This window comes from Acinetobacter sp. SAAs474 (assembly GCF_032823475.1).
Lineage (GTDB): Bacteria > Pseudomonadota > Gammaproteobacteria > Pseudomonadales > Moraxellaceae > Acinetobacter.
Map to the genome: position 1 here is coordinate 1,038,087 of NZ_CP127915.1, position 230,686 is coordinate 1,268,772.

226 protein-coding genes, 5 tRNA genes and 4 pseudogenes (2 of these 235 only partly in view) are annotated in these 230,686 nt (G+C 38.0%); 148 read left to right on the forward strand and 87 right to left on the reverse strand.

Annotated features, from left to right (window positions below; genetic code table 11):
- Positions 1 to 781 carry the 5' portion of an O-antigen ligase family protein gene (locus QSG86_RS05795; RefSeq protein ID WP_317030629.1) on the reverse strand. 536 nt of this gene lie to the left of the window's left edge, so the window shows 781 of its 1,317 coding nt (coding positions 1–781); it begins with the start codon at positions 779 to 781; its stop codon lies beyond the left edge, outside the window.
- A gap of 54 nt (positions 782 to 835) precedes the next feature.
- Positions 836 to 1,291 carry a pilin gene (locus QSG86_RS05800; protein WP_317030630.1) on the reverse strand — a complete coding sequence of 152 codons (456 nt, stop codon included), beginning with the start codon at positions 1,289 to 1,291 and terminating at the stop codon, positions 836 to 838.
- 715 nt (positions 1,292 to 2,006) lie between these two features.
- On the opposite strand from QSG86_RS05800, the gene QSG86_RS05805 reads away from it, so the two are divergent.
- On the forward strand, positions 2,007 to 3,638 hold the full coding sequence (locus QSG86_RS05805; RefSeq protein ID WP_317030631.1) for an O-antigen ligase family protein: 1,632 nt from the start codon (positions 2,007 to 2,009) through the stop codon (positions 3,636 to 3,638).
- 103 nt (positions 3,639 to 3,741) lie between these two features.
- Here QSG86_RS05805 and bfr read toward each other — a convergent pair whose 3' ends face one another.
- The 6 genes from bfr to gmk all read right to left on the reverse strand — a co-directional run bounded on the left by bfr (position 3,742) and on the right by gmk (position 8,620).
- Positions 3,742 to 4,206 (reverse strand): bacterioferritin, encoded by a 465-nt coding sequence (gene bfr, locus QSG86_RS05810; RefSeq protein WP_317030632.1) that lies wholly within the window; start codon positions 4,204 to 4,206, stop codon positions 3,742 to 3,744.
- 280 nt (positions 4,207 to 4,486) lie between these two features.
- On the reverse strand, positions 4,487 to 4,681 hold the full coding sequence (locus tag QSG86_RS05815; RefSeq protein ID WP_317030633.1) for a bacterioferritin-associated ferredoxin: 195 nt from the start codon (positions 4,679 to 4,681) through the stop codon (positions 4,487 to 4,489).
- A 168-nt stretch (positions 4,682 to 4,849) separates the two neighbouring features.
- Positions 4,850 to 5,233: a RidA family protein gene (locus QSG86_RS05820; protein ID WP_317030634.1), complete on the reverse strand. Its 384-nt coding sequence runs from the start codon at positions 5,231 to 5,233 to the stop codon at positions 4,850 to 4,852.
- 79 nt (positions 5,234 to 5,312) lie between these two features.
- On the reverse strand, positions 5,313 to 7,415 hold the full coding sequence (locus QSG86_RS05825; protein WP_317030635.1) for a RelA/SpoT family protein: 2,103 nt from the start codon (positions 7,413 to 7,415) through the stop codon (positions 5,313 to 5,315).
- Positions 7,416 to 7,637: 222 nt separating this feature from the next.
- Positions 7,638 to 7,919 carry a DNA-directed RNA polymerase subunit omega gene (gene rpoZ / locus QSG86_RS05830; protein ID WP_317030636.1) on the reverse strand — a complete coding sequence of 94 codons (282 nt, stop codon included), beginning with the start codon at positions 7,917 to 7,919 and terminating at the stop codon, positions 7,638 to 7,640.
- 77 nt (positions 7,920 to 7,996) lie between these two features.
- Positions 7,997 to 8,620 carry a guanylate kinase gene (gene gmk, locus QSG86_RS05835; RefSeq protein ID WP_317030637.1) on the reverse strand — a complete coding sequence of 208 codons (624 nt, stop codon included), beginning with the start codon at positions 8,618 to 8,620 and terminating at the stop codon, positions 7,997 to 7,999.
- Positions 8,621 to 8,753: 133 nt separating this feature from the next.
- Between gmk and ispH the strand changes: the two genes are divergently transcribed.
- From ispH to htpG, 18 genes and pseudogenes are all read left to right on the forward strand, one after another.
- Complete coding sequence (gene ispH, locus QSG86_RS05840; protein ID WP_317030638.1) at positions 8,754 to 9,704, forward strand: 4-hydroxy-3-methylbut-2-enyl diphosphate reductase; 951 nt, start codon at positions 8,754 to 8,756, stop codon at positions 9,702 to 9,704.
- 467 nt (positions 9,705 to 10,171) lie between these two features.
- Positions 10,172 to 10,615: a GspH/FimT family pseudopilin gene (locus QSG86_RS05845; RefSeq protein ID WP_317030639.1), complete on the forward strand. Its 444-nt coding sequence runs from the start codon at positions 10,172 to 10,174 to the stop codon at positions 10,613 to 10,615.
- Positions 10,612 to 11,115 (forward strand): type IV pilus modification protein PilV, encoded by a 504-nt coding sequence (gene pilV / locus QSG86_RS05850; protein ID WP_317030640.1) that lies wholly within the window; start codon positions 10,612 to 10,614, stop codon positions 11,113 to 11,115. Before QSG86_RS05845 ends, pilV begins: the two co-directional genes overlap by 4 nt.
- Entirely contained in the window at positions 11,112 to 11,996 is an 885-nt protein-coding gene (locus QSG86_RS05855) for a PilW family protein (protein WP_317030641.1), read from the forward strand. The genes pilV and QSG86_RS05855 overlap by 4 nt, the downstream gene beginning before the upstream one ends.
- Positions 11,996 to 12,718 (forward strand): pilus assembly protein PilX, encoded by a 723-nt coding sequence (locus QSG86_RS05860; protein WP_317030642.1) that lies wholly within the window; start codon positions 11,996 to 11,998, stop codon positions 12,716 to 12,718. Before QSG86_RS05855 ends, QSG86_RS05860 begins: the two co-directional genes overlap by 1 nt.
- 34 nt (positions 12,719 to 12,752) lie before the next feature.
- Positions 12,753 to 16,244: a PilC/PilY family type IV pilus protein gene (locus QSG86_RS05865; RefSeq protein WP_317030643.1), complete on the forward strand. Its 3,492-nt coding sequence runs from the start codon at positions 12,753 to 12,755 to the stop codon at positions 16,242 to 16,244.
- Positions 16,245 to 16,305: 61 nt separating this feature from the next.
- On the forward strand, positions 16,306 to 16,731 hold the full coding sequence (locus tag QSG86_RS05870; RefSeq protein WP_317030644.1) for a pilin: 426 nt from the start codon (positions 16,306 to 16,308) through the stop codon (positions 16,729 to 16,731).
- On the forward strand, positions 16,732 to 17,169 hold the full coding sequence (locus QSG86_RS05875; protein WP_317030645.1) for a type IV pilin protein: 438 nt from the start codon (positions 16,732 to 16,734) through the stop codon (positions 17,167 to 17,169).
- 200 nt (positions 17,170 to 17,369) lie between these two features.
- A complete protein-coding gene (gene rpsP, locus QSG86_RS05880) occupies positions 17,370 to 17,627 on the forward strand; it encodes a 30S ribosomal protein S16 (protein WP_086197177.1) in 258 nt (85 codons plus the stop codon).
- Between the two features lie 25 nt (positions 17,628 to 17,652).
- Positions 17,653 to 18,201, forward strand: coding sequence for a ribosome maturation factor RimM (rimM, locus tag QSG86_RS05885; RefSeq protein WP_317030646.1), 549 nt, complete (start codon positions 17,653 to 17,655; stop codon positions 18,199 to 18,201).
- Positions 18,202 to 18,243: 42 nt separating this feature from the next.
- Positions 18,244 to 18,996, forward strand: a complete 753-nt coding sequence (gene trmD, locus QSG86_RS05890; RefSeq protein WP_317030647.1) for a tRNA (guanosine(37)-N1)-methyltransferase TrmD — start codon at positions 18,244 to 18,246, stop codon at positions 18,994 to 18,996.
- 149 nt (positions 18,997 to 19,145) lie between these two features.
- Entirely contained in the window at positions 19,146 to 19,520 is a 375-nt protein-coding gene (rplS, locus tag QSG86_RS05895) for a 50S ribosomal protein L19 (RefSeq protein WP_317030648.1), read from the forward strand.
- Between the two features lie 443 nt (positions 19,521 to 19,963).
- Complete coding sequence (locus tag QSG86_RS05900) at positions 19,964 to 20,494, forward strand: hypothetical protein (protein WP_317030649.1); 531 nt, start codon at positions 19,964 to 19,966, stop codon at positions 20,492 to 20,494.
- Between the two features lie 138 nt (positions 20,495 to 20,632).
- Positions 20,633 to 20,992: a glycine zipper 2TM domain-containing protein gene (locus QSG86_RS05905; RefSeq protein ID WP_317030650.1), complete on the forward strand. Its 360-nt coding sequence runs from the start codon at positions 20,633 to 20,635 to the stop codon at positions 20,990 to 20,992.
- Positions 20,993 to 21,293: 301 nt separating this feature from the next.
- Positions 21,294 to 21,461: pseudogene (locus QSG86_RS16655) on the forward strand (sodium:proton antiporter); the annotation flags it as partial.
- Positions 21,462 to 21,602: 141 nt separating this feature from the next.
- Positions 21,603 to 22,628, forward strand: a pseudogene (locus QSG86_RS05910) (Na+/H+ antiporter NhaC family protein); the annotation flags it as partial.
- A gap of 238 nt (positions 22,629 to 22,866) precedes the next feature.
- Complete coding sequence (locus tag QSG86_RS05915) at positions 22,867 to 23,460, forward strand: OmpW/AlkL family protein (protein WP_317030652.1); 594 nt, start codon at positions 22,867 to 22,869, stop codon at positions 23,458 to 23,460.
- Positions 23,461 to 23,665: 205 nt separating this feature from the next.
- Entirely contained in the window at positions 23,666 to 25,582 is a 1,917-nt protein-coding gene (htpG, locus tag QSG86_RS05920) for a molecular chaperone HtpG (RefSeq protein WP_317030653.1), read from the forward strand.
- A 119-nt stretch (positions 25,583 to 25,701) separates the two neighbouring features.
- Here the strand turns inward: htpG and QSG86_RS05925 are convergent, their stop codons facing one another.
- Entirely contained in the window at positions 25,702 to 26,400 is a 699-nt protein-coding gene (locus QSG86_RS05925) for a DsbA family oxidoreductase (RefSeq protein ID WP_317030654.1), read from the reverse strand.
- Between the two features lie 203 nt (positions 26,401 to 26,603).
- On the opposite strand from QSG86_RS05925, the gene QSG86_RS05930 reads away from it, so the two are divergent.
- Positions 26,604 to 27,362, forward strand: coding sequence for a hypothetical protein (locus tag QSG86_RS05930; RefSeq protein WP_317030655.1), 759 nt, complete (start codon positions 26,604 to 26,606; stop codon positions 27,360 to 27,362).
- 139 nt (positions 27,363 to 27,501) lie between these two features.
- Here the strand turns inward: QSG86_RS05930 and QSG86_RS05935 are convergent, their stop codons facing one another.
- The 3 genes from QSG86_RS05935 to fadB all read right to left on the reverse strand — a co-directional run bounded on the left by QSG86_RS05935 (position 27,502) and on the right by fadB (position 31,881).
- Entirely contained in the window at positions 27,502 to 28,116 is a 615-nt protein-coding gene (locus QSG86_RS05935; RefSeq protein ID WP_317030656.1) for a hypothetical protein, read from the reverse strand.
- Positions 28,117 to 28,540: 424 nt separating this feature from the next.
- The gene (gene fadA, locus QSG86_RS05940; RefSeq protein ID WP_317030657.1) at positions 28,541 to 29,713 is read right to left on the reverse strand and encodes an acetyl-CoA C-acyltransferase FadA; all 1,173 of its coding nucleotides are present in this window, start codon (positions 29,711 to 29,713) and stop codon (positions 28,541 to 28,543) included.
- A gap of 14 nt (positions 29,714 to 29,727) precedes the next feature.
- Entirely contained in the window at positions 29,728 to 31,881 is a 2,154-nt protein-coding gene (fadB, locus tag QSG86_RS05945) for a fatty acid oxidation complex subunit alpha FadB (RefSeq protein WP_317030658.1), read from the reverse strand.
- A gap of 647 nt (positions 31,882 to 32,528) precedes the next feature.
- Here fadB and lpxO point away from each other — a divergent pair.
- Together lpxO and QSG86_RS05955 are read left to right on the forward strand one after the other, a co-directional pair.
- On the forward strand, positions 32,529 to 33,443 hold the full coding sequence (gene lpxO / locus QSG86_RS05950; RefSeq protein WP_317030659.1) for a lipid A hydroxylase LpxO: 915 nt from the start codon (positions 32,529 to 32,531) through the stop codon (positions 33,441 to 33,443).
- Between the two features lie 404 nt (positions 33,444 to 33,847).
- On the forward strand, positions 33,848 to 34,279 hold the full coding sequence (locus tag QSG86_RS05955) for a PH domain-containing protein (RefSeq protein ID WP_317030660.1): 432 nt from the start codon (positions 33,848 to 33,850) through the stop codon (positions 34,277 to 34,279).
- Positions 34,280 to 34,410: 131 nt separating this feature from the next.
- On the opposite strand, the gene QSG86_RS05960 is transcribed toward QSG86_RS05955, so the two are convergent.
- Entirely contained in the window at positions 34,411 to 35,457 is a 1,047-nt protein-coding gene (locus QSG86_RS05960) for an AAA family ATPase (RefSeq protein ID WP_317030661.1), read from the reverse strand.
- A 202-nt stretch (positions 35,458 to 35,659) separates the two neighbouring features.
- Here QSG86_RS05960 and uvrC point away from each other — a divergent pair, with 202 nt between their 5' ends.
- Both uvrC and pgsA read left to right on the forward strand, forming a co-directional pair.
- The gene (gene uvrC / locus QSG86_RS05965; protein WP_317030662.1) at positions 35,660 to 37,459 is read left to right on the forward strand and encodes an excinuclease ABC subunit UvrC; all 1,800 of its coding nucleotides are present in this window, start codon (positions 35,660 to 35,662) and stop codon (positions 37,457 to 37,459) included.
- 262 nt (positions 37,460 to 37,721) lie between these two features.
- A complete protein-coding gene (gene pgsA, locus QSG86_RS05970; RefSeq protein WP_317032680.1) occupies positions 37,722 to 38,306 on the forward strand; it encodes a CDP-diacylglycerol--glycerol-3-phosphate 3-phosphatidyltransferase in 585 nt (194 codons plus the stop codon).
- A 218-nt stretch (positions 38,307 to 38,524) separates the two neighbouring features.
- Here the strand turns inward: pgsA and QSG86_RS05975 are convergent, their stop codons facing one another.
- The gene (locus QSG86_RS05975) at positions 38,525 to 39,289 is read right to left on the reverse strand and encodes an IclR family transcriptional regulator (RefSeq protein ID WP_317030663.1); all 765 of its coding nucleotides are present in this window, start codon (positions 39,287 to 39,289) and stop codon (positions 38,525 to 38,527) included.
- Positions 39,290 to 39,803: 514 nt separating this feature from the next.
- Here QSG86_RS05975 and QSG86_RS05980 point away from each other — a divergent pair.
- Positions 39,804 to 40,121 (forward strand): monooxygenase, encoded by a 318-nt coding sequence (locus QSG86_RS05980; protein WP_317030664.1) that lies wholly within the window; start codon positions 39,804 to 39,806, stop codon positions 40,119 to 40,121.
- Between the two features lie 308 nt (positions 40,122 to 40,429).
- Complete coding sequence (locus QSG86_RS05985) at positions 40,430 to 41,662, forward strand: MFS transporter (RefSeq protein WP_317030665.1); 1,233 nt, start codon at positions 40,430 to 40,432, stop codon at positions 41,660 to 41,662.
- A gap of 92 nt (positions 41,663 to 41,754) precedes the next feature.
- Here the strand turns inward: QSG86_RS05985 and QSG86_RS05990 are convergent, their stop codons facing one another.
- Positions 41,755 to 42,054 (reverse strand): DUF3817 domain-containing protein, encoded by a 300-nt coding sequence (locus QSG86_RS05990; protein WP_317030666.1) that lies wholly within the window; start codon positions 42,052 to 42,054, stop codon positions 41,755 to 41,757.
- A gap of 381 nt (positions 42,055 to 42,435) precedes the next feature.
- Entirely contained in the window at positions 42,436 to 43,323 is an 888-nt protein-coding gene (locus QSG86_RS05995; RefSeq protein WP_317030667.1) for a LysR family transcriptional regulator, read from the reverse strand.
- Positions 43,324 to 43,436: 113 nt separating this feature from the next.
- On the opposite strand from QSG86_RS05995, the gene QSG86_RS06000 reads away from it, so the two are divergent.
- Complete coding sequence (locus tag QSG86_RS06000; RefSeq protein WP_317030668.1) at positions 43,437 to 43,859, forward strand: VOC family protein; 423 nt, start codon at positions 43,437 to 43,439, stop codon at positions 43,857 to 43,859.
- A gap of 48 nt (positions 43,860 to 43,907) precedes the next feature.
- Entirely contained in the window at positions 43,908 to 44,501 is a 594-nt protein-coding gene (locus QSG86_RS06005) for a glutathione S-transferase (RefSeq protein ID WP_317030669.1), read from the forward strand.
- 135 nt (positions 44,502 to 44,636) lie between these two features.
- Here QSG86_RS06005 and QSG86_RS06010 read toward each other — a convergent pair whose 3' ends face one another.
- Positions 44,637 to 45,824 carry an AI-2E family transporter gene (locus QSG86_RS06010; protein ID WP_410487514.1) on the reverse strand — a complete coding sequence of 396 codons (1,188 nt, stop codon included), beginning with the start codon at positions 45,822 to 45,824 and terminating at the stop codon, positions 44,637 to 44,639.
- A gap of 73 nt (positions 45,825 to 45,897) precedes the next feature.
- Positions 45,898 to 46,545, reverse strand: coding sequence for a ParA family protein (locus QSG86_RS06015; RefSeq protein WP_317030671.1), 648 nt, complete (start codon positions 46,543 to 46,545; stop codon positions 45,898 to 45,900).
- A gap of 127 nt (positions 46,546 to 46,672) precedes the next feature.
- Here QSG86_RS06015 and QSG86_RS06020 point away from each other — a divergent pair, with 127 nt between their 5' ends.
- Both QSG86_RS06020 and QSG86_RS06025 read left to right on the forward strand, forming a co-directional pair.
- Positions 46,673 to 47,143, forward strand: a complete 471-nt coding sequence (locus tag QSG86_RS06020; RefSeq protein ID WP_317030672.1) for a Holliday junction resolvase-like protein — start codon at positions 46,673 to 46,675, stop codon at positions 47,141 to 47,143.
- Between the two features lie 250 nt (positions 47,144 to 47,393).
- Positions 47,394 to 47,957 (forward strand): hypothetical protein, encoded by a 564-nt coding sequence (locus QSG86_RS06025; RefSeq protein ID WP_317030673.1) that lies wholly within the window; start codon positions 47,394 to 47,396, stop codon positions 47,955 to 47,957.
- A gap of 70 nt (positions 47,958 to 48,027) precedes the next feature.
- Here QSG86_RS06025 and QSG86_RS06030 read toward each other — a convergent pair whose 3' ends face one another.
- A complete protein-coding gene (locus QSG86_RS06030; RefSeq protein ID WP_317030674.1) occupies positions 48,028 to 48,363 on the reverse strand; it encodes a HopJ type III effector protein in 336 nt (111 codons plus the stop codon).
- A 457-nt stretch (positions 48,364 to 48,820) separates the two neighbouring features.
- Between QSG86_RS06030 and crcB the strand changes: the two genes are divergently transcribed.
- Positions 48,821 to 49,198, forward strand: a complete 378-nt coding sequence (crcB, locus tag QSG86_RS06035; protein WP_317030675.1) for a fluoride efflux transporter CrcB — start codon at positions 48,821 to 48,823, stop codon at positions 49,196 to 49,198.
- 281 nt (positions 49,199 to 49,479) lie between these two features.
- Here crcB and QSG86_RS06040 read toward each other — a convergent pair whose 3' ends face one another.
- Both QSG86_RS06040 and QSG86_RS06045 read right to left on the reverse strand, forming a co-directional pair.
- Positions 49,480 to 49,734 (reverse strand): type B 50S ribosomal protein L31, encoded by a 255-nt coding sequence (locus tag QSG86_RS06040; RefSeq protein ID WP_317030676.1) that lies wholly within the window; start codon positions 49,732 to 49,734, stop codon positions 49,480 to 49,482.
- Positions 49,735 to 49,828: 94 nt separating this feature from the next.
- Positions 49,829 to 51,154, reverse strand: coding sequence for an AarF/ABC1/UbiB kinase family protein (locus QSG86_RS06045; protein ID WP_317030677.1), 1,326 nt, complete (start codon positions 51,152 to 51,154; stop codon positions 49,829 to 49,831).
- 217 nt (positions 51,155 to 51,371) lie between these two features.
- On the opposite strand from QSG86_RS06045, the gene QSG86_RS06050 reads away from it, so the two are divergent.
- Positions 51,372 to 51,581, forward strand: a complete 210-nt coding sequence (locus QSG86_RS06050) for a DUF1737 domain-containing protein (RefSeq protein ID WP_317030678.1) — start codon at positions 51,372 to 51,374, stop codon at positions 51,579 to 51,581.
- Between the two features lie 44 nt (positions 51,582 to 51,625).
- Here the strand turns inward: QSG86_RS06050 and QSG86_RS06055 are convergent, their stop codons facing one another.
- Positions 51,626 to 52,936 (reverse strand): MATE family efflux transporter, encoded by a 1,311-nt coding sequence (locus tag QSG86_RS06055; RefSeq protein WP_317032681.1) that lies wholly within the window; start codon positions 52,934 to 52,936, stop codon positions 51,626 to 51,628.
- 591 nt (positions 52,937 to 53,527) lie between these two features.
- Between QSG86_RS06055 and hemW the strand changes: the two genes are divergently transcribed.
- On the forward strand, positions 53,528 to 54,682 hold the full coding sequence (gene hemW, locus QSG86_RS06060) for a radical SAM family heme chaperone HemW (protein WP_317030679.1): 1,155 nt from the start codon (positions 53,528 to 53,530) through the stop codon (positions 54,680 to 54,682).
- A 217-nt stretch (positions 54,683 to 54,899) separates the two neighbouring features.
- Here the strand turns inward: hemW and QSG86_RS06065 are convergent, their stop codons facing one another.
- Positions 54,900 to 56,723: an acyl-CoA dehydrogenase C-terminal domain-containing protein gene (locus QSG86_RS06065; RefSeq protein ID WP_317030680.1), complete on the reverse strand. Its 1,824-nt coding sequence runs from the start codon at positions 56,721 to 56,723 to the stop codon at positions 54,900 to 54,902.
- A 298-nt stretch (positions 56,724 to 57,021) separates the two neighbouring features.
- Here QSG86_RS06065 and QSG86_RS06070 point away from each other — a divergent pair, with 298 nt between their 5' ends.
- Positions 57,022 to 59,331: a hypothetical protein gene (locus tag QSG86_RS06070; RefSeq protein WP_317030681.1), complete on the forward strand. Its 2,310-nt coding sequence runs from the start codon at positions 57,022 to 57,024 to the stop codon at positions 59,329 to 59,331.
- Between the two features lie 77 nt (positions 59,332 to 59,408).
- Here QSG86_RS06070 and aroE read toward each other — a convergent pair whose 3' ends face one another.
- The 3 genes from aroE to hemF all read right to left on the reverse strand — a co-directional run bounded on the left by aroE (position 59,409) and on the right by hemF (position 61,732).
- Positions 59,409 to 60,203 carry a shikimate dehydrogenase gene (gene aroE, locus QSG86_RS06075; protein WP_317030682.1) on the reverse strand — a complete coding sequence of 265 codons (795 nt, stop codon included), beginning with the start codon at positions 60,201 to 60,203 and terminating at the stop codon, positions 59,409 to 59,411.
- A 91-nt stretch (positions 60,204 to 60,294) separates the two neighbouring features.
- Complete coding sequence (locus QSG86_RS06080; RefSeq protein ID WP_317030683.1) at positions 60,295 to 60,450, reverse strand: hypothetical protein; 156 nt, start codon at positions 60,448 to 60,450, stop codon at positions 60,295 to 60,297.
- 334 nt (positions 60,451 to 60,784) lie between these two features.
- On the reverse strand, positions 60,785 to 61,732 hold the full coding sequence (hemF, locus tag QSG86_RS06085; protein ID WP_317032682.1) for an oxygen-dependent coproporphyrinogen oxidase: 948 nt from the start codon (positions 61,730 to 61,732) through the stop codon (positions 60,785 to 60,787).
- A 375-nt stretch (positions 61,733 to 62,107) separates the two neighbouring features.
- Here hemF and hemN point away from each other — a divergent pair, with 375 nt between their 5' ends.
- Positions 62,108 to 63,472 (forward strand): oxygen-independent coproporphyrinogen III oxidase, encoded by a 1,365-nt coding sequence (gene hemN, locus QSG86_RS06090; protein WP_317030684.1) that lies wholly within the window; start codon positions 62,108 to 62,110, stop codon positions 63,470 to 63,472.
- Positions 63,473 to 63,551: 79 nt separating this feature from the next.
- Here hemN and ribA read toward each other — a convergent pair whose 3' ends face one another.
- Positions 63,552 to 64,154 carry a GTP cyclohydrolase II gene (gene ribA, locus QSG86_RS06095; RefSeq protein ID WP_317030685.1) on the reverse strand — a complete coding sequence of 201 codons (603 nt, stop codon included), beginning with the start codon at positions 64,152 to 64,154 and terminating at the stop codon, positions 63,552 to 63,554.
- A 307-nt stretch (positions 64,155 to 64,461) separates the two neighbouring features.
- Between ribA and dxs the strand changes: the two genes are divergently transcribed.
- The 9 genes from dxs to QSG86_RS06140 all read left to right on the forward strand — a co-directional run bounded on the left by dxs (position 64,462) and on the right by QSG86_RS06140 (position 74,233).
- Positions 64,462 to 66,372, forward strand: a complete 1,911-nt coding sequence (gene dxs, locus QSG86_RS06100) for a 1-deoxy-D-xylulose-5-phosphate synthase (protein ID WP_317030686.1) — start codon at positions 64,462 to 64,464, stop codon at positions 66,370 to 66,372.
- A gap of 112 nt (positions 66,373 to 66,484) precedes the next feature.
- Positions 66,485 to 67,315: an inositol monophosphatase family protein gene (locus tag QSG86_RS06105; RefSeq protein WP_317030687.1), complete on the forward strand. Its 831-nt coding sequence runs from the start codon at positions 66,485 to 66,487 to the stop codon at positions 67,313 to 67,315.
- Between the two features lie 421 nt (positions 67,316 to 67,736).
- Positions 67,737 to 68,288, forward strand: a complete 552-nt coding sequence (locus QSG86_RS06110) for a MarC family protein (RefSeq protein WP_410487515.1) — start codon at positions 67,737 to 67,739, stop codon at positions 68,286 to 68,288.
- A 393-nt stretch (positions 68,289 to 68,681) separates the two neighbouring features.
- Entirely contained in the window at positions 68,682 to 70,547 is a 1,866-nt protein-coding gene (locus QSG86_RS06115; RefSeq protein ID WP_317030688.1) for a DEAD/DEAH box helicase, read from the forward strand.
- Positions 70,548 to 71,017: 470 nt separating this feature from the next.
- Positions 71,018 to 71,836 (forward strand): ABC transporter ATP-binding protein, encoded by an 819-nt coding sequence (locus tag QSG86_RS06120; RefSeq protein ID WP_317030689.1) that lies wholly within the window; start codon positions 71,018 to 71,020, stop codon positions 71,834 to 71,836.
- Positions 71,833 to 72,612, forward strand: coding sequence for a lipid asymmetry maintenance ABC transporter permease subunit MlaE (gene mlaE, locus QSG86_RS06125; protein WP_317030690.1), 780 nt, complete (start codon positions 71,833 to 71,835; stop codon positions 72,610 to 72,612). The genes QSG86_RS06120 and mlaE overlap by 4 nt, the downstream gene beginning before the upstream one ends.
- The gene (locus QSG86_RS06130) at positions 72,612 to 73,274 is read left to right on the forward strand and encodes an outer membrane lipid asymmetry maintenance protein MlaD (protein ID WP_317030691.1); all 663 of its coding nucleotides are present in this window, start codon (positions 72,612 to 72,614) and stop codon (positions 73,272 to 73,274) included. The genes mlaE and QSG86_RS06130 overlap by 1 nt, the downstream gene beginning before the upstream one ends.
- A gap of 18 nt (positions 73,275 to 73,292) precedes the next feature.
- On the forward strand, positions 73,293 to 73,922 hold the full coding sequence (locus QSG86_RS06135) for an ABC transporter substrate-binding protein (RefSeq protein WP_317030692.1): 630 nt from the start codon (positions 73,293 to 73,295) through the stop codon (positions 73,920 to 73,922).
- A gap of 17 nt (positions 73,923 to 73,939) precedes the next feature.
- Positions 73,940 to 74,233 (forward strand): STAS domain-containing protein, encoded by a 294-nt coding sequence (locus QSG86_RS06140; protein WP_317030693.1) that lies wholly within the window; start codon positions 73,940 to 73,942, stop codon positions 74,231 to 74,233.
- An 86-nt stretch (positions 74,234 to 74,319) separates the two neighbouring features.
- On the opposite strand, the gene QSG86_RS06145 is transcribed toward QSG86_RS06140, so the two are convergent.
- Entirely contained in the window at positions 74,320 to 75,333 is a 1,014-nt protein-coding gene (locus tag QSG86_RS06145) for a CorA family divalent cation transporter (protein ID WP_317030694.1), read from the reverse strand.
- A gap of 152 nt (positions 75,334 to 75,485) precedes the next feature.
- Here QSG86_RS06145 and QSG86_RS06150 point away from each other — a divergent pair, with 152 nt between their 5' ends.
- The gene (locus QSG86_RS06150; RefSeq protein ID WP_317030695.1) at positions 75,486 to 76,085 is read left to right on the forward strand and encodes a TIGR00730 family Rossman fold protein; all 600 of its coding nucleotides are present in this window, start codon (positions 75,486 to 75,488) and stop codon (positions 76,083 to 76,085) included.
- Entirely contained in the window at positions 76,082 to 76,498 is a 417-nt protein-coding gene (locus QSG86_RS06155) for an NUDIX domain-containing protein (RefSeq protein WP_317030696.1), read from the forward strand. The genes QSG86_RS06150 and QSG86_RS06155 overlap by 4 nt, the downstream gene beginning before the upstream one ends.
- Here QSG86_RS06155 and QSG86_RS06160 read toward each other — a convergent pair.
- Together QSG86_RS06160 and recG are read right to left on the reverse strand one after the other, a co-directional pair.
- Complete coding sequence (locus QSG86_RS06160; RefSeq protein WP_410487447.1) at positions 76,495 to 77,130, reverse strand: ComF family protein; 636 nt, start codon at positions 77,128 to 77,130, stop codon at positions 76,495 to 76,497. The genes QSG86_RS06155 and QSG86_RS06160 overlap by 4 nt on opposite strands.
- A complete protein-coding gene (gene recG, locus QSG86_RS06165; protein WP_317030698.1) occupies positions 77,117 to 79,162 on the reverse strand; it encodes an ATP-dependent DNA helicase RecG in 2,046 nt (681 codons plus the stop codon). Before recG ends, QSG86_RS06160 begins: the two co-directional genes overlap by 14 nt.
- Before the next feature lie 36 nt (positions 79,163 to 79,198).
- Here recG and QSG86_RS06170 point away from each other — a divergent pair, with 36 nt between their 5' ends.
- Positions 79,199 to 80,014: an NAD(P)H-binding protein gene (locus QSG86_RS06170; protein ID WP_317030699.1), complete on the forward strand. Its 816-nt coding sequence runs from the start codon at positions 79,199 to 79,201 to the stop codon at positions 80,012 to 80,014.
- A 110-nt stretch (positions 80,015 to 80,124) separates the two neighbouring features.
- Here QSG86_RS06170 and plsB read toward each other — a convergent pair whose 3' ends face one another.
- A complete protein-coding gene (gene plsB, locus QSG86_RS06175) occupies positions 80,125 to 82,686 on the reverse strand; it encodes a glycerol-3-phosphate 1-O-acyltransferase PlsB (protein ID WP_317030700.1) in 2,562 nt (853 codons plus the stop codon).
- A 282-nt stretch (positions 82,687 to 82,968) separates the two neighbouring features.
- On the opposite strand from plsB, the gene QSG86_RS06180 reads away from it, so the two are divergent.
- Positions 82,969 to 83,841 carry an acyl-CoA thioesterase II gene (locus QSG86_RS06180; RefSeq protein ID WP_317030701.1) on the forward strand — a complete coding sequence of 291 codons (873 nt, stop codon included), beginning with the start codon at positions 82,969 to 82,971 and terminating at the stop codon, positions 83,839 to 83,841.
- Positions 83,842 to 83,964: 123 nt separating this feature from the next.
- Complete coding sequence (locus QSG86_RS06185; protein ID WP_317032684.1) at positions 83,965 to 85,212, forward strand: dicarboxylate/amino acid:cation symporter; 1,248 nt, start codon at positions 83,965 to 83,967, stop codon at positions 85,210 to 85,212.
- A gap of 130 nt (positions 85,213 to 85,342) precedes the next feature.
- On the opposite strand, the gene yihA is transcribed toward QSG86_RS06185, so the two are convergent.
- The 4 genes from yihA to QSG86_RS06205 all read right to left on the reverse strand — a co-directional run bounded on the left by yihA (position 85,343) and on the right by QSG86_RS06205 (position 89,104).
- Positions 85,343 to 86,167, reverse strand: coding sequence for a ribosome biogenesis GTP-binding protein YihA/YsxC (gene yihA, locus QSG86_RS06190; RefSeq protein WP_317030702.1), 825 nt, complete (start codon positions 86,165 to 86,167; stop codon positions 85,343 to 85,345).
- 72 nt (positions 86,168 to 86,239) lie between these two features.
- Positions 86,240 to 86,692, reverse strand: coding sequence for an Rrf2 family transcriptional regulator (locus tag QSG86_RS06195; protein WP_317030703.1), 453 nt, complete (start codon positions 86,690 to 86,692; stop codon positions 86,240 to 86,242).
- A gap of 89 nt (positions 86,693 to 86,781) precedes the next feature.
- Positions 86,782 to 87,543: a globin domain-containing protein gene (locus QSG86_RS06200; RefSeq protein WP_317030704.1), complete on the reverse strand. Its 762-nt coding sequence runs from the start codon at positions 87,541 to 87,543 to the stop codon at positions 86,782 to 86,784.
- Positions 87,544 to 87,916: 373 nt separating this feature from the next.
- A complete protein-coding gene (locus QSG86_RS06205) occupies positions 87,917 to 89,104 on the reverse strand; it encodes a PLP-dependent transferase (RefSeq protein ID WP_317032685.1) in 1,188 nt (395 codons plus the stop codon).
- Positions 89,105 to 89,264: 160 nt separating this feature from the next.
- On the opposite strand from QSG86_RS06205, the gene QSG86_RS06210 reads away from it, so the two are divergent.
- The 31 genes and pseudogenes from QSG86_RS06210 (at position 89,265) to QSG86_RS06360 (ending at position 104,828) form a co-directional block, all read left to right on the forward strand.
- Positions 89,265 to 90,041 carry a type 1 glutamine amidotransferase gene (locus tag QSG86_RS06210; protein ID WP_317030705.1) on the forward strand — a complete coding sequence of 259 codons (777 nt, stop codon included), beginning with the start codon at positions 89,265 to 89,267 and terminating at the stop codon, positions 90,039 to 90,041.
- 232 nt (positions 90,042 to 90,273) lie between these two features.
- The gene (gene rpsJ, locus QSG86_RS06215) at positions 90,274 to 90,585 is read left to right on the forward strand and encodes a 30S ribosomal protein S10 (protein WP_000070912.1); all 312 of its coding nucleotides are present in this window, start codon (positions 90,274 to 90,276) and stop codon (positions 90,583 to 90,585) included.
- Between the two features lie 59 nt (positions 90,586 to 90,644).
- Positions 90,645 to 91,283 carry a 50S ribosomal protein L3 gene (rplC, locus tag QSG86_RS06220; RefSeq protein WP_317030706.1) on the forward strand — a complete coding sequence of 213 codons (639 nt, stop codon included), beginning with the start codon at positions 90,645 to 90,647 and terminating at the stop codon, positions 91,281 to 91,283.
- A gap of 11 nt (positions 91,284 to 91,294) precedes the next feature.
- Positions 91,295 to 91,897: a 50S ribosomal protein L4 gene (rplD, locus tag QSG86_RS06225; RefSeq protein ID WP_317030707.1), complete on the forward strand. Its 603-nt coding sequence runs from the start codon at positions 91,295 to 91,297 to the stop codon at positions 91,895 to 91,897.
- Positions 91,894 to 92,214 carry a 50S ribosomal protein L23 gene (gene rplW / locus QSG86_RS06230; protein ID WP_054580377.1) on the forward strand — a complete coding sequence of 107 codons (321 nt, stop codon included), beginning with the start codon at positions 91,894 to 91,896 and terminating at the stop codon, positions 92,212 to 92,214. The genes rplD and rplW overlap by 4 nt, the downstream gene beginning before the upstream one ends.
- Before the next feature lie 11 nt (positions 92,215 to 92,225).
- Positions 92,226 to 93,050, forward strand: a complete 825-nt coding sequence (gene rplB, locus QSG86_RS06235; protein WP_317030708.1) for a 50S ribosomal protein L2 — start codon at positions 92,226 to 92,228, stop codon at positions 93,048 to 93,050.
- Positions 93,051 to 93,069: 19 nt separating this feature from the next.
- Positions 93,070 to 93,345: a 30S ribosomal protein S19 gene (rpsS, locus tag QSG86_RS06240; protein WP_004673001.1), complete on the forward strand. Its 276-nt coding sequence runs from the start codon at positions 93,070 to 93,072 to the stop codon at positions 93,343 to 93,345.
- Positions 93,346 to 93,356: 11 nt separating this feature from the next.
- The gene (rplV, locus tag QSG86_RS06245; RefSeq protein ID WP_001982638.1) at positions 93,357 to 93,686 is read left to right on the forward strand and encodes a 50S ribosomal protein L22; all 330 of its coding nucleotides are present in this window, start codon (positions 93,357 to 93,359) and stop codon (positions 93,684 to 93,686) included.
- A 1-nt stretch (position 93,687) separates the two neighbouring features.
- Positions 93,688 to 94,504 (forward strand): annotated as a pseudogene (gene rpsC, locus QSG86_RS06250) (30S ribosomal protein S3).
- Complete coding sequence (gene rplP / locus QSG86_RS06255; RefSeq protein ID WP_067669331.1) at positions 94,444 to 94,857, forward strand: 50S ribosomal protein L16; 414 nt, start codon at positions 94,444 to 94,446, stop codon at positions 94,855 to 94,857. The pseudogene rpsC and the gene rplP overlap by 61 nt, the downstream one beginning before the upstream one ends.
- Complete coding sequence (gene rpmC, locus QSG86_RS06260; protein WP_004650482.1) at positions 94,857 to 95,054, forward strand: 50S ribosomal protein L29; 198 nt, start codon at positions 94,857 to 94,859, stop codon at positions 95,052 to 95,054. Before rplP ends, rpmC begins: the two co-directional genes overlap by 1 nt.
- Positions 95,051 to 95,308, forward strand: a complete 258-nt coding sequence (rpsQ, locus tag QSG86_RS06265) for a 30S ribosomal protein S17 (RefSeq protein ID WP_317030709.1) — start codon at positions 95,051 to 95,053, stop codon at positions 95,306 to 95,308. Before rpmC ends, rpsQ begins: the two co-directional genes overlap by 4 nt.
- A 92-nt stretch (positions 95,309 to 95,400) precedes the next feature.
- Entirely contained in the window at positions 95,401 to 95,769 is a 369-nt protein-coding gene (rplN, locus tag QSG86_RS06270; RefSeq protein WP_001982634.1) for a 50S ribosomal protein L14, read from the forward strand.
- A gap of 9 nt (positions 95,770 to 95,778) precedes the next feature.
- A complete protein-coding gene (gene rplX / locus QSG86_RS06275) occupies positions 95,779 to 96,096 on the forward strand; it encodes a 50S ribosomal protein L24 (RefSeq protein ID WP_317030710.1) in 318 nt (105 codons plus the stop codon).
- Positions 96,097 to 96,111: 15 nt separating this feature from the next.
- On the forward strand, positions 96,112 to 96,648 hold the full coding sequence (gene rplE / locus QSG86_RS06280; RefSeq protein ID WP_317030711.1) for a 50S ribosomal protein L5: 537 nt from the start codon (positions 96,112 to 96,114) through the stop codon (positions 96,646 to 96,648).
- A 9-nt stretch (positions 96,649 to 96,657) separates the two neighbouring features.
- On the forward strand, positions 96,658 to 96,963 hold the full coding sequence (gene rpsN / locus QSG86_RS06285; RefSeq protein WP_317030712.1) for a 30S ribosomal protein S14: 306 nt from the start codon (positions 96,658 to 96,660) through the stop codon (positions 96,961 to 96,963).
- Between the two features lie 12 nt (positions 96,964 to 96,975).
- Entirely contained in the window at positions 96,976 to 97,371 is a 396-nt protein-coding gene (gene rpsH, locus QSG86_RS06290; protein ID WP_317030713.1) for a 30S ribosomal protein S8, read from the forward strand.
- Between the two features lie 13 nt (positions 97,372 to 97,384).
- On the forward strand, positions 97,385 to 97,918 hold the full coding sequence (gene rplF / locus QSG86_RS06295; protein WP_317030714.1) for a 50S ribosomal protein L6: 534 nt from the start codon (positions 97,385 to 97,387) through the stop codon (positions 97,916 to 97,918).
- 14 nt (positions 97,919 to 97,932) lie between these two features.
- Positions 97,933 to 98,283: a 50S ribosomal protein L18 gene (rplR, locus tag QSG86_RS06300; RefSeq protein WP_317030715.1), complete on the forward strand. Its 351-nt coding sequence runs from the start codon at positions 97,933 to 97,935 to the stop codon at positions 98,281 to 98,283.
- Between the two features lie 2 nt (positions 98,284 to 98,285).
- Entirely contained in the window at positions 98,286 to 98,783 is a 498-nt protein-coding gene (gene rpsE, locus QSG86_RS06305) for a 30S ribosomal protein S5 (protein ID WP_317030716.1), read from the forward strand.
- Positions 98,784 to 98,789: 6 nt separating this feature from the next.
- Entirely contained in the window at positions 98,790 to 98,966 is a 177-nt protein-coding gene (gene rpmD / locus QSG86_RS06310; protein ID WP_004786899.1) for a 50S ribosomal protein L30, read from the forward strand.
- A gap of 3 nt (positions 98,967 to 98,969) precedes the next feature.
- A complete protein-coding gene (gene rplO / locus QSG86_RS06315; RefSeq protein ID WP_317030717.1) occupies positions 98,970 to 99,410 on the forward strand; it encodes a 50S ribosomal protein L15 in 441 nt (146 codons plus the stop codon).
- Between the two features lie 45 nt (positions 99,411 to 99,455).
- On the forward strand, positions 99,456 to 100,775 hold the full coding sequence (gene secY, locus QSG86_RS06320) for a preprotein translocase subunit SecY (RefSeq protein ID WP_317032686.1): 1,320 nt from the start codon (positions 99,456 to 99,458) through the stop codon (positions 100,773 to 100,775).
- A 20-nt stretch (positions 100,776 to 100,795) separates the two neighbouring features.
- On the forward strand, positions 100,796 to 100,912 hold the full coding sequence (gene rpmJ / locus QSG86_RS06325) for a 50S ribosomal protein L36 (RefSeq protein WP_000867907.1): 117 nt from the start codon (positions 100,796 to 100,798) through the stop codon (positions 100,910 to 100,912).
- A 111-nt stretch (positions 100,913 to 101,023) separates the two neighbouring features.
- On the forward strand, positions 101,024 to 101,380 hold the full coding sequence (gene rpsM / locus QSG86_RS06330) for a 30S ribosomal protein S13 (protein ID WP_317030718.1): 357 nt from the start codon (positions 101,024 to 101,026) through the stop codon (positions 101,378 to 101,380).
- Positions 101,381 to 101,399: 19 nt separating this feature from the next.
- A complete protein-coding gene (gene rpsK / locus QSG86_RS06335) occupies positions 101,400 to 101,786 on the forward strand; it encodes a 30S ribosomal protein S11 (protein ID WP_054580362.1) in 387 nt (128 codons plus the stop codon).
- A 12-nt stretch (positions 101,787 to 101,798) separates the two neighbouring features.
- The gene (rpsD, locus tag QSG86_RS06340; RefSeq protein ID WP_317030719.1) at positions 101,799 to 102,422 is read left to right on the forward strand and encodes a 30S ribosomal protein S4; all 624 of its coding nucleotides are present in this window, start codon (positions 101,799 to 101,801) and stop codon (positions 102,420 to 102,422) included.
- A 17-nt stretch (positions 102,423 to 102,439) separates the two neighbouring features.
- A complete protein-coding gene (locus tag QSG86_RS06345; RefSeq protein ID WP_317030720.1) occupies positions 102,440 to 103,447 on the forward strand; it encodes a DNA-directed RNA polymerase subunit alpha in 1,008 nt (335 codons plus the stop codon).
- 18 nt (positions 103,448 to 103,465) lie between these two features.
- Positions 103,466 to 103,831 carry a 50S ribosomal protein L17 gene (gene rplQ, locus QSG86_RS06350; protein WP_067669349.1) on the forward strand — a complete coding sequence of 122 codons (366 nt, stop codon included), beginning with the start codon at positions 103,466 to 103,468 and terminating at the stop codon, positions 103,829 to 103,831.
- Between the two features lie 360 nt (positions 103,832 to 104,191).
- The gene (locus tag QSG86_RS06355) at positions 104,192 to 104,452 is read left to right on the forward strand and encodes a succinate dehydrogenase assembly factor 2 (protein WP_317030721.1); all 261 of its coding nucleotides are present in this window, start codon (positions 104,192 to 104,194) and stop codon (positions 104,450 to 104,452) included.
- A gap of 61 nt (positions 104,453 to 104,513) precedes the next feature.
- A complete protein-coding gene (locus QSG86_RS06360; RefSeq protein WP_317030722.1) occupies positions 104,514 to 104,828 on the forward strand; it encodes a hypothetical protein in 315 nt (104 codons plus the stop codon).
- Between the two features lie 20 nt (positions 104,829 to 104,848).
- Here the strand turns inward: QSG86_RS06360 and QSG86_RS06365 are convergent.
- The 6 genes and pseudogenes from QSG86_RS06365 to rnr all read right to left on the reverse strand — a co-directional run.
- A pseudogene (locus tag QSG86_RS06365) lies at positions 104,849 to 105,024 on the reverse strand (EamA/RhaT family transporter); the annotation flags it as partial.
- A gap of 89 nt (positions 105,025 to 105,113) precedes the next feature.
- The gene (locus tag QSG86_RS06370; RefSeq protein WP_317030723.1) at positions 105,114 to 105,425 is read right to left on the reverse strand and encodes a hypothetical protein; all 312 of its coding nucleotides are present in this window, start codon (positions 105,423 to 105,425) and stop codon (positions 105,114 to 105,116) included.
- A 123-nt stretch (positions 105,426 to 105,548) separates the two neighbouring features.
- A complete protein-coding gene (locus tag QSG86_RS06375) occupies positions 105,549 to 105,767 on the reverse strand; it encodes a YheV family putative zinc ribbon protein (protein WP_317030724.1) in 219 nt (72 codons plus the stop codon).
- Between the two features lie 30 nt (positions 105,768 to 105,797).
- Entirely contained in the window at positions 105,798 to 107,852 is a 2,055-nt protein-coding gene (locus QSG86_RS06380; RefSeq protein WP_317030725.1) for a M3 family metallopeptidase, read from the reverse strand.
- A 136-nt stretch (positions 107,853 to 107,988) separates the two neighbouring features.
- Positions 107,989 to 109,176, reverse strand: coding sequence for an MFS transporter (locus tag QSG86_RS06385; protein WP_317030726.1), 1,188 nt, complete (start codon positions 109,174 to 109,176; stop codon positions 107,989 to 107,991).
- A gap of 696 nt (positions 109,177 to 109,872) precedes the next feature.
- Positions 109,873 to 112,314, reverse strand: a complete 2,442-nt coding sequence (gene rnr / locus QSG86_RS06390) for a ribonuclease R (RefSeq protein ID WP_317032687.1) — start codon at positions 112,312 to 112,314, stop codon at positions 109,873 to 109,875.
- Between the two features lie 267 nt (positions 112,315 to 112,581).
- Here rnr and QSG86_RS06395 point away from each other — a divergent pair.
- The 4 genes from QSG86_RS06395 to QSG86_RS06410 all read left to right on the forward strand — a co-directional run bounded on the left by QSG86_RS06395 (position 112,582) and on the right by QSG86_RS06410 (position 113,434).
- Positions 112,582 to 112,671: transfer RNA gene (locus QSG86_RS06395), tRNA-Ser, on the forward strand.
- Positions 112,672 to 112,685: 14 nt separating this feature from the next.
- Positions 112,686 to 112,762: transfer RNA gene (locus QSG86_RS06400), tRNA-Arg, on the forward strand.
- Between the two features lie 45 nt (positions 112,763 to 112,807).
- A tRNA-Arg gene (locus QSG86_RS06405) sits at positions 112,808 to 112,884 on the forward strand.
- A 473-nt stretch (positions 112,885 to 113,357) separates the two neighbouring features.
- Positions 113,358 to 113,434: transfer RNA gene (locus QSG86_RS06410), tRNA-Arg, on the forward strand.
- Positions 113,435 to 113,508: 74 nt separating this feature from the next.
- Here QSG86_RS06410 and QSG86_RS06415 read toward each other — a convergent pair.
- The 6 genes from QSG86_RS06415 to QSG86_RS06440 all read right to left on the reverse strand — a co-directional run bounded on the left by QSG86_RS06415 (position 113,509) and on the right by QSG86_RS06440 (position 120,560).
- Positions 113,509 to 113,769 carry a YdcH family protein gene (locus QSG86_RS06415; protein WP_317030727.1) on the reverse strand — a complete coding sequence of 87 codons (261 nt, stop codon included), beginning with the start codon at positions 113,767 to 113,769 and terminating at the stop codon, positions 113,509 to 113,511.
- Between the two features lie 86 nt (positions 113,770 to 113,855).
- Positions 113,856 to 114,185 carry a chaperone modulator CbpM gene (locus QSG86_RS06420; RefSeq protein ID WP_317030728.1) on the reverse strand — a complete coding sequence of 110 codons (330 nt, stop codon included), beginning with the start codon at positions 114,183 to 114,185 and terminating at the stop codon, positions 113,856 to 113,858.
- A 10-nt stretch (positions 114,186 to 114,195) separates the two neighbouring features.
- Entirely contained in the window at positions 114,196 to 115,164 is a 969-nt protein-coding gene (locus tag QSG86_RS06425) for a DnaJ C-terminal domain-containing protein (protein ID WP_317030729.1), read from the reverse strand.
- A 307-nt stretch (positions 115,165 to 115,471) separates the two neighbouring features.
- Complete coding sequence (locus QSG86_RS06430) at positions 115,472 to 116,347, reverse strand: Hsp33 family molecular chaperone HslO (protein WP_317030730.1); 876 nt, start codon at positions 116,345 to 116,347, stop codon at positions 115,472 to 115,474.
- A 50-nt stretch (positions 116,348 to 116,397) separates the two neighbouring features.
- The gene (locus QSG86_RS06435; protein WP_317030731.1) at positions 116,398 to 118,245 is read right to left on the reverse strand and encodes a monovalent cation:proton antiporter-2 (CPA2) family protein; all 1,848 of its coding nucleotides are present in this window, start codon (positions 118,243 to 118,245) and stop codon (positions 116,398 to 116,400) included.
- Positions 118,246 to 118,337: 92 nt separating this feature from the next.
- Positions 118,338 to 120,560 carry a primosomal protein N' gene (locus QSG86_RS06440; RefSeq protein WP_317030732.1) on the reverse strand — a complete coding sequence of 741 codons (2,223 nt, stop codon included), beginning with the start codon at positions 120,558 to 120,560 and terminating at the stop codon, positions 118,338 to 118,340.
- Positions 120,561 to 120,693: 133 nt separating this feature from the next.
- Between QSG86_RS06440 and gspF the strand changes: the two genes are divergently transcribed.
- The 4 genes from gspF to QSG86_RS06460 all read left to right on the forward strand — a co-directional run bounded on the left by gspF (position 120,694) and on the right by QSG86_RS06460 (position 123,730).
- Complete coding sequence (gene gspF, locus QSG86_RS06445) at positions 120,694 to 121,899, forward strand: type II secretion system inner membrane protein GspF (RefSeq protein ID WP_317030733.1); 1,206 nt, start codon at positions 120,694 to 120,696, stop codon at positions 121,897 to 121,899.
- Between the two features lie 12 nt (positions 121,900 to 121,911).
- Positions 121,912 to 122,349, forward strand: coding sequence for a type II secretion system major pseudopilin GspG (gene gspG, locus QSG86_RS06450; RefSeq protein ID WP_317030734.1), 438 nt, complete (start codon positions 121,912 to 121,914; stop codon positions 122,347 to 122,349).
- Positions 122,350 to 122,473: 124 nt separating this feature from the next.
- Complete coding sequence (locus QSG86_RS06455) at positions 122,474 to 122,971, forward strand: YcxB family protein (RefSeq protein WP_317030735.1); 498 nt, start codon at positions 122,474 to 122,476, stop codon at positions 122,969 to 122,971.
- Positions 122,972 to 123,088: 117 nt separating this feature from the next.
- Positions 123,089 to 123,730 carry a fumarylacetoacetate hydrolase family protein gene (locus tag QSG86_RS06460; RefSeq protein WP_317030736.1) on the forward strand — a complete coding sequence of 214 codons (642 nt, stop codon included), beginning with the start codon at positions 123,089 to 123,091 and terminating at the stop codon, positions 123,728 to 123,730.
- A gap of 396 nt (positions 123,731 to 124,126) precedes the next feature.
- Here QSG86_RS06460 and msrA read toward each other — a convergent pair whose 3' ends face one another.
- The 5 genes from msrA to thyA all read right to left on the reverse strand — a co-directional run bounded on the left by msrA (position 124,127) and on the right by thyA (position 127,986).
- Entirely contained in the window at positions 124,127 to 124,651 is a 525-nt protein-coding gene (msrA, locus tag QSG86_RS06465; RefSeq protein WP_317030737.1) for a peptide-methionine (S)-S-oxide reductase MsrA, read from the reverse strand.
- A 231-nt stretch (positions 124,652 to 124,882) separates the two neighbouring features.
- A complete protein-coding gene (locus QSG86_RS06470; RefSeq protein WP_317030738.1) occupies positions 124,883 to 125,347 on the reverse strand; it encodes an META domain-containing protein in 465 nt (154 codons plus the stop codon).
- Between the two features lie 106 nt (positions 125,348 to 125,453).
- The gene (locus tag QSG86_RS06475; RefSeq protein ID WP_410487448.1) at positions 125,454 to 126,512 is read right to left on the reverse strand and encodes a DUF4105 domain-containing protein; all 1,059 of its coding nucleotides are present in this window, start codon (positions 126,510 to 126,512) and stop codon (positions 125,454 to 125,456) included.
- A 28-nt stretch (positions 126,513 to 126,540) separates the two neighbouring features.
- On the reverse strand, positions 126,541 to 127,053 hold the full coding sequence (locus tag QSG86_RS06480; protein ID WP_317030739.1) for a dihydrofolate reductase: 513 nt from the start codon (positions 127,051 to 127,053) through the stop codon (positions 126,541 to 126,543).
- 90 nt (positions 127,054 to 127,143) lie between these two features.
- Positions 127,144 to 127,986 (reverse strand): thymidylate synthase, encoded by an 843-nt coding sequence (gene thyA / locus QSG86_RS06485; RefSeq protein WP_317030740.1) that lies wholly within the window; start codon positions 127,984 to 127,986, stop codon positions 127,144 to 127,146.
- 409 nt (positions 127,987 to 128,395) lie between these two features.
- On the opposite strand from thyA, the gene leuC reads away from it, so the two are divergent.
- From leuC to leuB, 4 genes are all read left to right on the forward strand, one after another.
- Positions 128,396 to 129,829, forward strand: coding sequence for a 3-isopropylmalate dehydratase large subunit (gene leuC, locus QSG86_RS06490; protein ID WP_317030741.1), 1,434 nt, complete (start codon positions 128,396 to 128,398; stop codon positions 129,827 to 129,829).
- 21 nt (positions 129,830 to 129,850) lie between these two features.
- Entirely contained in the window at positions 129,851 to 130,501 is a 651-nt protein-coding gene (gene leuD, locus QSG86_RS06495) for a 3-isopropylmalate dehydratase small subunit (RefSeq protein WP_317030742.1), read from the forward strand.
- 95 nt (positions 130,502 to 130,596) lie between these two features.
- Entirely contained in the window at positions 130,597 to 131,175 is a 579-nt protein-coding gene (locus QSG86_RS06500) for a hypothetical protein (RefSeq protein WP_317030743.1), read from the forward strand.
- 27 nt (positions 131,176 to 131,202) lie between these two features.
- Positions 131,203 to 132,282, forward strand: a complete 1,080-nt coding sequence (gene leuB, locus QSG86_RS06505) for a 3-isopropylmalate dehydrogenase (protein ID WP_317030744.1) — start codon at positions 131,203 to 131,205, stop codon at positions 132,280 to 132,282.
- Between the two features lie 297 nt (positions 132,283 to 132,579).
- On the opposite strand, the gene infA is transcribed toward leuB, so the two are convergent.
- Positions 132,580 to 132,801 carry a translation initiation factor IF-1 gene (gene infA, locus QSG86_RS06510; RefSeq protein ID WP_001284370.1) on the reverse strand — a complete coding sequence of 74 codons (222 nt, stop codon included), beginning with the start codon at positions 132,799 to 132,801 and terminating at the stop codon, positions 132,580 to 132,582.
- A 224-nt stretch (positions 132,802 to 133,025) separates the two neighbouring features.
- Here infA and QSG86_RS06515 point away from each other — a divergent pair, with 224 nt between their 5' ends.
- A complete protein-coding gene (locus QSG86_RS06515; RefSeq protein ID WP_317030745.1) occupies positions 133,026 to 134,036 on the forward strand; it encodes an AraC family transcriptional regulator in 1,011 nt (336 codons plus the stop codon).
- Positions 134,037 to 134,162: 126 nt separating this feature from the next.
- On the opposite strand, the gene truA is transcribed toward QSG86_RS06515, so the two are convergent.
- From truA to QSG86_RS06555, 8 genes are all read right to left on the reverse strand, one after another.
- Positions 134,163 to 134,960 carry a tRNA pseudouridine(38-40) synthase TruA gene (gene truA, locus QSG86_RS06520; protein ID WP_317030746.1) on the reverse strand — a complete coding sequence of 266 codons (798 nt, stop codon included), beginning with the start codon at positions 134,958 to 134,960 and terminating at the stop codon, positions 134,163 to 134,165.
- A gap of 12 nt (positions 134,961 to 134,972) precedes the next feature.
- Positions 134,973 to 135,938: an asparaginase domain-containing protein gene (locus QSG86_RS06525; RefSeq protein WP_317030747.1), complete on the reverse strand. Its 966-nt coding sequence runs from the start codon at positions 135,936 to 135,938 to the stop codon at positions 134,973 to 134,975.
- A 163-nt stretch (positions 135,939 to 136,101) separates the two neighbouring features.
- Positions 136,102 to 136,683 (reverse strand): hypothetical protein, encoded by a 582-nt coding sequence (locus QSG86_RS06530; RefSeq protein WP_317030748.1) that lies wholly within the window; start codon positions 136,681 to 136,683, stop codon positions 136,102 to 136,104.
- Positions 136,680 to 137,324 carry a hypothetical protein gene (locus tag QSG86_RS06535; protein WP_317030749.1) on the reverse strand — a complete coding sequence of 215 codons (645 nt, stop codon included), beginning with the start codon at positions 137,322 to 137,324 and terminating at the stop codon, positions 136,680 to 136,682. Before QSG86_RS06535 ends, QSG86_RS06530 begins: the two co-directional genes overlap by 4 nt.
- A 282-nt stretch (positions 137,325 to 137,606) precedes the next feature.
- Positions 137,607 to 138,725 carry an aspartate-semialdehyde dehydrogenase gene (asd, locus tag QSG86_RS06540; protein WP_317030750.1) on the reverse strand — a complete coding sequence of 373 codons (1,119 nt, stop codon included), beginning with the start codon at positions 138,723 to 138,725 and terminating at the stop codon, positions 137,607 to 137,609.
- Positions 138,726 to 139,242: 517 nt separating this feature from the next.
- The gene (clcA, locus tag QSG86_RS06545) at positions 139,243 to 140,613 is read right to left on the reverse strand and encodes a H(+)/Cl(-) exchange transporter ClcA (protein ID WP_317030751.1); all 1,371 of its coding nucleotides are present in this window, start codon (positions 140,611 to 140,613) and stop codon (positions 139,243 to 139,245) included.
- 346 nt (positions 140,614 to 140,959) lie between these two features.
- On the reverse strand, positions 140,960 to 141,895 hold the full coding sequence (locus QSG86_RS06550) for a lauroyl acyltransferase (RefSeq protein ID WP_317030752.1): 936 nt from the start codon (positions 141,893 to 141,895) through the stop codon (positions 140,960 to 140,962).
- A 121-nt stretch (positions 141,896 to 142,016) separates the two neighbouring features.
- Entirely contained in the window at positions 142,017 to 143,918 is a 1,902-nt protein-coding gene (locus tag QSG86_RS06555) for an ATP-binding cassette domain-containing protein (RefSeq protein WP_317030753.1), read from the reverse strand.
- 33 nt (positions 143,919 to 143,951) lie between these two features.
- Between QSG86_RS06555 and QSG86_RS06560 the strand changes: the two genes are divergently transcribed.
- The 10 genes from QSG86_RS06560 to QSG86_RS06605 all read left to right on the forward strand — a co-directional run bounded on the left by QSG86_RS06560 (position 143,952) and on the right by QSG86_RS06605 (position 154,192).
- Positions 143,952 to 144,197: a SlyX family protein gene (locus QSG86_RS06560; protein WP_317030754.1), complete on the forward strand. Its 246-nt coding sequence runs from the start codon at positions 143,952 to 143,954 to the stop codon at positions 144,195 to 144,197.
- Between the two features lie 228 nt (positions 144,198 to 144,425).
- Positions 144,426 to 145,418 carry a hypothetical protein gene (locus QSG86_RS06565; protein ID WP_317030755.1) on the forward strand — a complete coding sequence of 331 codons (993 nt, stop codon included), beginning with the start codon at positions 144,426 to 144,428 and terminating at the stop codon, positions 145,416 to 145,418.
- Between the two features lie 344 nt (positions 145,419 to 145,762).
- Entirely contained in the window at positions 145,763 to 146,212 is a 450-nt protein-coding gene (locus tag QSG86_RS06570) for an ammonium transporter (protein WP_317030756.1), read from the forward strand.
- A gap of 26 nt (positions 146,213 to 146,238) precedes the next feature.
- Positions 146,239 to 148,881: a type I DNA topoisomerase gene (gene topA / locus QSG86_RS06575; RefSeq protein WP_317030757.1), complete on the forward strand. Its 2,643-nt coding sequence runs from the start codon at positions 146,239 to 146,241 to the stop codon at positions 148,879 to 148,881.
- 171 nt (positions 148,882 to 149,052) lie between these two features.
- Positions 149,053 to 149,804 (forward strand): IS5 family transposase gene (locus QSG86_RS06580; protein WP_410487449.1). Its coding sequence is split into 2 segments (ribosomal slippage): positions 149,053 to 149,275 and positions 149,275 to 149,804, totalling 753 coding nucleotides; the frame shifts between segments, so codons are not numbered across the junction.
- 138 nt (positions 149,805 to 149,942) lie between these two features.
- Entirely contained in the window at positions 149,943 to 150,515 is a 573-nt protein-coding gene (locus tag QSG86_RS06585; RefSeq protein WP_317030759.1) for an HdeD family acid-resistance protein, read from the forward strand.
- A 261-nt stretch (positions 150,516 to 150,776) separates the two neighbouring features.
- Positions 150,777 to 152,765: an ATP-dependent helicase gene (locus QSG86_RS06590; RefSeq protein WP_317030760.1), complete on the forward strand. Its 1,989-nt coding sequence runs from the start codon at positions 150,777 to 150,779 to the stop codon at positions 152,763 to 152,765.
- A gap of 93 nt (positions 152,766 to 152,858) precedes the next feature.
- Positions 152,859 to 153,110, forward strand: coding sequence for an RNA-binding protein (locus QSG86_RS06595; RefSeq protein ID WP_317030761.1), 252 nt, complete (start codon positions 152,859 to 152,861; stop codon positions 153,108 to 153,110).
- 193 nt (positions 153,111 to 153,303) lie between these two features.
- The gene (locus QSG86_RS06600) at positions 153,304 to 153,807 is read left to right on the forward strand and encodes a DUF6586 family protein (protein ID WP_317030762.1); all 504 of its coding nucleotides are present in this window, start codon (positions 153,304 to 153,306) and stop codon (positions 153,805 to 153,807) included.
- 106 nt (positions 153,808 to 153,913) lie between these two features.
- Positions 153,914 to 154,192 (forward strand): hypothetical protein, encoded by a 279-nt coding sequence (locus QSG86_RS06605; RefSeq protein ID WP_317030763.1) that lies wholly within the window; start codon positions 153,914 to 153,916, stop codon positions 154,190 to 154,192.
- Positions 154,193 to 154,337: 145 nt separating this feature from the next.
- On the opposite strand, the gene QSG86_RS06610 is transcribed toward QSG86_RS06605, so the two are convergent.
- The 4 genes from QSG86_RS06610 to QSG86_RS06625 all read right to left on the reverse strand — a co-directional run bounded on the left by QSG86_RS06610 (position 154,338) and on the right by QSG86_RS06625 (position 158,749).
- A complete protein-coding gene (locus tag QSG86_RS06610) occupies positions 154,338 to 156,056 on the reverse strand; it encodes a cation:proton antiporter (protein WP_317030764.1) in 1,719 nt (572 codons plus the stop codon).
- Positions 156,057 to 156,728: 672 nt separating this feature from the next.
- Positions 156,729 to 156,884 (reverse strand): 50S ribosomal protein L33, encoded by a 156-nt coding sequence (rpmG, locus tag QSG86_RS06615; protein ID WP_001205031.1) that lies wholly within the window; start codon positions 156,882 to 156,884, stop codon positions 156,729 to 156,731.
- 16 nt (positions 156,885 to 156,900) lie between these two features.
- Complete coding sequence (rpmB, locus tag QSG86_RS06620; protein ID WP_004976147.1) at positions 156,901 to 157,137, reverse strand: 50S ribosomal protein L28; 237 nt, start codon at positions 157,135 to 157,137, stop codon at positions 156,901 to 156,903.
- 163 nt (positions 157,138 to 157,300) lie between these two features.
- Positions 157,301 to 158,749 (reverse strand): coniferyl aldehyde dehydrogenase, encoded by a 1,449-nt coding sequence (locus tag QSG86_RS06625; protein WP_317030765.1) that lies wholly within the window; start codon positions 158,747 to 158,749, stop codon positions 157,301 to 157,303.
- Positions 158,750 to 158,865: 116 nt separating this feature from the next.
- Here QSG86_RS06625 and QSG86_RS06630 point away from each other — a divergent pair, with 116 nt between their 5' ends.
- The 5 genes from QSG86_RS06630 to QSG86_RS06650 all read left to right on the forward strand — a co-directional run bounded on the left by QSG86_RS06630 (position 158,866) and on the right by QSG86_RS06650 (position 162,560).
- Complete coding sequence (locus QSG86_RS06630) at positions 158,866 to 159,567, forward strand: TetR/AcrR family transcriptional regulator (protein ID WP_317030766.1); 702 nt, start codon at positions 158,866 to 158,868, stop codon at positions 159,565 to 159,567.
- A 77-nt stretch (positions 159,568 to 159,644) separates the two neighbouring features.
- Complete coding sequence (gene purU / locus QSG86_RS06635) at positions 159,645 to 160,511, forward strand: formyltetrahydrofolate deformylase (RefSeq protein WP_317030767.1); 867 nt, start codon at positions 159,645 to 159,647, stop codon at positions 160,509 to 160,511.
- Positions 160,512 to 160,722: 211 nt separating this feature from the next.
- Positions 160,723 to 161,508: a TonB family protein gene (locus tag QSG86_RS06640; RefSeq protein ID WP_317030768.1), complete on the forward strand. Its 786-nt coding sequence runs from the start codon at positions 160,723 to 160,725 to the stop codon at positions 161,506 to 161,508.
- A gap of 21 nt (positions 161,509 to 161,529) precedes the next feature.
- Positions 161,530 to 162,153: a MotA/TolQ/ExbB proton channel family protein gene (locus tag QSG86_RS06645; RefSeq protein ID WP_317030769.1), complete on the forward strand. Its 624-nt coding sequence runs from the start codon at positions 161,530 to 161,532 to the stop codon at positions 162,151 to 162,153.
- Complete coding sequence (locus tag QSG86_RS06650) at positions 162,153 to 162,560, forward strand: biopolymer transporter ExbD (RefSeq protein ID WP_317030770.1); 408 nt, start codon at positions 162,153 to 162,155, stop codon at positions 162,558 to 162,560. Before QSG86_RS06645 ends, QSG86_RS06650 begins: the two co-directional genes overlap by 1 nt.
- Before the next feature lie 73 nt (positions 162,561 to 162,633).
- On the opposite strand, the gene QSG86_RS06655 is transcribed toward QSG86_RS06650, so the two are convergent.
- Both QSG86_RS06655 and QSG86_RS06660 read right to left on the reverse strand, forming a co-directional pair.
- Positions 162,634 to 163,824: an MFS transporter gene (locus QSG86_RS06655; RefSeq protein ID WP_317030771.1), complete on the reverse strand. Its 1,191-nt coding sequence runs from the start codon at positions 163,822 to 163,824 to the stop codon at positions 162,634 to 162,636.
- Between the two features lie 101 nt (positions 163,825 to 163,925).
- A complete protein-coding gene (locus tag QSG86_RS06660) occupies positions 163,926 to 164,849 on the reverse strand; it encodes a DMT family transporter (RefSeq protein ID WP_317030772.1) in 924 nt (307 codons plus the stop codon).
- Positions 164,850 to 165,769: 920 nt separating this feature from the next.
- Between QSG86_RS06660 and QSG86_RS06665 the strand changes: the two genes are divergently transcribed.
- The 3 genes from QSG86_RS06665 to QSG86_RS06675 are packed head-to-tail and all read left to right on the forward strand — an operon-like array spanning position 165,770 to position 168,681.
- Complete coding sequence (locus QSG86_RS06665) at positions 165,770 to 166,897, forward strand: Re/Si-specific NAD(P)(+) transhydrogenase subunit alpha (RefSeq protein WP_317030773.1); 1,128 nt, start codon at positions 165,770 to 165,772, stop codon at positions 166,895 to 166,897.
- A gap of 11 nt (positions 166,898 to 166,908) precedes the next feature.
- A complete protein-coding gene (locus tag QSG86_RS06670; protein WP_317030774.1) occupies positions 166,909 to 167,232 on the forward strand; it encodes a proton-translocating transhydrogenase family protein in 324 nt (107 codons plus the stop codon).
- Between the two features lie 3 nt (positions 167,233 to 167,235).
- A complete protein-coding gene (locus QSG86_RS06675) occupies positions 167,236 to 168,681 on the forward strand; it encodes an NAD(P)(+) transhydrogenase (Re/Si-specific) subunit beta (protein WP_317030775.1) in 1,446 nt (481 codons plus the stop codon).
- Between the two features lie 99 nt (positions 168,682 to 168,780).
- On the opposite strand, the gene rsfS is transcribed toward QSG86_RS06675, so the two are convergent.
- The 5 genes from rsfS to QSG86_RS06700 all read right to left on the reverse strand — a co-directional run bounded on the left by rsfS (position 168,781) and on the right by QSG86_RS06700 (position 175,033).
- A complete protein-coding gene (gene rsfS, locus QSG86_RS06680; RefSeq protein ID WP_317032689.1) occupies positions 168,781 to 169,182 on the reverse strand; it encodes a ribosome silencing factor in 402 nt (133 codons plus the stop codon).
- Positions 169,183 to 169,266: 84 nt separating this feature from the next.
- Positions 169,267 to 170,052 carry a hydroxypyruvate isomerase family protein gene (locus QSG86_RS06685; RefSeq protein WP_317030776.1) on the reverse strand — a complete coding sequence of 262 codons (786 nt, stop codon included), beginning with the start codon at positions 170,050 to 170,052 and terminating at the stop codon, positions 169,267 to 169,269.
- Positions 170,053 to 170,069: 17 nt separating this feature from the next.
- Positions 170,070 to 170,936 (reverse strand): NAD(P)-dependent oxidoreductase, encoded by an 867-nt coding sequence (locus QSG86_RS06690; protein WP_317030777.1) that lies wholly within the window; start codon positions 170,934 to 170,936, stop codon positions 170,070 to 170,072.
- 305 nt (positions 170,937 to 171,241) lie between these two features.
- Positions 171,242 to 172,030 (reverse strand): crotonase/enoyl-CoA hydratase family protein, encoded by a 789-nt coding sequence (locus QSG86_RS06695; protein ID WP_317030778.1) that lies wholly within the window; start codon positions 172,028 to 172,030, stop codon positions 171,242 to 171,244.
- A gap of 186 nt (positions 172,031 to 172,216) precedes the next feature.
- Positions 172,217 to 175,033: an ATP-binding protein gene (locus QSG86_RS06700; protein ID WP_317030779.1), complete on the reverse strand. Its 2,817-nt coding sequence runs from the start codon at positions 175,031 to 175,033 to the stop codon at positions 172,217 to 172,219.
- A gap of 297 nt (positions 175,034 to 175,330) precedes the next feature.
- On the opposite strand from QSG86_RS06700, the gene cysM reads away from it, so the two are divergent.
- The 24 genes from cysM (at position 175,331) to QSG86_RS06820 (ending at position 198,478) form a co-directional block, all read left to right on the forward strand.
- Positions 175,331 to 176,260, forward strand: coding sequence for a cysteine synthase CysM (cysM, locus tag QSG86_RS06705; RefSeq protein WP_317030780.1), 930 nt, complete (start codon positions 175,331 to 175,333; stop codon positions 176,258 to 176,260).
- 11 nt (positions 176,261 to 176,271) lie between these two features.
- Positions 176,272 to 177,093, forward strand: coding sequence for a 3'-5' exonuclease (locus QSG86_RS06710; protein ID WP_317030781.1), 822 nt, complete (start codon positions 176,272 to 176,274; stop codon positions 177,091 to 177,093).
- Positions 177,094 to 177,099: 6 nt separating this feature from the next.
- Positions 177,100 to 178,479 carry a 23S rRNA (uracil(1939)-C(5))-methyltransferase RlmD gene (gene rlmD, locus QSG86_RS06715; protein WP_317030782.1) on the forward strand — a complete coding sequence of 460 codons (1,380 nt, stop codon included), beginning with the start codon at positions 177,100 to 177,102 and terminating at the stop codon, positions 178,477 to 178,479.
- A 32-nt stretch (positions 178,480 to 178,511) separates the two neighbouring features.
- Complete coding sequence (locus tag QSG86_RS06720; protein ID WP_317030783.1) at positions 178,512 to 180,815, forward strand: bifunctional (p)ppGpp synthetase/guanosine-3',5'-bis(diphosphate) 3'-pyrophosphohydrolase; 2,304 nt, start codon at positions 178,512 to 178,514, stop codon at positions 180,813 to 180,815.
- Positions 180,816 to 180,929: 114 nt separating this feature from the next.
- On the forward strand, positions 180,930 to 181,556 hold the full coding sequence (locus QSG86_RS06725; RefSeq protein ID WP_317030784.1) for a beta-ketoacyl synthase chain length factor: 627 nt from the start codon (positions 180,930 to 180,932) through the stop codon (positions 181,554 to 181,556).
- 41 nt (positions 181,557 to 181,597) lie between these two features.
- A complete protein-coding gene (locus tag QSG86_RS06730; protein WP_317032690.1) occupies positions 181,598 to 182,380 on the forward strand; it encodes a lysophospholipid acyltransferase family protein in 783 nt (260 codons plus the stop codon).
- On the forward strand, positions 182,364 to 182,618 hold the full coding sequence (locus tag QSG86_RS06735) for a phosphopantetheine-binding protein (RefSeq protein WP_317030785.1): 255 nt from the start codon (positions 182,364 to 182,366) through the stop codon (positions 182,616 to 182,618). The genes QSG86_RS06730 and QSG86_RS06735 overlap by 17 nt, the downstream gene beginning before the upstream one ends.
- A 14-nt stretch (positions 182,619 to 182,632) precedes the next feature.
- A complete protein-coding gene (locus QSG86_RS06740) occupies positions 182,633 to 182,881 on the forward strand; it encodes an acyl carrier protein (protein ID WP_317030786.1) in 249 nt (82 codons plus the stop codon).
- A complete protein-coding gene (locus tag QSG86_RS06745; protein WP_317030787.1) occupies positions 182,878 to 183,432 on the forward strand; it encodes a septation protein IspZ in 555 nt (184 codons plus the stop codon). Before QSG86_RS06740 ends, QSG86_RS06745 begins: the two co-directional genes overlap by 4 nt.
- Positions 183,433 to 183,442: 10 nt before the next feature.
- Positions 183,443 to 185,125 carry an AMP-binding protein gene (locus QSG86_RS06750; protein ID WP_410487450.1) on the forward strand — a complete coding sequence of 561 codons (1,683 nt, stop codon included), beginning with the start codon at positions 183,443 to 183,445 and terminating at the stop codon, positions 185,123 to 185,125.
- Positions 185,118 to 185,870 carry a glycosyltransferase family 2 protein gene (locus tag QSG86_RS06755; protein ID WP_317030788.1) on the forward strand — a complete coding sequence of 251 codons (753 nt, stop codon included), beginning with the start codon at positions 185,118 to 185,120 and terminating at the stop codon, positions 185,868 to 185,870. The genes QSG86_RS06750 and QSG86_RS06755 overlap by 8 nt, the downstream gene beginning before the upstream one ends.
- Before the next feature lie 15 nt (positions 185,871 to 185,885).
- Complete coding sequence (locus tag QSG86_RS06760; protein WP_317030789.1) at positions 185,886 to 186,812, forward strand: acyltransferase; 927 nt, start codon at positions 185,886 to 185,888, stop codon at positions 186,810 to 186,812.
- Positions 186,813 to 186,824: 12 nt separating this feature from the next.
- Entirely contained in the window at positions 186,825 to 188,354 is a 1,530-nt protein-coding gene (locus tag QSG86_RS06765) for an aromatic amino acid ammonia-lyase (RefSeq protein ID WP_317030790.1), read from the forward strand.
- A 16-nt stretch (positions 188,355 to 188,370) separates the two neighbouring features.
- Positions 188,371 to 188,790, forward strand: a complete 420-nt coding sequence (locus tag QSG86_RS06770) for a thioesterase family protein (RefSeq protein WP_317030791.1) — start codon at positions 188,371 to 188,373, stop codon at positions 188,788 to 188,790.
- A gap of 41 nt (positions 188,791 to 188,831) precedes the next feature.
- The gene (locus tag QSG86_RS06775) at positions 188,832 to 189,428 is read left to right on the forward strand and encodes an outer membrane lipoprotein carrier protein LolA (protein WP_317030792.1); all 597 of its coding nucleotides are present in this window, start codon (positions 188,832 to 188,834) and stop codon (positions 189,426 to 189,428) included.
- The gene (locus QSG86_RS06780; protein WP_317030793.1) at positions 189,403 to 191,706 is read left to right on the forward strand and encodes a hypothetical protein; all 2,304 of its coding nucleotides are present in this window, start codon (positions 189,403 to 189,405) and stop codon (positions 191,704 to 191,706) included. The genes QSG86_RS06775 and QSG86_RS06780 overlap by 26 nt, the downstream gene beginning before the upstream one ends.
- Positions 191,707 to 191,741: 35 nt before the next feature.
- Positions 191,742 to 193,010: an NAD(P)/FAD-dependent oxidoreductase gene (locus tag QSG86_RS06785; protein ID WP_317032692.1), complete on the forward strand. Its 1,269-nt coding sequence runs from the start codon at positions 191,742 to 191,744 to the stop codon at positions 193,008 to 193,010.
- Between the two features lie 15 nt (positions 193,011 to 193,025).
- A complete protein-coding gene (locus QSG86_RS06790) occupies positions 193,026 to 193,571 on the forward strand; it encodes a DUF3261 domain-containing protein (protein ID WP_317030794.1) in 546 nt (181 codons plus the stop codon).
- The gene (locus tag QSG86_RS06795; RefSeq protein WP_317030795.1) at positions 193,568 to 194,767 is read left to right on the forward strand and encodes a beta-ketoacyl-ACP synthase; all 1,200 of its coding nucleotides are present in this window, start codon (positions 193,568 to 193,570) and stop codon (positions 194,765 to 194,767) included. Before QSG86_RS06790 ends, QSG86_RS06795 begins: the two co-directional genes overlap by 4 nt.
- A complete protein-coding gene (locus QSG86_RS06800) occupies positions 194,767 to 195,177 on the forward strand; it encodes a 3-hydroxylacyl-ACP dehydratase (RefSeq protein ID WP_317030796.1) in 411 nt (136 codons plus the stop codon). Before QSG86_RS06795 ends, QSG86_RS06800 begins: the two co-directional genes overlap by 1 nt.
- A gap of 19 nt (positions 195,178 to 195,196) precedes the next feature.
- Positions 195,197 to 195,922, forward strand: a complete 726-nt coding sequence (gene fabG, locus QSG86_RS06805; RefSeq protein WP_317030797.1) for a 3-oxoacyl-ACP reductase FabG — start codon at positions 195,197 to 195,199, stop codon at positions 195,920 to 195,922.
- Positions 195,922 to 197,142: a beta-ketoacyl-ACP synthase gene (locus tag QSG86_RS06810; protein ID WP_317030798.1), complete on the forward strand. Its 1,221-nt coding sequence runs from the start codon at positions 195,922 to 195,924 to the stop codon at positions 197,140 to 197,142. Before fabG ends, QSG86_RS06810 begins: the two co-directional genes overlap by 1 nt.
- 17 nt (positions 197,143 to 197,159) lie before the next feature.
- The gene (locus tag QSG86_RS06815; protein ID WP_317030799.1) at positions 197,160 to 197,594 is read left to right on the forward strand and encodes an excinuclease; all 435 of its coding nucleotides are present in this window, start codon (positions 197,160 to 197,162) and stop codon (positions 197,592 to 197,594) included.
- Between the two features lie 227 nt (positions 197,595 to 197,821).
- Positions 197,822 to 198,478 carry a 4'-phosphopantetheinyl transferase family protein gene (locus QSG86_RS06820; protein ID WP_317030800.1) on the forward strand — a complete coding sequence of 219 codons (657 nt, stop codon included), beginning with the start codon at positions 197,822 to 197,824 and terminating at the stop codon, positions 198,476 to 198,478.
- 47 nt (positions 198,479 to 198,525) lie between these two features.
- On the opposite strand, the gene secF is transcribed toward QSG86_RS06820, so the two are convergent.
- From secF to queA, 5 genes are all read right to left on the reverse strand, one after another.
- Positions 198,526 to 199,494: a protein translocase subunit SecF gene (gene secF / locus QSG86_RS06825; RefSeq protein WP_317030801.1), complete on the reverse strand. Its 969-nt coding sequence runs from the start codon at positions 199,492 to 199,494 to the stop codon at positions 198,526 to 198,528.
- Positions 199,495 to 199,508: 14 nt separating this feature from the next.
- Positions 199,509 to 201,407 (reverse strand): protein translocase subunit SecD, encoded by a 1,899-nt coding sequence (gene secD / locus QSG86_RS06830; RefSeq protein WP_317030802.1) that lies wholly within the window; start codon positions 201,405 to 201,407, stop codon positions 199,509 to 199,511.
- Between the two features lie 53 nt (positions 201,408 to 201,460).
- A complete protein-coding gene (gene yajC / locus QSG86_RS06835; protein ID WP_317030803.1) occupies positions 201,461 to 201,790 on the reverse strand; it encodes a preprotein translocase subunit YajC in 330 nt (109 codons plus the stop codon).
- A 99-nt stretch (positions 201,791 to 201,889) separates the two neighbouring features.
- Positions 201,890 to 203,020 carry a tRNA guanosine(34) transglycosylase Tgt gene (gene tgt, locus QSG86_RS06840; protein ID WP_317030804.1) on the reverse strand — a complete coding sequence of 377 codons (1,131 nt, stop codon included), beginning with the start codon at positions 203,018 to 203,020 and terminating at the stop codon, positions 201,890 to 201,892.
- A 301-nt stretch (positions 203,021 to 203,321) separates the two neighbouring features.
- Positions 203,322 to 204,359: a tRNA preQ1(34) S-adenosylmethionine ribosyltransferase-isomerase QueA gene (gene queA / locus QSG86_RS06845; RefSeq protein WP_317030805.1), complete on the reverse strand. Its 1,038-nt coding sequence runs from the start codon at positions 204,357 to 204,359 to the stop codon at positions 203,322 to 203,324.
- Positions 204,360 to 204,539: 180 nt separating this feature from the next.
- On the opposite strand from queA, the gene QSG86_RS06850 reads away from it, so the two are divergent.
- From QSG86_RS06850 to QSG86_RS06870, 5 genes are all read left to right on the forward strand, one after another.
- Positions 204,540 to 204,626: transfer RNA gene (locus QSG86_RS06850), tRNA-Leu, on the forward strand.
- A gap of 323 nt (positions 204,627 to 204,949) precedes the next feature.
- Positions 204,950 to 206,200 (forward strand): HAMP domain-containing sensor histidine kinase, encoded by a 1,251-nt coding sequence (locus QSG86_RS06855; RefSeq protein ID WP_317032693.1) that lies wholly within the window; start codon positions 204,950 to 204,952, stop codon positions 206,198 to 206,200.
- A 73-nt stretch (positions 206,201 to 206,273) separates the two neighbouring features.
- Complete coding sequence (gene glnE, locus QSG86_RS06860) at positions 206,274 to 209,033, forward strand: bifunctional [glutamate--ammonia ligase]-adenylyl-L-tyrosine phosphorylase/[glutamate--ammonia-ligase] adenylyltransferase (RefSeq protein ID WP_317030806.1); 2,760 nt, start codon at positions 206,274 to 206,276, stop codon at positions 209,031 to 209,033.
- Between the two features lie 18 nt (positions 209,034 to 209,051).
- Positions 209,052 to 209,978: a branched-chain amino acid transaminase gene (locus QSG86_RS06865; protein ID WP_317030807.1), complete on the forward strand. Its 927-nt coding sequence runs from the start codon at positions 209,052 to 209,054 to the stop codon at positions 209,976 to 209,978.
- 258 nt (positions 209,979 to 210,236) lie between these two features.
- Positions 210,237 to 211,115 carry an ATP-grasp fold amidoligase family protein gene (locus tag QSG86_RS06870; protein WP_317030808.1) on the forward strand — a complete coding sequence of 293 codons (879 nt, stop codon included), beginning with the start codon at positions 210,237 to 210,239 and terminating at the stop codon, positions 211,113 to 211,115.
- Positions 211,116 to 211,198: 83 nt separating this feature from the next.
- Here the strand turns inward: QSG86_RS06870 and QSG86_RS06875 are convergent, their stop codons facing one another.
- Both QSG86_RS06875 and QSG86_RS06880 read right to left on the reverse strand, forming a co-directional pair.
- Positions 211,199 to 212,221 carry an NAD-dependent epimerase gene (locus QSG86_RS06875; RefSeq protein ID WP_317030809.1) on the reverse strand — a complete coding sequence of 341 codons (1,023 nt, stop codon included), beginning with the start codon at positions 212,219 to 212,221 and terminating at the stop codon, positions 211,199 to 211,201.
- Entirely contained in the window at positions 212,218 to 213,387 is a 1,170-nt protein-coding gene (locus tag QSG86_RS06880) for a nucleotide sugar dehydrogenase (protein WP_317030810.1), read from the reverse strand. Before QSG86_RS06880 ends, QSG86_RS06875 begins: the two co-directional genes overlap by 4 nt.
- 193 nt (positions 213,388 to 213,580) lie before the next feature.
- On the opposite strand from QSG86_RS06880, the gene QSG86_RS06885 reads away from it, so the two are divergent.
- From QSG86_RS06885 to QSG86_RS06900, 4 genes are all read left to right on the forward strand, one after another.
- On the forward strand, positions 213,581 to 214,351 hold the full coding sequence (locus QSG86_RS06885; RefSeq protein WP_317030811.1) for a glycosyltransferase: 771 nt from the start codon (positions 213,581 to 213,583) through the stop codon (positions 214,349 to 214,351).
- A 43-nt stretch (positions 214,352 to 214,394) separates the two neighbouring features.
- Positions 214,395 to 215,372 (forward strand): capsular polysaccharide biosynthesis protein, encoded by a 978-nt coding sequence (locus tag QSG86_RS06890; RefSeq protein WP_317030812.1) that lies wholly within the window; start codon positions 214,395 to 214,397, stop codon positions 215,370 to 215,372.
- A 3-nt stretch (positions 215,373 to 215,375) separates the two neighbouring features.
- Positions 215,376 to 216,140 (forward strand): glycosyltransferase family 25 protein, encoded by a 765-nt coding sequence (locus tag QSG86_RS06895; RefSeq protein WP_317030813.1) that lies wholly within the window; start codon positions 215,376 to 215,378, stop codon positions 216,138 to 216,140.
- A 175-nt stretch (positions 216,141 to 216,315) separates the two neighbouring features.
- Positions 216,316 to 217,083, forward strand: a complete 768-nt coding sequence (locus QSG86_RS06900) for a glycosyltransferase family 25 protein (protein WP_317030814.1) — start codon at positions 216,316 to 216,318, stop codon at positions 217,081 to 217,083.
- A gap of 32 nt (positions 217,084 to 217,115) precedes the next feature.
- On the opposite strand, the gene QSG86_RS06905 is transcribed toward QSG86_RS06900, so the two are convergent.
- On the reverse strand, positions 217,116 to 218,108 hold the full coding sequence (locus QSG86_RS06905; RefSeq protein ID WP_317030815.1) for a glycosyltransferase family 2 protein: 993 nt from the start codon (positions 218,106 to 218,108) through the stop codon (positions 217,116 to 217,118).
- Positions 218,109 to 218,227: 119 nt separating this feature from the next.
- Between QSG86_RS06905 and QSG86_RS06910 the strand changes: the two genes are divergently transcribed.
- Entirely contained in the window at positions 218,228 to 218,998 is a 771-nt protein-coding gene (locus QSG86_RS06910) for a glycosyltransferase family 25 protein (RefSeq protein ID WP_317030816.1), read from the forward strand.
- Positions 218,999 to 219,004: 6 nt separating this feature from the next.
- Here the strand turns inward: QSG86_RS06910 and QSG86_RS06915 are convergent, their stop codons facing one another.
- The 4 genes from QSG86_RS06915 to aspS all read right to left on the reverse strand — a co-directional run bounded on the left by QSG86_RS06915 (position 219,005) and on the right by aspS (position 222,829).
- Positions 219,005 to 219,781: a glycosyltransferase family 32 protein gene (locus tag QSG86_RS06915; protein ID WP_317030817.1), complete on the reverse strand. Its 777-nt coding sequence runs from the start codon at positions 219,779 to 219,781 to the stop codon at positions 219,005 to 219,007.
- Between the two features lie 40 nt (positions 219,782 to 219,821).
- The gene (locus tag QSG86_RS06920) at positions 219,822 to 220,670 is read right to left on the reverse strand and encodes a lysophospholipid acyltransferase family protein (protein WP_317030818.1); all 849 of its coding nucleotides are present in this window, start codon (positions 220,668 to 220,670) and stop codon (positions 219,822 to 219,824) included.
- 23 nt (positions 220,671 to 220,693) lie between these two features.
- Complete coding sequence (locus QSG86_RS06925) at positions 220,694 to 220,915, reverse strand: hypothetical protein (RefSeq protein ID WP_317030819.1); 222 nt, start codon at positions 220,913 to 220,915, stop codon at positions 220,694 to 220,696.
- 129 nt (positions 220,916 to 221,044) lie between these two features.
- The gene (gene aspS, locus QSG86_RS06930; RefSeq protein WP_317030820.1) at positions 221,045 to 222,829 is read right to left on the reverse strand and encodes an aspartate--tRNA ligase; all 1,785 of its coding nucleotides are present in this window, start codon (positions 222,827 to 222,829) and stop codon (positions 221,045 to 221,047) included.
- 560 nt (positions 222,830 to 223,389) lie between these two features.
- Here aspS and znuD point away from each other — a divergent pair.
- A complete protein-coding gene (znuD, locus tag QSG86_RS06935) occupies positions 223,390 to 225,462 on the forward strand; it encodes a zinc piracy TonB-dependent receptor ZnuD (RefSeq protein ID WP_317030821.1) in 2,073 nt (690 codons plus the stop codon).
- Positions 225,463 to 225,564: 102 nt separating this feature from the next.
- Entirely contained in the window at positions 225,565 to 227,028 is a 1,464-nt protein-coding gene (locus QSG86_RS06940) for a phospholipase D-like domain-containing protein (RefSeq protein ID WP_317030822.1), read from the forward strand.
- A gap of 142 nt (positions 227,029 to 227,170) precedes the next feature.
- Here the strand turns inward: QSG86_RS06940 and QSG86_RS06945 are convergent, their stop codons facing one another.
- Positions 227,171 to 227,617: a hypothetical protein gene (locus QSG86_RS06945; RefSeq protein WP_317030823.1), complete on the reverse strand. Its 447-nt coding sequence runs from the start codon at positions 227,615 to 227,617 to the stop codon at positions 227,171 to 227,173.
- 319 nt (positions 227,618 to 227,936) lie between these two features.
- Positions 227,937 to 228,419: a phosphate-starvation-inducible protein PsiE gene (locus tag QSG86_RS06950; RefSeq protein ID WP_317032694.1), complete on the reverse strand. Its 483-nt coding sequence runs from the start codon at positions 228,417 to 228,419 to the stop codon at positions 227,937 to 227,939.
- A gap of 345 nt (positions 228,420 to 228,764) precedes the next feature.
- Here QSG86_RS06950 and QSG86_RS06955 point away from each other — a divergent pair, with 345 nt between their 5' ends.
- Positions 228,765 to 228,992: a hypothetical protein gene (locus QSG86_RS06955; protein WP_317030824.1), complete on the forward strand. Its 228-nt coding sequence runs from the start codon at positions 228,765 to 228,767 to the stop codon at positions 228,990 to 228,992.
- A 165-nt stretch (positions 228,993 to 229,157) separates the two neighbouring features.
- Here QSG86_RS06955 and QSG86_RS06960 read toward each other — a convergent pair whose 3' ends face one another.
- Positions 229,158 to 230,686, reverse strand: the 3' portion of a protein-coding gene (locus tag QSG86_RS06960; RefSeq protein WP_317030825.1) for an acyl-CoA dehydrogenase C-terminal domain-containing protein. It continues 253 nt past the right edge of the window; 1,529 of the gene's 1,782 nt are visible here — the last part of the coding sequence; the start codon falls outside the window, past its right edge; the stop codon is at positions 229,158 to 229,160.

A 230,686-nucleotide genomic window follows, 5' to 3' on the forward strand; every position in this document is an offset into this window, starting at 1 on the left:
GTCCAGATGAACTGGTTCTGATTAAGGGTGAGCCAATATTTTCAATCTGTAATGTTGTTAAAATAGCATACAGACTACATGCAGCTAAGGTACTGATGATCGAGGGTAGTATCACCCTAAAGGATTGACGATAAAATAAGCCAAGCAGTAATAAAGTACTAAAAATAGCCAAAAGATTAGCACGTGCGCCATTAAGTAAGAACGATAAGTTATATAAAGTTGCGACCAGAGTAAGGCTGAATTGAAGTATTTTATTTGTTGTTGTCGATTGCCAAAACCAAACTAAAAATAGGCAAGGTAACAGTGCATCATCCAACATACGGTAATTAGGAAAATATCCATACCACTGTATTGGATTACCTTGTAGTTGTTGCACAATTGATACAGGCAAAAATATAAGGCTGAATAATGGTAGCAGACTTATAATTTTACTGGCGTTTAAAAAAAATTGAGGATGTAGATTTGCCTGTACAGTACATATATACAGTGAGGTACAGAGCAAGAACTGTAACACTGCATCGGTGATGGCAATTTTAGGTTGTAATGCGCAGTAACTGCTATACAACATCAGTGCAAGCATCATTGCGATTAACCATTGATGCTGAAGAGGTAGTTGTATATTCTGGCGCATAAACAGTAATTGATTTGCTAGCCAAATCAAGAGTAGTACTTCGATAATGCGCCAACTGTCATAGGGAATAACTGCGGGAAAAATATACTGGCCGGAAAAAATCCACAGTATAAAGATAATAATCAGTATAATATTAATTTTAATAAGCATAATCAAATAGATAGACCATAACCTTATCTGATAAGGCTATGGTCTTACTTGGCGTTACGAACCAGACAGTAGGAGGGATTGTGGCAGTAAATCATCTTTAATGGTGGTATTCTTATCTTTAACTAATACGCCATTACTATTGACAGACATAGAAATTACTTTTGAAGCAATTTTGTTTGATACCCCTTTACTTCTAAAGGTATATTCGATACCGCACACTAAATTATTCTCTGCCGCAGTACCTGAAACTTGAGTAATTTTACCAACACCATATTTACCATTCATAATATCGGTATCTGTAGCAGCATTACCCCCATTACTAAAACAAGAATTATTCTGTAAGTTAGTTTGAATCGCTGTTTTAAAGCCTGCTGCTAAAGTCATAGCTTCAGAAACTTGTGAACGAGCAATATAGTTTTGATATGCCGGAATGGCAATCGCTGCCAAAATTCCAATAATGACCACAACGATCATTAATTCAATAAGTGTAAAGCCTTTTTGAGTATTCATATATTCTCTCAAGTAGATTAATTGATGTGTTTTATTTTTTTCATAAAGCCTATTTATTATTTTTAGCTCTACGATATTGTTAGCATTAAGCAAAGAATATGCCATATTTTTTTTAATATAAAAATCAATAGCTTGTTTTTTTATTTCATTAATTAATATGGTCATTTTAGGTAATTGAGTGACAAAAAATGTCAGTTTTTTAAAAAAATGGTCACATCAATAAAATTGAGCTTATGCCTCAAGATTGAAATGAGGAGGAGTTGCAAAAACAGCTTGAATCAAAGAGAGCATTTGTTAAAAAGCATCATCAACATTGTTATTGTATTGAGCATAAAAGCGTGCTCTTTAATGTTGGAGAGATGAGTGAATGCTAAAGCTATAGGACACAATATGACCTATGGCATTGTATATTAAGGCTATAGCTGTTTTTGCTGTTAATATCGAGTGAGTAAAATGTCCAAACTGTCTATAAAAGCTCAATATGCTAAGTCCATCAGCATTTGAGATGAATCTTATATGCAATTATCGTCATGATTTGAGTTTTAAATATTTCAATAGAAAAGGTGAATTGTTGTCTATCTATGATAGAGCGCAGTAGAGTAAAGGCGCATCAAAGCTACGCTAAGTACATTACTCGAATGCCATTAAGTTGATTAGGGCTTTTATTTTAATTCAGCTAAAATAGACAAGATTCTTAAATTTTAACTTAAAGTAAATGAACTTTTTTTTAGTTTTACTCGCAAGCGTTTTTATTTCATTGGCCTGGTTGATTCCGGTGCACTATCGACCCTGGGTAACATATACTGGAGAGCTTTATGCATTTCTAGCCTTATTTACGGTAATGGCATTGTGTTTAAGACAAAAAGTACAACTTCCTAAAATTACTTTACCTTTAATTTTACTGGCTGTTATTCCATTTCTACAATTCTTTTTCGGTCAAATCTTTTTCTTTAGCAATGCACTTATGGCTTTTGCTTATGTTTTTGGATTTTGGATGGCCATTATTATTGGTTTTAATCTGAGTACAGGACAGTTTAATCGAGAAAAAACATTTACTTATTTAAGTTATGTATTGCTTATTTCAGGAACATTAACTGGATTAATCGGTTTTTTACAGTGGCTTAATTTAGACACGGTTTTGCCTGGTATTACTCCTTTGAATAGTGCCAGACCTTATGCCAATTTTGCACAGCCGAATAATATGGCCACTTTTTTGCTAATGTCTTTATTGGCAGGTTTATATCTTTATGAAACCAAAAAAATTCAAAGCAAATGGTTGGTATTGGCAACTCTAATGATGTTGGTGACTCTGGCGTTGAGCCAGTCAAGAACATCATGGGTTGCCTGTGTATGTATTGTATTGTATTTGGCATACCAACAATTTAAAGGTTATGTGCATATTAAATGGTATTTGATGAGCACGTGGTTATTGATTTTTATAGGCCTTATCTTTTTGTTCCCGGCTATTAGTAGTTATTTAACACAATTGACGGATACACAAATTAAATCGGTTGATATTGCTCGACGTGCAACAGGTGATTTATCACGTTTAGCTATTTGGCAACAAATGGTTCATGCTGTTGAATATAAACCTTGGTTTGGTTATGGTTTTTATCAAACGGGTGTGGCATATACTATCATTAGTGAATTCTTCCAAGGTCCTGTTTGGATTCGTAGTGCGCATAATTTTATTTTAGATTTTATTTTATGGAATGGTTTAATTATTGGATTACCATTTCTTGCCTATTTTGCTTATTGGGGTTATCAACTCAATAAGTATGTAAACAGTATAGAGTCAGTTATTGGGATCCTAATGGTGGGTGTATTTGTTGTTCATGCACTGTTAGAGTTTCCGCAAAATTATGCTTATTTTTTATTGCCGGTAGGCTTTATTTTAGGCATTGTACAAGCACAGCAAATTCAACAAAAAACCATTGCCTTGGCAACAACATGGATGCGTATGATTTATGGCTCTGGCATCATCTTGCTGATTTTGGTCTATCGTGATTATGATGTGCTGGTTCCAAAATTAGCAGAATCGATGCGTTATGAGAAGCAACCTGAAAAAATTGTTAAGCAAGATTCAATTTATATTTTGAGTGAGTTTAATCATCGTATTGCGTGGGTACGTTTAAATCCGTATAGCCATGTTTCACCAACTGAAATTGAGAATTTTTCTCATATTGTACTGTTATATCCAACCAGCTATAACTTGATTAAATTTGCTAAATTATTGGCATTTAATGGCGATGAAGCACAAGCTAAACATCAGCTTAAAATATTAAAAATTTTACGACATAAAGATATTGCTTATGAAAGTCTATTACCTTCCAGTGAAGTCCGCTAAATAATTTCAGGATAGGGCAAAACCAGAAAATTAATAAGCCAGTGCTTATCGCACTGGCTTATTGATGACTTTAAGTCGGGTTAAATCTAATGGCTAAACCCCATTAAATTTGACTTTGGATATAATTTTCAGAGCCAATAGTTGCTGCTAGATCAAGCTGGGTTGTCGTCCAATCTAGATATTCTTCTTCTTTTTCTAGAATATTTTTGATGAGATCACGTGTCACATAATCCAAATGTTGCTCAGCAATCAGCACTGTTTTTTGTAATGCTTCAATATTTTCTTTTACTTTGCGTACATCACAATTTAAAACTTCAAGGGTATGTTGACCAATATATAATTTCCCTAAATGTTGTAAGTTAGGTAAGCCTTCTAAAAATAAAATACGTTCAATAATTTTATCAGCATGTTTCATTTGACGAATTGATTCTTTATATTCAGCAGAACCTAATTGTTCAATACCCCAATCATTAAACATGCGTGAATGAAGAAAATATTGATTAATAGCTGTTAGATGATGATATAGCACCTGATTTAACTGATTAATAACATCACGATTGCCTTGCATAACTATTACTCCATTCACGATCATGAGCAATTTCGCCGTAAAATGCGCTTTTGCTTATATTAATTTTGATTATATTAACCAACAGTGGCATCAATGGCGAGTAATTTATAGAACAGCAAATGAAAATCACAATCAAAAATAATTCTATATCAAAGTGATCAGCAATAAAAAAACCGCTTGATACTAAAAGCGGTGAAGTCATAATGATCTATTGATCGTTCATTCGATAGTTATGATGAGATAGTTATTATAATTATCTTGATGCTATTACTTTTTATATTTATGCAGCAACCGCTAAACGTGAAGCGATTTGTGCAATTTCTTCACTGATGATAGAGCGTGCCTCGGGTGCACAGCGTCCACAGCATGTGCCAAGATCGAGCATGTCTCTGATGTCACGGTAGTCTTCAGCACCGTTTGCAATTGCATTTTTAATGTCTTGATCTGTAATACCACGGCATAAACAAACGTACATTAGATATGACCATAATAAATTAAATAAGATAGTTAGTATTATTGATAATTATTATCATTTGTCAATTAGGTTTTATCTATGTACTTGCTTTTGATTATTGGTTTTAGCAATAAAAAAAGCACCAACCTATAGGTGGTGCTCATTCATTAAAGAGAAGAGATGATGTCATTATGGATTAATGATGACAATACCATCCATTTCAACCAAGGCATTTTTAGGTAGGCTTGCTACACCTAAGGCTGCTCGTGCAGGATAAGGTTGCGCAAAATATTCTCCCATAATTTGATTGACCAACTGGAAGTGAGATAAATCAGTAAGAAAAATATTTAATTTGGCAATATCGGCAAGAGAGCCGCCAGCAGCTTCACATACTGCTTTAAGATTATCAAATACGCGGCGAATTTGTGGCTCAATACCTTCTACTAATTCCATACTATATGGGTCTAAACCAATTTGACCTGAGAGGTACAAGGTATGACCAACTAAAATCGCTTGTGAATATGTACCAATTGCGGCAGGTGCATTTTCAGTATGGATCACTTGGCGGGACATCAATTTCTCCTTATATCATTTTCTACATCATAGTCCAACAATCATATATATAGAAGCTTTTTCATGCAGCTTAAATCAATTAACTGACTTTGGCTGATTCACTAATATTCATTACTGGTTGCATCAGACGGGTAATACGCGGAAATCCAAAATGCATTCGTAAGTCACGAATAAGGCTGGCGACTTGTTGGCGGCTATTGACCACAACATTAACATAGGTTTTACCAATATCTTTTTGAACGGCTTCAACGCCAATTTTGGCTTTACGACATTGATAAATCAGTTGCGAAACTTGTTCATCATCCATTGGCATATTAATACATAAATAGGTCGTGAATTGAACATCTGGGATTTCTTCAGGAGTCCAGAGCAGTGGCATAATATTTTCTGGATGCTGATTTTGTTCGTGTACTAAATTATAGCAATGATTGCGATGTACAATTAGGCCACGGCGTGATAAATGCCCTTGAATTGGATCGCCATAGACAGGATTACAGCAATGTGCATATTTGACATCAACGCCTTCAGTACCTTGTATGAGACGCTGAGAGCTTTCATGATGATGATCCTGAGAAAAGAGATGATTAGCAACTAATTGTGGTAATAGATCACCCACAGCAATCTGTTCAAAAAGTTGATTTCGATCCTCTAAATGGCGCCAGTGCAGTAAATCATTCCATTCATATTCGGTAATATCATTGACTGAACGATTAAATAATTTTAACGCACGGTTTAAAGCTTGATGGCCAACAAGGCGCTGTTCTTCTAAATCTTGTTCTCGTAGAATATTTTGTAATGCACGACGTGCTTTTTGTGTATTGACAAAACTCAACCAGTCTGGATTGGGTGTTGCTAAAACATCTGTAATAATTTCAATAACTTGGCTGTTTTTTAGTGGTGTAGATAACGGTTTGACTTCACCATTAATTTTAGCACCAATCGCGTGGTTGCCTAAAAATAAACTGGCTGAATAAGCAAAATCTACTGCTGTAGCACCTTGAGGTAATTCATGCAAATGGCCATGTGGGGTATACACCCAAATTTTTTCTTGGTGTAAATAGTCTAATAAATCATTAAATGTCGTTTTGGCACAACTGCCATCAATTAATACATTTAAATTTTGCATTGAAGCCTGAATGGCAGAGCGACAGGTTTGTGGTGCATTTTCACCCAGTACCACACCAAAACGGGCAGCTTTACGCATCAATTCAGTTTGAATGGTTAAAGATAATGTCGTTTGCTCACCTTTAAGTCGTATCATTAATGATTGATTTCCGCCAGGTAAAGGGCGTCGAATATTATCTTCAAAATAGAGTACTTGAAAGTTTTGCCGTAAAATATCTGCCAAACGGTCACAATCAGCAATACTATTTAAAATAATTTCAAAGGCATGGCTGTGCGTGAGTTCTTGTAAATCAATATCATTTTTAACAAAATGACGAAGTAATTCGATATTGTTATTTTTCTTTTTAATTCTGCCTGCAATATGATGACTTTCAATGAGTGTCGTCAGTTTTTGTTCCCAGATTGCTTGATATTCACAGCGTTTTGGTTTGGTCTCTAAAAGTGCTTGTTGCACATTGTTAAACATATCTAGATCTAAGTTTTGATAACAGAGATGCTCTAGATTGTCTCCCATTTCATTCATTCCGACGATCCGCGCCATAGGCACAAATACATCAAAGGTTTCTTGTGCAATACGTGCACGTTTATCTGGTCGTAATGCACCGAGTGTGGTCATATTATGATAGCGATCGGCCAGTTTAATAATAATCACACGTGGGTCTTGTAAGGTGGCTTGTAAAATTTTTCTAAAGGAGGCTGCTTTATTATATTCTTTATCGCTTGAATGGCTAAGTTTGGTGACACCATCAACGAGTTCTGCAACAGTTCGACCAAATTTTTCAATAATATCATCTTTGCTAAAGTCAGTATCTTCAATGACATCATGTAATAGCGCTGCCATCAGTGTTTCAACATCTAGGCGCATATGCGCTAAAATACAACTGACCGCAATAGGATGCAGAATATAAGGCTCGCCACTTTTGCGCGTAATACCATCGTGTGCAAGGTCGGCATAATCACAGGCCGCAAGAACTCGCTCGACATCTTTTTCATTCAGATAAGCATCGATGATTGTTTTGAGTTGCTGTTTGGCTTGGCTAACCGCTATGCCTGGCATAAACCACCTTTATCAATAAGACCTGTTACATTAATATATGAATGTTGTACTTATAAAAATAAATAGTGGAACGGTCAATTTTTGTAAATGTTGCAACCGAGAACCAGTTATCTACAGCAAGGTCATAAGTACACCTTATATTTATAACGCTTATTTAAGAAATATTAAAGTTGATATAATAAAAAAGCCTAGCAAAAAACTAGGCTTTTGAATAGATTTTACTTATTGAAAAGAAAAACCATTCAGATTAAGAGAATTTGCAGATAGAACCATATCTAAACTCGAGGTTTGATAGTCTTGTTCACGTTGTTTCAAAATATCTTTAGAAACATGACCAGCAGCAATTTCACGTAACGCAACAACAGTGGGTTTATCATTGTCCCATTCAAGTGTTGGTTCAATACCTTGACGCGCTAATTGACGCGCACGTTTGCTTGCCACTAGTACAAGCTCAAAGCGGTTGTCTACATGGTCTAAACAATCTTCAACGGTTACGCGTGCCATATGATTTCTCGTTTGAAATAATAAATTTTAACAGACTCGACAGTATAAAGTGCTTTCAGGATAGACTCAAGTTTTAATCATTCTATTGTCGGGGTAATCAGTTTTTCAATCAATTCACGATGTCGATTGGCTTGTTGTGACAACACTAAACGGTTGGCAATAATGACGGCTTCTAGATCATGTAAGGCTTTATTGAAGTCATCATTAATGATGATGTAGTCAAATTGGCTATACTGCTGCATATCTTCAACGGCACAGCTTAAACGATGCTCAATGACCTCGACAGAATCCGTTCCTCGATTCGACAAACGTTGACGTAAGTCAAACTGGCTTGGGGGTAAAATAAAAATTTGTTTGGATTCAGGAAAAAGTTTACGGACTTGTTTGGCACCTTGCCAATCAATTTCAAGTAAAACATCATGGCCTTTGATTAATTGTTCTTTTACTGTTGCTTGTGCAGTGCCATAATAATTGCCAAATACTTCAGCGTATTCGATGAAGCCACCTTCATTGACTAGTTTTAAAAAGTCGTCTTTATGGCTGAAGTGGTAGTGCACACCATCCAATTCACCTTGACGTTGACCACGTGTAGTATGGGAGACAGAAACGTGTAAGTTGTTGACACGCTCAAGTAGGGCTTTAACTAATGATGTTTTGCCTGTTCCTGATGCTGCAGAAACGACAAACAAGAGACCCGACATGATATTTTTCCTGATATGATAAAATATCTTCTCTATTTTAGAGCAGAGCAGGAATAAACAAAATAGCTGAGATCGGTTTTGTTGCTATTATTTTTAATTTTTTCACCATCAGCTTGTAAGCATTGAGGGCGCTATGGAAATTGTATTGGCTAATCCACGTGGTTTTTGTGCAGGTGTAGATCGTGCAATTGCGATTGTAAATCGAGCTCTTGAATGTTTTAACCCGCCAATCTATGTACGACATGAGGTGGTACATAATCGCTTTGTTGTTGATGATTTACGTCAACGCGGTGCTATTTTTGTTGATGAGTTGGATGAAGTTCCAGATGATAATATCGTCATTTTTAGTGCACATGGTGTATCCAAAGCGGTTCAGCAAGAAGCAGAGCGTCGTGGACTAAAAGTCTTTGATGCGACCTGTCCTTTGGTGACAAAAGTACATATTGAAGTCACTAAATATGCACGAGAAGGTACTGAGGCCATTTTAATTGGTCATGAAGGGCATCCTGAAGTAGAAGGTACCATGGGACAATATGATAAAAGTAATGGTGGCCATATCTATTTGGTTGAAGATGAGCAAGATGTTGCCAACTTGAAAGTCATCAATGCTGATAAAGTTGCCTTTGTGACCCAAACCACCTTGTCCATTGATGATACAGCAAAAGTGATTGATGCCTTGCGTCAAAAGTATCCCGATATTCAAGGTCCACGAAAAGATGATATTTGTTATGCGACACAAAACAGGCAAGATGCTGTACGTGATTTAGCGCATCAATGTGATGTTGTACTGGTTGTCGGTTCTCCCAATTCATCAAATTCGAATCGTTTACGTGAATTGGCCGAGCGTATGGGTAAGCAAGCATATTTGGTGGATAATGCCGATCAACTACAACAGTCATGGTTTAAGCAAAACGCAAAAATTGGCGTAACCGCAGGCGCCTCTGCGCCAGAAATTTTAATTCGACAAGTGATTCAACGCTTACAGGATTGGGGTGCAAAAGCACCTGAAGAGCTTGCCGGGAGAGCAGAGAATATCACCTTTAGCTTACCTAAAGAGCTGAGAATCCCTGTTACACAAGCTTAAATAATTTTAGTGGTTTTTTGTAGGCGCTGCGATCTAAGCAGCGCTGTATATTCGATTAAAGTGAGGATTTTTAATATCAAATTAAGCAGTCAAAGTGCCACGATAAAACTCGCTTTCACAGACTGTCATGCCAGGAGCTGTACTTTTCAACATGCCTGCACACCAATAATTATAAAAATGATTTAAATTGAATTTCTTTTTTGATGATGCAATGTTTTTGCTATCTGATGATTGACGTATTCCTTTAATGAGTGCAAGGGATGCTATTTGATCATCGATAACTCTTGATATCGATAATGACCTCCAACTCGAATCCATAGCGCGAGTGCTATTGTTATCTACTTTTTACCGCCTTTTATCTCCTCTTACACTGATTTTAAGCTGATTATGATTATTCTAGGCCAGCAGCAAAATAATTAAGTATATAGGCTAAGCAAGTGATTAATTATAAATCAATATCATGGGGCATGACTCTCATTGAATTTGTCGTTTCTATCATTGTGCTGTCGATTATTGTTGTGCTGGCTGTACCTACTTTGAGCACTATGATCAATCAACAAAATCTGAATAAAAGTGCTGATGAATTAATCATGCTGTTAAAGCATGCCAGATCGATTGCCATTCTTGAAAGAAGAACTGTGCTGGTACATATCGGGACATTATCACCTGTTGATCCACAAATTTTACACTGGCAGCCATCTGGAAATACAGTTTTAAAATCTGCAGATACCACGCTTACTTTTATGCCGAATGGTTTACTCAACATACCCTCCCATGCAATGGTGCATACGCCAACTGCTTTTTGTAGTTTTATGATTTGTGATCAAGCCGTGGCTGCACAGCGCTCAAAAACCATATCAATTTCCAGAATGGGGCGAATTCAAAAGGTGGTTGAAGGAAAATGTTTATGATCAATGGGGCTAGACAAGTGGGTAGTAGTTTAGTTGAAGTATTGATGGCTCTATTGCTGTTATCTGCTGGAATTTTAGGATTTGTAATTTTGCAATATCGTGCCCTTGATGCTTTAACTGAGGCAGAGTCTCGAATACAGGCCATGAGTATTGCACGAGATCTGGCTGAAAAAATTCGTATCAATCGCCATCAGATCCAGACCTACCAAAAAATCATACATCAAACTGATATACAGACGTATCCACTGAATTGTTTTCATCATTTTTGTTCGGCATACCAGAAGGCACGTTTTGATGCGGTGCAGCTTAAACTAACTGCGCAGCGTATCGGAATGACCTTAAATATGATCACTTGTCCAGGTATCAATAACGGACGTTATTGTGTTTATGTTGCTTGGGGGGATACAGCAGCGACAGATGCGGATGGGGTATATAACTGTACAACATCTGCATATTATCGTACAGAATCCACATGTGTGGTCATGGAGATTTATGCATGATTCGGCCCTATGGATTTACCTTAATTGAACTGATGATTTCATTAACGTTAGGGCTGGTCATCATTGCTGCTGCGGTAATGCTGTTCCTTACTGCGATTCGTAGTCAAAGTTTGCAACAAGGAATTATGGATTTACAAGACAATGCTAATTTTGGCTTGAACGATATGACACGGGATATTCGTCTTGCCAATTTAAATGCAGCAACAGCCATCATCGATGATCGGTTACGTTTTGGCGGTATTGTGTTGTCTGCACAGAATTTACCTGCTGAATTTTCCGATGTTGATCCCGTCTTTTTGAGTTCAGCTCAAACGGGTATTTCTAATGTTAAACAGGCCAGTGATCAGCTTGTTATTCAATACCAACCCATGACAGCAGGTGGATTTGATTGTGAAGGACGTCAAATCGCAGCGCATCAAGTTGTGATACAACGCTATTTTTTAAGAAAAGATCATCATGCAGCTCCTACAGAACCGCATTCTTTGGCTTTGGTATGTGATGCTGGGCATTATATAAAAGATCAATCCATTGCGATTCAAAATAATAGAGGATTGCAAGGTGAAATTATCATGAAACATGTAGATCATTTTCGTGTTTTATTGAGTGTGATCAATCAGCATCGTCAGCGTCGATATATTGCAATCAATGACTATATGGCGCTCAAGGAAGAACCTAAACCACGTATTTTAGGGGTGTATTTGGCGATATTAATGCATTCACCACAGATGGGTATAAAGCATGGCCTATCGACAGCAGCTGTAAAGTTGTGGCTATTGGATCAACAATTACATGTGAAGCATGATAAACGTCCAAACCCATATGTATATCGTGTTGTAGCACAAGAAGTTGCATTTAGAAATGCATTGGGAGAGCTGAACTAGTGCATAAACAACGAGGGATGGCACTGATTACTGTATTGATTTTATTGGTTGCAGTCACGGTTGCAGCGACCTTAGCCATTCGACATGGTTTGGTGGCATTAAGTATTGCAACCAATAGTCAAGCAGAACAATTACTACTACAAAATTCAGATGCGGCTATGTTTAATATCGAAAAAAATCAGCAATTAATACGGCATTTGGCACAAGACGGCATGTTTGGTATGGGTAATCATCCACGCTACAAAGGACGAGAGCTGGTGTTTTGTTTTAAAGGATCGCGAGCTGAATTTTTTTCTTTAGCTGAAACCAGTATGATTTATCAGCACAAAGGCCATATTTACAATGATCGCCTAGGTATGAATGGTTACTGTCGTACGGCGGTGAATCATGATGAGCATTATTTTTTTACCAGTCGCCGACGTATTGTATTAACCCAAATTGCGATTCGTTTTATGGAAGGTCATACCATGGATCCCTTCCAAAATTCGCTTAGAGGTACAGATGAGCGATTGGCAAAAGTTGAAACTATACGAGGTTTTCGCGTTTATGTGACCTCATTAATGCCGACACTTTCTCGTGCCAGCACCACTGAGATTGATCAATGTTTAAATCGTCATTTAAGCCAGACTGTAGAGGCCAGTATTGGTGATTGCCTGAGGGGGTTAAACGTACCTTTTACCACTCATGTGACGGAATATACATTAGGTCAGGTATTTTTATAGCATGAAAGTAAATATAAAAATAAGAATAAAAAATATGAAGTTATTATATGGTTTTTGCCTAGATCAACGCTGGATCATGTTGGTATTGGTATTATTTATAGCATTATATCGTCCGATTGAGTCAAGTCATGCCAGTGATATTGAAATCTATCAAGCTGCACATGCAGGACAAACGACATTGATGCTGTTATTGGATATTTCAGGGAGTATGGGAGGACAATGGAATACGATAGCATGTGATGTAGATCCTGATTTTATATCAACTTACATATTGAGCGAGCAGTCCACAGGTCGTTCAGTTAATTATCCTCGTTATTACTGTGAAGCAATATATAAAAAGAATAAAAATATAAAGCGTAAATATTATCAACGTATTACACGGTTACAAGATGCTATGTTTGATCTTTTGGAGGGTAATGCCTCTAAGGGAATTCAACGCCTTGCCGATCATTATGTAATTGGTCTTGCAACATTGGGAGTTAAGTCTGGTCGAAAAATATTCCCTATGGGTGCAATTTTGGTCCCCGCACGACGCTTGGATCAACAAATTAATGGCCAAACTCAACGTCAAATCTTATTAACACAGATTGCTAAATTAACGGCGAGTACATCAACACCTACAGCACGTTCTTATGCTGAAACTGTGGCGTATTTAATGGGCAATAGTACGGCTGATGCCGAGCATAGTGGTTTTGCCTATTCAGTTGCCGAAAGTAAAAAGGATAATCGCTATCTTCAACCATTTTCTTTACAAGCATCCAACCCATTACGTCAGTGTGGTAGTCAGGGGATTTATGTCTTAACGGATGGAGAGCCTGTTAATGATAGTAATGCTGAGGGATTAATCCGCAAGGCTTTAAATAGCAATTTTTCTTGTTCATCAACAGATAGTTTTGACTGTATACATGGACTGGCCTTGCGACTGATTCAAGAAAAACAGAATCCACTGGGTTTAAAGGTCAAGACGGCTGTGGTTGGTTTTGGTCATGAATTTAGTCATATTTCGTCTTATAATAAAAAGAAAACAGCAGCAGAAAATATTAAAGCCTTAGGTCATATTGATACCAATGTAAAAAAAGCAGCATATTGGGGGATTATTGGTCAGGGGGGCTGGTATTCTAGTGTCAGTACTCAAGATGTCATTCATAGTATCAACAGTTTTCTGGATGAATTGAATACAACGATATCGATTGCGACGACCGGTGCACCGACAATACCTGTGGATCCTTTAAATCCTACGCGATTACATCATGAGGTTTATTATCCACAATTTCAGCCTCTACCCGGTCAGCCCTATCAACTTTGGTTAGGAAATTTAAAAAAATACAGATTAGATTCAAATGCAGTATTAAAAGATCAGGCCAATGCGGTGATTACAGATACTTTAGGTCGAATATTAAATAATAAGGACATGTGGGCAGCGAAAGTTGATTCATCATCAGCAACACAGCCTAGTGATCAAGCATTAAATTATGGTATGAGGTCAAAACTACGCTTACAGCATAATTCAGCTGGACAAACACAGCGTAAACTATGGACCACACGTTCTTTTTCTCAAGGACAGGCCAAAACATCGAATTCACTGGTTGCGATTACCATTCAAGACATTGTAGATCCAGAAAAGCGCCTCGATCCCAAAATAGGCTATTTGATGAACTTATTGGGATATCATTATGCACCACAAAATCATCCGACATTACAACAATTAAAAGAATATCCAGAATTACGTCAAGTGGGTGCTGTTATGCATTCAAAGCCGCTCTTGATTACCAATCGTGGTGCTAGTAATCAGTTATTGCAACGCCATCTTGGACAACAAAAACAGCGTGAAGATTATGTACTATTTGGTACTACTCAAGGTGTACTGCATGTTGTCGATGCTGTAACGGGTAGAGAAAAATTTGCTTTTATTCCTCATGAAATTATTGAAAGTCAGGCTGAAGCATTTGCATCGCCATCACTGAGCATGAAGGGAAAAAGCAATTTTTTTTATGGTATTGATGGTGAATGGACAGCGTATACAGAATATGTAGTAGATAAAAATAATCAACATATGCTGACAGTAGGTCAAGGACAATCTTATACAGACGCTCAGCAGCGTAAACGCAAAGTATACGGCAAACAGTTGGTCTATGGTGGCTTACGCATGGGAGGTCGAGGTTATTATGCCTTGGATTTAAGTGATATCGACCAACCAAAGCTTAAATTTCAGATTATTCCACAAGGTCAATGTAGTGCTAGTAATCCTGTAGGGTGTATGGGACAGAGCTGGTCAAAGCCGAATATTAGCTGGATTAAATGGCAAGGTACTCAGAAATTGGTGATGTTTGTTGGCGGTGGTTATGATGCTGGAGGAGATGATGGTAATGCCTTGGTGAATGGTCGACGTATTCCTTATGCAGGCTATGAATCAGCAGCTTATTTGCAGAATAATAAACGTGGTGCTGGTGTATATATGTTTGATGCACTAAATGGTCAGTTATTGTGGTGGGCAGGAGCCAATGCAACTCGGCGTACATCGCGGAATTTGGCGACATTTGCTGCACAAATGCAATACAGTGTTGTGAGCGAAATTAAAACAGTAGATCGTGATGCAGATGGTTTGGTTGATCATTTATATTTTGGTGACTTGGCTGGGCAGGTTTGGCGTATTGATTTAAATAATCAACTTGATGCCAATACTTTTATGACCCAGCCAGAGCTATTTGCCAAAGTGCCTGTACGATTACTTGACCTATATGCGGGTGCAGCCAGTCCGCGCTTTTATCATATGCCGGCATTTTCAACTTATACTGAAGAAGGAACAACCTTTGCTGTACTCTCTGTGGGTTCTGGGAATCAGAGTAGTCCGCTGGCCCATTATACGCCAGGCCAAAGCGCCTATCAGGATGATGCCATCTTTAATATTTATGATAAGGATGTTATTCGACCAGATCTATTTTCACTGCGAGCCATATCGACAACAGCAAAAAAATATCTACATGCGAGTAGTACCCTTAAAAGTAAAGATCTGACTCTGATGACGGAAACAGCAGGTGGCTCATTGTCTTCAATGTCACACCAGTTATGGCCTTTAGATGATCAACATCGTTTTAATCAACATCGTATTATCGCACCTTATCGGCGTACACAAGGCTGGTATTACCAATTTAAGCATCAGGACATTCAAGATAAAAAGATCATCAGTAGCCCAATTGTGATTAACCATGACTTGTATGTGACTGTTTTTGATCGTAGTCCAAAAAATGCATTAGATCAATGCGGTGCTAGTATTCAAGGGAGTAGCACGACGACTTTGTTTTGTATGCCTTATGGGCAATGTCAAACAGGTTCAATATTGTCACATCAGATGCCTTTAGGGGCTGGAATAATCGCAGCAGCAATTGGTGGTGATGCAGCGACAGGAATGACACGCATGATTGTCAGCCCTCAGGATAAAAGTAAAATGTCCGATAATGTGATTATGCATAAGCGTTATCAAACCGTAACAAAACTTAGCCCTCAACGCTGGTATGAACAACATTAAGCTGAGTCATGATATGCAATCGAATCAACGCGACTAGACTGGATTTACCTTAATTGAATTGATGTTGGTGGTTGTTTTGATTACGATTCTTGCCGTGATTGCAATTCCTTTATTTCAACAATATGCTCGCCAAGCCATAGTCAGCCAAGCACAACAAGAAATGCTACATTTAGCAATATTACTAGAACGTCATAAAGTACGTAATTTTTCATATCGTGGATTCTCACCGACGTCTATCGCTATTCCACGTCATGTATCAGCACAGAAACATCAATATCAGTTAATGATCGTCGATGGTGATCAGGTCAACTTAAAGTTAACCGATGAACATGCACTAGGGCAGCATTGGGCGATACAGGCACAGCCTATAGATCATCATCATTATCCTGCGTTATTGATGACCAGTCAGGGAATTCGTTGTAAAAATAATAATACGCTTGATGTTAATTTTAAGCATTGTGGTGATCATGGGCAGGAAGTATGGTAAATGAAAAAAGGCTTTAGCTTAATTGAACTTATGCTGGTCATTGTGATTATGGCTATCTTGATCATGATGGTGTATCCCGATTATCAACAGTACGTACGTCATACTAAACGTATTGAAGCACAGGCAGAATTAACGGCACTTGCCAAGCAATTGCAGCGCTATAAAGTTGTAAATTTAACGTTTTTAAAGGCCAATGGCAAACCGATCACGTTAGTTGATATTGGTGAAAAAAAAATGCTTTATTTACCAAGAGCTGGACGTCCACTTTATCAGATTAAGTTGAGTCAGGTTGGTATAAATTCATGGTTATTAACGGCAACGCCGTTGCAACACAGTACGCAGTGGCAAGATGGCGGCTTTGCCTTAAATCATCGTGGTGAAAAATGCTGGATACAAGGTTTGGCAAAATGTGTACCCTCTGCAACCTCACAATGGTGAGCATATCGAGTTATCTTGAATGTTGCTGTCTGCATTTCATCTTCAAATGATTGGATAAGTTTACATCAAGCAAAAGAATAAACATTTTTAATCTTTCTTTTACTGTCAACTTCGCATAAAATATGCCCCTCTATGAAAGGGGTTAGAAATGTTGCGATGGTCGTAACAGCGATAATCCGTAAAAACTATAAGGTTGTATCATGGTTGTTATTCGTCTTGCACGCGGTGGTGCTAAAAAACGTCCGTTCTATCAAATTATTGTAACTGATAGCCGTAATGCACGTGATGGTCGTTTCATCGAACGTATTGGTTTCTTTAACCCAACAGCTCAAGGTAAAGCAGAAAAACTTCGTTTAGATGCTGATCGTTTTGCACATTGGGTTGCTCAAGGTGCACAGCCTTCTGAACGTGTTGCTTCATTAGCTGCACAAGCGAAAAAAGCGGCAGTTGCTGCATAATCTTGATCGCTTAGGTAATTTGCCCATGACACCAACACAGAATGTACCCGAAGATCGGATTCAGATTGGACAGCTACGTTCAGCATATGGTCTAAATGGGTGGCTCTGGGTCTATTCCAATACAGAACCGATGAGCAATATTTTTGACTATCTGCCTTGGTATATTGAAACCAAAGCAGGTTGGCAAATGGCTGATATAAAACGTTGGAAACCGCATGGTAAAGGCTTGGTTGTTGCATTAAAAGGTGTGGTTGACCGCACTGCAGCAGATGCTTTAGTGGGTGCCAATATCTGGATTGCTAAATCTCAATTGCCACAACCTGGTGTAGATGAATACTATTGGTCTGATTTAAAAGGTCTAACCGTATTGGGTTTAGATGATCAAGACCAAGAAATAAATCTCGGAAAAATCCATGAATTGTTTGAAACGGGTGCGAATGACGTTATGGTGGTTCGTGCTACTTTAGACAGTATTGATGCTGAGGAGCGTATGATTCCATGGCATCAAGATGTGGTACAACGCGTTGATCTCGAAGCTGGTCGTATTTACGTGAATTGGGGCGTAGATTATTAATTCTTTTAGAATTCATACAGCAGGAAACTGAAGGAGTCTGTAGTGTTTTTTGCAGTCATAACACTTTTTCCTGAGATGTTTGCAGCGATTACAGACTTTGGGATTAGTGGTCGTGCGGTACAACGTGAATTAATTCAGCTGAACTGTATTAATCCCCGAGACTTTGCTGAGGGTCGCTATAAAAAAGTGGATGAACGTCCATTTGGTGGTGGTCCTGGCATGGTCATGATGGCAGAGCCGTTAGCCAAAGCGATTCAGCATGCTAAAGTGCTTGCAACGCAGGCAGGAGCGTTCAATGTCCCTGTGGTATATATGTCACCACAAGGCCAGACCTTAAATGAGTCCGCAGTACAACAGTTTGTTGATTATGATGGTTTAATTCTATTATGCGGTCGTTATGAAGGTGTTGATGAACGTTTGATTGAAAAATACGTTGATCAAGAATGGTCCATTGGTGATTACGTTTTATCGGGTGGTGAGCTTCCCGCTATGGTGTTATTAGACAGTGTAATCCGAAGACTTCCGGGTGCAATGTCTGATGAGCAATCTGCAATACAGGATTCATTTGTAGATGGTCTTTTAGATTGTCCACAATATACTAAACCAGACCATTTTGAAGGTTTGGCGGTGCCTGATGTACTCAAGTCAGGGCATCATGCCAATATTGATAAATGGCGATTTTTGCAGCGTTATCAACGTACCCAACAGCGTCGGCCTGAATTGGTTGAACAGGTTGAGTTGAATGTGCAGCAAAAAAAATGGTTAAAAGATGAGTTGGTGAATAAAAGTAATTAACTTTTATTGATCAATTTAATAACTAGGCTCTTTATGTCTTGAAGCGGTCAAGCATAAAGGGAAAGATAATCGGGTTGATATGCGTGATAGCCTCTGTCCCCAGCGGTAATCAGACCTCTTCTGATCCGCATAATATTGGAGTATTCCACATGAGTGGTAAGCATCCTTTAGTTCAAGCTGTTGAAAATGCACAGTTAAAACAAGATATCCCTGCTTTTGCACCTGGTGACACCGTCATTGTTCAAGTTAAAGTAAAAGAGGGTGACCGTGAGCGTCTTCAAGCATTTGAAGGTGTGGTTATTGCGAAGAAAAATCGTGGTTTAAACTCTGCGTTTACAGTACGTAAAATTTCTAGCGGTATTGGTGTTGAGCGTGTATTCCAAACTCATTCTCCAATTGTTGCTAAAATTGAAGTGAAACGTCGTGGTGATGTTCGCCGTGCTAAACTTTACTATCTACGTGAATTATCTGGTAAAGCTGCACGTATTCGTGAAAAATTACCTGCACGTAAAACTGTTGCTTAATACAGTTTATCGATCAAAAAATGCGCCTATAATAGGCGCATTTTTTTAATCTTCAATCATGAATTCTGTACACATTCATCAGTGTTGATCCATATTTTAAGAAACAGGATCGTCTTACGCCAAATTGTGGCTTAAAATGGTCAAGTTTAATGATCATAGCTTTATCATCAATCAGATAAAATATTTTAGTTTTGTTCTATTAATAATAAATTACTTTAATCAATATTTGAATTTTAATATATTGTCATAATCGTATTACATGTAATCTGATATTAAGGCCAGTTCAATGTGCCACAGTTATCAGTATTTAAATGTAAATGATTAATTTTAAATATCTTAAATAATATATTAAATATTACCCCTTTATTTTTGATCCATAAATTATTCATTAATACTTTGCAATCAGAATAAATTTATTTTAATTAATTCATGAGAAATAATATATGAAACTTACAAAATATTTACTTGGATCTGGTCTATTAGTGAGCGCATTTAGTATTTGTGCTGCGCCATTACCCAATACCATTATGGTCCAAGATAAGGCCGTGGTACCCGTATTAAAAACCGAAGTGATTCGTCGTGTTGAGGGACAGCAACCGGAACGTACGGTTGAAGCAACTGTACTTGAGATCAGCAATAAAGGCCAAGATATTGTTGCCAAGGAAGTGGTGTTTAAAGATGATTTAAATCAGTTTACAGAGAAAAAGTTGCCGACACCGATATTACAAAAAGGTAAAGTGATTGTTCCAACCTCTAAAATTGAGATCAATCGAACTTTAACCTCAGAAGGCAAGGTGATTGGTCAAGCCAAGCAAATTGATGTTGAAGGAGTTGAATTTCAAAAGGGACTAAAACCAGCCAAAAGAACACTTCAACTTGATCAGATTCAGAATCCACAAACCAATAAAAAAATATCGCATGCAGTGATTGGTAAGGATGGTGTTGTCACGAAGGATGTGATTGTCGTTGAGTAATCACCCTAAGATAAACAAAAAGATCGTGATCTATATTTTAAAACTTAAATGGTTTATAGCATAATAAGATTGAATCAATGCGATAGCATAATATTACTGAAATACACGGGTCTACTGTATAGGTTAAGGAGAAAAATCATGAAAAAAGTTGTGGGTATGATGGCGCTAATGTCTCTTTCTACATTTTTTTTAGCCGGTTGTTCAAATATGTCAGCAACTGAACAACGTATTGGTACTGCCGCATTGGGTGGTGCTGTAGGTGGTGCTGCAGGTAATCGTGTAGGCGGTGGTCTTGGCGCAGTTTTAGGCGCAGGCGCAGGCGGTGCGGTAGGCAGTAAAGTTGAAAATGGTTCGAATAATAATGCAGCAGCGGGTGGAATCGGTGGTGCGATTGGTTCTATTATTGGTAAAGAGTTAATTGGCGGTAGTACAGGTGCAGCAATTGGTGGTGCAATCGGTGCTGGTGCGGGCGTGGCAATTGAAGACAAGAAAAAATAATCTACTGATTCAATCAGCTTGATGTGTAATGCCAGTGAATGAAAATTGACTGGCATTTTTTATAGATGTCATTTTGGGTTTATATTACATGTATATGCGATAAAGTATTTAACGATGTTGATTTTATGCGAGCCATAGTCTGAAATTAATCAATTAAAATAAGTCATTTTAATTTAACTGGATATCGACAATCTATTTTCCAATTAAAATGCAGCATAAAACTCAGTTCAAACTCTGATAAAATAGTTTTTTTCTCAATATATCCTGCTTTATGTTTGCAATTCTGACAGCCATTACGGTGATGTTTGGCTTGGCACTGGCTCGTGTTCCGGTAGTGTTTTCACTGATAATTGGTGCCCTTTTAGGTGGTTTACTTGGTGGTTTAGGTCTGCAAGGTACTTTAGAAGTATTTAATAATGGACTGGGGGGTGGCGCTAAAATTGCTTTAGCCTATGGTGTTTTAGGTGCATTTGCCTTGGCATTGGCTCGCTCGGGTTTACCTGATTTACTGGCCTATAAATTGATTGTTAAATTAAAGGGAGCATCTAACCAAAAGGCACAAAATCGTTTGAAATATATGATTTTTGTTGCTGTTCTTCTTCCTACAATCTGTTCTCAAAACGTGATTCCAGTCCATATTGCTTTTATTCCAGTCTTAATTCCACCGTTGTTAATTGTATTTAACCATTTAAAATTGGATCGTCGTTTAATTGCATGTATTTTAACCTTTGGTCTGGTAGCAACTTATATGTTGGTTCCTGTCGGTTTTGGTGCAATTTTTCTGAATGATATTTTGGGACAAAACATTAATACCTTTGGTCGGGCATATCATTTTGCGATTGAGTATGGCGATATTCCAAAAGCAATGGCACTGCCTGTCTTCGGCATGTTTATTGGTTTGCTGGTGGCCATATTTTTTAGCTATCGTAAACCGCGCGAATATCAAGATATTCATATTGAAGCACCGAAAACGGCGATTTCAGGACAGGCACTTGAGTATGGTGCTAAACCACAAATTAAGACCTTTACCATTGTGATGGCAGTTATTGCGATTTTACTGACCTTAATTGTACAGCTATATTCAGATTCAATGATTCTTGCGGGGCTTGTGGGTGTGGCTGTGCTGAGCTGTGCTGGAATTTTTAGATGGAATGAAGCAGATGATGTGATTGTGGCTGGGATGCGTATGATGGCCTTGGTCGGTTTCATTATGATTGCGGCACAAGGTTTTGCTGCTGTCATCGATGCCACACATCAAGTGCCTGCTTTAGTCGATGCATCGGTTGAATTAATTGGCAATAGTAAGCCACTGGCAGCATTTTTAATGTTATTGGTTGGATTAATTATTACTTTAGGCATCGGTTCATCTTTTTCGACTGTCCCAATTTTAGCCATTATTTATGTACCCTTATGTTTACAGTTTGGTTTTAGTCCGGCAGCAACAATTGCATTGATTGGTACTGCAGCCGCGTTAGGGGATGCAGGTTCACCAGCATCTGATTCAACCTTGGGGCCTACTTCTGGTTTAAATATGGATGGGCAACATGATCATATGTGGGATAGTGTAGTACCGACCTTTATTCACTATAATATTCCATTACTGATTTTTGGCTGGATTGCTGCAATGATATTGTAAATTTTATGTAATATTGCATTTTAAATATGGCTAAAATTGAGTAAATTAGTCAGATTAATTGAGTAAAAAGTAGACGAGGTTGGCATTTTTTTTAAACCAACCTTGTTACTTTGAATTAAAAAAATACCATTTAAAAACAATATATTACAATTATGTAAAAATAAGCGTATAGAATAGCTATTGCATATTAATAATACACATGTTTAATATAAACCAATTACTACTAAGGGTTGTTAAAATGTTAAAAAAATTAGCTCTAATAACATTAATGGGTATGTCAGCGTCTGCAGCGATGGCTGGTGACTGGCAAGTAAAAGTGGGTGGCTCTTTAGTTGATCCAACAGGCAATACCAAACTAAATGGTACTACTAAAGTTGAAGCTGATTATCAGTATGCTTTTACGCCATCTGTTGAATATTTCTTTAATGATAATTTCTCTACAGAATTACTATTAGCAACACCAATTAAACATGATATTAAAGCAAATGGTACGAATATTGGTAGTATTAAACAATTACCACCAACATTAACCTTTAAATATACGTTTGCGAATTCATCACCATTTACACCTTATGTTGGTGTTGGTGCAACAGGCTTCTTTGCTTGGGGTGTTCAAGGTGATACGATTAAGAAAGTTAAAAATGATGTTGGTGTTGCAGGACAAATTGGAGTTAATTTCCAGCCTGCTGATGCGAAAAACTGGGGTGTGTTTGCTGACGTACGTTATGCAGACTTAGATCCTAAAGTTAGATTAAATGATGGAAATGACACTGAATTTAAATTAAAAATCGATCCAGTGATTTATACACTTGGTTATAGCTATCGTTTCTAAGCCGTTAGCAATATATCAATAGCCCTACCTTTTGGTAGGGTTTTTTATTGTCGCGTAGAATTACAGATTAAGATTTTAGATCATCAGTCATTTATTTGCTTAAAAAATAAAAAAACTCGTCTCATAAGGATTGAAAAATAAAAAATTCACACCATTCAATATAACAATTGAAAATTATTGCCGTATTATAGAAAAGGAGTAAACCATGAGCGAGCAAAGTCAAAAACATAGCTTTCAAGCGGAAGTAGCTCAACTATTACATTTAGTGACCCATTCTCTTTATTCAAATCCAGAAATCTTTTTAAGAGAATTAATTTCAAATGCATCAGATGCCTGTGATAAATTGCGTTTTGAAGGCATTAATCATCCTGATTTTTATGAAAATGATCCAGATTTGCATGTTCGTGTTAGTCTTGATAAAGAACAAAAAACCATTACTATTTCAGATAATGGCATTGGTTTAAGCCAACAAGAAGCGATTGATAATTTAGGAACTATTGCAAAGTCTGGCACCAAAGATTTTATGTCGAAATTAACGGGTGATCAGAAATCTGATGCACAGTTAATTGGTCAATTTGGTGTTGGATTTTATTCAGGCTTTATTGTTGCAGATAAAATTACCGTTGAGTCACGTCGCGCAGGCCTAGCAGCTCAAGAAGGTGTTCGTTGGATCAGTGGTGGTACAGGTGACTTTGAGGTTGAGCAAATCGAAAAAACCAGTCGTGGTACCGATATTATTTTACACTTACGTGATGATGCTGTTGAATATTTAGAAAGCTACAAAGTTAAGCAAATTATTAATAAATATTCTGATCACATTAGTTTGCCAATTGAAATGCAAAAAGAAGTTTGGCAACAAGAAGAAGTGGCTGAAGGTGAGGAGGCTCAACCAGGTCAATATGTTAAAACAGATGAATGGGAAGCCATTAACTCAGCAAGTGCCTTATGGACACGACCGAAATCAGAGATTACGGATGAGCAATATACAGAATTTTATAAAAATCTAACCCATGATTTTCAGGCTCCTTTGGCTTGGTCACATAACCGAGTTGAAGGTAGTACCGAGTATACACAGTTGTTGTATATTCCAGGTAAAGCACCTGGTGACATCTTTACACGTGAAGCCAAAGCCGGTATTAAACTGTACGTAAAACGTGTCTTTATTATGGATGATGCGGATAATTTGATTCCAAATTATCTACGTTTCGTACATGGTGTGGTGGATAGTGCTGATTTACCATTGAATGTAAGTCGTGAATTATTACAAGAGAGCCGGGATGTTAAAACCATTCGTGAAGGAAATACACGTCGTATTTTAACCGTTCTTGATCAGCTGGCTAAATCTGAAGATGAAAAAGATCAAGAAAAATTTGCGACTTTCTATACAGAGTTTGGTTCTGTATTAAAAGAAGGTTTAGGTGAAGATTTTACTAATCGTGAACGAATCTTAAAGTTGTTGCGTTTTGCAACCTCGAATCATGATGAAGTTACTACCTCATTGGCAGCATATAAAGCGCGTATGAAAGAAGGGCAAAAAGCGATTTATTATGTGACAGCAGATAATTTAAATGCAGCCAAAAACTCACCACAACTTGAGTTGTTTAAGAAAAAAGGCATTGAAGTCTTATTAATGACAGAGCGTGTCGATGAATGGGCAATGGAATTTGTGCATGAGTTTGACGGTGTTGCCATGCAAAACGTTGCCAAAGGCGCTGTAGATTTGGGTGATTTACAAGATGCTGAAGAGAAAAAAGCATTAGAGGAAGCGGCTGAACAATTTAAACCTGTGGTAGATAAATTGGCAGATGCATTAAAAGCCAAAACCAAAGAAGTTCGTGTCACTACACGTTTGGTTGATTCTCCAGCATGCTTGGTGACCAGCGAAGGTGAACTTTCTCCACAGTTAATTCGTATGTTAAAACAAGCAGGTCAGGCAGTACCAGAGAATAAGCCAATTTTAGAAATTAACCCGCAACATCCTTTGGTTCAAAAGCTGGAAACTGCATCACAATTTGATGATTTAGCTAATGTGATTTTTGATCAGGCGGTGATTGCTGAAGGCGGTTTACCAGAAGATCCTGCTGAATATGTTAAACGTATTAACAGTTTGTTATTAAAATAATCGTTTATATTGAGCTTAAAAAAATGCCAATCCATAGGATTGGCATTTTTATGACTATTTTATTTTGAGTATATTGATCAACTAAAGCTCATCGTATACAAGCAGTATTATGACAAATATTATGTTTGAGGTGGTTGAGATGGTTCTGTACTAGATATTGCAGCATTTTGTTCGCTATCTATCGGTGCTGGATTTTGTAAGGCTTTTTCTAATACTTGCAAGAAAACTTCCCGAGGCTGTGCGCCTGCTAAAGCAATACGTTGATCAAAGACAAAAAAGGGTACGCCAGTTACTTTGAGTTGTTCTCGTGCGATTTCCTCATCAAAACGGACAAAATCTGCATACTGATCAGAATCGAGTACATCGTCAACTTCAACAGGATTCAGCCCAATACGTGCAGCAACATCCTCAATGGTTTCACGTTCACCAATGGCTAAACCTTGCGTCATATAGCTATAGAAAAAAGCCTCTTCGGCTTCCGAGCCCAAGCCTTTGCTTTGTGCCAGATGAATGATACGATGAGCGTTAAAAGTATTGCCTGAATTGGCATTTTCCCAATTAAATTCAATGCCTTCAGCTTGAGCCATCGTTGCAATTTGTCGTTGCATTTCTTCAACTTCAGTCACACTTCGACCATATTTTTGCGCTAGACGCTCTGAATTTGATATATTTTGGCGAGCAGGTGCTTCTGGATCTAATTCAAAACTATGCCAATGAATTTCTAATTCAATCTCTGCTGCTATCGCAGCCGCTTCTAGGCGCTTTTTACCAATATAACAAAAAGGGCATACCACATCGGACCAAATATCTACGCGCATAATCTATCTCAATTTTATCGTTCTATTAGAAATGGGGACCAAATGTAAGAATAAAAGCATAAAATGAGCATTCTATTTTAAATGCCGATTTTAAAATTACAATATATTGAAAGATATCAATAATATTTTATTTTTAGCCATTTAAAAAAGCATGTTAGTATAAAAATACAGCGTACAGTTTAAGCAGATAAGAGAGTTTATCGATGCGTAGAATCGTGCTGGTGATTACCCTGATTACCTTGGCTATTTTTGGTTTGCTGTTTTATCAATATCATCAACAGCAAAAAGAGCAGCAACAGTTTGCAATCTATCAACAAGTATTAAATCAAAAATCGGGTGAAATTTATCAACAAGCCACAGATTGGTCAAAGCCGATCTCCATTGATAGCCATGATCCGCGTTTGACAGCTGAATTTCAAACGATGGCAGATTTTACCTTAACCATGATGCAACGTAATGCTGAACTCAGAAATGCTTATCTCTTAAGAGCATTGCATACAATTGGCTGGGATCAATTTTTGAATGTCGAACGTTTAGCTAAAGATAAGCAACAGCATTATTCAGAAACAGAAAAAATGTTACAACAGGTTCAAATTACGATGGATTTATACCAAAAAAATTTAGACCAGCAACAGCAGCAAATTCAAAATCAAATTAACAATTTATCGATTAAGGCCAGATTGCGTCGTTATCTGACTAAAACTTTAGCTCAAACAAATCCCCTTGATGATCATCAAACGTTATTTAAACTAGAAAAATTACGTTTGCAAAAAGCACAACAACTGTTTCAATTACTTAAAAAGCATCGCTGGATCAATCAAAATCAGATGATCATGCTTTATGATCAACAGGTCGTCACGCAGTTTAATACGCTTTATCAAGATATCGTACAAATTGACCAACAGATTAATCAATTGTCTTTACATCATCAAACGGCCTTGAAAAAATCTTTATCACATTAGCTGTACGAGCAGATACTATTTTTCATAGCGTAGCTCAAGTGAGCTAAGTAACAACTGCAACGCCTAATTTTTTATTAGGCGTTATGGGTGATTAAGTCTGAATTAATATAATTTAAATCAGCACCTGTTGTTTATACCATTAATCTGCTTGCTTTTTAAAAATAGAGAAAAAGCCTTTTTTCTTTTCATTCTCTATTTTTTGTTCGGCATCTTGTTTCGCTTTATCTGCCTTTTGTTCTACATCTTGTTTAGCGATATCGGTCTTTTGTTCAAGATCGCGTTTGGTGATATCAGTCTTTTGTTCAAGATCACGTTTGGCGATATCTGCTCTTTGCTGAAGTGCTTGTTTTTCTAAATCGGCTTTTTGTTCTACAGCATATTTGGCTTCTTTACTTTCTGCTTTAATCATGGCCTTATCGGCTTTTGCTTGCTGGTCAATCGATTGCAGCACATGATGACTTTCAGTTTTAATGGCCTCTTTCTCTACTTTTGCATCTGAACCTAAAGCTTGAGTGGCATCTTTTGTTGCGATTTTAATGGCCATTTTATCTGCTTTCGCTTTTTCATCTACCGCATGTAATGCTTGTTTTGAATTATTTTTGATCATTTTTTTATCTGCTTTGGCTTCTTTTTTAATCACTGCCAATGCAGTATTGCTTTTCGCTTCAGCAGTTTTGTCTACAGTTGTTGCTGCCATTGTTGAGGTTGCAGTAGCCAATAAGGTAATAGATAAAACGGTTGTGATGTTATTCATATTTAAATCTCAAAAGCTAGTTTTTTAGAAAATAATATATTAAATATTAAACCTGTTTGATCTAAAGTAATGATTTAACTTTGTTTAATTACCGTTACTTGTATAAATATTAAGCTGATTTAACATATTTAAAACAAAGTCTATGCTGAAGACAGTCTCTCATTTTTATGACTTTAGTATTTTAATTTGCCTGTATAGCAAGCAGAGTTGATATGGCATCAGGACCTGATTGGTGGCGATTGTATCATCGCTCTTTTAATCTAAAGTGGATGATATTGATCAAACTGATTGGAATGTAGCATAAATTTTTTAGATGACATTGTTACGTTTATGGAAGACAGTGATTCGTTACTCACCATGATCGTTTTAGAAAAAAATGACCCCATCATCTCGATGGGGTCATTTTAACAGTGCTTAAATAAAATTAAACACGCTCAATAATTGTTGCAATACCTTGGCCTAGACCAATACACATGGTCGCTAGACCAATTTGAGTATCTTGCTGTTCCATGACATTGAGCAGGGTTGTGGTAATACGTGCACCTGAACAGCCCAATGGATGACCGAGTGCAATTGCACCACCATGAAGGTTGACAATATTTTGCTTGTCATAAAGTCCTAAGCCTTTAAGGACTGAAAGACTTTGTGCCGCAAAAGCTTCGTTCAGCTCAATGGTTTGAATATCAGCTAAAGACAGTCCTGCACGTTTAAGCGCTTTTTGTGTCGCAGGTACAGGACCATAACCCATAATTGCTGCATCACAACCTGCTACTGCCATTGAGCGAATAACAGCACGTGGTTTTAGTCCTAAAGCTTGTGCGCGTTCATAAGACATCAATAACATTGCAGATGCACCATCTGATAATGCTGAAGAAGTTGCCGCAGTAACGGTACCACCTTTAGGATCAAATACAGGGCGTAAAGATTCAAATGCTTTTAAATTTGCGTCAGGACGAATGACTTCATCAATATCGCAAAGCTGTTTAAATCCATTGGCATCATGTCCTTCAATACCAATAATTTCATTTTTAAAACGGCCTTCTTCAGTTGCTGCCCATGCACGAAGATGCGATTCTACACCAAAGGCATCCTGTTCTTCACGACCAATTCCATTCATACGACCTAACATTTCTGCAGTTAAGCCCATCATATTTGAAGCTTTTGCATAATGTTTAGATGCTTCGGGATTGATATCAATACCATGTGTCATAGCAACGTGGCCCATATGTTCCACACCACCAATAATAAAGATATCCCCTTGGTTGGTTGCAATTTGAGCTGCTGCAGTATGAATGGCCTGCATCGATGAACCACAAAGACGATTTACAGTTTGACCTGCAACCGTTTTGGGTAAATCAGCCAATAATGCAATATTGCGACCAATATTCATTCCTTGTTCTAAGGTTTGATTCACACAACCCCAGATTACATCTTCAACTTCGTTGACATCGAATTGGTTACGAGCAACTAGCGCACGAATCAAATCAGCAGACATACTGTCAGCACGTACATTGCGGAACATACCGTTTTTGCTTTTGCCCATGGCAGTACGTACACCATCAACAATTACAACGTCACGTGGGTTTAAATTAGCCATTCGCGTCCGCTCCCTTAACCGTAGAATGTTTTATTATGAGTTGCCATGTCACGCAACATTTGAGGTGCTTCATAAGCCTTACCAAGATGTGCGTATTTATCACAAAGTGCGACATATTCAGCAACACCTGTTTGGTCAATATAACGACATGGACCACCACGGAATGGTGGGAAACCCACACCCATAATCATGGCCATATCTGCTTCAGCTGCGGTTGCTACAATTTTATCTTCTAAACAACGTACTGTTTCATTGCAGAATGTGAGCATTAAGCGATCAATAATCTCTTGGGCATCAAATTCATGTTTTGCAGTTGTTGCAACGGATGCCACCAGTTCATAAGCGACAGGATCAACCACTTTGGCTTTTTTACCTTTACGGTCTAATTCATATTTGTAAAAGCCAATGTCATTTTTTTGACCAAGACGTTTATTTTCATACATCACTTGAATAGAACCTTTATAGTCAGGTTTCATTCGGTCAGGATAGCCTTCAGCCATCACTTCTGCACCATGAACACCAGTATCAATACCGACTACGTCCATCAGATAGGCAGGACCCATTGGCCAGCCAAAACGTTCCATGACCTTATCAATTTGTTGGAAATCTGCACCATCTTTAAGGAGCAGATCAAATGCGCCAAAATAAGGGAAAAGTACACGGTTCACCAAGAAGCCAGGGCAATCATTTACGACAATTGGTGTTTTGCCCATTTTTTGTGCTAAAACAACAGTCGTTGCAATCGCTTCTTCTGAGGTTTTTTCACCACGAATCACTTCAACCAATGGCATCATATGCACTGGATTAAAGAAATGCATACCGACAAAATTTTCAGGACGTGTTAATGCCTTAGCCAAACGGGTGATTGAAATCGTTGATGTATTAGATGCGATAATAGTGTTGTCGCGGACTTTACTTTCAGTGTCTTTCAGTACAGCTTCTTTAATTTTTGGATTTTCAGTGACTGCTTCAATCACAATGTCCACTTCTTTAAATTCATCATAGCTTAAGCTTGGACGAATACGTGCGAGAATTTCTCCCATTTTTGCTGGGCTAATTTTTCCACGTGTCACTTGTTTGGTGAGTAGGTTATTTGCTTCAGACATACCCAGTGCAAGTTGAGGATTACCAATATCTTTCATGATAATTGGTGTACCTTTACTGGCAGCTTGATAGGCAATACCACCACCCATGATGCCTGCACCGAGTACAGCCGCTTGGTTGACTGGATGCGCGCCTTTCTCATGTTTTTTTGCAGATTTTTTGACGATTTGGTCATTTAAGAATAGACCGATCAGTGCATTTGCCTGTGGTGTGACCGCAGCTTTAGCGAATCCTTCTGCTTCAAATTTTAATGCTTCATCACGGACTAAGCTAGCACCCGCCTGTAAAGAATCTAACAGTAATTTTGGTGCTGGATATTGTGCTGGATTTGCTTTTGCTAAAACGACACCACGTGCAGAATTGAATGCCATCATTTGTTCAATTGGATTCAACTTGACTGGATCTATTTTTTCTTGGCGTTTTGCTTTCCAATCTAAACGACCAGAGATTGCTTGTTTGACTAAGTCAATCGCAGCTTCTTGCAATTGGTCTGCTGTAACTACCGCATCAACAGCACCATCTTTCAGTGCAGCTTCTGGTTTTTTAGGTGTTGCGGTTGCCATCCATTCAATAGCATTGTCGATACCAATCAGGCGACTGAGACGGACTGTTCCACCAAAACCTGGGAATAAACCCAATTTAATTTCAGGTAAGCCAACTTGAGCAGTTTGTGACATAACACGATAATCACAGACCAAACACATTTCAAAACCGCCACCTAACGCAATACCATTTATGGCAGCGACTTTAGGAATATCGAGGTCTTCAAATGCATTGAATACTTGGTGTACTGGAATTGACCATTCCACAATTGCAGCTTCACCTTTGGCAAAGTTTTCACCAAACTCCGTGATGTCTGCACCAACAATAAATGTGGATTTACCTGAAGTAACAATTAAACCTTTGATCTGATCATTGGTTTTTACTGCCTCAATGGCAGCTTTAAAATCTTCAAGTGTTGCTCGGTTAAATTTATTGACCGATTCACCTTGTAGGTCAAAGCGGAATTCTGCGATTCCGTCCGAAAGCATTTGGACGGTAATGGCATTGCCAGCGTGGATCATGCCTGATCTCCTTTATTTTGGAGGACTTTTAAGTGGTTGTTGTGAAGTGTATGCGAAGTCCTGCATACATTTTTACTTCGCTTATCTTACGATAACTATATCCAAAAAGAGCAGAAGAAATTGTTTTAAGCTGTGACGCTAGGGTCATATATTCAATGTTTAACTGCTTTAACATTAACCTTTTTCATTTTGAGTATAGATAGAGCTATAAGATTTTTCATTTATTCATTGTAGACCGCCTCTCTTTTATATTCGCAATCATAAGGATAATTCAAGTTCTATTTGTTGTATTTTTTAGTCAAAAACAGTAAACCATGTAAGTTTACTTTGCGTGTTAATAAGATAAGTTAAATTTAAAAAGTTACTGTTTTATAATGTAAAAAATTAAACTAACTGCTCAGTCTAAACCAGATTATGTGGAGAGAATAAAATAATCGTTATCCGATATTTTATAAAGATGACTATTATGGCGATAGAGAAATAGAGTACTGAATCACGCTTGTCAATCATGGGTGAGTTTGGCGAAATGATCTGTTTAAAAATGAGTTATTCAAGAATTTAATTTTTTGCTACAATGAGAAAAATTTTTAATAAATGCATCATACCGTATGTGTATTGAAACCTAAGCATTTTCATTAGGTAATTTTATGATTAAGTGGATTATATTGGCAATTTTTGTCTTGTCGGCATTGTATATTCAACAACGCGGCAAGGTTCGCCATTCTTTTTATCGTCAGTTTTTTGATCATTCGACGATTCTTGCACCGATTAACTATTTAATGTATCTCTTTTCAAAGGTACCTAACCAACCCTATATTGATACACAATATTTTAAAGATTTAAAAGTGCTTGATGAGCATTGGGAAATGATTCGTGATGAGGCAAAAGCATTATATGCACAAGGTGGAATCAAAGCATCGGATAAATATGATGATTTAGGTTTTAATTCCTTTTTTAAAACGGGATGGAAACGTTTTTATTTAAAATGGTATGACTCAGCACATCCTTCTGCGGCAGAACTTTGTCCAAAAACGACGGCTTTACTCAAAACCTTACCTTCAATTAAGGCTGCAATGTTTACGGAATTGGCACCAGATAGCCGTTTAGTCCGTCATCGTGATCCTTATGCAGGTTCATTACGTTATCATTTAGGTCTAATGACACCTAATGATGATCGTTGTTTTATTGATGTTGATGGCCAGCGCTATTCATGGCGTGATGGTGAAAGCGTGGTATTTGATGAAACCTATATTCATTATGCTGAAAATACCACTGAACAAAATCGAATTATTTTCTTTGCTGATGTTGAGCGACCATTAAAATCTAAATTAATGCAACGCTTTAATCACTGGTTTGGTCAAAAAGTCATGACTGCAGCAAGTTCACCAAATGAGGCAGGCGATCAAACTGGCGGTTTAAACAAAGCATTTGGTTATATTTATCAGTTACGTATTAAAGCCAAAGCATTGAAAAAGACCAATCGTTCATTGTATTACTTTTTAAAGTGGTTTTTGATGTTGGGTATTTTTTTCTTAATTTTTATACGTCCATATGTATTTTGATACAGTGTTTTAAAACACGATCTGTTCGCGTACATTACTGTCTGGATCGTAAAGCACTTAATTTACAGCTTTAAAACTGAGTCCACTGATTGATGATGCCAAGTACTTCAGTTGCTTGGCATTTTTTTAGCACTGAAGTAAAGTTACTCTGCTAATCAACAAGATTAGTGTCAGCAATATAGTTGATTGAGTATATAGATGATTAAGCATACTTATTGTTGATTATAGAATATGCGATTTGATGTATTTTAAATTTCAGCATCTCCCCATTTTATTTTATTATCGTCTTTATAAATAAACGTGTCGTTGCAAAGCATACAAATATAGAGTATCTGCTATGTATCGAAATAAAAATTTTTGATGATTTTTATATTTATAACACCCTATTAACAAGGATAAAGATAATGCAAAGGTTTCGTTCAAAGATAGATTGGTGGGTGATAGCATTTGTTGTATGTATGACGGGGTTGTTGGGAGAGTTATTACTTACCATGCAGGCAAAGGGTAATATTGTGGCATATCCATTTCATAGTACGGTCTATATGCTCACGATCATTTTGATCTGGTGGCCGATTTTGAATACACGTTATATCGTGGATCAACATCACTTAACAATCCATTGTATGTTTTTAACATGGAAAATTAAGTTAAGTGATATTCAACATATTTCACCTACTAATAACTCCGTTTCTTCACCTGCTTTATCACTGAAACGACTTAAAATCGAATATTTAAAATCAGGCCAAAGTAAGTTTGTTTTAATATCACCTCGAAATCAAACTGCATTTTGTCAGGCATTACAACGCCATGCTCCAGATATTTCTTATAAGCTTTAACTTATATGATGATTTCATAGTGTTCAATAATCAGAGTACCCAAACATTTAAGGCACTTTAGATGATTGGATAACTCAGCATGTTATAGCCACGGCAGCACTGAGCGAGTCATGACTTTTTAAGACACGGCTTTAATTTTTTATGATCAGTTGTTGATTTTTACAGTCAATATAACAATGTGATTGCTGTGGATGCTTTAAAAAATACATCGCCAATAAAGGCTCTAATTCAACTCTAATTTTTCGTGTTAAATGTCGTGCACCATAACGAATATCATGCTGATGAGAAAAATAGGCCTTTGCGGTTTCACTCAGATCAATATGACGTTTTTGTAGCATTAAGCGTTGATTTAATTTGTTTAGCTCGATATTGACCAAGTGTGGTAAAGCATCATCTAAAATTGTTTGGTAGTGTAAAATACGATCAATACGATTAATGAATTCAGGATCAAACTGACGTTGTATTGCGTTATTGATGATATTTTCTGTTGAAAAGCGTTTGAGTAAAATTTGTTGTACTTTTGCAGGAAAAAAATTAAGTTTATCCAAATATTGCTGTGCGGTATGTGCACCAATATTGGAGGTCATAAAGATCATACAGTTTCTAAAATCAAGCGTTTTAGTTCCTGCGGTTAACTTGAGTTTACCTGTATCCAATACATTCATTAAGCCCCGAATTACTTCGGGTGATGCTTTTTCTAATTCATCAAATAGTATAATGCCAGGACGTGTATGACTGCCTTGAATCGCAGCTTCGTCAAATAGACTATGACCCTCTTTAGAGCCAACATAGCCTGGTGGTGCACCTGTGAGTGCCGCAGCATAATGTGCTTGTGCAAGTGTATTCATATCAATTCGACAAAAAGCATCAGCATGACCATAGATCGCTTCAGCAATCAGACGAACCGTTTCTGTTTTACCAACACCTGTTGGACCAAGCATTAATGTGACAGCAAGTGGACGATCAGGGTTGGAAAAATCTGCTTTTACCACATGCAGCATGTTTTCAATTTCTTTTAGTGCTGCATCTTGTGCAATGATCCGTTGACGTAAATGTTGCATTACCAAATGTGGTTCGAAGTGAAAGCGGGGTTGGGTGATCAAACGGTTTTTTTCAGATGAGTGATCGTTCGATATCAGCGGTTGAATGATATGTGGAGCATGATTATGACTCATCATGGAAAATCCTTAACTGAATTTTAATATCAACAGATGTTATATTTCAGCATAACAAATAGATGTCCGATCACTGATAGTTTTTAGCAATCATATGATTGTTAGAATGAAGTAAATTTACTGAGCATCAAAAAATAGGCTTGAAAATATGAATAAAATCATTACATCATGTTTTAAGATAACAATACTGTGAATAAGGCATTTTGTGAACGAAAACGCGCGACAACATATTGAAAAAATTTTAGCCAATATGACCACTTTACCTGGCGTATATCGTATGCTGGGTAAAGAGGGAGAGTTATTATATGTTGGTAAAGCCAAAAATTTAAAAAATCGTGTCGCCAGTTATTTTGTTAAAACCATTGATCACCCTAAAACGCAAGCCTTAGTTGCACGTATTTATGATATTCAAACTTTGGTGGTTCGTTCTGAAACAGAAGCATTATTACTTGAACAGAATTTAATTAAATTACATCGTCCTCCTTACAATATTATGCTAAGGGACGATAAATCTTATGTTTATATTTTTATTTCAGCAGATCAGCCTTATCCACGTATTGCTTCTGGTCGAGGTAAGGCGAAGCACGGCATAGGTAAATTTTTTGGTCCTTATCCTAGTGCGTATAGTGCACGCGATACCTTGGTTGTCTTACAAAAATTATTTAATGTACGTCAGTGTGAAAATAGCTATTTTTCACAACGTAAAAGGCCATGTCTACAATATCAAATTAAACGTTGTTCAGCACCTTGCGTTGGTTTGATTTCACCACAGGATTATCAAGAGGATGTTGCGAACTCGATTCGTTTTTTAAGCGGAGATACCAAGCAGCTTGATCGAGAGTTGATTGCTAAAATGGAGGCTGCTGCTGCTGATTTGGCATTTGAAAAAGCTGTTTTTTATCGTGATCGTATGGCGTTATTGCGAGAAGTCCAATCACAACAAGCGATTTATACCTTAAAAGGTGAAGCTGATATTATTGCGATTGCTTATCAGGCTGGAATGACTTGTGTCCAAATAATGCATGTCCGTCATGGTAAAATGTTGGGTGGGAATAGCTATTTCCCTGATATGTTGGGTGATGATTTGGGACAGATGTTGTCTAACTTTTTGGCTAATTTTTATTTTCAAGTTGCAGATGAGATACCTGCTGAATTAATTGTCAATGTTGATTTACCAGATCGTCAAGAGTTACAAGCAGCATTACAGCAGCATTTTCAACAAAAAATACAGATTAAATCACAAGTTCGTGAAACACGTGCAGAATGGCTTGAGTTGGCTAGCATGAATGTTCAGCATGCAATTCAAGGTAAGCTGGCCAACCATTTTGAATTAAAAGAGCGTTTTTATCAATTAGAACAAATACTCGGGCGTTCAGTAGATCGTATCGAATGTTTTGATATTTCTCATACGATGGGAGAGGCAACAATCGCTTCTTGTGTGGTCTTTGATCAAGGTGGTGCACGAAAACGTGATTATCGACAATTTGCTATCAATGATATTGTCGGTGGTGATGACTATGCAGCAATGCGACAAGCATTAACACGTCGTTATCAGAAAAATATCTTACCGGACTTGTTGTTAATTGATGGTGGTCGGGGGCAATTACATATGGCTATGGAGGTGATGCAAACACTTGGCTTGGATGCTTTTATGATTGGTGTATCTAAAGGAGAAGGGCGTAAACCCGGCTTGGAAACTTTACATTTCACAGATGGTCGTAAAATACAGTTAGCAGAAGATCATAAAGCTTTACATTTGATTCAGCAGGTACGCGATGAGGCGCACCGCTTTGCAATTACCAAACATCGTGCCAAACGCGATAAAAAGCGTGCTTCTTCTGTGTTAGAGGTGATTCCTGGATTAGGCCCCAAACGTCGTCGGGATTTATTAACTCATTTTGGTGGAATTCAAGGCGTATTGAAAGCTTCGGAAAAAGATTTAACTGCTGTACCTGGTTTAGGTGAAGTGATGGCCAGAACAATTTATAAAATCTTACATGAATAATGGCGAAATTTGTTTAATGATCAACGTCGAATTGCATCATGGATCATCATGAAATGAGATATTTTATATTTGATTTATACTACAAAATATAGCCATGTATAAATATAGGACGATACTGAACAGAATGACGTGAGACCGTTGCAATTTTTGCCTAGTGACACATTTAGACATTTCGTATAAAGTGAACGCATTAATGATGGATAAGCTCTCAAATTTAGATGCGTATTTATCGTAAATTTAAGGGGAAAAACTGGCGGTGTCTATGACAACAGGTCGAATCCTGAATATACCTAATATTTTAACTTTAGCACGTATTGCCTTAATTCCTGTATTCCTTTTGGTGGTTTATTGGCCATCGCATGGAATTACTGAACAACAGGGCAGTATGACGCGTCATATTATTTTAACTGCCATTTTTATTGTTGCTGCGGTAACAGATTGGTTTGATGGTTATTTAGCTCGCACACTGAATCAAACTTCTGCTTTTGGTCGCTTCTTAGACCCTGTTGCAGATAAACTCATGGTTGCAGTTGCCTTGATTGTTTTAGTGCAATGGCAGCCTTCCATTTCTATGGCATTTGCAGCTATTGTGATTATTTCACGTGAAATCACCGTGTCTGCTTTACGTGAGTGGATGGCTGAACTTGGCGCACGTACCAATGTTGCGGTATCTACTGTTGGTAAATATAAAACAGCATTTCAAATGATCGCGATTTCAGTCTTTTTATTGAATTGGCAACCTCTTGAAATGTTAGGTTATGCCTTGTTATATACTGCGGTCATATTGACGTTATGGTCGATGTTTATTTATTTAAAAGCTGCTTGGCCATATTTAAAGCAACCTTAAGTCGTATCTGTCAGCTTGAGTGACACTCATAGAAATATCGCTTGTAAAAAAGCCCATGATGAACATGGGCCTTTTACTCTCTGAGGGTTGGTGATATCATGGATTCAACCCTAAGGAATCATAGATGACTACGAAGAACAATAATCATATTATGAGAATTTTACCTTTAATACAACTTTTTTAAAGATTAATCATGAATAAATTATTGAATTATATTGCTATTGTTGTGAAAGAATGGCGAATTTTTGCTCAATTAGATAAGCGTTTTCCTGCAAAATTTCAATTAATTTAGCCAGATTAACAAATTCAAAACGATTTCTTGATGCCAATAACGTTAACGCAAGTGGGGACTCTTTATTCGAAAATTTAATTGGTACAGAAACACCAGCAATATGAGGGTCTAATTCACCATTAGAAAAATAATAGCCTTGTTTTTTGATTTTTTTCATTTTTAGCATGAATTCACTTTCATCAGTTGCAAAACCGACTTCCGCTAATTCTGTAGCATAACGTTGGTAATAACTTAAAATTTCTTGTTTAGGTAGATGTGACATCATCACTTTGGCAGATGAGCCAACAAAAACAGGGCGTGGACAGCCACGACCATAAGACAGTAGTACTGTATTTTTAAAAATTTCATCATGTAAGTCGATACATGAATCATGATTTAAATGTGTCAGCAAACAAGAAAACTCTGTGCGTTCTACAATATCCTTCATAAAAGGAATACTAATTTGTACCAGCGGATCTGTGGTGCGTGAAATATAGTCCAAAATAGCAATTTTTGAACCTAGGGTATAATCCCCTGAAGTACCACTTAAGCGTTGTAAAATTTCTGCCGAAACCAATTCTTTAAGGTAGCGATAACTGGTAGGTTTAGATAATCCTAATTCTGCACTAATCGTATCCACATTAATGACAGGACGAGAGACTGAAAACAGGTCTAAAACGGTTAGGATTTTGCCAAAACTAGAAAGAGCCATAAGCCAGATTGCTCAATAATAAAAAACGAAAAGGTGAAATCATAAAGTTAGTTTATAACAAAATGATGAAAAGTGATGTCATGTTTTGAAACATTTAATCGATAAGCTGGTATTTTTTTACGATTACTGTCGTGCAAATGTAGTATTGCTCATGTCAGCGCATATCAATTGCATGATGAGATCATCTACTGACACGATATTGCAGGTTGTTTTTTAATCTATGATAGATTGATCATGAAAAAATGGCGAAATTGCTTTTTAAGTAATGAATAAAAATATTGAGTAGCATAGCACTTCAGTATCAAAAGCATGCCAAGCCTAGTGTCGTTGTGATATTGGTGTTATGTGCTATCAACGATGTGATAGGCCATAATGATGGTTATTTAGCGAGATTGGCTTGATCTGTGTTCAACATAGACAGAATTGACGAGTACTATCGAATGTGAATGGATTTTGATGAGATCGTCTACAATCACTTTACTTATTTTTAATAGATATTTCTAAGGAGTTTATTATGGCGGTTATTTTACAGGTCGACTTCCCATCTCAAGGACCCTTTGGTGAAGAAATGAGCCAAATGTATCAAGCACTGGCGGAGAGTATTAATCAAGAACCTGGATTAATTTGGAAAATTTGGACTGAACATCGTGATACTCAACATGCGGGTGGAATTTACTTATTTGATCATGAACAGCATGCTCAACAATATCTTAAGATGCATACGGAACGCTTAGAGCATTTAGGTATTCAAAATATTCGTGGACAGATTTTTCATGTTAATCCGGCACTTTGTCAAATTAATCATGCCGATTTTGTCAATCACGACGAGTAATATATTGAAAAGAGGAAAATATGTTTAGATTCAATATCGCTATTTTCCTCATCGCTTGTGCTGCAATATGACGAGTACTTATTTAGACAATGAACCATTTTTAATTGGAGTAAATACCGAGAGATCATCACTATTTTGAATGCCATGATTGACGTCACTCAATTTAATCTTTAGGCTTTATTTCAACCCGTTCTTTTATATTTACTGTGCTTTATCTTTTTTAATCTATGGCTCTAAGTTCAATTCGCAAGGTATTTTTAATGTCTTGCAGCTGATTTTTATTACACTTATTCTATCACTCAATATTTATGCAAAATATATCACGGCCCATTCCGTTGAATCAGGCCAGCCTGATGTTTCCACTCGCACTCGTACTATTTGAATTTTCTGTTTATATTGGTAATGATTTAATTCAGCCAGCTATGCTTGCCATTACCAAAGATTTTGCAGTAAGTAGTTCATGGGCACCATCTTCCATGTCATTTTATTTACTTGGTGGTGCATGTGTTGCATGGTTACTGGGTCCATTATCTGATCGTTTAGGGCGCAAAAAAGTGCTCTTGTGGGGGGTGATTTTTTTTGCACTGACCTGCTTGTTAATTTTATTGACGACACAAATTGAAAGCTTTTTAGCATTACGCTTTTTACAAGGCTTTGGCTTATCTGTAATTTCAGCAATTGGTTATGCTGCAATTCAAGAAATATTTGATGAAAGGGATGCCATTAAAGTGATGGCATTGATGGCGAATGTTTCATTACTGGCACCCCTATTAGGACCTGTATTGGGTGCCTTTATGATTGATTATGTGTCTTGGCATTGGGGATTTATTGCAATTGCCGCTTTGACGATGATCAGTTGGATTGGCTTAAAAATCAATATGCCGGAAATTAAGCTGCGCAGCACACAGCAGCCTTTAAGTGAAATTGGCAATGACTTTAAACAAGTCTTTAACAATAAACGTTTTTTAGCTTTTACACTGGCTTTACCTTTAGTCAGCATGCCGTTAATGCTGTGGATTGCATTATCTCCAGTAATGTTAGTCGAGTATTTTGGGCTAAGCAGTGTGCAATATGGTTTGGCTCAATTTCCCGTGTTGGGTGGATTGATTTTGGGTAATTTAGTCTTATTTAAAATTATTGACCGTTTGCCATTAGGACAAACCATTGTCATTGGCTTGCCCCTTATGTTACTGGGGACCATCATTATAATGGCTGGCTTAATATGGCAACACTATTTTATTCTCTGTCTTATTGTCGGTATGACATTGATTAGTTTTGGAGAAGGAATGAGCTTTTCTGTGCTGTATCGATTTGCTTTAATGTCTTCAAATGTTTCTAAAGGTACAGTGGCAGCCGCAATTTCAGTTTTACTGATGATGAGCTTTTTTATCTTTTTGGAATTAGGCCGGATTCTCTATGAAATTTTTCATCTTTGGTCCTATAGTTTAATGTGCTTTATTTTTATTGCACTATGGTTTACTTGGCCGCGTAGAGCAGTGCAAAACCTAATGCAACAACGACAACAACAGGGCCAATTTTAACTTTTGATTTTAGCAATATCTGATGATGATAAAGTCATAAACCACAGTGCTGCTGTATGATAGGCATTGTGGTTTATTAAAGGTATCATTAATTAGATTGAGGACTGATCTTTACTGAGTTGTTGTACTTTTTTATCAAACACAAATGGACCAAAGGGTAAAATAGAAGCCACAGTTCCAGCCAGAAACACCTTAATGGCCCATTTTTCTCTTTGGCATACCCAAAATAAGGCTGCGAGGAAGAGAATAAATAATAAGCCATGCCCCATGCCGACATATTTTACGAGAACAGGATTATCGAGTACATATTTAACAGGCATTGCGATAAATAAAAGTACAAGAAAAGAAAGACCTTCTAAAAAACCGACAATGCGTAACGTTCTGATATTCATAACTGTATAATCACAAGTAGATCGATACAAAGAGTGTATCCGAGAATCTTGATCAGTGAAATTAATCTGTTGTAAAAATTAAAATGAATATCACGTTTTTGTTGCATCAAGTCATCATAATTGAAGAAATTGGCTTAAGTTCTGCTCTTTGCTCAGGAATGGATATCATGATCTGATCGCGTCGCTTGATCCCGTCAGATCAAACTGAACCTTTCTTGTCATATGCATAAACGCAATGTTAGATCAAATAATCTACGCTGATCGATAGCTGTGAAACACAAGCGTCAATTGCATAATCTGATTGTTGAAATACTGTAGCAATCGATATACTCAGTGCCGATAAAACAATAGCTAAATCTAGAATGAAGAAGTTTTATTAATTTAATAAAATGAAAATTTTGTAATTTTATCTTTAATCCAATTCATAAAATGTTTGACACGAGGTGAAATTAATTTCATATGTGGATATACAAAATGGATAGGAATCAAATCATGATTAAAATCATGGAGGATAATGTTTAATTGTTTTGATTGTATTGCTTTTGCAACTTGATAATAATAGAAGCAACCTACCCCCAAGCCTTCAATACATGCCTGTCTTGCCACAGAAACTTGATCTGTAAATAATATGGGTTTGTTGGCTACGATTATTTTTTCACCCTGATCAATAAACACCCAGTCATATCTAAAGCTCGAAATTAAAACTCTTTTTTTATTTTTTAAATCAATAGGTTTTAGTATTTTTTCTTTATTTAAAAATGATTGGCTTGCACAGTAAACTAATTGAGTTTGGCCAATTTGTGTGGCAATTAATGAGGAGTCAGGCAAATCTCCAATCCGTATCGCAAGATCAAGCTGACTTTGCACAATATCCTCACATTGATCACTTAAATTCAATTGTATTGATACAGCTGGATATTGTTTGAGGTATTCATTAACCAGCGGTGCAATAAAAATATTGCCAAATTCTATGGGCGCTGAAATTTTTAATTCGCCAGAAATACTATTTTTTCGTGTTTCTAATGAGGCTTGCATCAAGTCGATTTCACTCAAAATATGTCTACACCATGCTAAATATTCAGCACCTTCTTCTGTTAAGGAAATACGTCGAGTAGTTCGATTTACTAATCGTATTCCCAAACTTTCTTCTAAAGATGCTAATAGTCTAGCAATCGATGAGGGTGAACTGTTGAGGAGTTCTGCTGCTTTCGATAAGCTTCCTTGCTCGATAATACATGCAAAAGATTTCATCGCTTTTAATTGATCCATGACTTACCTCTATATCTTTGCATTTTTTGCAAAAGACTTATGTCTAGACATATCTTAATCATTATGACTGAAATCATTATATTTCAATGCATAAACTTAAAGTTAGATATGAAATGAAGAAGCGATTCTGTTCTCAAGCTCCGATCAAAGTACTTAGCTATGATCATGTTGGTATTCGTGTCAGCAATAAGCAACGCGCCTTAAATTTTTATCAATCGCTAGGCTTTGTTGAAACTGCATGTTTTGAAGCCTATGAGGCCAATGAAATGATGAGTGCGAATGGTGTGCGTATTAATTTAATATTTAATGCATCAAGTCATTTACAGGCAAAAAATATTTTACTTGATATCGCGATTAAGTTACCGGGTATGACACACCCAGCCTTTATTGTTGATGATATTCATCTACTAGCAGATTGGCTTAATTGCAATAATATTCATATCACTGAAGGGCCAAAAGCCATTGGATCACGACGTATTGCACTTTTTATTCGAGATCCAGATGGTAATGTACTTGAATTCAATCAACTGATTTAATACATCATTTAAAATTTAATTGAAAATAAAACTGTGCTGAGGAAATGCATGAAACTGTATGATTTGGATCTATCTGGTAACTGTTACAAAGTTCGCTTGTTTGCATCTTTGATTCATTTAGACTTGGAAATTCATCCTGTTAATTTTCTAGAAGGTGAACATAAGACAGCGCCTTTACTGACATTAAATCCTTTTGGTGAACTGCCTATTTTTATAGATGGGAACACAACTTTAAGAGATTCACAAAGTATTCTGATTTACTTGGCAGCTAAATATGCAGGAGAAGCATGGTGGCCAACAACACCACATCTGCAAGCTGAAGTGGCACAGTGGTTATTTACAGCAGCCAATGAAATACAGCATGGCCCTTGTGCGGCACGTTTGGTTGATAAATTTAATTATCCACTGGATAAAAATCTAGCACTGACCAAGTCTACAAAAATTCTAACTTTGATTAATGAACATCTTGAAGATCGAGAATGGCTTGCAATCCATCGTCCAACCATTGCTGATATTGCTATTTTTCCCTATATTGCATTAGCACATGAAGGTGGCATTGATTTATCAAATTACAGCAATATTCATCGTTGGATGAACAATATTAAAGCTTTGGATGGTTTTTTAACCATGCCTGGGATTTAAAATCAGTGGGTTTGGCATGATGGAGGAGCTATAGCTCCTCATCGTGAGGATATTGATGTTTTGTTTTTAGCATCACTAAATTGGCTTAGATCTAATCATACTTCATATGATGACGATTTAAGCCACATAGTGATGTTATTTATTTTTGCTCGAAGACGATGAATGAGATTCAGCAGTTTGATGTTGAATTTGCTCGATGAGGATGACTTGTGGCATGTTGATCCTGTCATCATGATGTTCATGTAGCCATTCACGCCATATTGCTAATAGCACAGCTAAAATCACTGGACCGATAAATACACCAATCAAACCAAAACTTGCTATTCCGCCTAAAACACCAAACATAATTAATAAAAATGGGATTTGGGTTGCACCAGAAATAACCAAAGGTCGAATGACATTATCCGCAGTACTGACCACGCAGACTCCCCAAATCATGACACCCACAGCCTCTAATGTTTGACCATGTGAAAATAGCCATAAAGCGACAGCGGTATAGGCAAATGGAGGGCCAAATGGAATCAATGCTAAAATAAATGTCATGATCGTTAATAGCATTGGATTAGGGACATCTGCGACGAAAAAACTCAAGCCTGCGAGTAGCGCTTGAGCAATTGCAGTTAAACAAACACCATACACAACGGCACGTGTAGTATCTGAAATGGTGATCATATATTGATGTACACGATTCCCAATAATTAATTCAAAGGCTTTACGGACTTGGTATAAAATTGTCGTGCCATCTCGATAAAAGAAAAATAATGACATCACCACAAAACAGAGCTTAAAAACATTTTTGCTGATTTCACTAAATACGACTTTACCGTAATTAAGATGTCCTTGAATCCAATTGGAAATATTTTGAAAGATGCTGTTGGGATCTTGATTGAGTTCAGCCAATACTCTACTGATTTCTTTTCCAATAAAAGGCAGGTCATAAAGAAATGCTGGGGCAGTTAAATGACCAGATAATACCTGTTTTTCTAAAGAAAAATATAAGTTACGTCCTTCGCTTTGTAGCATCATAATCGCGAGTGTAATCGGGATGCCCACAATTAAAATGACACAAATAATCATCAATGTTGCACTGAGAGTTGGGCGATCACCACACAGATATAAGATTCGTCGATATAATGGCCATGTCATATAAGCCAAAATTGCAGCCCAAACGACAGGCACAATAAAGTATTTGAGTACATGAAAGCTCAAATACATTAAAATAAAGAAAAGCCCGAATAATAAGACTTTTTGTAACGTAGGCAAGTATGAGTTCACTGATTTATTTCTTCGATTAATTGAGCATCTTTTGATCAGAATGACCATCATATACAATAGACGGGATGTGAATAGATCACGACAGTCATTGATATTTTGGCATGGTGTTCAATGCATTAAATTAAAACCAATTTTTGGGATCATCGACAATCATATTTAACACAGGTTGCCACTGTTTTTGAATCACTAAATAATTTTTTTGTGGTTTATCAAAAATACTCAGTCCTTGCATCGCCAGTTGTCCATAAGCACTGCGTTCAGAAATCCAGGCAACAGGTGCTTGTTCAATTTTATCAAAAAAATCATCGATGGTTTTTTTAGCATGTGCATTGTTGGTTTTAATTCGATTAGCCAGTAAAAGAATTTCAACTTTACCCTTTTTAATTCGTTTTATATCTTGGATATGTTTTAAGAATCGACGTGTACTATCAATGTCAAAAAACGAGGGTTGTAGTGGTGTAATAATTGTATGTGCTTCACTAATCAGTGTTTCAGCTTTCTGACCAGAGAGTGCACCCGGTGCATCAATAATTAAATATTCAATATGTTTGGGTACATCACCAATCGATTTTTCATGACGCCAATCTAAGCTTTCAATTTTGACTGCAGATGAGGGTCGTTGTTGTAACCATTGGCGGGCAGACTTTTGACTATCAGCATCTGCAAGTGCAACTTTATAGCCTTTTTGGGCAAGTGCAGAGGCTAAACTAATTGCTGTAATGGTTTTCCCACACCCACCTTTTTGATTTGCTACTAAAATAGTTTTCATAATTATGATATAGATTTCATTCTGCTTACCCTTGTTTAGCATAGCATTGTTTTAGGTCATAATGAGCACTATTGACAAAGTCATAACAAGTAAATTTAATTATTTTTTAAAGTATTAGGAATATATTATGTCGATATGGGTGGCGCTGTGTATTGGGATTGTCATCGGCATTATTTTGACGACTGTAATACTTTCAAACACTCGTCATGGTCGTATTCGTGCAGAATATGAACAGTATATTGCTGAATTAGAATTACAACATCAGCAAGCATTGCTTGAAGCACAAAAAAGAAGTGTTAATACGAGTCGAGCCGTATTAAAAGGAAAAATGGCAGAGCAATTGGCACCTATTTTACCTCAATTTCAGTATTTACCGAGTGATGCAAAATTTCTGGGTGATCCAGTAGATTATATTATATTTAATGGCTATAGCAATTTTCGTGATGGCGATGGCAGCGTTGAAGAGATTGAAATTATTTTAATGGATATTAAAAGTGGCCGTGCACGTTTAAGCAAAGGCCAATTAGCCATCGCGGAGGCAATTCAGCAGGGAAGAGTTCGTTTTGAGACGGTCAGAATAGACTTTCCTGATCTATAGCACAATTCACTAGATGAGGATTGCCATCCATGATGATGGTCTAGGATTTTGATTTTGGTTACCAATTTTATATCTTGCTTAAAAATTTATTCTTTATGATAAAGAGGTAAAGTCAGTATGACCGCATGATTCTCGGACATTATTGTTTGACTATTACTGTAGTTCTATACAAATTTAAGTTAAATCATCGTGATATTGATCGGTGATTAACAATTTGACCATACTGAGAAGTCATATGTGTGAGGTTAAGATGCTAAAAAAATTTATCCTTGGTGCTGCACTTAGCAGTTTTTTGATCACAACTACTGTGAATGCCTCTAGTGATTATAATATTGCCAAAGGTTTAACACCTGTAGCACAAGGCCAGTCCATTCGAGAATTAAAGCCTTTTAATGGTAATTTTCGTATTTTAAGCACTAAAATTTATACAGATGATGAGCAGGCTAAATTTTCTCCAATTGATTATGCTGTAAGCTCAGGTTTATTCGCACAGCCACAAATTGCGAAACAGATTCATGTCAAACAATATGATCGCTATTTAAATTGGAAAATGGATTATGTACCTGTACCCACGCAGCAAGCATTAGAAATGGTTTCAAATATGCATATTATTCCTGCTAATCCTGAAATCGCCAAACAGATTACACAAGTCCAGCGAGGTGACTTAGTACATTTAACAGGTAGTTTGGTCGAAGTCAAAGATCGTGATTTGGTATGGACGTCATCTCTCAATCCAGCAGATACTGGTGATGGGGCATGTGAGGTTTTTAAAGTCGAATCAATTCAGTGGTTAGAAAAGAAACAGTTAAGCTAAATGTTGGAAATACAATGATAAATCTGTTGCATCGTGATTGATCTGCAACAGATTTAATGCGTTATTGGTTTTATTTTGCGTTTAATGCAACACCTTCAAAATGGATGCCATCCCAACCATACTGCATAAATTGGCGAATATTTTGGTGATCATTGCCTTCAGGAGTCGCAACAACAGCAGCATAATGTTCTGCAAATAAACTTAACGTTTGCTGTTGGTTTAAACCTTGCTCTTGTGCAAAAGAAAAAACTTTAGCGCTACCTTGATTTTCTGTTGCTGCATTGAACTGCTGACCATTTTTAAAGGCTGTTGGTTGATGTTGATATCGTGCATCAATATAAGCAATGACGCTTGAAAATGTTGCTTGACCTGATTGTAATTGCATCAGTAGTTGTTGCGTTGTCATTGAAGAATACCTGCGTTAAATTTGCTATATTAATGATATTATTATAGCTGAAAAGTAAAGTGATTTAAAAAAAATTATTGTAATACATTGGCTTAGCTTTAGTTATATCAATGATAAACAAGCAATCATAGTGATCTTTTTCTAAGCTGCAATATCGACTAGAGCCATGATGTTATGTTTAGAAATCACTTTAATTTCAACTGTTTTACGACATTGGTGGTTGTAGATTATCAGCGTTAGCATTGTCGTGATGCGTGATCAATAGCAAAGCGTAGTATAGATCATGGCTGAAGCCTATGCACTGCAATGGGTAATAGTCAATAGATTGAATGACAACATCAGGTGACTTGAAAATCCATATCTAGTGGCATCAACAGTCATTTTAAATCATGCAGTGTATTTCTATATTTGCAAACATCTATATTTTTTATTTGATAAATTATCAAGGACAGTCAAGATGAACTGGATATTGGTCGCTTTAGGTGGTGCAATTGGAGCAAGTTTGCGGTATGGATTGGGTTTATATTTACTTCGTCCTCATCTGATTTTTCCATGGCCTACTTGGTGGATTAATATTATAGGATGTTTTTTTGCCGGCGCATTTTTTGCATTTTCACAAAAATATGTTGTGCTACAAAATGAAATAAGACTGTTGTTTATGGTGGGCGTTTTGGGTGGATTCACCACATTTTCAAGTTTTGGTTTGGAAACATTTCAATTATTTAAACAAGGTGAAATGCTAATGGCATTGAGTTATGCCATTAGCAGCTTAATTGTTGGCATTTTATTGTTAGCGCTAGGTTTTTATTTATCTGATTTTATATTACATCGCTGATGAATGATACCATCACATTCTACAGATATTGGATTTTGAGTGTATTTAATTATAAGACATATCGACTGATTGTAGCTTGATCTTAAAAATTTTTTTGGGCTAAGTCATTGAATATAAAAATATATGGATAGGTCGTATTGGCAAATCAAAAACCAATACAGTGGTCTGGTGTTACTTTTTGATGTTATTCACGTGATACGCTGAAAAAAAAGCCAAAGTTGGAGGAAGACTTTGGCTTAATTAGATCTATTATACGTAAAAAATGTAAAAGAAAAATGGTTTTAATGTGAGCGTTTGAAACGCTGGAAGCGTTTGTTAAAACTCGCTACACGGCCTTCATTATTGGTTTGACGTTGTTCGCCTGTATAAAATGGATGTGAGGCACTAGAGATATCCAAGGAAACATATGGATAGATTTTACCTTGATATTCTTTGCTTTGTTGAGGATTTAAGGTACTGCCAATAATGAAATAAACATTTGCATTGGTATCATGAAATAAAACTTCACGATATTCAGGGTGAATATGAGAACGCATGATTTTTTTCCAGATCATTTAACATTTATACATTATGTTATAACATTACATTTGTATTGTAAAGATATCCTATTCAGATAGGGTATCTTGATGGTTATAAATCAGTGATCGCTTGATCTGATACTGCTTCAGGAGAAACTAAATCGTTAAATAGATCACTGAGATTATCATGTACTTTTAACTGAATTAAATTCCAGTAATGCCCCGAGATGGTTCTATTGACCATGAGTGTATCTGGAGATGGTTTAAAAACATCCCAATATTTAAGCGATGACTTAATTAAATTCATACCATCATGATGTGCTGAATTTTCTTCAAAATCATATAAGGTTGTGAGTGGGCGCAGCAAAATTTCTAACCATTGCGTATAAAGCTCATGAGGAAATTTATTGACTTCTGTAATTGCATGTAGCGCTTTTAGCTCATGTTCTATCTGAGTAATATCATATGCTTTGGCTGCCAAAATCAGATGCTTAAAATGTTGTACGGTCTGATTAGATAATACTTTTACACCACCGTAGTCATAAATAATGACACTACCATCTTCTCTAAACGCAAAATTTCCCGGATGGGGATCACAATGAAAACGTTTTAGAAAGAAAATTTCTTGCCCAATGGCTTTTAATAGACGTCGTCCCAATGTATTACGAACATCTTGTGGCCATTGACTCGCTGTTTCAATACTTTCGCCTGATTCTAGGCTTAAGGTTAAAATATGACGAGTGGAATACTGTTTAAATACTTGTGGGATAATAATTTTACTATCAATCGCTTGGTGAAATGCACGTGCAACTTCTAAATTCTGTGCTTCAATTTCATAATTTAATTCATTATCTAAACTATCTTGAATCTCACCAAATAACTGATCTTGTAGCTTGCGGTCGATTTTAATCATTCCCATTAAGCGTAAGGCTAAACGGACTTGTTTTAAATCACTTTCACAGGCTTCATCAACACCAGGATACTGTACTTTAACAACGACTTGTTCACCACTTGGTAACACCGCTTTATGAACTTGCCCAATCGACGCTGCTGCAAAAGGGATCTGTTCAAAATGCTGAAAAATTTGATCAAGAGGTTTGCCAAGTTCTTTTTCAAGTTGCGTTTGAATTTCTGAAAACGGCATGGGAGGTGCTTGGCGTTGCAATTTAGCAATCGCTTTAGCCACTTCGGGAGGAAAAATATCTTTATACTGTGAGGCAATTTGTCCTACTTTCATGACCGCACCTTTCATTTCACCCAAGGTATTGGCAATTTGCATACCAATTTCTTGAAATAACTGGCTACGTGCAGCAGTTTTTTCTGCTTCATTGGCGGTCAAATTTTTAATCGAATTTGATACTGTTTTTGTAGTGATACTTGCCGTCATTGTTGCAAGTTTCATAAAGCGACGACCAGGCGTACCTGCCGATTTTGCCATGCGAGATTCCTCAAGATCATCATTTATTTATTGATTTGTTGTTATGCATAATAGGTGACAAAATTTAAATTGCCTATCCTTAATTGTAGAAATTATGTTGTATATTTTAGCTTTAGGCTTCATTTTGTCTACATGAAGCCAAAATTAATATTGTACAGTACGATGCTTATAAGTGCTTTATAACATAGTTTAAATGGATATTTTAAGTGGATTTTAAATGAAAGTTTATCGTTATTTTACAGGAAAAGACGACGTGCATTTTTGTGCACGTGTTACGCAAGCATTAAATGAGGGTTTTGAGCTTTATGGTTCACCCACCATGACATTTAATGGCACTGATGTGATTGTAGGGCAGGTATTAATTAAAGAAGTTGCTGACCTGTCACAAGTACCTGAGGGCTTAAAAGAAGCTTTAGCCTCACGATGATCAGCAAAATTGAGCGATTGAGGCAACCTTAAGGTTGCCTCAATTTAATTTGATTCAGCAAATGAACGTTGAATATGTTGGTTGTTTCGATATAACCGTGTCAGCAATAAGATACATGCGACAGTTAAACCAACAATCAGTCCAATCCAGACACCTGCTGCACCCAGATCAGTATAACGAACCAAATAAATGCCTAGCGGAAAAGCAATCATCCAATACGCAATCATGGTAATCCACATAGGGCCTTTGGTATCTTGCATTCCGCGTAGGCATCCTGCAGCACTAACTTGCCATGCATCGATTAACTGATAGGCAATAGCGAATAAAATCAAATGCATAGCAATAATGGCAACATCATAGTCTTGGGTATACAATGCAATGATGGTCGGTCTAAATAGCCACAAGAAGGTCATGGAGATTAAGGCCAAGATGGTTGCAGTGATCAATCCTAAGATTTGAACTTTACGTATAGCGGCACTATTTTTTTCACCAAAATGTATCCCAATACGAATCGTTAATGCAATGGCCAGAGACATTGGGATCATAAATAAAATTGTGGTAAGTGAAATTGCAATTTGATGTGCTGCAATGGTTACTTCGCCAAGAGGACTTAATACGATAGCGGCCGTACTAAATAAGCTGACTTCAAAAAAAATCGCCAAGCCGATTGGAAAACCCAGCTTTAATATGCGTCTTACCCAATAGCCATCTATTTTTTCATAGCGGCTTAAAGGTTGTGTTGATTGATATTTGTTGGCTTTATAGATATAGAGTGCCAAAGCAATAAACATCAGCCACTGTAAAATTGCAGTCGCAAAACCACAACCAGCCGAACCTAATGCTGGAATAGGGCCGATACCGTACATAAAAATAAAATTTAAAGGAATTAATAACAGCAAAGCAATTAAACTAATTGCAGTAATGGGTCTTGGATAGCCTAAAGCTTCAGAATAACCACGTAATGCTGCATACATGGTAACAGCAGGCATGCCTAAGCCAATCGCATGTAAGAATAAACTTGCTTTAGGCAGCAGGATTTCAGGTATGCCAAGTAGGGGAAGTAACAATGGCATCATTTGTAGAATCAGTCCGGCAATAACACCTAAAATCAAGGCAACCCATAAAGATTGGCGTGCAATCGTCGCAATTTTTTCTGGTGTATGTGCGCCATTTGCTTGTGCAACTAAAGGGGTGGTTGCAATCATAATGCCACTAAAAAGTAACATGATGGGAATCCACAATCCAACCCCAATGGCAATCGCTGCAAGATCATTGGCAGATAAATGCCCAGCCATAATGGTATCAATAAAACCAAAACCTGCTTGAGCAAACTGAGTGACCAAAATAGGAATCATCAGTTGAAATAATTGTTTTAATTCATAACGTGTGGTAGTCACAGTAGACACTCAATCATATTCAATAGCTTCGGTGCTTGGTGGTGTAGATGGTATTGGCATTGTAAAGTGACAAGCACACGGATAAAAATCACTACGCCATTTTAAAAAAGTCTGATTAGTAAATGGGAGATTTACTGCGACTCAGTTTTTATCATCCGGATCATCATAATGTTCTTGATATCACTATACGACTGTAAAGCAAATGAACTGTGTCTGGCGACTTTACATCTGTTCAGAAGAATGACATTGATTTGAACGATTTGGCATTCAGACGATGATACAACCGAATGACTGAATGTCCACTGTTAATCTGTATTTAAACAGATAAGCCATAGTAACCAGTAATCATCCTAAAAGGTCGTTTAGGGTTATATAACAATCTTGCTTGAGAATCGTATCTAAAACATGTCAATTGAATGATGATTGTCCTTAAATGAAGGGTACTCTATCATGATTACGATATTTCACTGCAAAGATATTCAGCATACGCTGATTACATGCTGAACATGTTAAAATAATCAGAATAGTACTGTTGATTTGAGTATTTCCTTGTCTGAGTTAAATCCTGCACTTGTGCCATTATCTTTATATATTCATATGCCTTGGTGTGTACGCAAATGTCCATACTGTGATTTTAATTCACATGCGGTTCCTGATGGTCAACTCAGTTTAGATCTAGAGCGGACCTATTTATCTGCATTGGTTGAAGATTTTAAAACACAGCGATCTTTTGCACAGGGACGTAAAATTCACAGTGTTTTTATCGGTGGAGGAACACCTTCTTTAATTTCAGCCAATGGATATCAATGGTTATTTACACAACTTAAAGGATTACTTGAGTTTAGTGATGAGTGTGAAATTACTTTAGAGGCCAATCCCGGTACGGTTGAACATGATCCCTTTGCCGATTATTTACAGGCAGGAATTAATCGTTTATCTCTGGGAGTACAAAGTTTTAATTCTGCACAATTAAAAGCTTTAGGTCGTATTCATCATGCAGATGATGCAATCAATGCGATTCAACATGCACGTGATGCTGGTTTTCAGCGTATTAATGTAGATTTAATGCATGGTTTGCCGATGCAAAGTGTAGAGCAAGCTCTGTATGATTTGACGTTGGCAGTAGAGCAGGGTGCAACGCATATTTCTTGGTATCAATTAACCATAGAACCGAATACGGTATTTTTTAGAACACAACCATGTTTACCATCGGAAGATATTTTAGAGCAAATTCAACAGCAAGGTGAAGCCTATTTACGGAAAAATGGTTTTATACAATATGAGGTTTCTGCATGGCGTAAAGAGCAGCCATCGGCACATAATTTAAACTATTGGCAGTTTGGTGACTATTTGGCAATTGGTGCAGGTGCACATGGCAAAATTACTCAACCAGATGCTATCTATCGCTTTCAAAAAACACGATTACCGAAAGACTATTTAGCCAAAGTCCCAGCAGAACATTTGCATTTTAAAGCGATTGAGCAACAGGAGTTAACGTTTGAGTTCATGATGAATGCATTACGTTTAAATGCTGGTGTGCCAGCCGCAATGTACACTGAGCGTACAGGACTTGAACTCAAGACGTTAGAACAGCCATTGTCCCGTTTACGTGCGCAAAAATTAATGGTAGCTACACCACAGCATTTAGCATGTACACCGCAAGGCCATATGTTTTTAAATTCAATTTTACAGGATTTTTTATAACGATGATGCGGGATAGTCATTGAACTGGTTGAAGGATCTTTTCATAACATCGACCATGAATCTTTATCACTTTGATTGCATATTCAATATGATGGGTTGATCCTGCTCATTTTAATGCTTTAAGTAAGCGATAAAGGATAAAAAGTGCATTGAGATGCACTTTTTATCGTATTGATTAGATATCGTGAATATATGATATCTCGGATATTTTGCAGTCTTAATAATCGAAACTAAAATGTTCAGGCGCTAAGGCTGTTAGGGTTTTTGATGGATTAACCATTGCTTCGGCATGACCTTGAATACGCGGTAGAATACGTTCAAAGTAAAAATCCGCAACTTTAATTTTAGCTTTATAAAATTCTGTCGTTTCCGCACCGTCACCTGCTGCCAATTTGCTTGAAGCGACCGCTGCCTGTTGTGCCCAAAAATAGGCCATCATGGCATAGCCAGAAAACATCAAGAAATCAACAGATGCAGAAGACACAATATCACGATCTTTACGAGCAGCCAGTAAAATACGCACTGTTAATGTATTCCACTGCGCACAGAGCTTAGTTAAATCCCAAGCAAAACGACGCATATATTTATTACGTGCGTGTTGACCACAGAATTTTAAAATCTCTGCGGTATAGTCACGAATCACTTTGCCTTTAGAGTTTAAGAGTACTTTACGACCAATTAAATCTAATGCTTGGACACCCGTGGTGCCTTCATAAAGTGTAGAAATACGTGAATCACGAACAATTTGTTCCATGCCCCACTCTTTGATATAACCATGGCCACCAAAGACTTGTACGCCATGATTTGCAGCTTCAAAACCTAATTCAGTTAAAAAACCCTTTAAAATAGGCGTATAAAAACCCAGATGTTCGTCATGTAATGTAAAAGCGGCTTGATCACCTTGCAACAGGGCATCATTCATTTTATCCGCAAGTTGTGCAGCATGATAAATCATGGCACGGCCACCTTCAGCAATGGCCTTTTGCGTTAATAACATACGACGCACGTCGGCATGATGAATAATGGCATCGGCGACGTGATCAGGATCTTTTTTACCTGACAGGGTACGCATTGACATACGTGTTTTGGCATAAGGTAATGCACCTTGAAACGAGAGTTCAGCATGTGCAATACCTTGAATTGCTGTACCAATACGTGCTGTATTCATAAAGGTAAACATGGCATGTAAACCTTTATTGGCTTCACCTATCAAATAGCCTGTAGCAGCATCAAAGTTAAGTACCGTCGTTGCAGAAGCATGAATTCCCATCTTATGTTCAATTGAGCCACAAGTCACTTGATTACGTTCACCCAGTGTACCTGTGTCTGTTGGAATAAATTTAGGGACAATGAATAGAGAAATTCCTTTGGTCCCTGCTGGCGCATCAGGCAGACGTGCTAATACAATATGAATAATATTTTCGGTTAGATCTTGCTCACCAGCAGAAATAAAAATCTTTGTCCCTGTGATGGCATAAGTTCCATGGTCTTGTGGGATGGCTTTGGTTTTGATTTGACCTAAATCAGTACCACATTGCGCTTCTGTTAAACACATCGTACCTGACCATGTGCCAGCGACAAGCTGAGGCAGATAGGTCTGTTTTTGTTGATCAGTACCAAATTGCATAATGGTATTGATACAGCCGACACTAAGACCTGGATACATTTGAAATGACCAGTTGGCTGTTCCCATCATTTCCGCTTTAATTAAATTCAGAGACATGGGTAAGTTTTGTCCACCAAATTCTTCAGGATAGGACAGACCTTGCCAACCTGCTTGTACGAATTGGTCATAGGCTGCTTTAAAGCCTTTGGGCGTCGTCACTTGTCCATTATCAAAATGACAGCCTTCATCGTCACCACTTTGATTGAGTGGAGAGAGCACATTTTCACAAAAGTCTGCAGCGCTTTCTAAAATCATGTCGACTGTTTCGTGATCGGCAGCTTCACCATTGGAAAGTGTCTGATAATGTGAAGGAAAATCAAATACTTCATTCATTAAAAAACGAATATCACGTAAAGGAGCTTTATAAGCTGGCATAGCGGTAATCCTAATCTAAAATTTTTTTGGATTATTGTGGTTCTGTTGATATTTCATTTATATTGGTGGCATAACACGCTTGATTACTGAAATATCATCAGATCCGAATTTTATGCTTTTATTATTCATAAATATGATTGAATTACATTGATGAATAAGACAGTTAAAAATGTCAGAATAGCAAACTTAACATAGTTTTTGATCTATTTTTGACGGTAATTTGTTAAAGTATATGATTGTTTTTTTAGATTTTTTATATTGACTTAAATATAAAATAACACAAGATTAGAGGCAGAGAATGCGCTTAAGATATTTATCCTTATGTTTACTGAGTTTGACCATCATGGGGTGTACTCAACATGCCATTAAAACTGAAAACACTCAACCCTTATTAGAACAGCGTGCAGTTCAGGGATTAAATAGTTTATATGAAACTAGCGGCTATGATTTTAAAGGGAAACTTAGTGTTCAAACTCAGCCGATAACATTAAAGCGCAATGATCCACAGTACCAAACACTAAATCATCTTAGTGAGGCCAATAAGAAAAAAATAGAAGATTTATTAAAACAACAAAATATTCATCTTAATCATGCAGAAAAAAAAGCATTTTTTGATGCCATTTTATCTGAACAGAATTTACTGAATAGTTTATCGGCTTTGCAGGGTAGTGACAGTAAATGGTCAAAATCAGTAGAAGCTTTATTGGCCTTTATGAATGATTTACAGTTTAATTATCATGGTTCTATTGATTATAGAGCCAAGCTTGCAGCATTGAATTTGAACATCAAATATGAAAAACCAACACTATTGGTGAATGCGAAAATTCCGATGGTTGTTGATTTTAAAAACTATAAATTTTATAGCAATTACTTTGCTTTAATGCCTTTTATGGTCAATAAAGACAGTCAAAATAGTTATACCTATATTGATTTTTCAAAATTTAAAGCTGAATTTGAACATATTAATATGGAAAAATTGGTTGACTATCTCAAACAAACCAATGCATTACCTTATGTTTTAGCACAGCCACAATCGATACAGTCATTATCACCAACAGCAAATGAAAAAGCGATGGGTACTGTTGAAAAGATTCGTTTAAAGAGTGACTTTGCAACATTAATGTTACAACAGCAGTTATTTTCTTATGTCAATTCAAGATATTTATCAGAACAAATTTTAGCGCAATCAAAAACTGAGACGCAAAAAGAAGATGATTTAGTTGTCAAAGCAACTGTATTGAATGAAGGTTCAACGAATTTATCGGATGCAGCTTATGCCTCTTCAAAACGCATTATCACCTTATTGAATCCTGTTGAAGCGGAGCCAGAACAGGGCACCAACGTCGTGACAGCTACAGAACAATCTAGCTGCTCTATACAACAACAAAGTTGTTCTGATGATATCGTGATTGAAGATACTGTTTCAGCCGCAAGCTCAGTCTCATTATCTGAAGCTGCGTGTTTGGCTTTACAGCAGCATCAACAATCAATTTCTGTCGGTGCGGTCACATTATGTCGTAATAATTATGATATTGATTTAATGGCATCAACACAGCAACAAAACGCAGCAATGGCTCAAGGTTATTTGGGTGCTTTTAAAGACTTAGAGCCTGTTTTTAAAGCGTATCAAACAGCTGAGTTAAAAGACGTTAATGCATTTAAGAAAATTTGGCAGGACCATCAGGTTGAGATTGCACAAGCATTAAAAACACATATACAACAGCCATTTAAGTTACAGATGGATGTTGGTTTGGATCAAAAGGGACGTTTAGTTGATGCCACTTATGAGTTTAGTAATTCACAATCTCCATATGGCAATATTCGTGTGTTAAGCCAAACGCAATTTTCTGCATATGGTCATGCAAGTGGTGTAGATCAAAAAGCTTTACAACAAGCCAAATCAGTTGAAGAAGTGACTAAAGGTTCAATTTTAGAGAAATTATTGCAGCCTGTGGTAAAAGATTTGGGCCAAATTGGTTTAGATGTACAGCAACAAGAGGCTTATGATGCGCAATTAAATAAAATTGCCTTGCAAACCTATCAGAAAACCGGTTCTTATCTTAAAACGTATCAAGTTGTTTATAGCATGTTATATGCAGTGCGCCGTCCTACTGAATTAAATTATTTTTCAGCTAAAACCATTCGTGAAATAGCTGAACTTTCTGCATATCACTTTAATCCTGATTTACCACAACCTAAAGGTATACAAGCTCAGCGCTTAGAAAAACTTGCGATACAACATGGTTTAATCGATGATGAAGCATTTGATTCAGTCGGTTTAATGGCTGCAGAAGTTGTTGATGACGTCATTGCGCAAACACAAAAAAAGCAAGACATACAACGTAATATACAACATTATAAAACGGCACAAGCTGCATTTGCTGCACAATATACACAACTATTTACAGATGAGTATGAGCTCTCTATAGAACAGCAACAGCAATTAACTCAGGTTGCCAAAATTTTGGCTCAAGCATTTAGTGATGATTTAAAAGGTCAACTCACTTTACAATCAGTACAAGGATTTCAGCCAGAATATGATGATTTAGTAGATAAAGATATTTATGCACAAGCCTATATGAACGTTCAGCAGTATTGGAAAAAATAGCTGATGATTGCTTTACCCGATTGTTTCAATCGGGTAACTGGGTTCACTCAGCTCAATTTAGAGGATAGCATGTTGTTTTAATGCTCAAGAAAATCGGTTAATTTGGGGCGTATATTGTGCCAAATGTTAAATGATTCAATAGCTTGACCAACTAGCATTCCATAGCCATCACTATAAGGTACAGCACGTGCCTGTGCCTGATCTAAAAAACTTGATGCTTTACCATATGCCATTTCATAGGCATATTTAAACTGTAGTGCATCAGGTAAAATTAGATCATCTCCAGATAAACTGGTTGAGGTGGCATTAATGACAATATCAAATTGTCCATTTAAATCATGTAGGGGCATCGCGCTTAACATGGTATGAGGTACGGCATGCTGTAAGTCTTGAATTAATTGTTCAGCACGCGCTAAAGTTCTATTCGCAATGGTAATTTTTTTGACGCCTGCATGTGCTAATGGATAAATAACGCCACGTGTAGCGCCACCAGCACCTAAAATTAAAATCGTGGCTTGCGCTAAATTCCAATTTAATGCCGATATGGCATCCACTAAACCTTGTCCATCCGTATTATCGCCGTAAAGCTGGCCATCTTGCATCCATAGTGTATTGACTGCTTTGGCTATTTTTGCGCGAGGACTTAATACATCACATAGTGCAAAGGCTTGTTCTTTAAAGGGTACAGTGACATTCATACCACTGCCACCTTGCTGAAAAAACTTGTTGACTTGCTCATCAAAACCATCAAGGGGTGCAAGGAATTTCGCATAATGCAGATCAATTGCTGTTTTTTTTGCGAACGCATGATGTAGCTCGGGAGAACGTGACTGTTCAATCGGATTGCCAATAACAGCAAACTGTTTTGTCATGATGCAATGTCCATGTGCTGAAAATTGGCTTAAATATACGCCAAATTAGAACATTGCTAAAGAGCGTCGAGGGCTTTAAATGACGTTGTATTTAAGGATTACAGATGTCAAGAATGGTTTCTAGCAATAAAAAGCTACTCATTAATAATAATACGATACCTGTTAGTACACCATAGGTAATGGTAATTTCATCAACAAAGCGAATTTCCAGTAGCAGGGTCAGTAAAAAAGAAACAATCATACTCATGAAAAGTGACCAGAATAAAATAAATCGTCGGCTTATATTGATATTCATAATAATGTGAAACGGTATCCAAGCGATAAAGCATATATTTGCTGTCTGTAGTGTATAAAGAATGGGATAGATATCCAATCATATTCATCGGGTTTTTAATGAAATATGTAAGTAAATGCAATGTGACGCTTAAGATATTATTTTTTATACATTTGATTAATTTATAAAAATTATAACGTTTGCAGTCTATGGTGTGGTTAGGCTGGCGATGCCATCTACGATACAGTCAGATAGGGGGTATATAACAATTTATGCCTCACTTCGAGCTGAAGTGAGGGGGGAAGGCTTAGTGCTGATTTAACTCCGTTAACCAATCATGTGGTTTTAAATAATATTGAGTGAGTTGTTGTTCGGCAGAATCTTGATCCCATTCAGGTCGATAAGACCATGCTGCTAAAGGTGGCATACTGACCAAAATAGATTCAATACGTCCTCCGGTTTGCAATCCAAACAGGGTACCGCGATCATACACTAAATTATATTCAACATAACGTCCTCGGCGATAGAGTTGAAAATTACGTTGCGCTTCAGTATAGGGTTTGTTTTGGTTGCGTTGAAAAATAGGCAAAATAGCCGCTAAATAGCCTTCACCTACAGCTTGTATATATTGAAAACAGGTTTCAAAGTCCCATTGATTCAGATCATCAAAAAATAAACCACCAACACCACGTTGTTCATCACGATGTTTAAGATAAAAATAATCATCACACCATTGTTTATGTTCAGGATAAACATGCGCTCCAAACGGAGCACATAGATCATAAGCAGTTTGATGCCATGATAAAATATCATCATGATTGGGATAAAATGGTGTGAGATCAAAACCACCGCCAAACCACCAAATCGGTGCTTGTCCTTCAGGTTCTGCAACAAATAAGCGAATGTTGGCATGTGATGTTGGCACATGTGGATTTTTGGGATGGATAACCAGTGAAACACCCATTGCTTGAGCGGGTGCTCCTGCAATATTGGGGTGTCGCTCGGTGGCTGAAACGGGTAGTGTTGAAATATGAATATGAGAGAACATCACACCGCCTTTTTCAATCACAGCGCCATTTTGTAACACACGTGAACGGCCGCCTCCACCTTCACCACGTTGCCAGTCATCAATCTCGAATTGAGCTGAACCACCTCCTTGTTGTTCTTGTTGTTCTAAGCTTGAGCAAATTCGAGCTTGTAAATCGAATAGAAATTCACGAACACGTTGAATATCATTTGAAGTAGGATTCTTCATCATGACTCTCAAAAAATAAAATTGCTGACATCAAAACATAAAATGACATGAATTTTAATTGTATTTTTTATTATTATTAAAGCAATGCTGGGGAAAACATGGTTGAAGTGCACGTATGATCTTTAGCTGATGCAAAATAATGTTGCGTAAATTGATTGAAATTTAACCATGTAATCATTACGAAGCTCTTCGCTCCTGTTTTAAAGAAATCGGCGATTGTGGGGCCAGCCAATATATCTTGATCTGAGATCAAAAGATTTGTAGTGGATTTTTGATTATACATTGCAATCAGTTGGTTGGCACTTCAAAATAGGGACAGATAACAAACAGAATTCACATTTTAGAGTGATTCAATTATTTATTTTTGAGTGAAATATGCACACTTCATTGGTACAAAAATATAATGTTCCTGGCCCACGATATACCAGTTATCCTACCGTTCCGTATTGGAATGAAGATTCATTTTCTTTAGCATTATGGCAAAAAACCTTAAAAGCTTCCTTTGATCGCTCCAATGCTATAGAAGGGATTAGTCTTTATATTCATTTACCTTTTTGTGAAAGTTTATGTACTTTTTGTGGTTGTCATAAACGTGTGACTAAACGCCATGAAATGGAAGCACCCTATATCCAAGCTGTATTAAAAGAATGGCAACTTTATTGTGAGTTACTTGAAAATAAACCCATCATTAAAGAGATTCATTTAGGTGGTGGTACCCCCACCTTTTTTTCAGCGCAACATTTAACGCAATTAATTGACGGAATATTTGCCTTAGCAGAGCGTGCAGAAGAGTACGAGTTTAGTTTTGAAGGACATCCCAACAATACCACACAAGCACATTTACAAGCATTATACGATTTAGGTTTTAGACGTGTCAGTTATGGTGTACAGGACTATAATGAAAAAGTACAAACAGCAATTCATCGTATTCAACCTTATGCCAATGTCAAACAAGTCACCGAATGGGCAAGAGCAATCGGCTATTCGTCTATCTCGCATGATTTAGTTTTTGGTTTGCCTTTTCAAAATTTAGAAGATGTTTTATTTACCATTCAACAAACACAGCGTTTAATGCCTGATCGTATCGCATTATATAGTTATGCGCATGTGCCATGGATTAAAGGTAATGGGCAGCGTGGTTTTAAAGATCAAGATGTGCCTAAAGATGAATTAAAACGTCAGTGCTATGAAGAAGGCAAAAAACATTTGTTGCAATATGGGTATCATGAAATTGGCATGGATCATTTTGCTTTAGCAACAGATGCAATGTACCAATCCTTTCAGCAGGGCCATTTGCACCGTAACTTTATGGGCTATACCGCTTCTAAAACACAGGTCATGATTGGTTTAGGTGTGTCTGCAATTAGTGATAGTTGGTATAGTTTTGCTCAAAATGAAAAAAGTTTAGAAAACTATTATGCCCGTTTAGCAGCCAATCAAATTCCTGTATTTAAAGGTCATGTACTCAATGCTGAAGATTTAAAAATTAGACAGCATATTTTGAACTTAATGTGCCGTTTTACAACATCTTGGGATGATCCTGCATTACAATTTCCCGAAATAACACAGGTGTTAAAGCAACTTGAGGAAATGCAGCAAGATGGTTTAATTACAATCGATCAAGATCGTGTCACTATTTTAGAAAAAGGCAAACCTTTTATTCGTAATGTATGTATGGCTTTTGATTTAAGACTTAATCGGAAAGTGCCTAATACACCTATTTTTTCGATGACGATTTAAAGGATGAATTTGATTGTAGTCTCACATAGCTCACGCTTGGGCTATGTGATTCAACTGATCGTTTAAGCAAATATATCTGCTAAAAATCATCTTTTTGATACATATGGGACATACGGTCATGTTTGGTTTTTAGGTAGGTTTCGTTATACGGATTTAAACCGACAGTCAGAGGTACACGTTCAACGACCTGAATACCTTGTTGTTCTAATGCTTTAATTTTTAATGGGTTATTTGTAACAAGTTTAATTGACTTAATGTTTAGGTGATCGAGCATGATATTACACATATCATAACTGCGTGCATCTGCGGGTAGATTTAACAGCAAGTTTGCATCGACCGTATCATGACCTTGATCTTGCAGAGCATACGCACGAATTTTATTGGTTAAACCAATACCACGACCTTCTTGACGAAGGTATAAGATCACACCTCGACCAGCCTCATTGATCAGTTTGAGCATTGCTTGTAATTGTGGACCACAATCACATTTTAGGGATGCAAAGGCATCTCCCGTTAAACATTCGGAATGAATCCGTGTAAGAACAGGTTCATCGGAAGGAACATCTAAACCTTGGGAAAGGGCAACATGCTCTTCACCTGTTTCAGGATCTTGAAAAACCGTAATTTGAAACTCACCAAAAGCAGTCGGTAACTTAGACGTAGCAGCAAATTTTATAGGCACAGCACAACCTGTTCGTCATGTTTAAAGTCATTTAGTATAGCGTAATGCTTGGATATTCATAGAATCCTAATGCATAATTTGCGTAATAGATTTTCTTTTTTGTATAAAGCACATAATAATAGTTGATAAATAGTGAGGTTATTCTAGATAATTAGCGCTAGCAATAAACACGTTATTTTTTAATTGTTGATTAAAAAAGAATCGGTAGAAAATTGGCTGATTGAAGGTAATTCAATCCGACTGTATGATCGTGTATCCATTTGACCTAGCTAATGATTTGCCAGGCTTTAGAAGGCTTTGCCATATTATGTTGTATACAGAAATACCAACTCTTCGCCCTGAAACACCACTGCTGGATAAAATTGACTATCCAGAACAGTTACGTTTGCTCGAGCGTAATCAATTAGAACAATTGGCAGATGAGTTGCGTCAATTTATCTTATATGCGGCTGGAAAAAGTGGCGGACATTTTGCTGCAAACTTGGGTGTGATTGAACTTACCGTTGCATTACACTATTGTTTTAATACGCCTAAAGATCGTTTGATTTGGGATGTAGGGCATCAAGCTTATCCGCATAAAGCCTTAACTGGACGTCGTGAGCAACTGGTCACTATTCGTGCCAAAAATGGTTTGGCTGCTTTTCCTGCACGTGACGAATCTGAATTTGACACCTTTGGTGTCGGGCATTCTTCTACCGCAATTTCTGCGGGTCTTGGTATGGCCCTAGCACGTGCATATCAACGTGATCCTTGTGAAGTTGTTGCCATTATTGGAGATGGCGCAATGACAGCAGGTATGGCATTTGAAGCCATGAATGATGCAGTTGCACATCAGGCAAATATGATCGTGGTACTAAATGATAATGATATGTCGATTTCATGTAGTACGGGCGGCTTTGCCAAGCATTTAGCTGCGATTTGGCAGCGTGGAGAATCCGTAAATATCTCTGCTACAGGTGAAGCTTATGTTCAGCCTCATCCAGAGTGGAATTATAATTCTCGCTTACATCAAGCGGCAACCAATGCAGCTGATAATTTATTTAAAGCCATTGGATTTGATTATTTTGGTCCATTTGATGGACATGATGTTGAGCAGCTTAGCCAAGTTTTTGATGCACTCAAGAAACGCCAAGGGCCTCGATTGGTGCATATTTATACGGTAAAAGGCAAAGGATTTGCACCCGCCGAAAGTAATCAGATTAAATATCATGCTATTACCAAATTAACAGCAAAACCATCCACACAGCATATTGCAAAATATTCTGATGTTTTTGGGCAATGGTTGTGTGATGAGGCAAAATTAGATCCACGCTTATTGGCCATTACACCTGCCATGTGTGAAGGTTCAGGCATGGTAAAATTTGCTCAGCAATATCCAGAACGTTTTTTTGATGTCGCGATTGCTGAACAACATGCGGTAACTTTAGCAGCAGGAATGGCTTGCGAAGGTGCTAAACCGGTGGTGGCGATTTACTCAACCTTTTTACAACGAGGTTATGATCAACTTATTCATGATGTTGCATTACAGAATTTGGATGTAACCTTTGCCATCGATCGAGCGGGTTTGGTTGGTGAAGATGGTCCTACACATGCAGGTGCTTATGATTATGCCTATATGCGTACCATTCCCAATATGATTATTATGGCACCTAAAGATGAAAATGAGTGCCGTCAAATGCTACATACCGCCTATCTATATCCAGGTCCTACGGCAGTACGTTATCCGCGTGGTGTGGGTGTGGGTGTTGATATTCAGCAACATATGACTGAAATGGAGATTGGTAAGGCTGAAATTATTGAAACATTTAATTCGCAATATGATGAATATATTTCAGTATTGGCATTTGGCAGTCGTGTTATGCCTGCATTAGAAGCAGCCAAATTATTTGCAGCTCAGCACGAGATTGCTGTGCATGTGGTGAATATGCGCTATGTAAAGCCTTTGGATGAGCAGCTTATTGATATGCTGGCTGAACACACAATGTTATTCGTGACTGTTGAAGAACATGCTTTGATGGGTGGGGCTGGTAGTGCAGTCAATGAATATTTAGCCAAAGCTCAAATTGTTAAGCCGATACTTAATTTGGCTTTGTCTGATCAGTTTATGCATCAGGCAAGTCATGAAGAAATGTTGCATGATGCTGGTCTTGATGCAAAAGGAATTGAAGCTTCTCTGCATAAGGCGTGGAAAAAGCTTTTAAATTCAGTATCTTTATGATATTTAAAATTTAACAACAAAAATTTCCTAAAAGCATCAATATTTGTTAAAATATTGATGCTTTTATGCATTATTCTTTATCAGTATCTTCTAAATTTGTAGTGGGTGTTCAATGGAACCTATGGTGGTGATGGCTGCGCGTGCGGCTCAAACAGTTGGTCAAGAGCTTTTAAAAGCACATCAAAATCGTCATAAACTTGATCTACAAGTCGAAGAAAAAGGAATTGATGGACCAGTAACGCGTGTTGATCGTTATTTGGAACAATTAACCATCGATACATTACGTAAAAGTTATAAAAATCATAGTTTTATGGGTGAAGAGTTTGGTTTGCAAGAAGGTAAAGGTCATGATGCAGAATGGTGCTGGGTGATTGATCCTCTTGATGGAACTTTAAACTTTATCCACGGTTTTCCGCATTTTTGTATTTCAATTGCAGTACAATACAAAGGCGTGACTCAACATGGGGTTATTTATGATCCTGTAAAAGATGAATTGTTTTCAGCAAGTCGCGGTCGTGGCGCGATGTTGAATCAACGTCGTATTCGCGTTAACGTCAAAGATAGCCTCGACAATACTTTTTTATCTGTAGGTCATGCATACCGTGCTAAACGTAATGGTGAAGTGATTTCTTATGCTAAAAATCATTTTGAATCATTACTGAATGTGACTGAAGCTGGCGCACAATATCGTCGTTCTGGTTCAGCCGCTTTGGATTTGGCTTATGTTGCAGCTGGTCGTTTTGATGGTTATTTTGAACTGGGCTTAAAGCCTTGGGATATTGCTGCAGGTGAATTGATTGTAAAAGAAGCGGGCGGTACTGTGGTTGATGCACGTGGTGGTAGCGATTCAATGGAAAATGGACAAGTTTTGGCATGTTCTATGAAAATGTTAAAACCGTTAATGCAGGCTGTCGTTCCAGCTTGGGGTGATGCTGCAAAATAATACAACATGTTTGTTCGAATGCCAGTTAATCAGTGATTAACTGGCATTTTTATTACAAAATAACACCTTAATTGGCGTTAATAACTTGTTTGCTCACTGAGATTGTTATAGATATTAGTGATGAGTGTACAGACATGGACACTATACGATTATGCCTTGAGATAAACCGCATTTCATTTGGCTTATAACATTTGAATCATAATATGAAATTTGCTTGATTTATAAAACCATACGCTTACCCTATCTATGCTTTAGATAGTTTTACTTTTTAGTGATTGCATGTTGTATTCTTTGTGATCTTAAAAAAGATCCATATAAAAATTAAATCCCTGTTTATTTTTTCTCTGCTTTTAAAAGGTGATGCATTTTGACCGATTATATTCATTCTTTTGCGCTGTTATTTTCTCTTCTTAACCCTTTTATGATGAGTATTTATATGCTCGGATTAATTCGTAATCTATCAGCCAGTGTATTTAATAAGGCATTGATTCAGGGGGCGTTGATTGCTTATGTAATTTTTATTTTGTTTGCATGGGGCGGCGAAGCTATTTTTTCAGAATATTTACAGGTTCGCTTCGAAGCTTTTCAAATCTTTGGTGGAATTATCTTTTTAGTGATTGGTTATCGCTTTGTGTTTGAGGGTGCTGATACCATTGGCGATATTCGAGGTGGCAATGCAGCAAGTATGATTGCTATGCCTTTCATGGTTGGGCCGGGTACCGTGAGCGCCTCTGTAATCACAGGTGCTAAACTTTCACTATTCGGTTCTATTTTAGTGATTGGTGTAACATTATTACTCAGTTGTAGTTTATTAATTTTAATGAAATATGCCCATGATCACCTGAAAGTAAAACATGCAGCATATATTGAACGTTATGTCGATATTGTCGGTCGTGTTGCTGCTTTGCTCGTCGGAAGTATTGCAGTCGATATGATTATTAATGGTGTCTTGGGATTAATCGTTGAATTTTAGTTTATCGTATGATTATGCGTGATTGAAATAGATTAAAAAGTCTGGCAAAAGGAGGTGCCTAGATTTAAATATTAAAAGCATACATAAAACAGATGACAATTTTAAAAACTCTGCTATAATCCGCCAACGCACTTAAATTTCTGTTCGTTACCTGAACATTATCTTCTTATCATTGTGTATGCGCGTGCGGTCCATAGAGGACGATATTTCGCGCCCCAATCGCTAAAGCGATTCCTTCAGGTTAAGCTGTAATCATGTGTGCGTTATACGCATCGTCGTTACTCGGATCGCCGCTGATCTTATATTTTCAGCGATTTATTGCTGTGCCGCTTTTTGCCGATGTCCATCAGACTATATATTTAATGGAGCACCCAGATTAGGGTGAAACACTCTATGAGCAAAACTTTTGCTGACTTTCCTTTACATGAATCACTTCAATTGGCATTACAAGGCTTAGGATTTACTACGCCAACACCTGTTCAAGAATTAGCGATTCCTGCAGCATTAGAAGGTAAAGACCTTCTTGTCTCTAGCCAAACTGGTTCGGGTAAAACTGCTGCTTTTTTACTCCCAACATTAAATGCCTTAGCTTCTCAAGATTCATTTGTTCCATTTAAAGAACGTATGAAAGCTGTGACTCAGCCAACAATTTTAGTTATTTCACCAACCCGTGAATTGGCACAACAAGTATGCCAAGATGCGATTGCTTTTGTGCGCCAAATGAAAGGGGTGCGTGTTGCTGCGATTATGGGCGGCATGCCATTTGGTAAACAAATTCAACAACTTAAAGGTGCTTCAGTCGTTGTTGCAACACCAGGACGTTTATTGGATTTAGTTAATCGTCGTCAAATTCGATTGGATAAAGTCAGTGCATTAATCGTAGATGAAGCGGACCGTATGCTGGATCTAGGTTTTTCTGAAGATCTTGAAGCAATTAGTGATTTGGCTGAAAACCGCGAACAAACTTTAATGTTCTCTGCAACATTTGCACCACGTATTATTACACTTGCTGAACGCATGATGAATGATCCAGAGCGTATTGCAATTGAAACAGGTCATTCAACCAATACGGATATTACACAAACATTGCATTGGACAGATGGTTTTGAACACAAGAAAAAACTGTTAACTCATTGGTTAGCTGCTGAAGATCTTGATCAAGCTGTTGTGTTCGCATCAACACAAGAAGATACAGATATGCTGGCTGAAGAGCTTGCAGAAGCTGGTTTATCTGTTGTTGCTTTACATGGTGCTATGCCACAAACTGTTCGTAACCGCCGTTTACGCAGTATTCGTGAAGGCCGTGCAAAGATTTTGGTTGCAACGGATGTGGCTGCACGTGGTTTAGATGTACCAACGATTTCGCATGTGATTAACTTTGGTCTTCCGATGAAGAATGAAGACTATGTGCATCGTATTGGTCGTACTGGTCGTGCGGGCCGTACAGGTAAAGCCATTACTTTAGCAACTTATCGTGAACGCGGTAAAATTCGTGCTTTAGAAGATTATTTGGATGCACGTCTAGAAGTCTCTGAAATCGAAGGTCTTGAGCCATCTCCACCTCCAGCACGTGGTAGTCGTGATGGTGGTCGTGGTCGTCGTCGTGATGGTGGTGGTCGTGGTGGTTTTGGTGGCGGCCGTCGTTTTGAGGGTGAAGGTAACTTTAAACGTCGTGAAGGTGGTCGTGATGATCGTCCACGTCGTAGTTTTGATGATAAACCACGTGGTGAACGTCCTGCATTTGGCGAAGATCGTCCACGTCGTGAATTTAACAGTGATCGTCCACGTCGTGAGGGCGGTTTTGAAGACCGTCCACGTCGCGAGTTTAATGGTGATCGCCCACGTCGTGAAGGCGGTTTTGAAGATCGTCCACGTCGCGAATTTAATGGTGATCGTCCACGTCGTAGTTTTGATGATAAACCACGTGGTGAGCGTCCTGCATTTGCTGGTGAAGACCGTCCGCGTCGCGAGTTTAGTGGTGATCGTCCACGTCGTGAAGGTGGTTTTAATGATAAGCCACGTTTTGATGCCAATGATGACAATCGTGGAAATCGAGTAGATTACAAGCCTCGTCGTGAAGGATTTGGTGATCGCCCTAAACGTGATTTTGCTGATCGTCCTAAGCGTGATTTTGCTGATCGCCCTAAACGTGATTTTGGTGATCGCCCTAAACGTGATTTTGCTGATCGTCCTAAGCGTGATTTTGATGATCGTCCTAAACGCGATTTTGCAGATCGTCGTCGTAAATTTAACGACTAATACGTTTGCTCGTATGATGATTAAAACCGGTGCATAATTTAATTGCACCGGTTTTTTATTTTAAGCCTATTATTTTTAATGTCCTGTAATGTTGTTTAGCAGTATAGATCGTCTACTTGAATGTCGATCAGATGATTCTAATATGATAAAAATAATATTTGATACGGATCAAGCTATCCGTATTGCGTGTTATGGTAATAAAATCATCATCAGGCATGATGCATTGTTTAGGCCATTAACGTGTGCTGTTTTTAAATGGTGAGTGGATTTTATTCACATTAAATTTAAGATGATGATGGAATTAGGCATAACATGTTTCAGTCAATATCTTTTATAATACATATTTGAATTTTATGAAAAATATAAACTTAAATCATGCCATACACATCAGGTGTGTTAGATGCTGTGGTCAGCTACGCTGATCCTCTTTTGCATTACGAGTGCTGAAAATATCAGGAATATCCTCAGTTATGAATAATCAAGTTTCTCAGCAGGTTCAGTCTCTGATTGAAGTTAATCAGCTTAGTTTTAAGCGAGGAGAACGTGTCATTTATGACAATATCAGTTTAAAAATTCGTCGTGGTCAAATTACAGCGATTATGGGGCCATCAGGTACGGGTAAAACCACTTTATTACGATTAATTGGTGGGCAACTTACTCCGGATCACGGTGAAATTTTGCTGGATGGGAAAAATATTTCCACAATGCCACGTCCTGAGCTCTTTGCGACACGTGCACGTATGGGGATGTTATTTCAAAGTGGCGCGTTATTTACCGATATGTCTGTATATGAAAATGTGGCTTTTCCATTACGTGCACATACGCACTTACCAGAACATTTGATTGCAGAAATTGTTGGATTGAAATTAGAAGCTGTAGGATTACGTGGTACTGAGCAGCTTATGCCTTCTGAGTTGTCTGGTGGAATGAATAGGCGCGTAGCACTTGCCAGAGCCATCGCACTGGATCCTGAGCTGATTATGTATGATGAACCTTTTGCAGGCCAAGATCCAATTGTTAAAGGGGTTTTGACTCGACTGATTCGTTCATTGCGTGAAGCTTTAGATTTAACAACGATTATTGTTTCGCATGATGTCGGTGAAACGCTTTCGATTGCCGATTATATTTATGTGGTTGCAGAAGGAAAAATTCAGGGAGAAGGTACGCCTGAAGAATTAAAACAGCATGCCAGCCCGTTTGTACAACAATTTTTGGTGGGCTCAGAACAAGGACCTGTGGGATTTCAATTTAGTCATCAAGCCTATTTAAGTCATGAGGTTCGTTCATGAATGCTATAGCCTTTATTGGTAGACGCGTTATTGAACGTGTTCGTGGGATTGGTGTTGCCACTCTCATGTTATTACAAATTATTTTTTCACTCCCTACATGGTTGGGTGTGAAATTATTCATTTACCAAATGTATCGTGTCGGTGTGATGTCTTTGCTGATTATTGTGGTATCTGGATTATTTATTGGTGCTGTGCTGGGGCTACAAATGTATAACATTTTAGTAACCTTTGGCAGTGAAGCAATGTTAGGTACCGCTGTTGCATTAACCTTATTACGTGAATTGGCACCTGTTGTAGCAGCTTTGTTATTTGCTGGCCGTGCAGGTTCTGCTTTAACGGCCGAAATCGGTCTGATGAAAGCCACTGAACAATTGGCAAGTATGGAAATGATCGGTGTGGATCCTTTAAAACGTGTGATTTCGCCGCGTTTATGGGCTGGTATCGTGAGTTTGCCGATGCTCTCTGTTATTTTTGCAGCAGTCGGGATCATGGGGGGGAAATTGGTGGGGGTGGATTTTCTTGGACTTGATGAAGGCTCTTATTGGAGTGGCATGGAAAATAGTGTGCAATTCTATCAAGATGTTTTTAACGGAACGCTGATTAAAAGTTTTGTTTTTGCCATTATTTGTACGTGGATCGCGGTATATCAAGGATATGCCTGTGTTCCTACATCTGAGGGAATTGCAACATCCACAACCCGTACAGTGGTGTATTCTTCATTGTGTGTTTTAGGCTTTGATTTTGTGTTGACTGCGGTCATGTTTGGAGGTGTTTAATGAAATCACGTGCAAGTGAATTGGCCGTAGGTATTTTTGTGATCTTATTTGGTATTGCAATTTTCTTCTTGGCGATGCGCGTTAGTGGTTTGGTCGGTAATAATATTGCAGATGCTTATCCAATGACGGCAACATTCGATAATGTGAATGGTATTAAGCCACGTTCTAAGGTGACGTTAAGTGGTGTTACCGTGGGGCAGGTCGATCGTGTTCAACTTGATCCTGTGACACGATTGGCAACTGTGCATATTGTTTTAGATGGTGATTTAACGACTTTTAATGCCGAGCAGTTGAAAATCGTACAAAAGAATGCATTAGAAGAGTTAAAATATAGCAGTGAATATCAATCAGCCACTCCTGCGCAACAAAAAGTAATGGAAAAACAACTGATTGATAATATGAAATCCATCACTAATATTGATGATGATGCTTACATTATGGTGGCAACCAATGGTTTATTGGGTGAAAAATATTTAAAAATTGTACCAGGCGGCGGTTTGAATTACTTAAAACGTGGTGATCAAATTACCAATACTCAAAGTACAATGGAAATTGAAGATTTGGTCACCAAGTTTGTGACTGGAGGTTCTAAATCTTCAGAAAAAACAGATGCTGATTCTGCTGCTGAAAATACGCATGCCGAAGCATCCTTTGTTGAATAATTTATTGAGGTAGTTAACTTGAAAACGTTATTAAAACAGACTCTTACAGCAAGTGTGTTGTCTGCAATGCTGGTCGGTACGACTTTTGCCGCACCTCAAGAAAAGCCGGATGTATTTATTAAACGTATTGCCGATAATTTGATTGCTAATCTACAAAAAAATAAACAGAAGTTAAAAAGCAATCCTGCAGAGGCACGCAGTATCGTTCGTACCAATTTAGACCCGTATATTGATGCTCAAGCATTTACCCGTATTGTGATGGGGACGTATGCCAATAATCAATATAGTGATGCTGCACAGCGTGCGCAGTTTGAAAAGAATTTACGTGAAAATTTAATTCAAAACTATGCTAGCGCTTTTGCTAAATTCACCAATCAGACCTATACCATGCGTCCATATAAAGACACAGGCAGTAAAAATCCTGTCGTTAGTCTGGATTTTATGAATGATGGTGAAAAGATTCCGGTTGCATTTCAGTTAGTTGATAAAGGCAATCAGTGGAAGGTTCGTAATATCAATGTATCAGGTATTGATTTAGGCTTACAGTTCCGTAATCAATTTGCAGCCAATGTTAAACGCAATGGCGGTAATATTGATAAAGCAATTGCAACCTTTAAGCCAGATGCAGATGTTGTAAACAAAAAATAATAGGCTAGGAATAGGTTGTGATTGACTTTATTGATCAAGAATTGCAAGTGTCTGGCAAAATTGACTATGACAATGCTGAGTCGTATTACCAACAGGGATTGAGGTTGATTCATCAGCAAAATCAATTTCCAGTTGTCGTGAACTTAGCAAAATTGGAACAGGGCAGTACCTTGGCTTTAGCGGTATTTATTCGTTTATTGCGCCAAACTCCAGATGCTAAAGGTCTGATCTTTAAGTCTGTGCCTGTAAGAATGATGAAAATTATTCAAGCCTCTCATCTTGAGCATGATTTACAGTTAATACCAGATTGATGCTTGATTGGTATAATTGGCGCCACAGTCTGTCCAATATATAAGGATTGGACAGACTGTGATGTTTATAGATACAGCCAGGAGGATTAAATCCACTTTTTCCAGCGGAAGTAAATCATTGGACCAATAAAAAAGACAATCAGAATGGTACAGACAATGACAAAACTGGTTGTACCATGTGCAAAAGGTAAAACATCTGTGTTCATGCCATAGATACTGGCAATCAACATCGGTGGCGCCAACATGCTCGGTAAAATTGAGAAGCGACGAATAGTATCATTCTGCTCGGTATTGATAAATCCTGATGTGGTATCCAGTAAAAAGCGCACTTTTTGAAATAAAAAGGCATCATGCTCAACCAATGAGCGTACATCTTCGCTTAACTCTCGAATATCCGCATCATAAATATGACTACCTAGAGCACGAGGGCGAGATAAAAAGGTCAGTACACGACGTAAATCAATTAAACATAGTTGTGCTTTACCTAAAATATCTTCGAGTTGAGCTAAGCGGGTAATCATGTCATCAAGATCTAGAATTTGCTCCCGATGTCGACTATTCAATACTTCTGTTGAATATTTTTCGAGATCTCGATGAATGTCTTCTAAAATATCCGCCAATTCATCTAGTTTTGCTTCCAATAAGCCCAAAAGAATCCACGTCGGTTCTTTATAATCAATATCGTAGTCATTACGGCGTGCTCTGGCTCGAAAAGCTCTAAATGAAACCAACTTTTCACCACGCATGGTGAATAGTCGATTTTTATGGAGAATAAAGGCAACAGTCTGTACACTGGCTAAGATACTTGAATTATCTTCTAGCTCTTCATCAGATTGATAATTTTTAATCTTGGTTAAAAAATAAGTACTGATATGCAGAACACTATCATCATCGCGGTAAAAGCGTGCTGATGAGGAAATATCTTCTAAAGATTTTAGGGTTGGAAGATTTTGGTTGTATGCATCTAAAACCCATTGTTGTTCTTCTTGTGAAGGTGCAATCAAATCAATCCACACCAAATCTTGCTGTAGGTCAAATCCGCCATTAATCGTGGCATCTTCTAGGCTACCGCGCTCTGTGGCGTAAAAGGCTTCGAGCATTCGTCTTTTTCTCCTTTGCGCAGTATAGGTGAATCATATGTGTGCATTTTAGACAAGGATGTGGCGAAAAGCACTGCTAATCTTGCTATATTTTTTTAAATCTCGTTAAAGTTTACATTTATTGAATAACATTTGCATGACATGGTGAAAAAATGACAGATTCTATTGCGGTATATTGTGGTTCAGCATTCGGAGCAGACCCCATTTTTTTAGAAACTGCAGAAAAAGTCGGTAGAACGATTGCACAACAGGGCAAAACCTTGGTGTATGGCGGTGGCCGTTCAGGATTGATGGGAGTTGTTGCGGATAGTGCATTAGCAGCAGGTGGTACGGTGATTGGTGTGATTCCTGAAATCTTGGTCCATAAAGAGTTGGCCCATCCTGATTTAACAACGTTATATGTGGTTCAGAATATGCAAGAACGCAAAATGAAAATGTCTGAACTCGCCAATGCTTTTATTGCACTTCCTGGTGGCTCAGGTACATTGGAAGAAATTTTTGAACAATGGACTTGGGCACAATTAGGTGTACATCTAAAACCGTGTGCATTTTTAAACGTAAATGGTTTTTATGATGATTTACTTAAATTCCTACAGTTAACTGCGCATCAGGGGTTTACTCACCAGCGATTTATTGATCATTTGATTAGTGCAGCCTCTATTGAGGAGGTTTTAACGCAGTTTGGTGACTTTGTTGCACCAGAACCTAAATGGGGAGTGGCCGAGTTACAGCAACAGGTTAAGTTGTCATGAAGATCATTACGGTTGCAGCAGCGATTATTTTAAATGATCAACATCAGCTTTTGGTCGTACGTAAGAAAAATACCACCTGCTTTATGCAGGTTGGGGGAAAGTTAGAATCAAATGAGCCACCAGAGCAGGCATTATTACGTGAAATTCAAGAAGAAATAGGCTGTTCTGCACAAATTCAGCACTTTGTTGGACGTTTTGAAACGGCAACGGCAAATGAAATAGATCATCAATTGGTGGCCTATCTTTATCTGGTCAGTATTACACAGCCTATACAGATTGCTGCAGAAATTGAGCAGATGGCTTGGATTGATCTCGATCATCGAGATGTTTTGCCTTTGGCACCATTAACAACAGAAGTGGTTATTCCTTGGCTACAAAATCAGTTGATGACTGAGCGAATCACGGTCGACTAAGATGGCGTATGTGCTATACAACATGCATAAATCTGTGTGCAACCCAGCAAAGTCAGGCTATGCTTTAATGCCAGTATCGAATTTCCGGTTGTGACTACATCATCGATAATTAAGATATGATGATAATGTCGATCTAATCTGGGTTTGATATGAAATTGATGGTAAATATTATCTAAGCGCTCAAAGCGATTTAGTCCTGTTTGTGCGTGTTGATGTGTGCGTATAATCGGTTGCCAGATGGGGATATTACGAACTTTTGCGATTATTTTTGCGATGAGCAATGCCTGATTATAGCCTCTGGTGTTTAAGCGTTGTGTCGAAATGGGCATTGCAACCAGTGCTTGTACTTTGGGTAGCTGGAGCTGCAGTAATAGGCCAGCCAATAATGCTTGAAATTGTAGTTGCTGCTGATATTTAAATTGTTGAATAATACGATCCATGGGATAGCAATATCGGCAGGCGCTGTAAAAACACATTTGTTGTTTGTAAACAAGCTCATGTTGCCAGGGTAATTCTGTCCAGCAGTCGTGACAGAGGCCATAATATTGTTGTCTACCGATAGCACATAATTGGCATGCTAAGTATGGATTAAAAAATTCCCGTATTTCTGCGATGAATTTAAACATAGACATAGCGTGATGCTTCAGGTAGCCAGCGCTTTAATAGTGCTGTGGCATTCTCTGGATCTGTTTGGAGTAACTGTTGTGCCACTAGATGTGCTTGTGGCAAGAGATGATCATCTCGTTCCAGCTTGGCCACACGAAAACCCATATCACCTGTTTGTTTGGTCCCCAGAATTTCTCCCGGACCACGAATTTCTAGATCTTTTTCTGCAATGGCAAAGCCGTCATTGGTTTCACGCATAATCCGTAATCGTTCTTGCCCATTTTGTGATAAAGGATGCTTATATAACAATACACAAAAGCTGGTAGTAGCACCTCGACCAACACGACCACGTAATTGATGTAATTGGGATAGACCTAGGCGTTCTGCATTTTCAATCACCATAATTGAAGCATTTGGTACATCTACACCGACTTCAATGACTGTTGTTGCTATTAAAAGTTGCAGTTGATTATGTTTAAATTGTTGCATCACAGTCTGCTTTTCATCGGCCTTCATTTTACCGTGTACTAAGCCGATATTCAGTGTAGGAAAGCGTGTTTTGATTTCAGCAAAAGTGGCTTCGGCAGCCTGCGCATCCAGTGTTTCTGACTGTTCCACTAAAGTACAGACCCAATAGGCTTGTTTGCCTTGTGTGCAGTTACTTACAATACGCTGTAACACCTCTTCTCGTCGCTCAAGAGGAATGGTTACTGTTTGAATGGGCGTTCTGCCAGGAGGAAGCTCATCGATTATCGATGTATCTAAATCACCATAAGCTGACATGGCCAAGGTACGAGGAATGGGTGTTGCAGTCATGACCAATTGATGTGGTGTAGTATGGTGTGCGCCTTTATCACGTAAAGCCAAACGTTGATCGACACCAAAACGATGCTGTTCATCAATGATCACCAGCCCCAGTTTGGCAAATGAGACACTGTCTTGAAAAAGTGCATGTGTACCAATCACAAGCTGGGCCGATCCCATTTTAATATGTTGTTCTGCTGTGAGCCGCGCTTTACCTTTTTGTTTGCCTGATAACCAGATCACAGTTAAGCCTAAAGGTTCAAACCATTTTTTAAAATTAAGATAATGCTGTTCTGCCAAAATTTCAGTCGGTGCCATCAAGGCAACTTGCCAACCTTCTTCGAGTGCATGACAGGCTGCAATTGCAGCCACGAGCGTTTTTCCAGCCCCCACATCACCTTGAACTAGACGTAACATCGGTTTATCACGTTGCAGGTCTGTGCTAATTTCTTGAGAAACACGTTGCTGGGCAGCAGTCATTGTGAAAGGGAGGCTGGCCAAAAGTGTTTGGGCATAGTGTTGGCTTGGCTTGAATTTTGGTGCTTGAATCGCTTGAATATATGCTCGTCGCATCAGCAGGCTGGTTTGATGTGCAACCAGTTCTTCAAAAATAAGACGTTGCTGTGCGGGATGTGAGCCCTCTGCCAGTAATTGCATATTGGCATCGATTGGCGGGTGATGAAGATAATGTAATGCGTCTTTAAGCGCATAAGTATTGTTCAATGCTGTAGGTAATAATTCAGGCAGGTCATGACTAAATTCTTGTAGTGCTTGTTGAATATATTCACGTAATTTAGCTTGAGTTAATCCTTCTGTACTTGGATAAATTGCGGTGAGCTGGGTATGTGGTAAAGGCGTATGTTCGTGGATCACTTGTAGTTCAGGATGGTAAAGTTCTAAGCCACGTGCCCCGACACGGACTTCACCAAAAACTCGTAAACGATGACCTAATTTGGCACGATCTGTGATTCCTTTATAAACATGATAAAAGCGCAGCGTAACTTTGCCCACATCATCGGCCAAAGAGACTGCCATTGATTTGCGTTTGCCTGGTGGAAAATCAATTCCCGTCACGATACCTTCAAGCAAATAACTACGGCCAACGATTAATTGGTTCATTGCAATGATCGTGCTACGATCTTCATAATCTCGCGGTAGATGAAACAGTAAATCATCGGTTGTGAGAATATTCAGTTTTTCCAGTAATGTTGCAGCAGCGTTGCCAACGCCTTGCAATTGATGGACTGTAGCCATGTCCCCTCAACTTATTGATCTATGGTGTGATGTTAAATGCATATTTTATTTATTGGTTATGGTAAAACATCCCAGCGTGTTGCAAAACAGTTATCCCGTGATGGTTATCAAATTACCACAATAAGTCAAACAGCAAAAATAGATTTATATGCGAATCATCTGATTCAGGATGTACATCAGTTAGATTTAAGTGCGATTGCACCTGTAGATGTTGTTTATGTTTTATTATCACCATCACAAAGTGGTGTAGATGCCTATCAAAATACCTATTTGGATTCTGTGGCACCCATTATAAGTGCTTTAAAAACACATCCTGTTCAGCGAATCATTGTAGTTTCATCTACACGTGTTTATGCCGAAGCAGCCGGAGGAGTGGTTGGTGATGATACTGCAATAGCTGCCAGTGATCGACAAGCTGAGATTTTGATTGCGATGGAAAATCACTATCGGGCTGCATTTGCTGAACGATGTATTATTGTTCGGCCCACAGGGATTTATGGCAATAGTATCACTCGTATGGTGAAACTGGCAGAAAATACCTTAACTTATCCGAGTATTCATTGGTCAAATCGGATTCATATTGATGATCTAGCACGATTTTTGGTACATTTAATTCATATCAAAAATCCGCTCGCATCGTATATTTGTAGTGATCATCGACCATTGCCTTTACATCAGATTATAATTTGGTTTCAGCAACAATTGACATTACCTGAATTATATTTAACTTCTGATGTTGAGTCAGGTAAAAAAATATATGCACAGCACATGCTAGAAAGTGGCTTTATATTACAGTATCCAGACTGTTTTCAGTCTTATCAGGCATTATTGGATCAAGGTGTTCAATCCTGATGATGTAACAACGCCTGACAGTTAATCAAAAATCATATGATAAAAAAGCCATACCACTTTAAGTGGTATGGCTTCGCTGTGATTGATTCAAGACATGAAGATGAGGATGATTATTTTTTCTTACGTTTTAAGCGTTTTTTAGCTTGCTGTTCTGCTAAAGCATCTAAAGCTTCTTTTAATTCTTCATCGGTAAATGAGGTAATATGTTGGAGCATTTGTAGTGTTGCTTCATCTAAGACCAGATTGGCATATTGCGCTACATTCTTAAACTGTTCATCAAATACAATAGCATTGTCTTCATTATTACGAATATAGCCTTGTTGGGTCAGTACTTTGATAAATCCTTGGAATAAGGCTTTATCAAAAAATTCTGGCGAATTAAACTCATAGAGCACGGATAGGCGCTGGCCAACCAAGTGACTGAGCTCTTCGACTTGACGTGTTGAAATATTGCCAGAGCCACGTTGAGTGATTAAGGCCAGCGTCATGTAATAACGTTCTAAGCTTTGAGTAACGGGTGCTGCCAATACGGATAATTGGTTATCATTTTCACTATTTGGTGCAGGAGCGATGAGATGTCCCTGTGTATCCTCGCTGATTAATTTGGCATCAAGTAAAGCTTGTGTATAAGCGTCAATATCAGCAGCTAGTTCATTTTCTTGCCATTTTAAAAATAATTCAGCTTTTAAAAATGGATAGAGCGTTACAATAACATTCACTAAGTCTTGTCGTTGAATGATCGCATTATGTTTAACTAGTGCTGCAATTAGAGACGGTAAGATAAAGGCATGTAGAATATTATTGCGGAAGTAGGTTAACAGTACGGCTTGGCCATCTTCAATCGCAATAATATCACCCAAAACATGATGTACACGTTTAATCAGTTTGAGTTTAAGGCCATAGGCAATAATTTCTTTACCAGAAAGTGGTGTGACTTGAGTACGGCTATCATACGGCAGTTTAGTCAGTAAGTTACGATAGGTATCTAACTGTTTAATACAGATTTCTTCATCTAAGGTGTGTTTAGGTGTTGCCAGTAAAACCAGTGATAACAGGGAAACTGGATTAATGACTGCTGCACTGTTAATATTTTCTAAAATGGTATGCGCTGCACTATTTACTGCATGAGAAACAGCGGGCGGTATAGGATCATCATTTTTTTCAATCTGTATGTCTTGGGCATCATGTTTTTTCAACATATCATCTAAATATACCGGTTCACCAAAATTGACATGTACCTTACCAAAAATACGTTCAATTTTTCTTAGGGTTTTTAAAATCCCCATAATGGATTCCGCTTCTTTAGGTTTGCCATTCATTTCACCGACATAGGTTGAACCTTCCATAAGACGTTCGTAACCAATATAGGTTGGAATAAATACAATGGGTTTAGCACGACCGCGTAAATGACTATGTACGGTCATTGCCAGCATTCCTGTTTTTGGCGGCAACAAACGTCCTGTACGTGAGCGTCCACCTTCGATAAAGTATTCTAGTGGTGTATTTCTGGAGAGGATGCTATATAAGTATTCTTTAAATACAGTCGTATATAATGCATTACCGCGGAAGGTACGGCGAATAAAAAATGCACCGCCACCACGTAGAATTTGCCCGACAAATGGCATATTTAAGTTATCGCCTGCTGCGATATATGGCACCATCAGTCCTCGTTGATAAATCACATATGACAAAAGTAAATAATCAATATGACTGCGGTGACATGGGGTATAAATAATTTCGTAATCTTTGGCCAGCTCACGTACAGTACTAAAATTATGCACTTCAACACCATCATAGAGCTGTGTCCATAAGCGTGTTAAGGCTTGTGATGCAAAACGAACAGTAGAATGTGAGTAATCAGAAACAATTTCATTTAAGAAGCCAATGGCTTTCTTTTCAGTATCTGCAATACTGGTCTTACGACGAATACTTTCATGGCGAATTGCACTTTGAACATCGGGTGATTTGATCAGGGTATGCATAACATTGCGACGATCTGATAAATCAGGACCAAGGACAATTTCACGTTGATTGTCCAGATAGTTATTTAATTGCGTGACAATGTATGTTGCAGCTGAAATATTGGGATGGGTACTTTTCGCTTCATTGATTAAGTGGCGTAAAGACTGTGCTGGATGAAACTCCAGATAGGTTTGGCGACCATGTAAGCCAATATTGAGCAGTTGTTTAACGGTACCTGGTGTACTCCATGTATCGGTAAATAATAATTTAAGTAGAGAATCTTCTTTATCTGGTGCACGTCCCCAAAGAATGGTCACTGGTATTAATTCAATATCTAGTTCATGTTCTTGATCGAGCTGTTCTACCAATCTGAGTAGACGTGGCGGTAAAGTGGGTGCTGCTGATAAATTGTTTTGCGTATTATATTGTAAAAATAAGATGGAGGCTTTTTCTTGATGTGTGCCGATAATCAGTGGATCTAAAGCCGGTGGGAGTTTTAAGCGTCGTGTTTCACTATCGACCACTAATGCATTGCTTCGAGAATGATTTTGTAATACATAGCAGACAATTTTTTGTGATGGTGCTGATGCTATGTCATGGGGTGTAACAGGCTGTGGAGGAACTTCACCAAGAACTTGTGGACTCACGACAAGGTCAATCAGCTTAGTGGAAAGCTGACGATAAATTTGACCAAAACCACGCTTGGACATAGAAACTCCTACTGAGATAAACGGATGACGAAAAAATAAAAGGATAGTATTTTGTATACAACTAAGCAAAAACTATCTGTTATTTTTAACAAAATAATCAAGTCTTGCTAAAATAACATAATAGAAAATTGTATAAATCATCATTTTAGCGTGATTTATACCTATGATTACAGTGCTTTAATTGTAGTGTAAGTAATTTTTTTATGGAAAAATTACAGCAATATGGCAGGATTTTCGGTTGATCTTGTGTTGTATGGTATGGTGATTTGAGATAGGTCTCTTATGAATAAATTAACTCAGGAATTGGTTGAATTACTTAGTTTAGAACAGCTTGAAGAGAATATCTTTCGTGGTCAAAGTAAAAATTTAGTCGGAAAACGTGTATTCGGTGGACAAGTTCTGGGTCAGGCCTTAAGAGCAGCATCGTATACCACTGATCGGCCAGCACATTCATTACATGCCTATTTTTTATATGGTGGCGATGTTAATACGCCGATTATTTATGAGGTTGATCGCTTACGTGACGGTAAAAGCTTTGTCAGTCGGCAAGTTCGTGCCATTCAGCATGGTCGTGTTATTTTTACAGCGATGATTTCTTTTGCTTCTGAAGAGGATGGCTTAAATTATCAGGTTGCAGCGCCAGTATATCCTGCACCAGAAAGTCTCAAAAATGAGGCAGAGCTTAAGAAGCAGTTGGTTGATTTTGTTCCGGAAAATGTGCGTGCAAGTTTTATGCGTGATCGTCTGGTTGAAATTACACCGGTAATGCCTGTTAATCCTTTCATGCCTCAACCTGAGGCACCTGCATATGCGCATTATATTCGTACGCATGATAAAATTCTTCCTGCTGTCGATGAAACCTCTTTGCATCAGGCGATTGCTGCATTTTATTCTGATTTTACCTTGATGACGACTGCATTACGCCCTCACGGTTTAAGTTATATTTCGCCGAGTTTACAGTGTGCCAGTATTGATCATGCAATGTATTTTCATAAGCCATTTCGTGTAGATGAATTTATGCTATACGATATGGAGGCGACGATTACGGTGAGTTCAAGAGGTTTAAATTTTGGTCGTATGTGGCAAAACGGTGAATTGGTTTGTAGTACCACGCAAGAAGGCCTAATTCGTTTAAGGGAAATTGAATCACAGTAGTAGGGATTGAGATCGCTAAAAAGCCGAAATATCGGCTTTTTTTATGCGTAAAATAATACTCGATTCTGTGTATTGCTCATGGCATAGTGTGAGTCAAATCAAGGATAAACAAAGTCAATGACGATGAGTTTAAATACACAAATATTGATTGCTGCTGTTCTAGGGGTTGCATTTGGAGGGATCTTAAATCTTGATCCAGACAGTGCGTGGGTGAGTGCGAGTCTATATGGTTTAAATCTTGCCAGTAGTATTTTTATTGGTTTATTAAAAATGTTACTGGTTCCCCTTATTTTTAGTTCAATAGTCGTTGGTGTTTCTAATCTGGAGGCGACAGGACAATTAAACCGTGTTTGGAAAATCACACTGGCTTGTTGTGTAACCACAACCACCTTGGCATTGATCCTGGGTTTATTGTGCGCTCATCTGTTTAAAGTTGGACAAGGTGTTGATATCTTGATGTTTCAAGATGCAATGCATAATTATCAAACGCCAGATACACTTACGCCAACATCATTTTTAACCAATTTTGTGCAAAATACCTTGATCAATCCTTTTAAGGCATTCGCTGAGGCAAATGTACTTGCTGTGGTGGTATTTGCATTGCTGGTGGGTATAGCATTGGTTAAAGGGGGTAAAAAGTTTCAGACAATTAAGTTACTGAGTCAGCAATTTTTTGCAATGATGATGTTGATGATTGGTTGGGTAATGAAGCTTGCACCTATTGGTATTTTTGCATTATTGGCGAAACTGGTTGCAACTGAGGATATTTCTATTCTTAGTCGCCTTGCTGAATTTGCTGTCGTGGTAACAGGGACGACGATTTTTCATGGTCTCGTGGTTTTACCTTTATTGCTGTGGATTTTTGGTCGTATGAACCCTGTTACTTTTTTTAAAGGTGCACGTACGGCATTGGTGACAGCATTTGCAACCAGTTCAAGTTCTGCAACCATGCCAGTTTCGATGAAATGTGCACAGGAGAATTTGGCAGTACGTCCTGAAACAGTAGGATTTGTGATTCCACTAGGTACGCAACTGAATATGGATGGAACGGCATTATATGAAGCTGCCGCAGCCTTATTTATTGCCAACTTAATGGGAATGGACCTCACGATAGGGCAACAACTGATTGTCTGTTTAACCGCAATGATCGCATCCTTAGGTGCGCCCGGCATTCCAAGCGCTGGAATGGTGACCATGATTATGGTATTGCAATCTGTTGGTTTACCCGCTGAAGCAATTGCCATTTTATTACCGATTGATCGTTTGTTGGATACCGTGAGAACTGTAGTGAATGTACAAGGTGATATGATGATTAGTGTAGTGGTTGATCGCCATACGCAACAGTCGCCCCATGCTACTGAACTTCACTAGAAAAAAATAACATGGCTTTACAGTTCAAGCATGTAATGAGCACAGATTAAAATCATGATATAAAGCGATATGCTTTGTGATCTTGACTAAGCATGATCAGCTTAGTCAAGATTAAACGGGGTGAGCGTGATTATGCTTGATTTGGTGGGGTGTCTGTATCTATATCATCCCACTCATCTGCTTCAAGATCATCTTCTGAAATTTCAGCAATCGTATCTAAGTCAAATTCTGTTGCTTGTTGTAAGGTAAAGTTTAAGCGCCCTCCCATTACACTGGCAAGTTCTTCAAGACCTTGTTTATTGAGTGATGAAAATAATTGAATTGAAAATTGTAACTTCATTTTCTTTAATTGGGCTTTTACTTCTTGTAACGCTTTAGAGGCAGGGCCACGATTAAGTTTATCTGATTTGGTGAGCAATACATGAACGAATAGCTTACGTGAATACGCCCACTCCAACATCATGATGTCAAAATGTTGTAAAGGATGGCGGATATCCATCAGCAATACCAAGCCTTGTAAACTTTGACGATGAATTAGATAGTTTTCTAATTCTTTTTGCCAAACAATTTTCATGGCTTCAGGGACTGCGGCATAACCATAACCAGGTAAATCGACTAGGCGTTGGTCTGGATTTCCTAAACTAAAGAAGTTAATCATTTGTGTGCGTCCTGGTTTTTTAGAGGCACGTGCCAATTGCTTTTGATTGGTCAAGGCATTAATAGCACTGGATTTTCCTGCATTGGAGCGCCCTGCAAATGCGACTTCATACCCCGTATCTTCAACACAAAGATCAAGTTTCGGTGCACTCATTAAAAACTCTGCTTTACGCAACCAATTTAATGCGCGAACAGAGTATTCAGTAATAGCAGGATCAACCTTTTTTTCATAGGAAATTTTTTGCTTCGGCGCATGAGCTGTCTTACTGTTTTTAGATTTGCCTCTGTTTGGATGCATAACTTAACTTCAATTGATGTTTTACAGAGCACTATTATAGATGAAGTCAGCTTGGCAAGCGAATAGACAAGTTTAAAGATCTGAGATATTGAGCAATTCAATCGCAATATGTGATTGAGCTTGATGGCTTTTTTGTGGCGTTAAAATTTGTCCTAACGTATATTGATCTAGGTAGATATAAAATTGTGCGAGTGCCTGATCAAGAATACTTTTAAGGCCACAATTGGCCCTTAAGATACATGCCGGTTGGTTACATTCGACAATGGCGGTTTCGCCCTGTAGGATTCTAACCATATAACCCAGTTTGAGTTGTTTGGTCTCGGGATTGAGACGAATACCACCACCTTTACCACGACTAGTAATGACCCAATCTTGCTTGGCCATAAAATGAACGATTTTCATGGCGTGGTTAGGCGAAACTTGTAAGCGTGTTGCAAGTGTAGCAATGGTATAAGGTTGTTGTTGAGGTATCGCAATATACATGAGAATGCGTAGGGCATAATCGGTAAATTTATTGAGCTGCATATTATAAAGACGGTTAATCAGTCAGTTTATTTTAGCATTGAAAGCCCTAAAGTTAGAGCTTTCCAGAATATTTCTAGCGGATGATTCAATTACATTTTAATCGGTGCGGATACTTCAACAACATCTCCAACATGATAATCATGGATTAAGATATTGGTCACTGAAAATTCACTTGGATCTGTTTCTGATTTAACATCAAAGCAGTAGTTTTGATTGGATATCTCAATAAGTTTAAATTGTAAAGGTTGATGTAAATCTTGATGTGGAACTTTAACACGTACAGAAATAGATTGGCCTGCTTCAGCTGCTGCGATGGCTTGCTGGTCTTTTGCAATTAAGGTAAAGCGTTTACCGGTATCTGTCGCTGTAATCTGTTCAATAACAAATTCACGCCAACCAGCCCAACCACCATTTTGATGGCTTAAATGATCATATTTGGTTTTTTCTACACTAATTAAAAGATTTGCGAGTTGTGTATAGGCTTCTTTCCATGCCGCAATCAGTTCAGAGTCCATTGGTACATCCAAAACCTCACTAATCGAGTGAAGCAGATTTTCACCGACAATCGCATATTGATCAGGTTGAATATCTAGACTGACATGCTTGGTGGTCATATGATCCACCGCTTTCGCTAACACACTAGGATTTTCAATATGCTCAGCATAAGCCAAGACAGCAGCAGCAAGAGCACGTGGCTGGCGGCCTGTACGTTGATGATCCAAGTTAAAGGTATTTTTAAGTTCAGGATGATTTTTTAACATGCGTTGATAGAAGTAGCTGGTGAGTGCTACACCATTTTCACGTAAAACAGGGACAGTAGATTGAACCAGTTGGATATGTTCAGGTGTCATGGCTAGACCTTTTGCGGTTGGCTATTTTTAAAGATGTATTTAAAATACATCTTTAAAAATAAATATACAAGTCACTGTATGTTAAAAATGTTAGATAACGGTAGAGGAGTATATTTGAGCTAGACAGGGTATTGAGTATGCTCAGATGTAATCGGTATAAAAAATGGATATAGTTTTTATTTAATAATTTGATTTTTAAATTATTTTAAAAAACAATTTAAGCCAGTATTCGCTGAATATGACTTAATCTGCCATGATTTTGATGAGCTGAAAAGGATTTGAGCAGGCGTGTATTTGTAGTGTTTTGTAACTATGAATTTAAGCCATTCCCACCTCATGTTTGAAGTGGGGTGTCTGCTGGTCTGATCATCATTTAATTGAGGCACTGTAGTGCATGTTGCAGATCTTGAATAAGATCTTCTGCATCTTCTAAACCAATGCAAAAACGGACCAAAATACCTGCTGGTAAATGTGTGTTTGCTAAAAGACGCATTTGCTTAACTTGATAGAGCATCACTAGGCTTACAGGACCACCCCAGCTAAAACCTAGTTTAAATAAGCTTAATTGATCACAGAATTGGCGGATTTTTTCAAGATCATATTGTGGTTGGAAAATGACACTGACTAAACCTGCACTATGTTGATTTTTACAGATTTCTTTCCAGTATTGATGACCTGCTGAATCTGCTGAAGCGGGATGTAAGACCTGTGCAAAATAGGGTTGTTGTTTGAGCCAATTTAACACTTTGAGCGCACTCGCTGATTGGTGTTGATAGCGTAATTGCATGGAAGCTAAGCCGCGTTGTACTTGAGCAACATCATCTGCTGAAACGGCTATACCTTGAATGGCATGGGTGCGAAATAATCGGTGATGTAATGTTTTTTGCCGTGTTACGACAGAACCCATCAGAATATCGCCACCACCACTAGGATATTTAGTTAATGCGTGGACAGAGATATCGACAGCTAAATGTTGCTGACCAAAATCAAAGGCATTAAATGCCAAGCCTGCTCCCCAAGTATTGTCTAATGCAGTAACGATACCATGCTGTTGAGCTTTTTGGACCAGTGCGGTTAAGTTGGGAAACTCTAATGTGACAGAGCCTGCTGCTTCAAGCCAAAGTAATTTGGTTTGTTCTGATGGTTGAAAGCTGTCAGCATCAATTGGATTATAAATTTTGACCTGAATACCATATTGCTGTTCAAGATAGCGTAAGTGTTCTAGGTTGGGGCCATAAATATTGTCAGCAACCCAAACTTCATCGCCATGATTCAATAGGCAGCTATTGACTAGATTGATCGCAGAAAGACCACTGGGTGTGAGTAAACAATATTGTCCTCCTTCAAGTTGTGCAATATTGTCGGCTAATGTAAAAGTCGTGGGTGTACCATGTGTACCATAACTATAATCGTAATCATCACTCCAATGGCGATTAAAGAGTGCATCGGTATTTTTAAAAATAATGGTAGATGCACGAAATAGGGGAGGTTGAATGGTATTGATATATTGAGGCGCTTTTCTTGGTGCATGAATGCGCTGGGTTTGTGGGGTTGTTTTCATCATGAAATCCCAAAAAATACTAAAATAAAAAAGGGTTGAACAGAAAATACCTAAAGATGAACATAAAAAGAAGTATTGCTGTAACAAAATGAATCTATCGCAGATATTGGCTTCATTTTTGCAAATTGAATGCTATATGTAATAACAATAGGTAAAACAGATGGCTAAACAATTAAAAGTACATTATTTTCAGCATATTGCTGGTGAAGGATTTGGTAGTTGTTTTGACTATTTAAAACAAATGAATGCACATATTACTGCAACAGAGTTTTTTGCTTTACCTGTTGATCATCCCTTGGAAATTGAGGCATTACCTGAAATAGATCAGGTTGATTTGCTTATTATTATGGGGGGCGCGCAAAGTGTGAATGATGAAGCCAATTATCCATGGTTAAAAACGGAAAAACGCTGGTTGCGCCGTTATTTGTCAACTGGAAAGCCGGCAATAGGCTTATGTTTGGGTGGGCAACTCATCGCCAATGCTTTGGGTGCGGCTGTGAGCAAAAATACGGTACAGGAATTGGGGTGGACAGCGGTTAAAAAAGTAGATTATATCCCACACGATTGTTTTCAACTGCCAGATGAATTATTGGTACTTCAGTGGCATAGTGAAACGTTTGAGTTGCCTAAGGGTGCGATACATTTGGCACAGAATGAAATGTGTCGTAATCAAATGTATCAATTGGGTAAAAATGTGTTGGGTTTTCAATTTCATCCAGAAATCACATCGAATAGCTTGAATTTATTTTTAGACAATGTTGATGAGCTGGCAACTTTTTCAGGGCAACATGTACAGTCCGTCAAGCAATTAAGGCAATCACCCAAAGAAATTTTTATTCAGGGTAATCAAATTTTGAATAAAGCAATTGCTTATGTTTTAAGCAGAACAGCGAATAAACAGGAGCATGATGCGTATAAAATATCATCATTTCCTTGATGAAAAAGCATGATAAAAACCTAAAATATATTTGCTTATGCATTAAACAATTGTTATGATAAGCGACCCTTAAATAAAGGGGTTGGCTGCGAATAAAGCAGTTAACATCGTTACAGTCGTGGCATCGATCACGACCTTAGTGATATTCACTGCTCTTGACACTTGCCCTTAATAAGTGGGGTGAGATGCGTCAAGGGTGATTCTTTATATATTTGGCTTGGAGTTAACTGGTATGTCTAACCAGAGAATTCGTATCCGTCTTAAGTCTTTTGATCACCGTTTAATTGATCAATCTGCTCAAGAAATCGTAGAAACAGCAAAACGTACTGGCGCACAAGTTTGTGGTCCAATTCCAATGCCAACTCGCATTGAGCGTTTTAACGTTTTGACATCACCACACGTAAACAAAGATGCGCGTGACCAATATGAGATCCGCACTTATAAACGTTTGATCGACATCGTTCAACCAACAGACAAAACTGTTGATGCATTGATGAAGTTGGATCTTGCAGCTGGTGTTGATGTTCAGATCGCATTGGGTTAAGGCTTACGGTTAATTAACACTCTAAGTTAATTAAGCCGCTTTTTTAGAGGTTTATGCACATGGCTATTGGTTTAGTCGGTCGCAAGTGCGGTATGACACGTATCTTTACGGATGCTGGTGTTTCTGTACCTGTAACAGTGATTGAGGTTGATCCTAACCGCATCACACAAATCAAAACGCTTGAAACTGATGGTTATCAAGCGATTCAGATCACGACTGGTGAACGTCGCGAATCTCGCGTAACTAACGCTCAAAAAGGCCACTTCGCTAAAGCGGGTGTTGCTGCTGGTCGTTTAGTTCAAGAATTCCGCGCTACAGAAGCTGATCTTGAAGGTCGTGAAGTTGGTGGTACGCTTACCGTTGATTTGTTTACAGTAGGTCAAATTGTTGACGTTACTGGTCAATCTAAAGGTAAAGGCTTCCAAGGTGGTGTAAAGCGTTGGAACTTCCGTACGCAAGATGCTACTCACGGTAACTCGGTTTCTCACCGTGTTTTAGGTTCTACTGGTCAAAACCAGACTCCTGGTCGCGTATTTAAAGGCAAAAAAATGGCTGGCCATTTAGGTGCTGAACGCGTAACTGTACAGGGTCTTGAAATTGTATCTGTTGACACAGAACGTTCAGTTCTTGTTGTTAAAGGTGCGATTCCTGGTGCTACTGGTGGCGACGTCATCGTTCGTCCTACGATCAAGGCCTGAGGGGAAATAACGTGAATTTAAATACTGTTTCCGGCTCTGCGGTTGAATTATCAGAAGTTGCGTTCGGTCGTGAATTCAATGAAGCGCTTGTACACCAAGTCGTTACTGCTTATTTAGCAGGCGGTCGTCAAGGTTCAAAAGCTCAGAAATCACGTGCTGATGTTGCTGGCGGTGGTAAAAAACCATTCCGTCAAAAAGGTACTGGCCGCGCTCGTGCTGGTTCTATTCGTAGCCCAATCTGGGTTGGCGGTGGTAAAACTTTTGCTGCACGTCCACAAGACTGGTCTCAAAAAGTAAACCGCAAAATGTATCGCGGTGCTATGCAATGTATCTTAGCTGAGCTTGTTCGCCAAGATCGTCTTGTATTAGTTGAAGAGTTTGCTGTTGCAGCTCCAAAAACTAAAGAGTTACTTGCTAAGCTTAACGACTTGAATGCTACACGCGCATTGATCGTGACTGAAGCTGTAGATGAGAATCTATATCTTGCTGCACGTAACCTTCCACACGTAGATGTGGTTGATGCGACAGCAATTGATCCTGTTAGCTTGATTGCGTTCGATAAAGTTGTTATGTCTGTTGCTGCTGCTAAGAAAATTGAGGTAGAACTCGGATGAACAACGAACGTTTATATCAAGTCCTTCAAGGACCTGTTTTCTCAGAAAAAGCACAAGTTTTAGGTGAAACTGCTGGTGTTCAAGTGTTTAAAGTTGCATTAAATGCAAATAAGCTTGAAATCAAAAAAGCTGTTGAACAATTATTTGGTGTTGAAGTTGTTAAAGTAAATACAACAATCACTAAAGGTAAGACTAAACGCTTTGGTAAAACATTAGGACGTCGTTCTGATGTTAAAAAAGCATACGTCACCCTGAAAGCTGGCCAAGATGTTGAAATGGCTGACTTGGGCGATACCGCTGAAAGCGCAGCGGAATAAGGACGAAAATTATGCCGATTCAAAAATGTAAGCCAACGTCTCCGGGACGTCGCTTTGTAGAGAAAGTGGTTCATGATCACCTTCACAAAGGCGCTCCTTACTCACCGTTGGTAGAAGCTAAAAAACGTACTGGTGGTCGTAATAATAACGGTCACATTACAACTCGTCACGTTGGTGGTGGTCATAAACAACACTATCGTATCGTTGACTTTAAACGTAACAAAGACGGCATCCCTGCTGTTGTAGAACGTATTGAATACGATCCTAACCGTACAGCACACATCGCATTGTTGAAGTATGCTGACGGTGAACGTCGCTATATTATTGCGCCTAAGGGTTTACGTGCTGGCGATAAAGTACAGTCTGGTAACGATGCTCCAATTCGTCCAGGTAACTGCTTGCCACTTCGCAACATGCCTATTGGTTCTACTCTTCACAATATCGAGCTTAAAATCGGTAAAGGCGCTCAATTAGTGCGTTCTGCTGGTACTTCTGCTCAGTTATTGGGTCGTGACGGTTCTTACGCAATCATTCGTCTTCGTTCAGGCGAAATGCGTAAAGTACACGTTGAATGTCGTGCAGTTCTTGGTGAAGTTTCTAACCAAGAAAGCAACCTACGTTCACTCGGTAAAGCTGGTGCAGCTCGCTGGCGTGGCGTTCGTCCTACCGTTCGTGGTATGGCGATGAACCCGGTTGACCATCCACACGGTGGTGGTGAAGGGCGTAGCAAAGGTATTCAACCTGTAAGCCCATGGGGTCAAAAAGCTAAAGGGTACAAGACACGTACCAATAAGCGTACGACTAAGATGATCATTCGCGACCGTCGCGTTAAGTAACAAGTAAAGGAATCTGACAATGCCTCGTTCTCTGAAAAAAGGCCCATTCGTCGATGCGCACTTGTTCGCTAAGGTTGAAGCGGCTATCGCAGCTAATAACCGTAAGCCGATCAAAACTTGGTCGCGTCGTTCGATGATCCTCCCGGATTTTGTTGGTTTAACAATTTCTGTACATAATGGCCGTAACCATGTTCCAGTGATTATCTCTGAACATATGGTTGGTCATAAATTAGGTGAATTCGCGCCAACTCGTACCTATCGTGGTCACGGTGTTGATAAGAAGTCTAAACGTTAATGGGTGCTATGATGGAAGTAACTGCTAAATTACGCGGTGCCGCTATCTCGGCACAAAAAGCACGTTTGGTTGCAGATCTAATTCGCGGCAAATCTGTTGCGCATGCTTTAAATATCTTAAACTTCAGCAACAAAAAAGCTGCAGTTTTAGTGAAAAAAGCATTGGAATCTGCGATTGCAAACGCTGAACATAATAACAGTTTAGATGTAGACGACCTTAAAGTTTCTACGATCTACGTTGATGAAGGCATGAGCCTTAAACGTATTATGCCACGTGCTAAAGGCCGTGCAGATCGTATTACTAAGCGTACTTGTCACATCACCGTTAAGGTAGGGGTTTGATATGGGTCAGAAGGTTCATCCAATCGGTATCCGCCTAGGGGTTGTGAAACGTCATAACGCTAACTGGTATGCGAATCCGAAACAATACGCTGAATACTTGCTTAAAGATTTGCAAGTTCGTGAGTTTTTGACTAAAAAACTTAAGAATGCAATGGTTAGCAATATTCTTATCGAACGTCCTACAGGCGCTGCTAAAGTAACGATTAGCACTGCTCGTCCAGGTATCGTGATCGGTAAAAAAGGCGAAGACATTGAAAAATTACAACGCGAATTGACATCTATTATGGGTGTTCCTGCGCAAGTAAGCATTAATGAAATCGATCGCCCAGATTTAGACGCTCGTTTAGTTGCTGAAGCAATTGCTTCTCAATTAGAAAAACGTGTAATGTTCCGTCGTGCTATGAAGCGTGCGGTACAAAACTCTATGCGTGCTGGTGCTAAAGGTATCAAAGTTGAAGTTTCAGGTCGTTTAGGCGGTGCTGAGATTGCGCGTACTGAGTGGTATCGTGAAGGTCGTGTACCTCTACATACACTTCGTGCAGACATCGACTATGCTACTATGCGTGCTGAGACTACTTACGGTACGATTGGTGTTAAAGTTTGGATTTTCCGTGGCGAGATTTTAGGTGGCATGAAACAAGTCATGAACCCTGCTCCTGCTGAAGAACGTCCAGCTAAACGCGGTCGCGGTCGTGGTGAAGGTCAAGAGCGTCGTGGTCGTCGCAATGATCGTTCTGCTGAAAAAGGAGAATAATCCATGTTACAACCTAAGCGTACTAAATTCCGTAAGGTGCAAAAAGGCCGTAACACTGGTCTAGCACATCGCGGTAGCACAGTATCTTTTGGTACTATTGCACTTAAATCAATTGAGCGTGGTCAAATGACTGCACGTCAAATTGAAGCAGCGCGTCGTACAATCAGCCGTCGTATTAAACGTGGTGGTAAGATCTTTATCCGTGTTTTCCCAGACAAACCAATTACTGAAAAACCATTAGAAGTTCGTATGGGTAAAGGTAAAGGTTCTGTGGAATACTGGGTTTGCCAAATCAAACCAGGTAAAGTCTTGTACGAAATTGATGGTGTGAACGAAGAATTAGCACGTGAAGCGTTTACGCTTGCTGCTGCAAAGCTTCCGTTTAAAACCACTATCGTGACTCGGACGGTAATGTAATGAAAACTAAAGATCTACGTGAAAAGTCGGTAGAAGAGTTGACAGCTTTGCTTGATGAGCAACAGCTAAACCAATTCCGTCTTCGTATGGCTAAAGCAACTGGTCAGTTGGGTAAATCGCATGAAGTTGCGCTTACTCGTAAGACGATTGCTCGTATTAAGACCCTCCTCACCGAAAAACAGGGGAACGGACAATGAGTAATAATACAGTCCGCACGTTAACAGGCAAAGTAGTAAGCGACAAAATGGACAAGTCTATTGTTGTACTTATCGAACGCCGTGTTCAACACCCGTTGTATGGCAAATCAATCCGCCGTTCAACAAAGTTACATGCTCATGATGAGAACAACACTGCTAAGATTGGCGATGTTGTAACCATTAAAGAAAGCCGCCCAATTTCTAAAACTAAGTCTTGGACTCTAGTTGAAGTTGTTGAAGCAGCTGCTGAGTAATTAAACGTTCTTGTTGCATCATTGGTCAATTTCGAGTACTCTTTGAGCCTTTCGAAATTGTGACCGGTGATGCTCGGTTTTGGAGTAGGGCAATGATTCAAACCGAAACTATGCTCGACGTAGCAGACAACAGTGGTGCTCGCCGCGTACAATGTATTAAAGTACTTGGTGGTTCACATCGTCGTTATGCTTCTGTTGGCGACATTATTAAAGTTACTGTAAAAGAAGCGATTCCACGTGCACGTGTTAAAAAAGGTGACGTGATGAATGCTGTAGTTGTTCGTACAAAATTCGGTATCCGTCGTCCAGATGGTTCAGTAATCCGTTTTGACGATAACGCTGCTGTTATTTTAAATAACAACAAAGCACCGATTGCAACTCGTATCTTCGGACCAGTGACTCGTGAACTTCGTACTGAACAGTTCATGAAAATTATTTCATTGGCTCCTGAAGTTCTATAAGAGGCAATCATGGCTAAGATTAAAAAAGGCGATCAAGTAATTGTGATCGCAGGTAAAGAAAAAGGCAAACAGGGTACTGTTTTGTCCGTTTCTAATGACCGTGTTAAGGTTGAAGGCCTTAACTTGGTTAAGAAGCATCAAAAGCCGAACCGTGTTACTGGCGCTGAAGGCGGCATCGTAACTCAGGAAGCTACGCTTCATATCTCTAACGTGGCAATTTTTAATGCTACAACCCAAAAGGCTGACCGTGTTGGTTACCAAGTGATTGAAGGCGCGAAAACTCGTGTTTATAAATCAAATGGTGAAGCAGTGGCGGTAGCGAAGTAATAGGTTGAATGGGCAATGGCCAGACTTAAAACACGTTACAACGACGAACTTAAAGCTCAATTACAAGAACAATTGGGTCTTAAGAATGTGATGGAGATCCCTCGCATCACTAAAATTACTATCAACATGGGTGTTGGTGCAGCAGCTGCTGACAAAAAACTCCTTGATGGTGCTCTTTCTGATATGCAAGCTATTGCTGGTCAAAAGCCAGTGTTAACTTTAGCGCGCAAATCAATCGCTGGTTTTAAAATCCGTGATGGTTGGCCGATTGGTTGTAAAGTAACTTTACGCGGCGAACGTATGTACGAATTCTTAGACCGTTTGATCTCGATTGCGATCCCTCGTATCCGTGACTTCCGTGGTTTCTCTGCGAAATCATTTGATGGTCGTGGTAACTACTCAATGGGTCTTAAGGAACAGATCATGTTCCCTGAAATCGATTTTGATAAAATCGATCGTATTCGTGGTATGGATATTACCATTACTACGACTGCTCGCACCGATGACGAAGGCCGTGCGCTTATGCGTTCTTTCGGCTTCCCGTTCAAATAAGAGGTCGATATGGCTAAGAAAGGTATGATTAATCGCGAATTGAAACGCGAAGCTACTGTTGCGAAATACGCTGCAAAACGTGCTGAATTAAAAGCAACGATTGCAAACGTAAACGCGAGTGACGAAGAACGTTTCGAAGCGATGTTAAAATTACAAGCATTACCTCGTAATGCATCTCCAGTACGTCTACGTAACCGTTGTGGTTTGACTGGTCGTCCTCATGGTTACTTCCGTAAGTTCGGTCTAAGCCGTAACAAATTACGTGATACAGTAATGCAAGGTGATGTACCGGGCGTTGTTAAGGCAAGCTGGTAAGGAGCACCATAAATGAGTATGCAAGATACCGTTGCCGACATGTTAACTCGTGTTCGTAACGCGCAAATGGCGAAGAAACAAACTGTTTCTATGCCAAACTCTAAGTTGAAAGTTGCAATTGCCAACGTACTTCAACAAGAAGGTTACATTTCTAGCGTAGAAGTTGCTGACGTTGAAGGTAAAGCAACTTTAACAATTACGTTAAAATATTTTGAAGGCAAACCAGTTATCGAAACTGTGAAGCGCGTAAGCCGTCCAGGTCTTCGCCAGTATCGCGGTAAAGATAGTCTTCCTCGCGTTAAGCAAGGTTTAGGTATTGCAATTGTTTCTACAAGCAAAGGCATCATGACTGATCGCGCTGCACGTGCTGCAGGTATCGGTGGTGAAGTTATTGCTTTTGTTTCTTAATAGGTGATTCCTCATGTCTCGTGTGGCTAAAGCCCCAGTAACTGTACCGAATGGTGTAACAGTTACTCAGAACGGCCGGCAGGTCGAAGTGAAAGGCAGTAAAGGTACATTGTCTTTCAACCTGCATGCGCTGGTCGAGCTAAAACAGGAAGACGGTACATTAGTCATTGCTCCTGTAAAAGAGTCTAAAGACGCTTGGATGCAGGCTGGTACTGCTCGCGCTGTGCTTAACAACCTTGTTAAAGGTGTAAGCGAAGGCTTCGAACGTAAGTTACAACTCATCGGTGTTGGTTATAAAGCTGCGGTAAAAGGTAACGTTGTTAACCTTAACCTTGGTTTCTCTCACCCGATTGACTATAACCTTCCTGAAGGTGTAACTGCTGAAACTCCGAGTGCAACTGAAATTGTACTTAAATCTGCTGATAAAGCAGCTTTAGGTCAAGTTGCTGCTGAAATCCGTGGTTACCGTCCGCCAGAGCCTTATAAAGGTAAAGGTGTTCGTTATTCTGACGAAGTTGTTCTTCGTAAAGAAGCTAAGAAGAAATAAGGCGCGAGGTTCTTATGAACGAAAAGAAACAATCCCGTTTGCGTCGTGCGAAAAGCACACGCTTGCACATTCGTGCATTGGGTGCGACTCGTTTGTGTGTAAACCGCACTCCGCGTCACATCTATGCTCAAGTTATCTCAGCAGATGGTGGCAAAGTTTTAGCGCAAGCTTCAACTTTAGATGCTACTTTACGTGCTGCAACAACTGGTAACGTCGAAGCAGCGAAAAAAGTAGGTGCTTTAATCGCAGAGCGTGCTAAAGCAGCTGGTGTTACTAAAGTTGCATTTGACCGTTCTGGTTTTAAATATCATGGTCGTATCAAAGCCTTGGCTGATGCTGCTCGTGAAAACGGCTTGGAGTTCTAATCATGGCTAAAGTTGAACAAAACGAAGGTCTTGTTGAAAAGCTGGTTGCCGTTGATCGTGTAGCCAAAGTTGTTAAGGGTGGTCGTATCTTCTCTTTCACAGCATTAACTGTTGTGGGTGATGGTAATGGTCGCGTAGGTTTTGGTCGTGGTAAAGCGCGTGAAGTTCCAGCTGCTATTTCTAAAGCACTTGAAGCTGCTCGTCGTAACATGATTACGATTGACCTTGTTGACGGTACTGTTCAACATCCTATTAATGCTCGTCACGGTGCAAGCCGCGTTTACATGCAACCTGCTTCTGAAGGTACTGGTGTAATTGCTGGTGGTGCTATGCGTGCAGTTCTAGAAGCTGTTGGCGTACGTAACGTATTAACTAAATGTTATGGTTCTACTAACGCTGCTAACGTAGTAAACGCAACTTTTAAAGGTTTGCGTGATATGACTTCTCCTGAGAAAGTTGCTGCGAAACGTGGTTTAACAGTAGAAGAAATTCAAGGGTAATCAATCATGAAAACGATTAAAGTTACCCAGACTAAATCTGCATCTCATCGCTTGAAAAATCACAAGTTGAGCTTGAAAGGTTTAGGTCTGCGTCGTATTGGTCATACTGTAGAAGTGCAAGATACGCCTTCTAACCGTGGTATGATCAACCAAGTCTACTATATGGTTAGTGTAGAGGAATAAGCCATGACTCTGCGTTTAAATACAATTGCACCTGCAGAAGGTGCTAAACGTGAAAACCTTCGTTTAGGCCGTGGTATCGGTTCTGGCGTTGGTAAGACTGGTGGTCGTGGTATCAAAGGTCAAAATTCACGTAAGAGCGGTGGTACACGTCCAGGCTTTGAAGGCGGTCAAACTGCGATTTATCGTCGTTTACCTAAATTCGGTTTCACTAGCCAACAAGCACTAAAAACTGCTGAAGTACGTTTATCTGAGCTTGCTAAAGTTGAAGGCGATATCGTATCGTTAGAAACATTAAAAGCAGCGAATGTTGTACGTAAAGATATGCTTCGTGCTCGTATCGTACTTTCTGGTGATGTTACTCGTGCGTTCACTATCCAAGGTGTTGCTGTGACTAAAGGCGCTAAAGCTGCTGTTGAAGCTGCTGGCGGTAAAGTCGAGGAGTAATTCCCAGTGTCTATGTCTCCTAGTTCTTCGGGTCATGTTAACATGATGAAGGGTCAACCATTTCATGTGAAATACCGTGAAATTATTCGACGAATGATGTTTCTTATTGGTGCATTGTTGGTCTTTAGACTAGGAGCGCATATTCCAGTACCAGGCATCAATAATGCAGCGCTTGAGAATTTATTTAATGCCAACCAAGGTACGATTCTTGGTTTGTTTAATATGTTCTCTGGTGGTGCATTAGAGCGTATGTCAATTCTTGCGCTTGGAATTATGCCATATATCTCTGCATCGATTATTGTGCAGTTGATGTCAACAGTCGTTCCTTCATTGGAAGCCTTAAAAAAAGAAGGTGAACAAGGTAAGCGTAAGATTAGCCAGTATACACGACAAGGTACACTGCTACTTGCCCTCGTACAGTCTATTGGTATGTGTGCGGGTCTGATTAGTCAAGGCATTACCTTGACTGACGGGCTAGCATTTTATATACCCGCAGTGACGTCATTGGTTGCAGGTACAATGTTCTTGATGTGGTTAGGTGAACAAATTACTGAGCGTGGGGTGGGTAATGGTATTTCCATGATCATCTTTGCCGGTATTGTTGCTGGATTGCCAAATTTAGTTTTGCAATCTTTTTCATCTATCGATAATGGTCAGTCTAGTTTAATCGGTTTGGCAATATTTGCGGTATTATCACTGGCTGTGTTGGCTGCGATTGTGTTTATTGAAAAAGCACAACGTCGTATCCCAGTCAATTATGCGCAAAAACAGCAGGGCCGTCGTGTATTCACTGCACAGCAAACACATTTGCCATTAAAAATTAATATGGCGGGTGTGATTCCAGCAATTTTTGCAAGTTCATTGCTCTTGTTCCCAGCGAGTTTAGGTCAGTGGGTTGGAAGTGCAGATCCTGATGCAGGATTTATTAAACGTAGTCTGCAAGATTTGGCACTGGTATTGTCGCCTGGACAGCCGTTGTATTTGGTGCTCTTTGGTGCGTTAATTATCTTTTTCTGTTATTTCTATACAGCACTAGTATTTAGTCCAAAAGAAGTATCAGAAAACCTAAAACGCAGCGGAGCTTATGTACCTGGAATACGCCCAGGTGAGCAAACTGCTCGTTACTTAGATCATATTCTCAATCGTTTGACCTTTATTGGCGCGATGTATATTACAATTATCTGTTTGATGCCAATGATTCTGCAAAGTTCATTTGGAATACCATTTAGTTTAGGTGGAACATCATTACTGATTGTTGTAGTTGTTGTAATGGACTTTATGGCTCAGCTACAAGCTCATTTAACGTCGCATCAGTATGATAGTCAAACATTAATGAGAAAAACGACTGCTCATCCTAAGGGATAAGCGCACTTAGAGGTTTCATCATGAAAGTACAAGCTTCTGTAAAGAAAATTTGTGGTAGCTGTAAAGTTATCCGTCGTAATGGGGTTATTCGCGTAATTTGTAGCGCTGAACCTCGTCATAAGCAGCGTCAAGGTTAATCTGATTAATAAAGACCTGTTGATTTCAGTAGGCTAATTAGGTTATTATCCGCCCCTCAAGATTTTTGTGGGGCGGTTGATTATCTCTACTGCCTTTTTGGAGAAATTTGAATGGCTCGTATTGCCGGTGTAAACATTCCGGATAACAAGCATGCTGTTATCTCTCTCACGTATATCTTTGGTATTGGTCGCCACACTGCTAAGAATATCTTAGCTGCTGCAGGTATTTTACCGACTACTAAAATTCGTGAATTAGATGATGCTCAGCTTGATGCGATTCGTGCTGAAGTTGCTAAGGTTCCTACCGAAGGTGACTTACGTCGCGAAATTTCCATGAACATTAAACGTTTAATGGATTTAGGCTGCTACCGCGGTCTTCGTCATCGTCGCAGCTTGCCTGTTCGCGGACAACGCACCAAAACTAACGCACGTACCCGTAAAGGTCCGCGCAAACCTATTAAGAAATAAGATTTCTGGAAGCTAAAAGATGGCTAAAGATACTCGCACACGCAAGAAGGTCACCCGTACCGTCTCTGAAGGTGTTGCACACATTCACGCTTCTTTTAATAACACCATTGTGACTATTACCGACCGTCAAGGTAATGCACTGGCTTGGGCTACCTCTGGTGGACAAGGCTTCCGTGGATCACGTAAATCAACTCCGTTTGCTGCTCAGGTAGCTGCTGAAGTTGCTGGTAAAGCAGCTCAAGATTACGGTTTGAAAAACTTGGACGTCCTTGTGAAAGGTCCTGGTCCAGGTCGTGAATCTGCGGTTCGTGCTTTAGGTGCAGTGGGTTATAAAATTAATAGCATTACCGATGTGACTCCAATCCCTCACAACGGTTGCCGTCCACCTAAAAAACGTCGCGTGTAAGGAGAAACATTCATGGCTCGTTATATTGGTCCAAAATGCAAACTCTCTCGCCGCGAAGGGACAGACCTGCAACTTAAATCAGGCGTTAAACCGTTTGACGTTAAGACTAAAAAACATGCGAAAGCTCCTGGCCAACATGGTCAAAGCCGCGCAAAACAATCAGAGTATTCACTACAATTACGTGAAAAACAAAAAGTACGTCGTATGTACGGTGTGTTAGAGCGTCAATTTAGTAACTACTATAAAGAAGCTGCTCGTGTTAAAGGTGCAACAGGTGAGAACTTGTTGAAATTGCTTGAAAGCCGCCTAGATAACGTCGTTTATCGCATGGGTTTTGGTTCTACACGTGCAGAAGCTCGTCAGCTTGTATCTCATCGCTCAATTACTTTAAATGGCCGTCGTGTTAACATTGCGTCTATTCAAGTTAAAGCAGGTGATGTCATTGCAGTTCACGAAGGTGCTAAACAACAATTACGTATTAAAAACGCAATTGAATTAGCAACTCAACGTGGTATTCCTTCTTGGATGGACGTAGATCATTCTAAACTTGAAGGTACGTTTAAAGCTGCACCAGATCGTTCTGATTTACCTGCTGAAATCAACGAAAGCTTGATTGTAGAATTGTATTCTAAATAATCCTTGAGGTAGCAATAATGACGCGTACTGCAAATGAGTTTCTAACTCCGCAAGCGATCAAGGTCGAAGCGGTTAATGGGACCTCGGCAAAAGTTATTCTAGAACCATTAGAGCGTGGCTTTGGTCATACTCTTGGTAATGCTTTACGTCGCATCCTGCTTTCTTCTTTACCTGGCGCAGCTGTGGTTGAAGTTGAAATCGAGGGTGTTGAGCACGAGTACAGTACCTTGGAAGGCTTGCAGCAGGACATCGTCGAGCTCTTGCTGAACCTGAAAGGATTGTCTATTAAGCTGTTCGATCAAAATGAAGCTTATTTAACATTAGAGAAGCAAGGTCCTGGCAACGTAACAGCTGCAGATCTTCGCTTACCTCATAATGTTGAAGTGGTCAACCCTGAACATTTGATCGGCACATTAAGTGCTTCAGGCTCATTAAAAATGCGCTTGAAAGTTGCTCAAGGTCGTGGTTATGAAACATCTGATTCACGCTTCCCTGAAGGCGAAACTCGCCCTGTAGGTCGTTTGCAATTAGATGCTTCTTATAGCCCAATTAAACGTGTGTCTTATACCGTAGAAAATGCGCGTGTAGAACAACGTACAGACCTTGATAAATTGGTCATTGATCTTGAAACCAACGGGACGGTTGATCCTGAAGAAGCAATCCGCAAAGCGGCAACAATTTTGCAACAACAAATTGCAATTTTTGTTGATCTTCAGAAAGATCAAACACCTGTTGCTCAAGAACCACGTGAAGAAGTTGATCCAATTTTGCTTCGTCCAGTAGATGATCTAGAGCTTACTGTTCGTTCTGCTAACTGTTTGAAAGCAGAAAATATTTACTACATTGGTGATCTTGTACAGCGCACTGAGGTTGAGTTACTTAAAACACCTAACCTTGGTAAAAAATCGCTTACAGAGATCAAAGATGTTCTGGCTTCTAAGGGCTTACAGCTCGGCATGCGTTTAGAGAACTGGCCACCAGCTAGTTTACGTATGGACGATCGTTTTGCCTATCGTAGCCGTTAATTAAGTAGGACTATCACCATGCGTCATCGTAATAGTGGTGTGAAATTAGGCCGTACAAGCAGCCACCGTAAGGCGTTGTTTCAAAACTTAACCAATGCTTTAGTTGAGCATGAGTTAATTAAAACAACTTTGCCTAAAGCGAAAGAACTTCGCCGCGTTGCAGAGCCTTTAATCACTTTAGCTAAAAACGATACTGTAGCAAACCGTCGTCTAGCGTTTGCTCGTACTCGTTCAGCAGCAACTGTTGGTAAATTATTTACCGTTCTTGGCCCTCGTTACAAAGAACGTAACGGCGGTTATCTACGTGTTCTTAAAGCGGGCTTCCGTGCAGGTGATGCTGCACCGATGGCTTACGTTGAACTCGTAGATCGCGAAGTTAATTAATTTCGTTGAGCCATACAGTTGTTCAAAAAAAGGTCGGTTAATTTAACCGACCTTTTTTTATGCGCCCAGATTCAATTTAAGCACTAGCCGAGCCTTGACACAAAATCTATTCGGCAGCTTAAGTCTATTTTAGGATACTAAAAACAATAATCGTGCCAGTGTTGGTTTTATACTGAGTTACAATTTCGATGACTATTAATATTTAAAAAAGTTTCGTATTTAGAATGACGGTTCATATCAATGATGAGTCAGTAATCTATGCTTTAAGCAGCAACTGAATGTGGACAAAGATAAATACATCGAAACTTTTTATTGGCTGGGTTAAACTTATTCATAGTATTGTCTGTTGAGAATAAATTGATGGTAGATGAAATTAGCCTAGAAGAACGTAAAGTGGTTTATCGTGCACGTCGAGGATTGAAAGAAATTGATGTCTATTTTGATCCTTATGTTAAAAATTATTATTTAAAGGCTGATGAAGCAGAAAAGCAAATGTTTGCTGAACTGGTGGCACAAGAAGATCCTGATTTATTAGACTGGTTTATGGAAGTCTCAGAACCTCCACGACCGGAGTTAAAAGTCTTTATTCAAAAATTAAAACATTATGTACACGGTGCATAATACTTTTTATTTGAAACGCAGTCGTTTTGCGATTGTGTTTCAAATATTGCTTCTTATTTTTATGTCATTTATTTTATTTAAAGTGTTAGCTTTAGGCTGGTTTTTATTGTGTTTAATCATTGCTACACTGCATTTTTATCTGCATATTCAAGCTGCACAAGTGACTGTTTTTCAACAATTAGATCATCATGATTGGACCTTGATTTCGACTCGATCGACAGCAATTGCTCGCGTAAGCATTAAGGCGATAGTGAATCATCAGTTGTATATTGTGGTACTTTTTAAATCTTCCCAGCATCGGCGTATGGTGATCTGGTTTGATCAACTTTCTGTACAACAATGGAAAAAATTACGCGTTTTAGCAAAGTTGTTTTAATATTGATATTGAATAAACAGCATAAAAGGTAAGAAAATAAATAAGCCGATAAAATTTCTAAAAAATACAATCGTAGCATTATCGACTGAGTAAGCGGCAAAACGTATACATATACTCATCACCGAAAATAACAATGCCGAAGCAATAAATAACTGATGGCCTTTAGAATGTGTGTTGCAGGATTTGAAAGAGATATACGACTATGCAGTAAAATATGATTGTGCAGTGTAGCTGAATTTAGCAATTGATCAGGTTAATCGTATCATTCATCTTAATATGGTTAAGCTAACTTATCGTGGCTAATTGCTGCTCTAAAATACTGATTTGTTCTTGTTTGAGTTGAATTAATTGATCAGCTTCTTGAATTTGCTGCTTTAATGTATTTTGTTGCTCAAGCAACTGTTGTTGAATATCATCCAATCTGCTGATCTCATCCTGGGCGAGAAGTGTTGTTTGAGGTAGAGGTTGCTTTAGGATCTGTTCAGGGATTAGGACTGAGATTCTGACGGGCAAAGCCGCTTTGGCTGTTGTTGCTGGTAAAGCAGGGGGCTGCTGTTCTGTAACGGCATGATTTTCGATAACAAGATCTTTGTTCATTGTGGGGTGAACGTATTGGCTATAACCCATATATATGATCATGATGATCAATAATAGGGTTACGATCCCCCAGCACAGCACTGATTTATAGGAATAATTGAATTGCATGGATAATAGGTATAATTATTTTAATGGTTTAGGTTTAAATTGTATCACACCAATTTCATCAGCAATAGTGGGGACTTCTGGTTGTTCAACATATGTTGGACGATTTTCACTATAGTGACATTCAATACACTCAATCCATTCATCATCAGCAGAGCTAAGCATGACAATTCGATCTACAGCCTGACATTTTGGACATTTTGCTCCAGCAATAAAACGGCGTTTTAGATTCATCATGCTTACCTCGGTTAAAATTAGGTGCTTAGTTTACGCATTTTTAGACTGGTTCGTCCAACCTTGATGACGTAATAATGCATCAATTTTAGGCTCACGCTTTCTAAAATTTATAAATGCATCAAGTGCCTGATCTTTACCACCAACGGCTAAAATAAACTGTCTAAATTGTTGTCCAGTTTGTGTATTAAAAATTCCTTCTTGTTCAAAACGATCAAAAGCATCACTTGCCAAAACCTCTGCCCATTTATAAGAATAATAGCCCGCAGCATATCCTCCAGCAAAAATATGGCTAAAGCTATGCTGAAAACGATTTTGTGCCGTAGTCGGTGCTACAGCATATTTTTGACGAATATCATTTAAGGTTTGTTGAATCTGTTGAGCATTTAAGCTTGGATTGGCTTGATGAATATTTAAATCAAAAAGTGCGAATTCAATTTGACGTAAGCTTTGCATGCCGGATTGGAAAAAGCGAGCATCCAATAATGCTTGAAGTAATTCAGGTGTGAGCGTTTCTTTACTTTCAATATGTTCACTCAGTAACGCTAAACTGTGTTGATCCCATGCCCAGAACTCCATAAATTGGCTTGGTAATTCGACAGCATCCCATGCAACACCATGTGTTCCTGCCACGGAAATATAATCAACTTCAGTTAACAAATGGTGTAAACCATGACCAAACTCATGGAATAAGGTAATCACTTCATCATGGGTCAGTAAGGCTGCTTTTCCAGCGACAGGTGGCGTAAAATTACAGACCATATAACAAATCGGCTGTTGTAAACCTGTTGTGGTCTGCATACGTGAGCGGAAACCACTCATCCATGCACCACCACGTTTGCCACTGCGTGCATAAAGGTCAAAATAGAACCCACCAAGCACTTGTCCTTTTTCTTCAAGTTCAAAATAGCGTACGTCTGGATGCCATACCGCTGCTTTGCGCTCAATAATTTCAATCCCATATAAACGATTGACGATCGCAAACAGTCCTTGTAATACTTTATGTACTGGAAAATAGGGTTTTAGGGCTTCTTGAGATAAGTTAAATTGTTGGAGTTTTAATTTTTCGGCATAAAATGCAATATCCCAAGCCTGCAGTTGATCAATGCCATCTAAGGCTGCAATCGCTTGAATTTCTGCAATCTCTTGTTCAGCAGGCTGACGTGCATGTTGAGCAAGATCCATTAAAAATTGTGCTACTGTATCTACATCAGGTGCCATTTTACTGGCCAATGATAATTCAGCGTAATGCTGGAAACCTAATAACTGTGCCATTTCTTGGCGTAGATTTAAAATTTCCTCCATAATCGGGCTATTATCAAATTCAGGCTGTCCACCCAGTTCTGATGCACGTTGTGTATAGGCCCGATATAATGTTTCGCGTAAATCACGATTCTCAGCATAGGTCATAACCGCTAAATAAGCAGGAATATCTAAAGTCGCCACAGGTTGATTGAGTTGATGTTGTTCGCCATATTGTATTAAGAGCTGAATACTACTGTCTGGTAAGCCTTGTAATTGATCTGGATTTAAAGGCTGATAATATGCTTGTGTGGCATCGAGCACATGGTTTGAAAAATCTGCAGCCAATTGAGATAAACGTGCAGATATTTCAGCATAACGTTGTTTTGCGGCTCCTGTTAAGGCGACACCAGACAGTTTAAAGTCACGTAAGGCCAATTGAATAGCGCTTTGCTGTGCAGCAGGAAGTGTATGGAACGCTTGATCATCATGAATCTGTTGATAGGTTTGATATAGAATATGGTGTTGGCCAAGCGCGGTATAATAAGCACTTAATTCGGGTAACAGTGACTGATAAATTTCACGTGTTTCGCTATTGTTCATTACCGCATTGAGATGCGAAAGAATTCCCCAAGATTCATTAAGATGATTTTCAAGCTGATCAACCTGTTGTAATACCGCTAATTGTGCAGTATGTGATGCAGGAATGGCAGTTAAGTGCGTTAAGAATTGTTGTCCTTGTTGAATATCATATTCGATTTGTTGTTTTAATTGATCTAAAGAAAGTTGATCAAACTGTGGAACAGGCAATGTTGCTTTTTCTAATGTCATGATGGCGAGATTCATGGATGACTGATATTAATAATGAATGTCGGGTCTGAGACAGATAAATCAAGTTCAATCATCGGTTTTATATTTTCTTTTCTGTGGATTTTACGCCTAAACACAGTGGATTAGGCGATTTTTAGGTCGGTGTTTTTGCTTATTTTTTCACTGCGTAAAAACGTAATAAGATATAGGTCATTGCTAAACCGATACAGGATAAAATAGCAGTGATGAATGCGATTTGTGACCATTGCTGTGAGTGAGAAACCACCGCAGCACTCAGTGGAGGGACTAAAAACTGTGCGCAGGCTGAAATTTGTAACACTAAACCAACACTGGCTGCTGCTGCATTGGCCCGTGGTGCGTATTTTAAGGTAATGGCAAATACGGTGGTGGGGATGAGTCCTCCCAATAAGGAAAATAAAATTGCAGCAATATATTGCCATTCAAAAGCCAGCCACGCTGTGGCAGCAAAGGTCATAAAACTGGTGACCAACATGCTGATAAAGCCAACACTTAATAAGCGAGCAGGCGCGATTCCTCTTTGTAATAAGGTACCAGCACTAAAGGTGCCAATTAAATTGGCAATGACCACAATGGAAACCAGTATCCCTGCGAGCTTAAAAGAAATATTTTCTGCAACATACATGCTGGGTAAGAAACCGACCACCGTAATCCATTGACCTGTATAACATGAGAAAATGAATGCCAAACATAAAACCGGTGGATGTGTGGCGGTAATTTTAAAAATTTCCCAAAAAGAGCTGTGTTGTTGCTGTTGTTGTACAGGCTGATCTAGCTGAAGTAAGTGGTAAATAATCAATGCTAGTGCAAAACTGATCAGACCTAGCATGACCCAAACTTCTTGCCATGAGAACCATTCTAAGAAAATCGGGATACTAAATACCGCTAAACTTACCCCTACGCCCATATAAGAGCTCCATAAGCCAAGTTTAAAGTTGAGTGTTTCTGCACTACTGATGCGTTTTAAAATCGCTGGAGCACAAATTGAAACCATAAGAAAGCCAATGCCTTCACCAAAGCGAAAAATATATAGTGAAATGACATTATCAACAAAAAAACCAGCCGAACTGCTACAGCCCAAAATGATTAAGCCAGCAATAAGACAACGTTTTAAGCCCACTTTTTCTGAGAAGGCACCAATGGTTAAGGCAAATAGCATTCCTGCACCTTGTACCAAAGACAGTGAGAACCCTGCTTGGGTAAAACTTAACCCTAGTTCTTGTTGTAGGATTGGGATAATAGGTGAGAGTTTACCGACATTCATTGCGGCTAAATACCCAGCAATAATAATCCAAATATCATATTTCGATATTTTGGTCATATTTTCAATCAACATCTATAGCATTGTTGAGATTGTATAACATGCGTCAGTTGAAGCACTAAGATATATTTTCACTTATAAAAACATCGATGAGCTATAAAAAATATCTATTTTTAAATAACTTAGAGAAGGATGCTGGATTGAATATTCTGATGGTAATAAGGTGGATATGATATGATTTATATTTTTAAACACTTGATTAAATTAAATTTTTTTAAAATATGATGGGTAGTGATGATAGGGAGATTATGGTAACAATAGTCAGATCAGCAGCATTCATATATTAGAATAAAATATAGAATAAACAGTGAATTAAGACATTTTACACGACTATTGGCTAAGTAGCATTTATCCTCAGTAAGGATGATCGTGTTGATTATACGTTTGATCGACATCATGATGGATGTCATGGCTATTCGTTTTGATGATCAAACATCATCATATCGCCGAGTTAGATCATGCTGCAGATGCAAATTTGATATCAATTCAATACAAAACTATGCAGTGAAAATTACAAAAAAAGTCTTTCGTATGGCTAAAAAATCTCGCATGCTGGTGTAAGCAAGCTCTTGCGAGTTTGTCTCATTTTAGCCATATTTTTCCCCAAGAATATGGCTTTTTTTTAATGGATATTGTGCATTAAATGACAATGATGGGATGAAGAGGATAGACAAATATGCCTATCCTCTTGCGCCATTAAGCATCTTTGCTTTTTGCATTCGACTTTTTCTTTTTTAATTTATTCTTTTTCTTTACTTTGTCTTTTGCATCTGATTGAGCTGCTGACTTTTTAGTCGGTTTTTGACTATAAGAGCTTGGTTTTGATTTACGCTTTTTCTTGCGAATGACTGCTTCACCATCTTCGCTGAGCTGTGCAGGCTGAGCCTTAGCTGATGCAGCAAAAACCTCCTCTTTAACGGCTGTTCGCGTTGTTGCTGTTTTGCTGACACGTGGTGCTCGACTACGAATGGTACGTCCTGCATGACTAAGTTGCTGCAGGAGTTCAAAATCAATTTTACGTTCCTCTAGATAGACAGCAGCAACTTTAATTTTAACTTCATCACCTAAGCCAAAGACTTGTCCACGATTTTGTCCAACCAAAGTTTGACTGGCCTGATCAAAAACAAAATAGTCATCGCCTAATTGACTGACATGAACCATACCATCGACATATAAGTCTTTAAGGGTAATAAAGAGACCAAATTCAGCGACAGCAGAAATATGTCCAATAAACTCCTCACCTAAATGCTGCTGCATATAGTGACATTTCAACCATGTCGTCACGGAGCGTGATGCTTCATCTGCACGACGTTCTGTCGCTGAGAAATGTTCGCCAGCAGCATCTAAAGCGGCACCTGAAATTGGCGCTGGTTTTTGTTTTAGATGCGCTTTAATAGCACGATGTAATAATAGATCAGGATAACGACGAATAGGCGAGGTAAAATGCGTATATGCATCATAAGCTAAGCCGAAGTGACCTGCGTTATTTGCGCCATAATAGGCCTGCATCATTGAGCGCAATAATACGGCATGGATACTAGGTGCATCAATGCGATCTTTAGTGGCTTCAATAACCGCTTGATAATCTTGCTGCGTCGGTTGCTCTGGAAAATGAAGGCCTAAAAGTTTAACGAAATCACGTACTTTTTGGATACGTGAAAATTCTGGCGGTTCATGCACGCGATACAGCATTGGAATATCATTTTTTAAAGCATATTCGGCAGCCGCCACGTTTGCCAGCAACATACATTCTTCAATTAATTTATGTGCTTCGTTACGTGTACGTGGCAAAATTTGCTCAATACCCCCAAGCTCATCAAAGGTCATATAGGTTTCAACAGTTTCAAACTCCATGGCATGACGTTGTGCACGTAAATTTTTGAGTACTTGATAGAGTTGAAATAAAGTATTGAGTGATTTAGTGACGTCACGATCTGCTGGAATCGCATCGCTATCACCATCAAAGTACTTTGCAACCTGAGTATAGGTTAAACGTGCTTTGGAATGCATAACAGATGGATAAAACTCATAACCTGTCACACGGCCTGCACGTGAAAGCTTTAAATCACAAACCATGCATAAGCGATCAACATTTGGATTGAGTGAACATAGTCCATTTGATAATGCTTCTGGCAGCATAGGTAAGACGAAATGAGGGAAATATACAGAGGTACCACGTTGCTGAGCTTCATCATCTAATGGATGATGAGGGCGTACATAGTGGCTGACATCGGCAATCGCAACAATGACACGATAACCGCCACCAGCGCGCTTTTCTGCATAGACTGCATCATCAAAGTCACGGGCATCTTCACCATCAATAGTGACGAGTGGGAGGTCACGTAAATCGATACGGCCCTGACAGTCTTGTGCATTGGGTTCTTTAAAGTGTTCAGCCTCTTGAATGACTTCATCTGGAAATTCATATGGCAGGCCAAACTCTAGAATCGTTTGAGGAATAATGATTTCTGTGTCTGCTTTATCTGCCATTGATTGAACAATATGACCTGTTGCAAATGCTTCTCGGGTTGGATAATCATCTATCGCAATACGTACAGCATCACCTAAATTGATTTTGGCATGTGCGATCAGTTCTTTTTCTAAAGTAATCGGCTGATGTGCATTAGGTGCAGCAGGTTGAATAAAATATTCGCCGTCATGCATCGCCACTTTGCCAATAATCTGCTTGACACGATGTTGCATCACTTCAGCAATAAAGCCCCATGCTTTACCTTTACGATCAATCGAAGTTTGTCTTACTTTGATACGATCCCCGTTAAAGACTAAACGGAGTTCACGCTCGGGTAATAATAAGCTTTCTTGCGCACTGATTTGCGCTACACCGATGCCTTTATTATTAATATAAACGGTGGCTTCATGCGTTGGTAATTCTGCTGCAATTTGAAATTTATAACCATCTTTAACCAGTTGGCCATCACGAACCATGGCAATCAGACGATGATTTAATGCATCAATACTTTTTTGATCAACAATGTCAAATTGTTCCACTAAATCAGTATGAGATAAAGTCTGTGTAGATTTTTCAATCGTTTCTAAAATAAGCGTACGACTAGGAATTGGATTTTCATAGCGTTCCGCTTCAGCTTTTGCTTCTGGATCGACCCAATTTTTCATAATTTCTTTGGCTTCAAGTAAGAAGAGATTAGAGTTAGCATAAGACATGTAAAGCAATACTGCACGTTATTGATGTAATATCGTCAAGTTAATTTTAATTTTAAGATGAAATGTCGTTTTGTCGCATGACGATATGACATTTTTTAATCACTTAATGCTGTTTTTAGTCGAAATTGCTTAAAAAGTATTTAATTGAGTAAAAAAATACAAATTTTCGAGACTCTATGCTTGCAGTCATGCCACGAAGTTTGTATTATGGCGGCACGTTACGGTGAGATGGGTGAGTGGCTGAAACCACATCCCTGCTAAGGATGCATACGGGCAACTGTATCGAGGGTTCGAATCCCTCTCTCACCGCCAACTTTACTTATATCGCGCTCATAGCTCAGCTGGATAGAGCACTTGGCTACGAACTAAGGGGTCGGGAGTTCGAATCTCTCTGAGCGCACCAATAAGTAAATTAAAACTAACGTATACCGTAAGGTAAATAAGTAATGCGCTCATAGCTCAGCTGGATAGAGCACTTGGCTACGAACTAAGGGGTCGGGAGTTCGAATCTCTCTGAGCGCACCAACTTAAAAAATTAACCGCTTAATTGCGGTTTTTTTGTATCTAAAATTTATTTAGACTTATTTATAATTCATCATAAGCATCTGATGCTATGGTTTAAAACTAAAACTAAAACTAAAACTAAAACTAAAACTAAAACTAAAACTAAAACTAAAACTAAAACTAAAACTAAAACTAATCACAGGATTAATTGAGATGATCAGTCGAGTTGGTCATCTGACTGAATAAAACATTTACATCGATCTATTTTCTATCTCTGGTCTACACAGATGAGTTTTGAGATTCATCTCCATTGCTCAACAGATCTTGATCTCAAGCGATTAAATGATCGACATAGCGTTGATTTATAGTATAAATCGAATAAATTTAAATCAATCTACATCATGGTGTTTAAATACTACACACTTAAAACAAATAATAGAAAAAAAATTTAACAAATCTAAAAAATCCTGTATGATATGCCACATCAAGACGTCGCGCTCATAGCTCAGCTGGATAGAGCACTTGGCTACGAACTAAGGGGTCGGGAGTTCGAATCTCTCTGAGCGCACCACTTGAAGAATTAACCGCTTAATTGCGGTTTTTTTGTGCCTAAATTTTGTATACGTCACTATGCACAAGTCTGGTTTATTCCAACTGTTGCTGTTTGTCTTTCAGTAACTGATAAATTTCATCCTTAAGTCGCAGTTTTTTTCTTTTTAATAATTCAATATTATCGTTAATCAAGTGAATGGGATTTTGTTCCAGTTGACTAATTTCTTTATCTAAGCTGTCATGTTCTTCAAAAATTTTTGCAAAATGCGGATTTTCTTCTCTCAGGTGCGCAATAATGTCCCTGAATTCAGGAAACATATGTTTATACTTTTTATTATATTCTTTTAATTTCATGAGTATAGTCGTCCTCTTAAAAAACTAATCAATAACAGACGTATTTCGCATGCACATTGGCATGCGAAACGGGGTATATATCAATATTACATTGGAAAATGTTTTACTTGACGTCGTAGTTGTTGAACTTCATCAATTAAATCAAGCATCATGGCAACGGCAGTTAAACTGGCATTAAAGTCTCGTTGTAAACGATATGCACGCCGTGCACGGGTGACATCATCACCAAAGAACTGATGAATTCGCTCATCTGGTCGATTGGGAAGAATATCGTATTCGAGCAGTTGTAAAATCCATTCTGGGCTTTGACCACATGCTTGAGAAAAACGTTCTAGATCAAAACAAATTTGCTCATCTACGATTTGTGCTTCAATACAATCGTCATAAATAACTTCACGATAATGAATAGTAGTCATGACTTGCTCCTTAAGATTGACGAGGCTTAAATTGAGAGAATGCTTCTGCAAAAGCCTGATATGCGGCTTGTTCTGTTTCACTATTTGCAGGTGGATTGACAATATTTAAAATCAAATATAGGTTTCCAGGTGTTTTATGTGGAATCCCTTGTCCTTTAAGGCGTAGTTGCTGTCCAGTACGTGTATTTTTGGGTAGATTGACTTGGACTTTATTACCAGCAGGTACTGTGATTTCAATTGCTTGGCCTAATGCTGCTTCCCAAGGTGTAATGTCTACATTCAAATAGATATCGGCATCTTCTACTCGAACTTTATCTGTATTGATATAGTGGATTTCAATATACAAATCACCATTTTTTCCGCCATTAATGCCGGATTGGCCTTGTCCTGATAAACGAATTTGTTGGCCATCTTTCATGCCTTTCGGAATTTTTACCTGCAGCGTTTTACGCTGAATCTCAGCTTCTCCGTAGCCATTCATTGTTGGAATTTGTAGGGTAATATTTTGTGTTGCACCATGAAAAGCAATATCTAAATCTACATCGAGACTGGCATGCTGGTCTTCACCTTGATAACTTCGATTGTGTTGACGCTGGCTACGTTGATAGTCATAGTTTGAACCACCAAATCCAGCACCAAATCGACCAAAAATATCTTCAAATCCTGAGAAATCATGTTGTTGATCATCAGCACCGTAATGATAATATTGGTTTTGTTGAAAGCCTGAATGACCTTGTCTACCTTGACCAAAAGGATTAAAGCCTTCTGGATGTTCTAGTTCAAAATCATATTGCTTTTTCTTTTCTTCATTGCTTAAGGTATCGTAAGCGACATTAATTTCTTGCATACGTGCTTCAGCATCATCTTCTTTGCTGATATCAGGATGGTATTTTTTTGCTAGCTTACGGTATGCTTTTTTTATTTGTTCAGGAGATGCATCTTTTGCAACACCCAAAGCATCATAATAATTTTTTGCCATAATTCCATCATTATTTATATAATCTTCTTCTTATTTTTATCATATTTATTGAATAAAATAGTAGCACATCTATGTATGTTATTGTTTCAAATCATCTCGATATCAGCATCTGTCTATACAATATTAAATTCTATAGTCAGATAAAGGTGATCTGGCACCATTGCTTCAATCGAATCATCGTGTTTTATGCTGACCATATTAGATATATAGCGCATAAAGTATGTATATTTTAGGACTAACGTTAAAAATATTAAGCCAAACGGTACATATGGATAACTCATTTGGCTTTTGCTTCAATGATGATTGTTTAACTTAAATGCTCGCCAAATAGCGCCAATGCTTGTTCTGCAGTAAAAGAATATCGTGTACTACAGAATTGGCAATCCATGGTAATTGGATTTTGATATTCTAAAGTCTCACGTACAGATTCTACGCCGATTTGCTTTAAGGCATTGGCACAGCGTTCTTGAGAGCAGGTACAACCAAATTTTAACTGTTCGATGTCAGGTAGTCGTACATCTTCTTCATTGTAAAGACGATATAAGATTTCATTGCTTTCTAAATTTAACAGCTCTTCAGCTTTTAATGTTTCGGTTAGCATGTTGAGTCGTGGCCAGAGATCTTCATCCACTTGTTTTTGCTCTTCTTCATTATTACGTGGTAATAATTGAATCAGTAAACCTGCGGCAGATACTGTATTGCTAGCCAAAACAATACGTGTTGGAATCTGTGCGGATAAATCATAATATTGCATCAGACAGCCAGCTAAAGTAGGTTGGTCTAATGGAACAATACCCTGATAGCGTTCACCGACTTCAGGTTCAATATTGATAAATAACACGGGCTTAATTAAAGTTTCAAGAACCGTGCTACTGTCTACTGCTGTATTAAAGCGAGGATCTTGCTCGTAGTCGGCCAATGCACGTATTTCACCGAGATGATTACATTCTGCCATGGCCCATTTTAATGGACCAGATGCTTGAATTTGTAAGCTAATACGCCCTTTAATTTTGAGTGTACTTGCCAGCAATGCTGTTGCACTTAACATTTCTCCGAGTAAAATTTGCACTGCTGGTGCATAGTCGCGCTGTGCAAGTATTGTTTGTAAAGCATGTTCGAGATGAACGACTTCACCACGAACAGGGCTATTTTCAATAAAAAAACGTTGGCGTAAATCAGACATAGCATTCTCCATAACCCTGCTTAGATGGTGGCAATTTTTTAAAACACAAGTTAGTTTACAGAATCTCGTGTGACATCAATATGATGCGGTGGTAAATGACGTTTTAAATTGACACCGGTCGGTTGTTCACGAATTTGAGCATCATTTTCAAATAAATGTTCCAGTTCAGCCAAAGCATTACGATGAGAGCTATAAATTTGCTGTTCATCGGTATAGACCAATTGCTGCTCTGCCAAGAGTTTTTCATCATAATCACGAAATAGTTCAATACTTTTATAGGCATCTTCTGCCGATATACCCAGTTGACATAGGGCTTGATAAGCCATGCCTAAAGAAGAAAGATAGGTTTCACGCCAAATATAAGCGACACCTAAATCACGGAGTAGATGAACATGATGGCGGTCACGAGCACGAACCAATAGTTTTAAATCTGGATAGTTTAGACGAATATGCCGAGCAATATTCATACAGTCTTCAATGTCATCTATGGCTAAAATAAACAATTTGGCATGTTCAATGCCAGCAGCACGCAATATTTCTGGTTGAGTGGCATCACCATAGTAGACTTTACCACCATAATTTCTGACAAAATCAATTTTCTCTAAATTATTATCAATGCCAGTAAAGTGTAAATGTTGTAAATAGGCCACACGTGCAATAATTTGTCCAAAGCGGCCAAATCCAGCAATAATCAGTGGATGATGTGTATCTTCTTCAGGAATTTGATCATAGTCGGGTATAGGCTGTGTAGGTGAGAATCGATCTAATAATCGTGTCACCAGCCAATACAGTAATGGGGTGAGTACCATAGAAAGTGTGACGATGAGAATTAGTGGCTCGAACAGACTTTGACTGAGGATTGTTTCGCTTTTTGCCACATTAAAGATCACAAAAGCAAACTCACCGCCCTGAGCCAGACAAGCACCCAGTAATACACTATTACGCCAAGAGAATTGATAATAACGTGCAATCGCCAAAAGCACCATCATTTTGATAAGGATCAAGAGTAATGTAGCGCCAATAATCAACCATGGTAATTCTAGTAGTAAGGTAATGTTGGTGGTCATGCCTACAGCCATAAAGAATAAACCAAGCAATAGACCTTTAAATGGTGCAATACTGGCTTCTAATTCATGTCTAAATTCAGAATCCGCCAGTAGTACACCCGTAAGAAATGCACCTAAGGTGGTGCTAATTCCTAACAGATCCATTAATCCAACTACGGCTAGGACAATAAATAAGCCGACAGCCGTAATCAGTTCATGAGCGCCACTTTGTGCGACGAAGCGGAAGAATGGACGCATTAAGTAACGGCTAAACAAGAATAAACCGGTAAATGTCGCAATAATCGCAGCAAAATAGGCAATACCATGTGGTGCCGAGCTATTGCCTGCCAATAAGGGTAAGATGGCGATGAGTGGAATTGCCGCCATATCTTGAAAGAGAAGAATTGAAAAAGATTGTTGTCCGTAAGTGCTATTGAGTTGCTGTTTTTCTGTTAGTAATTGTAAGGCAAATGCTGTGGAAGAGAGTGCTAATGCACTGCCAATCACCAGACTACTAATCCAATGTTGCTGGAATGCAAAAAAGATTAAAATACTCAGTAGTAGGCCAGTACTGATGACTTGAACACTGCCCATCAGGAAAATCGATTTTCGCATGGCCCATAAACGTTGTGGACGTAATTCTAAGCCAATTAGAAACATTAATAGAATCACACCCAATTCAGAAATTTCTTGAATTGCAGCGGGATTATTGGCCAAATTAAATACACTGGGACCCAGTAAAATCCCAGTAAATAAATAACCCAGAACGGTCGCAATCCCCAGTCTTTTTAATAAAGGTACTAACAGTAAGGCTGCACCAAGAAAAATAGTCACTTGTAATAATAACGGCATTGCTTCGTCCTAAACTATTGTTATTGGGAGCGAAAAATCGACATGATATGACATGTCTAAATATCGATAAATACGCTAAAGGCTGAGCTATTTTAGCTTAATTCTTGTGGATCAATATCTAAACTGAGTTTCATATTTGAAGGTTTTTGCTGCAACATATTTTGCCAGCATTGACGTAAATAAAAATGTAATCGTGCACGATCTTGAGAGAATAAAACCATATGTGCTTGATAACGGCCCGCTTTACGTTCCATTGGAGCAGGTATTGGTCCCCAAATATCAATAATATGATTGGATGCTGTTCGTAAATATTGTGCATATTGGCTTAAAAAATCTTGATTGCTTTGCTGATTTTTTGATTCACAGCGAATCAAAGCACTATAACGATAGGGTGGGAGTAAGGCGGCTTGACGCTCTTTGAGTGTTTGTTTGGCAAAGGTACGATAATCATGATTAATGAGGGTATTTAATAAAGGATGATCTGGTCTTAAGGTCTGTAAATAAACCTCTCCTTTTTTTTCACCACGGCCGGCACGGCCAGCAACCTGTACAATGAGTTGTGCCGTACGTTCAGGAGCACGAAAATCAACACTTAACAGTCCTGCATCGATATCAAGAATAGCCACCAAAGTGACATAGGGAAAATGATGCCCTTTAGCCAACATTTGTGTACCGAGTAAAATGACAGGTTGGCTGCTTTGCACCCGATCGTAAATTTTTTGCCAGCTTCCTACGCGCTGAGTGGAGTCACGATCAACTCGAATAACATCAAAATCAGGAAAAATTTCATTGAGATGTTGTTCTACTTTGGCCGTTCCCATTCCAATCGGTTTAAGTTCTTGATGTTGGCATTGGGGGCAGTGTTCTGGTTTACGCTGAATCGTACCACAATGATGGCAGTGTAAATGTGGATAAGGATGTTGATGTAAGGTAAAGTTCGCATCACAATGGGGACATTTTGCTTGCCAAGCGCACTGTTCGCAAATCAGTACAGGTGCATAGCCTCGTCGATTTAAAAAAATCAGGACTTGTTCTTTTTTGATCAAGCGTTGTTGAATTTCATTAATTAATAATTGACTGATACCGTGTTGTTTTTGGCTGGTTTTTAAGTCAATGACATGAATTTTCGGGATACGTGCCGATCCCGCTCTTTGATTGAGTTTTAACTGAGTTAATTTACCTTGTGCAACTAAACCATAGCAATCAATACTGGGCGTTGCCGATCCTAAAATAATCGGACAACCTTCTAAATGTGCTCGATACAATGCAACATCACGTGCATGATAACGAAACCCTTCTTGTTGCTTAAATGATAAATCATGCTCCTCATCCAAGATAATTAAACCTAAACGTGCCAGCGGTGTATAAATAGCAGAACGTGTACCTAAAATAATCGAAGCTTTACCTGCTTGAGCATATTGCCATGCCTGTAAGCGTTTTGAATCATTTAGACCCGAATGGAGTAAAGCAATATGACAATGAAAACGTGACTGAAATCGGCTAATAGTCTGAGGTGTAAGGCCAATTTCAGGGACGAGAACTAACACTTGTTTACCTTGTTTTAATACCTGCTCCATGACTTGTAAATAAACTTCAGTTTTCCCGCTACCTGTCAAACCATCCAGTAAAAAGGCATGGTATTGCCGTTGGGCTTGTAAAATACGCTCAATGGCTTTTTTTTGCTCCTCATTTGCAGTCAATGGCATTTGTGCCAAGCTGACAGGCATTACCGTGAGATCTTGTGTTTCGAGTGTGCATTGACAAATATTCTTGCGCTCAAGTGCTTTTAATGTCGTACTCTCGATGCCCGCCAAATTTAGAATATTCTCAGATGTGCCTTGAGGATGTAATTTGAGTATTTTATATGCATCCTGTTGTTTTACTGAACGTTTAATTTTATCTTCAGCCTGATGATCTACGAGTGTCCAGACCCGATGCAAAATGTTGGCGGGTTTTCCTTGGCGTAATAAGGTTGGTAGTGCACTTTGCATCACCTCGCCAATCGGGAATTGATAATATTGTGCTGACCATGTCAACAAACTTAAAACTTTCTCATCTAAGATGGGCTGATGATCTAAAATTTCTGTAATTAATTTCAATTTAAATGAGGGGTTTAAAGGGGCATCGGGAGGCAGTTTCTCGACCACAATACCAATTAAATTCTGTCGCCCAAATGAAATGGATACACGGCTACCCGCTTCAATTTGCTGATATTGATCTTCGGTTACTAGATAATCAAAGCAATCATATAAATGTACAGGTACTGCAACGCGAATACGATAGTGAATCGGCTTTAAGTCTTGAGTATTTTGCATAGCGATGTCGTTGTTCCTGAACTGAATATAAATATCGTCGCGCCAGTACAATGTCAAATACAGAATATGAATGATTTTAGTGTCTTTATGCAACTGTACGACAGTAAAAAATGAGGAAGAAGAAAAGAGACCTATGCCAGCATATCAATTTATTGCCTTAGATGGTGCAGGAAAGCAACAAAAAGGTGTTATTGAGGGTGATTCTGCTCGTCAAATACGACAGCAATTACGAGATCAGGCTTTGATTCCTATTGCTGTTACCGCCGTGGAACAGAAAAATAAGCAAAATATAAATATATGGCTGCAAAAAAAACTTTCCGCCTATGATCTTGCATTAATGACTAGACAGCTTTCGGTTTTGATTGCTGCTGCAATTCCTTTGGAAGAAGCCATTAAGGCCATTGCTAAACAAAGTGAAAAAAATCATGTGCAAAATATATTAATGTCTGTACGTTCAAAAGTACTAGAAGGCTACTCCTTGGCCAATGCACTACAACAATCAGGCAAACTTCCTGATTTATATATTGCAACGATTGCGGCAGGAGAGCGCTCTGGACATTTAAATCTTATTTTAGATCAATTGGCCGAATACACGGAAAATCGTTTTGCAATGCAAAAAAAAATACAGGGTGCCATGATTTATCCCATTATTTTAATGGTGATGTCATTTGCTATCGTCATGGGACTGATGACCTATGTTGTTCCTGATATTGTCAAAACATTTCAGCATAATAAAGATGCATTACCTTTGATTACTGTGCTTTTAATGCGGCTAAGTGATTTTATTCGTATGGCATGGCCATGGATGCTATTGCTGAGTGGCATAGGTATCGTGGTCTTGATTAAATTTTTAGGCAGTGCAACAGGACATTATTTTTTTGATCAATTAATACTCAAATTGCCATTATTCGGTAAACTTTCGCGTGGTATTAATGCTGCACGCTTTGCCAGTACACTTTCGATTTTGACTCAGTCTGGTGTGCCACTGGTAGATGCACTAAAAATTGCTGCTGCTGTGAGTAATAATTGGATGATTCGAGATGCAGTACGTGTGGCAGCAGAAAAAGTAACGGAAGGTGGTAATTTATCGACTCAATTAGAACGGAGTCATTATTTTCCAGCCATGATGGTACAAATGATTAAAAGTGGTGAAGCATCAGGGGAATTAGATCGTATGTTAGCACGTGCTTCAGATATGCAAGATAAAGAAGTCAGCACACTTATTTCGACCTTATTAGCCTTATTAGAACCGTTGATGTTGGTATTAATGGCTGTGATTGTATTAATCATTGTAATGGCTGTGATGCTACCAATCGTCAATATGAACACGATGATTTAAATAGAAGATGATATGAGAAAATCAATGAGAAGACTGCATAAGCAATCTGGTTTTACATTAATTGAAGTGATGGTTGTAATTGTTATTTTAGGTATTTTAGCAGCATTAGTGGTACCGAATGTCATGGGAAAAGTTGATTCTTCAAAAATAAAAACAACTGAAATTACCTTAAGTAGTGTAGCAAAAGAACTGGATACGTTTAAAATGGATAATAATCGTTATCCAAATGCACAAGATGGTGGCTTAGAGGCTTTGGTCACCCAACCAGAGCATGTTAAGAATTATCCAGTTTCAGGTTATTTAAATAAATATCCCAAAGATAGTTGGGATAATGATTTGCAATATGTAAGCCCTGGTAGTGATGGTCGACCTTATGATTTATATTCATTTGGTGCAGATGGTAAAGCTGGTGGGGAAGATGGAGATCGTGATTTGTACTACACACCTTAAAATATAGCATGATCAATCAACTGATTGATGATCAGGATGAGGTGATGAAAAGCTGGGCTAAAAACGAATTTAAGCGTATTTTAGTGTAATATTGAGTGCAAATTCTCCATTTGATATTAAGTTCATGTCTGAAATTAAGCCCACTTTATCTTTACGCTATTTTTTAAGTCTTGAAGAGTCCCAAGATGGTTTTGCTTTGGCCACTTTTGGTAAAAAACAGATAACACGTTTTATCACACCTTTAATTAGTATTGCGATTATTGTTTGGGGCGTTTATCTGGGTCTAGATGGTGTGGGGCGTTACTATATTGGTTTAGGTAGTTTCTTTTTATTACTACAAATTTTAATGCGTTACTGGTTTTTGCCGATGATGTTTAAACGCCAATTTATTAAATATCAATTTGGTAAAAACGAGCAAGGTTTAGATTTATTTCAAGATTATGCAGAAGTATCTGCCAATGGCCAACAGCGCGTATTTCATTATCATGAGGTACAAAATTTTGTGATTGGGCGCCTAACCTATATGATTGAACTAAAAAACCGTACGGTGATTGTGGTACCTAAACAAGCCTTTCACAATGCGGCAGATCAAACCATATTTGAAAATACATTCAAAAAATAACAATTATAATGCGTGTGGATATAGCATAATTTTGTAGACTTTCTTTGATCTTAAGCGTATTTATTTTTAAACGTATCATTAGAAGTCTAGTTTATATCACTGTTTCAAGGAAAAGTTATGAGTGCTCGTCCGTCAAAAATAGTCTGTGTGGGTCGTAGCTATGCAGATCATGCCAAAGAATTGGGTAATGCGATTCCAGAGCATCCAGTATTATTTATGAAGCCACCCAGTAGTCTAATCTCGTTACAGCAAGGTATTCATTGGAATAGTGCTTTAGGTGATTGTCATTATGAATGTGAATTAAGTTTACGTATTGATCAACGATTACAAGGTGAAACTGATCCACAAAAAGTATTGGCTGCGATTGGTGCGGTCACTTTGGGTTTAGATTTAACTTTACGTGATCTGCAGGATGAACTTAAGAAAAAAGGTCAACCATGGGAGCGAGCTAAAGCTTTTGATGGTTCTTGTGTATTGGCAGACTGGGTCGATGTTAGTGAAATTGTCGCTTGGGACGAAGTGAATTATCGTTTTTATGTGAATGATGAATTACGTCAACATGGCAATACTAAATATTTAATTTTTGATATTGTGTCTTTATTAATTGATATTAATCAAGTTTTTAGTTTAGAGCCTGGTGATGTGATTATGACTGGTACACCTGCTGGTGTGGCTGCACTACACCCGGGTGATCAATTAACCATGAGTTTGACGGGTAAAACTCAAGAGTATATTTGGCAGACTTTTGTACAGGCTTAAGTGGCTATTGTTGGTACTCACTAAGTCATTATGCCAATCCATAAAGTGGATTGGCATTTTTATTTAAAAAATCATTTAGAAACAAAGAATTGGATTTAAATCAATCGTATATTGGAAATAAAAAGAGCTGAAAAAATGAAAACACTAACTCTAATGGAAACAAATGAAATCGCAGGTACCTTATTTGCTACAGAAAATATCAGACCATAATCCAAAAGGTAGCGTAGATCTTGTAATAAGAGTATGGAAATGTGGGAGTTTAAATCACCGTGATGTAAACTCCACAAAAAAACATACTTTTACTAAATAGTATTTTTCAGGACATAAGACTCTAGCAGTAGCAATCTCGGTCCTTTAGGTCGGAGAGGATGTCAAGAAGCGATGTATATGATTCGTTTAATGACTTTTCATTAAGTGCTGAAATTTTTTATGTAATTTAAATAACTTCGGCGGAATAGATGCATTACAATAGCCTTGGGTTGGATTCTTTTCAAAAAATTTCTGATGATATTCTTCAGCAGCAAAGAAAGTTGGTACAGGACTAAGCTCGGTTACGATATTTAAACCTTCTGCTTTAAGTTCTGCAATTGCTTGTTCAGCTTGAGCTTTTTGTTCTGCTGTATAGTAATAAATTACAGAGCGATACTGGGTTCCAATATCATTACCTTGACGATTTAATGTTGTTGGATCATGGGTGGCAAAAAAAACATCAAGTAATTGTTTAAATTCAATCTGTGATTCATCAAACTCAATGTGGAGGACTTCAGCATGCTGAGTATCCCCTTGACACACTGCTTCATAACTTGGATTTTCTGTATGTCCACCGGCGTAACCACAGGTCACATTTTCAATGCCAGATAGACTTGAAAAAACTGCATCAGTGCACCAAAAACAACCACTTCCAAATAATGCTTGTTGCATAGGTCTATCCTTAATTTATTAACTGAGCTATTAAATTGGGGATCAATTATATTTTATCAATACAAGATAATGAGATTTATATTGATATGCTTCTGATTGGCATTATCTAATCAGAAGCATGGAAGACTATTTAAATCATGTGCAATAAACATGAAAAAAATACCTGATCTGTCATTGCTCATGGATCAATAGATGAGTGATATGAGCTGATTCTCTTGCTTTATCATCACGCTATCGCGGCTGAATAATATTTTCAAATTCAAGCAGTGGATTACCATGACGATCCAGTAGTTTTAAGGTGTTTCCAAACACTTGATAATGTGTCACCTTCGCCAATGCCTGATTAAATTTTTGATCTAAATGATTATTGTTAAGACATGCCATACGGGTTGTGGCCATTTGTTCAAACTGAATACGGTCTTTTTCAACCGTATAATTTCCCATCAGGCGATTACAGCCATCTGTCCCTGTAACACGATGAGTTGTTGCATCAAATTTAAGACTGGCACGAGGTGCGCTATTTTGAGCATACTGGATTGGATCATTGCCTATTTTGGTTGCGATCCATGTTGTACTTTGAAGTAAGGTTAAGTTGTTCGTGGTGATATTCGCTGATGATGTTGCCATATTCGATTGGCAACCCATCAGTGCTAAGCTGGAACTGAGTAATGATGCAATCAATAATTGTTTTAACATTTTAGTTCACTGATAATTGATAAGGGATGTTTAATATAAACATAAATAAAGCAAAATGATAAAGACATTTTGGTGCGTATTTTTTTAATCATGTTGATTTATTTGATTAAGGCGCAGGCTTTAAACCTTGACGAATCAGTGCTGAATATTCTGCACTGGTGATATTGTTTTTCGCTTCGGTTTTTGGATTGATATGCGCTTGTCGATACCAATCAGCCATTGACCACTGATGATCAAATGCGTTTAAGTCATAAAGATAATTAGGTAAATATCCGGAAAGTATCAGTCTATAATCGCTTGGATATTGATGTTGTGAAATGGCTTGCGCCATATCAAATACCAAGGTTGTACAATTACTGGTGAGGGTATTATACCATCGCGGTGTTTGTTGTAATTGTTGGGCTGTATGAAGATATTCTTCAAATAAGGCACGTGCTTCAGATTGAGGCATACGAATTGGAAAAAAATAGACTTGTTCTTTACGGATATTGCTTCTGGTAAAAATAATATCTTTTTCATCTGCAGCCACAAGACTGAGTTCAAATTTCCTAAAAAAGCCGCCTAGAGCAGAAAAAGACTCATTTTTTTCTTTTCTAATTTCGATTGAAAATGTCAGTGGGGGGCTATTATAAAAGTCAAAGCTCACTAAGGTATGGGCAATTTGTGGCCCCATCCAGTATGACGTAATAATATTTACGCCTGAAATTTGATTTAAATCAACTGTACGTGTTTCCCAACGTGGATCATATCGGTTTTCACTATGCCAGTTAAAGTTACGGACATTGTGTAGCGTAACAATATCCCCATGCTGTTCAACGGTTAATACTTTTTCAACTTCAGGTGCCCATTCGCGATCTTGTTTTGCTTCAATATTAAAATACCAAATGAGCATGAGTACAAACATAAAGCCGTATAACCATAAACTTGGACCATAACGCATCAGGCGCCACGTTAAGCCATATCTAAGGGTAATACAGGCTAAAACAAGCCAAAGTATAATCGCAATTACAGTAATCAACTCACCGAAGGGATGTTGATACCACAAAGCCATACAGACCCAAATTGAAGACAGCAGTACAATTAGGCCACCCAGAACTTGACCTAATCTTTTACCGAGTGTAGATAAAGATACGCGTTTTGGAGATGAGGAGTGTTCTGGATGCATGATTTTATTATACTACTCATTTAGTTGATTATTTTTTATAACAGGCAAACTCAAAAGCAACTCCTGTTTGCTCATCATAGTGCTGCTCAGCACTTACTTTTTTAAATTCAGCTGGAATTTCTGGATAATGAGCATCACCTTGGACATCTAATGCAACATGAGTGAGTTCAAGGCGATCGGCCAGATGAAGTGTTTGTTGAAAAATTTCCCCTCCACCAATAATAAAAATCCGATTGGGTTGCTCTGAAGCCTGCACATCTGTGATTGCTTGATGAAGAGCATCTTCCACACTGTGCGCCACTTTAGCTGCTGGAAATGTCCAAGATGGATCTCGAGTAATTACCCAGTTAACACGCTTGGGCAAGACGCGTCCCATCGATTCTAAGGTTTTACGGCCCATGATCACCACACCGCCTTGAGTAATCTCTTTAAAATGTTTGAGATCTGCAGAAATATGCCAAGGTAAAGCATTACCTTGGCCGATACAGTGTTGTTGGTCCATGGCAACAACGTGAACCACTTCTAAATTTTGAAAGCCCATAGCATACTCAAATGATTAATTTTCGGATTTAATCCTTCTTATTGAATCGATTATTTCTGATCGAACATGAAATAAGAAGGCTAGCTCATGTTAAATCGCAACTGGCGCCTTGATTGCAGGATGAGATTGATAGTTGATAATTTCAATATCTTCAAAATTAAAAGCAAAAATATCTTTGATATCAGGATTTAATTTTAATTGACATAATGGCAATGGCTCACGTGTGAGTTGTAATTGTGCCTGTTCAAAATGATTGGCATACAGATGGGTATCTCCGCCAGTCCAAATAAACTCGCCAACCTCTAATTCACAGACTTGGGCAATCATATGGGTAAGTAGGGCATAACTGGCAATATTAAAAGGTACCCCTAAGAATACGTCTGCGCTACGTTGATAGAGTTGGCAAGATAATTTACCGTGTTGTACAAAAAATTGAAATAAGGTGTGGCAGGGTGGTAAAGCCACTTGGCCTGCTTCGTTGGGATTCCAGCCCGACACAATTAAACGACGTGAATTTGGATTGGTTTTAATTTCATTGATTAGCCATTGAATTTGGTCGAAACCATCTTGTTCATATAGGCCATTTTCTTTTTTTGTTGCGCCAAAATTACGCCATTGATGTCCATAGACTGGACCAAGTTCCCCTTCAGGGCGTCCAAAACGTGCAGTTTGTTGTGCTGTTGCCCATTCATCCCAAATACTAACATGATGATCTTGAAGGTATTGAACGTGCGTATCACCTTTTAAAAACCATAATAACTCAATGACAATAGAGCGAAAATGTACTTTTTTGGTTGTCAGTAATGGAAAACCTTGTGCTAAGTCAAAACGCATTTGATGACCAAAGACAGACCGTGTACCTGTACCAGTTCGGTCGCCTTTATCGCCACCGTTATCAAGGATGTGTTGTAAAAGGTCTAAATACGTTTTCATAAATGTCCTGTTATTTTCCACGCTAACAATCGGTCAATGGATTAAGTTTTAAGGCGTGCAATCCATAAACTTAATCTTGATCAGTGTATACTAAAAGGCCTATATTTTTAAGTCGCACAACGCGATATCATGGATTTAATCTTGAGTCGCAACCATGTTTTTTTAAGCAGTGTAAATAGTGATTTAAAAACCATTGCCGATTTGTTTTTATGAGCGATTGGCTTGTGGTTTTAGCATAGACTGATCGCGGATGTTATACATATTCTCGATGAAAAAATGGAGCTTAAAAACTATTGTAATATTCCTAAAAGTTTTAAAACTAATAAAAATGATAAATTAGATTTATGTGATATCACCGTTATAATCGAATTTATTAAAGAATATACCCAGTCCAGTGGAGCAAATCGACATGGCAGGCGAAACCCAAAAAGCAAAAACATTGTATGATAAATTGTGGGATGACCATTTAGTAAAACAACGAGATGATGGCTCAGCTTTACTCTATATTGATCGTCATTTATTGCATGAAGTGACTTCTCCTCAAGCATTTGAAGGTTTGCAGTTGGCTGGTCGTCAACCTTGGCGTTTAAGTGCCAATGTCGCAACACCAGACCATAATGTACCGACTTCGACTAAAGAGCGTGCTGAAGGCATTGCGGGTATTGAAGATGATACATCACGCATTCAAGTACAAACTTTAGATGATAACTGTAAAACATTTAACGTAGTTCAGTTTGATATTCATGATATTCGTCAAGGAATAGCACATGTTGTCGGTCCTGAACAAGGTTTAACATTACCCGGTATGACCGTTGTGTGTGGTGACTCCCATACGGCAACACATGGTGCGTTTGGCTGTTTAGCACACGGGATAGGCACATCTGAAGTTGAACATGTATTGGCGACTCAATGTTTAGTTCAAAAGAAAATGAAAAACATGTTGGTCCGTGTTGATGGTCAATTGGGACAAGGTGTTACACCGAAAGACGTGGTACTGGCCATTATTGGTAAAATTGGTACCGCAGGTGGTACTGGTCATGCTATTGAATTTGGCGGACAAGTGTTCCGTGATATGTCAATGGAAGGGCGTATGACCGTTTGTAATATGGCCATTGAAGGTGGTGCTCGTGTTGGTATGGTTGCTGTAGATGATAAGACCATTGAATATGTGAAAAATCGTCCTTATGCACCACAAGGTACACAGTGGGATCAGGCGGTTGCCTATTGGAATACTTTACATTCTGATCAGGATGCTCATTTTGATACTGTCGTCGTATTACAAGGTGAAGAAATTGAGCCTCAAGTTTCTTGGGGAACATCACCGGAAATGGTTATTCCCGTTTCACAAGCAGTACCAACATTAGAACAAGCCAAAGATGATGTTCAACGTAATGATTGGATGCGTGCATATCAATACATGGGTTTAAATGCAGGTCAGGCTTTAGCAGATATTCAATTAGACCGAGTTTTTATTGGTTCTTGTACCAATTCGCGTATTGAAGATATTCGTGCTGCTGCTGAAGTTGCCAAAGGTAAAAAAGTCGCCAGCAGTATTAAGCAGGCGATGGTGGTACCAGGTTCTGGTTTGGTGAAACAGCAAGCTGAAGCTGAAGGTTTAGATAAAATCTTAATTGAAGCTGGTTTTGAATGGCGTGAACCTGGATGTTCAATGTGTTTGGCAATGAATGCTGATAAATTACAGCCTGGTGAACATTGTGCATCAACATCGAACCGTAACTTTGAGGGACGCCAAGGTAATGGTGGGCGTACCCACTTGGTTAGTCCAGCTATGGCAGCAGCAGCAGCGATTGCAGGCCATTTTGTTGATGTTCGTTCATTCTAATTGGGGCTAAGGAGCAAATAGATGAAAGCTTATACCATTGAACAAGGTATTGTTGCACCATTAGATCGTGCCAATGTAGATACCGATTTAATTATTCCTAAACAGTTTTTAAAATCAATTAAGCGTACTGGTTTCGGTGATAATTTATTTGATGAGTTACGTTATTTAGATGAAGGTTATCCAGGACAGGATAATTCAATACGTCCTAAAAATCCGGATTTTGTTTTAAATCAAGCACGTTATCAGGGTGCGAGTATTTTAATTTCTCGTGCCAATTTTGGTTGTGGTTCAAGTCGTGAACATGCACCATGGGCGTTGGAAGAGTACGGTTTTCGTACCGTAATTGCACCGAGTTATGCTGATATTTTCTTTAACAATAGTTTTAAAAATGGCATGTTACCAGTCATTTTATCTGAAGAAATTGTTGATCAGTTGTTTAAAGAATGTTTAGAAACAGAAGGTTATCAACTTACAATTGATTTACAAGCACAAGAAGTACGTACACCTTGCGGAGATGCTTTTAAGTTTGAAGTTGATCCATTTCGTAAACATTGTTTGTTAAATGGTCTTGATGATATCGGTTTAACCTTACAAGCAGCAGATGAAATTCATGCTTACGAAGCCAAAACCAAGCAATCACGTCCTTGGGTTTTTGCGGAAATTAAAGCTTAAAACCAAGACGATTTAGTCATAGCCATACACTATAACTATTGATAACATAAAATTATAATAAATTTATAATTTTATGAGTTTAAGGTGGCTATTTCATGATGAAGTGGGTAAAACGGTTTGGAGTAATAGCACTCGCGATATCATTGCTAGCTGCCTGTCAGAGCCTTGATATTGCGAGAATTAAAAATATTAAAGAGACTGAAAGTAGCAAAAACAATGCACTGGTTTTTTGTAAAGGTACTGAAATTTGTGAGTTTGAGCGTTTAGATTACATCAATATTGTTGATGAAAATCGTAAGCGTGTTACCAAAGATGCGATTGATCAAGGTATCGTTAGATTGGCTGATTACTCATTTAAATCTTCACCAGCACTTTATCTTTCAGTTTTGCCAAAACGACATGAAGTGGTGATTCGCTTTTATCCAGTCTCAAAAGAAAAAGCTGAAAAATTAATTGTTATTCATGATTTTAAGAAAAATCAGAGATATGTTTTTGAAATGTATCGTCAGCGTGAAGCTTTTGGAGGATCATTATTGAAAGTTTCCGCACCTGAACCACTTTGTGTGGATCTTAAAGCAAATCAAAAAACAATTCGGCGTTTTTGTAAACCTCACAATGCCCAAAATGGGCTAGGTGAGTTTGTAGAAAAGAAACTCACTGTAAGAAGACAGTAACAACTGATCTAAAAAATGGAAAAACTCATGTCTAAACATATTTTGATTTTACCAGGTGATGGTATTGGCCCAGAAATTATTCGTGCTGCAGAGCAAGTGCTTGCCTGTGTGAACGAAAAATTCAATTTAGGTTTGACGTGGGAGCAAGGCCTCCTAGGAGGGGCTGCAATCGATGCACATGGTGAACCCTATCCGGCAGTGACAGCTGAACAGGCTAAAAAAGCCAATGCGATCTTATTGGGAGCTGTGGGTGGTCCAAAATGGGATACCATTGAACGTTCTATTCGACCTGAACGTGGATTACTTAAAATTCGTTCTGAGTTAAATTTATTCGCTAATTTACGTCCAGCAATTTTATATCCACAATTGGCAGAAGCATCGAGCTTAAAAGCAGAAGTGGTTTCTGGTTTAGACATTTTAATTGTTCGTGAATTAACGGGTGGGATTTATTTTGGCCAGCCTCGTGGTATTCGTGAATTAGAAAATGGTGAAAAACAAGGTTTTAATACCGATGTTTATGCAGAATCAGAAATTAAACGTATCGCTAAAGTCGCATTCGAATTGGCTCGTTTACGTGGTGGTAAAGTGTGTTCTGTTGATAAAGCTAACGTACTCGAAGTCACTGAACTTTGGAAGCAAACGGTTACTGCATTAAAAGAAGCACAATATCCAGAAATTAATTTATCGCATATGTATGTTGATAATGCAGCAATGCAATTGGTTCGTGCACCAAAACAATTTGACGTGATTGTGACTGGAAATCTATTTGGTGATATCTTATCCGATGAAGCAGCAATGTTAACTGGTTCTATTGGCATGTTGCCATCGGCATCTTTAGATGAAAATGGTAAAGGAATGTATGAACCATGTCATGGTTCAGCACCTGATATCGCAGGTCAAAATATTGCCAATCCATTGGCAACCATTCTTTCTGTGGCGATGATGTTGCGTTACACTTTCCGTGAGGAAGTGGCAGCAAAAGCGATTGAAAATGCGGTTGGTCAAGTATTAGATCAGGGTTTACGTACAAGTGATATTATGGCAGTTGGTCACCAGCAAGTAGGCACAGCAGAAATGGGGCAAGCTGTAGTTGCTGCGTTAAATTAATCCCATGTAAGCTTGATAGAGGCACTGTTGTTATAACTGCTGATCAATAAAGCATTATATAGTTGGATATCATAAACCTCTATGTGGATCACATAGAGGTTTTTAATTTGATCGATATTACTGGATTGGGTCTTGGATTAAAGATAGCTAACTACTATGTTGGATGGGATGATTTAAACATAGTGGTTAATATTTTTTAGTTGTTAAATAAAATTTGAGCAAAAAAAAGCATTCCCAATTAAAAATTGAGAATAAATAATAAAAAAGCCACAATTAGTGGCTTTTGCTTACTAACACTTAGCGTGCACGGTAAGTAATACGACCTTTAGTTAAGTCATAAGGTGTCATTTCAACTTTTACACTATCACCTGTTAAAATACGGATATAGTGCTTACGCATTTTACCAGAGATGTGTGCGATCACCTCGTGACCGTTTTCTAAACGTACACGAAACATAGTGTTAGGAAGCGTTTCGGTGACAACGCCTTCGAACTCGATGAGTTCCTCTTTATTGGCCATAGCCTACCTGAGTATCAAATTGGAAAGGCGCAAATTATAGGCAATTTTTTTAAAAAATACAAGATTAGCATGCTTGTTGCAGCATCATCTGTCAGTAAAATAGGCGAATATTCGATTTAAGTAACGAGGATAAAACGGGTCATGTTATGTTGCCAGTTGAAACAATCCTCGTTAATCTAAAATTGATCTTGTGTCATCAATATTATAGCAAGGAAGGTTTTTGAGTGAGTCGATTAACAGATGCATCTATTGTGCTGCGATTGGGTTATCAAGCGATTCATCGTGCAGGTTTACCAGCTGAAGAGATTTTAACTCAAGCTGGTGTCGCTTTGACTCAGCTTGAAGCTAACCAGCGTACCCCTTTAAGTGCACAACATGCATTTTGGTTAGCATTACAAAACGTAAGCCAAGATGCGGATATTGGTTTACATCTAGGTGAGTATTTACCACTTTATCGTGGTCAAGTCATTGAACACTTATTTATTTCTTCACAAACTTTTGCAGAGGGCTTACAGCGTGCCTTGGCATATCAACGTCTCATTAGTGATGCTTTCGCTGCAAAGCTGGTTATTGATGATGAGCACTGCTATTTAACCAATGGTATACAGCATGTATCTGACCCTATGGTTAATCGCCATTTTTCTGAATGTGCAATGTCTGGAATTTTACGCTTCTTTAAATTTATAACGGAAGGTCGTTTTCAAGCGTTATATATTGATTTTAATTTTCAGCAAGGTGCGGCTGATCATGAATATACGCGGATCTACGGCTGTCCTGTGAGCTTGGGACAACCAGAAACACGGTTGTATTTTGATCCAGCAATTTTAAATGATCCGCTTTGGCAAGCAGAGCCAGAATTGCTGCATTTACATGAACAATTTGCATTGGAAAAATTACAAGAACTGGCACGTTATGATCTGATTGCTGATGTACGCCGTGTAATAGGCTCAATATTAGAAACAGGTAACATTACGCTTGAAACCGTGGCTGCACAGTTAAACCTTACGCCAAGGCGCTTAAGAACACATTTGAGTGAAGCACAAACCAGTTTTCAGCAAGTCTTATCCAGTTATCGTTGCAGGCTCGCCAAACGACTATTAGCCAATACCGATGAAAGTATCGAACGGATTGTTTATTTAACTGGATTTGCTGAGCCAAGTACCTTTTATCGTGCTTTTAAACGCTGGACCAATGAAACACCTGTGGAGTATCGGAAACGGAAACGTAAAATATGATTGATTATATTGAATTCAATCTATTTTATTTCTTTAGCTATAAATATATTGATTTTTAAATCATATACTGAGCATTAATCAACCGTGATTGATCCGTATGATTGCTTGAGCTTTCAGGATCAAGTTTTACTCTGGCATATTTAACCAATGTGGTCCTAAAGGCTGTTGCGGTAAGTTAAAGTGCGCTGGATAGTCTGCATGAATAAAATAAAGACCATCGGGCGGAGCGGTAATACCTGCAGCTTTGCGATTTTGTGCAGCAAAAATTTGATCAATATGTTCAATATCATACATACCTTGGCCAATTTCAAGTAAACATCCCATGATGTTACGCACCATATGGTGTAAAAAGCCATCAGCTTGAATATCCAGTACCAAATAGCAGCCATGTTGAATCAAGCGGCAATGACGTACATGACGTACGGGTTGATTGGATTGGCATGCTGCTGCCCTAAAGCTTTCAAAATTATGCGTACCTTCAAATTTTTTGGCAGCTTCAATCATTTTAGCGACATTTAAAGGGTAGAAAGCATGGGTCACTTGCTTATGTAATAAGGCTGGACGCTGTGGATGATTGTAAACAACATAGCGGTAGCGGCGTGCTTGGGCTTTAAATCGTGCATGGAAGTCACGATCCATTTCTTGAATCCATTGAATTGCAATATCTTTGGGTAGTGTGCTATTGGCTCCCATCAACCAGCCTCGTATTGGACGAATCGCTTGTGTATCAAAATGTGCCACCATATTGGTGGCATGCACACCAGCATCTGTCCTGCCAGCACCATGTAAACTAATGGGCTCATTGGCGATTTTAGAGAGTACGTTTTCAATGGTTTGTTGTATGCTCGGGACACCAGCTTGTTGCGTTTGCCAACCTTTATATCGAATGCCACAAAACTCAATACCAATTGCAAAACGTTGCATACTCACCTCAAATTAGACGTTATCATGCCAATGCTGATCCCATTGGTCTACGGTATCGTATTTTAAATACATTTTTAATGTTTTTGCATAAAGATCTGCATGACTATAACTATTATCGACTAAAAAATTGGCGTGTTGAATCCAGTTGCTTATCGCATAGCGTTGATCTAAATCGCCAAAAGGAACTTGGCTGCTAATAATAACAGCACAATTTTGATCACGAATTTTTTGTAAAATTTGTAGTAATTCAGGATTAACTGCAATATTACCTGTACCAAATCCTTGCAGAATAAGTACTGTCGGTGGTTGAGCTATAATAGCGGTTAAAAATGCAATATGACATGCAATCTGGATCGGTTGTAACATCAAACTGACGCAGTTAAATGTTTTTGCCTTATGGATATGCTCAGCATGGATTAACATTGCTTGTGCGTGCTGCTGAAGTATCGTATCGACTTCTATGCCAGTAAATGCATCTAATTGAGTCGTATGCTGTTTTAATGCCGTCTGTGCATGAATTAAACGTTGATGGAATGCTAAGTAAACACCCTTGGGCTGAGTGATTACTGCCGTTAAGGCAAAATTTAGATTGGCGTAGGCATCGCTTTGGTCACGAATTTTTGTGCCTGTAATATTGAGTAAAGGATATTGGCTACCAGTACAGACCACATGTGCTGAGCGACCTAGTAGCTGTGCTAATACAGCACTGGCATAGCTGAGTGTATCTGTGCCATGAATAATGACGAAGTGTTTAAATGTTGCTTGTAAAGATTGAATAAATTCAACGAGTTTAAGCCAATCTTCTGCAGTGCAGGCGCTACTGTCTTTTATTACAGGGGCAACAAAGCATGTGATAGCATGATCTTGAGCAAAAATTTGTTGCAACTGTGGAATAAATTGTGTTGCTGGCATTGGACTTAAAGGTTCACCAATACAGCCTAAAGTTCCACCCATATAAATTAAGGCAATTTTATTCATATCACAATATATTCATATAAAAGATTATTTTAGCATAGCGTAAAATAACAGCCGATTCGATAAACAGGTATCTATCGAATCATAAAAGCTGATATTGAGATATCGATCTCGGCCGCTTTTAAAACTATTAATTTTATTGTTGTTTAAGTTATAAAGCGGCATATTAAGGCCCGATTTTTTTATGCTCTAGCTGTCGTTGTAATTGGGCAAGTCGATGATTTAATATCTGCATTTTATAAGCTTTTTGATGTAATTTTTTATCTAGTTGTATGACCTCATTTTGTATTTGAAGCGCTTTGATACGTGACTGGATGATTTTGTCAGAAAAATTTTGACGTTTTTGTGGACTTGCATGGTCCAGAGTATTTTCTGATGTATGATCTTGATCACTTATAATATGCATTTCAGCCTGAGTTAGGCGATATTTACTCGGACCTGTTGGCTGATGATGAGTCCGATGCTTTTGAGAGGATTGAGGTTTTAGATGATGATTTGGACGATGATAGAAAATTTGTAGTCGCGCATGATTTTTTAATTTAGAACGATCACCCTGTATAAATGCATGAGGATTATGCTGTTCAATTTCTAACATCACCTGATGAATTGGGCGATGTTCTATCGCGGCAATATGGGCTGAAATTTGCCATAAGGATTCATTTTTTTTAACTCGATACTGCCTAACACTGGTTTTTGGGGATGATTTTACGTTTATTGATCGCATTAAACGTGCTTTAGGTGAGGTCATGGCAACAAGATCCTGAGGGGGGTAACGACACTGGGCGAATTTGCTCGTTTATCATCATTACGATTCAGTGGTGTTGGCTGATTTAAGACGGGTGGATATTGTGATGAAAATGCTAATTTTTGTTCAGCGATGTTTGATGGTTGTTGATCTATGTTGTTGGCAGGGTTGTCATGGGGGATAGGCTTTGGTAAATCAACGCTAAAGAATTTTTCATCGGCCTGTTGTGGTGTTAGAAAATTTGCATCATGATCTATCGCTGGCTTTTTTTGTATTAAATTTTGTTGGATATGTTGCAGTTTAATATCGTTTCCTGCTTTGATCTTAATGACTAGATTGAGTTCAGGGCGCGTTATGGGTTGTGTCGATGTGAGTGTAATCACACCACCACCACTTGAATGATTTTGCCGAATATAAATATTGAGGTGTGGAGGAGGGTGATGTTCAATCGCAAATTCTTTTAAATCATCTTCTGTTGCAATACTGGCTTCAATGAGATGATGTGAATCTGTGTGGACCATCATTTCTGCATATAATACTTCACCTAAAGAAGATTGTATCTGTAATGGATCAATTTGAATCGCATGGATATTTTGAGTTAAAAATATTGTAAAAATAGTTATATATAATTGTTTATTATTCATAATTATAAAAAGTGGTTACTGACTTTAAGCCTAAAAATTTAGACACTGGATCACTATATTTTTATTTTAATATGCTGGGTGATATAAAATTTGTCACTTTAATCTAGCATAAGATTGATAGCGATACTACCGTATGATGTTGTTTAAGTGATCTATAGCATCAATGTTTTATGACCAGATCTAGATCATTGTGATGCTCATTTGAAATCAGGATGGCTCCTCGAATGCAACATTGCATAAAAAAACCGACCATCAGGTCGGTTTTTATCAGCTAAAGCAGTTTTAGCTATTTTTATAATCAATCAAAATACGCAACATACGACGAAGAGGTTCTGCAGCACCCCAAAGTAGTTGATCACCTACGGTAAAAGCGCCAAGATATTCTTTACCCATATTCAGTTTACGTAAACGACCAACTGGAACGGATAAGGTACCTGTAACGGCAACAGGTGTCAGCTCAGTCATAGACGCTTCACGTGTATTTGGAATGACTTTTGCCCAAGGATTGGCTTGACTTAACATATCTTCAATTTCATCAAGCGCTACATCTTTTTTCAATTTTAAGGTGAGTGCTTGAGAGTGACAGCGCATTGCACCAATACGGACACAGTGGCCATCAATAGGAACAATTTGTTGATTGCCTAAAATTTTATTGGTTTCAACTTGGCCTTTCCATTCTTCTTTCGATTGACCGCTTTCTAGTTGCTTATCAATATAAGGGATTAATGAGCCTGCTAAAGGTACACCGAAGTTAGCGCAAGGGAAGCCCTCACCACGTTGTAATTCTGCGATTTTTGAATCAATAGCTAAGATTGGAGAGCGTGGATCTGCCAATAAATCTTGAGTATTCTGATATAAATAACCCATACCATTAATCAATTCACGCATATTCTGTGCGCCAGCACCAGAGGCTGCTTGATAGGTCATCGATGTTGCCCATTCCACTAAATTATTTTGGAATAAACCACCTAGTCCCATTAGCATCAGTGATACAGTGCAGTTACCACCGACAAAGGTTTTAGTACCTTTGACTAAACCATCTTGAATCACATGCATATTGACAGGATCGAGGACAATAATCGCCTCATCATCCATACGTAAAGTCGATGCAGCATCAATCCAATATCCATCCCAGTGCTCAGCTTTGAGTTGAGGAAAGATTTCAGAGGTATAGTCGCCACCTTGGCAGGTAATAATGACATCCATTTGCTTTAGACGGGTAATGTCTTTGGCATCTATAAGTGCTGGGGCAGTTTTACCGCCAAATGCAGGAGCTTCACCTCCTGCATTACTGGTAGAGAAATAAAATGGCTCAAAATGAGTAAAATCATTCTCTTCAACCATTCGTTGCATAAGGACGGAACCAACCATCCCGCGCCAACCGACCAGACCTACTTTCATGTCATTTTGCCTCGGTGCGTAAAAAATTAAAAGGGGATTTGAGTGTATCAAAAGAGTAATTTACTGCAAGCGTTACACGATAAAAACATCAATAATATTATGTAATATATCTTGTTTATCTGTTGTTAAAAACTAATATAAATTTATGAATCAATGAAAAATTAAGAATATAAGCAAAAAAATCATTTTCGATTAGGTCATAAAATGATGGCAAGCATTGATTGATCTACTAAAATTACACATATTGTGTGAAATACCTATCATGATTATAGGCAAATGCTTACAAAGACTATCGGTTTATATCTCTATGTTGCGAATATTGAAGCTTGTAATATAGCTTTATCAGCAGTTGAATTGGTATGGATCACCACAGTTAGGCTGATAGCAATAGAGAAATGGAACTCCATAATAATAACATATACACAACCTTACTAAGCCCAAATTTGCAGGATGCAAATTTGGGCTTAACTATTTTTTGCTTAAGATAGCTACATCATCCTGATGAAGTTTTAGTCAATCATTCTTCGCGCTTAATGCCTAATTTATCTAAAGTATTGTTTAAGATTTCACTATAGAGTGACGTTGCACCCAGTGTTTGCGCCATAAACGTTGCTGCAACACAGGTTAAAATCAAAGGAAGAATCAACATGTAACTTCCCGTCATTTCAATCACAATGATGATTCCAGTGAGAGGGGCACGGATACTGGCTGCAAATAATCCAGCCATTCCCAGTACAGCGCAGGTACTGAGTTGAATATTATATTCAGGAAATATGGATTGTCCCATCAAGCCAAATAACACACCTAGAATTGCACCCAATGTAATCGTGGGTGAAAAAATACCTCCTGGTGCACCAGAACCAAAGCATAAAACTGTTGCAATAAATCGTAATAAGAAAATTAACAGTAACGGATAAAACGCATATAACCCATCAATGACATGTGGAATCATATCGAATCCACCCCCAGTAATATCGGGTAAAAATAAGGTCAATATGCCAAATGAACCAGCGAGGATTGCACCTGTCATGGGAAATAGATATTGTTTTTTTTGATAGAAAAGGTCCAAGCCATTACGTATGGTTAAAATAATAAAGTTAGAAAATGAGCCAATAATTCCCAATAATAAGCCTAAAAAGATATAAATCCAGATACTATGAAGCGGTGCTGAACTCGGGGTGGATATATTTAACACAGCGCCTGAACCCATAATCAGTTGATAGACAATACAAGCAGAAACACAGCCAATAAAAACAGCCTTAATCGAGGCTTTGGTATAGGTAAATTCACCTCTCATTTCTTCTATTACAAATAAAATACCACCTAATGGTGCATTAAATGCTGTGGTAATTCCAGCACCAGCACCTGTCGCAATAAGGGTATGTTGTGATTCTTTGCTTTTGACTCGAGAAATATCCGAGACCATTTTCCCTAAATTAGATCCCATTTGTACCGTTGGGCCTTCGCGCCCTAACACCATGCCACTCCCTAAAGCAGCAAGTCCACCAAAAAATTTAACAGGTAAAACTCTCCACCATCGTACAGGCCTTAAATCGAGTAAGGCACCTTCAACTTCGGGAATTCCAGAACCTGCAGATTCAGGTGCATATCTTTTGACAAGATAATACGACACTGCCCCCATGGCGGCAGTAATGATAAATGTGAGGAAGACTTTCCAATACATATTGTGAAATATACTGTCGCTATCGTTACCAATATTCATTCGCCATGAAATAATGGCATTGATACCAAGTTGGAACAAAGAACCAAGTAAACCTGTAAATGCACCCACGATACAGGCTAAAAAAAGAATAATAAAAGGAGAGCGTTTTTGCCATCGATTAATTTTTTTTGCAATAGTCAGCGCTATAGTGTTGCTTTTCTGCATGATAGTTATTCCCTCATTTTCTTCTATCATTTAATCTTTGGCGTATATTGATTAGATGCAATGTGCTGTAAATATTATAAAAATTATATACTTTTGTGCAGCATTTGATTTTACTCAAAGAGATCAAGAATAGATATATTTTTATAATATAGCGAATATCATGAAGAATAAATATAAGAAATGGGTCATATTTGGAAACGCGTATTTTGCCAAAAACTGGCCTGTAAACATGATTAAAAATGTCTGCCAGTCATTGGATTTAATACGGATGATTCTAAATCAATGTAGATAGTTTGTTAGATATCGTCTAAGGAGAGTCTATACTCTCCTCATTTTAATACTGATTTTAGTAAATGTTTTGATATCCTTCGGGGCGTGTTTTAAAGCGACGGTGGAACCACATATATTGTGTTGGTGCAATCCGTAATTGTCGTTCAATAATAAGGTTGGTTCGTGTAGCATCATCAAGTTCATCTGCACTTGGAAAATTCTCTACAGGTGGCTCAATCAAAACTTTATAACGAGGATGATGCAAATCACCGGTACGATAAAAATAAAGTGGAATTGCAGCCGCATGTGTCATTTTTAATAAGCGTCGATGTGCAGTTAATGTGGCAGCCGGTACAGCAAAAAAAGGGGCCATAATCCCTTGCTTTAAACCAAAATCTTGGTCAGGACTATACCAAATGGCACGGCCATTTTTTAACTGACGAATGAGGCCACGCATATCATCATGATCAATTTGATGGCTATAAATCGTAGCACGACAACGATAAATAAGCATATCGAGTAGGGGATTATTCTGTGGTCTATAGACCACATCTGGATCAAAATATTGTGCACAGACATAGCCACCGGCATCAAGTAGCGTTGAGTGTGTGCCTAAGAGTAATACACCTTTCCCTGCTGCTTGGGCACGCTGAATATGTTCAAGTCCTTCAATTTCAGTACGACCTTTAAACCAGTCAGGACAATACCATGCATTTAAGGTCTCAAATACGCCCAACATTTGGTCAATAAAAACTTGTTTGGCATTGGCTTCAACTTGTGCTGCCGACCATTCAGGAAAGCAGACCTCTAAATTACGTCGTGTAGTGTTGCGACGTGACTTTAAATATTTAAAAGATAGCAGTCCTAAAATTTTTGCTAAACGGTATTGAATCCACCAAGGTAAAATGGCCAAAATCATTAAGAAGATAATACTGATCCATATGCCCCAATATTGTGGTAATAGAAAAGACCAGCGAAATTCACCGGGTTTATACTCTGGTTTTTTACTCATAAGCCGTATTTATTGATCGATTCTGTATAGTTTAACAGATGTCATTATGGAATAAAAAAGCATCTCTAGTCACAACTATCGATGCTTTTTATACAATTTTTGATGCTAATTAAGCTGAGTTTTAGCCTTGATTTAGATTATCTAAGGCTTCCCAACGTTCGAGCTTTTCGAGTAGTAACTCGTCAATTTCGTTGAGACGTTGAGAAAGTTTTAAGGCTTGATCTGCATCCTGAATAAATAATGAGCCATCTGCCAACTGGGCATGCAAATATGCCTGCTCTTGTTCTAAAGTCTCAATTTCAAGCGGTAATTGCTCTAATTCACGTTGATCTTTATAGCTTAGCTTTACTTTTTTCACCGTAGATGCCGTGGTGGCTTCTGCTTTGGCAAGGGCTTTTTTCACCGAACTTTTCTGATCAACAACCGTTTGATCTGGACGTTGCTCCAAATAATCCTGATAACCACCAACATACTCATCAATATGACCTTTGCCATCAAATACCCAAGTTGAGGTGACGACATTATCCATAAAGGCACGGTCATGTGAAATCAGTAATAAAGTACCTTTATAACTGGCCAGCATTTCTTCTAATAACTCTAAAGTTACCATATCCAGATCGTTGGTCGGTTCATCCATCACAATCAGGTTTGAAGGTTTAAGCAATAACTTGGCCAATAAAATACGATTACGTTCTCCACCAGAGAGCGCCTTAACGGGTGTACGTGCACGTTCAGGTGAGAATAAGAAATCTTGCAAATAGCTGTAAATATGACGACGCTGTCCATTAACATCAACGTGGTCGGAACCCTCAGAGACATTATCTTTGACTGACTTTTCCAGATCTAGTGCATTACGCAATTGATCAAAGTAGGCCACTTCGAGCTGTGTTCCTGTTTTGACTGCACCACTGTGTGCTTGTTCACCTAGAATCGCTTTAATTAATGTCGTTTTACCTACACCGTTATCACCGACTAAGCCAATACGATCACCACGCAAAACGATTGCAGAAAAGTCTTTGATAATAGGTGCATCATCAGCAAAACTAACACTCATATTTTCGATTTCAAACACCAACTTCCCTGAACGGTTAGCCTCTTGCGCCATCATGTTAACTTTCCCTTGCTGAGAACGGCGCGCTTTAGATTCCTCACGCAGCGCTTTGAGCGCACGAACACGTCCTTCATTACGGGTACGACGGGCTTTGATTCCTTGGCGAATCCAGACCTCTTCTTCAGCTAAACGTTTATCAAACAGCGCATTCTGCTTTTCTTCTGCTTCCATTTGTTGTGCTTTTAATTCAAGGTAGCGCGAGTAGTTTCCTTCAAAACTACGCAAGGTACCTCGGTCAAGCTCAACAATACGTGTTGCAATACTATCGACAAAAGCTCGGTCATGCGAAATAAACAGTAAGGTTAAATTATTTTGGTCGAGTAAAAATTTTTCTAACCATTCGATACTTTCCACATCTAAATGGTTGGTGGGTTCGTCGAGTAATAGGACATCGGGTTGTGTGAGTAAGGCACGGGCCAATAAGACACGACGTTTACGTCCGCCAGATAGATCTGCTAAGTCAGCATCTGGATCTAACCCCATTTTACTTAAAATCGCATTTACTTTGGTTTCTAGGGCCCAACCGTCAAGCTGGTCCATTTTATGTTGTAAATGACCCATTCGGTCACAAGCGTCCATATCACCTAATACACAAGCATCACTTGCTTCATGATAGGCACGTAGTACTTCGGCTGCTTCACCGGCACCATCTGCAACAATATCGGAAACTTTACCTGAATCCATTGGTACATCTTGCGCGAGCATTGAAATAGTGATGCCATTTTGTAATGCAACTTCACCGGCATCTGGAAGTAAGCTTCCTTCAATCAGTTTAAGTAATGTAGACTTACCTTCACCATTTCGGCCAATCAAACAGACTCGTTCGCCACGTTCTAGGTTGAAGTTCGCGCCGTCGAGCAAGGCAGGTCCACCGAAAGCAAGTTGGACATCCCTTAAAGTAATATAGGCCATAATGTTTCCTAAAATCTCAAATGAGGACTTAAAGTGACTAAATATAATATTGATGATGATCAGGGGTCATTTTCCGCACCTATTGAAGATTTGCAAGTGCGAATTGCTTTTTTAGATGATTTAATTGATCAATTAAACGATCAAATAGCTAAACAGGCGATGGAAATCTCTGATTTAAAAAAACAAATGCAAATTTTGTATCAGCGTGTTGAATCTGCAGATTTATCTGAAGGGATAGAAGCTTTTGATCCAATCAACAATATTCCACCGCATTATTAATATAGAATGAACCTGTACCAGTGGCTGTTGATCATGAGGTACTGCGCATTATCAATCAATGATATTTTTCAACTGATGACTGAGTGACGCGATATGATTATAGATTGATCGCTTCACCTGTTTTGGAGGCTTGATCAGAAAAAATAATACTGCAAATTTTGTTTGAGATTTGAATCCATCTCATTGTACTCTCTTGGTCTTATGTAATTGAAAGCAATGACCTAAAATATGCATCGTAATGTCGCTTTACTGGATTTAGAAAAAAATATACCAACAGCCGAGCTATTAAAAACATGGATTGAGCATTATGACACGGTCTATGTTTTTAATGCTCGTGGTCATTTTGAATATCACTTAGAAGATTTAACTGAATTGGCTGAGTGGATTTATCATGGTCAGTTGGTGATTTTAGTGACGGCCGAATTAAAACAAAAGCAATTTATCTATGCTGTTGTGGTGGGACAATTATTGGCATTGTTAGAACATGACGTACATGTTGATGTAATTTCCGTGATAGAACATCGCGATATACTGATATCGATGTTGGATGACGCTGATATTTCTAATCATTTAGTCACGCTTGATGCATCGCGAAGTCGAGTGAAACCATCGATTAAACTCCCAAGCGTCAGTAAGATTTTAGCCAGTCAGGATCTACAAGCAGTTAAAAAATATTGTGATGCGCTTTTTAGTATGTCAGGTTTACCCAATAATTTAATGCGATTAAAAAATTCTGTAGCTAATATTTTAAAATGCGATGAGGTACAAGTTCAAAAAATAGTCGGGATGTTAATTCATCTTAAAATTGTTAAAAAATATGATAGTCAGATTCAATTTCGTAAAAAAGTACTGGCGCAATGGCTAAAGCTCGATTTGAGTGTCGGGGACAGTGCTCAGATAACGCATGTTCAGAATGTTTCCACAGATCAGCACCATATCACAGCACCAGCAGATTTGCCGCAGTCGTCTGCGATCAAAACGCCTGAAGAAATATTGCCGCAAACTTTGACAGATATCGATCCAATGCAAATTGCAGTCGTAAAAAAGTTACATCTATTACAGGATCAAAAACCTAAAGATATTTATGCTTTTCGGGATTTGTTGCTAGGCATGTTTCCTCAGTCAGATGTTCGACTGATATTAAAGACATGGATTGATAAAGGTTATATTTATTGTGATGGGCATGAAGTACTATATAGTCATGAAATGTTGTTAAATTAAATATGATAAGCATAAGATTTATCATCTCTGTCATCGGCACGATTTTAGGCGATATGCTGGGTAAAAAACGTCTGTTATACATCGTCTAAAAGATAGATAAGAGCTAATTTTCAAACAATCACACCTTAAAATCAGCCCAGTGAGCGTAGTTATTACGCTCAGCAAGGTCATGATGTGATATAAACGCCAGCTTAGCTGGTTGAGCTGTCGAAAAAATACTTTGATGTAATAGAAATGTAAAATTATCGTGGCTGCAGTATATCTTCGATATTAATTTCTGGTCCAGCACTTGCCTTTTATATTCTGCTTATGCAACTCTAATATAGGAATAAAAAGGTTGTACTATGGAAAATACTGGAATTTGGGTTGTCGTTGTTATCATTATTTTTGTACTGGGGTCAATTTTGGGCTTACGTGTTAGTCCAAGAGAAAAGGCGCTAGGCATCATGCGTGATAAAGCAAGAAAAATGGGATTACACCCTCGACTGGTATCAGCGCCGGACTGGACAAAGATTCCAAAGGCTTCAGAAGATCGTGCCAGTATGGTTGCGTATTATAGTATTTTGATTCCGGATGCACGTCTTCCTTTGATGCGCGCATTGGTCATTGATCAAAAACTTCAATTGGTTTACGGTGATGAAAAATTTAACAATCTACCGATTGAATTAAAAGGCATTTATGCTATTGATATGCAAGCGAACTGTATTGGACTCTATTGGAATGAAGAAGCAGATTTAATGGCTTCCCAATTAGATGATATCAAGGCATGTTTAAGTTCTCTAGCAGAAGTTTAATTTATATATAGGATTAATAGTGAATTATGGCGAACGCTCCTCGATCCACATCTAAAACGAGCACTGCAAAAACTTCCGAGGCAGGGAGCAAACGTGCCTTAGTGATTGTGGAGTCGCCTGCAAAAGCGAAAACAATCAATAAATATTTAGGTTCACAATATATTGTGAAATCTTCTGTAGGCCATGTACGTGATTTACCTACAGGTGGTGCGACAAAAACAGCAGATAAAAAACCTGCAACACGTACAAAATTAACACCAGAAGAAAAAGCCCAGAAAGCCCAAAATGCGCTCATTAATCGTATGGGGGTAGATCCTGAACATGACTGGAAAGCACAATATGAAGTTTTACCAGGCAAGGAACATGTCGTTGCAGAATTAAAAAAACTAGCATCACAAGTCGATGAGATTTATCTTGCAACGGATTTAGACCGAGAGGGTGAAGCAATTGCTTGGCATCTTAAGGAGGTGATTGGCGGGGATGATTCACGTTATCAGCGTGTAGTCTTTAATGAAATCACCAAAAATGCCATTCAAGAGGCCTTTCAGCATCCGTCACGTTTAGATACCAATAAAGTGAATGCACAGCAAGCACGCCGTTTTCTTGATCGCGTGGTTGGATTTATGATTTCTCCCTTACTGTGGGAAAAAATTGCCCGAGGCCTATCGGCAGGGCGTGTACAATCCGTTGCTGTTAAATTGGTGGTTGAACGTGAACGTGAAATTCGTGCTTTCATTCCAGAAGAATATTGGCAGGTATTCGCAGATACACAGTCACAACAAGATCACATTCGTTTAGAAGCGGTGAAACAGGCAGGAAAACCTTTAAAATTACGTAATAAAGCAGATACCGATGCTTTATTAAATATTTTAAAGGATGCCAGTTATCAAGTATCAGCACGTGAAGACAAGCCAACGAAGGTTAATCCAAGTGCGCCTTATATCACCTCAACCTTACAACAAGCGGCAAGCACACGTTTGGGTTTTTCAGTGAAAAAAACCATGATGCTAGCACAGCGTTTGTATGAGGCTGGTTTTATTACATATATGCGTACCGATTCTACATTTTTAAGTGATGATGCCGTACAGATGGTTCGTCAGCATATTGAAACTGAATTTGGGACAAAATATCTTCCTGCGCAGCCAAATCGTTATGGCAACAAGGCTGGTGCACAAGAAGCACATGAAGCCATTCGTCCATCGAATGTTGTATTAACGGGGGATAGTCTGGTTGGTGTAGAGCGTGATGCACAGCGATTATATGATTTAATTTGGCGTCAATTTGTTGCATGTCAAATGACACCTGCACAATATCTATCTTCAACGATTTTAGTGAATGCCAATGGCGTTGAATTAAAAGCTAAAGGTCGTACTTTGGTGTTTGATGGTTTTACTAAAATTCGTGGTCAGAATAAATCAGATGATGATATTTTATTGCCTGCAGTTCAAGTGGGTGAGATATTACATTTAGAAAAACTTGATCCATCTCAGCATTTTACCAAGCCACCAGCACGATTTACTGAGGCGTCTTTAGTGAAAGAGTTGGAAAAACGAGGTATTGGTCGTCCATCGACCTATGCCGCAATTATTTCAACTATTCAAGATCGTGGCTACGTCAAGCTAGAAAGTCGTCGTCTTTTTGCAGAAAAAATGGGTGAAATTGTCACAGATCGTCTGGATGAAAGTTTTAATAATCTGATGAATTATGACTTTACTGCTGGTCTGGAAGGGCAATTGGATAAAGTTGCAGAAGGTGAACGCAACTGGAAGGATTTGCTGAATAATTTTTATGGCGATTTTAAACAGCGTTTAACCAATGCTCAGGGTGAAGATGGTATGCGTCGCAATCAGCCTGTTGAAGTTGGTGCTGTGCATTGTAAAGAATGTGATCGCCCTATGCAGATACGAACAGGAACAACAGGGGTATTTCTAGGATGTTCAGGGTATAATCTACCGCCAAAAGAGCGTTGCAAAGGTACATTAAACCTAACTCCTGTAGAATCATTGGTGATGCTGTCCGATGACGATGCTGCAGAAACTGCAGATTTAATGTCAAAAAAACGTTGCCCAATTTGTGAAACGGCAATGGATAGCTATGTGATTGATGGTGGGCGTAAATTACATATTTGTGGTAATAATCCGGACTGTAGTGGTTTTGAACTTGAAGAGGGAGAGTTTAAAATCAAGGGTTATGATGGTCCGACGATTCCATGTGATAAATGTGATGGCGAGATGCAATTAAAAACAGGGCGTTTTGGACCTTATTTTGCATGTACTAGCTGTGATAATACCCGTAAGGTATTGAAAAATGGACAGCCTGCACCGCCACGTGTTGATCCAATAAAAATGGAACATTTACGTTCAACTAAGCACGATGACTTTTTTGTATTACGTGATGGTGCTGCGGGGTTGTTTTTAGCGGCCAGTAAGTTTCCTAAAGTTCGTGAAACACGTGCACCTAAAGTTGCAGAATTACGTACAGTAGCCGAGCAGCTTGATCCAAAATATCAATTTATTTTACAAGCGCCTGATGTTGATCCAGAAGGTCATCCGACACTGGTTAAGTTTAGTCGTAAAAATCAAAGTCAATATATTGGTTCTGAAACCGTCGAAGGTAAGCCAACCAAATGGAGTTTGATTTACCAAGATGGTCAATGGGTTGAAGGGTAATAGCGTTTAAAATTGTCGTAAACTATTGTTAAATTTGATCAAAAATGCTGACCAGTGTCAGCATTTTTTTTATTGCTTTGGTATATTTATCTAGGGCGTGTCCTCATTTGAAGAATAATATTTAAACGCCTAGAATTAGGCTCTACTTTATCTCCATTTCAATATTTTTCAATGGCACGTACTCTTCTCACAGATGATATTTGGCAACAGATTCAAGTAACAATGAAATTTCATGGTTGCTATAGCTCAAAGAACAGTAGAAATATTATGGAAGCTATTTTATGGAAACTACGCACAGGTGCGACATGGCGTGATATTCCTCAAGAGTTTTGCCCTTGGAAAACTGCTTATAACCGTTTTAATCGCTGGGCTATGAAAGGCTTATGGGATAAATTTTTTTCAAACTACGAGGCAGCTTGGACCAAGAATGGGTATTCATTGATGGAAGCTACATACGCGCGCATCAGCATGCAAGTGGAGCTCGGCATGGCTTCGAGCGTGCAATTGGACAATCTCGTGGAGGACTCACAACAAAGATTCATCTTGCAACCGACGCGAATGGATTACCGATTGATTTTAAAATCACTGGGGGTGATGTCCATGACAGCCAAGTTGCAGAACACCTAATAGATCTAATTGAAACAGCAGATTATCTAATCGCGGACAAGGGATATGATTCTGAATATATCAGGAAGTCTGCTAGAAATCGAAAAATGATACCTATTATTCCATTAAGATCAAATAGTAAGAAATTCAATCTTGATTTTGATAAGTACTTATATTGCTTAAGACATTTAGTTGAGAATGCCTTTGCAAGATTAAAACACTTCCGTGCAATAGCAACTCGATTTGATAAACTCGCACGTAATTATCAGTCTATGATTTATATCGCCTGCATGTTCATTTGGTGTAAATCTAAATGAGGACACACCCTAGTATTAAAATCAACTAAATATCGATACATCATATTGTATTACTTAATATATTAGCAATTTATCAACAGACAAAATGCATTAAAAATTTAAAATATAATCTCATACCACATAAACTTGAGAAAAATTATGAAAACAGTCGGTAATGATTTAGTGCGCCATCAATTACATAAAAATCGTAAATGGTATTTAATTTTAGGAATCTTACTTATTGTATTTGGCATTATATTGTTTGCTTCATTGCCATTTGCCACGCTCTCGGTGATCTTTTTGTTTGGAATTTTAATGATGGTCGGTGGTGTATTGCATATGATCGCAGGCTTTAAAATATTTTCAGGTGGATACCGTTTTCTATGGCTATTATTTGGAATTTTATACTTTGTTGCTGGATATTATGCATTTAGTACACCGATTGAAACTGCGGTAGTACTGACCAGTCTGTTGGCAATTTTCCTGATTATTGCGGGTATCGTACGTATTTTTAATGCACTATTTTTTAGAGCAGTGCAAGGCTGGGGATGGACACTTTTTTCTGGTATTTTAACTTTACTCGCAGGAATCGTCATTTTACGTACACCTGATGCACCATTTTGGGTATTAGGATTATTTTTGGCAATGGATATTTTATTCCAAGGTATTAATTATTTATCTCTAGCATCTTATATCAAGCATGATGTACCGAAAAGTTCGGCCGATCAATAACACTGAGTGATGATTGATATAACGCTATTTTGTATTCAATTGTTAAGCTGAAGTATCGAGACTTCAGCTTGATGGTTAAATTTCCATTGCTGATTAGAATATCAATGGCTGTCATTTTAAATATGCCTGATAAGCTATTGTGAAATTGTCTGGTGATATCACTTTAGCATCTAACAATGCTTATGATCCTGTGAGGTAGATAATGCGTTGTTGATGAGAACTACGTTAAACTAGATCACTGATCCAGTATGATGAGACATTATGAGTTTAGCCAGCTTAATTGATGAATTAAATCCGCAACAAAAACAAGCTGCCACAACAGCAGCAAAACATAGTTTGGTTTTGGCAGGTGCAGGTTGTGGTAAAACCAAAACTATTGTGGCACGAGCAGCATATTTAATTGATCAAGGTGTTCCCGCACATCAAATTCAAATCTTAACTTTTACACGTCGTGCTGCGAGTGAAATTGTTGCACGTGTTGAATTGGCATTGGGTGAACAAGCAAAGGGCTTAAGTGCTGCAACTTTTCATACTTTTTGTATGTCTCTTTTACGCCGAATTCCACATGCATTTGGTTTGGAACAATTTTCAATTATAGATCGTGATGATCAATTAATGTTATTTCGCTTGATTCGTGGTAAAGATGATAAAAAAAATCCAAGTCAATTACCTAAACCTCAAGAATTATGTGACTTATACTCGTTTGCCCGTAATACGCGTCAAAAGTTAAGTATCGCACTTGAAAAACAAATGCCTGAATATTTGGCAATGAAAGATGTCATTGCAACACTCATGCAAGAATATGAAACACGTAAGCGCATACGACAGTTTCTTGATTATGATGACATTTTGGCAATTGTTGCCCAAGGTTTGCAAGCATCAGACACATTGGTAGATTATGTTGCTCAGCAATGTCAACATTTGCTCATCGATGAAATGCAAGATACCAATCCCTTACAATGGGCACTTTTAGAGCCATTAATTCAGCATATTCATTTATTCTGTGTTGGTGATGATGCGCAATCCATTTATGGCTTTCGAGGCGCTGATTTCGAAAATATTCATCATTTTAAGCAGCGTGTTACAGATGCTAAAGTTTATAAACTTGAAAAAAACTATCGTTCTACACAACATATTTTAGATTTGTCTAATTGGCTATTGGCACAAAGTGAAATTGCATATGATAAGACGCTGCAAACAGATCGTGGTGATGGTCTTCAGCCCTGTATGCATATTTTTCCAAATGAATTTGATGAGGCCAAATGGATTGCGATCGATATCAAGGAACGGCATTATTTGCAAGCACGACCATGGCATGATCATATGGTGTTGGTTCGTTCTAGTTTTGCTGCACGACATATAGAGGCGGCATTGATTCAAGCTAATGTTCCCTATCGTTTTATTGGTGGATTAAAATTACTAGAAACTGCACATGTCAAAGATTTGATGAGTTTATTACGTGTAGTTGCTCATCCTTTAGATGATATCGCATGGATGCGTTTTTTGACATTGTGGGATGGTGTTGGCGATGTGGGAGCAAGTCGTTTAACACAGCAATTATTAATACAGCCAGAAATCGAGGTGATTACGGTAAAACTAACAAAATTTGGCAAAATTCCGGCCACGATGATTGCATTAATGCAACAAATGTTTGCGTGTCGTCATCAGGTTGAGCAATGTGTTCAGTTAGCAATCGAATCTTTATTACCTCAACTATCTGAAAATTATAAAAAAGACTGGTCTCGTCGCCAGCGAGATTTTGAGTTGGTACAGCAATTGGCGGCGAAACATGATCAATTACATGAATTTTTGGAAGCCTATGTACTTGATCCTGTGTCTATTTCTGAAATTGAGCGTCAATCTGATCGGGATGTGGTGACGTTAATGACGATTCATTCGGCAAAAGGGACAGAACAAAAAGTGTGTTATGTTGCCAATGTGACACCAGGTCAATACCCACATCTACGTGCACAGGGCGATTTTGATGCAGTTGAAGAGGAGCGGCGTGTTTTATATGTTGCACTGACGCGTGCACAAAATGAACTTATTCTGACTAAGCAAAATTTAAGTTTTTGGGCGAAGCCAACGATTGATAGTCAGGGACGTACAGTTGAGCAATATTTTTTAAGTGATCTAAGTCAGCATTTATGTCGTATGGAAACACACTATAAAACTCGGCAGCAAACGGTTAAAAGTGCATTGATTGAACGTCAGTCAATAAATTTAGATTTTGGTATAGATCTCGATTAAACTATAGCAATAGCTCGTATATATACGAGTAAAGTTCAAAAAGTAGAGTAGACGAATGCTTTTTGATGTTTTTGTCTATTTTAAGGTTATTTCATGAATATTTTAGTCCGTAACTTAGAGCGTTCAGTTAGCAAAGAAGAACTAGCTGCACTTTTTCAGCCTTTTGGTACGGTTGCATCAGCAACGGTGATCATGGATGCCACAACAGGAAAATCAAAAGGTTTTGGTTTTGTGGAAATGCCCAATGCTCGTGAAGCGATTAAAGCAATTAAAGCATTGAATACCTTGAAAGTTAAAGGTATGGGCATTCGTGTAAAAGCTGCTGAAGATAAGCCTAAAGCATAATATTGAGGAGCATAAGTGCTCCTTTTAAATCCAATATCGTGAATATGCAGCTTGCCCGTCGATTCTTTGCAATTGATATGAGCTAGAGTATGCCTATTTGATATTACTTACAGGCTATTTATAATGATGTATTTAGGCCTAGAATAGATGCCCGAGAATATTGTCATTATTGATTGAATTGAGGAAATTATACATGTCACGTGTTGCTCGCTTCCACGCTGATCGTACCAACCAAAAACTGTATTTTGCACGTTTATCTTGTCAGCAGGCAGAGCAAACTGAACATGTACAACACGCACAGGCACATCGTGAAGCTGCGGTATTTCACTTGCATGGTGCTGTATTGGCTTTTTTACAAGAACTGGTGCGTTACTATCGTTTAAATGATGCATCACCTACATTTGCCTCGATTGAAACATTAATGGCCGACAAAGGACAAGTTTCACCAGAAGTTGTTGTTTTACAACAATTGATGCAAAATGGTTTTATCGGTGAGCTTAAGCGTGCATATCGTATGTGTCAATATACACCAGAACCAAATGCACCAGAGCCAGAGAGTGAAACTTCATCACAGTTGATTATCAAAGTTACACAAACAACGCAAATGTGGTTGCCAGATACGCAGATTTTACGTGAATGGCATGAAAAATTGACGCAACTTATTGATGGATTTAGGAACGAAATGGTGGAGTTTTAGGAAACAATCATGAGGGCTTGAAATAATTTTTTTCAACCTTATATATTAAATCCTAAGCAATGCAAAGTGCAGGTGCCTTTGCCACCATGTTTAGCATGGAGAATTTATGTCGATTGAACAGTTAAAAGAATTATTTGGTAATCAAGAAGCCGTCTTGGAGTTGGTGCAGCTAGAAGATGGTGAGCTTGCTTTACGTAATGCGGGCTCTGAAAATGAGCCATTGGTTAAAATCCAGTTTAATGAAGAAGTGAGAACTTTACTGGGTGATAATACTGCTGTTGTTGCACAAAATATGATTCAGGCAGCACTAATTGGTCTATTGGAAAAACAAGTCAATGAGTGGCAAGCAACCGTTGTGGATGAAAAACCTCAATTCATGAGTTGATATTCTCATCTATCGATAGCTTTAACTTGACGATATCTTTGGGTTATGAATGGGGCAACATGATCATAGATCATATCGCCCTATATACTACGGATTTGGTTTTAGGTTGCTCAGTATGATGCTGCATCAAATTTTGCGGTCATGTTTAATGGGTCGGAGATTGATGATGTGCAATTTGAATTTGATTTAAAATATGATTACTCATATTTTTAGCCATTTCCTCTTTAGCATAATAGACCGTACCGACATTTTCACGACCAATCACTTCCGCTTCTTCTTTGCTTTCTGCACAGACTAAAACTTGAATTGCTGGATTTAACGTCTTCGCAATATCAACAATTTTATGAATATCGAGTATATCCATTGGAGAAAGTACTAATAGTCTGGCATGTTGAATATGCGCCTGTATCAGTACGCCAGCTTCGGTGGCAATACCCGAAACAGCAGCAATGTTTTTTTCACGTAATCGTTCTACAATTTCACGATTTTCTTCCGCAATGACGACTTTAATGCCATCTTGCATTAAGGTGTGTGTAATGCGGCGCCCAACTTCCCCATAGCCGATCATCACAACTTGATCACGGAGATAATCTTGGGAAACCTCATCGGGTAGCATTGCCAGAGGATCTCCATTTCGTTCCAGTAAGCGTGCTAAAGCGGAGTCTTCTCGTATCCATTTCTGGATTGGTTCGATGGCAGAAAATACAAATGAGTTTAACGTAATTGAAATTAATGCACCTGCTAGAATTAAGTTCTGTCCATCAATTGAAAGTAATCCTAGTGATACACCAAGGGCTGCTAAAATAAATGAAAACTCACCTATTTGTGCCAACGAGGCCCCTACAGTCAATGCTGTATTCAGTGGATAGCGGAAAAATAATACCAACGCCATTGCTGCAATCGTTTTACCAATCATGATAATAGCAACGACGACTAAGACATGTAATGGCTGTTCAAAGATGATCCGCGGATCAAACAGCATACCGACAGCAACAAAAAATAAAATTGAGAAAATTTCACGTAATGGTAAGGTTTCTTCTTCTGCACGATGACTAAAGTCTGATTCTTTAACCACCATTCCTGCAAAGAATGCACCTAAGGCCATAGAAACGCCAAATACTTTATAGGCACCGAATGCAATCGAAACTGCTGCAGCAACCACCGCCAAAGTAAATAATTCACGAGAGCCTAAACGCACCACAATTTTTAAGATAAAGGGCACAATACGCTTACCAAAAATCAGCATAAAGGCAATAAAGCCAGCAACTTTAAGTAAGGTAATCGCCAGTGTCATCCAAACATTTTCATCGGCTGAACTCCCTTCCAGTACTTGACCACCAAGTAATACGGCTGTTGCAGGTAATAATACCAGCGCCAATACCATGACCAGATCTTCAACTAAAAGCCAGCCTACAGCAATTTTACCATTAACGGAATTAAGTAAACCGCGATCGCCAAGTGCCTTGAGTAAAACGACTGTACTTGCACAAGATAAGCTTAAACCGAAGATCAATGCGGAACCAAAATTCCATCCCCATAGCATTGACACACCGATACCGAGTAAGGTAGCAACGGCAATTTGTAAAATAGCACCAGGTAAGGCAATACGACGAACCTGCATTAAGTCACTGAGTGAAAAATGCATCCCGACGCCAAACATTAAAAACATCACACCCAATTCGGCTAGCTGATTGGCGAGATGAGTATCACCAACCACACCTGGTGTATGAGGGCTAATGATGACACCTGCGATGAGATAGCCAATCAGCGGAGGAAGTTTTAAACGTGCGGCAATATAACCAAAAAAAAGCGCTAAGCCAAAGCCTGCAGCGAGTAATATTATGAGTTCTACATCATGCGGCACTAAAAACTCCTAAAAAATAAAAAAATCAGTAAAAAGTAAAAATGTATCATATCTGTTGCATGCTACTTGATGCTGCTGTAGCAGCATGGATGGTGATGCGAATATGTCAATACAGCTCTAAACGTTGTCGTAAGCCATCTGTGCATGCTGCTGTTATAGCAAAAAATATACCAGTCATCGCAAGCAGGTATTGCTGGGTCATAGTGATCCATCTTGATATTGATGATGAATGCAATACAAATATCGGTGATGGTTTTTCGTTGATTGATCTTTATGGGTATGTTGCAACCAAGCTGCTATTAAGTAGTATGGTTGCTATTTAGTGCTGTACAGTCATGCTTTATTATCAAAAAAGTGTGATAAAAATAAATCCATAGCATGAGATCAATCATATCGTTACATGGTTAGACTTCGCAGCTTATTTAAGGCTGATCATAACCTCACAGATTATATCCGAATCATTTTAAATGCTGATGAAGATGAAGTGCTTTACTGTATGAATCGCACATAGCCTAGCGTAAATTTTGCAATTTATACGATTAGTGTGCATTCAATCACGTTAATCTAGATTTGGCATTCTGCTATGAGTCTGGTGTGAAATTTTAACAAGGAGTATAAAAAAAATGCAAAAAAAAACGACCTTTTGGGCCGTTTTTTTTAAAAAAACTAAAATTATTTGATTTTAGCTTCTTTAAAGATCACGTGTTGACGGATTTTTGGATCAAATTTTTTGATTTCCATTTTTTCCGGCATAGTACGTTTGTTCTTAGTAGTGGTATAGAAATAACCTGTACCAGCTGAAGAAACTAAGCGAATCTTATCACGCATTGTCCTGACTCCTTACTTAGATCTTTTGACCTTGAGCACGAAGATCTGCAACAACCTTTTCGATACCCAATTTGTCAATAATACGCATACCTTTAGTTGTTAAACGAAGACGTACGAAACGTTTTTCGCTTTCTAACCAAAAGCGGTGGTTGTGCAGGTTCGGCTCGAACCGGCGCTTAGTTTTGTTGTTGGCGTGTGAGACGTTGTTACCAACGACTGGACGCTTGCCGGTAACTTGGCAAACCTTAGACATGGTGTAACTCCATTGATTTAGCCAACAGCAAATCTGTATGGCCAGTCAAAATAAACGGATGAATTCATTCAAGGGGCGTTTTATATCAAAAATACGCTTAAAAGACAAGCGATTTTGTATAAAATCGGGCATGTGCCAGTGTGATAGCTCATGCCTTGATCAGTTATCGAAGAAGTGTTTTTGAAATTAGTCTATGAATGGGTTTATTAAACGGTGGCAGAATGAATTTTAAACTATACAGCTTAGGATTCGACATCATGGACCGTTCGTGAGACAAACTAAAAAAACCTTCTGGACCGTGATATTTCCCCATGCCAGATGCACCAATGCCGCCAAAAGGCAGGTCATCTTGTGCAACATGAGTTAATACAGTATTCAGCCCAAAGTGCCCTGAATGGGTACGCTGTGCGACATAATCTGCACGCGCCTGATCAAAGTCGAAATAGTATAATGCAAGTGGACGCGGACGGCTATTAATAAAGTCGATAACATCGTCTATTTGATCATATTCCATGATTGGAAGGATGGGACCAAAAATCTCATTTTGCATAATCAGCATATCCGGTTGAACATCAGTGACCAGTGTCGGCGCAATTTTACGATTTAAAGCTACATCTTCACTTTGAGGATTAAATTCGATAAGTTTGGCACCATTTTGTTGTGCATCATCTAGATAGCCTTGTAGACGATGATATTGTTTCTCATTAACAATCGCCGTATAGTCTTGATTATTGAGTAAGCTTGGATACATTTCAGAGACATAATAAGAAAAATATTCTTGAAATAAAGCCGTTTTGCCACGGGGTAAAAACATATAGTCTGGTGCTACACAGGTTTGACCCGCATTCCAGAGTTTGCCTACAGCGATACGCTGGGCGACATCTTGTAAATCACTTGACTCATGAACTAAAACAGGTGATTTACCTCCCAATTCTAAGATCACTGGTACCAAATTTTGTGCAGCAGCAGTCATGACGGTTTTGCCGACATTGGTTGAGCCGGTAAAGATTATTTTATCAAAGGGTAGGTGTGAAAAATCATCTGAAATTTGGCCGCCACCATTAATAACAGTAACCAGTTCTTGAGGAAATGCCTCTGCAATGGCATTGGCCAATGTTCTGCCAAAATAGTGAGAGGCACTAGAAATTTTAATCATGGCATGGTTACCTGCTGCCAATGCGCAAATCAGTGGACCAACTGAAAGTAACAGTGGATAATTCCAAGGTGAAATAATACCAATGACGCCTAAAGGCTGATATTCTACCCAACCTTTTGCAGGCTGATGAATCATACTGATATGGCGTTTGGATGGCTTCATCCATGTCGTTAGGTGGCGGCTGTAATACTTAATCTGTTCTAGACAGGTCAAGAGTTCGCCAATTTTTGTTTCACTAATTGATCTATTGCCATAGTCTTTATTGATGGCATCTGCCATGTCATCCTGATATTTAATTAACACTTGCTTTAAGCGGGCGAGTCGATCGATACGTTCTTTTGCTGTGGCATAAGGATGGCGTTGGTAAGCCAATTTTTGTGCAACTAAAATATCATTTAATTTTTGTTGATCAATGCTGTCAGTACCTACAGCATTGGGATTGGTTTGACTATTCATGGCAAATTACCATTTAATACAGGTTAATATAATATTTTTTAGAGTATTAACTCTAAATAGTCAAGTTGCTTTCATAAGTGGTTTGATGGGTATTTTGAAAACAGGATTGCCTTAGCATGTCTCATTCAAAAACGGTAAAAACCAAAGAGCGTATCTTACAGTTAAGCTTACAATTGTTTAATGAACGCGGTGAACGTTCTGTCACGACCAATCATATTGCTGCTGAACTTGGTATTAGTCCAGGTAATTTGTATTATCATTTTCGCAATAAAAGCGAAATTATTAAAGAGTTAATGGCGCAATACCAACATGAAACATTAGAAATGCTGGCTTTGCCAGAAGATCGTCTGCTAGATGCCAATGATAAAATTCGTTATTTTCAAGTTTTAAGTAGCCAATTATGGGCATATCGTTTTTTACATCGTGATGTTTATCATTTGGTCGAAAATAATGATGATTTTCGTAAAATGTATCCACGCTTTGCAGGTCAGGTGATGCAACAGGGCCAAAAGATTTATAAGGCATTTGTCAACGCTGGATTGATGGCAATGACTGATTCTGAAATTGAAGCTTTAATTATTAATTTATGGATTGTACTTACCAATTGGACCAATTTTTTATATATGTCTGGTCATATTACTGATTCAAATACTTTAGAAGATAAATGGCTTTGGCATGCTCTACGTCAGATGGTCTTTTTAGAAGGCGCATATCTACGTGGTGAGAGCCGCCAAACTTATGAAAGCTTGTTGGCTAGCTTTGGTTCTTCTGAACTTTTTGCCAGTTTTTCTGCCATGAAAACCCATCGCATTGAATAAGCCTATTTAGAAAGATGAGAAAAGGCGTTAGAATGTTGTGCTTATTTTGAATTGAATAGATTAGTGACATTAACCAAATGAATATGACGACTGCAAATACTGCGCGCTTACTCATTACTTGTGCAGATAAGCCAGGTATTGTGCAAGCTGTATCGAGCTTTTTGTATCATCAAGGAGCAAATATTACCGCACTTGATCAATATGCAACAGAAGCTCAAGGTGGGCGTTATTTCATGCGTGTGGAATTTGAATTAGATAATTTACAAAGTCGTAAAGAAAATTTAATTCAGACATTTTCATCAAATGTTGCCGAACGTTATGAAATGCATTGGCGCCTTGCTTTGGTCAGTGATATGAAAAAAGTGGGCATTTTGGTTTCTAAAGTAGATCATGCTTTGTTGGAACTTTTATGGCGCCATGCGCGTGGTGGTCTGCCGTGTGAAATCACAAAAGTGGTTTCAAATCACGATGCATTACGTGAATCTGTAGAAAATTTTGGTATTCCTTTTGAGGTGGTACCTGTTAATAAAGAAAATAAACGTGAAGCTTATGCTCAAATTGACGAATTGATGCAAGGAAATGACTTACTTGTGTTAGCACGTTATATGCAGATTCTCGATGAAGAATTTGTGGCAAAATGGGAAATGAAGGTGATTAATATCCATCATTCATTTTTGCCAGCATTTGTCGGTGCAAATCCATATAAGCAGGCTCATGAAAAAGGGGTGAAGTTGATCGGTGCAACAGCACACTATGTGACTGCTGACTTAGATCAAGGGCCTATCATTGAGCAAGATGTTGAACGTGTAAATCATGATTTTACCGTAGAGCAATTGCGTGAATTAGGTCAGGATGTAGAACGTAATGTTTTAGCACGTGCAGTGAAGTGGCATCTAGAAGATCGTATTATTGTGGATGGCAATAAAACGGTAGTCTTTCAGTAGTCATCATGCAATGAGAAAAGCATGCGTTACGCATGCTTTTTTTTATTATTAAAAAAAATCATAAAATTCTCTAAATTAATTGTTGCAAATGAAAACACTTCTCATTTATCATTATGCACACTTTCATAGTATAAACCGATAAAATTGATTGTTTATTTCATTTGGTCTTTTTAGTGATAAATAGTCGTTTTTTCTAGGGTCCCTTAAGTTCATGAGTATATCTTCCACACCGATGATGCCAAATCTCTCTCCCATGAAGAAGAAAGCTGTTGCTGCGATAATCGCGGTTATTATTGGACATGCTGGTGTCATGTGGGCGATTCAACATATGAAAACCCCAGAGTTAAAACCAATAGATAAGACACCATTAAAGGTTCGGTTTGTACAAATTAAAGAACCGCCACAACCTTTACCACCACAACCTAAAGCCGAACCTAAGAAAGAGCAGCCTAAGCCGAAGGAAGTGAAAGAGGTGAAAATTGTGGAAAAACAGCTTCCACCACCACCTAAAAAGGTTGAAAAAGTTCAACAAATTAAAAAATCAGAGACAGCAAAACCTGTAGTTAAGCCGGTTGAAACACCTGTTCAAGCGACCACAATCACTACAACTGTTTCTGAAGTCAAAGTTGCGAAACCAGCTCCAGCACCTGTTGCACCACCGGTACCTCCAGCGCCAGTAGCACCTCCAGCACCGCCATCAGCAAAAACAGTTTCCATTGGTGGTGCTGGTGTACAATGGAGTCGCTCTCCAAAGCCATCGTATTCAAATCGTGATCTACAAGGTGAAACACGTATTGTGGTGATCTTGATTGAGGCAGATGAAAAGGGCGCAATCCAGAGTGCACGTGTAACACGCTCAAGTGGTCTTCCAGCTTTAGATGAAAAGATTTTACGTGCAGTACGTAATGCGAAATTCAAACCGTACAAAGAAAATGGCGTTGCTTATCCAATTAAAGCTGAACAACCATTTGAATTGACATTGAATGCTAAAGGCTAACCCACATTTAGGAGTTCGAATATGAACTTTTCAGTTTATTGGCAACATGCTGATGCAATAAGTAAGACACTGTATTTTGTATTATTGGCTATGTCTATTGCGACATGGACGATTGCCATTTTACGCTTGATGGGGACTCGCCAGCTCAAACAACATGCTTATACTCAATTGTCTAAAGCATTACAGCATTTAAAGGCAAAGCTGAAACCTTTGTCATTTGAACAACGTAAAGCGGTTGCTGAGCAGGCATTATTACGTCAAATTTCGGTAGAAAAATCTGCTGCTGAAAAAGGTGTAGCGGTATTAGGAACGATTGCATCACTTGCACCATTTGTCGGATTGTTTGGTACGGTTTGGGGTATTTTTCATGCCTTGGTTGCGGTAGGTAAAAGTGGTCAAGCAGGTTTAGCTCAAGTGGCTACCCCAGTCGGTGAGGCATTGATTATGACCGGCTTTGGTTTGGCTGTCGCAATCCCTGCTGTGATTGCCTATAATATTTGTACACGTTATAACCGTACCTTATCAAATGAATTGCAAGATCATGCACACAGTCTATTGATTGATACTATGTTGCAACAAGAATCCGCAACACAAAATGTGGCAGTCAATAGTACACAAGAAGGTTTTGTTGGAGGTCAAGCTTAATGGCTTTTCAATTGGGTGAAGACAACGATAGTGGCATGAATGAGATGAATCTCATTCCACTGATCGATATTATGTTGGTATTGATGATCATCTTTTTGGTGACTGCGACCGTTGCCAACCCATCGATTCCGTTAACGTTGCCTCAGACCAGTGCTGAAATTGTTGATCCGCCACCTAAAGCCATTACCGTGAGTATTAATGCGGATAATCAAGTGGCTTGGGATGATAAAATGATCAGCTTGGATGAGTTGCAAGTTCGACTTCAAGAAGCTGGTCAGCAGCCACAAAAACCGACCGTACAGCTTCGAGCAGATAAAGAAGCCAAATATGATACGGTTGCTAAAGTCATGTCACATGCGAGTGAAGCCGGACTCAGTGATATTGCTTTTGTAAGTGATAATCAATAGTTTGATGATCGCTGTAAAAAAAACCTCTACTTTTTTAGCTAGAGGTTTTTTTGATTCAGAATAAAGTATTAGCTTAACTAGCTAAGGGGGGTAGGCGACTATAGCGCCAGTCAATCAGCGCAAAAATTGCCGTACCTGCAACTAATGCTAAACCTACCAAACAACTCATTCCCCAACCACCGTGATTCCAAGCATAAATACCGAGTGCAGATCCTGTTGCACCACCACTAAAATAAGCCGTCATATAAATCGAGTTAATGCGTGATTTGGCATCAACTCTAAGACGGAAAATAATATTTTGATTACAGGTATGAACAATCGCGAGACCTAAGTTGATCATGCCAAAACCTAAAATATAACTGATGAGTTGATATTGTCCCCAGTAGAGTAATAACCAGCTGAGTGCAAGCGTGATAACACCGACCCAAGTCATGCGTTGTGTATAGCCACGATCTGCAATTTTGCCAACAAATTTTGTGGATAATGCACCAAATATACCAATCAGTGTCACCACACCGACCATAAAATTAGGTAATGCAAATGCGGATTGTAATAAAATCGCAATTGTTGAAAATAAAATACTCATGGCAGCAAAAGCACATCCACCAACCAGTGAGCGAAAAACAAGGCGTGGTTCTTGTTGCAGTAATCGCACCATAGAAATTAAAATATGGTGATAGCGTAGCTTAACGGTCGCAATATGAGGGAGTCGATAGCGTAAAATAAGTGCAAGAATAAACATTAAAATGGCGCTGACAAAGTAAATGACCTGCCATTCAAATAAATTCGACAATAACCCTGACAAACTGGTTGAAAGTAAAATACCCACCAATAAACCACTCATGAGTAATCCAACGACTTCACCAATTTTTTGTGGTCTTACGCTCATGGTTGCAAAAGGAATTAGTACCTGTGCAGCAACAGAAAATAATCCTGTCATTGCAGTTCCGAGCCATAACATCGGTAAATTAACAGATAATGCACAGATCAATAAACCGATTCCTGCACATGCCATCAGTAGTGGAATAAACTTGGTTTTATTAACAATATCACCAAGCGGAACAATAAAAAGTAATCCCAGTGCATATGCTACCTGTGCAAAAGTAACCGTCAATGCCACACGAGATTCTGGCATCTGAAAATAGCTATGCATTGAATTGATCAGTGGTTGGCTATAATAGTTGGCACCTGCACACAAACCACATGCAATTGCCATAAGCCATAATAATGGTCGATCTTGGCTAATGTCATTTTGGCTTGACATAATACTCCTTAATAATGATCAGAGAACACGGTATAGCGATAGATCAATGAGATACGATATCCATTGTTTGTGGATCTGTATACATGATGCAATTGAAATCGTTAAGCCAGTTTTTTTTTGGCAAAAGTAATCATCAGAACACCAATAATATTTAGTGCACAGCCAAACCATTGTACCGTATTTAAACTTTCACCCAGAAAAAGTGTAGCGAGAATAATGGTGAGAATAGGGCCGACTGAAGCAATCATGGCAGCTTGGGAAGCACCTAATCGTGCAATACTTTGTGCAATTAAAATAGTGGGAAGAACCGTTACCAGCAGTCCAAGTGCTATACCATACCAAATGATTTGATGCGGAAGTTGGCTTAAATGCATCATTGGCTGTGTGGTCGTACTAAAAAAATGCACCAGTGTTCCAATACAGGCAATACTTAAAGCCAAGCCAGTAAAATTCCATGAACCAAATGTTTTAATGAGTCGAGGTGTAAGTAGTAAATAGGTAGCAAAGCTGATTGCACTGGCAAAGACCAAACTGGCTCCAAGCCAAAAATTACTGTCGTGTGGTGTCGTGCTTTGTTCTTGTAACATGACAAGCACAGTACCGCCATAGCTTAAGGCAATCGCACAAATCATTTTAAAATTGAGCTTTTGCTTAAAAATAACACTAGATGCCAGTACAGTGAGTGTTGGATATAGAAATAGGATAATACGTTCTAAGGATGCGCTAATATACATGAGACCGGTAAAGTCTAACCAGCTGGAAAAGTAATAACCAATTAAGCCTGCTGTAATTAATAACAACCAATCTTTTATGGCAATGTTCTTATTGTGATGACGGTTAAGCCAACAGAGTATTAAGAAAAATGGTAATGCACTGGCCATGCGTAATGCCATCAGTAAAGTACCATCCACTAATGGTGATAGGGCATAGGCTTGTTTAATAAAAATTGCTTTAGTACTAAATAAAAATGCCGCAATGATGGCAAATAAAGAGCCTATCTGGACTTTGTTGAGTGATACATTCATAACATTGGCTTGAGTGAATACAGATGATGGGGGCGCATAAAACTATAGATTAAAATTTAGTCTCATTGTGATATCAAAATCGGATCATTGAAACGTTGATCTATCGGGTTAAATTGAGTCGTATTGGCTAGTATACGTATTTAATACTCAATGATGACAGATAAACTGGATTAAATTGGTTAAAAATTAATCCAATGTACGTGTCATGACCCTATAAGATTATTTATCGTGACCTATAAATTAATAATTAATGCAGCGGTACAGTGATTTTAAATCAATAATGCGCACAAAAAAGGTGCAAAACGGATTAAATCTAGATTTTGGTATCACATATTAAAATGGTAAAAAAAAATTAATTTAATTTTTTTATGGCTTAAATAAGACTATTGAAGAATAACATTCGTTAATGAAACATATTAGTCATGTTGAATGTTTTATATACTCGATCTAATAACGAATATTGGTGAAATTGATGAAAAAAGTATTTTTATAGATCAATATCATCAAGATGACGATATTTGTGAGTATGTTATTTGAGCGCCTAAATTAACGGCATATGCGGTGTGATCAAGCTGCTGCTTTTGTTTTTACCCTATTGTATTTTTATTGTATGCGCTGGGATGGGTGAATAGTGAATCAGCATATTGTGTAGATAAATCATAATCAGTATTTATTAGCGCTAATCTCTAGGTTTTTGTGGCCCTTAAATCAAAAAAATCATCAATAAAAAAACCCTTCTCATTCGATATTCCATGATTATTTTTATGAATAACTGTCATGAAATGTTGTCATTTATTAAATAAATAATGGGTAGTATTTTCAAAAACTTTCATTAGAATCCAAAAAATAGACAAATTATATCCAGAGCAAAATATCTCTTTTGGGGTATTTCGGTAAAAAAATTAGCTTAAGGGACATGCATGCAAATCGGAATTCCAAGTGAAACTGTGGTGGGTGAACATCGTGTTGCTGCGACACCAGAAACAGTTAAAAAGTTAGTTAATGCGGGCCATCGTGTGGTGATTGAACATGGTGCTGGCTTAAGAGCAGCGTATATCGATCAAGCCTATGAACAGGTTGGTGCAATATTGACTGACAATGCCTATCGCCATAGTGAGATGATTTTAAAAGTTCGCGCACCTCAACGAGCTGAAATCGAAAAAATTGCAGCGAATAGTGTTGTCGTTGCCATGTTTGATCCTTATCGAAATACCGAATTGGATCAGTTTGCAACACAGCAAGTTTCTAGTTTTGCATTAGAGTTACTTCCTAGAACCTTATCTCGTGCGCAAAATATGGATGTTTTATCTTCTCAGGCCAATCTTGCCGGTTATAAGGCAGTATTACTTGCAGCAGCTGAATATCAGCGTATGTTCCCAATGTTGATGACCGCTGCAGGCACGGTAAAGCCTGCACGTGTCGTGATTATGGGGGTTGGTGTTGCAGGATTACAAGCGATTGCAACCGCAAAACGTTTGGGGGCTATTGTTGAGGCGACAGATTTACGCCCGACGGCAAAAGATCAGGTTGAGTCTTTGGGAGGGAAATGGCTAGATGTACCTATGTCACCTGAAGAGCAACAAAAAGCAGCAGATGCCGCAAAAAATGGCTATGGCTGGATGCCTGGTGAAGACTATATTCGTGATCAGGCTATGATTGTTGATAAAGCGGTATCCAATGCAGATATCGTGATCACAACTGCTTTATTGCCTGGGCGTGATGCACCTCGTTTAATTCAAGCTGAAACCGTGGCTAAAATGAAACCGGGTTCTGTGATTTTAGATATGGCAGTCGAGACTGGTGGAAATGTTGCAGGTTCACAATGTGGTGAAACTGTCATGACCAGTAATGGGGTTAAAATTTTGGGTATAGCCAATATTCCTTCGACAGTATCCACAGAAGCTTCAGCATTATATGCAAGAAATGTCTTAAATTTTATTGAAACACTTTTTGATGATCAGAAAAATATTTTGATTAATCAAGATGATGAAATTCAAAAAGCTCTATTGGTTACACATGGCGGCCAAGTGCTGTTAAAGCGCAGTTAGGGAGAACACCCATGGTTGAAACAATTACAATTTTTGTCCTTGCTATTTTTGTTGGTTATTACGTGGTATGGGGAGTAACGCCAGCCTTACATACACCTTTGATGGCAGTAACCAATGCACTTTCCTCCATTATTATTGTGGGCGCAATGATTCAAACAGTTGGTCTGCCAATGATTGGTGTGGATGGACATATTGATTTTCAGACCATTAATGTGGTCAGTGTATTGGGCGCAGTCGCAGTATTTTTAGCCAGCATTAATATTTTTGGTGGTTTTGCAGTAACCGCACGGATGTTAGAAATGTTTAAACCAAAGCAAAAGAAGAAAGAGGGCTAATGCATGGAATTTATTAAGGCATATGCAGATTGGTTTTATCTTATTGGCGCCGTTCTTTTTATTTTGACTTTACGTGGTTTATCTGGACCTAAAACAGCAATCGCGGGTAATCGTTACGGAATGATAGCAATGGCTATTGCTGTCATGACCACATTTTTTGTTGCAGAAAATCCTGTGGTTTGGATGATTTTAGCTGCAATGTTATTGGGTGCGATTGTTGGTATTGCCCGCGCACGTACAGTGCCAATGACGCAAATGCCTGAAACAGTTGCATTAATGCACTCTTTGGTCGGTTTGGCTGCAGTGTTAATTGCCATTGCTGCGATTATTCATAATAATCGACTGGTGGCACTTGATCCTGATTTCTTAGCTGTAAATGCGGTTGAATTCCATCAAATGAGTAAAGTTCATCTATTTGAACTGTTTGTGGGATGTTTTGTTGGTGCAATTACCTTTACAGCATCCGTATTTGCCTATGGTAAGTTGGCTGCCAAAACATGGGCAAAAACCATTGCAGGATCGTGGGTAAAACCAGTACAAGCCCTTATTTTTATTGCTATGCTGGGTTTTGGTATTGATTTCTTTTTATCACATAATATGAGCTCTTTTTGGGCAATGACAGCTTTAGCGCTTATTTTTGGCTGGGTATGGATTGCTCCTGTGGGTGGTGGCGATATGCCTGTTGTAGTGTCATTGCTTAACTCATTTTCAGGTTGGGCAGCAGCAGGGATTGGCTTTACCTTAGAAAATAATATGCTGATTGTAGCTGGCTCTTTAGTGGGGTCATCAGGCGCGATCTTATCTTATATTATGTGTAAAGCAATGAATCGCTCTATCATTAATGTCTTATTTGGTGGTGCAATGGGGGGTAATGTCGCTGTAGCAGCCGGTAATGCTGAGCAGGTTCAGCGTAATTATCGTTCAGGCTCGGCAGATGATGCAGGTTTTTTAATGTCAAATGCAGACAGTGTTGTGATTGTACCTGGCTATGGTATGGCACAAGGTCGAGCGCAAAATGCCGTAAAAGAATTAGCCAATCTACTTAAAGAGCAGGGTGTAACGGTACGTTTTGCAATTCATCCTGTTGCAGGTCGTATGCCTGGGCATATGAATGTATTGCTTGCAGAAGCTGATGTTGCATATGAAGATATTTTGGAAATGGATGAAATTAATTCAGATTTTCCAGCAACAGATGTGGTACTGGTGATTGGTGCCAATGATGTTGTCAATCCTGCAGCCAAAGATGATCCGAGTTCACCTATTTATGGTATGCCTATTTTAGAAGCACATAAGGCACGAACGATTATGGTCATTAAGCGCTCTATGGCAACAGGTTATGCTGGTTTAGATAATGATTTATTCTACAATGACAAAACCATGATGATTTTTGGTGATGCGAAAAAAGTTGTGGAAGATATGACCAAATCTATTAATGGTACAGGTCATTAAGGCATCATTGTATAGATATTAAAAGCAATTGATTTTATTATATTAATGTTTAATGATCTGTAAAAAAGCGACCTTGTTGGTCGCTTTTTTATACGCTTTTTATGCGATAGCTTCGGGCTTGGTGCGCCATAAGCTTTCTAAATCATAAAACTTACGTGTTGTTGGTAGCATAACATGAACAACCACAAAACCTAAGTCAATTAAGATCCATTCAGCATCATGTTCACCTTCAACACCAATCGGGCGAAATCCAGCTTTACGTGCTTCTTCAGCAACATTATCTGCTAATGATTTCACGTGGCGAGTTGATGTACCACTCGCAATCACGATTGCATCAGCAACATTGCTGATTGAGCTAATATCAAGTTCTACAATTTCTTTTGCTTTTACATCTAGGAGAGCTTCATGCACCACTTTTAGGCAAGCTTGTACATCTTTACTTTGAGAATTCATTGCGAGATCGTGAGAATTAGAAGCGCTGGGCGATGGTTCTAAATTCATAAAAGGTTTAAATTCCTGACCATTATTCATGTTCTAATATAGCTGTTTTGTTGCTAAAATTCAATCAACTCGAAAAAACATCGACTAAGCACATGAAAAATATTTATCTTTCCAAGCAAAAGATTGCTCTGAATGTCCTAAAGGATGATATTCAGCTGCAATAAAACCTGAATATGTACTCTGTTTTAGCCATGAAAATATATTTTGATAATCGATGCTACCATGATCTGGCTGATGTCGATTAGGAGCATCTGCAAATTGAATATGGCCAATATGCTGAATATTTTCTTTTAATGCATCCAAAATATTTTCATCCATCATCGCCATATGGTAGCAATCGAACTGCATTTTTAGGGCCGGATGTTGTACGGCATCTAAGATATCTTGTGCTTGAGCAATATTCTGGATTAGAAAGCGTGGCATATCTGTACCATTAATCATTTCAAAAACAGGTTGAATCTGTTCTTCACTTAAACGTGCACATGCCAATTTTAGATTAGTATTATAGGTATTTAAGCACGACAGTAAATTGGCATCTTGTGGTTGTCTACCTGCCAATATATTGACGTTAGGTACCTGCAGGATTTTGGCATAGGTGATGGCATGTTCCAGTGCTTGACGAAATGCTAATGATTTGCCTGGTACACAGGCTAATCCATTGCCGCCTTGCATTAAATCACCTACTGGAACATTGATGAGACATAAGCTTAATTGATGTTTCTCTAATTCTTCCAAAATTTGATAGGGTGTAATCGAATAGGGAAATTGAATTTCAACATGCTGAAATCCATGTTTTTTGGCGAGAGCAAATCTTTCCATCAAAGGCACTTCTGTGAAAATCATGGATAAGTTAACAGCTAAGCGATTCATGAATAACGTTCTCCTTGTTAAAGTTCGACCTGTTGAATTAAGCTAGAAAGATCTGCTTGAGCAAAACCCTGTTGTTGATGTTGTTGCAGTTGTGCTAGTGCAGCTTTGGCAACAGGAATAGTTAATTGATACTGTGCAGCCAGAGTTAAGGCCAGATTCAAATCTTTAGAAAGGGTTTGTACTTTCCACTGTACTGGTTCAAAGCAATGCGTTGCCATACGTGGGGCCAAAATTTGAAATGGTTTTGAGTCTGCAAAACCACCTGCTAGTGCAGGTGCTAACAATTGTGTGTTTACACCCGCTTGTGCGGCAAGAGCAACAGCTTCAGCAATTAATGCGCTATTTGCAGCGACAATCAGTTGATTACAAATTTTAGTGGCTTGTCCTGTGCCTGTATCGCCCATACATGTAACACGTTGAGAGAGGATGCGATACAGTGGATCTAATTGTGCAATGGTTTGTGCATCACCACCTGCAAAAATAACCAAGCTGCCTTGTTCAGCACCTATTGTTCCTCCCGAAACAGGTGAATCAATCCAAGTGACATGTTTACCTTTGGCTTGATTGGCTAAGGTTAATGTGGTCTCTACCGATAAACTTGAAAAATCAATAATCACTTGATTGGGATGTAAAAAAGGTTCAATTTGATGAAATACCTCAGTGGCAGCGTGATCATCTGCCAGACAGAGACAAATAATGGCATATTGGTCGAGTTGTTGGAAATGGATGTGATGTGCGCCATGTTGAATCAGTTCATCACAGGCTGATGCTGTTCTGTTCCAGACACCAACAGAAAAATTGGCTTGAAGCAATCGTTTGACCATCCGACTCCCCATCAGTCCTATGCCTAAAAATGCAATTGGCGTCGTTTGATTCACATTCATGATTCGATCCTTGATTTGTATAACTAAGTTTAATGTGATTGTCATTAAAGATAGGATATTGCTTGATACATACACTTCAGTGTGTAATACATGTGTAAAAGGTAAATATCTAATCTCGCGTGATGATGAAATAATAACAAATATTCAAATAGTTATGCTGGTGCTGGTGATTATTTTTAGTCTGGTTTGGCATTGAGTATATAGGGTGATATCGCTCGATTGTGACATCTTGTTGTCGATGCAAAGCCGATATCGTTGGGGTATATGACTTTGCATCAATGCTTGGATGCTGTGCAATAGATTGATTAGCGATATTGTCGAGGTAAAAATGATAATGTCGGTTTTTTATCTTTTTGTCGGGCAATTTGACTATTTTTTCCTAACAGTAGTTTAAGCTGCCATATTTTTTCCAGTCTTAATGATTGAGAAGATTGCGATTGCATGGCGTTTAATACCCGTTTTGCTGCAGTAAGTGCATCCGGTGAGCGCTGTTGCAGTTCTTGAGCAATTGCCAATGCTTGTGTTAAGGGATCTGGATTTAAATGTGTGACTAAACCAATTTGCTGTGCATAATTTCCATCAAAAATACGCGCCGTTAATGTTAACTCTTTGGCAATATCCAAATTAATTAATCCACGTAAAGACTGGCTAAGCCCCATATCTGGTACTAGTCCCCAGCGGCTTTCCATGATTGACATTTGTGTATCAGGATGACAGATACGTAAATCGGCAGCCAAAGCCAGTTGTAAACCTGCACCAAAGCAGAACCCTTCAATTGCAGCAATAACAGGTACAGGAAGTTCTTGCCAGACTAAAAATGCTTTTTGGAATAGACTTTGACCGGGTTTTAATAATTGCCAAGCAGCATATGCTTTATTCTTGGGGTTATTGAGATCAGTGAGGTCAATTCCGGCACTAAAGACGTGTGCTTCACCGGTTAAGATTACACAGCGCAAAGAACGGTCTTTTTTGAGTATTTGGGCTGTTGTCAGCAATGCTTTAAGGAGCTCAAAACTCATGGCATTACGTTTCTCTGGACGATTTAACGAAACAATGGCAATCCCTTGATTTTTTTCTATCTTTAATAAACTCATTAGCTTCACACTTTTTTTAGATTTCTTTCAGCATAACATGAGTGATATTAAAATCGGTGACAGTTGAGTCAGCGAGAAAAATAGCTATTTTTGATTTTTTTTGAACATGCCGCAACTGGATATTATCTGATGGCAATCGCGGCTAGGCCGACAATAAAAATTAAAAAAATAGCGAATTTCTTTAGCTTAATTAGATGAATAATGATCTAAAAGATGCTTTGCAGCATGTTCAACCTCAGCCATCACTTGTTTTAACTCATCGAGACGCTGTAATGTTTCCTGAATAAACGCTTCATCTGCTTTTTTACGCTCCTTACGTAAAATCGCGACAAATTGTTCAAAAGCACTGGTCGTTTCCTGTAGGCGTGGAACGCCGACATAACGGGTAGCACCATGCAGTCGATGTAATACATGTTCAACTTGTGGAAAATCTTCTAATTCAATAAGTTGCTCAATTTCATTTAATTCAATATAAAAACTATCTGTCAGCATTTTAAGTAAATCTATAGCCAAATCCTCTTTATTAGCAGCCAATTGTAAACATTGCTGCCAGTTTAAAATTTGTGGATCTAGCGCTTTGATCACAGTGACTTTTTCAACATAATGATTATTCTGACTAAAATTTTTATGGGTCCAACGGGTCAGTATTTGAATAATTTGCTCAATTTGAATCGGTTTGGTGACATAATCATTCATCCCGACTTTTAACAGTTTTTGTTTTTCATCTGCCAATGCATGCGCTGTTAAAGCAATAATTGGTACAGGTTGATGATTTTCTAGCGTTGATTCTAAAGATCGAATGGCACGTGTGGTATCAATCCCAGACATCACAGGCATTTGAATATCCATAAAAATAAGATCGAATATCTGCTCATCATTTTTGATTTTCGCTTGAAAAATATCCAGCGCTTCTTTTCCGCTTAATGCTTTGGTGGTGGTGACATTGAGTTCACCAAGTAATGCTTCAAGGACAATTAAATTCGGTAAATGATCATCTACAGCTAAAATATGTAAGCCTTTACCATCAAATTCTTCCGTATTACTTTCTTTAAATGGATGTTCATTATTCAGTAATTCAATCAGGGCTGTGCGACAAAGTGGTTGATAGAGTGGGCGTGCTTTATAGTGTAATAACATGTCTGGTGCTAAAGACATTTGATAACCATAAACCGCCATTTTACCATGATATCTAGAACGAATTTCTTGCAATAATGCTTGTGTATCACCACTATGATCGACAATCAGCCAGGTATCTTGATGATCAGGAAGATGATTCAGTCGGCTGAATAGGTCGAGAATAGATACAGATTCGAGATGATCTACTTGATAGTTTTCAAGATAATGACGCAGGATATTTGCTGTTGCTGGATGTGCAATATAAGACAGTACATGCATATGGCTAAAATCAGGATGAACAATATATTCATCATCATGAATTTCAAATTGCGCAGTAAACCAAAAGGTAGAGCCTTTCTCTGTTGGTGCACGTTCCTGATTATCTTCAAAGCCGATTTGGCCGTGCATTAAATGGACCAGTTGTTTAGAGATTGCCAATCCTAAACCGGTGCCACCAAATTGCCGAGTGACAGATGCATCGCCTTGAGAGAATGATTCAAATAATTTTTTGCGGTCGGTGCCACTTAATCCCACACCACTATCTTGGACACTAAAATGAATAAGGCATTGACCAATATCATTATGCTCTAAGCGGACACGAACAATAATTTCACCATCAGGCGTAAATTTAATTGCATTTGAAATCAGATTGGTCAAAATTTGCTTAAAGCGTAAAGCATCACCAATGACATGCGTCGGAACGTCATCTGCAAAGTAAAATGCCATATTAAGCTGTTTTTGAGCTGCTAAGGGTGACAGCATATCCATGACATCATAAATTGCTTCTTCAAGATTAAATGTTGCAGTTTCTAATTCAAGTTTACCCGCATCAATTTTAGAGAAGTCCAAAACATCATTGATTAATGCGAGAAGATGCGCTGAAGACTTGCGAATAGTTTGTAAATAGAGTTTTTGTTCATTACTTAAATTATCTTGACGTAACAGTAAATGAATAAAACCGTCAATACTGTTTAGTGGGGTCCGTAATTCATGGCTAATATTGGCCAAGAAGACAGATTTTGATTGATTGGCTGAAATTGCTTGGTCGCGTGCTTGTCGATAAGTAATATTTTGTACTTCTAGAGTGTCGAGTGTGCGACGTAGGTCATCTTCAGTTTGTTCGGTATGCTCTTTAAGTTCTAAAAAGCTAAAGTGTAAACGTTTAACCACATTTGCAATATCACGTTGTAAAAGCCGAAGCTCTCCCGTGCTATTAATGACCATATGCTGATCAAGGGTATCTGCATTTAAGCGCTGTAATTGCATGCGTATTTCATACATGGGTGCAATCCAGCGTCTTGAATAAAAATTAAGACAAAGTAATAACAGCAGTAGTGTCAATAAACCCGTGACGACCAGTACCATCATGACACGATAACGTGCCAGTAAGAGCGGTTGATTATCCAGTTCAATTAAAAATAATGCTTTTTGATGATTACTGGTATAAATCGGTAAGCCATAGACACTACTGTCTTGTAATTTGATTGGCCCAAAGAATTTATTTGTTGTGGGTAAACTTGGCCAAGGTGCTTCATCTTGATAGCCAATACTGATCAAAGTACCACTTTTCTGATCGACAATAGCAGTGCGAATCAGATTCTTTTCTTTCATCATGTTATACATGAAAGTGGTTTGTGGTTGATATAAACCAAGAGGGAGTTGATGAAATTTTTCTAAGGCAATCTGTGCTGGAATTTCATTACGTGTCAGAATTGCAATCGCCATTTGTTGTTGTTGTGATTTGGCTGCACGATAGGTTTCAGTAAGAACAAGAGATGCACCGACACAGGCCAAAACAGCAATTGGCACAAAAATCATGGCAATTAATTGCCCATATGCATGATTTAAACTTAGTCTATTAAATAACTTTTTATTGATATTTGACATAATGACAGCAAGCTATTCCCTCAGCATCGCAGTTTAGCATGCTTTATTAAATGATCATGAATGGATTGAAAAAAAACGCTTTAAATTTAAAATCTCTCTTGAATATCACGATGAAATTATCATCATGCCATAGTGTTGTTATTGCGCAGTTTACTTACAGTTGATGATCGATATCCATATAAAAATTAATGTTTTATTTGCATAAATATTAAGCAGAATTGCTAAAAATAAATCGAAAAGGGTGCAGCGCTGTCGTTTTTTTCATACAATATGTGCACCTCGATATAGGTATACATAATGAGTAGCACAACCCCAGATTTTAAAGAAGATGATTTTTTGTTAGACCATTATGTAGGTAAAACTCCTCTAGTGCGTTTACAGCGTCTTGCAAATCATACTCAAGCCACAATATTGGCAAAACTTGAAGGGAATAATCCTGCTGGTTCGGTAAAAGACAGGCCAGCGTATAATATGATCATGCAAGCGGAAAAACGTGGTCAAATTAAACCAGGTGATACACTGATTGAAGCAACCAGTGGCAATACGGGGATTGCCTTGGCCATGGTTGCGGCCATGCGTGGTTATAAAATGAAATTAATCATGCCCAATAACATGAGCCAAGAACGTAAAGACGCAATGCGAGCTTATGGTGCTGAACTCATTGAAGTAACACAAGCACAAGGGATGGAAGGTGCACGTGATTTAGCATCAGAGATGCAAAAACAAGGGCAAGGTTTAGTGCTTAATCAATTTGGTAATCCGGATAATGTTGAGGCACATTACTTGACAACTGGTCCAGAAATTTGGCAACAAACGGCAGGAAAAATTACCCATTTTGTCAGTTCCATGGGAACAACAGGAACCATTATGGGGGTATCCAAATATTTAAAAGAAATGAATCCCGATATTCAAATTGTGGGATTACAACCTGCAGATGGTTCAAGTATTGCAGGAATTCGTCGTTGGCCAGAAGCATATTTACCGACTATTTTTGATCGTCGACGTATTGATCGTATTATTGATATCCCCCAAATTGAAGCTGAAAAAACCATGCGTAAATTGGCACAAAAAGAAGGAATTAGTGCGGGTACATCATCAGGTGGGGCGGTATGGGCTTCGATTAAGTTGGCTGAAGAAAATCCCGATGCAGTGATCGTATGTATTATTTGTGATCGTGGTGATCGTTACTTATCTACAGGATTATTTTCTGTGATTGATACTGAATAAGAGACATTGATATGCATTTGCCTGTTTTAATTTTTGATATTGAAACGATCACTGATCTTAAATCGGGAGCACATTTATATGGTCTTGATTTATCGAAATCAGATCTTGAACAGGCCATGCTAAAACTACGTCGTCAAGAATCAGGTTCAGATTTTCAACGTTTGCCTTTACATGAGATTGTGTGTATTTCTGGATTGTGGATTGATGAGTTTGGCGTAATGAAGCTATTTTCTTTTACGCAAGAGCAGGATTCAGAAGCCGATATACTCAGAAAATTTTTATCCATTTTTGATAAGCGCCATCCGGTTCTGGTCAGTTGGAATGGTTCACAATTTGATTTGCCAGTTATTTTATTTCGTGCAATGTATCATGGACTTTCTGCAGCCAGTTTGTTTGATCAAGGCGAAATCGATCATCAAAAACGTTATAATAATTACCAAAACCGCTATCATCATCGTCATGTTGATTTAATGGATGTGATGGCAATGTTTCAAGGACGTCACTTTCAGAAACTAGATGATATTGCACATTTATTAGGATTTCCGGGTAAACGTGGTGAAGCGGGTTATCATGTTCCTGAGTATATTGCGACACAACAATGGCTTAAGTTAAGTGCATATTGTGAGGGTGATGTGTTGAATACTTGGTTGATTTATATCCGCTGGTTATTGCTCAAAGGGCAGCTAAGTCTGGAGCAGCATCATTTATGGGTACAAAGTACGATTCACTATTTAGCAACACAGTCGCAACATACTGAGTTTTTGAGGGTATGGCAACATACTTCGCAGCATACAGCATTTAGCGCTACAGATTTTTCCTTTCCCAAATATTAGGTTTACATGAAACACAAGCACTCACCTCGTACAGCTCAACACGGAACCTTTATTTTTACAGTTGAGTCATTATCACACGAGGGACGTGGTATAGCACATTATGGTTCACATCCGAATCATCCGGAAGACAAGCGAGGAAAAAAAGTATTTATTACGGGAGCACTGACGGGTGAAACGGTACGAGCACGTATTCGTAAAGTGATCACGAAATTAGAAGAAGCGGACTGTATAGAAGTTTTAAGTGATCATTCTGTGTTACGTACAACACCAATATGTGCACATTATGAGCAATGTGGTGGATGTAGTTTGCAACATCTTCAGGTTGATGAACAAATTGCGTTAAAACAGCAAGTATTGCAATCGCATTTATTACATTTTGCTGGTGTTGAAGTGCCGATATGGCTATCGCCATTACGTGCTACAGTCACAGATTATCGAAAGAAGGCACGTATCGGTGTGCGTTATTTGCCTCGCCAAGACCAATTGTTGGTGGGTTTTCGTGAAAAGTCGAGCAATCACTTAAGCGCAATTGATCATTGTCATATCCTTGATCGAAAGTTTGGCTCAATAAAACAATTAAAGCAATTACTCCTAAGTCTTAAAGGCAAAGCCCATATTGGTCATATAGAATTAGCCATGGGTGATCAAGATGTTGCATTGGTGATTCGACAAACTGCAGCGTTGAACAAGGAGGACATAGCAACCTTACAGCATTTTGCTAGACAACAACAGTGGCAGCTGTATGTACAACCTGAGCAACGCGATAGTATTCAGCGTATTGATCAAGATGCGCCAATGCGTTTGCACTATACACTCAATGATTTTAATATTAAGTTTGCTTTTCATCCGCTAGATTTTACTCAAGTAAATTCAGGTGTAAATGCGCAAATGGTTAAACTGGCATGTGACTTGCTTCAACTTCAGCCGGGTGAACGTGTTCTGGATTTATTTTGTGGATTAGGTAATTTCTCACTGCCTTTAGCACGATGTGTAGGAGAACAAGGGCTTGTGGTTGCTGTTGAAGGCGTAGATGAAATGGTGCATCGTGGCACGGAAAATGCAAAATTAAATGGTTTAAATCAAGTGAAATTTTATTCACAAGATTTAACAAAAGATTTTTCGCATCATTCTTGGGCAAAGTTAGGATTTGATGCATTATTGATTGATCCTCCTCGTTCGGGTGCAGAAGAAGTGATGCATTATTTGCCAAAATTTGGTGCAAAAAGAATTGTTTATGTGTCATGTAATCCAGCAACGCTCGCTCGTGATACAGGCTTGTTAGTGAAGCAAGGATATGAACTGAAAAAAGTGGGTGTCATGGATATGTTTACTCATACAGCTCATGTTGAATCAATTGCGTTATTTGAACAAGTACGTGGTTTATAGAATAATGAAGTTTATAACAATAGGAGATGGGTATGGTCACAGTACGTGAACAGCTTCCTGGACGCTTAAATGAGCTATCTGAGGAAACGACTGTCGAACATGCCGAGCAAGCACGACAAGATATTGCGAAATGGTTAGATCGTGTACGTGGAATTTTGGATGGCGCTGCGTTAAAGCGGCTAGAAGATGTTGCAAATTATACCTTGCAAAAAGAATTAGAAACGACCATTAATCATCGTTCTAATACCCTCTATACCGGTATTGAAATGGCTGATATTTTAGCCTATTTACATGTCGATGAGGATACATTGTCTGCATCACTGCTCTATAGAAGTGTACGTGAAGGTATTATTCCGTTAGATGAAGTCAAAGCATTATTTGGCGAAGTGGTTTATGGTTTGGTTAAAGGTACTTTAGCCATGGGTAAACTTTCGGATCTGATTGAGAAAAATAAACGTTTAGAAGATCATTTTAATAATAATCAGCGTGAACATTTGACTGGTATTTATAAAATGCTGATTTCTGTCACGGAAGATGTTCGTGTCGTGCTGATTAAATTGGCTGAACGTACCTATGCTTTACGAGAGCTGGCACACTCATCAAGAGAACGACAAGAGCGTGTGGCACGAGAAATTTTAACGATTTATGCGCCACTTGCACATCGTTTAGGGATTGCACAGCTAAAATGGGAGCTTGAGGATCTGGCCTTTCGTTATTTGGCACCAGATCGTTATAAAGAGATTGCAACTTTACTGAATGAAAAACGTCTTGAACGTGAGCAATATATTCAGTTTGTGATTCATAAATTAAAAACTGAACTGGCTTCATATGATATTGAGGCAGAAATTAGTGGACGAGTGAAACACATTTATTCGATTTATCGAAAAATGAAAAGTAAAAATCTCAGTTTTGATCAACTCTATGATATCCGTGCTGTACGTGTCTTGGTCAAGGGTATTCCAGAGTGTTATCACTCATTAGGGATTGTGCATCAAATTTGGCGCCATATTCCACATCAGTTTGATGATTATATTACCAATCCGAAGGCCAATGGTTATCGTTCATTGCATACGGCCGTGATTGCTGAAAACAAATCTTTAGAAGTACAAATACGTACGCATGACATGCATGAAGAAGCTGAGCTTGGTGTATGTTCGCATTTTAATTATAAAGAGGGCAGTAAAACCACTGATCATTCATTTAATCATCGTTTACATTCTTTAAGATCAGTGCTTGAACATTATCAAGAACGTAATGATGCAAGTAATCATCGTACCAAAGATGTTGATGATTTTGAGCAGTTGCAAGAATTTGAAGATTTTGAAAAAATATATGTATTTAGTCGTGATGGTGATATCAAAGAGTTACCACGTGGTTCTACAGTTCTAGACTTTGCCTATCATGTTCATACTGAAGTAGGCAACAAGTGTTATGCTGCACGTGTCAATCAACGTTATGTTCCGTTAACGTATGTGCTTAAAACTGGTGAACAGGTTGAAATTTTAACTAAAAAAGATCGTGAACCTAACCGTGATTGGTTGGTGAACTCTTTAGGTTATATTAAAACTGCACGTGCACGAGACAAGTTACGACACTGGTTCCGACAACAAGATCGGAGTAAAAATCTAGAAGTTGGTCGTGAGATTCTGACTAAAGAGCTTTCTCGTTTAGCGATTCATCCGAAAAGTATTGATTTAAATGATTATTGTAATCATTTTAATGTCAAGACCGGTGATGATATTTTGATTAGTCTGGTCAGTGGTGACATTAGTCTGCATGCGCTGATTAATCAGGTAAATCGACATATGCATCTGGATCAGGATGAGCCAGAGCTGGTACTTAAACCTACATTAAATCCACGCGCAAGTCATACCTTATCAGCACATGGCATTTTAATTGATGGTTTAGATAATGTAGAATTACATGTCGCACAGTGCTGTCAACCGGTACATGGCGAAGCGATTGCGGGTTATATTACCTTAAATCGTGGGGTCAGTATTCATAAAGTCGCCTGTTCTGACTATATGCGAATGATTAAGCAAGAACCTGAGCGTGCGGTTGAAGCAGATTGGGAAATGCAGCCTACACGTGGACAAAGTATTCAAATTGTTGTCGAGGCATATGATCGACGTGGTTTATTAAAGGATCTCACTCAAGTTATTTTTTCTGATCAAATTAATATTCGTCAAGTGAATACGATTTCTGAAGCAGATGGTATTGCGAACATGAAGCTATTAATTGAAGTGAAAGGATTGGCACAATTGTCTAAACTATTGGCGCGGCTTGAGCAGCAACCGGGTATTATTAGTGCAAGACGCTTGGTACAGGGGAACTAAAATCAGAATCTCTGATGATTGAGTCCATAACAACCAGTGCGTCGCACTGGTTTTTTTTATATGCAAGATCTAAATCATTTTCTTTGACTGGTGTGTTGATAAAGAGTGTGCAATATGTTGAAACTCAATATGTCTAAACTTTATTTGAGTGTCGCTGATTCAGCTTATCCTCAATTAGAGAAAATTTCAGCAATGCAACGTCGCCGTTTATCTGCAATTGCGAAACTGGCATTAAATAGTGCCTTAAGTGCTTTAGAACAGCATAAAGTCGATTATATGATCTGGGTTTCTCAGTATGGAGATGAGCATAAAACGTTTAAGATATTAAATGATGTCTTACAGGATCAACCCGCATCACCCACACAATTTTCAACATCGGTACATAATGCAATTTCTGGTTTATATTCTATTTTAAACCAAGATGATACACCATCAACCAGTTTAGCTGGAACATGGAACGATGGCCTGATTGAGGCATATGCTTGGTTAAAAACCACCACAATTAGTCAAGCCCAAGTATTACTGGTCTATTATGATGAAAATCTACCGATGATCTATAGCGATAGTCAGCACGTTGAACCATTTGCATTGGCAGGAGTGATTTCACTCACATCAGAAAATTTAATGTTAAACCCTATTCAATTTCCATCTGTAGAACACTATGCTCAGCAAGCCAATGCTTTTTATCATTTTTGGCAAAATCAACAGTGTGTTGAAGACATGGGCTGGAGTAAAATTTGAGTAAATATTCTTTAAAACAAAAAGCCAATTTTTTATGGCGTATGAGTGCAACAGGATTTTGTTTTGCCAGTTTTGGGGTGGGAGGACTTATTTTAGGTGGATTGGTTGCACCGATCATTAAACAATCAACAAAAAATGAGAAATTAAGACAAGATCGTACGCAAAAGTTAGTGAAATACACCTTTAAAGGTTTTACCGAAATGTTGGTTAAGCTTGGTGTAATGCACTATGAAATTGAAGGATTAGAAAAACTAGAACATAGTCAGCAAGAGCTGGTGATTGCAAATCATCCTACTTTAATTGATGTGGTGATTTTAATTGGTGCGATGGGGCGCGCAAATTGTGTGGTTAAACAAGCCTTATGGTCCAATCCTTTTGTTAAAGACGTGGTCCAAAATGCAGGATATATTTTAAATGCTGGCTCTGAACAGTTTATCCAAGATTGTGTCGCTAAACTGACACAGGATAAAGCGGCATCTTTATTAATTTTTCCGGAAGGCACAAGAACGGAAAAAGGAAATATTTTAAATGAATTTCAACGTGGTGCAGCCAATATTGCATTACGAGCAAATGTTCCGATTCGACCGGTATGCATTCGTTGTACGCCTTCTACACTAACAAAAAATGAAAAATGGTATCATATCCCATCTCATCGATTTTACATTCATGTCAAAATAATGGATACAATAGCCGCCGATCAGCTACTGGAAGATAATTTGATTTTGACGGAGCATGGGGTTCACCCTAAAACAGTGCGTCACTTGAATCAGATTTTACATCAACATTTTATGAAAGAGTTACTGACAAATGAGCAATCTTGCTGATGAATTAAAGCAAATGATTATTGATGTGCTTGCACTTGAAGACATTAGTAAAGACGATATTGATAGTGAGGCACCATTGTTTGGGGAAGGATTGGGACTTGACTCTATTGATGCACTAGAACTAGGTTTAGCTTTAAAGAAACGTTACAACGTACATTTAAATGCTGAATCTGCAGAAACGAAACAATATTTTAAATCAATTCAAAGTTTAGTTACTTTGATTGAAGCACAGCAATAGCATAAGAGGTTGTCATGCTTACCCAAGAACAAGTTCTAGATAAATTACGAGAATGGATGGATGAACTCTTTGAAATTTCTCCAGATACCATTCATCTAGACTCACATTTAGCCAGCGATTTGGATATCGACAGTATTGATGCTATTGATTTAGTTGTAAAAATTAAAGAGCTTACGGGAAAACAAGTCAATCCCGAAGATTTTAAAAATGTACGTACAATACAGGATGTTGTGATTGTCATTCAAAATATGACCATCGAATGAAAAAACTGTTAAAAGGACTCGTGATTATTGGCTTTATGCTGTATCCATTTTTGGTGGCATATGGTTTGTCTCAAGGTCAATATCAATGGGTGAGTATGCTTTTAATTGCTTTAGGAATCATAAAGCTATTAGATAAAAAATCGAGTTTATTATGGCCATTAGCAACATTTGCAATTTTGTGCGGTGGTTTAAATTTGTGCTTAAAGGATCAGGCTTGGCTGAAATTATATCCTGTCTTAATGAGCTTGGGGGCGTTGGTCATCTTTGCGATGACCTTATTTAAACCACCTTCAATGATTGAGCGTTTTGCTCGACTTGTTGAGCCAGACCTGCCTGTTGAGGGGGTGTTGTGGACAAAAAAAGTAACCATAGTGTGGTGCATATTTTTTTTACTCAATGCCGTGATTTCAGGCTTTACCGTTTTTTTTACATCAACCTATATTTGGACGATTTATAACGGTTTGCTTTCTTATTTACTTATGGGGATGATTTTGATGGGAGAGTTTATTCTACGCAAAAGACAGCAATATAAGTATCGAATAAATAAATAAAATCTGGATTATGATTGTGGGCAATATCAAAGATTATCTTCATTCAGCACAACTGCTGTGCATACGTCAGGATTTAACGGGTATTTCCTTTCAGCAGTTCTGGCAAGATGTTGCAATGCAATGTCATGAAATTAAAAAACTAAAACCAATGACTTATGCACTTTGGCAACACAGTAGTTATGAATTTTTAGTTTTACTATTTGCAGCATTACATGCTGGAAAAACCGTTATTTTGCCACCACATCGGGTTGCTGAATTAGAGCAAGATCTAGCAAAACAACAAATTTATTTTTTAAATCGCCAAGCACTATCCCAGTCAGACGCGAGCATAGAGCAGCAATTACACTTTGATGAGCATTTTTATACTGAGACAAGGCTTTATTTTTATACATCAGGTTCGACGGGGCAGCCGAAAAGTATTGCTCGTACATTAAAACAATTGTTGAGTGAAGTACAGGGTTTAGAGCTGAGCTTCGGGTTGAGTAAAGCCGCAATTGCGCTTGCAACTGTCAGTCACCAACATATTTATGGATTACTTTTTAAACTTTTATGGCCACTGGCAACACATCGTAGTTTTTATGATCAACACATCGCCTTTCCGGAAGAGGTTAGCGAAATACAAAAAAAATTAGTGATATTTAATCAGCCAAACTATTTAATTTCTAGTCCTGCTTTATTAAAAAGATGGACAACAGATGTAATTTTAAATCACTGTATCGCAGTTTATTCTTCAGGTGGTAAATTGGACGCAGGCATTCGTCCTTATATAAATGTGATGATTACAGAGGTATTTGGTAGTTCTGAAACTGGCGGAATTGCATACCGTTATCATGATGATGCATTATGGCATGTATTTGAAGATGTTGAAATTAAAGTGGTAGCAGCTCAGGAATTAGCCGTAAAAACTGCGCATGCCAGTAGTGATGAATGGATTTTAACTGCAGATCAGGTTGAGCTTAGTCATCCTCATGATCTGAAAAGTGATTTTAGATTATTAGGACGTTTAGATCGGATTGTTAAACTGGAAGAAAAACGCTTAAGTTTAGATGCAATTGAGCAGCAAATCTTAAGTCTTGGTATAGTTGAGCAGGTCTATGTTTTGATTATTGAAAAACAGCATAGGCAAATGTTAGCAGCTATCGTCATACTTAATCATCAAGGACGTGAGCAGTTGCAGCATCTCGGTAAGGCTCAATTTGTCCATAGATTAAAAACACAATTAAGTTTAAAACTGGAAAGTATTGCGCTGCCTCGCCAGTGGCGCTTTTTAACTCAATTACCGCAAAATAGCCAATCAAAATTAGATAAGCAATATATGCAATCGATATTTGAAGAAAACAGATATCCAGTGGTTTTAAGCCAGTTTATTGAAGAAAAAGACATCAGTTATATTCTCGAGTTTATTGAAGAATTGGCCTGTTTTAAAGGACATTTCCCTGGTCAGCCAATTTATCCTGGGGTCGGGCAAATTGGTCTTGTACAACATTTTGCCAAGAAAAATTGGCTTGATTTAGCGTGGTGTAATGGCTATGAGCAAGTTAAATTTCAAGACTTGATTCAGCCAAAAATGGTGCTGTGCTTAAATCTACAACGCCAAGCACATAAAATTATTTTTGAATTAAAAAATCAAGATAAAGTGTTTGCGTCAGGACGGTTATTATTTAATTTAAATCCTATACAGCAAGATGGCTAAAGGAGAGATTGTGAAATATTGTTTTATTATTCCTGTTTACAATCATCCTTATTATTTAGAGGCATTGGTTCAGCAACTCAATACTTTTCATGTACCGATTATCATGATTAATGATGGTAGTGATCAAGCATGTACAGCGTTATTACAGCGTATTGCTGTGCATTATCCATTGGTAGATTTAATTCAACACCCTGTTAATCAGGGCAAAGGTCAAGCGGTTTGTAGCGGTCTGTTACATGCACATCGATTGGGATTAACTCATGCTTTACAGTTAGATTCAGATGGACAACATGATTGGTCTGACATTACGCAATTTTTACAAATGTCTCAACAATATCCACACGCAATGATTATTGGACAGCCCGTATTTGATCGTTCAATTCCTAAAAAACGTCTATATGGGCGTTATTTAACCCATATCTGGGTGTGGATTAACAGTTTATCTTTTGATATTAAAGATAGCATGTGTGGTTTTCGAGTCTATCCGATCCAAAAAACCGTCGATATTTTAAACTATCATACATTTCAACCGCGTATGGGCTTTGATACAGAAATTCTTGTACGCTTAAAATGGGAAAATGTAACCTTTATTAATCTCCCCACCAAAGTTATTTATCCTGAAAATGGGATCTCTCATTTTAATGCACTAAAAGACAATCTTGAAATTAGTAAAACACATGCACGACTTTTTGCGGGAATGTTAGTGCGTCTACCTCATCTACTTTATCGCAAGCTTAAACGCTAAATTGAGTTTTTGATCATGGTGGAAAAAAATACTCAGAAATGGAATACGCTTCAAGAACGTGGCGGCATGTTACCATTGAAGTTGATGCTGATTTTTTATCGACTCGGCGGTCGCAGTTTATGTCGATTGATTTTATACTTTATTATTATGTGGTATTGGCTATTTTCCAGAATTGCACGAGAAGCTTCTTTAGAGTATTTACAGAGATTACATCAGTTTTTTGGCCAGCACTCACCATTTTCCAGCTCACCCACATGGTTGCATAGTTACCGGCATTTAATGACCTTTGCTGAATCTATTTTAGATAAAATCGAAGGTTGGCTCGGTCATATTGGTGATGAATCACTTGAGTTATATGGTCATGAACATTTTCGTGAACACTATCAACGCGGTACCATTTTAGTGGTGTCTCATTTCGGTAATATTGAACTATTACGTGCTATTAAATCTGAACATCAACAGAAGATTAATGTACTGGTCTATCAAAAGCATGCTGGAAAATTTAATAGATTTTTAAAAGAATTGAACCAAAATGTTGATATCAATTTAATTTCTGTAGATGAGTTAGGAGTTGAAACAGCACTCGTTTTACAACAAAAATTAGATCAAGGTGAATGGGTGATTGTGGCAGCAGATCGAACCCCAGTGCAATCTGATAAAATTCAATTACTTGATTTTTTAGGTCAGCAAGCCGCATGGCCACAAGGTGCATGGCTGTTAGCACATTTATTAAAAGTGCCTGTCTTAGCTGTTTTTTGTTATCGTGTTGGCGATAAAATTCAAGTCCATATCCATCATATTGCGCAACAGTTAAATTTCCCGCGTCATCAGCGTATACAAGCGATGCAGCAAGTAACGCAAAAATATATAGAACTTTTACAGCATCATTGTCGGTTAATGCCATATCAATGGTTCAATTTTTATCATTTTTGGAACAAATAAAGAGGCAGCAGGATGTTAGTTATTGGGGAATCATTACTCACGATAGAAGATATCGTTGCTGTGGCCCGAAATGAACAAAAAGTGGTTTTATCATCATCGGCATCATGGTTACAATTGATTCAGCAAGGCGCAGACTTTCTGGACAGTTTACTACAACAAGATGGTGTGATTTATGGTGTAACAACAGGTTATGGTGATTCATGTCTTATTGAGGTGCCACCCGATCAAGTGGGAGAATTACCTTTACATTTATCTCGTTTTCATGGCTGTGGCTTAGGTGAAAATTTAGATTTAGTGAGTGCTCGTGCTGTTGTAGTGACTCGACTCTGTTCGTTGGCACGTGGTTATTCAGGTGTATCCTTGGCATTGTTACAACGCTTAGTCTGGATGCTCAATGAAAATGTTATTCCTGTGATTCCATCGGAAGGCTCTGTGGGTGCGAGTGGTGATTTGACACCATTGTCTTATATTGCGGGTGCTTTGGTCGGCGAGCGTGATGTATATTATCAGGGAAAAATTGTTGCGATTGCCGATGTGTATGCAGAACAACATATACAGCCATTATGTTTAAGGCCCAAAGAAGGTTTGGCATTAATGAATGGTACTGCGGTCATGACGGCATTGGCGTGTTTAAATTATCAAAAAGCACAGCAAATTGCATTGGCCAGTACAGCTATTACGGCACTCAATGTTTTGGCTTTAGCAGGAAATCCCAATCATTTTGATGAATTTTTGTTCGCCCAAAAACCACATTTAGGCCAGCAGCATATTGCAGCGCAACTGCGTGACTGGCTCAATTATCAGGCAGAAAAACAACAGCAGAGTTCTCGATTACAAGACCGTTATTCATTACGCTGTGCACCGCATGTGATTGGTGTATTTGAAGATTCAAAGGTCTGGTTACGTCAATTTATTGAAAATGAACTTAATTCGAGCAATGACAATCCTTTAATTGATCCTATCAATTTGCGTGTATTACACGGTGGACATTTTTATGGTGGTCATATTGCGCAAGCCATGGATAGTTTAAAAATTATGATCGCAAATATTGCTGATCTTATGGATCGTCAATTAGCCCAATTAGTTGATTATAAAATGAATAATGGTTTACCTCGCAACCTAACTGGTTCGAGTACTGAGCGTTTAGCACTTAATCATGGTTTTAAGGCTGTACAAATTGCGGTTTCAGCTTGGACTGCTGAAGCGCTAAAGCAGACTTTGGCAGCCTCTATTTTTTCTCGTTCTACCGAATGCCATAATCAAGATAAAGTCAGTATGGGGACGATTGCAGCACGTGATGCCAGTCGGGTCATTTTATTGACGGAACAAGTTATTGCAGCATTAAGTTGTGCAAGTGTACAAGCGATTAAACTAAAAGGTTTAGATACACAATTGGGTTCTGTTTTAACAGCATTTCAACAATGGGTACTGCAAACTTTTAGTTATGTAGAAGAAGATAGATCTTTACAAAAAGAGCTACAAACATTGGTCAATCGATTAGAAAATTTAGAATTGATTGACAGCACAATTTTTACCCAATAGCAAAGGATCCGTAAGCATGTATGTCGATATTGTTATTGAAGTACCATTTCATGATGTAGACACCATGGAAATTGTTTGGCATGGGCACTATTTAAAATATTTTGAAATTGCACGCTGTCAGTTACTTGATCAGTTTAATTATAACTATAATCAAATGCGTGATTCTGGCTATGCATGGCCTGTGATTGAAAGTCATGTTCGTTATGTACAGGGAATCGTATTTCAGCAAAAAATTCGTGTACGCGCCATCTTAAAAGAATGGGAAAATAGATTAAAAATTGAATATCAGATTTTTGATGCAATAACTGGTCGTCGATTAACCAAAGGTTATACGTCTCAAGTTGCTGTAAATATGCAGACACGCGAAATGTGTTATGTCTCTCCCGAAATTTTATTGCAACGACTCCATTCATGGTCAGAGTTTAAATCAGTATGAAGATAGATATTAAATATTGTATACAAGTTACTGTGATGAGTATGGCAATAATCGCCAGTAGTATGTCGCTGGTGTATGCTGGACAAAGTAATGCGCAAAAAATTTTTCAACAATTGTCTGCAATGCCACTGGTGAGAGCTGATTTTGAGCAACGTAAGAAATTAAGCACTTTAAATAAAACCTATATATCGAAAGGTACCGTTTTATTTGCTAAAAATTATGGTGTGTTATGGCAAATCCAAACACCTGTTAAAGCTGATTTAATCGTAACAGCGCAAAAATTGGTACAAAAAACTCAACGGACATATAGTCAAATTGAGATTAATAAAACACCATATGGTTCTGTTGCAACCATGTTTTTACAGTTAATGTCTGGTAATGAAGTGGCATTAGCAAAAAACTTTAATATTGTTTCTGCAAAATATACGCCTGTGCAATGGCGTATTGTATTAACGCCTAAAAGCAGTTTATTTAAAAAGCTATTTGATCAGGTTGATATACAGGGGCAACGTTATGTCGATGAAGTGTTGATTCAAGAAAAAGCGGGGAATACCACTCAGATTATTTTTAGTCAACAAACATCACAACCGAATACTTTAATGGCTACAGAACATGCACTTTTCCAATTGGCAAAATAAAGCAACAGCAATTTGGTTAGTTGTTTTAACGGTGATTGCCTTCATGCTGGGCATTGCATGGTTAAAAAAAGAAATTCATATTGAAACCAATATTTTTGCTTTATTGCCTGAAGTTCATCAAGATCGACAGCTTGAGATGGCACAACAATATGTTAGTCATCAGTTGAATAATAAAGTTTTTGTGGTGCTGGATGCTAAAAATGATGAAAATATAGCCAAGGCAACACAGTTATTTCAACAAAAAATTAAGCAAAGTGGTGTGTTTAAACCGTTAAAAGCTCAATTTGATAGTGAATCATTTGCAAAAAATTTATATCAACATAAAGTTGGGCTATTAACGCCAAGTGATCAGGCCTTATTGGCATCAGGTGATTATGATGCTTTAACTGAACAGAGCCTATTACAATTTATCAGTCCAGGTGTACCCATTAATGCTGAGATATTACAACAGGACCCCTTTTTATTTTTTCCACGTTATATTTTGGGATTAGCAGCACAGCAGGATAATAATATTCATTTGGAAAATGGTTTTGCTACACGTCGTGATCATCAGGGAATTTCTAGATTATTGATCATAGAGTTAAACAATAGTCCATATAATATTGATTACCAAGAGAAAACTTCAAAATTTATTGATCAGATTAATCAACAATTAAAGACTCTAGATGTTAAAGCACATTGGACAGGGACTTTATTATTTGCTGCATTCGGTACCCACTCTGCTCAAAATGAAATTTCAACTATTGGTTTAGGCTCAACCTTAGGCATTTTATTTTTGGTGTGGTTTGGCTTTCGTTCGATACGGCCAATGTTTACTGAAATGATTGCGGTCAGTACAGGATGCCTTGTCGCATTTGCCATGACGTATTGGTTATTTGGTGAAATTCATTTGATTACCTTGGTTTTTGGTGCCAGCTTAATCGGTGTATGTGTGGATTTTTCCTTTTATTTTATGGCGATGCAGTCACAACAGCGTCAACTCAATGGTTTTGAAGTTTTAAAGCCAATATTGCCTAGTTTGCTGGTTGGCCTACTCACTACCTTATTGGCTTATGTTGTGTTGAGTTTTACGCCATTTCCGGGATTTAAACAAATTGCAGTCTTTTCCATTGTTGGCTTAACATCGGCATGGATAAGTAGTATTTTATTATTGCCGCGATTACCAGCATTAAATGCAGCACCTGCAATTCGTACTTTAGGTTTTATCGGACGTTTAAGAGCATATATTCAACAACATCGTTATTTACGTTACATCGTGATTATCGTTATTTTATCTGTGACAGGACCGAGTCTCTTATTCTTGCAAAGTAATGATGATATTCGTAACTTACAAAGTATGGATATCAGGCTAAAACAAGAAGATCAATATATTCGTGATCGGTTTGTCCAGCAGCAAGGTAGTGATTATTTTGTTGTCCACGGACAAACACCTGCCGATTTAGCTGCTAATGAGCAAAAACTATTAAAGCAATTGCAACAATTAAAACAGCAAGGAAAATTAGGTGCTTATCAAGCATTAGGCCAATGGTTGCCGAGTGAACAGGAACAACAGAACAATATTCAGTATTTACAAAATATTCCTTATACAAAGCTACAGGCTTATGCAACAGCGATGCAGCTTAACCTGCATGATCTGCTACAGTGGCAACACCATTTATCACAACAGCCGCTGTTAAATATTCAGGCATTTTCTGGTCATCCTTTTGCCTTTTTACAAATCAATCCTACGACACGTCTGGTGATGTTGCAAAATGTCCAAGATATAGCAGCATTACAGCAACTGAGTGACCATCATATACAATTATTACGACCGGTGAATCAACTTTCAGTATTATTTCAGCAGCATCGAATTCATGCGCAATGGCTATTGCTGGTCGCGTTTGCGATTCTCGCTGTTGGTCTGGGAATTTTCTATGGTATTCAAGCGATTGTACCTTTAATGCTTCCAGTGACGATGGCATTAATGACGACTTTTGCGATACAGGCCTGGTTGGGTGTAGAGATTAATCTTTTTAGTATAATGGGTACATTCTTGATCGTTGGGATTGGGGTCGATTATGCCATTTTTTATTATCATGGTCATGATCATCCACATGTAGTTGCTATGGCATTATTTTTATGCATGATGTCAACTTTTTTTGGTTTTGGACTGCTGTCATTTAGTCAAACGTATGCAATTCATTGTTTTGGTTTAACAGTGCTGTTGGGGGTGGTATTTGCATTTATTTATGCCACTTTATTTACGACAGCCCATACTTCCCACGATATGACTCAGTAATAGTGCTGAAGATGACAAAAAATAGGAATAAGATGATGGCGATAACGCAACACGTTGATGTACTGATTATTGGTGCAGGACCTTCAGGAAGTTCAGCAGCTGCATTACTGAGAAAAAAAGGTTATCAGGTCACAATCATTGAGAAACAGTATTTTCCACGCTTTTCTATTGGTGAGTCCTTATTACCACAATCAATGGTTTTTTTAGAAGAAGCGGGTTTATTAGAGACCATTGCAGATCATGTCAATACTTATGCGTTTCAATATAAAAATGGTGCTGCTTTTTTAAAAGGTTCACAGCGTAGTCATTATGATTTTAGAGAAAAATTTACTGCGGGGCCAGGAACGACTTGGCAAGTTCGCCGTGCGGAGTTTGATCATTTACTGGCTACACAAGCGCAAAAAATGGGCGCGGAAATTCGTTTTGGTCATGAAGTAGTCGCCGTCAATATCGAGCCAGATCAACCAATTTTGACAGTAAAAAATGCCGAGAATGAAACTTATCAAATACAGGCCAAGTTCTTATTAGATGCCAGTGGTTTTGGACGAATTTTACCTAAATTACTCGATTTGGAACAGCCATCAGATTTTCCGGTACGTCGTGCTATTTTTACTCATATTGAAGATGGTATTTTAGATCATCCTGATTTTGACCGAGAAAAAATTTTAATTACAGTACATGAAAAAGATCCACGAGCATGGTATTGGTTGATTCCATTTGCAGATGGACGTTCATCATTTGGTATCGTGGCAGAACAAGATTTTTTTGAGCAATATGGTCAACTTGGACAATCTGCTGATGAATTACAACAACGATTTAAAGAAATTTTAGCGGATGATCCAAGCTTATCTCAGTTGTTAACAGATGCTAAATGGGATACGCCTGTACGTACCTTGGTGGGGTATTCTGCTAATGTAAAACAACTGGCTGCTAAAAATTTTGCTTTATTGGGGAATGCTGGAGAGTTTTTAGATCCAGTATTTTCATCTGGTGTAACGATTGCATTAAAATCATCAAGTATGGTTGTTCCATTAGTTGAGCAGGTTTTACAAGGTCATGATGTTGACTGGATGGAACACTATGAAAAACCGTTACGTCAGGGAATTCAAGTATTCCGTGCTTATGTTGAAGCATGGTATTCGGGTGCATTTCAAGACATTGTGTTTTGCAAACATCAACAACCACGTGTACGTCTCATGATTTCAGCTTTACTGGCAGGTTATGCGTGGGATCAAGACAATCCATTACATCGTAATACTCAACAGCATTTAGCTACATTAACTGAATATTGTCGTGAGCAATAGCCAAGAAGACCAAATATGAGGGATCAATTTCAAATGCGATTCATTGGATTAATACTGTTGGTGGCAATGTTATGTAGTGGATGTCAGCATTTTATTCCTGCAGCACCTGGTTTAACTTCAGTGACATGGCCATCGTTAAGCTATCAGCGACAAGATCAGGTTGAAGTGCAATGGAAAGATAAAAGCTTTAGTTTTTTATTGTACCAACAACAAAATGGCTCTAATTTACAATTGATCGCGTTGAGTTTAACGGGTCAACAGCTATTCCAACTTTCTTTTGATGGTCAACATGTCATTGTTGAGCAACGTATCGATCAAATGAAGTTATTGCCGTTTGACTATTTACTTCGCGATATATTGTATGCGACCTATCCAGATTATAAGACTCAGGCGCATATCAAATATGATGGTAATAGCAGTATGGTTTTTATACAGGACCATTTGATCCTGAATATTTTAAAACACAAAGATCTGATTGAATTAAATAATATTCAAGTGCCTTATCAAATGACGATTAGTCCAATAACTGAAGTTTTAGAGCATGATGGGGGGGGAACATGAATCCTACGATAGATCAAAATCATGCGAATGCTGTTGGGATTCAGTGTGCAATAGGGTTGTCTGCATTAGGCACAACACCACAGCAATTAACAGCTGCTTTGATTGGGCAGCAAAATACTTTAACACAGACAGCAGATTTTATTGCAGATAAAAAAGTATGGGTAGGTGCGTATTCATCTGCTTTGCTGGAGCATGTGCCTGCTTTTCTAGGCCATGTTGATTCACGTAATTTACGTTTTGCACTGACTGCATTAAGCAAGATTGAGCCAGCATTAAAAATATTTACTGCACCATATGCAAGCCAGCGGCTGGCAGTCATTTTAGGTACCTCCACATCAGGTTTGGCAGATAATGAACCTATACTCAAACAATATTTTATCCAGCAGCAAGTCCAACCCATTATGCATCACAAGCAAGAAATGGGATGTCTCGCCAAAGCAGTTCAGGCTTATTTAGGCTGGCAAGGGCCAGCCTATACCATTTCAACAGCCTGTTCATCAAGTGCCAAGGCAATTGCTGCTGGGCAGCGCTTAATTCAGGCTGATTTAGCTGATGCTGTATTAGTGGGCGGGGTCGATACCTTATGTAAACTCACTTTAAATGGTTTTAATAGCCTAGAAAGTTTGTCTGCCTCAATTTGTCAGCCATGTGGTGTGCAGCGCGACGGTATTAACATTGGTGAGGCAGCAGGTTTATTTTTACTTTCTAAAGCGCCAGCAGAGATTATGTTGTACGCGGCTGGAGAATCCATGGATGCATGGCATATTTCAGCACCACATCCAGAGGGAAAAGGTGCAGCAGCCGCGATGCAAAATGCTTTAAATCAAGCCCAGTTATCTGCGCTAGATATTAATTATTTAAATATGCACGGTACTTCAACAGCGCAAAATGATGCAATGGAAGTAAAAGCAATCCGAACAGTATTTCAAGATTACCGCTTACCTTTAAGCAGTACCAAACATAAAACTGGACATTGTTTAGGTGCCTCAGGCGCGATAGAAGCTTTCATTTGCTATCAGGTTTTAAAGGATCAATCTTGGTTGCCATTACATCATGCTGGAGACATTGATGTTGCATTAAATGATCAAGCTTATATTTTAAATCATCATTTATCTCAGCCGATTCAATTTGCAATGAGTAATTCATTTGCTTTTGGTGGGAGCAATATTAGTTTAATTTTAGGAACCCATCGTTAATGATCAATGCATGTTCATTTATTCCACATGAAAAGCCAATGATATTTATTGATCATTTAATTGAGGTCAATTCAAATGCTGCAATTGCTGAACTAGTGATCACACCAGAACTGTTATTTTGTGAATCACAAGGCTTACCGACTTGGACCAGTATTGAATTAATGGCACAAACCGTGAGTGCTTATGTAGGATATCAACATGGTGGCCCAGCTCAAAAGCCGAAAATTGGTTTTTTACTAGGAACACGTAAATTACATCTACCATTGGCATTTTTTGCCTATGGTGAGACGGTGAAAATTCATATTGAACAAGTTTATATTCATGAAGGATTAGGACAGTTTAACTGTACAATTACCTATCAAGAATATGTTTTTAATGCCACGATTAACGTATTTGAACCAAATCATTAAACATCATTAGGAAGATAGTGTGAATAAACGAATTTTAGTAACAGGTTCGAGCCGTGGGATCGGTAAAGCAATTGCTTTAGAATTGGCCAAAGCTGGGTTTGATGTAACCTTGCATGCGAGATCAAGACAACAAGAAGCACAGCAAGTCGCGCAAGAAATTCAGGCTTTAGGACAACAAAGTCATGTTTTAATGTTTGATGTTAATGAGCGTGATAAAATTGAACAAATATTACAACAAGATGTTGAAACATATGGTGCATTTTATGGTGTGGTATTAAATGCTGGTTTAAGTCGGGATGGCGCTTTTCCCGCATTAACAGATCATGATTGGGATGATGTTATTTCAACATCTTTAAATGGTTTTTATAATGTTTTAAAGCCGATTGTGATGCCAATGATCCATTTAAAAAAAGGTGGACGTATTGTTACGCTTTCTTCAGTTTCAGGAATAATGGGGAATCGAGGACAGGTTAATTATAGTGCTGCAAAAGCGGGTCTAATTGGTGCAACAAAGGCACTGGCACTTGAATTGGCAAAACGTAAAATTACGGTAAATTGTGTAGCTCCTGGTGTAATTGAAACAGAAATGGTCAGCGATGAAGTCAAAGCGCATGCATTAAAAATGATTCCTTTACAACGGATGGGACAGGCTGAAGAAGTTGCTAAATTAGTCAGATTTTTATGTAGTGATGATGCGAGCTATATTACGCGTCAGGTTATTTCGATCAATGGAGGGTTGATTTAATGAAGCACGTTGTTGTTACTGGCATGTCAGGTATTACATCATTAGGTGAAACAGCAGACCAAATTTTTGCCCAGTTTAAACAGGGAAAAAGTGGAGTGCGCTATATGCCTGAATGGGAAATATATAGCGATTTACGTAGCAAACTTGCTGCACCTGTAACTCATTTTACCACACCAAGCCATTTTAATCGTAAAGTGACTCGAGGAATGGGACCGGTGGCATTGATGTCTGTCATTAGTGCCGAAAAAGCATTAGAAGATGCCGGACTGTTACAAGATTCTATTCTTGGGAGTGGCGAAACGGGAGTGGCTTATGGCTCTTCGGCAGGGAGTGTTAATGCAGTCAAAGAATTTGGTGCAATGTTGCTTGAAAATAATATGAATAAGCTGAATGCAACCACTTATATTCGAATGATGTCACATACCAGTGCCGTGAACATGACGGTTTATTTTGGTTTAAAAGGATTGACCTTACCGACTTCAAGTGCCTGTACTTCAGGCTCTATGGCAATTAGTCAAGCGTATGAAGCGATTAAACTTGGTAAACAAATATTGATGATTGCTGGCGGTGCAGAAGAAATTAGTGCTGCTGGCTCTGCTGTTTTTGATGTGATGCTCGCCACCAGTGTACAAAATGAAACACCTGAAAAAACACCTCGACCTTTTGATACTCAGCGTGATGGTTTAGTGATTGGTGAAGGTGCTGCAACCTTGATTTTAGAGGAATATGAACATGCTGTAGCACGTGGTGCTAAAATCTATGCAGAGGTTATCGGTTATGCGAGTAATAGTGATGGTCAACATGTCACGCGACCAGATACTGAAATGATGGGCCGCTGTATGCATTTAGCCTTAAAAGATGCACAAATTTCTGCAGATCAAATTGGCTATGTTAATGCACATGGCACATCGACAGATCAAGGTGATATTGCTGAAAGTCAGGCGACTGCACGTGTTTTAGGTAAAAAACCGATTAGTTCATTAAAAAGTTATTTTGGCCATACCTTAGGCGCTTGTGGTGCCATAGAAGCATGGCTCAGTATTGAAATGTTATTACGTCAACAATTTATTCCAACATTAAATTTAAATGAAGTGGATCCTTTGTGTGGCGATTTAGATTATATTTCGGGTGATATACGTAATATTAAAACAGATGTGATCATGAGTAATAATTTTGCTTTTGGTGGTATTAACACGTCCCTAATTTTTAGAAAAATTTAACCTGTAAGGATAAAATCATGTCGATTAAAAAAATGGCTTTCGTCGCAGTACTTTCTGTATTGGGAATGAGTACAAGTTATGCTGCAGATAAAATGTATAACTATAATTTTAATGATGCTGTCAATCGTGCTATTGCAGATGGTGTTTTGGATGGTTCGGTTAAATTTTATTTAGCAGGTACACAATCTGGCGGCAAACTGATTGAAGCAGGTGTAGTGACCAATAAAAAAACCAATGGATTTGCCAAATCTGCTGAGGGATCTTGCGATCATGTTTTACGTTCAGCATTAATTCAATTGCAAAATGCTGCACAACAAAAAGGTGCAAATGCAGTCACCAATATTGTCAGTTTTTATAAATCTAATGAAACGAAAAGTACCACCAGCTATCAATGTGCTAAAGGAACGTTGATGACTGGAGTTGCTTTAAAAGGCAATTTAGTCAAGCTATAAGCCGATTTATGTAGCTTGATCCCTTTATGCTTTGAGATAAAGGGATTGCTACAAGGTGAATCCTGTATAAATTGGATCAGTGTAGCGTGAATGAAGCTCCGTTGCTCCACATACTGCGAATCGGCAACGATGACATCCAGAATCTATTTTATTGTTCATCCCTGTATGGAAATAGGCGATATGCTCGATTTTATGCACATTGTACGGATTATATTTGAATGAGCTTGATGCAAAAACAGCCATTAATTACCCTTCATATTTATTCATTAGCGCAATTATTAACTCAGCTGAAAGCAGATTTTAGCAATCTTAGACGATTTAATGATTATAAAAAAGACCGAATTTATCAATGTCGTGATCAACATTTAACTGAGCAACTTGATGTTAAAATTTCAAGTCAAGATATTGCATATACAGCATATGGCAAGCCATATTTAGCTCAATATCCAGATTTGGCATTTAATCATTCTCATAGCCAGCAGCATTATGCATTGGCTATCAGTGAAACATTGCAAGATATTGGTGTTGATATTGAGGACTTATCACGCCAAGTACGTTTTGATGCCTTGGCAAAACATGCTTTTCATCCCAATGAATTGGCACACTGGTATGACAGAGATCAGGACAAAAATTATTGGTTTAAGGTTTGGACCACTAAGGAGGCAGTATTAAAAGCATCCGGGTTGGGAATTAGGATCAATTTAAATGGTTTAGATACCCAATGCTTTGCTTTTACAGATCAGGGTCAGTGCTATCATCCTCAAATCGGTTATTTTGCCTTTCAGCATGTATATTTAGCACATGCATTGCTTACGCTTGCATGGCGAATTACTACATTTGATCCGATGTTACAGTATCCAGATATTGCGGTAATTCAGCATTAAAAAAGCCCATCCGAAGATGAGCTAGATGTCGTCATTGATATCGTGTCTTAAGGAATTTCATCTTCATCAAATTCAGGTTTAACTTGCACAATAAAGTCTTGACGATTTAAGCCACGCCATAAGGCAAATGCTGTACCAATATAGATCGATGAATATGTTCCTACAAATACACCAATAAACATCGCAACTGAGAACCAGTGTAAACCGTCTCCCCCTAAGAACATCATTGCCATCACCACCAGTAACAGTGTCATTGAGGTATGAATGGTACGACGTAAGGTTTCGGTCAAGGCAATGTTGACAATTTCTAATGGTGTTGCCCCACGAATTTTACGAAAATTCTCACGAATACGGTCAGAGACAACAATATTATCATTTAATGAAAAACCAATAATAGCCAATAGTGCGGCAAGTACGGTTAAATCAAAAGGCCATTGCATCATGGCAAATACGCCTAGTGTCACAATAATATCGTGGAATAAAGACAGTACTGCACCCATTGCCAGTTTGAATTCAAAGCGAATGGTGACATATACCAGCATCAATAACAGTGCTAACCCCACAGCACCGGCTGAACGTAAGTAAAGCTCATTACCGACTTGTCCACCTACCATATCCACTTTATTGACTGCCGCTGGATTATTGGGTAGCTGTACCGCCGTATTAATGATTTGATTGAGGTTATCCACTTCCATGCCTTTTTGTACCGGCATACGTACCATGAGATCGCGATTAGATCCTAAGGTTTGCACTACAGGATCTGTAAAGCCAGCATTGGAGAGGGCTTTACTAACATCTGCAGCCTGTACAGGATGGGTGTAATTGACTTCTGCAGAAATCCCGCCAGTAAAGTCGAGACCCAAATTTAGGCCTTTGGTTGCAATAAAGAAAATGCTAGCCACAGTTAAGAAGATCGAAAGCAAAGCTGCAGGCAATGCAATCTTCATAAATGGAATGACACGCTCTTGCTCAGGACGGCCGTATTTTTTTGAATCGAGTTGAGTATTTTCAGTCATCTTTTTGGATCTCCTTAAATGCTCAACTTTTTCAAGTTACGTCGTTTACCATAAATGAGTTGGACAATCGCACGTGTTACTGTGATTGCAGTAAACATAGAGCAGATAATACCAATCATGAGTGTTACAGCGAAGCCTTTAATTGGGCCAGTACCGATAGCAAACAAGATAAATGCAACTAAAAAGGTGGTTAAGTTTGAGTCAAAGATGGTGTTATAAGCACGATCATAACCTGCCACAATGGCTTGTTTGGGCGAGGCTCCCCATTTCATTTCTTCACGTATTCGTTCACAAATCAGTACGTTGGCATCGACGGCCATACCAATGGTAATCACAATACCTGCAATACCCGGTAATGTTAATGATGCACCAATCCAAGACATAACAGTCAAAATCATGGCCAAGTTAAAGACCAAGGCAAAATTGGCAATTAAACCAAATAGGCGGAAGAAAACCACCATCCAGAGTGCAACCAACAAGAAGCCAATTTGTGTTGATAATACGCCTTTGTCGATATTTTCCTGTCCGAGGCTAGGGCCAATAACGCGCTCTTCAACAAAGTACATTGGTGCAGCTAAAGCACCAGCACGTAGCATTAATGCCAATTCAGCCGCTTCTTGTGCGGAATCTAAACCTGTGATACGGAATTGAGATCCCAACACGGCCTGTATCGTTGCGGCATTAATAACCACAGATTCAGTATAAGGTGTACGAACTTCAGTTTGTGTACCTGTTTTAGGATCAGTGACATAACTTATTTTTTGTTTGTTCTCAATGAACAATACTGCCATACGTTTACCCACGGCATTACGTGTTGCCTCGGACATGAGCTTGCCACCAGCAGTATCCAAAGTAATGTTAACTTCGGCACCTCCAGTATCTTGGCTAAAGCCACTCGATGCATTTTGTACACGCTCACCTGTTAGGATGCGATTACGGTTGAGTAAAAGTTGGCGGCCACTATCTAAAGACTGAAAAGCAAATGCTTCAGTACCCGGAGGGGCTGTACCTTTGAGTTGTTGGCTATAAGGGTCAATATATTGATCATTTAAATCAGAAACTAAGCGGAATTCTAGGTTTGCAGTTCGGCCTAAAACACGTTTTGCTTCAGCAGTATCTTGCACACCGGGTAATTCAACTACAATACGATTGCTGCCTTGAGTTTGTACCAGTGCTTCTGCAACCCCTAACTCATTAATACGATTTCGTAATGTGGTTAAGTTTTGATTGACGGCATAAGATTCAATTTCTTGTTGACGTGCAGGTGTGTAGTTTAATCGTAAGGTTAGACCATCATTGGTTGCTAGTGCTTGTTGAGTAAACTCATTACCATTTCGGCGTAAGAAGTCCATTGCTGCTTCGCGATCGGCCGCATTGGCAAATTGAACAGTAATCGTATTGTTGTTTAACGATAGGCTATTAAATTTAATTTTATTATCGCGGAATTGACGACGAAGATCTGTGGATGAAGTCTCCATACGTTGTGCAATAGCTTTATTCATATCCACTTCTAATAAGAAATGAACACCACCACGTAAATCCAGACCTAACTTCATTGGTTTGGCACCAATTTTTTGTAGCCATTCTGGTGTAGTTGGAGCGAGGTTCAATGCAACAACATAATTGTCACCTAAACCACGACGTAATGCTTCTTTGGCTTTTAACTGTGCTTCAGAGTTATCAACGCGTAAAAGTGCTGCATTATTGGTAAAGGTGTTATCGTGAGTTGCAATATTGTCACTTTTTAAAATTTGCTCTGCTTTTTGTAAGATGCTTTGATCAATCTGGGTACCGGCTTTGGCACCAGAAATTTGAACGGCAGGTTCATCTGGATACAAACTTGGCAGGGCATATAAAGTACTAATCACGAGAACTACAATGATGAGTAGATATTTCCATGCTGGGTAACGCATTTATTTTCTTCTTAAAATGAAAGTAGTCGTGCGAATCGCACGACCATTTTTGATTAAAGACTATTAAGAGTGCCTTCAGGAAGAACCGATACAACGCTGGCACGTTGTACTTTTACTTCCACGCCACGGCTTAACTCAACAACTGCAAAGTCACCTTCAATTTTCGTAATTTTCCCCATTAGGCCACCAGCAAATACCACTTCACTACCTACCCCAAGGCTTTGTACTAATGCACGATGTTCCTTGGTACGTTTTGCTTGAGGGCGCCAAATTAAAAAATAGAAAATTGCAACAAAAACAGCAATCATCAGTAAGTTAGCCATTAGGCCGGGTTGTTGTGCTGATTCACCAGCAGCATGAGCAGTAGCAATAAAAAGGCTCATTTTATTTTCCTAAATTGAGAAACTGTTTAACGAGATAATGAATACATTGACCTGTTAGCAATTTACATGGTCTTTTTGTTCAGTGCAAATCCTGAAGAATTAATCTTCTGGACAAGGTGGGACTTCTAATCCACGACGCGTATAAAAGTCTTCAACAAAAGCATCAAAAGTACCTTGATCTAAAGCATCACGAATATCTTGAGTGAATCGTTGGTAATAACGCAGATTATGAATTGTTCCCAGCATGGAACCTAGCATTTCTCCACATTTTTCTAGATGAAAAAGGTAGGCGCGGCTAAAGTTTTTGCAGGTATAGCAATCACAATGTGGATCTAGTGGACCTTGATCATGACGATATTGACTATTGCGAATACGGACAAGACCATCGGTTACAAAGTAATGTCCATTACGTGCATTACGTGATGGCATCACACAGTCGAACATATCGACACCACGACGAATTCCTTCCACGATATCTTCAGGTTTACCTACACCCATTAGATAGCGTGGCTTGTCTGCAGGCATTTTTTTCGGTAGATAGTCTAAAACCTTGATCATCTCTTCTTTAGGTTCGCCCACAGATAACCCTCCAATGGCGTAGCCATCGAAGCCAATTTCAAGCAAACCATTTAATGATTCATCACGTAAGTCTTCATACATACCACCCTGAATAATACCAAATAGGGCATTGGTATTTTTTAACGCTTGGTGATGGTGTTGTTTGCATCGCTTTGCCCAACGTAAGGAAAGTTGCAAGGATTTTTGTGCTTCTTCATGGCTGGCAGGATAGGGGGTACATTCATCAAAAATCATGACGATATCTGAATTTAAAACCTTCTGGATTTCCATGGAAATTTCAGGAGAAAGAAATACTTTTGAACCATCAATTGGCGAGCGGAAAGTTACCCCTTCTTCTTTGATTTTACGCATTGCGCCTAAGCTAAAGACTTGGAAACCACCTGAATCGGTTAAAATAGGTTTGTCCCATTTCATAAACTCATGTAAGCCGCCATGCTCTTTAATCACTTCTAGGCCAGGGCGAAGATAGAGATGGAAGGTATTACCCAAAATAATTTGTGCTTTAATTTCTTCAATATCTCTTGGCAACATGCCTTTAACAGTGCCATAAGTTCCAACAGGCATAAATACAGGTGTTTCTACAACACCATGTTCAAGTGTTAAACGGCCACGTCGAGCACGACCAGACTGAGCCAACTTTTCAAACTTCATAGACGATCCAAAATCAAGGCGAAAAAACAGTTCGCTGATTGTTTTGTTAAAAAGGAGCTATTTTCCTTGATTCTGTATTGAAACGCCAGCTTAAAACTGTTGTAAAAAAGCAAAATGATCAATCAGTGATTGGGATATAAATGATCTGTGTTGCTTGCAATTAAATCGATTTGTTGCTCCATTCAACATTGTAGTGATGATGTGTAGCAATATTGGAGAGTCATGATCAATAAAATCAGCCGTACTTGACGGCTGACTTTATATGCTAAATTAATCTGTATTGAATTGAATATAGAGCGGCTTAAGGTAAAAACCGATCAATTAACATAGCATCACCATAACTAAAGAAACGATATTTTTCAGCAATGGCATGTTGATAGGCTGTGAGAATATTTTCACGATTGGATAATGCCGAAACGAGCATCAGTAAGGTAGATTCAGGTAAATGAAAATTGGTGATTAAGCGATCAACGACTTTAAATTCATAGCCTGGATAAATAAAAATTTGTGTATCACCTGTCCAGCCTTTCAGTTCACCACCATTGGCTTGAGCAGCACTTTCGGTGGCACGTGTTGCGGTGGTACCTACGGCAATGACTTGATTACCACGTGCTTTAGTTTCTTTAATACATTGCATCGCTGCATCAGAAACTTCACACCATTCACTATGCATAATATGATTTTTAATATCATCAGTGCGTACAGGTAAAAAGGTACCAGCACCGACATGTAGCGTGACAAAAGTGGTTTGAATACCTTTACTTGCCAATTGATCTAATAAGTTTTGGTCAAAGTGTAAGCTTGCTGTTGGTGCTGCGACACTGGCCAATTTGGTTGGATCATTAAAAACAGTTTGATAGCGAACAGTATCAATATCTTCTGCTTCACGATTAAAGTAGGGTGGAATCGGTAAGGCGCCATATTGATCTAAAACCGTTAGAATAGGTTGAGAAAATTCAACAATAAATAAATTTTCGTGGCGACCTGTAACGGTGACTTTAACTTTATCATCACCAATAAAGAGTTCAGCACCTGCTTTAGGTGAGTTACTTGCCTTGATATGGCAATGTGCAATAAATTGATCGTTGATACGCTCAACCAGTATTTCGACAGCACCACCTGTAGCACGCTTCCCTTTTAAGCGAGCCTTCATTACTTTGGTGTCATTGAGCACCAATAAATCACCAGGTGCTAATAGGTCAATAAGGTCAGTAAAGTGATGATCTTGATAGTGTCCTTGAGCATTAAGATGTAACAGTCGTGATGCACTGCGTGTTTCAAGTGGGTAACGCGCAATGAGTTCATCCGGAAGATCAAAATTAAAGTCTGAAAGTTGCATGATAAGACGCGAAAAATAGTTGAATTTAAAAATGACTATTAGTATATGCTTTTTTTATTGTAATAGCGGATTTTGCTGTATCTTAAAGCAAAAAAGACGAAAGTGGCTTAAAATTAGACAAATATAACGACTAAGCATTGACAAGCATTTTAAACCGTTTATTATACGCATCAACACCTTCCCGAGGTGGTGAAATTGGTAGACGCGGCGGACTCAAAATCCGCTGTCAGAGATGACGTGTCGGTTCGAGTCCGACCCTCGGGACCATATATTAAAAAGCCCTCAAGCACATTAAGACTTGAGGGCTTTTTTTATTGTCTAAGTATTATAATGACTAGCTTTGTTGGTGTATTAAGTCATAGATATCCGGATCATCAAGTATCGTCGTGATATTGCAAAATAATCCCGCATAAAGTGTTTTAGATAATTCATTCTATTCATATTTTAATAACAATACGCGGATTAACTTTGAATGTTTTTGTTTGGTTATTTGGTTGAATTTAAACTATGATGGCAGTGATATAAAAATGTTAAAATTTATATGAAATGTGTTGTTGCTAATAAATGTTATGTAAAAGAAAAATGGAGAAATACAGGTGAAATTATTAGAAAATGGTGAGGAAAGAGAACAATTAAGTAGCTGTAATTTGTCTTTATTACTTGGTGTGCTTACAGAGGATAATCGTATCGCTAATTTTTTAAATTTTGCTTGTGAATATTTAAAGATCAATCATGCTATTTGGTGTTTTAAAGAAGAACCTTATGGGTGGTATTTTTCTCAACAAAACTGTCAGGCCTGTGTGATCGCGCCATGTGATGATTTGGATGATTTGGATGCTTTGTTTGATAATGATTTATATATTGATCAATATCATCCTAAATATGAGAAAATTTCTAATTATTTTAATTGCTTAGGGGTTTGCCACTCACGTTTTGTCTTAATTGCATTAAAACATCAATACCAAACCATTGGACATGTAATTTTATTTGATGATCAAGCACATCATTATGATACTCAACAACTTCCTGTGATTTTAGAGTTTATAAAAAACTTGATGCATATTCTTGAATTACGTCAAGAGTGTAGTGAATTAAAAGAAGTATATGAACAGCAATCTGCACTTAACTTTAGTAAAACGAAGTTTTTTCAAATTATTGCCCATGATTTAAGGGCGCCTTTTCATGGTTTATTGGGTTTTTCTGAGGTGTTGGCTCAAGAGCGGCATACGCTGGATCAAAATGGTATTCAGGATATTGCAGATTATTTATTTGATACGGCACAATCTACCTATCATTTATTAGAAAGCCTATTAAATTGGGCAATGGCAGAGGGCGGTCGTTTTGTTTGTCATCCCATTAATTTTGATTTATTTCAATCGAGTCAAATTGTCATGGATGTTTTGGGTGGTTTAGCTATAAATAAAAATATAAAACTCATCAATAATATACCTAAAAATATGAATGTTTATGCTGATATTAATATGATTACCTCTGTGTTACAGAATCTGGTTTCAAATGCACTTAAATTTACGCCAGTGGACTGCTTTGGCGAAGTGATTTTATCTGCTGAAGAGCATAATACGCATATTCACATTTCGGTTTACGATCGTGGATTAGGGATGTCTAAAGTACAAATTGAGCGTTTATTTGAACCTAAACTGACTGTGAGTATACATAAAGGGACAGGCGGTGAAAAAGGTGCAGGCTTGGGATTGGTGTTGTGCAAACGATTTATTGATTTAAATCAAGGTACGATTTCGGTTGTATCACAAGAAGGTCAGGGTACAATTTTTAAAGTAAGCTTGCCTAAAGCACAGGTTCTTCATAAGGCATTTGCATAAAATTTTTAAAAATAGCAATTGAACTGTTATAACTATAGTAATGGGATATTCAGCCAATGCTTTAGGTTTAAAAATGAATGTAGAACAATTGAAAAAAACATTACGTGCCAGTCAATATGCTGAGCAAATTGTTGAAAAGCATAAAATATTATTGGAAGAAGATTATAAAAAAGATCACTTTGCCACAGCATTAACCCGTCATCAATTAAGTCAAATGATTGAATCAACTTTACAGGGTATTGTTGATGAGGTGATTTGGATGCGTGAAATACGCATTTTACGTGCACGTTTAATGTTTCGCTGGATTTGGCAGGATGCCAATCAGTTGACCAATGTTGTTCAATTGACACAGGAACTTTCTGATTTTGCAGATCTTGCTTTATGCGTAGCAAAAGATTTTGCACGTATTCCTTTGGTTCAAAAATATGGAGAACCGATAGGTTATAGTGGGCATTTGCAAGATTTAATTATTATTGCGATGGGTAAGCATGGTGCACAAGAACTGAATTTATCTAGTGATATTGATTTGATTTTTGCTTTTGATGAACAAGGCGAAACCAATGGGCGTAAATGTATTGAGGTACAGCAGTTTTGTATTTTATGGGGGCAAAAACTCATTTATTTATTGGATCATATCACGGCTGAAGGCTTTGTTTTTCGGGTGGATATGCGTTTGCGTCCTTGGGGAGATGGTTCCGCATTGGCAATTAGTTATGCCGCTTTAGAAAAATATTTAAGTCAGCATGGACGTGAATGGGAGCGCTATGCATGGATTAAAGCACGTATTGTGACTGGTGGAAAAGAGGGACAACAATTATTAAAAATGACCCGTCCTTTTGTCTTTCGTAAGTATGTCGATTATACCGCTTTTGAAGCTATGCGTGAAATGAAAGCCATGATCGAACGTGAAGTACAACGTCGTAATATTGAGGATGATATTAAGCTCGGTGCTGGTGGAATTCGGGAAATTGAGTTTATTGTACAAGTCTTTCAGCTTATTTATGGTGGCTCAAAATTAGAGTTACAAGATCGCCAATGCTTAGTCAGTTTACATCATTTGGGTGAAACTGAGCTGTTAGATCCGAATGTTGTGATTGAGCTAGAAGATGCATATTTATTTTTACGTCGAGTTGAGCATGCTATTCAGGCCTTAAATGATCAACAAACACAATCTTTGCCTACTGAAACAGATTTGCGCCAACGGATGATTGATACATTGGGTTATCTGTCATGGGATGATTTTTTAACCGTCTTAAATCAAAAACGTGAAAAAGTGATTTTTCAATTTGAGCATTTGATTAAGGAAAAAGAAACTGAACCTTTGGTCAATAGTTTTTCTCAAATAGAACAACAGCTCAATGATGTTTTAGATGAAAATGCTAAGAATTTAGTGTATGAATTTTGGCATGGTCATGCATTAAAGAAGTTACCCGCAAAAGCAATCCAGCGTTTAAAAATATTTTGGCCACATCTGATTGAAGCTATTTTACATTCAGATAATCCACAAATTGCACTAGTGCGTTTGATGCCTTTGGTTGAATCTGTACTGCGTCGAACAGTGTATTTAGTGATGTTGATTGAAAGTAAGGGTGCATTGCAGCGTTTAGTTAAAATGGCAACCGTCAGCCCTTGGATCTGTGAAGAGTTAACACATTACCCAGTATTATTGGATGAGTTTTTATCCATGGATTTTGAGTTACCTAAACGTCAGGATTTAGAAGATTCATTACGCCAACAATTATTACGGATTGAAATTGATCAAATTGAAGATCAAATGCGTGTTTTACGATTATTTAAAAAATCCAATGTATTAACTGTGGCGGCCAGTGATGTATTGGCAGAAAGTCCATTAATGAAAGTCTCTGATGCCCTAACCGATATTGCCGAAGTTACGGTCAATGCAACCTTACATTTAGCTTATGAAATGATTGCAAAAAAACATGGTTATCCTGTAGATGCAGAGGGACAGCGTTGTACCCTAGATCGCATGGCATTTACTGTGATTGGTTACGGTAAGGTTGGTGGAATTGAGTTGGGTTATGGCTCAGATCTTGATTTGGTTTTTATCCATTATATGGATGAGCAGGCTGATACCAATGGTCAAAAACAAATCAGTTCGTTTGAGTTTGCGATGCGTGTAGCACAGAAATTTATGTCATTGATGACCACACAGACATTAGATGGGCGTGTCTATGAAATTGATACCCGTTTACGTCCCTCTGGTGATGCGGGGTTGTTGGTGACCAGTTTAAAGGCTTTTGAGCAATATCAATTTAAAAATGCATGGCTTTGGGAACATCAAGCATTGGTTCGTGCCAGATCAATTGCGGGAGAAAAAAGTTTACGTGCTAAATTTGAATTATTACGCTGTAAAATTCTGACCTTACCACGAGAAGAAACTTTAGTGCGCGAAGAAGTATTAAAAATGCGTCAAAAAATGAAAGATCATCTTGGTTCATCGAAAGAACAGAAAAAAGAAGGAATTTTTCATTTAAAACAGGATGCAGGAGGTATCGTTGATATCGAATTTATGGCACAGTATGCAGTATTGGCATGGAGTGGGTCGAATCCTGATCTCGCCCATTACTCCGACAACGTAAGAATCCTTGAGGATGCCGCAAAAGCAAATTGCTTATCCAGCAGCGACGCGACAGCATTGATTCAAGCTTATCTTCGTGAACGCGCCGAGAGTCACCGCTTAGCCCTTGCAAATCAATCCATGCAAGTGAATGCTGCGCAGTGGCATAGTACCCGAGAGGTCGTTTGCAAGCTATGGCAAAGATTAATAGATCCAAGTGCAGAATTTGCGTTGGATAAGAATGACTGTGTATAAAAATTTGGAGTGTGCGCCATGAATTTGGCTGATCGTGATGGTTTTATTTGGCAAGATGGACAATTAGTTGACTGGCGTGAGGCAAAAACTCACGTTTTAACGCATACATTACATTATAGTATGGGCGTATTTGAAGGTGTCCGTGCTTACGAAACTCCGAATGGAACAGCAATTTTCCGTTTAAAAGACCATACCAAACGTCTCTTGAATTCTGCAAAAATTTATCAAATGAAAGTACCATTTGATCAAGCAGCATTAGAACAAGCACAGATTGATGTGGTACGTGAAAATAACTTGGCGTCTTGCTATTTACGTCCAATTATTTTTATTGGTTCTGAAAAATTAGGTATTGCAGCAACTGATAATACAATTCACGCTGTAGTTGCCGCGTGGAGCTGGGGTGCATATCTTGGTGAAGAGGCAATGGCGAAAGGTATTCGTGTTAAAACCTCATCGTTTACTCATCATCATCCAAACGTCACCATGTGTAAAGCAAAAGCATCAGGTAATTACACGTTATCGATTCTGGCTCATCAAGAAGTTGCACATGCTGGTTATGATGAAGCAATGCTTCTCGATCCACAAGGTTATGTTTGCCAAGGTTCTGGTGAAAACGTATTCTTGGTGCGTGATGGCGTGATTCATACTCCAGATATCGCAGGTGGTGCATTAGATGGAATCACTCGTCAAACGATTATCACGATTGCACGTGATCTTGGTTATGAAGTGATTGAACGTCGTATTACACGTGATGAGTTTTATATTGCTGATGAAGCATTCTTCACCGGTACAGCAGCAGAAGTTACACCAATTCGTGAATATGATGACCGTGAAATTGGTGAGGGTTGCCGTGGTCCAATTACCACGCAAATTCAACAAGCATTCTTTGATGCGGTACAAGGTAAAAATCCAAAATATGAACACTGGTTAACTTATGTAAAATAAGTCGATCTTTGATCTTATTTATTAAAACCGAGTTATTGATATAACTCGGTTTTTATTATCCATATAGTTAATAGTTTGAGTCTCTAGCTTATAAAAATATTTTAGGATAAGACATCTCTCTATCGATCAAAAATATTGTGATATGTAAGCTTTCTTTATATTATTTGAGAATAATTATAATAATATACTTCTATAAATGTCTTTTTCTACTCTTATATGTTTATAATTGCAATAAAAAGATCTAGCCTAAACTCTTTCATGATTAAAACTCTTATATATAAAGCTAAATGCATTAGGATGCTATTTGTTTCTGATGAAAAATATTTGAAAAAACGATTTATTAAAAAATTAGGTTATATACCTGATTTTAAACAGCCGAAGACCTTTAATGAAAAAGTAACGGCACGAATGATTTTTGATAGAAGCACAGTTTATACCACACTTGCAGATAAATACGCTGTCAGAGAGTTTATTGTTAATAAAATTGGTGAGCAATATCTTGTACCACTGATTGGGGTGTATCGCAATTTTAATGAAATTGATTTTATGCAATTACCACAGCGGTTCGTATTAAAATGTACCCATGATAGCGGTAGTGCAATTATTTGTAAAAATAAACAGCATTTTGATTGGTCTGTTGCAATAAAAAAAACCAATGCCAATTTGCAACAGAATATGTATTATCGAAAGAGAGAATGGCATTATAAAGATATCTTACCTCAGATTTTAATTGAAGATTATGTAGAGTTATATAGAGATCCGACCACACAATCTATCATTACGACTTGTCGTGTACATTGTTTTGAAGGTCAAGCAAAGTATGTGGAGGTTGATGTTTATGCTGCTGATGGAGTGGAGTATTCTAATATTTATGATGAATCTTGGAGCTTACAACCATTTACTGTTGATTTAAAACAAAATACACCTATCTCCATTGCTCAACCATCGCAGTTTAAAAAAATGTGGCAATTAGCAGAAAAGTTGTGTTTTTTAGATGGTTATAGTCGAATAGATTTTTTACTATCTACAGATCACGTTTTTTTTAGTGAAATTACCTTAACACCCAATACGGGTAGAATGGTAATTTCACCGCCAGAGTGGGATCATAAATTAGGTCAATTCTGGCATAGCTTTTAGCAATATGATTTAAATATTGATCACTGTTTAGAGCATCATTTGTATTAAAATAAATGATATTTGCCTAGTGATATAATAATGTTCTAGACTTGATAAAAATGACGGTACCAATCTACAAACTGCTGAACACCATCATTGACTGAGGTTGCTGGTTTATATCCGACACTTTGCTCTAAAGCATGACTATCAGCGAAAGTATCCGGTACATCACCTGGTTGTAATGGTAATAGGTCTAAGATGGCCTCTTTGCCGACAGCTCTTTCAATGGCACGAATGTATTCAATGAGCTTGACTGGGTTATTATTGCCAATATTAAAAATACGAAAAGGTGCATTACTTGTCGCTGGATCTGGTAACGAACTATCCCAATTTGGATTAGGTTGGGCAATTTGATCGCTAGAACGAATTACGCCTTCAGCAATATCAGTGACAAAAGTAAAGTCACGGGTATGATTGCCATGATTAAATACAGGAATTGCCTGACCTTCAATAATATTTTTAGTGAATTTAAATAATGCCATATCTGGACGTCCCCAAGGCCCATAAACTGTAAAGAAGCGCAATCCAGTAGTGGGGAGTTGAAATAAATGGCTATAGCTGTGAGCCATTAATTCATTAGCACGTTTCGTTGCAGCATAAAACTGTATAGGATGATCTACACCAGCTTGTTCACGAAATGGCATCGTGGTATTTGCGCCGTAGACACTACTGGTGCTGGCATAGGTTAAATGAGGTGTTTTTGCGTAACGGCAGGCTTCAATGATATTGGTAAAACCAATAATATTACTTTCAACATAACTCATTGGATTTTCTAATGAATAGCGTACACCTGCTTGTGCTGCTAAATGAATAATACGATCAAAGTGGTGTGCTCTAAAACATTGCTCTACTGCTGTTTTATCGGCCAAATTAGCATGAATAAAAGAAAATTTTGAGTCTGTAGATTGAGCTGTTTCTTTGAGTAAGTTGATACGTGCTTGTTTAAGTTCGGGACTATAATAATCATTAAGATTATCAAAGCCAACAACCTCATCACCTCGTTCTAACAGCTTTTTTGAGACATGAAAGCCAATAAATCCAGCAGCGCCTGTGACTAGAATTTTCATTCATCTCCTCCAAAAATATCTCGTGTATATACTTTATCTTGAACATCACTGATTTCTGGTGAAATACGATTTGCCACAATGACATCACTTAATTTTTTAAATTCATTTAAATCATGAATAACGCGGGATTTAAAAAACGCCGTCTCTGTTAAGGCGGGTTCATATACAATAACATCAATGCCTTTTGCTTTAATGCGCTTCATAATACCTTGAATTGCAGAGGATCGAAAATTATCTGATCCACTTTTCATGACCAAACGGTAAATACCCACAGTAGATGGTTGACGTTCTAAGATAGAGTCGGCAATAAAATCTTTACGTGTACGATTAGAGTCTACAATTGCTTGTATGAGATTACTCGGTACTTGGTGATAATTCGCTAATAATTGCTTTGTATCTTTAGGTAAGCAATAACCGCCATAACCAAAAGAGGGATTATTATAGTGATTGCCAATCCGTTGATCTAAACACACTCCTTCAATGATTTGTTGTGTATTCAAGCCAAATGTCTGTGCATAAGTATCTAATTCATTAAAATAAGCAACACGCATTGCTAAATAAGTATTGGCAAATAATTTAATTGCTTCAGCTTCTGTTGCATCAGTAAAGAGTATTGGACTGTCTTTTTTAATTGCACCTTCAATGAGCATATGAGCAAAACATTCGGCACGCTCAGATTTTTCTCCAACAATAATACGTGATGGATACAAATTGTCATGTAGAGCTTTACCTTCACGTAAAAATTCTGGTGAAAAAATAATATTATTTGTATTGTACTTTTTTTTAACTTTTTCGGTAAAACCAACAGGAACAGTTGATTTAATGATCATAATCGCTTTAGGATTAATAGCTAAAACATCTTCAATGACACTTTCTACGCTTTGAGTATTGAAATAATTGGTTTGTGTATCATAGTTGGTTGGCGTTGCAATAATGATAAAGTCAGCATCATGATACGCTTCAAATTTATCTGTAGTTGCTTTGAAGTTTAGAGGTTTATTCTGTAAAAAATCAGAAATATCAAAATCTTGAATAGGTGATTTTTTTTGGTTAAGTTGCTCAACTTTATGTTCTATAATATCAAGTGCAATCACTTCATGATGTTGTGCAAAGATCATGGCATTGGATAAACCAACATAACCTGTTCCGACGACTGCTATTTTCATATTCACTCGATTTGAATTCTCTATTTTAGTTTGCGATATTTTGCAAAGTTTTATCATGGATAACTGAGTAAAATCGCCTAGATATCATATCATAATCTTTCAGTGTAATTTATTGGAGAAATAAAATCAGATACAGTAACTTGTATTGAGTAATGGTATGATATTCATTGCGATATTGGTGGATGATAGATCGATGCAAATAAACGAAAGCCAAATACTGTCACATGGCTCAAATGAGCAAGAGCAGAATGTTATTCTGTGTATGAAGTGGGGACATAAATATGGGGCAGAATATGTCAATCGTTTATATAATATGGTTAAACGTCATACGACTATCGATTTTAAGATGGTATGTTTGACAGATCATACAGAAGGAATTAATCCAGCTGTTCAATGTTTCCCTATTCCTTCTTTAGATCTGCCAGCGGGTAGCCCAGAGCGAGGATGGAATAAACTCTCGACATTTGAACCTAATTTATATGACTTAACGGGGAATGCATTATTTCTCGATTTAGATGTTGTGATTGTGGATAATATTGATGGATTTTTTACCCATCCAGGTGAATTTCTGATTATTCATGACTGGAAACGTCCTTGGCGTATTACAGGCAATAGTTCTGTTTATCGATTTAAATTAGGTGCATTTCCACAACTCATGACTTATTTTCGTGAAAATTTTGATGAAATTCGTCATAAGTTTCGCAATGAACAAGAATATTTATCTTGGTATATGGATCAGCAACAAAAATTACAATACTGGCCAAATGATTGGTGTAAGAGTTATAAGTATCACTGTCTACAAAAAATTCCATTGGCATTTTTTAAACCACCCATTAAGCCGAAAGATGCCAAAATTATTATTTTTCATGGTGAAGTTAATCCACCAGATGCCGTGAATGGTGGAGGCGGAAAATGGTATCGTTTTGTATTACCATCTGACTGGATTAAAGATGCTTGGCAGTAATTACAAGCATTACTTATCATTAATGATATAAATGGAACAGCAAATGCACGAAATTGATATTGTGGTTGCATGGGTAGATGGTCATGATACCAAACTCAAAAAAAAACGCCATCAGTATATGACAGGGCAAGATACTTCGGATGCTATTAACGAGACAAGATTCGCTAGTAATAATGAAATTTATTATAATATTGCGTCTATTTTAAAGTATGTGCCATTTTGTCGACATATTTATATTGTGACAGATCAGCAACAGCCTCAATGGATTGATGAGTTTGCTCGACAAGGTTTATGTGATACGCAAAAAATCAGAATAGTAGATCATACCGAAATTTTTACAGGTTATGAACAGTATTTGCCAACATTTAATACCCGCTCTATTGAAAGTATGTTGTGGAATATTAGAGGTCTATCTGATTATTTTATTTATTTAAATGATGATTTCTTTTTTAATTCAGTAGCTAAAATTGAAGATTTTTTACAGCATAATCAATTGGTTGTTTATGGTCATTGGCAAAGTAACTTGTTGTTAAAAATTAAACTAAAATATCGTCAATTTTTACATGCAAAATTTGCCAAACCTGTTCAGCCAAAACACATGATTGCTCAAATGTTAAGTGCAGATATTTTAGGTATGAATCAGTTTTTTGAGATTCATCATTATCCACATATTGTCGATCGAAAAATTCTAAGAGATTATTTATTGGCGCATCCACAGCGATTAGAAACTCAGCTTAAATTTAAATTTAGGAATGTGGCGCAAATTAACCCAATTACATTAATGAACCATTTAAAAGTTCAAAAGCAGCAAGCAATTTTAAAGCCTGATCTTCCTTTAGCTTATTTAAAAAATGAGCAAACTTTAGATAACTTTATTATCGCTATACAAAATCAAGATATTAAATACGGTTGTATTCAAAGTTTAGATCAATTTAGTCAGCCTGCTGCTGATCAAGTATTAAATGCAATGTCGGAAAAATTTACAGATTTTTTGCCAGCTTCACTTCATATAGCGAATTAAATTATGAAAATTGTAACTTATTTAATTAATTTAGAGGGTAGTGAAGAGCGTCTTACCCGAGCAAAAGCACAGTTAGATGCAAACGATTGGTCTTTTGAGCGTTTTGCTGCATATGATGGTCGTGGTAAAGTATTATCTGAGTTTGATGATTATCAAGATGATTTAGCACAGCAACATCTGGGACGTAGTTTATTAAATGCTGAGCTAGGATGTTATTTGAGTCATCTAGGCTGTGCTGAAAAATTTCTCACTACGGATGCTGATTATTTACTCGTACTTGAAGATGATATGCAAATCACAGCAGATTTTTCTGAAAAGATGAATACGATTTTTAATTATCTAGATACACATCGAAATTTAGATTGGTATCTGGTCAATATTGCGGCAAAGAAAAAAAAATTTTCTAAAGATATCATACAATTCAATAATTTTACGCTTTGGCATGCATATTATTTTCCAATTCGTGGCTTGGGATTGATTTGGTCTAGAGCAGGTGCAGCAGCATTTTTAAAGCAAGCAAAGCCTATTTACCAACCTGTCGATATTTTTTTCCAATCTTGGTTATGCCAAAATGGTAAGGGTTTAGCTGTTTGGCCTGCATTAGTTCGACCTGCTGGACTAGATAGTGATATTTTAGGTACAGTGGCTGCTCAAAAAATTTCACGCAAACAAAAAGAAAATCGTAGTACCTCTTATGAGCTTAAAAAGCAAAAACGTATGTGGCGTGATCGTTTTTATGCATTTAAAAATTTAATACGTAATCAATAGCGCTTTGTATATGATGTGCTCTCTTTTTATTGATTGATCGTGATGATCATTGAATAAATGTGATTTCAATAAAATTTAATAGTATGATCATATGATTAAATTGCTACTTAAGTTAGCAAAGTAATTTAAGTTAAATAGTGTTGGTTCTTTATATTGAAGTGGATGTTTAGTTGTTATGCAAAATTATGTGATTAGTTTAACTAGCGCAGATCAGCGCCGTCAGCACATTGAGCATGAGTTTAACAAGCATTCCATTGACTTTAAATTTTTTGATGCATTAACTCCTCAAGATGCCAAACCGCTTGCAGAAAAAATGCAGCTAGATATCCATTCTGAACGAATTACAGGAGGGGAGTTAGCATGTTTTATGAGCCATGTATCATTATGGCAAAAAATGTTAGATGAAAATATTCCTTATATGGCTATTTTTGAAGATGATATTTTTTTAGGTGAAAATTCTAATCAATTTTTATCTTCATCTGATTGGTTAAAAGAAGATTGGGCGATTGTTAAACTAGAAGCTTTTTCTAATAAAATTTTACTTGGAAAAACTGAACAAATTGTAAATACAAGCAGAGAAATTGCAGTATTAAAATGTAAGAATTTAGGTACAGCTGGTTATATTTTGTCGCAAAAAGGTGCAGCAGCATATTTGGAATTAATTAAAAATTATGAGCTTATTCCATTGGATGAAATGATGTTTGAGTTTTATTTAAATCATGGATCATTAAATATTTATCAAATGTTACCCGCATTATGTATACAAGAGATGATGCTTTTTCCTGAAAAAAAATTAGCTCTACCTAGTGATTTATTACAGGAGCGTAAGCTGCGAATGAAAAAATTTAAAAAGAAAGGTTTGACTAAATTTAAAGCTGAAATTTCACGTATTATAAAACAAGTTAAACTATTATGTGCTGGGAAAATTTTAGAGTTTAAATAAATTAAAAATATAAATAATATAGTAAATTTTTACTATATTATTTTACTTAACTTTTTTGCTAAAAAGTAACCAAAAAAACCTAATTTTAAAAAAGATAATATATATCGTTCTTTTTTATTTTTAATTAATTCGGGTGGAATTTTTTCGTTATAAATTAAATTTGAAAATTTATTATAATTTAGTTGAGCAATTTTTTTACCTTTATATTTTAGAGATTCTTCTATATAAATATTAAAAAAATGGATAAGTGGTATGCCATATATTTTATTATATTTACAACTATTGATTAGTTTTAATATGATTAATTCGCAACTGTTTAAAAGTTTATCTTTTATAATGTATGATATATTTCGTGTAGTACTATTATTTATAATTCTATAATTATAAAGATAATCAGGTATAAGGAATATAGTTTTAGCACGATTCATGATATCACAAATAATAAATGCATCTTCAAAATGAGATAAATTAGAGGGGAATTTTATATCGTTAAAAAGATCTTTATGATAAACACGTAACCATGAAAACCAATCATTTTGATTAAATATTAAATATTTTAATTCTTTATTAAAAGTGTTGTTTCCTTGGATTAACTTTAATTTACTATCATGATAAAGATGGTAATTTTTTTCAGGATTTTCACTAAAATAACAGTATGCATTAAATTGTATAATATCTGGTTTGCTTTCTATGGCTAAAAGAATTGACGTTAAATAATTTTCTAAAATAAAATCATCAGAATCAATAAATGTAATATACTCACCTTTGGCAATTTGTATACCTGTATTTCTAGCTTCACTAACACCTTGATTTTTTGTATTTACTATATTGAAAGCTATTCTTTTTTTTTCTGGTAAATTTGATAAAAATTTTTCTATTAGTTGTAGTGAAGTATCAGTTGAGCCATCATTAATCAAAATGATTTCTACTTCTTGATTGAAAATTTGATTACTAATACTGATTAGACATTCTGTAATATATTTTTCAACATTATAAACAGGAATGATAATACTTAAGATTGTCATATAACTAATATAATTAAACATTTATTTAAATATAATGTTAATATAATATATAATAAAAAATTAAGCTATATTTATTTATATTGATTAGAGAGTTGTTAATGTATATTTTTGTAATTAGTATGAAAAATGAACAAAAAAGACGAAGCCATATTAATAATCAATTTTTATCTAAAAATATAAAATTCAACTATTTTGATGCGATTGAGCCTAATAAAGTAGATGAATTATCAGAACAATTATCTATACCCTTAATAAATACTAATTTAACAGGAGGAGAAAAGGGCTGTTTGCTAAGTCATGCTGCTCTATGGAAAAAAATGTTAGATGAAAATTTAGATTATATTGCTATTTTTGAAGATGATATTTTTTTAGCAGAGGATGCAAACTATTTCTTATCAATGAGTGATTGGATTCCTCAAAATGTTGATATTTTAAAAATAGAAGCATTTGCTGATGATGTTATGATTAAATTACATTCTAAGATTAAAATTAATAATAAAAGAAAATTATATGCACTTAAGGAACGACATCTAGGAACGGGTGGATATATTATATTCAAGCAGGGGGCTAAAAATATACTTGATTATATTAGGAGCCTTCAAGAAATAACGCCTATTGATAATATTATTTTTGAAAAATATATTGCTAATCATGATGTATATCAAATGTTTCCAGCATTATGTATTCAAGATTTTATATATAATAAAGAAAATATTAATTTTTTAAGTGGTTTACAACATGAAAGAGAAATTAGGCAAAATAAAGAGATTAATAATATTTCCATTAAATATGGGATACTCTGTAAAGTGCGTAGAGAAATTTTAAGATTATTTTTTCAACTATATAATTTACATTATAAAATATGGAAACGAAAGATTAAATTCAGGTAGAGTATTCTACCTGAATTTAGATTTTATATAATATCTAATGATTTTGATAAGATTATAAAAATTAATTTGATTTGCTAATTCTTTTAAAAAATTTTTATTATTCAATATGTTTTTATCAAGAAGTTTATTTGAATAATAGTGCGAATGGATCATATCTTTATAACTATGATTTTTATTATTATCTATCCATGAGCCAATAAAATGATGTGAAGCATAATTCATCGGTAAGTCAAGACAAAAGTAATGCGACGCATATATATGAATCGTATTTTTTTGATCTTTGCCAATTTGGTTATTGTTATTATAAGGATTAATATGATAATCATTTTCTAAGATAGCACTAATTGTTATTGTATTGGCAGGTTCAGAGATATTAAAATCTTTGTTTTCGTAATAAGCTAACATCCTTTGGGTAAGTGAATGTTGTGGACAACTTCCCCATACTGCAGAAGTAAAACCAATACCAGGTGCTTCAATACAACTAAATGCTTCACATTGTAAAAAATCATTTAAGCTATGTTTAAGTTCAACATCTGTATCTAAATAAACTCCACCAAAATTATGTAGTGCCCAAACACGAACATAGTCTGATACAAAAGCATATTTTTTTTGTTGATAAGCACTTAAGACAAATGGATGTTGATCAATAGAAAAGCTATTTTCATTCCATAGCCTGATTTCCCATTCTGGACATTTATTTTGCCATTCATTTATATAATATTGTTGCTGTTCAGGAATACTTTTTTCACCAAACCAGCAGTAATGTATAATTTTCGGAATCATATTTATCCTAACTATTCTACTTTATAAATATACATAATGGTTAATCATGCAGCGTTTTTCTAAAACGTTTATAACCCCATAAGTATTGTTCAGGTGCCGTGTTGATCATGGCCTCTAATGTTTGATTTAACGTATCTACAGAAAGTTGTAGATCTTTAGCACTGATATGTTCAGGAATTTCGGTAAAGTAGAGATCAAAGCCTTTAAGATCTGGATTTCTTAAGCAATACATTCCAATCACGGAACATTGCGTTTTTGCTGCAAGTTTTGATAATAAGATCGGGGAAAGAACTTGTTTGCCATAAAAAGGCGAATAAATACCACCGGAAGCTTTGGGTACATGATCGGGTAAAATAGCAGAAAAACCACCAGATTTTAAATGTTTAAATAAAGCCCTGACACCAGTATCATCTGTGGGTACCAGTGTTGCATTTAGGCGTTGTCTGGCTTCTAACATAAAACGATTCAGGTCTTTATTTTTGCTGGGTTTATACATAATGACAGGGCAAGTATATTGATTAACCCAAGCATTCATCAGTTCCCAATTACCAAAGTGTGGCACAATCGCTAAAGTGCCGTGCGGATTTTTAAGTGCATTAAAAAAAATCTCTGCATGGTGCACCTGTTTAATTTGTTGTAATGCAAAATCAGTGGATGCGCCCCAAACTTTAATCGATTCTGCATAGGTCATGCATTGATGCTGTAAATTAAGTTTGACTAGAGCCTCATGTTGCGTGGTATTTAGCGTCGGATAGGCAATTTTTAGATTATTGGATGTGGTGGTTTTCGCAGATGATTTAAATGTATATAAACACCAGCCCACCAGTTTCGCTAAAAACTGGATAAAGAGCAGTGGTAATAGTGCAAAAAATTTGAGTAAATGGTACATAAAATTAGATTAAATTAGGTGCATTATGAACGATGATCAGCATTACCTTTCAGTACCATATAAATCAAGCCGACAAAGATGAGTAAAGCACCACCAAGACTGCTCACACAGAAAATAACGATACGATTATAGGTCGTGAGGTTAAATAACTGGTTATCTAGAATATAACGCATGAAAATCCATTGCACGACTGCAAATACGATTAATACAATTGCACGACGACGAACTTCAGGACGCATAGCCATAACAACGCTCACAGCAAAGGAGAAAATAAAGCGTTATTATGCCATTGCTGAATAATGATCTCAATGAAATAAAAAAACCCTGCAACATCGCTACAGGGTTTTTCTGGATCTAAGCCTCAATCATGGTATTTATGCTTGAGGTTCTGCCTTTGGTTTTTCACGTAAGCGGATGCCTAAATCACGTAATTGATTTGCCTCTACAGGTGCTGGTGCTTGTGTTAATGGACATTCTGCTGTCTTTGTTTTCGGGAATGCAATTACATCACGAATAGAAGATGCACCTGTCATTAACATGATTAAGCGATCTAGACCAAATGCGAGACCGCCATGAGGAGGTGCACCATAGCGTAGTGCATTTAATAAGAAGCTAAACTTCTCTTCCGCTTCTTCTTCAGAAATGCCCAGTGCTTCAAAGATCGCTTTTTGCATTTCTAGCGTATAGATACGTAATGAACCACCGCCAATTTCGGTGCCATTTAATACCATATCATAAGCTACAGATAATGCTGCACCTGGGTTGTTTTTAACATCTTCAACGCTAGATTTTGGTAATGTAAATGGATGGTGTACAGAGGTCCATTTGCCATCATCAGTTTCTTCAAACATTGGGAAGTCAACTACCCAAAGTGGTGCCCATTCACATGTTGCTAACTTCATATCATGACCAATTTTGACACGAAGTGCACCCATTGCATCATTAACGACTTTCGCTTTGTCCGCGCCAAAGAAGACGATATCACCATTTTCAGCACCAACACGTTTTAATAGATCAAGCACAATTGGCTCAATAAATTTAACGATTGGAGATTGCAGGCCTTCGATTCCTTTTTCAAGTTCATTGACTTTAATATAGGCCAAGCCTTTAGCACCATAAATACCGACGAATTTAGTATATTCATCAATTGCACTACGTGGTAAAGCAGCAGCACCCGGTACGCGAAGCGCAACAATACGACCTTTTGGATCTTTTGCTGGTCCTGCAAAGACTTTAAATTCTACATCTTGCATTAAATCAGCAACATCAACTAATTTTAACGGAATACGAAGATCTGGCTTATCTGATGCATAATCACGCATGGCATCAGCATAGGTCATACGTTGGAATTTAGCAAATTTTACCCCAAGAAGTTCATCGAACATCTTCACGGTCATGCCTTCCATAAAGTCCATAATATCGTCATCACTCATAAATGATGTTTCAACATCGATTTGAGTAAATTCTGGCTGACGGTCTGCACGTAAGTCTTCATCACGGAAGCATTTAGCAATTTGATAGTAACGATCAATACCACCAACCATCAATAACTGTTTAAATAATTGTGGTGATTGTGGTAAAGCATAAAAACTACCATTAGAAACACGGCTTGGGACCAAATAATCACGTGCACCTTCAGGTGTTGCACGAGTTAAAATTGGTGTTTCTACATCAAGAAAACCATGTTCTTCAAAGTAATTACGGATCAGGTTAGTTACTTTTGAACGGAAACGTAAACGGTCTAACATTTCTGGACGGCGAATGTCCAAGAAACGATATTTTAAACGGACTTCTTCTGAGATATTGGTATTATCATCATTCAGTGGGAATGGCGGTGTTTCTGACTGAGCAAGAACTTCAATTTCTTTACCCAAAACTTCAATTTGACCACTCACCATATTGGCATTTTCAGTACCAGCATAACGGCGACGTACACGGCCTGTAATTTTTAGTACGAATTCTGAACGTGCCTTATCAGCAGTAGCAAAGGCTTCAGGAGTATCTGGATCAATGACTACTTGAACTAGACCATCACGATCACGCATATCTAAAAAAATAACACCACCGTGATCACGACGACGATGTACCCAACCGCATAATGTTACGGTTTGGTCAATTTGAGCTTCGGTTAAAGAACCACAGTAATGAGTTCGCATCATAGCGTATAAAATCCAACTATATGGGTTAAGGAAAGCACATACGTAAACAGCGTACTGCCTTTAATTAAACGAAGATTATGCCTCTTTGGTCGTTGTGCCACAAGAACTAGATCAAAAAACTCCAATAAAAGGAATAAAATCAATCAGTCATTGTTGATCAGCACTGATCTTTTTATATTTTTAATCGACAATCACGCTGCGGTAGATGATTTGAATTGATAATACTGACCAATATAGAATCAATTGAATTAAATCATCAGACAATATTTACGTTAAATATAATTTTAAATAATAATGGCGATGGATTTGTCATATTGATCAATGATGCGCTATCTCTAAATACAATGCTTAGGTGATAGAAAATTGATTAAATACAAGATATATCAACATATTAAATATTAAGACATGGCATAAAAATACAATTTAGCGATATCAAAATGGATGATAGTCATATTTAGATCACAATCTGCCTAGCCATCAGAATGCCAGCATAATAGGACTTGCAAACAAGATGAAATGTTATAATATATCATTTTGATCAGTCATCTTGAGCTACACCAATGTATTTCAACAAGAACCTCATTACCTTAACCATTTTATCATTGAGCTCTTCAGCATTATGGGCAGATACAGCACTGGACGATACGAAAAAACTCGCAACCATTCAGCTACAAGCTCATCCATTGATTCAAACGCCTGTAGATTTTGCAGCTTTAGATCATGTGATTGATCAATCTAAATTATCACAAGGTGCAAGTACAATTGGTGAGGCACTTGGTCACGAACTCGGTATATCCTCTAATCAGTTTGGAGCTGGATCAAGTCGTCCTGTTATCCGTGGTCAAGATGGGCCACGTGTGAAAGTCTTACAACATGCTTCTGAGCCTGCAGATGTTTCTGCACTATCGCCCGATCATGCCATTACCGTTGATCCTATCTTGGCACAGCAAATTGAAATTATTCGCGGACCTTCTACGTTACTATATGGTGCAGGGACTGTAGGTGGACTGGTGAATGTCACGGATCAGAAGATTCCAACACAAATGCCAGCACAAGGTTATGAAGGAAAAGTTGCTTTACGTTATAACAGTGGCAGTGATGAAAAATTGGCAGCAGGTGGTGTTACTGTAGGTTTAGGCCAACAGTTTGCTTTACGTCTTGAAGGTTTAAAGCGTCATGCCAATGACTATATTACGCCGAATTATCAGCAACAACATGATGGTCATGTTGATGTTGAACGTCGTGTACCTGACACCTTTGCTAAAGGTGAAACATTCAGTATTGGTAGTGCATGGATTGGTGAACGTGGCTTTATTGGTGCAGCTTATACCCATCGTCAAGACCAGTATGGCTTACCTGGACATAGTCATGAATATGAATCATGTCATCCTCACGCCAATACCCTATATTGTGGCGATCATGGACATGGCCATGAACATGGTCATGATGATGAAGAGACGGATAGCCATGAACATGATGCAGGTCCATGGGTCAATTTAAAATCTAAACGTTATGATGTACGTGCGGAGCTGACTGATCCATTACAGGGTTGGAGTAAGCTGCGTGTACATAGTAGTTATACAGATTACCAACATGATGAAATTGATCAAAATATCATTGGAACTACTTTTAAAAGTAAAGCATATGATGGGCGAGTTGAATTGGTACATCAACCCGTTGCAGGCTGGGAAGGCGTCATTGGTACTCAGTATAATCAACAAAAATTGGATATTACAGGGACTGAGCGTTTACTTAATCCCACACAGACCAGAAAATGGAGTGTGTTTGCTTTAGAGCATAAGCGACTCAATGATTTTTATTTTGAGCTAGGTGCACGTGCAGATCAACAACAGATTAAGATTGATTCTAATCAGAAAGATAATAATGATCATGCACTTTCAGCATCAGCAGCAGTGAGTTGGCAATTGATGCCAGACTATACCTTGTCATTGACAGGGTCACATCAACAACGCTTACCTTTGGCACAGGAGTTGTATGCCAATGGTATACATTTAGCCACCAATACCTATGAACGAGGTAATGAAAATCTTGATGTTGAAAAATCAAATAATTTAGAAATTGGTTGGCATTATGCTGGAGAACAGTTGGATTATCATCTTAATGTGTATCACAATTGGTATCAAAACTATATTTATGCCGCAACAACGGCACAGCAAGGTAATTTTCGTTTAGTTGATTATACGCAAGATAAAGCTCAATTTTATGGTGCAGAAGCACAAGCTTCGTATCAACTCACTGATGCTTATAAGCTGAGTGTTTTTGGTGATATGGTACGTGGCAAGATCGATGGACAAAATGCACCACGGGTACCTGCAGGACGTTTAGGGACCAAGGTTAATGTTGACTTTTTTGATGGCTGGAAGGCAATGGCCGAATACTATCATGCCTTTAAGCAAGATCGAATCAGTGCTTTTGAACAAGATACTCCTAGCTACGAGATGGTTAATTTAGGTTTGAGTTATCAGGCTAAATATGGTGTAAATCAAGATTATCGTGTCTATTTCAATGCGAATAATCTATTGGATCAAGAGGTTTATCAACATGCATCTTTCTTGGCCAATATTCCACAAGTTGGACGAAATTTTACGATAGGTGTTGAATTTGGTTTTTAAAATTCATTCATTTATTGGATATTTTATTGAATCAGACATAAAAGCACTTGAAAACTGATGGAAGAAAACCTAGCCTGAGTATATTGGGTTAGGTTTTTTCTTATGCGTATTTTTCAAAAAATTCACCACAAACTAAATTGGTCTACTCGTCAATATATCATGCTGGTTGTTGCAGCGATTTTGCTGACTTATTTGGCCTCTGCGATTTATCATACCTATAAACCATTACCACAAGGTTTGGACTATACAGGTAAATTACGTCATGCACAGGTACAGTTTTTGGCCGATCAAAGTTATGTTGATCAGCAGGGAAAATCTCAAGTCGATCAGCAAATTTTTAAACAAATGTTGCAACTGATTGATCAAGCCCAATCCATGATTGTGTTAGATATGTTTTTATTTAATCAAAATGTGGGTACTTCACAGCAGCAACAAAGCAAACTAACAGCAACATTAACTCAAGCTTTGATACAAAAAAAGCGTGATTATCCTCATATTGAAATTAAATTGATTACCGATCCAATTAATTCAGTTTATGGCGGTATTGCTCCTGAGCATTATCGTCAATTACGGCAAAATGGTATTGATGTCATCGAAACAAATTTAGTGCCATTAAGAGCATCTAATCCGACATGGTCTGCACTTTGGTATATGTGTTGTCAAGGCGTAGGAAATAATTCTGATAAAGGTTGGTTGGCAAATCCTGTCGGTGAAGGAAAAGTCACGCTAAGAAGCTATTTTAACTTACTGAATTTTAAAGCAAATCATAGAAAAACCATGGTGGTCAATACGGTTGACGGTTGGAAAACATTGGTTTCGTCAATGAATCCTCATGATGGGAGTTCTCGACACTCTAATGTGGCATTGTTGGTCGATGGTTATACTGCTGTTGATGTCTTGCAAACTGAGCGGACTGTCGCACAAATGTCACAAGGTGATATTTCCAGCTTGATTATCGGTGAATTTGCCACAGATCAAACGTTACCACAAGTTCAGGTCTTAACAGAACAAGCCATTTTAAAACAAGTTTTGTCGTTAATCAGCTCAGCGAAAGCTGAAGACCATATTGATTTAACGATGTTTTATTTATCAGAGCGTCAAATTATTCAAGCTTTAATCGCGGCAAAAGCACGTGGCGTGAAATTACGTATCTTATTAGATCCGAATAAAGATGCATTTGGACGAGAGAAAAATGGCATACCCAATCGTCAGGTTGCCATGGAATTACATCAAGCGGGAGTTGATGTCCGTTGGTGTAATACACAGGGTGAACAGTGTCATGGCAAAATGATTTTAAAATGGAATAAGCAAGATGCGGAACTGATTTTAGGATCGGCCAATTTTACTGCACGTAATTTAAAAAATTATAATTTAGAAACTGATTTACGTGTTATTGGTACAGTAAAGGCACCTGTATTTGTTGATGCACAGCGTTATTTTAATACGGCATGGCTTAATTTAAATGGACGTAATATCAGTGTTGATTATGCAAAATATGCAGATGAGTCGCAATTTAAATACTGGGTTTATCGATTTATGGAGTGGAGTGGTTGGTCGACTTTTTAATGACCATAACAGTGCTATGTATTAAGTCATTTGACCATATCCATAGGAATGAGTTTAAACCCTGATATTGTTACTCGATTTGATAGGATTACAGACAATCTGCTGTAATCCTACTAAGGATGCTGAAATATGTATATATACCTTAAGCATGTGGTGGAACTAATGCATCCAGCTCTTCATCTTTCATATTGGCCAATTCTGTGATGTCTGTTTTGACTTTCCATTGGGCTTCATCTTCTACAGGTTGAGGAAGACGAGCCTCTAGCCAGTCACAAATTACATCGGGTGGAAAGTCTTTATGATTACATTGAATGACCCAAGATAGAAACTGTTTTGCCTCACCATTCATATATGGAGGAGGAGATACTGGTAAAAATTGCGTTGGTAAGCGTTCATTTTTAGAAATATAATTTAAAACATGACCAAGTTCTTGAACTGTTTGCCATGCTAAAGGATGATCAATATTGATTCTGAATTTAAACCACCAAGCAGCTTGCCCATCTGTTCCATAAGCGTCGAGATGATCTGCTTGAATACTTGGAATTTTGCCAAAAAATTGCTGTAAGCGCTCAAAGCTAAGGTCTGACACAGTAAAAATCCAACCATAAATAAAGTCCAATGATTATATCCTATTTTATATTCAAGATGACCTGCTTTATCGGGATCAAAAAAACCACCATTAATTGATCATATTGTATTCTTTCTGACAGACTATTGACGCGCTATAAGGGGGCGGGTATATGGTAATAAGTCACCTAAAACAAACGATTTCTTTATGCGCAAGGCTGGTTTTTATCAGCGATAAAATTATCGTAAAGCGTGCATTAAGGGCGAAGTTTTACCTTTAGATGGGGGATGATGTGATGTGTGATAGTCATCACCGTCCCTGAGAACGGTGAGAGATAATACTAAGCCAATTCATCATCTTGTGGACGTGGTGTTTTGCCCTCAGCTAATGGTTTTTCAGTATGTTTATTTCGAATGACAGATGGATAAGTCCATGAAGAAAAACGGACCACCAAAATTGCAAATGCTAAAATTAAAATGGATCCTGTCGTAATAACAAGGCCCATATCGGCTTTATGATCATGTTGAATATCTGCAATCAGCAGGCGTGTGAGTGCAGTAATTGCAATATAGATTAAGAATCTGACTGGCATATGATTGGTCTTAAAATAAATGCCAACCATTGCACCGAGTTCAAGATAAATAAAAAGCAGTAAGATGTCATCAATACTGGCAAATTTCTTAACCGTAAATATCTCAATTACGGTATGGCCAGCAGACCAAACAACCATACAGCCAATAATAAATAGCGTAATGTAATGAAAGCTTTCAACTGCAATATTTCCAAAGCGATCAAGGATTCTTTCAATGGTATTGTTTTTCATTTTAGGCTGTGTCATAGGCATCCTTTGTTCTCAATAAGCTGGTGTTATGTAGAATTTGCACAGAATTTGTTTCTCATCTGTTTATGCTGCAGACTTTATGTATTTTTAAGCCTGTTTTGTCGACATTTTATGCAATATTCATCACATCTTATTACCTTTATAGACTAATCTTGAGTTGGATGAGTGGCAGATCATGATTAGGCTGGGAATAGATACTATTGAATCTTAAGCAAATTCCATGCACATAACATCACGTAAGGTGGGATTTATAAAATTTTTTGGTTACTTTTTGTTTTTATGTTAGTTTAATTGCGTGGATCACAATTTAAAAATAGGAAATAAAAAATGTTGGATACCATTGAGAATAAAATCTATCAATTAAAAATAGGTCAAAAGTTAATTTTGGGCAGTGGTATTGAGCCTGATACTATGCAAAATATCATGACATTATGTGATGCACTTGAGGCAGTTGGTGTGATTCGAATTATCAATGTTCAGCAGCAAGCGCAGGCTGGAAAGAACGTTATACACTCACTTATGTTACAAAAGATTGCAGATTCACTGTCACTATAGTCAACATGATGTAGCAGCTATAGATTGACTTTAGCCCATACTTTTAAAAAACGCCTGAATAAAATCAGGCGTTTTGTTAAGTATTGATGCGGTTGCATGCACATTAATCATGTATTTATCTCAAAATAAATACAGTGCAATTATCAAGGATCACTTTTATTGTGATTAGCTTTGACTGATAAAATAGTCTTCAGAAAAACTCATCGTCACTTCTGGTCCAGCCTTGATTTTACTAATGCGAACCGATAATTCAGGTAAAATACGTTGTACAAAATAAATTGCAAGGGTAATTTTATTTTGATAAAAATCACCTTCATGTGCTTTTGCTGCATTTGCAATACGTGCAAACATATATGAAAAACTCAACAGACCTACTGCATGTAAATAATCCACTGCTGCTAGGTTTGCAAAATCGGCATTCTCAGCAGCTGCATCTAAAATATATTGAGTAACTGATTCGATTTCCGTTGCTGCGTCTAAGGTTGCATCTTTAATAAAGTTTAAATCAGCATCTAAGTTATTGGTGAAATCACGTATTTCATGAATATACTCATTGATAAATTCGCCCTGACATTTAATGGTTTTACGACCAATTAAATCCTGTGACTGCACACCATTAGTCCCTTCATAAATTTGAGCAATACGTAGATCACGGACACATTGTTCCATACCCCATTCACGAATATAACCATGACCGCCAAAACACATTTGTGCATCTAGTGTTGCTTGTAATGCCGTATCTGTTAAATAAGCTTTTGCAATCGGTGTTAATAATGCAACACGATTATTGGCATATTTTATGGCTTCTGAATCGGTTGAAAATTTTGTGATATCCAGTTGTTGACCCACATAGACTGCAAAAGCACGCGATGCTTCATTATTAGCACGCACATTTAATAACATACGACGTACATCCGGATGTACGATAATTGGGTCAGCAGGTTTCTCTGGATATTCAGCACCAGTCGGACTACGACCTTGTAAACGGTCAATCGCATATTGGGCAGCATTTTGATAGGCAAATTCGGATGCACCTAAGCCTTGAATTCCCATAGAAAGACGCTCATAGTTCATCATCACAAACATTGCGGCAAGGCCTTCATTTTCTTTACCTACCAAATAACCTGTTGCACCATCAAAATTCATGACACAGGTTGCTGAGGCTTTAATTCCCATTTTATGCTCAATTGAACCTGGCCCAACATGATTGCGTGCACCGAGAGAGCCATCTGGATTGACCAGAAATTTTGGTACGATAAATAATGAGATACCACGTGAGCCTGCTGGGGCATTTGGTGTTTTTGCTAAAACCAAATGAATGATATTCTGGGTTAGATCATGATCGCCACCAGTAATGAAAATTTTGGTTCCTGTGATCTTATAACTACCATCTGTATTGGGTTCAGCTTTGGTTTTAATTATTCCTAAATCAGTTCCTGCATGTGGCTCTGTGAGACACATGGTACCCGACCATTCTCCGCTATAAATTTTAGGCAAATACGTTTGTTTTTGTTCTTCAGATGCATAGCTGTTTAAAGCCATTCCTGCACCCACTGAAAGGAGCGGATAGAGCATAAAAGCAGGATTGGTTGCGAAAAGCATTTCATCTGATAATACCGTAAGCATTTTAGGCATTTCCTGACCGCCCCATTCGGCATCAGCACCCAAACCGATCCAGCCAGCATCGCCATATT

Coding starts and splice junctions, on each gene's coding strand:
- QSG86_RS06010 (WP_410487514.1), bottom strand. CDS start 45,824: ATGGTCATTCTGATCAAAAGATGCTCAATTAATCGAAGAAATAAATCA.
- cysM (WP_317030780.1), top strand. CDS start 175,331: ATGAGTAGCACAACCCCAGATTTTAAAGAAGATGATTTTTTGTTAGAC.
- plsB (WP_317030700.1), bottom strand. CDS start 82,686: ATGTCCAAGCGTGGTTTTGGTCAAATTTATCGTCAGCTTTCCACTAAG.
- QSG86_RS06170 (WP_317030699.1), top strand. CDS start 79,199: ATGCATATTTTATTTATTGGTTATGGTAAAACATCCCAGCGTGTTGCA.
- QSG86_RS06720 (WP_317030783.1), top strand. CDS start 178,512: ATGGTCACAGTACGTGAACAGCTTCCTGGACGCTTAAATGAGCTATCT.
- fadA (WP_317030657.1), bottom strand. CDS start 29,713: ATGGCTAATTTAAACCCACGTGACGTTGTAATTGTTGATGGTGTACGT.
- QSG86_RS06195 (WP_317030703.1), bottom strand. CDS start 86,692: ATGCAGCTCAATAAATTTACCGATTATGCCCTACGCATTCTCATGTAT.
- QSG86_RS05955 (WP_317030660.1), top strand. CDS start 33,848: ATGCAAAGGTTTCGTTCAAAGATAGATTGGTGGGTGATAGCATTTGTT.
- QSG86_RS06470 (WP_317030738.1), bottom strand. CDS start 125,347: ATGTTAAAACAATTATTGATTGCATCATTACTCAGTTCCAGCTTAGCA.
- QSG86_RS05980 (WP_317030664.1), top strand. CDS start 39,804: ATGGCGGTTATTTTACAGGTCGACTTCCCATCTCAAGGACCCTTTGGT.
- fadB (WP_317030658.1), bottom strand. CDS start 31,881: ATGATCCACGCTGGCAATGCCATTACCGTCCAAATGCTTTCGGACGGA.
- rplB (WP_317030708.1), top strand. CDS start 92,226: ATGCCGATTCAAAAATGTAAGCCAACGTCTCCGGGACGTCGCTTTGTA.
- QSG86_RS06765 (WP_317030790.1), top strand. CDS start 186,825: ATGTTAGTTATTGGGGAATCATTACTCACGATAGAAGATATCGTTGCT.
- rpsE (WP_317030716.1), top strand. CDS start 98,286: ATGGCTAAAGTTGAACAAAACGAAGGTCTTGTTGAAAAGCTGGTTGCC.
- QSG86_RS06475 (WP_410487448.1), bottom strand. CDS start 126,512: ATGCATCCAGAACACTCCTCATCTCCAAAACGCGTATCTTTATCTACA.
- infA (WP_001284370.1), bottom strand. CDS start 132,801: ATGGCCAATAAAGAGGAACTCATCGAGTTCGAAGGCGTTGTCACCGAA.
- purU (WP_317030767.1), top strand. CDS start 159,645: ATGAATATGACGACTGCAAATACTGCGCGCTTACTCATTACTTGTGCA.
- QSG86_RS06065 (WP_317030680.1), bottom strand. CDS start 56,723: ATGCCAGCTTATAAAGCTCCTTTACGTGATATTCGTTTTTTAATGAAT.
- znuD (WP_317030821.1), top strand. CDS start 223,390: ATGTATTTCAACAAGAACCTCATTACCTTAACCATTTTATCATTGAGC.
- rpsQ (WP_317030709.1), top strand. CDS start 95,051: ATGAGTAATAATACAGTCCGCACGTTAACAGGCAAAGTAGTAAGCGAC.
- rpmG (WP_001205031.1), bottom strand. CDS start 156,884: ATGCGTGATAAGATTCGCTTAGTTTCTTCAGCTGGTACAGGTTATTTC.
- QSG86_RS05805 (WP_317030631.1), top strand. CDS start 2,007: ATGAACTTTTTTTTAGTTTTACTCGCAAGCGTTTTTATTTCATTGGCC.
- QSG86_RS06480 (WP_317030739.1), bottom strand. CDS start 127,053: ATGGGCTTTCAAAATTTAGAAGTGGTTCACGTTGTTGCCATGGACCAA.
- QSG86_RS06770 (WP_317030791.1), top strand. CDS start 188,371: ATGTATGTCGATATTGTTATTGAAGTACCATTTCATGATGTAGACACC.
- secF (WP_317030801.1), bottom strand. CDS start 199,494: ATGACTGAAAATACTCAACTCGATTCAAAAAAATACGGCCGTCCTGAG.
- QSG86_RS06910 (WP_317030816.1), top strand. CDS start 218,228: ATGAAAAATGAACAAAAAAGACGAAGCCATATTAATAATCAATTTTTA.
- QSG86_RS06455 (WP_317030735.1), top strand. CDS start 122,474: ATGTCTGAAATTAAGCCCACTTTATCTTTACGCTATTTTTTAAGTCTT.
- QSG86_RS05990 (WP_317030666.1), bottom strand. CDS start 42,054: ATGAATATCAGAACGTTACGCATTGTCGGTTTTTTAGAAGGTCTTTCT.
- QSG86_RS06760 (WP_317030789.1), top strand. CDS start 185,886: ATGGTGGAAAAAAATACTCAGAAATGGAATACGCTTCAAGAACGTGGC.
- QSG86_RS06675 (WP_317030775.1), top strand. CDS start 167,236: ATGGAATTTATTAAGGCATATGCAGATTGGTTTTATCTTATTGGCGCC.
- QSG86_RS06670 (WP_317030774.1), top strand. CDS start 166,909: ATGGTTGAAACAATTACAATTTTTGTCCTTGCTATTTTTGTTGGTTAT.
- rplN (WP_001982634.1), top strand. CDS start 95,401: ATGATTCAAACCGAAACTATGCTCGACGTAGCAGACAACAGTGGTGCT.
- QSG86_RS06915 (WP_317030817.1), bottom strand. CDS start 219,781: ATGATTCCGAAAATTATACATTACTGCTGGTTTGGTGAAAAAAGTATT.
- secD (WP_317030802.1), bottom strand. CDS start 201,407: ATGCGTTACCCAGCATGGAAATATCTACTCATCATTGTAGTTCTCGTG.
- yihA (WP_317030702.1), bottom strand. CDS start 86,167: ATGCATCCAAACAGAGGCAAATCTAAAAACAGTAAGACAGCTCATGCG.
- QSG86_RS06605 (WP_317030763.1), top strand. CDS start 153,914: ATGTCGATTGAACAGTTAAAAGAATTATTTGGTAATCAAGAAGCCGTC.
- QSG86_RS06815 (WP_317030799.1), top strand. CDS start 197,160: ATGTCGATTAAAAAAATGGCTTTCGTCGCAGTACTTTCTGTATTGGGA.
- QSG86_RS05930 (WP_317030655.1), top strand. CDS start 26,604: ATGCGTAGAATCGTGCTGGTGATTACCCTGATTACCTTGGCTATTTTT.
- QSG86_RS06120 (WP_317030689.1), top strand. CDS start 71,018: ATGAATAATCAAGTTTCTCAGCAGGTTCAGTCTCTGATTGAAGTTAAT.
- QSG86_RS06955 (WP_317030824.1), top strand. CDS start 228,765: ATGTTGGATACCATTGAGAATAAAATCTATCAATTAAAAATAGGTCAA.
- leuC (WP_317030741.1), top strand. CDS start 128,396: ATGGCAGGCGAAACCCAAAAAGCAAAAACATTGTATGATAAATTGTGG.
- QSG86_RS06180 (WP_317030701.1), top strand. CDS start 82,969: ATGAATAAATTAACTCAGGAATTGGTTGAATTACTTAGTTTAGAACAG.
- QSG86_RS06385 (WP_317030726.1), bottom strand. CDS start 109,176: ATGACCAAAATATCGAAATATGATATTTGGATTATTATTGCTGGGTAT.
- QSG86_RS06950 (WP_317032694.1), bottom strand. CDS start 228,419: ATGAAAAACAATACCATTGAAAGAATCCTTGATCGCTTTGGAAATATT.
- QSG86_RS06875 (WP_317030809.1), bottom strand. CDS start 212,221: ATGAAAATTCTAGTCACAGGCGCTGCTGGATTTATTGGCTTTCATGTC.
- QSG86_RS05925 (WP_317030654.1), bottom strand. CDS start 26,400: ATGCGCGTAGATATTTGGTCCGATGTGGTATGCCCTTTTTGTTATATT.
- rpsS (WP_004673001.1), top strand. CDS start 93,070: ATGCCTCGTTCTCTGAAAAAAGGCCCATTCGTCGATGCGCACTTGTTC.
- QSG86_RS06345 (WP_317030720.1), top strand. CDS start 102,440: ATGACGCGTACTGCAAATGAGTTTCTAACTCCGCAAGCGATCAAGGTC.
- pgsA (WP_317032680.1), top strand. CDS start 37,722: ATGACAACAGGTCGAATCCTGAATATACCTAATATTTTAACTTTAGCA.
- rplS (WP_317030648.1), top strand. CDS start 19,146: ATGAGTGGTAAGCATCCTTTAGTTCAAGCTGTTGAAAATGCACAGTTA.
- QSG86_RS06730 (WP_317032690.1), top strand. CDS start 181,598: ATGAGTGCAACAGGATTTTGTTTTGCCAGTTTTGGGGTGGGAGGACTT.
- QSG86_RS06870 (WP_317030808.1), top strand. CDS start 210,237: ATGATTAAAACTCTTATATATAAAGCTAAATGCATTAGGATGCTATTT.
- QSG86_RS06585 (WP_317030759.1), top strand. CDS start 149,943: ATGAAAACAGTCGGTAATGATTTAGTGCGCCATCAATTACATAAAAAT.
- QSG86_RS06775 (WP_317030792.1), top strand. CDS start 188,832: ATGGCAATAATCGCCAGTAGTATGTCGCTGGTGTATGCTGGACAAAGT.
- QSG86_RS06590 (WP_317030760.1), top strand. CDS start 150,777: ATGAGTTTAGCCAGCTTAATTGATGAATTAAATCCGCAACAAAAACAA.
- QSG86_RS06630 (WP_317030766.1), top strand. CDS start 158,866: ATGTCTCATTCAAAAACGGTAAAAACCAAAGAGCGTATCTTACAGTTA.
- QSG86_RS06145 (WP_317030694.1), bottom strand. CDS start 75,333: ATGCTCGAAGCCTTTTACGCCACAGAGCGCGGTAGCCTAGAAGATGCC.
- QSG86_RS06655 (WP_317030771.1), bottom strand. CDS start 163,824: ATGTCAAGCCAAAATGACATTAGCCAAGATCGACCATTATTATGGCTT.
- rlmD (WP_317030782.1), top strand. CDS start 177,100: ATGAAACACAAGCACTCACCTCGTACAGCTCAACACGGAACCTTTATT.
- QSG86_RS06115 (WP_317030688.1), top strand. CDS start 68,682: ATGAGCAAAACTTTTGCTGACTTTCCTTTACATGAATCACTTCAATTG.
- QSG86_RS05820 (WP_317030634.1), bottom strand. CDS start 5,233: ATGTCCCGCCAAGTGATCCATACTGAAAATGCACCTGCCGCAATTGGT.
- QSG86_RS06415 (WP_317030727.1), bottom strand. CDS start 113,769: ATGAAATTAAAAGAATATAATAAAAAGTATAAACATATGTTTCCTGAA.
- rpmD (WP_004786899.1), top strand. CDS start 98,790: ATGAAAACGATTAAAGTTACCCAGACTAAATCTGCATCTCATCGCTTG.
- QSG86_RS06880 (WP_317030810.1), bottom strand. CDS start 213,387: ATGAAAATAGCAGTCGTCGGAACAGGTTATGTTGGTTTATCCAATGCC.
- QSG86_RS06905 (WP_317030815.1), bottom strand. CDS start 218,108: ATGACAATCTTAAGTATTATCATTCCTGTTTATAATGTTGAAAAATAT.
- QSG86_RS06645 (WP_317030769.1), top strand. CDS start 161,530: ATGAACTTTTCAGTTTATTGGCAACATGCTGATGCAATAAGTAAGACA.
- tgt (WP_317030804.1), bottom strand. CDS start 203,020: ATGAAGTTTGAAAAGTTGGCTCAGTCTGGTCGTGCTCGACGTGGCCGT.
- yajC (WP_317030803.1), bottom strand. CDS start 201,790: ATGAGCCTTTTTATTGCTACTGCTCATGCTGCTGGTGAATCAGCACAA.
- QSG86_RS05825 (WP_317030635.1), bottom strand. CDS start 7,415: ATGCCAGGCATAGCGGTTAGCCAAGCCAAACAGCAACTCAAAACAATC.
- rplV (WP_001982638.1), top strand. CDS start 93,357: ATGGAAGTAACTGCTAAATTACGCGGTGCCGCTATCTCGGCACAAAAA.
- QSG86_RS06205 (WP_317032685.1), bottom strand. CDS start 89,104: ATGAAAACAACCCCACAAACCCAGCGCATTCATGCACCAAGAAAAGCG.
- QSG86_RS06045 (WP_317030677.1), bottom strand. CDS start 51,154: ATGGCAAAATCGGCAGGTACGCCTGGTCGTCGCTTTATGAAACTTGCA.
- QSG86_RS06640 (WP_317030768.1), top strand. CDS start 160,723: ATGAGTATATCTTCCACACCGATGATGCCAAATCTCTCTCCCATGAAG.
- secY (WP_317032686.1), top strand. CDS start 99,456: ATGAAGGGTCAACCATTTCATGTGAAATACCGTGAAATTATTCGACGA.
- rpmJ (WP_000867907.1), top strand. CDS start 100,796: ATGAAAGTACAAGCTTCTGTAAAGAAAATTTGTGGTAGCTGTAAAGTT.
- QSG86_RS06210 (WP_317030705.1), top strand. CDS start 89,265: ATGGCTAAACAATTAAAAGTACATTATTTTCAGCATATTGCTGGTGAA.
- QSG86_RS05975 (WP_317030663.1), bottom strand. CDS start 39,289: ATGGCTCTTTCTAGTTTTGGCAAAATCCTAACCGTTTTAGACCTGTTT.
- rpmC (WP_004650482.1), top strand. CDS start 94,857: ATGAAAACTAAAGATCTACGTGAAAAGTCGGTAGAAGAGTTGACAGCT.
- rpsM (WP_317030718.1), top strand. CDS start 101,024: ATGGCTCGTATTGCCGGTGTAAACATTCCGGATAACAAGCATGCTGTT.
- QSG86_RS06020 (WP_317030672.1), top strand. CDS start 46,673: ATGTCGATATGGGTGGCGCTGTGTATTGGGATTGTCATCGGCATTATT.
- asd (WP_317030750.1), bottom strand. CDS start 138,725: ATGAAAGTAGGTCTGGTCGGTTGGCGCGGGATGGTTGGTTCCGTCCTT.
- QSG86_RS06040 (WP_317030676.1), bottom strand. CDS start 49,734: ATGCGTTCTCATATTCACCCTGAATATCGTGAAGTTTTATTTCATGAT.
- QSG86_RS06570 (WP_317030756.1), top strand. CDS start 145,763: ATGGAAAATACTGGAATTTGGGTTGTCGTTGTTATCATTATTTTTGTA.
- rplE (WP_317030711.1), top strand. CDS start 96,112: ATGGCCAGACTTAAAACACGTTACAACGACGAACTTAAAGCTCAATTA.
- QSG86_RS06900 (WP_317030814.1), top strand. CDS start 216,316: ATGCAAAATTATGTGATTAGTTTAACTAGCGCAGATCAGCGCCGTCAG.
- QSG86_RS06550 (WP_317030752.1), bottom strand. CDS start 141,895: ATGAGTAAAAAACCAGAGTATAAACCCGGTGAATTTCGCTGGTCTTTT.
- QSG86_RS06820 (WP_317030800.1), top strand. CDS start 197,822: ATGCAAAAACAGCCATTAATTACCCTTCATATTTATTCATTAGCGCAA.
- QSG86_RS06025 (WP_317030673.1), top strand. CDS start 47,394: ATGCTAAAAAAATTTATCCTTGGTGCTGCACTTAGCAGTTTTTTGATC.
- topA (WP_317030757.1), top strand. CDS start 146,239: ATGGCGAACGCTCCTCGATCCACATCTAAAACGAGCACTGCAAAAACT.
- rpsD (WP_317030719.1), top strand. CDS start 101,799: ATGGCTCGTTATATTGGTCCAAAATGCAAACTCTCTCGCCGCGAAGGG.
- hemN (WP_317030684.1), top strand. CDS start 62,108: ATGCACACTTCATTGGTACAAAAATATAATGTTCCTGGCCCACGATAT.
- QSG86_RS06430 (WP_317030730.1), bottom strand. CDS start 116,347: ATGTCTGATTTACGCCAACGTTTTTTTATTGAAAATAGCCCTGTTCGT.
- QSG86_RS06895 (WP_317030813.1), top strand. CDS start 215,376: ATGAAAATTGTAACTTATTTAATTAATTTAGAGGGTAGTGAAGAGCGT.
- aroE (WP_317030682.1), bottom strand. CDS start 60,203: ATGACAAAACAGTTTGCTGTTATTGGCAATCCGATTGAACAGTCACGT.
- QSG86_RS06370 (WP_317030723.1), bottom strand. CDS start 105,425: ATGAACAAAGATCTTGTTATCGAAAATCATGCCGTTACAGAACAGCAG.
- truA (WP_317030746.1), bottom strand. CDS start 134,960: ATGCAACGTTTTGCAATTGGTATTGAGTTTTGTGGCATTCGATATAAA.
- rplO (WP_317030717.1), top strand. CDS start 98,970: ATGACTCTGCGTTTAAATACAATTGCACCTGCAGAAGGTGCTAAACGT.
- QSG86_RS06110 (WP_410487515.1), top strand. CDS start 67,737: ATGATGAGTATTTATATGCTCGGATTAATTCGTAATCTATCAGCCAGT.
- QSG86_RS06460 (WP_317030736.1), top strand. CDS start 123,089: ATGAGTGCTCGTCCGTCAAAAATAGTCTGTGTGGGTCGTAGCTATGCA.
- QSG86_RS05865 (WP_317030643.1), top strand. CDS start 12,753: ATGAAGTTATTATATGGTTTTTGCCTAGATCAACGCTGGATCATGTTG.
- QSG86_RS05870 (WP_317030644.1), top strand. CDS start 16,306: ATGTTGGTGGTTGTTTTGATTACGATTCTTGCCGTGATTGCAATTCCT.
- QSG86_RS06005 (WP_317030669.1), top strand. CDS start 43,908: ATGAAACTGTATGATTTGGATCTATCTGGTAACTGTTACAAAGTTCGC.
- rpsJ (WP_000070912.1), top strand. CDS start 90,274: ATGTCTAACCAGAGAATTCGTATCCGTCTTAAGTCTTTTGATCACCGT.
- QSG86_RS06015 (WP_317030671.1), bottom strand. CDS start 46,545: ATGAAAACTATTTTAGTAGCAAATCAAAAAGGTGGGTGTGGGAAAACC.
- lpxO (WP_317030659.1), top strand. CDS start 32,529: ATGATTAAGTGGATTATATTGGCAATTTTTGTCTTGTCGGCATTGTAT.
- QSG86_RS06780 (WP_317030793.1), top strand. CDS start 189,403: ATGCACTTTTCCAATTGGCAAAATAAAGCAACAGCAATTTGGTTAGTT.
- QSG86_RS06625 (WP_317030765.1), bottom strand. CDS start 158,749: ATGAATAGTCAAACCAATCCCAATGCTGTAGGTACTGACAGCATTGAT.
- QSG86_RS05900 (WP_317030649.1), top strand. CDS start 19,964: ATGAAACTTACAAAATATTTACTTGGATCTGGTCTATTAGTGAGCGCA.
- aspS (WP_317030820.1), bottom strand. CDS start 222,829: ATGATGCGAACTCATTACTGTGGTTCTTTAACCGAAGCTCAAATTGAC.
- QSG86_RS06695 (WP_317030778.1), bottom strand. CDS start 172,030: ATGAGTTTATTAAAGATAGAAAAAAATCAAGGGATTGCCATTGTTTCG.
- QSG86_RS06810 (WP_317030798.1), top strand. CDS start 195,922: ATGAAGCACGTTGTTGTTACTGGCATGTCAGGTATTACATCATTAGGT.
- QSG86_RS06685 (WP_317030776.1), bottom strand. CDS start 170,052: ATGAATCGCTTAGCTGTTAACTTATCCATGATTTTCACAGAAGTGCCT.
- htpG (WP_317030653.1), top strand. CDS start 23,666: ATGAGCGAGCAAAGTCAAAAACATAGCTTTCAAGCGGAAGTAGCTCAA.
- rplX (WP_317030710.1), top strand. CDS start 95,779: ATGGCTAAGATTAAAAAAGGCGATCAAGTAATTGTGATCGCAGGTAAA.
- rpmB (WP_004976147.1), bottom strand. CDS start 157,137: ATGTCTAAGGTTTGCCAAGTTACCGGCAAGCGTCCAGTCGTTGGTAAC.
- QSG86_RS06660 (WP_317030772.1), bottom strand. CDS start 164,849: ATGAATGTATCACTCAACAAAGTCCAGATAGGCTCTTTATTTGCCATC.
- rplQ (WP_067669349.1), top strand. CDS start 103,466: ATGCGTCATCGTAATAGTGGTGTGAAATTAGGCCGTACAAGCAGCCAC.
- QSG86_RS06745 (WP_317030787.1), top strand. CDS start 182,878: ATGAAAAAACTGTTAAAAGGACTCGTGATTATTGGCTTTATGCTGTAT.
- QSG86_RS06130 (WP_317030691.1), top strand. CDS start 72,612: ATGAAATCACGTGCAAGTGAATTGGCCGTAGGTATTTTTGTGATCTTA.
- QSG86_RS06890 (WP_317030812.1), top strand. CDS start 214,395: ATGCACGAAATTGATATTGTGGTTGCATGGGTAGATGGTCATGATACC.
- QSG86_RS05845 (WP_317030639.1), top strand. CDS start 10,172: ATGACTCTCATTGAATTTGTCGTTTCTATCATTGTGCTGTCGATTATT.
- QSG86_RS06650 (WP_317030770.1), top strand. CDS start 162,153: ATGGCTTTTCAATTGGGTGAAGACAACGATAGTGGCATGAATGAGATG.
- QSG86_RS05815 (WP_317030633.1), bottom strand. CDS start 4,681: ATGTACGTTTGTTTATGCCGTGGTATTACAGATCAAGACATTAAAAAT.
- rpsN (WP_317030712.1), top strand. CDS start 96,658: ATGGCTAAGAAAGGTATGATTAATCGCGAATTGAAACGCGAAGCTACT.
- QSG86_RS06185 (WP_317032684.1), top strand. CDS start 83,965: ATGAGTTTAAATACACAAATATTGATTGCTGCTGTTCTAGGGGTTGCA.
- QSG86_RS06735 (WP_317030785.1), top strand. CDS start 182,364: ATGAGCAATCTTGCTGATGAATTAAAGCAAATGATTATTGATGTGCTT.
- mlaE (WP_317030690.1), top strand. CDS start 71,833: ATGAATGCTATAGCCTTTATTGGTAGACGCGTTATTGAACGTGTTCGT.
- ispH (WP_317030638.1), top strand. CDS start 8,754: ATGGAAATTGTATTGGCTAATCCACGTGGTTTTTGTGCAGGTGTAGAT.
- QSG86_RS06750 (WP_410487450.1), top strand. CDS start 183,443: ATGATTGTGGGCAATATCAAAGATTATCTTCATTCAGCACAACTGCTG.
- QSG86_RS06535 (WP_317030749.1), bottom strand. CDS start 137,324: ATGAATAATAAACAATTATATATAACTATTTTTACAATATTTTTAACT.
- rpsH (WP_317030713.1), top strand. CDS start 96,976: ATGAGTATGCAAGATACCGTTGCCGACATGTTAACTCGTGTTCGTAAC.
- QSG86_RS05985 (WP_317030665.1), top strand. CDS start 40,430: ATGCAAAATATATCACGGCCCATTCCGTTGAATCAGGCCAGCCTGATG.
- queA (WP_317030805.1), bottom strand. CDS start 204,359: ATGCAACTTTCAGACTTTAATTTTGATCTTCCGGATGAACTCATTGCG.
- gmk (WP_317030637.1), bottom strand. CDS start 8,620: ATGTCGGGTCTCTTGTTTGTCGTTTCTGCAGCATCAGGAACAGGCAAA.
- QSG86_RS06070 (WP_317030681.1), top strand. CDS start 57,022: ATGCGCTTAAGATATTTATCCTTATGTTTACTGAGTTTGACCATCATG.
- QSG86_RS06155 (WP_317030696.1), top strand. CDS start 76,082: ATGAAGATCATTACGGTTGCAGCAGCGATTATTTTAAATGATCAACAT.
- QSG86_RS06690 (WP_317030777.1), bottom strand. CDS start 170,936: ATGAATGTGAATCAAACGACGCCAATTGCATTTTTAGGCATAGGACTG.
- QSG86_RS06055 (WP_317032681.1), bottom strand. CDS start 52,936: ATGATTCCTATTTTGGTCACTCAGTTTGCTCAAGCAGGTTTTGGTTTT.
- QSG86_RS06355 (WP_317030721.1), top strand. CDS start 104,192: ATGGTAGATGAAATTAGCCTAGAAGAACGTAAAGTGGTTTATCGTGCA.
- hemF (WP_317032682.1), bottom strand. CDS start 61,732: ATGAAGAATCCTACTTCAAATGATATTCAACGTGTTCGTGAATTTCTA.
- dxs (WP_317030686.1), top strand. CDS start 64,462: ATGTTGTATACAGAAATACCAACTCTTCGCCCTGAAACACCACTGCTG.
- QSG86_RS06375 (WP_317030724.1), bottom strand. CDS start 105,767: ATGATGAATCTAAAACGCCGTTTTATTGCTGGAGCAAAATGTCCAAAA.
- leuB (WP_317030744.1), top strand. CDS start 131,203: ATGTCTAAACATATTTTGATTTTACCAGGTGATGGTATTGGCCCAGAA.
- crcB (WP_317030675.1), top strand. CDS start 48,821: ATGAACTGGATATTGGTCGCTTTAGGTGGTGCAATTGGAGCAAGTTTG.
- QSG86_RS06740 (WP_317030786.1), top strand. CDS start 182,633: ATGCTTACCCAAGAACAAGTTCTAGATAAATTACGAGAATGGATGGAT.
- QSG86_RS05960 (WP_317030661.1), bottom strand. CDS start 35,457: ATGATGAGTCATAATCATGCTCCACATATCATTCAACCGCTGATATCG.
- QSG86_RS06440 (WP_317030732.1), bottom strand. CDS start 120,560: ATGCAAAATACTCAAGACTTAAAGCCGATTCACTATCGTATTCGCGTT.
- QSG86_RS06940 (WP_317030822.1), top strand. CDS start 225,565: ATGCGTATTTTTCAAAAAATTCACCACAAACTAAATTGGTCTACTCGT.
- rplR (WP_317030715.1), top strand. CDS start 97,933: ATGAACGAAAAGAAACAATCCCGTTTGCGTCGTGCGAAAAGCACACGC.
- QSG86_RS05875 (WP_317030645.1), top strand. CDS start 16,732: ATGAAAAAAGGCTTTAGCTTAATTGAACTTATGCTGGTCATTGTGATT.
- msrA (WP_317030737.1), bottom strand. CDS start 124,651: ATGCAACAAGCATTATTTGGAAGTGGTTGTTTTTGGTGCACTGATGCA.
- QSG86_RS06785 (WP_317032692.1), top strand. CDS start 191,742: ATGGCGATAACGCAACACGTTGATGTACTGATTATTGGTGCAGGACCT.
- rpsK (WP_054580362.1), top strand. CDS start 101,400: ATGGCTAAAGATACTCGCACACGCAAGAAGGTCACCCGTACCGTCTCT.
- QSG86_RS06795 (WP_317030795.1), top strand. CDS start 193,568: ATGAATCCTACGATAGATCAAAATCATGCGAATGCTGTTGGGATTCAG.
- QSG86_RS06555 (WP_317030753.1), bottom strand. CDS start 143,918: ATGGCCTATATTACTTTAAGGGATGTCCAACTTGCTTTCGGTGGACCT.
- QSG86_RS06595 (WP_317030761.1), top strand. CDS start 152,859: ATGAATATTTTAGTCCGTAACTTAGAGCGTTCAGTTAGCAAAGAAGAA.
- rimM (WP_317030646.1), top strand. CDS start 17,653: ATGACACCAACACAGAATGTACCCGAAGATCGGATTCAGATTGGACAG.
- QSG86_RS05855 (WP_317030641.1), top strand. CDS start 11,112: ATGATTCGGCCCTATGGATTTACCTTAATTGAACTGATGATTTCATTA.
- QSG86_RS06525 (WP_317030747.1), bottom strand. CDS start 135,938: ATGAATAAAATTGCCTTAATTTATATGGGTGGAACTTTAGGCTGTATT.
- QSG86_RS06800 (WP_317030796.1), top strand. CDS start 194,767: ATGATCAATGCATGTTCATTTATTCCACATGAAAAGCCAATGATATTT.
- rpsP (WP_086197177.1), top strand. CDS start 17,370: ATGGTTGTTATTCGTCTTGCACGCGGTGGTGCTAAAAAACGTCCGTTC.
- rpoZ (WP_317030636.1), bottom strand. CDS start 7,919: ATGGCACGCGTAACCGTTGAAGATTGTTTAGACCATGTAGACAACCGC.
- QSG86_RS06150 (WP_317030695.1), top strand. CDS start 75,486: ATGACAGATTCTATTGCGGTATATTGTGGTTCAGCATTCGGAGCAGAC.
- QSG86_RS06080 (WP_317030683.1), bottom strand. CDS start 60,450: ATGAGTATGATTGTTTCTTTTTTACTGACCCTGCTACTGGAAATTCGC.
- QSG86_RS06030 (WP_317030674.1), bottom strand. CDS start 48,363: ATGACAACGCAACAACTACTGATGCAATTACAATCAGGTCAAGCAACA.
- QSG86_RS06360 (WP_317030722.1), top strand. CDS start 104,514: ATGTCATTTATTTTATTTAAAGTGTTAGCTTTAGGCTGGTTTTTATTG.
- QSG86_RS05905 (WP_317030650.1), top strand. CDS start 20,633: ATGAAAAAAGTTGTGGGTATGATGGCGCTAATGTCTCTTTCTACATTT.
- gspG (WP_317030734.1), top strand. CDS start 121,912: ATGAGAAAATCAATGAGAAGACTGCATAAGCAATCTGGTTTTACATTA.
- QSG86_RS05915 (WP_317030652.1), top strand. CDS start 22,867: ATGTTAAAAAAATTAGCTCTAATAACATTAATGGGTATGTCAGCGTCT.
- rplP (WP_067669331.1), top strand. CDS start 94,444: ATGTTACAACCTAAGCGTACTAAATTCCGTAAGGTGCAAAAAGGCCGT.
- glnE (WP_317030806.1), top strand. CDS start 206,274: ATGAATGTAGAACAATTGAAAAAAACATTACGTGCCAGTCAATATGCT.
- bfr (WP_317030632.1), bottom strand. CDS start 4,206: ATGCAAGGCAATCGTGATGTTATTAATCAGTTAAATCAGGTGCTATAT.
- QSG86_RS06665 (WP_317030773.1), top strand. CDS start 165,770: ATGCAAATCGGAATTCCAAGTGAAACTGTGGTGGGTGAACATCGTGTT.
- QSG86_RS06160 (WP_410487447.1), bottom strand. CDS start 77,130: ATGTCTATGTTTAAATTCATCGCAGAAATACGGGAATTTTTTAATCCA.
- QSG86_RS06435 (WP_317030731.1), bottom strand. CDS start 118,245: ATGCCGTTATTATTACAAGTGACTATTTTTCTTGGTGCAGCCTTACTG.
- QSG86_RS06530 (WP_317030748.1), bottom strand. CDS start 136,683: ATGACCTCACCTAAAGCACGTTTAATGCGATCAATAAACGTAAAATCA.
- QSG86_RS06920 (WP_317030818.1), bottom strand. CDS start 220,670: ATGTACCATTTACTCAAATTTTTTGCACTATTACCACTGCTCTTTATC.
- pilV (WP_317030640.1), top strand. CDS start 10,612: ATGATCAATGGGGCTAGACAAGTGGGTAGTAGTTTAGTTGAAGTATTG.
- QSG86_RS06105 (WP_317030687.1), top strand. CDS start 66,485: ATGGAACCTATGGTGGTGATGGCTGCGCGTGCGGCTCAAACAGTTGGT.
- QSG86_RS05995 (WP_317030667.1), bottom strand. CDS start 43,323: ATGGATCAATTAAAAGCGATGAAATCTTTTGCATGTATTATCGAGCAA.
- QSG86_RS06050 (WP_317030678.1), top strand. CDS start 51,372: ATGAAAGTTTATCGTTATTTTACAGGAAAAGACGACGTGCATTTTTGT.
- QSG86_RS06790 (WP_317030794.1), top strand. CDS start 193,026: ATGAGGGATCAATTTCAAATGCGATTCATTGGATTAATACTGTTGGTG.
- QSG86_RS06565 (WP_317030755.1), top strand. CDS start 144,426: ATGCATCGTAATGTCGCTTTACTGGATTTAGAAAAAAATATACCAACA.
- gspF (WP_317030733.1), top strand. CDS start 120,694: ATGCCAGCATATCAATTTATTGCCTTAGATGGTGCAGGAAAGCAACAA.
- QSG86_RS06420 (WP_317030728.1), bottom strand. CDS start 114,185: ATGACTACTATTCATTATCGTGAAGTTATTTATGACGATTGTATTGAA.
- rsfS (WP_317032689.1), bottom strand. CDS start 169,182: ATGAATTTAGAACCATCGCCCAGCGCTTCTAATTCTCACGATCTCGCA.
- clcA (WP_317030751.1), bottom strand. CDS start 140,613: ATGCAGAAAAGCAACACTATAGCGCTGACTATTGCAAAAAAAATTAAT.
- QSG86_RS06425 (WP_317030729.1), bottom strand. CDS start 115,164: ATGGCAAAAAATTATTATGATGCTTTGGGTGTTGCAAAAGATGCATCT.
- QSG86_RS06380 (WP_317030725.1), bottom strand. CDS start 107,852: ATGAATCTCGCCATCATGACATTAGAAAAAGCAACATTGCCTGTTCCA.
- recG (WP_317030698.1), bottom strand. CDS start 79,162: ATGGCTACAGTCCATCAATTGCAAGGCGTTGGCAACGCTGCTGCAACA.
- QSG86_RS06710 (WP_317030781.1), top strand. CDS start 176,272: ATGCATTTGCCTGTTTTAATTTTTGATATTGAAACGATCACTGATCTT.
- rplW (WP_054580377.1), top strand. CDS start 91,894: ATGAACAACGAACGTTTATATCAAGTCCTTCAAGGACCTGTTTTCTCA.
- QSG86_RS06865 (WP_317030807.1), top strand. CDS start 209,052: ATGAATTTGGCTGATCGTGATGGTTTTATTTGGCAAGATGGACAATTA.
- QSG86_RS06725 (WP_317030784.1), top strand. CDS start 180,930: ATGTTGAAACTCAATATGTCTAAACTTTATTTGAGTGTCGCTGATTCA.
- QSG86_RS05935 (WP_317030656.1), bottom strand. CDS start 28,116: ATGAATAACATCACAACCGTTTTATCTATTACCTTATTGGCTACTGCA.
- thyA (WP_317030740.1), bottom strand. CDS start 127,986: ATGAAAACGTATTTAGACCTTTTACAACACATCCTTGATAACGGTGGC.
- QSG86_RS06500 (WP_317030743.1), top strand. CDS start 130,597: ATGATGAAGTGGGTAAAACGGTTTGGAGTAATAGCACTCGCGATATCA.
- rplF (WP_317030714.1), top strand. CDS start 97,385: ATGTCTCGTGTGGCTAAAGCCCCAGTAACTGTACCGAATGGTGTAACA.
- QSG86_RS06885 (WP_317030811.1), top strand. CDS start 213,581: ATGCAAATAAACGAAAGCCAAATACTGTCACATGGCTCAAATGAGCAA.
- QSG86_RS06700 (WP_317030779.1), bottom strand. CDS start 175,033: ATGTCAAATATCAATAAAAAGTTATTTAATAGACTAAGTTTAAATCAT.
- QSG86_RS06000 (WP_317030668.1), top strand. CDS start 43,437: ATGAAGAAGCGATTCTGTTCTCAAGCTCCGATCAAAGTACTTAGCTAT.
- QSG86_RS06925 (WP_317030819.1), bottom strand. CDS start 220,915: ATGGCTATGCGTCCTGAAGTTCGTCGTCGTGCAATTGTATTAATCGTA.
- QSG86_RS05800 (WP_317030630.1), bottom strand. CDS start 1,291: ATGAATACTCAAAAAGGCTTTACACTTATTGAATTAATGATCGTTGTG.
- QSG86_RS06600 (WP_317030762.1), top strand. CDS start 153,304: ATGTCACGTGTTGCTCGCTTCCACGCTGATCGTACCAACCAAAAACTG.
- leuD (WP_317030742.1), top strand. CDS start 129,851: ATGAAAGCTTATACCATTGAACAAGGTATTGTTGCACCATTAGATCGT.
- QSG86_RS06200 (WP_317030704.1), bottom strand. CDS start 87,543: ATGACACCTGAACATATCCAACTGGTTCAATCTACTGTCCCTGTTTTA.
- QSG86_RS06755 (WP_317030788.1), top strand. CDS start 185,118: ATGGCTAAAGGAGAGATTGTGAAATATTGTTTTATTATTCCTGTTTAC.
- rplC (WP_317030706.1), top strand. CDS start 90,645: ATGGCTATTGGTTTAGTCGGTCGCAAGTGCGGTATGACACGTATCTTT.